The organism is Chryseobacterium sp. OSA05B (assembly GCF_019970065.1).
Lineage (GTDB): Bacteria > Bacteroidota > Bacteroidia > Flavobacteriales > Weeksellaceae > Chryseobacterium.
The window spans coordinates 57,672-268,046 of sequence record NZ_JAHXYH010000006.1; the positions used below are offsets into that span (position 1 = coordinate 57,672).

Here is a 210,375-nt window from a genome sequence, read left to right on the forward strand (position 1 = left end):
GAATTCCCCATTTGCTGTTTTTAGAAGCTCTTGCAAAACCGTTCTGAAAAGGTTTAATCACGTCATATTCTTCACGAATGATTACTTTTCCGGCTGTATTGAATGCTCCGATTTTATTGTTAATTTTAAAAAAAGCTAAACCTTCATTAAAATCATATAACTTTTCTGAAGAAGGCATCGTCAGTTTTTCACCTTTTTTATTGATGTACATCCATGCTCCTTCTTTTTCAACGATGCAGATTCCATCATGAAATTCCCTTATATTGGTAAAAGAAGGTTCAATAACCATTTTACCGTCTTTTCCGATGAATCCCCAAAGTTGTTTTATCTTCACAGCAGCCAAGCCATCTGAGAAGTTTTTTGCCGCATCGAAAGTCGGATAAATAACATACTTCCCGGATCTATCGATATATCCTACTGTTGATTTTTCCTTCACCAAAGCTAATTCCTGGGCAAAAAGTATTTGTCCTATAGCTAACAGAGAAAAAATCAGTGCCTTTTTCATTTTTTACTTTATATTTTTAAGATACTGCTTGACATTTTCCAGATACGGATACATTACCATATCATCTGAAAATGCAGGAATAATTTTTCTTATTTCGTCATACAGTTCTTTGGTAGAAGACGAAACTTTATCCTGGAATCCAAGGTACTCAACAGCCTGAATAATGGTAATAGCTTCAATGGCCAATACTTCAAATGCATTCTCTATCACCTTTCTGCAGATCACCGCTGCATTGGTTCCCATGCTTACAATATCTTGATTATCATTATTATTAGGAATACTGTGCACATACATGGAATTGGATAACATCTGGCTTTCCGCCGTAGTAGATGTTGCTGTAAACTGCACCCCCTGCATCCCGAAATTGAACCCTAATTTACCTAAATTTACAAAAGGAGGCAAAATTTCGTTGATCTTTGCATTTAAAAGGTAGTTCAACTGCCTTTCTGCCAACATCGTCAGCTTGGTAACTACGATTTTCAATTTGTCCATTTCCAATGAAATATAATCTCCGTGGAAGTTTCCACCGTGATAAACATGCTTGTCTGCTACATTGATAATCGGGTTATCATTTGCTGAATTGATCTCGTTTTCAAGAACATTCTCAGTGTATTCCAAAGTATCTAAAACAGGGCCTAAGATCTGTGGAACACATCTTAATGAATAGTATTCCTGCACTTTTTCCTTAAATACTTTTTCCTGTTCTTCGAAATGGGTATAAAGATGGTCTTCTCTTTTTCTGATGAGCTTACTGTCTGCCAGATGAGCACGCATTCTTTCTGCCACTTTCTGCTGGCCGTAATGTTTTTTCGTCCCGTTCAAAGCTTCCGAAAGGTGGTCATCATAGGCCTGCACGATCTCATTGATCGCACATGAAAGCCTGATTGAAATATCGGTCAGCTGATTCGCTTTATAAGCATTAACAATTCCTATCCCGGACATCACGGAAGTTCCGTTCATCAAAGCAAGTCCTTCACGAATTTCAACTTTGATAGGCTCTAATCCTTCCGCTTCAAAAACATCTTTTGTAGCTTTTCTTTCGCCATTATAGTAAACTTCCCCTTCTCCTATCAGCACCAAAGCAAGGTGGGCAAGCTGTACCAAATCTCCGCTTGCTCCCACTCCTCCGTGTTCAAAGATCAAAGGTGTAATATCTCTGTTGATCAATTCCTTAAGTAAATGAACGACAGACTGGTGAACGCCGGAATTTCCAAGTGAAAGGGTATTAAGCCTTGCCAGCATACAGGCTTTTACTTCCTGAGCAGGCAACGGATTTCCGATTCCTGAAGAATGACTTCTGATCAGGTTATACTGAAGCTGATGGGTATCTTCATCACTGATTTTGAACTGAGCCATAGGCCCAAAACCGGTATTCACACCATATATTACTTTATTTCTCGAAAATTCCTTTAAAAACTGAAAACTCGTCTCCACTCTATCTAAAAGTGGTGTGTCCAGTTCGATTTTTTCATTTTCAATGATAATTTTTTGAAAATCCTTCAGTTCTAAAAAGTTATTTATTTTCATCAATTAAAAGTAATAGTTGATAATTTTGTAAAATATTAATTAATTGTCACTAATTTTGCGGCAAAGATAGAAGTTATTATTAAAATAAAAAATCAAGATGAGCAAAGAATTTGTTGATGTTCTTGTAATCGGGGCTGGGCCTTCCGGATGCGTATCTTCTTCATATTTAAAGAAGAACAATGTCAACGTAAAAGTTGTTGAAAAGACAAAATTCCCAAGACTTGTAGTTGGTGAAAGCCTAATTCCCAGGGTAATGGATCATTTTGACGAGGCCGGACTTTTTCCTGCTTTGGATAAAATGGGCTTTGAAAAAAAGCTTGGAGCCCGTTTCCTAAGAGGCGACGAGGTTTGCATTTTTGATTTCAGCGATAAGTTCGGAGAAGGCTGGGACTCGACCTGGCAGGTTCCAAGAGCTGATTTTGATAATACTCTTGCTCAGGAAGTGATCAACAAAGGCATCGATCTTGAATTTGAGACCGAAGTTATTGATATTCAATTTAACGGTACAGATTCTATCACTACCGTAAAAACCAAAGATGGCGAAACCAAAGAAATCCATTCTAAGTTCGTGATCGATTCAAGCGGATACGGAAGAGTGCTTCCAAGGCTTCTTGATCTTGAAAAACCTTCCAAGCTTTCTCCGCATTCTGCTATTTTTGCCCACGTAGAAGACATTAACAGAGAGGAAGGTGAAGAAGGAACTTTGATCTCTTTTGATATTATAGAAACTGAAGTATGGCTTTGGGTGATTCCTTTCTCCAACGGAAATACGAGTGTCGGAATTGTAGGTCCTACGGAATACATCGACAAACTTTCTGAAAACGGCGATACTGCAGAGGCTTTAAGAAAGGCTATTTCTCTGTCTGATTATTATGTAAAACGTTTCGGAAATGTAGATTTCCTTTTTGAACCAAGACATCTGAAAGATTATTCGTGTTCGGTAAAACAATTATTCGGAGACGGATATGCACTTACCGGAAATGCATCTGAGTTCCTTGATCCTGTGTTCTCATCAGGAATGGCCTTTGCCACGGAATCGGGAATGCTTGCTGCAAAACTGGCTTTGCGTCAGCTGAACGGTGAGAAGATCGACTGGCAGACGGAATACACAGATTATATTCTTTACGGTGTGGATGTTTTCACCACCTATGTAAAAGAATGGTATACGGGAAATCTTCAAGAGCTTTTCTTCCACAGACCGGAAAACGAAGACGTCAAGAGAAAAATATGTGCAGTACTCGCAGGATATGTCTGGAATAAAGACAATCCGTTTGTAAAGAAGCACGATACGGTTATTAAAAATCTTGCGAATCTGATTAAGCTTGAAAAACAGCAACAACAGGAACAATCATAAACAAAACCGGTCTGAATTTCAGACCGGTTTTGTTTTATTTTAAATCTCTTTCCATTCTCTGGGCGAGTGTTTTACCAGTTTTTGCAAACCCTTCTCCCACTCTGGTTTCGTTATTAAAATTACTTCCCCACTGGTCTCCCGGCGCATCTACACTTTCAATGTCGAACAAGACCTTCTTAGAATCTGTTTCCACAAAAGTAAGTTGCGTAGTCACTTTTGCAGGCTGCTTCATAATTCCAGCATCCCAACCCGGATACACCCACTTTACTTTCACCATTAAAGTATAAGGACTCTGAGCATTTTCCTTAAGCTTTGTATTGATGTTCTCTTTTGACAAGACCTTATTAAATATTGTAATGAATTTCGGGTTCCACAATTCTTCTTTAACACGCTCCCACTGCTTTTTCCAGATTTCTCCGCTTCCTTCAGTTTTTTTGTTCAGCTCTTCAATTCTTCTTGGAATATATTCTGCTTCGGTATAATTTTCTTTCAGCAGTTTCATCTCTGAGTAATCAAAAACAACGTTCACTGTTTCAGTTCCCTTCAAGAATTTTGCATCTCCACTTTGGATCTTAAATTTTTGTGCCATTGCAACGGTAGAAATGGCAACCAGCAATAAGAATAATAATTTTTTCATGGTTTTATATTTTTTTAATTTAAATGGGTTTCATTTTTTGTGCTGAAGTTCTGATTTTCTATCTCAAATCTATAAAAGTGATCGGTTTTCTGCTGTTCGGGTTAAAAACAGTTTTGGACAAAATATCAAAGTCTATGATTTCAATTTTAGGACTTACTCTCAGTTTTGCACGGAAATGGTCGCGGACTTCATTTACAAAGGTTTCTTGATCCTGGTCTGTACTGAGTTTAATGATAATTTCATCCAGCCCGATTTCATTAGACTGAATAACGATCTGATAGCATAAAATCGTACTGAAGTCGTTCAAAATATCAGTCATCGCCGGTGGATACAGCGTTGTGCCTTTGTATTTGATCATTTGCTGTTTTCTTCCGACAACAGGGCCCAGTCTCATCGTATTTCTTCCGCAATCGCAAGGTTCATAATGAGCTTTTACAATATCTCCCGTTTTGAAACGAAGCAAAGGAATAGCTTCAACCCCTAAAGTAGTGATCGTAAGCTCGCCGTTCTCTCCTTCTGCGACAGGATTTTCGTTATCATCAAGAATTTCTGTGATAATCAGTTCCGGATGATGATGGCCTCCGGTTTGGAACTCACATTCTGTAAAGGCTGTGCTCATTTCTGTAGAAGCGTACGTGGAAAATAATTTAATATCCCACTTCTCTTTAATCTTCTGCGAAAGAATATTATCCGTAAAGTCCTGATTTTTGATACTTTCCCCGATACAAACGGCTCCGTAAACACTTGAATTTTTGTAATCTATTCCATGTTTTTCAGCATAATCGATCATCTTTAATAGAAAAGACGGAACGGTGATCAGGTATTTGGGTTTGTATCTGAAAATAGAATCCCACTGCAGCTCCGGAATACCGGGTCCCATTCTAACTACACTGGCACCCATTTTTCTCAATCCGAGAAAGTAAGCCAGACCAGCCATAAATCTTTTGTCAATGGTGGTGATCATCTGCACAACATCTCCTTTCTGAATTCCTGCACAGACAAAGGAAATCGCTTCATTGTAAGCCAGTCTTTCAAGATCGCTGTCGGACAATCCGAAAGTAACCGGATCACCCAAAGTTCCGGAAGTAGTGCTGTAGTCTACAATTTTATCCGGTGGAATACAGAAAAAGTCGTGATTATGCTGTTGAAGATCATCTTTTGTGGTGGTGGGAATTTTCCGCAGATCTTCCAACGTCTGAATATCCGAAATATTGATCCTGTTTTCCTGAAACAGTTTTTGATAAAAAGGTGATTTTTTTTTAAGATAAACCAGAAGCTCCTGAAGCTTATGCTCCTGAAACTTTTTGATGTCCTGAAGATTTGATTTCTCGATGGCCGGATAAAATTCCAATGATTTTAATTTTAAGGAACAAATTTATTTAATTAAAATTAAAAGATTGAATGATTAAAAAATTAAAAACCTGAAGTCCCAATAATTTTATCGCTGAAAGCTAAAAGTCTGTGTATTGGTATTTCCGGCTGTATTGGTAGTGGTTACTTTTAAAGTATGTACACCTGAACCTTTGGGACATTTTTCATCAAAAACATAAACAAAATCATCTTTAACACGGGCGAATCGAAGCCATTTCCCATCCATTTCCGCACGGAATGATACGATATCTCCGATTTTCGTTCTTCCGCTCAACCGCAAAGTACTGCTGTTTATAAGAGCTCCATCTTTCCAACCCGAAGAAACAGACGGCAGACTTTGATCCAATAACAATGTTGCTGTCCCTAGTCTGTTAAACTGTGCTTCCATTCTGTCACCATCCCACTTTCCTTTGATCACCTTTGTATCGCTTCCATAATCAAAGAGAACAATTACTTTTCCTTTTTCTTCACCGGTTAATTTTCTGTTGGGTTTTATTTTTAAGGTATAATCGTCATGCACCGGGATATAAGGGGACTGCAGAATAAGTGTATTTGAAACTCCATCTGCATTGGTCGCCGGCTTTTCAGACATTTGAAAATTCACGGCATCATACACTCCATTTTTACTGAAATTGATCTCAGCATTTTCAGTGGTCATCGTTTTTCCCTGATTGGGCAGTACGGTTTTTCCCGTTTGCGAAATTGCTTCTGAATTTTTATTCAACTGCACTTTTGTTTTCAACCGGCTTGTATTTCCGTTGACATCTTTTAAAATAATTTCAATCTGGTGAATATCTTCATCCTGAAGCGTGATCAGTCCATTTAAATCCGGCTGGCTGTAATTTTTCAAATTCATGCCCGGTAAAGACGATAAATGCTGAATGCTCATTTTATCCTTTGCAAACTTGGTATAATCGATACAGCCATTAATATAGCGTGTATCATCGTAACTCACCTGATCCATGGAAAAACTGTAGATCAAACGGTCGTCCATTAATAATTCTGCATGATAAATTCCAAGATTAAACCCTTGATTGGCTTTATCCACAGCTCTTATAGCAAAGCTTATCGTTGGTGAACTTACCCGCACTACATCCGTTGTATATGTACTGCCAGCTTTTTTTACAGCAATCCCGTTGGCACCTGGTTCATAGGTACTGAAACGTCGGTCATACCAATAAAGCCCGCTGATAATAGGCGCAATACCATCCGGAATATTGAATCCGAAAAGCAAAGGATTGATGCATTCTTCCGTTTTTGTATCTCTGATTTCAAAATGTAAATGCGGTCCGGCTGAGCCTCCGGTATTCCCACTCAAAGCAATAAGCTGTCCTTTGGTTACGGGAAACTGTCCGGGGGAAAAAGTGATATCCTGTTCCCATTTTTCGTCTTTATATTGTCTTTCTTTTACAAATTCATCCAGCTTATCATAATATTTATTCAGATGCGCATATAGTGTGGTGTACCCGTTTGGATGCGTCACATACACCGCATTTCCAAAGCCATATCTTTCTACTTTTATCCTGCTCACATAACCATCTGCCGCCGCAACAACGGATAGGTTTTCCTGACTGTTGGTCCGTAAATCCAATCCCATGTGAAAATGATTGGAACGGACGGCACCGAAGTTGGCTGCGAGCTGCATTGGAATATTCAGAGGATTCCGGAAATAATTTTGCGGATAGTTTTTCTGAGCAGATGTAAAGATGCTATTAAGGAAATAAACGATTATGATTAATTTACAGAAAGTTTTCATACAGCATCTGGGTTTGGGGTTCTATTTAAATTTACAAAATTTTAATTATTCTAAGTGAGATTTTTTTATTTTAACCACGAATGACACAAATTTACACGGATGATTGCGTTAAAAACTATAGGACTTTATCCATCCTGGGCTATATTTTGGCTAAAGCCGGACAGGAGAGTATTTATTTTTTAAGCAAGATAAAGCCATCTATTATTGCAGAAAATGAAAGAAAAAAAATATAAAATAAATAGTAAAAATTGACGTATTCACCATTCCCCATTCCCATTTTATCACTTCCCTTATTTATATTTCTGAAATTGAACTTTTTAATAGATATAAGCTAAATAAAACATATCTTATAAACCGACAAAATTTAGTAAATTTGCAGACTTAATTAATCAACGATATTGAGATATTTACAATGAGCCAATTTAAAGAATACAAAAACCTCAACCTTATTGACATAGCCGAGAATGTATCGGAGTTTTGGAAACAGAATAAAACGTTCAGTAAAAGTGTTGAGATTCGCGAGGGTAATGCCGAGTTTGTTTTTTATGAAGGTCCGCCTTCAGCAAACGGTATGCCCGGAATTCACCACGTTATGGCCAGAGCATTAAAGGATATTTTTTGTCGTTACCAGACTCAGAACGGAAAACAGGTTTTCCGTAAAGCGGGCTGGGATACACATGGACTTCCTGTAGAACTGGGCGTAGAAAAAGAATTAGGAATTACTAAAGAGGATATTGGCAAAAAAATCTCTATTGAAGACTACAATAAAGCTTGTCGTGAAGCAGTAATGCGATATACAGACGTATGGAACAACCTTACGGAAAAAATCGGATATTGGGTAGATCTAGAAGATCCGTATATCACGTATAAGTCAAAATATATGGAGACGGTTTGGTGGTTGCTGAAGCAGTTGTATAATAAAGAATTATTGTACAAAGGCTACACGATCCAGCCTTATTCTCCGAAAGCAGGAACAGGACTTTCTTCTGCGGAATTAAATATGCCGGGAACTTATCACGATGTTTCTGACACTACCGTTGTAGCTCAGTTCAAAGTAAAAAAAGAATCTTCTGAATTATTTAGTAATGTGGAAGAAGATGTAAGCATTCTGGCATGGACGACAACTCCATGGACCTTGCCATCTAATACAGCACTGGCTGTAGGAAGAGATATTGAATATGTTTTAGTTAAAACATTCAATCAATATACATTTGAGCCAATAGCTATTGTTTTATCCAGAGTTCTTTTACCTAAAGTATTCGGTAAGAAATATGCTGAAGGAACCGATGAAGATTTCGCTGGTTATACTGCGGAAAGCAAGGTGATTCCTTTCAAAATTGTAAAAGAATTTACAGGAGAAAAGCTTGCCGGAACTCATTATGAGCAGTTAATCCCTTGGTTTACGCCTAATGATTCCCCTGAAAAAGCTTTCAGAGTGATTTTGGGAGATTTTGTAACGACTGAGGACGGTACCGGTATCGTTCACATCGCGCCTACTTTTGGTGCGGATGATGCAAGAGTAGCAAAGGAAGCCGGAATTCCGCCCATGTTGATCAAAGACGAAAATGATAATCTGGTTCCGCTGGTAGATTTACAGGGAAGATTTATCAGGGGAGAAAATGTGCCTGAATTATTCTCAGGAAAATATATCAAGAACGAATATTATGATGATGGAACTGCGCCTGAGAAATCGTGGGATGTAGAACTTGCCATCGTTCTGAAGACTGAAAATAAAGCCTTCAAAGTAGAGAAATACGTTCACAGCTATCCGCACTGCTGGAGAACTGACAAGCCCGTATTATACTATCCGCTGGATTCGTGGTTTGTGAAAATGACCGCTGTGAAAGACAGATTGGTGGATTTAAACAAAGAAATTAACTGGAAACCTAAATCAACGGGAGAAGGACGTTTTGCGAACTGGATTGAAAACGTAAACGACTGGAATTTATCCCGTTCAAGATATTGGGGAGTTCCGTTACCGATCTGGAGAACTGAAGATCTTAAAGAAGAAAAGATCATCGGATCTGTAGAGGAGTTATATAATGAGATCGAAAAGTCTGTTGCTGCAGGATTGATGAAAGAAAATCCGTTCCAGGGCTTTATCATAGGAAATATGTCTGAGCAGAACTATGAACTGGTGGATCTTCACAAGAATGTAGTAGACAAAATCATTTTAGTTTCAGATTCAGGAAAAGCCATGAAGCGTGAAAGCGACTTAATCGACGTTTGGTTCGATTCAGGTTCGATGCCTTACGCTCAGTTGCATTATCCTTTTGAGAATAAAGAATTAATTGACAATAATAAAGCGTTCCCGGCAGATTTTATCGCGGAAGGCGTTGACCAGACGCGTGGTTGGTTCTATACTCTTCACGCGATCGGAACAGCGGTTTTTGATTCAGTTGCTTATAAAAATGTAATGAGCAACGGGCTTGTTTTGGATAAAAACGGACTGAAAATGTCAAAATCCAAAGGAAATGCAGTAGATCCGTTCGAAACACTTTCTGTATATGGGCCAGATGCTACGAGATGGTATATGATCTCGAATGCGAATCCTTGGGAAAACCTGAAATTCGACATCGAAGGAATTGATGAAGTAAGAAGAAAGTTCTTCGGAACCCTTTATAATACCTATTCATTCTTTGCCCTGTATGCGAATGTGGATGGCTTCAATTACACAGAAAAAGAAGTGGAAAACCGTCCTGAAATCGATAGATGGATCCTTTCCGAACTTAATCTTCTAATTAAAGAAGTAAAAGCATTCTACGAAGATTACGAACCGACAAGAGTAGCCAGAGCCATCAGCACATTTGTGAATGATAATCTGAGCAACTGGTACGTAAGACTGTGTAGAAGACGTTTCTGGAAAGGAGATTATTCTGACGATAAGATCTCGGCTTACCAGACTTTATATACCTGTCTTGAAACGGTGGCGAAACTATCCGCGCCTATTGCTCCGTTCTTTATGGATCAATTGTATCAGGATTTAAATAAGGTAACAGGAAAAGAAAACTGTGAATCTGTGCATTTAACAGACTTCCCTGTAGCGGACGAAAGTCTGATCGATCAGGATCTGGTAGAAAAAACACACTTAGCTCAGAACATCACAAGTATGGTTTTCTCCCTGAGAAAGAAAGAAAATGTGAAAGTTCGCCAGCCATTACAAAAAGTATTGGTTCCGGTTCTGGATGCGAAAACCGAAGAGCAAATCTTAGCGGTTGCAGACCTGATCAAGCAGGAAGTGAACGTGAAAGAATTACAGTTGATCAACGCTGAGGAAGCATCTCATTTAATTGTAAAACAAATCAAGCCGAATTTCAAAGCTTTAGGCCCTAAATTAGGGAAAGACATGAAAACGGTAGGCGGAGAAATTGCGAATTTCAGCGCAGAGCAGATTGCCAGTCTTGAAAAAGACGGAAAAATAGATATTCAGGGGTATGAGATCACCCTTGATGATGTGGAAATATCTACAAAAGATATCCCGGGATGGACGGTAACTTCCGACGGGAAAACAACTGTGGCATTAGATTTGACATTAACAGAAGAATTAAAATCTGAAGGTATCGCAAGGGAGTTCATCAACAGAATTCAGAACCTGCGAAAAGAGAAGGACTTTGAACTAACGGACAGGATCAAAATCTCCATTGAAGAAAATTCACCTTTCATTGAAGATGTTAAGAAAAATGAGGAATATATTTCATCTGAGGTCTTGTCAAATAAAATAGAAATTGTATCTTCACTTTCAAATTTTAACGAAATCGAAATAGATGAGGTTAGTTTTAAGATAAATGTCGAAAAAAATTAACATATAGTTATTGTATTTCAAATTCCATTTCATAATTTTATTAAAAAAGAGAAAAGAATATGTCAGACGAAAGAGTTAGATACAGCGATGCTGATTTACAGGAATTTAAGGCTATCATTAAAGAAAAAATAGAAAAAGCAGAAAGAGATCTTCAGCTGATCAGAGAAAGTTTCATCAACGACCAGAATAATGGTACGGATGATACTTCGCCTACCTTCAAAGCTTTTGAAGAAGGAGCAGAGACACTGAGCAAGGAGCAGAACTCTATATTGGCAGGGCGCCAGGAAAAATTCGTACGTGATCTTAAGAATGCTTTGATCCGTATCGAAAATAAAACCTACGGCGTATGCAGAGTGACAGGAAAGCTGATTCCTAAGGAAAGACTTTTAGCCGTTCCTCATGCTACGCTGAGCATTGAAGCGAAAAATATGCAGAAATAAACCATTAAGGTTTGTAAAAATAATATTGGGTTTATATCGTATTCGCGGATACTTTATAAACCTAATTTTTAATGTATACCCATGAACGGAGTATTAATTTTAGGCATCATCGTGGCCGTAGTTTTGCTGTTTGTAAACAGGGCCTGGATCAAAAACAGATTCTTCCCCGATCAGCATAAGAACTATACCATCGATGATCAGTTTAATTCTGATAAACGCGAAAGGGAAAAAGAAATCGACAGACTTTTGAGTAAGATGGGCAAAAACGGGATAAGTGACCTGTCCGCAAAAGACCGGAAAAGACTCGATGAACTGTCCAAAATGTAACATTTAAAAAAGAAAAGAAAATGGAATCTATCATAGTACATCCTAAAAACCCTATGGAACTGAGTGCACTGAAAAGTGTTTTAAAAGATATGAACATCAGATATGAGCGTGCTCAGACCAAAAATACGTTCCATACAGAAAAGGTGGCGAAGAAAATTTTCGATAAGAAAAACACGGAAAAACCTTCTAAACCAAAAGGACAGTAATGAAAAAGATCTTAGCTATAACATTTTTAGTATTGTTAATTGATCAGGCTTCAAAAATTTACATCAAAACCCATTTCAATCTGGATGACAGCATCACTGTTCTTCCCGGCTTTAAACTGACTTTTGTAGAGAATCCCGGAATGGCTTACGGACTTCATTTCGGAGGAATCATTGGGAAATATTTCCTGGTAATCCTGAGACTTTTCTTAATCGGAGGAATGGTTTATATGTTTAAGAAATGGCTGAAACAAGGGGCTTCCAATTATCTTCTGATTCCAATGGCTATTATTTTCGCTGGTGCTATCGGAAATATCATTGATGGTATGTTCTACGGACTGATCTTCGACAGCGGAACCGTTTACGACCAAAGCATCGACCGATGGATCGGATACGGCGGCGTTTCTAAGTTTGTTCCGATCGGACAGGGCTATTCTTCCTTTATGAAAGGCTGTGTGGTAGATATGCTTCACTTCCCTTTGGTAGACTGGTATGTTCCTGAAAATATCCCTTTGATCGGAGGTAAACACCTTGAATTCTTCAAATATATCTTCAATGTAGCTGATTCTGCCATTACGGTAGGCGCGGCTTTATTATTAATATTCAGAAAAAAAGCTTTCCCGAACGGACTTGAGTTTTAAAAAACAGTATTCCGGATGAAAAAAGTAATTAAAAATATTCTCAAAATATTCCTGCTGCTGTTTGCGGCGGGAATTATTTTTATAGTCTGGGCCAATTACAGCATCAGAAAAGAAAGCAGTGCTTTTGTTTCTTACCGCATTGCTGATGTTCCTGAAACGAAAACCGCTTTGCTGCTGGGAACTGGAAAAACATTAAGCAACGGAATGCCGAATGCCTATTTCTACAATAGAATTCAAGCGGCCATTGATCTTTACAGAAGCGGAAAAATCAAATACATCATTGTAAGCGGGGATAACAGCACTAAAGATTATAATGAACCCGAAGACATGCAGTTGACTTTGATGAAGTATGGTATTCCGAAAGAAAGAATCGTGATGGATCACGCCGGATTCCGGACGTTGGATTCTGTGGTCAGAGCCAAAGAGATTTTCGGGCAAAATAAGCTGGTGATCATTTCACAGAAGTTTCATAATGAGAGAGCTGTATTTCTCGCCAGGGAAAACGGAATGGAAGCTTTCGGGTTCAATGCGGCAGATGTGAACAAATATGCAGGCTTAAAAACCAACCTGAGAGAATACGTTGCGAAAGCAAAAGTGTACTGGGACCTTCTTTTCGGGGTGCAGCCGAAATTCGGAGGAGAAAAGATTGAAATAAAATAATTTTTTGAAGAGGGACTAAAACTCTCTCCTATTTAATTTCCTATTCCCAACAAACCTCGTAAATTTGTCATTCATTAATTTTTATAAACCCAAAACAAATGTCAAGAATTCTTACCGGCATTCAAGCCACCGGAACTCCCCATCTTGGAAATCTCCTTGGGGCGATCATTCCTGCTATTGAACTTTCCAAACAGGAAGGAAATGAATCATTTTTATTCATTGCGAATCTTCACTCCCTTACCCAGATTAAAGATGCGCAGGTTTTAAAACAAAATACCTACGAGATCGCTGCGGCTTGGCTTGCTTGTGGGCTGGATACAGAAAAAACATATTTTTACAGACAGAGTGATATCCCTGAAACCTGTGAACTTTCTTGGCATTTATCATGTTTTTTTCCTTACCAGAGATTAACCCTTGCCCATTCGTTTAAGGATAAGGCAGACAGACTTCAGGACGTTAACGCCGGGCTGTTTACCTACCCTATTCTGATGGCTGCAGATATTTTACTGTATGATGCAGAAATAGTTCCTGTAGGAAAAGATCAGCTTCAGCACCTGGAAATCGCCCGTGATGTAGCCTCAAGGTTTAACAATCAGATGGGAGAAGTTTTTGTACTGCCTCAGTCTGAGCTTCAGGAAGACACGAAATATGTTCCCGGAACAGATGGCCGTAAAATGTCAAAATCCATGGGAAATATCATCAACATTTTTCTTCCTGAAAAGGAGCTGAAGAAACAGGTGATGAGTATAGAAACCGACTCTAAAGGTCTGGAAGAACCAAAAGACCCTGAAACAGATAAGGTTTTTGCGATTTATGAACTGATCGCCACTCCTGAGCAGACGGAGGAATTAAGAGCGAAATATCTGGCCGGAAACTTCGGTTACGGGCACGCCAAATTAGAACTGTTAAATCTGATCTTAACCCGTTTTGCAAAAGAAAGAGAAATGTTCACGTATTATATGAACAATCTGGACGAGCTGGAAGCAAAATTGCAGGAAGGGGCAGCAAAAACAAGAGTGGTTGCTACCAACACCATTAAAAAAGTGAGAGCAAGCTTAGGAATTTAAAGCCTGCTATTTAAATATAAAAAAGCCTTTCCCATCGAAAGGCTTTTGTTTTTTTGTAATTTTATTGTAATAAAAATATAGGGTTACTTATTCTTCTTGTTTTGATTTCATGCAAAAAAGAACCTCGATATATCAATATTAAGGATGAATTGATCTATAAAAATGAAAATGGTTTGTTCTTAAAGCAGACGATCACTCTCAAAAGCAGAAATCCTGAAGACTCAGGAAAAGTTACCCGCTTTTTCAACTATGTTTTATACAAAGACCAGGTTCTTGAACTAAAAGATTTCATTGATTTGAAAAACTTTCATGAAGTTCAGAACAATAATCGGGACAGGTTTATTATAAGTGCCTACGAAGATTCCAGATATCGGTATTTGTTTAAAAATCATCCCGCTTCATCTCCCAATATTTTGATTCAGGAAAAATAAATGACAGTTAGCTTTTCGAAAGAATAAAACAGTGCATTCCATCCTGGAACTCATAGACAATATCCCATCCGGGATATTGTTTTGTTATAGTCCTGATGATAGACAGCCCCAGACCGGTAGAACTGTGGTCTGAACCCTGCTTATAAAATCGGTTGAAGATTTGTGTTTTGTCCAAAGGAACACCGCTACCGCTATTCTGAAAGACCAGTCTGTTGTCTTCTATGATGATATTGACATCTCCATCGTGGCTGTTATACTTCACTGCATTTTTAAGCAGATTGGAAAGCAGAATCTCTGCCAGATCAGGGTTAAAGTCTGCTCCAAAGAATCCTTTCTCCATAATGCTGACTTTAATTTTTTTAAACTCAATAAAGTCTTCGTAGCTTTTCACCAGCTCCGCAATCATTTCATTAAAATCAACTTTTGACGTTTTATTGAACTGGCTGTTTTCTATTTTTGAAAGCATCAGGAGGGATTTATTCAGTCCCGCCATTCTTCTCAGATCTCCTTTTACTTCGGTAAGGAAATTCATATTCTTTTTGTCCAGATCATCATTCTGAATCACGAGATCAATTTTATTAATCACAATAGCCAAAGGTGTCTGAAGTTCATGTGATGCATTTTCAATGAACTGTTTCTGCTGGTGGAAGACCAATTCATTACGCTCAATCATTTCCTCTATTTCCACATTCAGTTCTTCAAATTCTTTGATGGAATAATTTTGGGCCTCATTGGAAGCAGAAACCCCGAACTGATATTTTTTAAGCCGGTCAAGAATGGTATAGAAAGGCCGCATCGCTTTATTCAGCAGATAGCCATTGACGGCCAAAATACTTATCACAAGAAGAATGTACAACACGATCAAAGCCGTAGTCAGGTCATACACCAATTCATCCTGCTCCACCGTAGAGGTTCGTATTTCAAGCCTCTGGCGTTTTCCGAACTGATCTATAAAATCGGTCTCAAGTACGCGGTAAGGCTGGTCTTTGTCGTCGTACTCCATATAAAACATCTTGTTATAAAGCCGGTTCTTGTCTTTATACTCAGATTCTGAAATCGGTTTGATTTTAAATTCATTAAATCCAAAATCCTTACTGTCCAACAGCTTGGGATCGTGATACACCGCTTTAATAATCTGTATTTTTCTGTCTTTCAGTCCGTCATCTACATTATCATACACTTCATCCAGAATATATGCGTAAAAGAGCGCTGCCCATACTGCAATGATGAGCAGCAGGATCACGATCATGTATTTGATAGTGTAGTATTTTAACGAAACTTTCATCAGACAAATTTATAACCTATTCCGTAAACGGCCTGGAAATCGGCTTCTGCATTAAACGTTTTCAGTTTTTTGCGGAGATTTTTGATTTGTGAATAGATAAAATCCAGACTGTCTGCCTGATCTATATAATCTCCCCAGATGGCTTCAGCTAAAGTAGTTTTCTGCAGCGTTTTTTCCGGATGAATCACAAAATAGTACAGCAGATCATATTCCTTACGGTTGAGGATCAGTTCTTCATTACCTACTTTTACCGTTCTGTTTTCAGGATCGATGCTGATATTTTTATACGTGATGGTATTTTCGCCATCCTGATTCTTTCTTCTGATCACCGAACGGATCCTCGCCATTAACTCAGCAAGATGAAAAGGTTTCGCCAGATAATCATCCGCTCCGATCTCCAGTCCTGCGACCTTATCATCTACAGAATCTTTCGCCGATAGAATAATCACAGGATCTTTTTTGTGCAGATTCTTGATTTCTCTCAGCAGATCCATACCATTTCCGTCCGGGAGCATGATGTCCAGAAGAATGCAGTCATATTCATACGAAATAATCTTTTCCAGCCCGGCACTGTAGGAAAGGGCAAATTCCACAATAAAATGTTCTGCTTCCAGAAAAGTCTGTACAGTGTCTTTCAGTTCCGGCTCATCTTCTACGATTAATATCTTCATGCTGCAGTATTGGCTTATCAAATATATGAAAAATGGGAAGGAAGACGGTTGAACTTATTCCCGGATAACCACTTCCATCCTCCAGCTTCCATTTTCCAACCTTCTTCCGGACTCAGGTTATTTAATTTGAATTAATCGTCTATTTTTTTGAAATTTCCGTTTCTGTCAAATTCAAGATCCAGTCCGTTTGAAAGCTCGGCTTTATAAGACCATCTTTCTTTTTCTATCTTAACGATATAGGTGTTTGGGAAGTTTTTAGCTGCATAATTTCTGATCGATGCCGGAATAAATCCATAAGGCAGCTTCTGATGTTTTCCGTCTACTTCCTTCCAGTTTCCTTTACTGTCAAATTCTACTTTTGTACCGTTAGCAAGATATACCTGATATTCGTCAACGCCATAGATTTCCCTGTCTTCAATAGCAGATCCTACTGTAATCCCTTTAAAATGGGTAGCAAGGAAAGTCTTGGCAGTTTTTGGAAGTTGGTTCGCGTTAATCGCTTTGTCCTGTGCAAAAATAAATCCGCCTGCCATTAAGAATAGTATAACAAGCGCTCCTGTGATTTTTCTAAAATTTTTCATAATGTTAAATTTTTTCTGTATTTATGATGGAGCAAAGTTCAGAATCAATTTAGGAAAGAATTAGGAAAAACGGAAAGTGGAGAATAAATAGTGAAAAATATCTGAACCATTAAGATACGATAAGTGCTTAAGAAAATTAGGAAGGCTGCTGCCAAAAAAATCATTTGACTTTTCTTCATCAAACTTAAAACCTTCCATCATCTTAATGGTTCAAAAATTCAGTTTATTACAGCTCCTGAAAAACTGTATTTTTATAAGTATTCTTTGATCTGCAACAGATGCGTAATGGCTTTAAGCCCTTCTTCCTGCTTATTTTCTTTGTATACATCAAAGAAGATCACATCAAGCCCGTAGTTTTGAGAACCTACCACATCTGCGATCCAGTCGTCGCCGATCAGGATGCTTTCCTCCTTGTTCGCTTCTGCCAGTCCGAGAGAATATTCAAAGATCTTTGGATTGGGTTTTCTCACCCCTACAGAATCAGCGCTGGTGATGGTTTTAAAGTATTTATCGATTCCGGAAAGAACACATTTCCTTTCCGTCACTTCCTTGAATCCGTTGGAAATTATATGCAGCGTATAGTGTTTGGATTTCAGATATTCCAAAATGTACTCTGCACCTTCTACCAGCTCGTTGTGGTTAAGGATTTTATCCAGAAAATGTTCCTCGAAATATTGGGAAAGCTCCTCATCATCCACTCCAAAATGTTTGAAAGTATCATAGAAACGGTGCTTTCTCAGATATTCTTTATCGATAAGGCCGTCTCTGATTTTCTCCCAAAGGCTTTCATTGATGTCATGATAGACGGTATGGAAGCTTTCAAAGTCGATATGATAATGTAAAGTGATTTCCTGCTTTTCAAAAAGGTCTTTGATCGTAAGATATGCGTTCTTACGGTGATCCCAGAGCGTATTGTCCAGGTCAAAAAAAATGTGCTGAATTTTCATACAGCACAAAATTACTCAATTTAATTTTTGGAAATTGGGAAATTCTTGTTTTTGGTTGGTACCACTTCAATACTTTTTGAGTAATTCAGTAGAAAATCAATGGTTTGTTTCTTAGGTTTCAAAGTTTTCACTTTTAAGGAATCATTTTTTTTCATAGGCGAAAGCATGTTTTCCTTTAAACGTGAATTTTCTGAAATTATTATCCTAACGTGTCAATACAATATTATTTTCGTCCATGATTTTTCTCAGGTTGATGAGTGCATATCGTACTCTGCCCAATGTGGTATTGATACTCATATTGGTATGGTCCGCAATTTCTTTGAAGCTCAGCCCGTCAAAAAACCTTAATTTAATGACTTCCTGCTGGTTCTGTGGCAGAAACTGAAGCATCCTTAAAAGGTCTTCCTGAATCTGCAGGGTTACCAGCTGATCTTCAATGTTTTCCGATGGTTCTCTGATCAGATCAAAAATAGAATACTCGTCTGTTTCAAAAGTGGTTTCCGAAACTTTAACGTTTTTCGCTTTCAGTCTGAAATGATCGATGATAAGGTTGTGTGCGATTCTTTTTGCCCAAAGAATAAATTTACCTTCTTCGTTATACCGTCCTTCTTTCAGCATCAGGATGATTTTCATGAATGTATCCTGAAAAACATCATTGGCCAGGTCTTCATCATTAATTTTGTAAAAAATGAATGTAAACAGTTCTCTCTGATGACGATGAATAAGGGCTGATAGGGCTTCTTCGTCTCCTTTCTGGTAAAGGGAAATTAGTAGGCTGTCCGTTTTTGATTTCATAACTCTTCTCAATAATAAAAAATTTGCAGACCAGCAATTCTCCAGATATTCTATCTGGCCCTAGCTGTAAATACAAAACAGTTTTTTGGAGTAAAGTAAAATCAATAGGCGGTACAATTATTATATGGTGTAAATATAATAATTTTTTAATAACTGTTAAGCAATTATTAAATTTTTACGATAAAAATGTAAAAAAACTTATTTAAACATATCATGAATAAAGACGGTAGGGATATTTAATGTTAAATTAACATTTAACCCTTTCATCTCTTTTCCGTTCAAACGCGCCTCTCCGATCGGGAAAGCGTATCCTCCGGCAAGGTCCAGAATCCCGAAAAGTGTAACCCCTATTTTCGGAGCAATATATTTATTGGTTCCCTCCGCACCTACCAGAAGATAGTAGGAATGATAAAAGTCTACATTTTTCTCAAAATTAAGCATGACATCAGCCTGTAATTTTGGCATGATCGCAAATTTGGAACCGGCTGACCCCATCAGAGCAGATCCGCCAAGCCTATATATTACATCATCATTCTTCAGGAAAAGCAACTTGCCCCCCACTTCTCCAAAGCTCTGGTTCTGGTAGGTATACCCCACGGTAACCATTTTATGCATGGTGTACTGTGCCTTTGCCATTATGCTCAGGAAAAATACAAATAGTATAGCAGCTGCAGCTCTAAAATTCATCATCTCTAAATTATTTAAGGTGTAAAATTAAAAAAAACTGCCTTACCCAAAGATAAAGCAGCCTTATTTATTATTTCTGAAGAAGAATTAAATACCGAAAGCGGCTTTAATTTCATCTACTTTGTCAAGTTTTTCCCAGGTAAAGAACTCAAGTCCTGTAAGGGTAATTTCATTTTTCTGACCTTTATTAAATGTTTTGTCAGCGGTATAATGCTCTTTCCCCATGTGTCCGTAAGAAGCCGTTTCCAGATAGATAGGGTTTCTTAATTTCAAGTTCTGCTCGATAGCATAAGGTCTTAAATCGAAGATGGTAGACACTTTCTTAGCAATTTCACCGTCGTTAATATCTACTTTCGCAGTTCCGTAGGTGTTGATATATAGTCCACAAGGTTCAGCGACACCGATTGCGTAAGAAACCTGCACCAAAACTTCATCAGCTACTCCTGCAGCCACTAAATTTTTAGCAATGTGTCTTGTCGCATAAGCAGCACTTCGGTCTACTTTTGAAGGATCTTTTCCGGAGAAAGCGCCCCCACCGTGAGCTCCTTTTCCACCGTAGGTATCTACGATGATTTTTCTTCCAGTAAGACCTGTATCTCCGTGAGGACCACCGATCACAAATTTCCCTGTAGGGTTGATGTGATATTTGATCTGATCATTGAACAACGCCTTGATCTCTTCAGTCTGCTGAGCCACTACTCTTGGAACCAGGATACTTTTGATATCTTCACGGATCTTGTTCAGCATTTCTTCTTCAGTACCGAAGTCATCGTGCTGTGTAGAAACCACGATAGAATCAATTCTTACCGGTTTGTGGTCATCAGAATATTCGATAGTCACCTGGCTTTTTGCATCAGGACGTAGGTAAGCGATTTCGCTTCCGTCTCTTCTTAATACAGAAAGTTCTTTAAGGATCGTGTGGGCAAGGTCTAAAGCAAGAGGCATATAGTTAGCCGTCTCGTTGGTTGCGTAACCGAACATCATCCCCTGGTCACCGGCTCCCTGTGCGTTTGCCTTAGCTTCGAAAGATTCGTCGTTTACTGCTCTGTCTACCCCTTGGTTGATATCCGGAGACTGCTCATGGATTGCAGAGATTACCCCACAAGAATCACCGTTGAACATGTATTCTCCTTTTGTATAGCCTATTCCGTTGATAACGTCTCTTGCAATAGTCTGAACATCAAGATAGGCGTCAGACTTCACTTCCCCGGCAAGTACTACCTGACCTGTCGTTACAAGGGTTTCACAAGCTACCTTAGAGTTTTTATCGTATGCTAAAAAATGATCGATTAATGCATCGGAAATTTGGTCGGCAATTTTATCCGGATGTCCTTCTGAAACGGATTCAGATGTAAATAGATAAGACATATTATTCTTTGTTTTTTAGATTAAAATAAGTGAAGAAAAATAAGAATAAATTGCCCAAAAAAGAATACTGTTTTAGCATATTTTTAGAGAGGTTGCAATCAGGTCAAATTTTTCCTCGTTTATAAACGTCTGCAAATTTAAGTACTATTTTTTTAATACTCAAGATTTTTGCTTATTAATTATAATTTTCTTAAAATTAATGATTTATATCACTTTGCGGACTTCTTAGTTCATTGCGGCTTAATGCTCACAAACTCTTTCGGGTTGATGTGATAATTAAGCTTCTGCTCTAAAGAGCTCTTGATAGAATGAGACAATTCATCTATGATCTTCTGCTTGAATGTCGGCTTATAATAGATGATCTTGATCTCTCTGTAAGGGAAAGGTTTTTTGAATCTGAACACATTCTCTTTCTGCTCATCAGAAAGCTGACTCAATGCCAGTTCCGGCAGAATGCTGATTCCGCCTACCTTGTCTACCATATGCACCAATGTTTGAATATTGGACGCCAGGAAATCAAGATTTTTAGGCTTCAGTGTATTTTCTTTCAAATGACAGATATTCTCAAACTGGTTTCTCAGACAGTTTCCTTCTTCAAGAAGCCAAACTTTTTCAACATTCAGTTCTTCAGGGATGATATAAGAATTCTTTTTATTCGCTTCCGTATTGGAGCTGTAAATCATCAGTTCCTCATTGAAAAGGAAATCCTGATAGAATTCATCAGCCGTGTCGTAGGGTGTGGAAATAATTCCCGCATCCAGCTCACCGGCTTTTAAGGCCTTGATAATATTATCTGTGGTCATTTCCTTCACATTCATCTGGATTTTTGGGTTTTCTTCCAAAAACTTAAAGATTTCTGTCGGTAAAATGAAAGAGGAAACGGTAGGAATGATTCCCAAATTGATCGTTCCGCCTAAAATATTATTCAGAAGATTAGCTTTATTTTTAAGCTCATTGACAGATTCTATAATTACCTTTGCCTGATCAATGATCTGAAGCCCTACATCTGTAGTACGGATCGGGTGTGTAGTTCTGTCGAACACCTTCACATCCAGTTCATCCTCAAATTTTTGTATCATCGCACTTAACGTGGGCTGCGTAATAAAGCATGCCTGAGCTGCTTTACCAAAATGTTTGTACTTATCTACAGCGATAAGATACTCCAGTTGCTGAATGTTCATCTGATTAATATTATCTATTACAAAGATAAAATGTTTTTGCTATTAGTAATCAAAAATTCAAGTAAATTTGATATTTCATACGTCTGCATAAGACAGTTTACAAGATGAATCAATCATACAAATCATAACTCTATGGATTCTAAAAAATTAACGCTAAGCAACGGCGCTCCTTATTTTGAACACCAGGACTCACAAACCGTAGGTCCAAGAGGGCCTGTCCTGCTGCAGGATTTTATCCTTCAGGAAAATCTCGCGCACTTTGTTAGGGAAAGAATCCCTGAAAGAATTGTACATGCCAAAGGAAGCGGTGCCTATGGAACATTTACGGTTACTCATGACATCAGCCAGTATACCAAAGCCAAACTATTTTCAAAAATAGGAAATTCATGCAGAATGTTTGCCCGTTTCTCTACCGTGGGTGGAGAAAAAGGAAGTGCAGACACCGCAAGAGACCCGAGAGGTTTTGCTTTAAAATTTTATACGGAAGATGGAAACTGGGATCTGGTAGGAAACAATACACCGGTATTCTTTATTAAGGATGCTAAAAAATTTCCGGATTTTATCCACACCCAGAAAAGAGTACCGAAGACCAATTTAAAAAGTGCCACGATGATGTGGGATTTCTGGAGCCATAATCCCGAATCTCTTCATCAGGTTCTTATTTTAATGTCCGACAGAGGAACGCCTCACGGCTACAGACATATGCACGGATTCGGATCTCATACTTTCGCGATGATCAACGATAAGAATGAAAGAGTATGGGTGAAATTCCATTTTAAAACCAAACAGGGAATTAAAAACTTTACGGATGCCGAAGCGGTAAAAATGGCCGGAGAAAACCCGGACTTTGCCCAGGAAGATCTTTGCAACGCCATCGAAAACGGAGACTTCCCGAAATGGACCTTGTTTATCCAGGTGATGACGGAAGAGCAGGCAAAAGATTTCAGATGGAATCCTTTTGATGTAACGAAGGTTTGGTTCCATGATGATTTCCCAATGATCGAAGTAGGCGAAATGGAACTGAATGAAGTGCCTGTTAATTATTTTGCACACGTTGAACAGTCTACCTTTTCACCAAGCAGTTTGATTAACGGAATCAGTTTTTCTCCGGATAAAATGCTTCAGGGAAGATTATTCTCTTATCCTGATGCTCACAGGTATCGAGTTGGAGTCAATGCTCATCAGCTGGAAGTGAACCGATGCCCTTTTGCCGTAAATAACTACCAAAGAGATGGTTTCATGGCAGACTCTAGTGAATACCAGGACAAACCGAATTATTTCCCGAACAGCTTTGATGATGTGAAGCCGGATCCTTCCTATAAGAATTACGAATATGAACTGGACAGTGCCCATGTTGCCAACTATAACAGGAACGAAAATGACGACGATCACTATACCCAACCCGGATTATTGTATACAAAATCTATGACTGCTGAGGATAGAGAACACCTAATCAGCAACATCGTAGGAAGTATGAAAGGAATCAACGGACCTAAAAAAGGAGAGATCATCAACCGCCAGTTATGTCACTTTTTCAGGACTAATATTGAACTTGGCATGAAAGTGGCATCTCAGCTTAATGTCAATATAGATGCAAATATGATGAATCATTCGAAATAGTATTTTGAAAGATAAATCAATTAAAAGGAAAAAAAACCAATATTTTTTCCTTTTTTTTGTAAAAAATTTATAATTTGCAGAAAATAATATTTTAAAGTGGAAAAATGAGTTACGAAAATATATTATTAGAAAAAGAAGACAGGATTGCTGTCATTACGATCAACAGACCTCAGAGCTTAAATGCTTTAAATGCGAAAACTATTCAGGAAATTGGCTCGGCCATAGATGAACTGAACGCTGACACCACCTGTAGAGCAATTGTTCTAACGGGAAGCGGAGAAAAATCATTTGTAGCCGGAGCAGATATAAAAGAATTCAGTGATTTTGGACAGGAAAAAGCCGAAGAACTGGCCAGAAACGGGCAAAACAGCCTGTTCAATAAAATTGAAAACACATCTAAACCCGTAATTGCGGCCGTAAACGGTTTTGCATTAGGAGGCGGTTTAGAGCTTGCCATGGCGTGCCACATCAGATATGCATCAGAGAATGCAAGACTGGGGCTTCCGGAAGTAACCCTGGGATTGATTCCGGGTTATGGAGGAACACAGAGACTTCCTAAACTTGTAGGAAAAGGTATCGCCAACGAAATGATCTTCTCTGCCAAAATGATTCCTGCGCAAAGAGCAAAGGAAATCGGATTGGTGAATGAAGTATACCCTATTGAAGAATTATTAACCAAAACAAAAGAATTAGCAAGTATTATAGCCAGCAACTCACCAATGGCTATATCTAAGGCCATCCAAGCCGTTAACTTGTCTGATACGGATAAAGGTTTTGAATCTGAAATCAAGTATTTCGGGGAACTTTTTGACCTGGCAGACAAGAAAGAAGGAGTTACCGCTTTCCTAGAGAAAAGAAAGCCTAACTTCTAAGATTTTTAATCCAAATTATTTCGAAAAAAACTAATGCTGCGGTATGAATAAGTTTGATAAAGCTTATCTAAAAATGGCCCAGGAGTGGGCAAAACTATCCTACTGTAAGAGAAAACAGGTAGGAGCACTTATCGTAAAAGATAGGATGATTATTTCAGATGGTTACAACGGAACACCTTCGGGGTTTGAAAACTGCTGTGAAGATGGAGAGGGGAAAACACACTGGTATGTACTTCATGCGGAAGCCAATGCGATATTAAAGCTGGCCGCTTCCACTCAGTCTGCAAAAGGTGCCACGTTATATTTAACGCTGTCGCCCTGCAAAGAATGCAGCAAACTGATTCTGCAGGCAGGAATTACAAGACTTGTGTATATCAATGAGTATTCAGACGACGACGGGATATCGTTCCTGAGAAACCATAATATTGAAATAGAACAAATATCGGACTGTGAACTAAAAAAATAAGCACAAATGACTTGGGATGAAAAGATCAAAGATTTTGAAATATTTCTTCGCTTCGAAAGAAATTTTTCAGAAAACACTCTCGATGCCTATATTCGAGACATCAAAAAATTAAAAGATTATGCCATAGTGGATCTGGAAAACGTCGGTCCGGATACTATAGGCTATGAAAACTTACAGGAATATATCTTCAATCTTTCCAAACAGAAGTTCAGCGAAAGATCTCAGGCAAGATGGATTTCTTCTATAAAAGCTTTCTTCAAGTTTCTTCTTGAGGACGAGTTCAGAGAAGACAATCCTGCATCACTGCTTGAAGGCCCGAAACTGGGATTATATCTTCCTGACACCTTGAGCCTGCCGGATATCAACAAGATTATCGCAGCCATCGAGGCCAATTCTGATCTCGGAAAGAGAAATCATTGTATCATTGAAGTTCTATACGGATGCGGATTACGTGTCTCCGAACTTATTGACCTTAAAATTTCGAACATCAATTTCAAAGAACAGTATATCAAAGTAAACGGAAAGGGCAATAAAACGCGTTTCGTTCCTTTGGCAGATTATACTGCAGAACTTTTGGAAACCTACATCAACGAGGTACGTTCTACCAATAAGATCAATAAAAAGTATGAGGATACGCTGTTTCTTAACAGCCGTGGAACCTCTATGTCCAGGGTGATCGTATTTCTGATCATCAAGGAACTAACAGACAAAGCGGGCGTAAGCAAAAAAATATCTCCGCATACGTTCAGACATTCTTTTGCTACACACCTTTTACAGAATGGTGCAGACCTTCGTTATATTCAGGAAATGCTGGGACATTCCAGTATTACCACTACGGAGATTTATACCCATCTGAAGACAGAAGAACTTCGGGATGTGATCCTAAATTATCACCCGAGAAATATTAATATTGCTCAGTGATACGAAGTTCCATCTGGATTTGAAAAAATAATAATAGACAGATGAAATTATTGAAATATTGCCCAAGCTGTGGCAAAGAAACGCTTCACTGGGACGGTGAAAAGAAATGGAGCTGTCCTGAATGCGGGTTTAATCTCTACAATAACGTAGCCGGCGCAGTAGCCGTTGTTATCCGATGTGGTGATGAAATCTATCTGACCAGAAGAAACCGAGACCCTAAAAAAGGAAAACTGGATCTGGCCGGAGGTTTTGTAGATCCGAAGGAAAGTGCTGAGGAAACCTGCAAAAGAGAGCTTTTTGAAGAACTTCAGCTTGATGTGGATATTTCAAATTTAAAGTATCTGACCAGCCTTCCGAATGTCTATCAGTATAAGGAAATTGATTACAATACCATCGATCTCTTTTACGAGTATACTGTTCAGGAAAAGTTTGAGGTCAGTCTTGAACTTTCTGAAATATCAGAAGCGGTCTGGATTCCTTTGAGTACATTGGATCTTGATGACATTGCTTTTGATTCTCAGAAGAAGTTTTTTGAGGAATATGTGAATAAAAACCTATAATATTTCCCACAGATCTCACAAAAAGCATAGCAATTTTCAATAATACTGTGCTACCGTGATATCTGTGGGATTTTTTTTAGTAAGATTTAGATTTCAGCATCTCTTCGAAGTACTGAACCATCAGTGTTCTTTCCGCTTCGGAAAGATTGGCTTCTTGGTGATACACAATATAACCCGGCATAGGCATCGTTCTATTTTGAACCGTCTGAATAGCTTTGCTCAGCATATTCTCCTTTAATTCCTTGTTATAAGTACCCCAAATGGAAAAATTCAGGTGTTCCCTGCCTTCATTCACGTGGCTTTTTACAGACCATGAGATAGGTGCGAGGTAAGCATATTTGGGATATACCGTTTCATTGGAATGACAGTCGTAGCAGGCTCCTTTTATCAAATCCCGGATCTTCTCCGGAGTTTTCTTTGCCTCCACAAAATTAGCTGCTTTATCAACAGGTTTATTCACCCTGTCAATAGGGATAAACTGGATCAGCGCAAAAGCGACCAATGTCCAGAACAATACTTTTTTTACCGTTTTCATATTTCTATTTTACCGGTGTAAGTACTGCGTTTCCGGATTCTGACTTCAGTTCTTTTTTTACTTCCTTCTGTACGGTTTCTTTCGGGGTTTCTTCCGTCGGAGCTTCTGCAGGTTTAGGAACCACAGTTCCTTTAGGGTTATCCAGTGTTCTGGTGTCTTTCAGATCCCAGTCTTCCTTGGTTTCCCAAAGTGGCCTTACAATGGCTTTTTTGTAGAAGACATAGGAGTCTTCTGCCGGGGTTTCCGTTTCGAAATCGGCGACATCCCAGAATTTATTTCCGTTGTTATCTACCAGTATCCTAACGATGTATTCATTAGGTTTCAGGATATCAAATTTTACGTTGTTTCCTTTGGTATATCTTGAATAAACGACTTTATCCGAAGCATCTAAAAGCTGAATCCAATAGCTGGCTTCCGGCGCATTCTGAATGGTAAACGCCAGACTTCCGAACTGATCTACTTTTTCTGCTTCAAAATCAAAACGTTTTGACTGTACATTTTTAGCATAATAAGATGAAACGGTCTCTTTCGGAACGGTAAGCTGATATTTTTTACCCGGTACAAAATCTGAATGAATCATGATCTGATACGGATCTGTTTCTGAAATTTTTGCTGTAAACTCCTGAGTGGTTAAACTGTCACTCTTCAAGATCCACTTTTCAGGGCTGATCTTATCTATGATATAATTGGATCTTATCTTAAAATCAGAATTCGGAGCTAAGGCTGGACCACCGTTATCATTCTCAAGATCCATCGCATTTTTCTTATTGTATTTGTAGAAAACGGATACGGTATCCTGTTTTGTACCGGTATCATAGCTGAATTTAAGGTTCTCAGTAACAGTCTGCCCTACATCACTTTTCACCGGATCAAACCAAATCCTTACGGTATCTGATTTCGGACGGTGAGTGAATTTTATATCCTGAAGTTTATCGTTTACAGAGGCTACTTTCACACTTTCCGGATTTCCTTCAAATGTCATAACAACTCCGCCCGGATTTTCTTTCATCTCCACATATTTCAAAGGCTTTTTGGACGGATATACTTTTAATTTTAATCCAGAAATAGACTTTTCAACATCTACATGATCTTTTTGGAACCCAATTTTCTCTTTCCCCGGATCATATACGGAATTGCTGTTCTCATCTTCAAAGGCGATGATCTTGTATTTTCCTTTTGTCAGATAATTTAGCTCGAAATACCCATCTTCATCCACCTTTGAGATGTAATACGGTTTCTGTTTATAATTAATGGTATCTTTTACCTGGTAAAGGCCTACAACCAGCTTATTTTCGCCCTGTTTCTTTTTAATCGCTGTGGCATCAATGATGTCTCCGCTGATGTACAGATCATCCAGTTTCTCTCCCGTAGAGAAAGCAAAATTAAAATAACGGAGAATATTGGCTTCGTTGTTATCTGCAATTGAATTTCCGAAGTTGAAATTATAGGTTGTATTCGCCTGAAGGGTGTCTTCCCATTGGATCATCACGTATTTATTGGCGATATTGGAAGGAAGAATCCGCTTGATATTTTTGATGGGCGGAGAAATGATCAGGTTTTTATTAATATCCTTTAGGGTAATATATTCGTCAAAATCCAGTCTGAGCTCATGAATGTCTCTTTTCACATTCACTCTTGTGGTGTCAATATTTGAACTTAAAAACTTTGGAGCCAGGGTATCTTTCGGGCCACCAACGGGAGCCCCCACTCTTGCACACGAGTGTACAAGAAAAGAGATAACGAATAATAGAAGAAGTCTTTTCATATATGTTTAAGCAAAATTAAACATTATTCTCCAAAAACTTCATGTCCGGCATTCAAAGTATCTTTATTGTCGTTCATTACACTGTGAAGTTTGTCTTTCTGAGCAGGAAAATCCTCAAATAATCCAGACAGTGAAAGGGCAGTATAGACTTTATTTGAATATCTGTTTCCAATGGCTACGATCGTCACCTTGGATTTCAGAAGATGTGCAAATACAGAGTTTGTCCCGTGCCACCAACCATTGTGATAGGTAAGCTTTTCCCCATTGTCAAAAATTTTCATCCTAAAACCGAGCCCATAATTATTCATTCCTGACTTTTCGTTGCTGTACGGCGTGAAAACCATCTGCATCAGATCAGATTTTAAGAAATCTTTTGAATACATCGCTTTTGAGAAATTGTAAAGGTCTCTTGGCGTGGTGTAGACATTTTTATCCCCATAAATAAGATCAAGTCTGTCCAGAGGATATAATCTGTTTCCACCGTAATAAAAAGACTGTGCCGCCGTAGGAATATCTTTCTCCTGGAAAATATATGTGTGCTCCATTTTCAGAGGCTGAAATATCATTTCTTTCATCGCCTGTGGAAAAGGAGTTTTTGTGATCTTTTCGATCAAAAGAGCCAGCATCGCAAAATTAGTGTTACAGTACATAAACCCTGTATCTGTATCTCTTGCAAGATCAGGCTTATACTTGATGATCATATTCAGCACATCCTGATTGGTAATGAAAGGTTTTGAAAGTTCTGCCGGAGCCGGCTGTATTTTGGTGATAAAATATTCGTATTTCGGAAGACCACTTCTTTGATCCAGTAAGGTTTGCACTGTAACGTTCGGATAAGGAAATCCCGGGAAATATTGAGTAAGATGATCTGTCAGTTTGATTTTTCCGGCTTCTACCAGCTTCAGCATCGCCATTGCCGTCAGGGTTTTTGAAACGGAAGCCACATGGAGTGGCGTATTTTTATCGATCGGCATCTGGTTTCCTTCTCTTCCGAAACCTCTGTAGTTTTCGTACAGAATTTCGTCTCCTTTTGCTACCAGAATTCCTCCACTCAGGTCTCCTCCTTCCCAGATTTTTTTGTAATACTGATCAATATACCCCGTGAGTATTCCTTTGTCACCAAGCTGGCTGTCAGCTTTGGTAAAAACACTATTCAGATCTACGTTTCCATAGTTCGGAAGATTCGTTGTATTTTCTGCTGAAGCCGTTTTGGAATCAGCATCTTTTTTACAGGAAATAAGGGATAAAAAAACAGTTACAATAAGTACTAAATTACGCGTCGTCATGAGTATCAAAAAATGAGCAGCAATTTAATAAAACTCAAAATAAATTCTCAGTCCGGAGCGTACATTATGAATTATTTAACATAAAAAGAAATTATAAAAGGGTAAAAAGAGAAAGAGCTGAGCAGGCAAATGGTTAGTTGTCCTTCTCAGCTCTCTTATCTTTAAAGTATTCTTGTAATCCTTGTCAAGATTTAAAACCTTGAGAAGGATCATTTCAAAACTTCTGTTGGTTTAGCAATATGATGCTACTATTTTATCTACAATTACCTGCGCCAGCTTTTCTTTGCTTTGATGCGTCCAGCCTGCAATGTGTGGCGTTACAATTGTTTTTTCTGATTCCAGAAGGTATTTGAGATCTTCATTTTCTGTTTCAAGTTTTTCGAAGGATGCTTTTTCATATTCGAGCACATCTAAACAGGCACCTTTTACTTTTCCTGACTTCAAAGCATTAACTAAATATTTAGTTTCTACGTTTTTCCCTCTTGCGGTATTGACAAAATAGAAGTCTTTTTTCATTTCTGAAATAAACTTTTCATCAACAAGATAGTGAGTATCAAAAGTAAGCGGAATATGCAGGCTTATAATATCTGCAGACTGCTGTAGCTCTTCCAGACTGACCTGAGAAGCATACTCATCCGCAAGTCCGGGAAGAATGTCATGAAAAACAACTTTACATCCGAATCCTGAGAATCTTTTTGCAGTAGCTTTTCCCATATTTCCGTACCCAATAAGTCCTACCGTTTTTCCAAGCAGCTCGTCACCTCTGTTCTCTTCACGTTTCCAGATTCCGTTTTTCACTTCATTGGAAGCGATGAAAAGGCGGTTCATAAGGATCAGCAACATGCCTACAACATGCTCTGCTACAGAATCTCTGTTGCCTTCCGGTGAGTTGATCAACTGTATTCCCAATTGTTCTGCTACAGGAATATCAATATTTTCCATTCCCGCTCCTACTCTGGCGATGAATTTCAGGTTCTTCCCTTTTTCAAGAAAGTTTTTATCCAAAGGAATTCTGCTCCTGATGATGATTCCGTCATAATTTTCAATTTTATGGCAAACCTCATCATAGGAAGATGCGAAATCCTCTTCCAGCACAAAGTTTTTAGCCAGAAGCTGCTCTGTGATGAGAGGATGGTTTTTATCTAAAAGGAGAATTTTCATTTTTAAACACGAATAATTATAATAAAACGTGACTCTATTTTAACGCAAAGCGCACAAAGATTTGTAAATACCTTTTATTTTTAAGATCGCAGGGGCGCTAATGCTCAGCAAACAAATGTCAAGTAAAAAAATTATTTCTTATCCTTCTTTGAATCCTTTGTTTCTTCCGGCTCCTGGAACAGTTTTTTAAGCTCTACAGAGTCAAGAGGTTTCATTCTTCCGGAAAGGATAAGGGAAAGCTCTTTTCTTCTGATTGCCGCAGCATGTCTCAGCTTTTCTTCTTCTGTTTCCGGGATCATATCCGGGATTGGAATAGGACGGTTGAATTCATCCACTGCAACGAAAGTATAGATTCCTTCATTGGTGTGAATTTTCTTCTGATTGATCGGGTCATCCAACCATACGTCTACATATACCTCCATTGAAGTTGAGAAAGCTCTGGAGACTTTAGATTCCAGAACAACTACTCCCCCTTCAGGGATAGGATGATTGAAAGAAACGTGATTTACTGATGCCGTTACTACTCTTCTTTCACAGTGTCTGGCTGCAGAAATGGAAGCACAACGGTCCATTTTTGCCAGAAGTTCACCTCCGAAAAGGTTTCTTAAAGAGTTGGTTTCGTTCGGAAGAACAATATTGGTCATGATGGTCAGGGATTCTGACGCTTTTTTTACTTTTGCCATTGAGTCTTAGTGTTGTTTTGAACGGCCGGAGCTGGTTGTACAACCTTCCCGGCAGGTTTTGATAATGAATCTTTTTTCAGGGAATCCGAAACTGCTGTTTTGGGAGCAACGATAGCTTTTACCGTATCTTTTACAATTCTGTGGGTAGAAGTCTGTACAGAAACTTTATCAAAAGATTTTTTTCCGAAAAGAAGCTCCTGCTGGGTAAATGCCAGATACAGAATTCCCAGAACAGGAATCACAAGAAGGAAAATCCAGAGAATCGATTTCTTGAATTGATAATCTTTCTCCCTGTTGACTGCAGTGCTGATTTTTTCACCGTTATTGATATCCGAAATCCTGATTTCTTCGAGACCGTAAAAATCCGGATGCCCGGATTCTATTCTTTTCCCTTTGAAATGGGTATGATTTTCTTCAATATTGATGAATCCAAGGTTTTGAATGTCCAGAACCAGATCTGCCTGAAGTTTTTTCTTCCAAAAATCCGTCTGGATCTTCAGGTCGCTTTTGGATGCTTCCAGAGACATCTGTTTCTGTGCCGCAATGAAAGCAGCCAGTTCATCAGACTGTATCTCATAATCCACCGCGAAAACGATCTCGCTGGCGGGCGGAAGGATGCTTCCGTTCTCAGAATTAATAATTGCCTTGGAGTTTTTAAGCGAAAACACACCGAAGCCCGGAACCGTCACAGTTCCAAATTGTTTCAGATATTCTAAAATGTAAGCTGAAATATTCATTTGGCAGCAAATTTATAATTTTTTCGTGACTTTTTGAAGAGATTTATCGGATATAAAAAAAGACTGCCGAAACAGTCTTTTGATAAATATGTATAAAATTGAAAGTATTAAAACCTGTTTGGTAACTTATTTTGCAGATTATTGAATTTTCCAGCTGATCCCGAACATAAAATTAGTTCCTGCCTGTGAAAAATAGTATGGATCGCCACTGTAAACGGCACCATTGTTTACATATTTTTTGTTGAAAAGGTTGTTCACCAATAATTTCAAAGCGATATCATTATTTGCGATGGTAAAGTGATACTGGGCATTAAAATCGGTTAAAAAATAATCTTTCAGCTGCAGATTTTGATCACCGGTATTGTCAAGATACTGTTTTCCAACGTACTGGTTCATTAAAGCAAACTGGAAATTCTTGTTAGGATTGAATTTCAGACCCAGATTGGCAATAACATTCGGGGAGAATGATATTTCGGTATCGCCCAGATTCTGAAGAACTCCTTTATTTTTAATATTAAAATCAAGATTCTTGTTTTGGCTTAGGCTGACATTTCCCGTCAGTTCCCATTGCCTGGAAAGTTTAGCCAAGGCTCCGATCTCAATTCCTCTTCTGTAGCTTTTCCCTGAGTTTGTTCTGATAAATGCGCCTACATTATTCAGTTGTCCGTTCAGTACCAGCTGGTTCAGGTAGTACATATAATACAGATTGGCTGTTACGGATAAAATTCCAAACTGTTTTTCGATACCCGCTTCGAAATCGTGTAATTTTTCTGCTTTCACGTTGTTGTCACTCATCAGGTCATCTCTGTTCGGCTCACGTTGGGCATGGGCGTACGAGAGGAAGACTTTTCCGTTTCCAATCTTATAATTCACACCGGCTTTCGGATTAAAGAATAGCCAGTTCTTATCAAGGTTGCCTCCTTCTCCATCTCCTGCTGTCAGGATCTTTGTATCGTAATCAATATTTCTGAGCTGAAGATCTCCAAAGAATTCAAAATGATCTCCCGTTCTCCATAAAGCTTTCGCAAAACCTGCGAATTCAGTTTTCACAGAACGGTTTCTGTAGTATTCATACTCATTGATCTGAGGAAAATAAACTCCGGTCACATTTCCAAAGTGTCTTCCGTAATACTGGTTAGCCACTACGCCGAAATTAAGATCTACATTCTCCAGCTTTCCATACAATGTGGAAACGGCACCGTAAAAATCATTATCCAGCCATTTTTTTCTGATAAAATCGGTTATTTCAACCGGAGCGCCATTCACTACAGGCACCGGGAGGTTATAATTGGAAAAATGCGTGGCTTCTGCATCCGTTTCATCCACTCTTTTATAGTTTTCGTAGTATCCTCTTCCTTTCGTATAATGAAGCGTGGTTTCTAAACTCCAGTTATCATTGAATTTCTGCTCCCATAAAAGCTGATAGTGATTCTGTCTGTAATTGTCCGTCTCATTATCATAAAACTTCTCTTCTCCGGTAACCAGATCTGTATATTGTCCTGAATAATTGAACTTTGGATTCGTTTCCCAGGTCGGTCGGTCAATCCCGTTCCAGGCCTGATAGGTCTTTTCTTTACCTCCGAAAGCCATCAGACGAAGCCTTGTTTTTCCTTCTTCAAATAATGCCGTGAAGTTGTAAGAGTCCAGATTCGAAGAAGCCCTGTCAATATATCCATCGGAATGAATTTTTGTATATCTACCCATTACCGAAAGTCTGTTTTTCCAGAATTTTCCGGAACCTGCTTCTGCTGAATATTTATAGGTATTGAATGAGCCATAACTGTCATCCGTTTTGAAATACATTTTTTCGTCCGGTTCTTTGGAGATCACATTAATGCTCGCTCCAAACGCAGAAACCCCATTATTGGAAGTTCCCACCCCTCTCTGAATCACAATCTGAGAAGCGGAACTCGTAAGATCCGGAACATTGACAAAGAAAGTTCCCTGACTTTCAGAATCGTTGTATGGAACTCCGTTCATCATCACATTGATTCCTCTTCCTGCTACCCCACGGATCCTGAATCCAGTATAACCCACCCCGTTTCCGGCGTCAGAAGTAGAGATAATGGAAGTTTGATTTTTCAGGAGGATCGGGAGATCCTGGCCCAGGTTTCTGCTGTCTACATCTTTCTGTACGTTGATGATTTCCTTAGCAACGGGCAGTCTTTTTGTAAAACTGACCGCTTCAATTTCCCTGATCTTCAGAGAATCCTTATTTTGAGCCTGGATAAAGGCTGCAGAGCCTATGGTAAGCCCTAAAAAAAATAATCCCTTCATTCTATAAATCTTTAAAATTTAATGAATAAAAGGGGCGGATTAAATAATGTAGCAATTTACTAATTTAATAGTCTAGCAATGAGATTGGTATATTGTTATACGGTTCCATTGGTACATTTTCAAATTTCCCTAAACAGCATTATCCGTTCCAGGTTCATTGGGTATAATCTCAGCCTGTTAAAGCACCCCTTTATTTCAGCCGCGAAATTACGAAAAAATTACGGGTTTTTGGATACGGGATTCGAGGTTTTGAGATTCGGGGTTAGAGATTTGAGTTATAGAGGTTGGTCCAATTATATAGATCTGTTCAATTTGTTTGATCTGCATGAAATTTTAAAGACTAAAGATTCATTCTCTACACATTTCAAACAGCCAAAAGCCATCCGCCAAAAGCTTATCCCTTATAGCCTACTGCCTACAGCACTAATACGTCTTATTCCTCACATCAATATAATAATAGTTCGTCCCGTCTTTTGTCACTTCAAACATTCTCCCCAGTTTCCAGCTGAAGTTTCTTTTGATATTAGAATATTCGAAGGGAATAATCACTTTATTATTAACATCGATTACTCCGAATCTGTCATTGTGGGAAGCCACTATCATCGGGTTTGAGGTGTCGTCACCTTCCATGATAAATAAATACTGATACTGAGGATAGATCTGGTACTGTCTGTAATCTGCAGCGTTCACGAATTTGGCTTTTTCAATGATTCCGTAAAATCCATTCAGGACATAGGCCTGATAAAGCTGCTGTTTATAGTCTCCAAACTTACATTTCCCAAGATCAGCATCTTTGAACTGATACACTCTTTTTCCTGTCTTGTCTACGCGGTAAGAGATCATATCTTTTTCAACCGTAGCATAGTCACCGGTTCCGAACTTCCTTGCTTTCATGTTAGGAGAATTCAGCAAATTACAATCTTCATAAAAAAAGACCGCGATATGATATTCAGGCTTGATGATGAATTTTCCGTTCTGATTCACGTATCCGAATTTTCCATTCTCCTTTTTCGGGATCAGCATAGGAAGATCCTGATGGATAACGACAAGATCCGGGTTGGGCTTAGTCCCTGCAGACGCTTTCTTTACTCCAGTTTTCGTGACGCTTTTAACCGGCAGTTTCTTCACAGATTTTGACTGGGAAAAAACGAAAATCGAAATAAATACGCACAAAAATTTAAGGATATTTTTCATATTCACCATTTGCGTGCAAAACTACGGCCAAAAATAGAAACTATCAAAATCATATTTATAAAGAATCTAAATAATTTCATCCTTATAAAATATTAAAAATACGTAAATTTGGGAGCACTTTTTAAGTGTTTGATAATCTAAAAACGTTTTGGAGATATAATTTTTGATAGTCATGCTGTCAAAAAAGTGTATAAATCTTACCCAAAGAGAGTTTTTTCAACAAGACAAACCGCAGGTAAACTACTTACACTTCTATAAAGATCATATACTTCACTTCAAAACGGAACATTATCTCACATTTTAAAAAGTGGTAGATGATGTTGTTTATTACCATAGCCGTTTTGCTGCGGCAACTTTAAATGTTTTATTGTAATTTATAACCCTGTTAAGAAAGAATAACAGTACGGACTCTACTTTTAAAATTTAAAAGACTTCTATTATTATGAATATGTATCAGGATTACATCCAAGAGATTGAGGAAAGAAAAAACCAGGGGCTTCATCCAAAGCCAATTGACGGTGCCGGATTATTAAGCGAAATTATTGCACAAATTAAAGACTCAGGTAACGAATACCGATCGGATTCTCTGCAATTTTTCATCTACAACACCTTACCGGGAACGACCAGTGCAGCAGGGGTGAAAGCTCAATTTTTAAAAGAGATCATTCTCGGTGAATCCGTAGTAGAAGAAATAACTCCGGCTTTTGCTTTTGAGTTATTATCTCATATGAAAGGAGGCCCTTCCATTGAAGTATTATTGGATCTGGCTTTGGGGAATGATACCTCTATCGCCAAAGAAGCGGCCAACGTTCTTAAAACACAGGTTTTCCTTTATGAAGCGGACACAAACCGTCTGAAGGAAGCATTCAATAGCGGTAACGAAATCGCAAAAGAATTAATTGACAGCTACGCAAAAGCTGAGTTCTTCACGAAACTTCCGGAAGTTGCTGAAGAAATTAAAGTAGTGACATTCATCGCTGGTGAAGGTGATATCTCAACAGATTTACTTTCTCCAGGAAATCAGGCTCACTCAAGATCAGACCGTGAACTTCACGGAAAATGTATGATCACGCCTCAGGCACAGGAAGAAATCAAAGCTTTACAGGCACAACATCCTGACAAAAGCGTGATGCTTATTGCTGAAAAAGGTACGATGGGTGTAGGTTCATCCAGAATGTCAGGGGTAAACAACGTTGCTTTATGGACTGGAAAACAGGCTAGCCCTTATATTCCTTTCGTAAATATTGCTCCAATCGTTGGAGGAACAAACGGTATTTCTCCGATCTTCCTTACTACAGTGGATGTTACCGGTGGTATTGGTCTTGACCTTAAAAACTGGGTAAAAAAACTGGATGAGAACGGACAGCCAATCCGTAACGAAGCAGGAGAGCCAATTCTTGAAGAAGCATATTCTGTGGCTACAGGAACTGTTCTTACCATCAATACAAAAACAAAAAAACTTTATAATGGCGACCAGGAGCTGATTGACATTGCTAAGGCATTCACGCCTCAGAAAATGGAGTTCATCAAAGCCGGTGGATCATACGCTATCGTATTCGGTAAAAAGCTACAAACATTTGCTGCAAAACTTTTAGGAATAGATACTCCTCTTGTTTTTGCTCCATCTAAAGAAATTTCTCACGAGGGACAAGGTCTTACAGCAGTAGAAAAAATCTTCAACAGAAATGCTGTGGGTTCTACGCCAGGAAAAGTATTGCACGCAGGTTCTGACGTTCGTGTAGAAGTTAACATCGTTGGATCTCAGGATACGACAGGCCTTATGACTGCTCAGGAGCTGGAATCAATGGCAGCTACAGTGATCTCTCCGATTGTTGACGGTGCTTACCAGTCCGGATGTCACACCGCTTCAGTATGGGATAAAAAAGCTCAGGCTAATATTCCAAAACTAATGAAATTCATGAACGAATTCGGTTTGATCACTGCCCGTGACCCGAAAGGTGAATACCACGCCATGACTGACGTAATTCACAAAGTTCTTAACGATATTACCATAGACGAGTGGGCGATCATCATTGGTGGTGATTCTCACACAAGAATGTCTAAAGGAGTTGCTTTCGGAGCAGACTCAGGAACTGTAGCACTGGCATTGGCTACGGGTGAAGCATCTATGCCAATCCCTGAATCTGTGAAGGTAACATTCAAAGGAGACATGAAAGAACACATGGATTTCCGTGATGTGGTTCATGCAACACAAGCTCAGATGCTTAAGCAGTTTGGAGGAGAAAACGTATTCCAGGGTAGAATCATTGAGGTTCACATCGGAACACTTCCTGCTGACCAGGCATTTACCTTTACAGACTGGACTGCAGAGATGAAGGCAAAAGCTTCAATCAACATTTCTGAAGACGAAACCCTGATTGAATCACTTGAAATCGCAAAAGGAAGAATTCAGATCATGATCGACAAGGGCATGGATAATCATAACCAGGTTCTTCAGGGATTGATCGATAAAGCAAATAAGAGAATTGAAGAGATCAGATCAGGTGAAAAACCTGCTTTAACTCCGGATTCAAATGCTAAATATTACGCTGAAGTTGTTGTGGACCTTGATATCATCGTGGAACCCATGATTGCTGACCCGGATGTAAACAATGATGATGTTTCCAAGAGATATACTCACGATACCATCAGAACCCTTTCTTACTACGGAGGAGAGAAAAAAGTAGATCTTGGTTTTGTAGGATCTTGTATGGTTCACAAAGGAGATTTGAAGATTGTTTCTCAAATGCTTAGAAATATCGAAAAGCAGCAAGGAAAAGTAGAATTCAATGCGCCTCTTGTAGTAGCAGCTCCAACGTATAACATCATCGATGAATTAAAAGCAGAAGGAGATTGGGAATTTTTAGAAAAATATTCAGGTTTTGAATTTGATGATAATGCTCCTAAAGGCGAAGCACGTGTTGAGTACAAAAACATGATGTATCTTGAGCGTCCTGGATGTAACCTTTGTATGGGTAACCAGGAAAAAGCTGCTAAAGGAGATACTGTATTGGCCACTTCTACCCGCCTTTTCCAGGGAAGAGTCGTTGAGGATTCCGAACGTAAAAAAGGAGAATCTCTACTGGCTTCAACTCCGGTTGTTGTCCTTTCAGCGATCATCGGAAGAATTCCTAATATAGATGAATACAAAGCAGCTGTTGAAGGTATTGACCTGACTAAATTTGCTCCACCTATCAAAGAGTTGGTTCAGGTTGGTCATTAATAGAATTTAACGAAGTCTCAGGACTTTTTAAAAATAATATCATTGAAAGATTTTAGTCCTGAGGGATTTAAAATCTTTCAATTTTTGTTTAGAACCTTTCCATTTAAGACCGATTAACAATTATTTTATATAAAATTGGGACTTAAAATTCCATTTTTTCTTAACTTGATAGAAATAAAACATCCGCATTATTGATTAGAAGTATCCTTTTTACAGACCGAAGGAACAGAATTTGATGAATAGTAGTAACAAAAGAACATTTTCCGTTTTTGAGCTTTAAAATGAATGACGGAAAAGTCTATTAAAAAAGAAGAAAAATTAAATTAAGATATGACTTTTGATATTGATATGATCAAAAAAGTGTACGAGCGTTATCCCGAGAGAATTGCTGCGGCAAGACAAATCGTGGGAAAACCTCTTACCCTTTCAGAAAAAATCCTTTACACCCATCTTTGGGAAGGAAATGCCACATCAGCGCATGAAAGAGGAAACTCTTATGTAGATTTCGCACCGGACAGAGTAGCCATGCAGGATGCCACCGCACAGATGGCACTTTTACAGTTTATGCAGGCTGGAAAGGCTAAAGTAGCGGTTCCTTCAACAGCTCATGCCGATCACCTGATCCAGGCAAGAGTAGGTGCAGAAGCAGATTTACAGGAAGGTATCAACAAAAACTCGGAGGTTTTCAACTTTCTGAGCTCTGTTTGTGATAAATACGGAATTGGTTTCTGGAAGCCCGGAGCCGGTATCATTCACCAGGTGGTACTGGAAAATTATGCATTCCCGGGAGGAATGATGATCGGTACTGACTCGCACACGGTAAATGCAGGAGGTTTAGGAATGGTAGCCATCGGTGTAGGGGGTGCAGATGCAGTAGACGTAATGGCCGGAATGGCATGGGAACTAAAAATGCCAAAACTTATCGGGGTGAAATTAACCGGTAAAATGAGCGGATGGACGTCAGCTAAAGACGTTATCCTGAAAGTGGCAGGAATCCTAACCGTAAAAGGTGGAACAGGATGCATCGTAGAATATTTCGGAGAAGGAGCAGAATCTCTTTCAGCAACAGGTAAAGGAACCATCTGTAACATGGGTGCTGAGATCGGAGCCACTACTTCTACTTTTGGATACGATGATTCCATGAGAAGATATCTGGCAGCAACAGGCAGACAGGATGTAGTAGACGCCGCTGATAAAATAGCAGAACACTTAACAGGTGATGCTGAAGTATATGACAACCCTGAGCAATATTTTGATCAGGTAATTGAAATCAACCTTTCTGAACTTACACCACACTTAAACGGACCTTTCACTCCAGACTTAGCCACACCAGTCGCTGAATTCAGAGCTAAAGCTGAAGCGAACGGATGGCCAATAGAAGTAGAATGGGCACTGATCGGTTCTTGTACCAACTCTTCCTATGAAGATTTATCAAGAGCTGCCTCTATCGTAGAAGATGCAGTAGCAAAAGGAGTTAAACCTAAAGCAATCTTAGGAATCAACCCAGGTTCTGAGCAGGTGAAATTCACTGCAGAAAGAGACGGTTTCTTGGATTCTTTCAGAAAATTCGAGAATACAAGAATCTTTACGAATGCTTGTGGGCCTTGTATCGGACAGTGGGACAGAGAAGGCGCTGATAAAGGTGAGAAAAACTCTATCATCCACTCTTTCAACAGAAACTTCGCAAAAAGAGCTGACGGTAACCCCAATACACATGCTTTCGTAGCTTCTCCGGAAATGGTAGCTGCGGTAGCCATTTCAGGAAGATTAGACTTTAACCCGATTACAGATACATTAACCGCTGAAAACGGTGAGCAGGTAAAACTGAATGAGCCTAAAGGTTCTGAATTGCCACCAAGAGGATTCGCTGTAGATGATAACGGATATCAGGCACCCTCTGAAGATGGTTCTTCAGTTGTGGTGAACGTAAGTCCTACTTCTGACAGACTTCAGTTATTGGAAGAATTCCCGGCATGGGATGGTAAAAATATCGAAGGAGCTAAGGTATTGATCAAAGCTTTCGGTAAATGTACAACCGACCACATTTCTATGGCAGGACCATGGCTTAAATACAGAGGTCACCTTGACAATATTTCAAATAACATGCTGATTGGAGCTGTCAACGCCTATAACATGGAAACCAACCGTGTTAAAAATGAATTAACGGGTGAATATGGTGAAGTTCCTGCTGTACAGAGAGCCTACAAAGCTGCCGGTATTCCTACCATCGTTGTGGGAGACCAGAACTACGGGGAAGGTTCTTCAAGAGAGCACGCAGCTATGGAACCAAGACACCTTGGAGTAAAAGCGGTATTGGTAAAATCATTCGCGAGAATCCACGAAACCAACCTTAAAAAACAAGGAATGTTAGGGATCACTTTCGCTAATGAAGCTGATTACAACAAAATCCAGGAAGATGACACGGTTAACTTCTTAGATCTTGAACAGTTTGCTCCGGGAAAACAGCTGACTTTAGAATTCGTTCATACAGACGGAACTAAAGACATCATTATGGCGAACCATACGTATAATGATCAACAGATTGATTGGTTTAAGGCAGGTTCTGCACTTAACCTGATTAAAAGACAGGAAAATTAATTGTTAGATTTAATTAATCATAGAAAAGCGGCTTCCTTGGAAGCCGCTTTTCATTTGATCTTACTCAGAAGATGGCTCCGGTAGCTTTCTCCGATCGGAATTTCCTGTTCTGAGATTAGAACCATTTTCTTAATTCCAATATTTTTAGTCTTATCCAGATTCACGATGAATGATTTATGGATCCGGACAAATCTATCAGAAAGCTGGGTTTCCAGAGATTTAAGCGTATCCAGAACAATATATTCCTCATTGAAGGTTTTAATGTTCACATAATCTTTGATGCTTTCAATGTAGAGAATATCACTAAAGTTAATGCGGTGCTGTTGACCGGAAGATTTCACAAAAAAATAGGATTCGTCATTATTTTCAGAAAAGGAAAAACGTTCCTGTGCCTTCAATGCACTTTTATGGAAACGGTCAAAAGAAACCGGTTTTAGAAGATAATCAATAATATTGTGCTCATATCCTTCTAACGCGTACTCGGAATAGGCTGTCGTCAAAATATATTTTTTCTTGTCGCCTACAATTTTCATGAAATTAATCCCTGAAAGTTCAGGCATCTGAATATCCAGAAAGATAAGATCCGCTTCATTGTTTTGTATATATTCCAACGCCATAATAGGATTCTCCGCAGAAAAAACCAGTTCTAAAAAAGGAATCTTCCGGACATAATTTTCCAGCAGTGATATCGCCAGCGGTTCGTCGTCTACAATAATGCATTTAATCGTTTTCATAAGGGAAAATAATTCTTAAATCTACAATAAATTCGGATTCCAGGTCTTTTATATAGAGCTCATGCTTCTTCGGGTACAGAATTTCTAATCTTTTTTTCACATTATCGATCCCGATTCCGGACGCGGTATCTTTGACTTTCTGGTTTTTATAATTGTGAAGGTAAAAATGAAGCACCTTATTGTCATCCGATACTTTCAATACGAATCCTTTCTCCCGGAAATCCCCATGTTTAAAAGCATTTTCAACAAACGGGACCAACAGCATGGGTGAAATATTGATTTTAGGATGATTGATGTTTTTTTCAATGACCAAAAGTTCAGGATTTTTGATTCTGAGTTTTTCCAAACCAATTAAGCTTTCAATATAACCTATTTCCTTATCCAGACTGATGACATCTTTTTCAAGATCTTTGGTGCTGTACCTCAGCAGTTCACTCAGTTTTTCAATAGCCGGAAGTGCTTTATCCGAATTCTGATACACCAGAGAATAGATATTATTTAAAGAATTAAAAATAAAATGAGGATTGATCTGGGTTTTCAACGCCTGAAGCTGCGCGTGTTTTCTTTCTTCAACAAGCCTGTTCCGCTCTTCTTCAACTTTAAAATAATACTTAAAAAACCACAGATTTGTACTCACGAAAACCGTTAAACTAGAATAATAGATGTTGTCATAAAAATAGTACAGGAAAGTAGTTCCTTCTGCATAATTTCTAAAACCTGTCAGCGCAGGAAGCAACAGTTCTTCCATTGAATACCTGAAAAGAACAAAAACAAATACACCCACAAAAAAACCGACGATCATCATATAGAATCTATTCGGATTGAAAAAACGTGGCGCGATGAAAAAATAATTAACGTAAAAACCAAGGAAATTGGCCAGAAAGATGGTGATATCTAAAACATCAAGACCAGATTTACTGTACACCGCCCTGGAAAGGAGGCCGTTAAAAATAATCAGCAGCCAATAAAAAACGTGCAGGAGGAGAACTTGTTTTTGCTTCATGCCCAAATTTAAGCTTCATCCGTTTTAAATTCCTACACATTTCCGATGAAACCCGTTTTTTTTCCGATGAAAATATTTTGAGCGGATTAATCTGTGCTGAAATCTAAACGCCATTTCATACAAAGGAGTTTGAAAATACCTTTGGACCAAGATTTTAAACTATGAAACTGAAATATATCCTTATCAGCACCCTTATATCAGCAGCGCTATCTGCACAGGTTCAAAAAGACAGTATCCGGCATGTGGAGCAGATCAATCTTTTGGTTAAGAAAAAACTTCTTGACAGAAAAGCAGATCGCCTTATCTTTAATGTAGAAGCATCGATAGCTTCCCAGGGAATGGACGCAACGGAAACCCTCGCCAATGTTCCTATGCTGAAAGTAGATGAAAACATGGGTTCTATCTCAATTACCGGGAAAAGCAGTGTGAATGTAATGATCAACGGGCGAATGCTGAACCTTTCGGGAAATGCTCTTTTGAATTACCTCAAATCCATCCGGTCAGAAAATATTTCAAAAATAGAAGTGATCACCACACCTCCTTCAAAATACGAAGCTCAGGGAAACAGCGGACTCATCAATATTATCCTGAAAAAGAATCCAAATTTAGGCTTCAGCGGAAATATCAATTCAAACCTCATCCAGAGAAGTTATTCAGGTTTCAGCTCCAATGGCTCGCTTAATTATCAGACCGAAAAATTCAGCAGCAGCCTGAAACTGACGTATTATGATTCCGCCAAACGTACCGACGAAAATTACAACATTATCGGAGCTTCTCAAAACTATAGCAACTCGATCCGGAAAGATATGTGGAAAGAACTGACACCAACCCTTAATCTCTCCTATAAAATCAGTAAAAATGCTGAAATCGGATTGGAATACATCTACGCTCATCAAAAATCCGGAATGAACATCGTTAATACCACAAAAAATATTGATGCTAGTCTTAATGAGGAGAACCTTTTAACCAATACTTTTCACCGTGAAAAACTGCCTACTCATACCTTAAGCGCCTATTATGACCTGAAGCTGGATTCATTGGGGAAGAAACTGAGCATTGCAGGGAATTTTTATAAAAACAATTCTGATACGGAAGTCAATTTTTCTACGCTTACACTTTCAGATCATTCTGTTCAGGATGTAAAAACCACTTCCTTGATCTCGCCACAGATCTTTTCTGCTCAGGCGGATCTGGAACTTCCTTTTTCTTTCGGAACCATTGAAACCGGAGTGAAGTTTAATCAGTTTAAAAACAGTACGGACATTCAGTATTTTAACCTGAACAGCGGACAATACGTTCCTGATCTTTCAAGAGCTAATCTGTTCACGTATCAGGAAGAGAATTATGCCGGATATTTCAGTTATGCCAAAACATTCGGTGAGCATTGGGAAGCCAAAGCGGGCCTTCGCTACGAACATACGAATGCAGAAAGCTTCACCCCCTCTTCCAATTCAGAAAACAAATACAATTATGGACAATGGTTTCCTTCCGCGTATGTTTCCTATAAAGAAGATAAAAATGTATTCAGTTTTTCCTATTCCAGAAGGATCAACCGCCCGAGTATGGGGAATCTTAACCCGTTTCGCTGGTACTCAAATCCCTATTCTTATTCTTCAGGAAATCCTTTACTGACACCGGCTTACATCAATAATTGGGAATTGGGATATACCTTCAACAATAAGTTTTCAACCAGTGTTTATTATCTGAGAATGAAAAATGCATTCGGTCAAATCTCTACCATTGATGACATTTCACAGATTTCAACTTATCTGAACTATTACAACAATAATTTCTGGGGTCTTAATGCCTCTTATACGGATACTTTTTTCAAATTCTGGGAAACCAGCATCTCGATGAATGCATCGCTTCAGAATTCATCCGTATTCAATGTTGATGCGGAAACTCAGAAAGGAAGTTCATTCAGCTACTCCATCAACAATACGTTTACTTTAAACAAAAGCAAGACGCTTATATTCTTTCTGAATTACAGCCACAGCCTCGCTTACAAAAATGTGAACTCTTATTTCCAGGCTTTCCCGGAACTGACTTCAGGATTAAAGGTTTCGCTTATGGAAAAGAAGCTTCAGATCAATGCCACAGTGACCAATATTTTTGCACAGAGATATCGTGGAGAATTGTATTTCTATGATAACACTCAGTATATGAATAATTATTGGGACAGCAGAAGCTTCAGATTAAGTGTTAATTATACTTTTGGAAGCAGCAAGAAGAAAATCAGTAAGAAGAATATCAAATTTGAGGAAAAAGAAAGAGCACAGTAATTGTTTTTATTATTCACTCAAACAAAAAAAACAGAGAATGTTTCTCTGTTTTTTGCTTTTATCTTTATCTGTTTTTAAAATTTAAATTCTACCCTCGCGAAAACGAATCGTCCTCCTATCCCATATTGCGAAACCTGTCTGGAATACACAAACTGATTATCAGCCGTTAATGAGCTGATGTTCGGACTTTTGGAAGGCAATACATTGAATATATTATTACTTCCTACTGTGGCTGAAATATTTTTGTTGAAATCATAGCCTATGGAAAGATCTGTCACAAAACGGTCATTTAAAACGAAGTGCTCTGTGCTTTCGGTAACGCCATCAAAATTGGCATCCAGGACATCAGCATCCGTCACTTTTCCAAAGTAGGAATTTCTGAGAGCAACCGTAAGCGCGGAGAATTTCAGGGTATTGGCAAGTGTAGCTTTGATGCGGGGTACAGCTTCTTCAAAATAGACTCTGTTGGGCTCAGAAAAATAATTATTGATCTGGCTTACCAGTTTTGGTGAAGCGTGAATATCTCCCACTCTTCTGGTCTGATTTAAATTAAGTCCTAAATTATTCTCCAAAGCTATTCCCTCCGAAATTCTTGTATTTTGCGAAACCGTGATATCCAGTCCTTTGGTCTGGGAATCTACTGCATTGGCAAAGAAATTCGCAGCACTGGCTCTCGCAAGATCAAAAGCTCCCTGAAGAACCGCTTGGTCTGATCCCGGGGTAAAACTTCCGGACGGACGGAAAAACAGATCCGTAAGTACCACTCTATCCTTAATCTTGATCAGATAGGCATCCGCTGTAAATACTAGACTTAAAGCCGGAATCTTCCAGGTAATTCCCGTACTGTAAGACTGTGAAGTTTCCTGTTTCAGTTTCGGAATGCCTAAGGCCTGAGCTGCTTCGGAATTGTTTCTGAAAGTACCCACCTGCGTAGTCTGTCCCTGCTGGATCAGTGTAGAGGTAGAACTGTAGTAGATCTGTGCTAAAGAAGGCGCTCTGAATCCTGTGGAAACCGCTCCTCTCCAATTGAAATTATTAGCCAGTTTAACATTGGTCGCAAGTTTATAATTAAAGGTAGAACCGAAATCTGAATAATTTTCAAAACGTACAGCACCTTCCAACAGCCACCAATCTGTTGGTTCAATCTCAACATCGGCATAGGCTGCTAAACTGTTTCGGCTTCCTGAAACGGCATTGTCCGGGCTGAAACCTGGAAATACTTGGGAACCTGCGGGTCTTGTAGCTCCAAAGAAGTCGGTTACCTTTTCATTGTCAGGGGTAGCAGCAGTCACTACACGCCCGAAAATATCATAGGAAGCGTAAGAGTTTTCATTTCCTGCATTCACTTTATAATTTTCATAACGGTATTCTCCTCCGAAAGCCACATTTAAACCATGAAGTACATCATATTTTTTAGAAAAATCCAGATTCAGGGTATTCTGTAAAAATTCAGATCCTCCTGCTTTAAAGGTTCTAGGGGAATTGTCGCCCAAAGAGGCATTAAAAGTATTGACCACCCCAAAATTAAAAGCATTCTTTCCGAAAGTATTACTCAGATCTACATTCCACCCGTTCCATTTTCCCTTGATTCCTCCGGCTAATGAATAATCATTTACATTGGCTTCAATCTGCGGCAAATATCCATTGGGAGTAACCGCATTGATATTTCTTTCCGTATTCGGTAAACGGTAAAATCCTCCGGCATTTCCCAAGCGGTAGCTGTAGCCTCCAAAGGAATACACTTTCCAGTATTCATTCACCGGAATTTCAGAGTTGAAGAAAAGCTGTCCCGATTGTAATTTAGACTGTCCCGCTCTCAGACTGAAGTCTTTTCTTTCCAGACCTCTGTAGTTAAGCTCCTGATCTGTAAAATCTTTCCCTAGCAAGCCTTGCAACGCCGCAATACTGTTGGCTCCCGCTATCTGATTTTTAAAATCCTGCGAAAAATAATCTACCTGCGAAGCATACTGCTTGACCGTATTGATGATCTGCTGGCTATTGGCTGTATTGGTAACATTCTTATACAATCCGTCGATATTGACTCCGCTTTGCAATGCCCTGTAATTAATCGCATTATAGGCATTAAAAATATCTCCCTGACGCACACCAGCCCTTGAATACGGATCGCGATACTGTACTGATCCAGTAACATTGATAAATCCTTTCTCCCCGATTTTTGCTCCATAGTTCAGATCCGCAGAAATGGTCTGCCCGTCTATTCCTCCCGAAAAATTATTGGCAACTGATGATGCATATCCTCCCAGAAAAACCTGTCCTGAAAGTCCAAGTCTTCTCTTAAGGCCTAAATTCACGACGCCTGCGATGGCATCGGAACCGTATTGTGCAGAAGCTCCGTCCCTTAAAACTTCAATTCTTTCCAGTGCAAATGCAGGAATTGCATTTAGATCCGTTCCCACCGAGCCTCTTCCCGGAGTCAAGGTAACATTGATGAGAGAAGACTGATATCTTCTTTTTCCATTAAGTAAGACCAAAACCTGATCCGGACCAAGTCCTCTGAGAAGAGCAGGATCTACAAAATCGGTTCCATCATTCACCGTATGTGAAGTGGAAGAAAATGACGGCACCACATAGTTGAGGGCCTGACTGATATTGTTAACAGGACTTTGTCTTAAGATTTTTGAGATATTGATGATATCTACCGGCACCGGAGTGTCTGTAAGAGATCTTCCGGATCCTCTTGATCCCAGGATCACTACATCGTCGATCTTTTTGGATGATGTAGAATCTGACTGTCCAAAGTAAAATGCTGAAATGAATGCTGCTGAAGCTATGATTGTTTTTTTTTCGAAATTGCGCATGTGTTTTCTGTTTTTTTATTATTGATTGTTTATTTGATTTCAGGCCATAGTTTTCCTGCAACCTGTATTTCAGGTCGCTGCAAAAAGCCGGAATATTTAAATTATTTTTTAAAGAGGTCTAGAAACAACAACACATACGCATATGGAAATGGCATGAAAAGAGGTCAGAATAACGAAGTGGCACTTCATGATCTGAGAAACGAAAATTTAAATTGGTCTTGTGGTTTCCCTTGTCTTTAAACATTGATTTTATTTTTAAAACAAAAATGTCAAGATGGGGAGAAAATAGAGAAAAACATTTTTTCCGGGCATACCGGCTTATCTATTTCAGCACCTTGCTTGTTTTTGCAGGTTGCTATCCCATCTATGAGATTCTTGATAATTACGTGGCAAAGATATAAATATTCCGGAATAAAAAAAATAATTGCCTAAAAATTTAACTTTTCGCAAATTTTGCCGTAACAAATGAATCTTTTTTACGTCTAACTGGAGAGTAGTAAAAAAACATTATGAAAAAAACTATATTAACTTTATCTCTGCTGGGATCTTTTTTTGCCTATTCACAGGAGAAGCCCAACAGCGGTACAGAGAAGGAGAAGCAAATTGAAGGTGTAGTAATTACAAAAACTAAAAAAGCCGTTGAACAGAAAGCAGACCGTACTATTTTTGATTTTTCTGAACAGCCACAGCTTAATAACGGTAACGTTCTGGAGGGCATCAAAAAACTTCCGGGGCTTGTTTCTACTGATATCGCGGGAATGATGTATCAGGGCAAAATTCTGGATGTATATTTGAACGGAAGACCTTTAAATATTACTTCGAATGAATTAAATTCTTTCCTGGAAGGGATGCCGGCCAACTCGGTAGACAGAATTGAAGTGATCACGCAACCTGGTGCTGAATATCCTGCTACTTCAGGAGGTGCCATCATGAATATCATTACGAATAAGAATGCCAATAAATATTTAACGGCAACGTATTCCGGAAACTACTCGTTTACGAATTACGATAAATTCAGAAACAGAACCACCCACTCTCTGAATCTTAATGCAAGAAACAAACTGTTCGGATGGCAGCTGAATGTAGGCCAGAATTACCGTGAAAGCATGCTGAACGGTGATCAGGATGTACTCCTGCACAACAATACAGACAGAATCGGACGCGGTTATTTCGCTAAGTCAGGGCTCACTTTCGATCTTGGACAGGACAGACTATTGGTGAACTACGATATTTATCACAATAATAACGACAATTATACTGCGAGTAGAGGACTTGCCGACATCCCTGTCAGTCTTAATCCTATCACCTACCGTGAAGCTGATTATGAAGCATCAGATGTTGCTCATACCAACAACCTAAGACAGGAAGCTGTTGTGACGTATCAGAAACGTTTTAGTGACAAGTCTCAAAAGATGGATTTTCAGTTTGGATATACCAAATCTACGTCTAAATTCGCTCAGGATAACTTTTTCCAGAGAGGATTTTATACAGATCTTTGGCAACCTTTCCTTAATATTGGCGGAGAAAATGTTCTTGATAACAAATCGGATATGAGAGTCGCCAATTTCAAGATAGACTACTCGCAGCCGATCAAGCTTATGGACGGTGGGAAAGTAAGTTTAGGAGGTTTATATGAAAGACAGGATTATGACACGGAAAACAAAGGCCTTACCAATCTGGAATACCAGAGGCAGACGGCTTCCACTTATCTTGAATTTCAGGCAAAACTGAAGAAGTTTGATTTTACTTTAGGTGCCAGAGCGGAAAATTATGATATTTCCGGGATTACAAGAATTATAAAGGACGATGCTGTTCTTGAAAGAGATCTTACCCCCTTCAACAGGTTTAAGCTTTTCCCTAATGCAAGTGTACAGTACAGCCTGATGAACCAGGTTTATGTGGCTGCCAACTATAACAAAAAAATCAGCCTTCCGAGTATTTCTGCCCTGAATCCGAATAACGTAACGTTCGGCAGTCCGAATACACAAGTTACCGGTAATCCGGATCTTCAGCCTACGATCTTTGATAACTATGAATTAAAAGTATCGGCTTTTGACTATGCTTTTATCGGGTACAGTGTAAGTTCTGCTAAAGATCAGGTAGCTCAGATCGTGATGAAAGACGGCAAGAACCTTTTCAACAAGCAGGTGAATATTTCGAATATGAGAATTCACAACTTCAACCTGGGTCTTCCGATTCCGTTTATGATTTTCAGCAAACCGATGAGCGAGATTATGAAGTTTAATTTTAATCCTGATAAAATTAATTTCATGTACTTGTACGCAGGCTACCAGAAGCATGAGATTGATAATTTAAACAACAAAGGGTTCTGGATCTTCAATATCATGACCCAGTTGCTTTTACCGAAAGATATCAAAATGACGGCTAACTACAGCTATCTGACTCCAAAAGCGGGATATTTCTACTTTACAGCAGATAAACCATTTAACAATAATCTGGATATCACGCTGACAAAGAAGTTTATGAACAACCGTCTTACGGTTTCTGTCTTCGCGAATGATATTTTCAACGGACAGGTGATGCAGGTATATTCCAATCCACCTGAAGGACAGGCTGTGATGATCAGAAGTAAGTATGACACGAGAAATTTCGGAATTTCAATCAACTATAAAATTCCTACGAAAAATAAACTGGCGAAGGAGGATCCAAATATCCTGAACCAGACTAAAAAAGAGGATTCGGGCGTAATGCAGAGTCCACAGTAACTTATCCACATAAAATAAGGCAGTAATTTTTTTTACTGCCTTATTTTTTTCCCGCAAAGTAAGACAAAACTTTTTTACTTAATAATGATTTTACGATAAACAAAGCCGCTAACGCTTACATCCGTAAAACAGTTTTGGAATTTAAAAATCTATAGTCTGGAATCTCCAGTTCAGAGTGTCAATAAGGGTTAGCTGATCCGTATGTACAGGAAGTTCTGTGATGATCTTTAAAACCATCATAGTCATCATGCTTCCTATGATTCCCGGCAGTGCTCCCAAAACTCCAAGACTGTCACAATCCGGTATATCTTCATCAAAAGGTGCTTCAGGGAAGAGATCTCTGAGATTTTTACTGCCTTTATAGTTGAATACAGCAGTTTGCCCTGAAAACCCCAAGATACTTCCGTACACCAGCGGTTTTCCCAGTTTTACACAAGTATCATTGATTAAATATCTGGATGTAAAATTATCGGATCCGTCAACAATAATATCGTACTGTGAAAGGATCTTTTCCGCATTTGAGGTTTCTATTTTCTTATCAATTCCTGTAAATTTTATCTGATGATTCAGGTTATTAACAAAGGCTTCCGCACTTTTGACTTTTGAAACTCCAACGGTACTTTCATTGTGAATGATCTGGCGGTTCAGGTTGTGAAGTTCCACCTCATCAAAATCTGCCACGCCTAAAGTTCCGACTCCGGCTGCTGCTAGGTATTGAATAACGGGACTTCCCAAGCCTCCTGCTCCAATGACAAGGACTTTGGACGACCTGATTTTCTTCTGTCCCTCCAGCCCGATTTCTTCTATAAATATCTGCCGGCTGTATCTTGCAAAAATATCTTCACTTTTCATTCTAAATTACATACTTTGAACCGTTAAGTTTTTTTAAGAGTTTAAGAAGTATTAAGATAATCTCTGCTTTAAGGTTTAATAATCTATTTGATTCTTAATTGATCTTAATGACTTCATATTCTTATTGGTTTAATTTTTAAAATCCACTGTACGCAGGATCCCAGTCTTTCATTACCGGGTCGTACCCTGCTTTCCTGATGCTGGTTTTCACTTCTTCCATACTTCTTTCGTCGCTGGTTTCAAATTGTTCCAAAGATTCTACATCTACGGCATAGCCTCCCGGATTTGTTTTAGAAGCGGCGCTCATCGCTGTTGCCCCAAGTGAGATGATATTATTTCTGAATTTTTCATTTTCCCTTGTGGATATGGAGATTTCCAGGTCTTCATTCCATATTCTGTATGCACAGATCAGTTGCAGCAGGTCTTTGTCTTCCATGATAAAATTAGGTTCAATGATTCCTTCTGCGGGTCTGAGTCTTGGAAAGGAAACTGAAAAACGGCTCTTCCAGTATTTCTTCTGCAGATAATCAATGTGAAGAGCATTAAAGAAACTGTCTACACGCCAGTCTTCGAGCCCAAGCAGAACACCAAGTCCGATCTTATGGATTCCGGCTCTTCCAATCCTGTCCGGAGTATCTAGCCGGAAATGGAAATTTGATTTTTTCCCTTTAGGATGGTATTCTTTATACACTTCCTGATGATAGGTTTCCTGATACACCAACACTGAATAAACGCCTTCCTGATGCAACTGCAGATATTCATTTTCCGATAAAGGCTGTACTTCGATCGAGATATTGGCAAAATGAGGTCTCAGCAAACGAACTGCATTCAAAAAGTAGGAAATTCCCACTGTTTTATTGGCTTCTCCACTGACCAACAGAACGTGATTGACACCCATAGATTTCAAAACAGAGGCTTCTATCATCACTTCCGTATCAGAAAGTGTTTTTCTTCGCACATCATTATCGAGACTGAAACCGCAATAGGTACAGATATTCTGGCATTCATTGCTGAGGTACATGGGTGCATACAGCTGAATGGTTTTCCCAAAGCGTTTCTGGGTAAGCTGTTGGGTCATTTTGGCCATCCTTTCCAGCTCCTGTGCAGCAACAGGAGAAAGCAGGTTGAGAAAATCATCCAATGTTTTGTTTTTCTTCTGAAGGCTGTTCAGTACATCTGAGTGGGTCACTTTTCCGAGTCTTGCTTTTACCTCATTCCACTGATAGCGTTCAAAAACATCTTTAAAGCTGTTCATTAATCTGCTGTATTATTCAAATAAAAAAGAGGTCAAAGGACTTGACGCTTCGGCGTGATCTGCAATAGCTCCCAACCCTGATTCAAAAGCTCTTCTTCCGGCAATGACGCCTTCTTTAAAGGCTAAAGCCATATTGACAGGATTTCTTGCCACGGCAATTGCAGTATTTACAAGAACTGCATCCGCTCCCATTTCCATCGCTTTTGCCGCATCCGAAGGTGCCCCGATTCCGGCATCCACCACAACAGGAACATTGCTCTGGCTGATGATAATCTCAAGGAAATCTAATGTTCGTAAACCTTTATTGGTCCCAATTGGAGCGCCCAAAGGCATTACCACAGCGGTTCCGGCATCTTCCAGACGTTTACACAGAACAGGATCCGCATGGATGTAAGGCATCACAATAAATCCAAGTTTGGCCAATTCTTCTGTCGCATATAGGGTCTCAATAGGGTCCGGAAGAAGGTATTTCGGATCGGGATGGATTTCAAGTTTCACCCAATTCGTTTCCAGAGCTTCTCTTGCAAGCTGGGCTGCCAGTACGGCTTCTTTTGCGGTTCTGGCTCCCGAAGTGTTGGGAAGAAGGTGGACATTAGTTTCTTTTAAGGAGTCCAGCAATCCGTCTTCAGCTGCACCGGAATCTATTCTTTTCAAGGCCATGGTGACCATATCTGTTCCTGACGCGATCACGGAAGTTGCCATTTCGCTTAGGTTTCCGAACTTTCCGGTTCCGAGGAACAGTCTTGACTCGAATATTCTGTCTGCTATTATTAATTTCTGATTATTCATATCATTGCTTTTTTAAATTCACTAATGGCAGCCGGACGGTTGGTAATCCGTCCCGAAACCGCCACTCCATAGATTCCGATCTGCTGCAGCAGCTCTATATCTTCAGGCACAACTCCTCCAATCGCAAAGATCTTCGGAATGGTGATTGATTTTTCTTTTAAACTGTTAATCATATGCTGATAGCCTTCGAACCCCAGCACCGGACTGAGTTTTTCTTTTGTAGAAGTAAATCTCAAGGGTCCGAGACCGATATAATCACACTGCTCTTCTATTCTTTGAATCACATCTGATAAAGTATTCGCCGTACCGCCAATGATTTTATGAGCTCCTAAGACAGTTCTTGCTTCTTCAATTGATACATCATTTAAACCTAAATGAACCCCGTCCGCATCAATTTCTTTTGCCATCTGAACATGGTCATTGATGATACAGACCGCCTGATATTCTGAGCAGAGTTGTTTTGATACGGAGCAGAGTTCGGTTAATTCTTTATCTGAAGCATTTTTCCAGCGAACCTGAACCCATTCTATCCCATTGTCCAGTGCCGTTCGGATATTGAACTCCTGTTCCTGCCTTGTCTGTCCCTGTGATATGTATTGTAGTTTTTCCATGATTAATTAAACTGATGATCTATGATTTTCTTTCTGCACTTTTTGAATGAATCTACAGGGTCATCACTTTCCCATATTCCTCCTAAAAGCGCTGCTCCGTCTGCTCCGTTTTCAAAGACCTTACTGATATTGGTTTCATTAACTCCTCCCAAAGCAAACAGTTTGACATTATAATTAGTTCTGTGTTTCAGGTCTTCCATAACACTAGACTCTTCACCATAGCCTTTTTTGGAAATACTTGGAAAGACTGGGCTAACAAACGCATATTCCCATTCTTTTTCCAGACCATTAAAAGTCTTCATATCATGCACAGAGGTTGAAATAATAGTTGGGTCTGTGTAAGATTTAAAACCTCCGGTCAGACGGTCTGCTTCCCTGAAATGAAACCTGTAGATAGGATATTCTTTTCCCATATCATAAAATCCATGCAGTACCAATTGAGCATAAAATGTCTCATCAATATTATCCAAGAAGCTATTCATTTCTTCCCGGATGAACATAGGTTTCCTGATATGCAGCAGATCCAATCCTTCCTGAAACAGCTGATTAATTATTTCCGTCTCGTTTTGAACAGAAACTTCAGGTGTGATCACAAGGATCATATATAAATTTCTTTTCCTTTTTCAATAAATTCCTGGGACTTATCCAGCATTCCTTTTTCTGCGGAATCCCTTATCTCCTGTGTAATTTTCATAGAACAGAATTTCGGACCACACATGGAACAGAAATGGGCAATTTTAGCGCCTTCTGCCGGTAATGTTTCGTCATGATAAGCTCTCGCCGTATCCGGATCCAATGAAAGATTGAACTGATCTTCCCATCTGAACTCAAAGCGCGCTTTGCTTAATGCATTGTCTCTGTACTGAGCACCGGGATGGCCTTTTGCAAGATCAGCAGCATGAGCAGCAAGTTTGTAAGTAATCACTCCTACTTTTACATCTTCCTTGTTGGGAAGACCCAAATGTTCTTTCGGGGTTACGTAGCACAACATCGCACAACCGAACCACCCGATCATTGCCGCTCCGATTCCTGAAGTGATGTGATCATATCCCGGGGCAATATCTGTTGTTAAAGGCCCCAAAGTATAAAATGGAGCTTCCTGACAAACTTCCAGTTGCTTCTCCATATTTTCTTTGATCATATGCATCGGCACGTGACCTGGCCCCTCAATCATCACCTGTACGTTATGTTTCCATGCTATTTTAGTGAGTTCACCTAAAGTTTCAAGTTCTGCAAACTGTGCCGCATCATTGGCATCTGCGATAGATCCCGGACGCAGACCGTCTCCCAGTGAGAAAGCCACATCGTATTTCTTCATGATTTCGCAGATCTCTTCGAAATGAGTGTACAAAAAGTTTTCTTTATGATGGTAAAGACACCATTTCGCCATAATGGAACCGCCTCTTGAAACAATTCCCGTTACTCTTTTCGCAGTAAGATGAATGTATCTCAGCAATACTCCAGCATGAATGGTAAAGTAAGAAACTCCCTGTTCCGCCTGCTCGATCAAAGTATCTTTAAAAACTTCCCATGTGAGATCTTCCGGGACTCCTTTTACTTTTTCAAGCGCCTGATAAATGGGAACTGTACCGATAGGAACCGGACTGTTTCTGATGATCCATTCTCTGGTTTCGTGGATATTTTTTCCTGTGGAAAGATCCATAATCGTGTCTGCTCCCCAACGGCAAGCCCAAACTGCCTTTTCCACTTCTTCATCTATGCTGGATGAAACGGCACTGTTTCCTATATTGGCATTAATCTTAACCAGGAAATTACGTCCGATGATCATTGGCTCACTTTCCGGATGGTTGATATTATTCGGGATAATCGCTCTTCCGGCTGCAATTTCGTCTCTTACAAATTCGGGCGTAATTTTGCTTTTTGGTGTATTGGCCCCAAAACTGTCTCCAGGATGCTGAAATGCCATTTCTTTGGAAACCGTATCCATCTGTTCGATCCGCTGGCTTTCCCTGATCGCTACATATTCCATTTCAGGAGTGATGATTCCCTGTCTTGCGTAATAAAGCTGCGTAAGCTCCATTCCTTCTTTGGCTACTTTTGGCTTGTGATCATAAGCAAAACGCAGTTCATCCAAACGCTGATCTGCCAGACGTGCTTTTCCGTATTCTGAGGTGATACCGTTCAGGATATCTACATCCTTCCTGTCCAGAATCCATTGCTCACGGATTCTTGGAAGTCCTTTCATAATATCGATGGATGCATTTTCATCCGTATAAGGACCCGAGGTATCATAAATGGTAACCGGGGGATTTTCTTCCAGGGTACCGTTCGTAAGCCTGGTAGGACTGAGGTGAATTTCACGCATTGCCACGCTGATAGGATGTATTTTTCCTTCAACATAAATTTTCTTGGCGTTCGGAAATGGCGAACATGTGATTGAATGAGCCATAAATTTTTGTTTTATTAAATGAGAATTATCCGCCCTGAGTGGCAGTAATGATTAACACTGAATCTTTATCTTTAAGGAGGGTTTCCGCCCAGGCGGACAGTGGAATAATACGGTTATTGACAGCTACGGCGATCCCTTTTTTCTTTCCGGGAATTTCCATAGCCATAAGCGCTTCCAGAGTATCGGGAAGTACTTCAAATGTTTTCGTTGTGTGGTTGATTGTAAGTTCCATTCCTAATTATTTTATATATACTTTAGGAATGGCTCTTATTGTACAGTAGAATGTACAGCAAAAGTCATTTACTTTTCCCTACGCTGGTATCATCCAGATCAGGTTCAAAGGGTAAAGTCTCAGTCTGTATATCTACAGACACCCCTAAAGTTGTGACGAAGGTAAGTATTTTTTCAGAACAGACAAAATATGTCCAAACAAAAACCCGAAGTCTTTAAAACTCCGGGTACATTTATTTTTTTAAAAGATCTTAGTTCTTAATTGCTTTTATACGGGTAGAACTTCCATCCTTCATAGTCAGATGGAGAATGTAAAGACCTGCTTCCAAATGCCCAAGATAGATTTGCTGAGACGGGTGATCAATTGTTTTCATCATTCTTCCTCCACTGTCAAAAACCTGAATGGATTTTACTTTTTCAATGTCACTAATCGTGATGATATCTTTAAACGGATTTGGATATACTTTCATCTTATCTTTGGCATTCACTTCTGACGTACTCAGACAATTGGAATCTAAAGTTGCCGTTACTTGCTGGCGGGAAGATTCACAATTGGTTGACACTTTCCAGTTGTAAAAGAAATAATAATAATTCGTACTCAAATTTGTTCCGGTGATATTTACAACACCGGGCAGTGAATAAGGGTAAGCTATATTACTTACGTCTCTGAACATATTTGTTATTCCAGTCCATGCACCTACTCCTAAACGATAGCCTGCACCTCCTGTAATGGGAAAATTCAAGGTAACTGTTTGTGGAAGTGATGTTGCTGTTGTATCATAACCTGTAACATTCACAGTAGCAGATCTTATCAGAGTTCCGGTAGAAGTACGCAATTCAATGGTCACTGTACCTGTTGTGCCCGCAGTTGATGAATATGGATATAAGTCCAGAGTTTGCAATGTAAAATCTGATAGCGCAGTAAATTCAAGATATGAGGTAATTCCTGCTCCGGTACCGCTTGCATTGGGCTCTATAGTTGTCTTACCCACCATCGCCGTTGTTACATTTGCTGCAGAAGCATAATAATGGGTTGTTGAGCTTAATGGCGGAGTGGTAAACGAGTTACCTGTTCCCACTAAGTTACCGTTTGTTCCTGCATCATACCATTTTACTGTCGCACCTGTATCAGCTGTAGCATGTAAGATTGCAGTTGAACCAGAGCAAGCAGTAGCGCCTGTAGAAGAAAGGATATTAGGAGGCTGACATTTGGTAACGAGTATTATTGGCTGAAGAGACCACGCACTTGTATTTCCGGATCCACAATTTGACCGGACCCAGACGTAATATACTGTAGAAGGTGTCAAAGATCCTATTGATGCAGAAGTTCCTGAAACATTCTGAGTGACAGGAGGTGTAGAAGAGGTAGGAGACGTGCTGGACGTGCTGTAATAGATATCGTACCCAGCAGGTACTGATGGGGAAGACGTCCAGGATATAGCGGCACTGTTAGTTGTGGTTGCCCCTGCAGTAAGACCTGATACAGCATAACAGGTTGGAGGTGTCCATGTATAAGTTAATCCTGCAGCTGGCATGCCGGGAATTGCGTTAGTGGTACTAAAGGCTTGTGTACTACTATTTGCTGTACCTGGTACAGAATTTATGAACTCCAGGGTTGTTTCATTAAGCCTGGTATTGAAATCATTGGCAGTAGTTCCCCTCAGGCCTATCTGAGCTGTTCCCGAAATAGATGTGGAGCCTACTAAATAAGCTCCATTACTGTAAACCATCTGGATAACATTAGAAGTTTCCTGCAAACGGATCTGGAAGGAAAAGGTATAAGCCGTACTTGTGGATACACTGCTGTTAGGCCGGAAGTTTCTCCATTGAATAATTGCTTCACGATTGGGCGCCGTCCCTATTGTTTCCCAGCTGATGTCCCCGGTCGTTGAGCCTATATTAAAAACACTGCTCAAATCCCTTCCGAAAACAGAGATTGCCCCATCATAAGCTGTAGTATTTGATAGAGGTATTGTAGCAGTTGTGCCAGGAGCTGTAGCACCAAAAGTTACAAATCCGTTTGATGATACATTCAATGAATTGTACGAAACACCGTTAAATACAAAATTGAATGGTAAGGTTAAAGGATAAACATTACTGTTAAGGTTTGTTGCGGAAGTATTTCCGGTAGCTGCTCCCAAAACGCTCCCGGATATAGATGCGTAATTCCCAGCAGCCTGTGTAAAACTATAAGAGCTTACTTGAGCTTCTGCAATAGCTGTGGCTGCAATCAGAGCAAAGCAGTTCAATAACTGTATAAGCTTTTTTTTCTTTTGGTTACTGAAAAGAAAGTGGTAAAAATGTTTCATAGAAATAGGATTATATTATTGGATCAATTTAGCAATAAATTAAAATAAATTACCAAAACAGCAATTAAACAATCATATTAATATGAAATAAAAATAAATTTATCTTTTTTTATGAAAATAATTAAAAAATATATTTAAACATAACTTTACATAGAATCTTAAATAAAGAAAACCATTTCAGTTTGAAATGGTTTTATGTTTTTAGTGGTCTCAATAACAAGGTTTTTCAAAATACATTGAAATATAAACCGGAATCACATCTCGCTTTGTACTGATTCATCACGAGCTTATTCTTCACAGGCACGCCATATTGCATCGTTCTGTGGAACAGGAGCTATAATTTCAATACTTTCCTTGGTGACGGGATGAATAAATTCCAGCTTTCTCGCATGAAGATTGATTCCACCATCCGGATTAGAGCGGGGCGCCCCGTATTTCAGATCTCCTTTGATGGGAATTCCGGTTTTAGAGAGCTGAGCACGGATTTGGTGATGTCTTCCCGTTTCCAGATCGATTTCAAGAAGCATATAGTTATCTAATGTTTTTATAACATGATACGTCAGAATCGCTTCTTTTGCCCCTTCGGTTACTTTTGGAAAAACAATAGCCTTGTTGTTTTTTTCATTTTTCTTTAAGTAATGAACCAATCTCTGACTCTGAGGAATCATTTCTTTTCCTACGACAGCCCAATAGGTTTTCTTTACTTCCCTGTTTTTCACCATCTGGGTAAGACGGGAAAGCGCTTTGGAAGTTTTAGCATAGATAACCAGACCCGAAGTCGGGCGGTCTATACGATGAACCAAACCGAGAAAAACATTTCCCGGCTTGGCATCTCTTTTCTTTATAAAATTTTTGATGGACTCCAGCAAAGATTCATCGCCGGTTTTATCGCCCTGAACAAGCTGTCCTACTTTTTTGTTAACCACCAGAAGATGGTTGTCCTCATATGCAATCTGCTCCTCCATAATCCACTATTGACGTCTGCTGGATATCGAAAGGATCACTCCACCCAGAAGGCCGATGGTTTTAAGTACCGAAAGCTTTGAATCTGCCGGCAGAAAAGCTCCCAATACGCAAGCTCCAGCCGCTGCATACATCCCGTACATAAAATTTTTATTGGTCAAGGTAGGAGCCTGAATAAAGAAACTTGCTCCTATCAATATATAGAACACTTTCCCTGAAAGCAGAGCGTTAACTTCCGGTGAAAATAAATTGAACCAGCCTATGGCCATACAGATCAGTGCTGCAATTGATAAAATCCCCTGGATAGATCGTTGTTGTTGGTCTTTCATCTATTAATAGCTTTCATTTTCATTAGGAAACTCTACACTTTTCACATCTTTTACATACTGAGCTACGGCTCCGGTAATTTCCGTATACAGATCAAGGTATCTTCTCAGGAACTTCGGACTGAAGCCTTTGTTCATTCCAACCATATCATGATAAACAAGAACCTGTCCGTCGCAATCAGAACCGGCTCCGATTCCTATCGTAGGGATTGAAATGGCTTCAGTTACTTTTTTAGCCAAATCAGCAGGAATTTTCTCTAAAACAATGGCGAAACATCCTAATTCTTCTAAAAGTTGTGCATCAGCGATTAATTTCTCTGCTTCCGCTTCATCTTTTGCTCTTACCTTATAGGTTCCGAATTTATAAATCGACTGTGGGGTCAATCCTAAATGCCCCATCACAGGAATTCCGGCGTTGATGATTTTTTTGATAGATTTTGAGATCTCTTTTCCTCCTTCGATTTTTACGGCATGAGCTCCTCCTTCTTTCATCATTCTTACTGCAGACTCCAATGCTTTCTCAGGATTACTCTGATAGGTTCCGAATGGAAGATCCGCTACCACAAGAGCTCTGTCAGTTCCTCTTACTACACTTTGAGCGTGATAGATCATCTGGTCCAATGTGATAGGAAGTGTGGTTTCAAATCCTGCCATTACATTGGCTGCAGAGTCTCCGATCAAAACTGCATCAACTCCTCCTGCGTCTACCATCTTAGCGGTGGTAAAATCGTAGGCCGTAAGCATTGTTATTTTTTCCTTGTCGAATTTCATTTTTCGCAAGGTTTCAGTTGTAACTTTTTTAATTTCAGAGTGAACAGACATAATTTATCTATTTTTTAAAAGTTAAAAAGTCGGCTTTCGCCGACTTAAGTTGTTGTATGATGGTTATAAAACTACGTGACCTAGTTTCATCAGTTTGTCGTGGTTGAGAATTTTGATATTTCTACCGTCTACTTCTATGAGACTGTCCTGTTTGAATTCAGAGATCAAACGGATGGCACTTTCTGTAGCAGTACCAATAATGTTGGCAATTTCTTCTCTTGTAAGCGAGATTTTGATAAATCCTTCAGGATCAACACCCAATTTCTGTTCCAGAAGGATCAGAATTTCAGCCAGTCTTTCTCTTACAGTCTTCTGAGCAAGGAAAGTGATGGTGTTGGACGATTCTCCTAATTCGTAAGAGATTTTCTGAAGCATTGCAAAAGAAAGCTGTGGATCTACTTCCAGAAGATACATAAAGATATCTGCAGGAAGGAAAATGCATTCAATGTCTGTCATAGCCTCTGCTTTTGCCTGGAAATTTTCCCCGCAAAGCAATGAACGATAGCCGATGATGTCCCCCTCTTTGATAAATCTCAGGATCTGGTCTTTTCCAAATGCTCCCGATTTTGACAGCTTAGCTGCCCCTTTTTCTAAAACGAACACTCCTTTCGGTGTTTCTCCGTCCTCGAAAATGGTATCGTGCTTCTGAAAACTCAATCTTTTCTTGCCGTTAATATATTTTTCAAAATCAGTGCTAGAAAGTCTTTCCTTAAATGATTTATCATTAAAAACTCTGGCGAACCTCTCTTCAATTGCAATCTGTTGTTCCTGCGACATTTTATATGACATTTATCACAAAAATAGAACTTTTTAACGCGATAAACAAAAAAAATTGTTATAATTTTGTCGTTCAATATATTATGTGGTGAGCGAGAACTGTTTTCATTGTGGTCAAGGGATAGAAAAAGAGAGAATTTTGTTTGATGAAAAGACTTTCTGTTGCAACGGATGCAAGTCTGTCTACGAAATTCTGAATATCAATAATTTAACTAATTTCTACGAACTAAATAAAAGAGCCGGAATCCGTCCCAGCGACGAGAGCTCTTCACAGTTCGAATATCTTGATACACAGGAGATCTTCGAAAAGGTCACCGATTTCTCGGAGGGAAAGACCAGTCTCGTTACTTTTAAAATCCCTGTAATACACTGTTCTTCATGTATCTGGCTTCTTGAAAGCCTCCACACGCTGAATGAGCACATCAACTATTCTCAGGTGAATTTCACCAGAAAGACCCTGCAGATTTCATTCAATCATAACGATCTCAAATTAAGCGAACTAGCTAATTTTTTAACCAATCTTGGTTACAAGCCCGTCATCAGCCTTGAAACGGCCGATAAAAATGTAGATCATCTCGATAAATCTCTCCTTATAAAATTCGCGATCGCAGGTTTTGCCTTCGGAAACGGAATGTTCCTCGCTTTTCCGGAATATGTGGGAGGTGAAGATTTCTGGATGGAGCACTATAAAGGACTCTTCAGAACGCTGATGTTCCTTCTGGCCTGTCCGGTGGTATTTTATTCCGCTTCGGACTACTACAAATCGGCCTGGTACGGATTAAAAAATAAGATCGTGAATATTGACGTTCCGATTGTGCTAGGGATTTTTGTTCTTTTCGGACGAAGTATTTATGAAGTAGTCACCGATTACGGTCCTGGATACTTCGACACCCTATGCGGATTGCTGTTCTTCATGTTGATGGGGAAAATTTTCCAGAAAAGAACGTACAGCGCATTATCTTACGACAGAGATTATAAATCATTCTACCCTATCGCCGTTACCAAAGTAGATTTCGAAGGTAAGCAGGACAACATTCTTCTTTCTGAAATCAAAGTGGGAGACAGAATTCTGGTAAGAAACCAGGAAATTATTCCGGTGGATGCTATTCTGATCAACGGGGAAGGGAATATAGACAACAGTTTCATTACGGGAGAAAGCGAAAGCATCAGCAAGCAGCCGGGTGACAAAATCTTTGCCGGTGGAAAACAGATCGGATCTTCACTGGAATTAGAAGTCATCAAAGATGTTGACCAGAGTTATCTGACACAGCTTTGGAATAAGGAAGCATTCAAGAAACACGAAACAGGCCTTGACACACTGACCAACAACGTCAGCAAATATTTCACATTCATTATTTTAGGTATCGCAGTTGTTTCCGGAACATATTGGGCATTTATTGATCTGAATATTATGTTCCAGGTGATTTCAGCGATTCTAATCATTGCATGTCCATGTGCCCTGGCATTGTCTGCCCCTTTTACATTCGGGCACATTATGAGGATTTTAGGACGTAATAAGTTTTACGTAAAAGATACGCTGACAATTGAAAAGATTGCCAAACTGGATACGATTGTTTTTGATAAAACAGGAACTATTACCCACAGAAAAAAATCAAATATCAGATATGAAGGTATTGAAATCAATGATTTTGATCAACTGAATATCAAAACGTTATTAAAAAATTCCAATCACCCGCTTTCCAAATCGCTATACGAATTCATTGAGGTGAATGACGATTATTATCCTGTTGAAAAATTCCAGGAAATTTCAGGAAAAGGATATGAAGCCAGCGTAAGGGGAAGCCTTTATAAAATTGGTTCTGCCCGCTACAACAATCAGGAACCTAAGAATCTGGAAACGGCAGTTTACATCAGTAAAAACGGTGAATTTGTAGGTAAATTCATTTTCAAAAACGAATACCGACCGAAATTAAAAGAGCTGTTTACGAAATTAAGCACTTACAAAATATTCATCCTGAGCGGTGATAATTCTTCTGAGGAAAATCAACTTAAAGAACTGATCCCGAACTTTAAAGGAATGGCTTTCAACCAAAGCCCTGAAGACAAACTGAACTACATCAAAAACCTTCAGGATCAGCATATGAAAGTAGCCATGCTGGGAGACGGACTGAATGATGCCGGAGCCCTAAAACAGAGCAACGTAGGAATTGCTATTGCGGATGACACGAACAGCTTCACACCTTCGTCTGACGTCATCATGAATGGGGATAAAGTAGTGACTCTGGATAAGTACCTGAGTGTCTGCAAAGGCTCGATCACTATTGTAAAAATGACATTCATAATCAGTTTTCTGTACAATATTGTCGGTTTAAGTTACGCAGTTACAGGTCATATGCATCCGCTCTTCGCAGCAATCATCATGCCAATCAGTTCCATCACGGTGGTCACATTCACTACTCTTTCTACCTGGATTTTGGGCAGAAAACATTTCAAAAAGCAGGCGTAGAAGCCCTTATTTAGACTGATTTTAAATTAGCTGAAATCGGCATTTCGTGATGAATGTCATTATTTTTCACTAAATTTGAACCCCGAAAATAGGTTAATTTTGTTGTCCAATGGATATTCTATATTTAATGATCCTCTGCAGTGTTTCTTTGGCTGCGATTTTCTTGGTCGTATTTATAGTGTATGCCCGAAAAGGACAGTTTGAAGATGACGAATCTCCTGCTGTCAGAATCCTTTTTGATAGTGGAGAAATCAAGGAAAAGGAGGAGGGCAACAAAGATAAAGACGAGAAAAAATAGGAGAGAATAATAAAATTGAAGAAAAAAGTGAATAGTTGATATGGAAACACAAAAGTTTAGTTATGACAACAGTATTGTCCGTGCGTTCCTTTATGCGACCTTAGTTTTCGGTCTTATAGGATTTACGTTCGGGCTTACGGCGGCATTAATGCTTTTCTACCCTGAATTGCCGGAATTTGTATTCGGTACTGATGATACAACCATCAAGAGTCTTGCGTCGGGCAATATTCAAGGGTTAATAAAAACTCATGGTGCATTTGGTTTTGGTAGAATCAGAATGCTTCATACCAATACCGTGATCTTTGCATTTGTATGTAATATCGTTTATACCGGTATTTATTACTCGTTACAGAGATTATTAAAAACAAGAATGTACAGTGATACATTATCCTGGTTACATTTCTGGACTTGGCAGTTTATGATCGTTGCTACGTTCGTTACCTTCTTTATGGGGATCAATACCTCAAAAGAATATGCTGAACACGAGTGGCCGATCGACATATTGATTGCGTTCTCATGGATTATCTTCGGGATCAACATGTTCCTGACGATTGCAAAAAGAAGAGTAAGACACCTTTATGTAGCTATCTGGTTCTATATCGGTACTTGGATTGCGGTAGCAATGCTTCACATCTTCAACAACCTTGAGGTTCCATTATCTTTCACAGGCTGGAAATCTTATTCAGCATATGCAGGGGTAAAAGATGCTATTGTACAGTGGTGGTACGGTCACAATGCGGTTGCATTCGTACTGACGACTCCGGTTCTTGGTCTAATGTATTACTTCCTTCCGAAGGCAGCAGACAGACCGGTTTTCTCTTATAAACTGTCTATTATTCACTTCTGGTCATTAATTTTCGTATATATCTGGGCTGGTCCTCACCACCTTCAGTATACAGCTCTTCCTGCATGGGCGCAGGCTGTGGGAACTGGTTTCTCTATCATGCTTATCGCACCGTCTTGGGGAGGAATGCTAAACGGACTTCTTACGCTAAGAGGAGCATGGGATAAAGTAAGGGAAAACCCTATCCTTAAGTTCTTCGTAGTGGCTGTAACATGCTACGGTATGGCAACATTTGAAGGGCCGCTTTTAGCGACTAAAAACATCAACAAAATTGGTCACTTTACAGACTGGGTTATCGGCCACGTACACTTAGGAGCTCTTGGATGGAATGGTTTCATGGCATTCGGGGTTATCTATTATTTGGTACCGATTATGTGGAGAACAAAAATGTGGTCTGTAAAATTAGCTAACTGGCATTTCTGGTTAGGGACATTAGGAATTATTTTCTATGCAGTACCAATGTATATTTCAGGATTTACACAAGGGTTAATGTGGAAGCAGTTCAACCCGGACGGAACTCTATTATGGAAAAACTGGTTGGATACGGTAACTGCGATCATTCCATATTTCAAAATGAGATTCGTAGGAGGTTTATTCTATATTTCAGGAATGATCTTAATGATTGTGAACGTAGTTGCTACGGTAAGAAAAGGTTCATTCCAGAAAGAAGTTCCTGCTGAAGCACCTGCACTGGCCAATATCGGAAACAAACGTAAAGAAGGTGAAGGTACTCACTTATGGCTTGAAAGAATGCCTGTACTATTAGGTATCCTATCTTTCATTACAATTTCCATTGGTAGTTCAATTGAAATCATCCCTACACTATCTTTAAAGAAAAGTGTCCCTACGATTTCAGCTGTAAAACCATATTCACCGCTTGAATTAGAAGGTAGAGATCTTTATATCCGTGAAGGATGTAATGCTTGTCACTCTCAGATGATCAGACCGTTCAGGGATGAGATTACGAGATTCAACGGAAAGAACGGACAATATTCCAAAGCGGGAGAATTCGTTTATGACAGACCATTCTTATGGGGTTCTAAGAGAACAGGACCGGATTTACATAGAGAAGGAGGGAAAAACCCAAGTTCTTGGCATTACAAACACATGTACAACCCAAGATCTACATCTGCCGGTTCTATCATGCCTCGTTATCCTTGGTTAATTGCTACCAACTTAGACCGATCTAAAATGGTAGACAAAATGAAGCTGATGAAGAATGCATTTGACGTTCCTTATACGAAAGCTCAAATTGATTCAGCCAACGCATGGGCAGACAACCAGGCAACGAAGATTGTAAAAGATATCTTCTCTGAAGCGAATGACCTTAAATTGGCCTATGCTAAGAGACCTCAGGGAGAACTGGAGAAAAAAGAGATTGTAGCTCTTATCTCTTACCTTCAGAGATTAGGAACGGATATCAAGACTACAGAAATTAAAACAGCAAGTACTAACTAAACATTAAAAGGTTCACATGATTCCTCAGAACTTTAAAGATATATTATCCAATACAGAAAACGCTGGTCTATACCAGACGCTGGCTCTGATTTTCTTTATGCTATTCTTCGTAGCTCTGGTAATCTATGTTTTTAGCAGGCCTAAAAAATATTACAGAGAAGAAGAACAAGCACCGCTTGGGGATGATGAGGATGACGATTTTAATTTAAAAAATTAAACTATTTATTATGAAACAAAGAACACCTGTTGTTGTAAACATCTTAATAATAACCGGACTTCTAATAGTTTTTTATTATTTGTTTGTACAGAGCTACTCGTTCCTAGCTTCACCTTATTTCTGGGGAACTGTGGTGATTAGTGCTATTTTGGCATACATCCACAGCTCTATCGGAGATTTGATTGAAAACAATAAATTCAAAAAATTATCTCCGGAAGAAAAGGCAGCTTATTTAGCAGAAAAGAAAGTGCCTTTCCTGAGAAGAATGTATGATGCTGCATTCAAGAAACAATCTGATACGGAAGAAAAGGATATCCTTATTGACCACGGTTTCGACGGAATTATGGAATTGGATAATCAGCTTCCGAAATGGTGGGTAGGATTATTCTATTTTGGGACTGCTTTTTGTATTGTATATATCGCAGCTTATTCTTTCACAGATTTCGCACACCCATTGAGCGAATATGAGCAAGAATATAAAGAGCAGATGGCCAGTATTGCAGAATACGAAAAGTCTCAGCCTCCTGTAACGATAGAAACGGCAAAATATTCTGCTGATAATATTGCAGACGGAAAAGAACTCTTCAAAACCAACTGTGCATCTTGTCACAAAGAAGACGGTAGTGGAGGTATCGGTCCAAACCTTACGGATAACTATTGGATCAACCAGCCTGAGAAGACTTTATTTAAAACGGTTTTCCACATGGACTGGAATGGTTCGCCTACTAACCCTGCGATGAGAGCCTTCGGTAAAAACGGAGAGGTTTCCGGAGCAGAGATTGAGAAGATTGCAGCCTATGTATATCACATCAATCAGGAACAACCACCAGTGACGCAGGCTCAGGGAGGAGCAGCTCCTCAGGGAACTGAAGCGCATTGGGAAAAAGAATAATTTAAAAAATTAGAAAACATATGAAAAAAACATAATTTGTTATTAATAAAAATAGTAACGAATTATGTTTTTTCTTTTTTAAACCTATTACGAAATGTCAGATATAGAAGAAATAGAAGTACGCGGCGGACAGGGACAGGTTCTGGACCCTGAGACTTACAGAGATTCTATCGGGACAATGGAGCAATCCGGTAAGAGAAGATGGGTATTCCCCCGAAAACCAAAAGGGAAATACACCAACTACAGAAACCTTGTAAGCTATGCTTTATTAATCATTTATTTTACGGTGCCATTCCTTAAGATCAATGGCAACCCTTTCTTTTTATTCAACGTTATAGACAGAGAGTTTTTCATTCTTGGACAACCTTTCTATCCACAGGACTTTTTTATCCTGACTTTAGGTGCTATCGCGTCTTTAATTTTTATTATCATTTTTACGATTGCGTTCGGAAGAATTTTCTGCGGGTGGATATGCCCTCAGACAATTTTTATGGAATCTATCTTCCGTAAAATTGAATATCTTATTGAAGGTGACCGAAACAGGCAAATGAAGCTGGACAGACAGGAGTGGAACACTGAAAAGATCTGGAAAAGAAGTTTGAAATGGACGGTTTATGTCATTATTTCACTGATCATCACCCACTTTATGCTGATGTATATTGTAGGCTATGAGGAAATTTTAAGAATCATCTCAGAAGGACCTTTTGCCCATCCTACCAATTTTATCGTTATGGTCCTGTTCACCTCTGCATTCTACTTTGTATTTGCATGGTTCAGAGAGCAGGTTTGTACATTGGTTTGTCCATACGGAAGATTACAGGGTGTTTTGATCGATAAAGATACCATCAACGTTTTCTACGATTTTAAAAGAGGGGAAAACAGATCAAAATGGAGAAAAGGAGAAGACCGTAAGGCCGCAGGAAAAGGAGACTGTATCGACTGCCACCAGTGTGTGGTGGTTTGTCCTACAGGAATTGACATCAGAGACGGACAGCAGCTGGAATGCGTGAACTGTACGGCATGTATTGATGCCTGCGACGAGGTCATGGAAAAAGTAGGCCTTCCGAAAGGTCTGGTAAGATATGCTTCTGAGAACGAAATTGAGAATCAGACTCAGTTTAAGTTTACAGGAAGAATGAAAGGTTTTGCGGTGGTTCTTGTGCTGTTGGTAGGATTCTTAGGATTCCTTCTTTACAGCAGAGGTGAGATGGAGGCTAAATTCATTAAACCGGCAGGAAGTACCTTCTTTGTAAGAGACGGTAAAATCACCAACACGTATAACTATACTTTCCTGAACAAGACCAACGACAAGAAAATCGTTACAATAAAAGTTCTGGAACCGGCTCACGGCGAGATCACGTATAGTGCATCCAGCAAGATCCAGGTAGAAAGAGACAAAATATCGAAAGGAACCATTAATATCAGCTTCCCTGAAGATGATATGAAACTTTCAAAACAAAATATAACCATCGGAGTATATGATATGAAAGGCAAGCTTGTCGATTCTTATCAGACCTACTTCGAGGGACCATTCAAACTGCAATTCTAATGTAGGACGCCTTCATGATCTAAAAAGATTGTGAAGGATTCTTACAATCATTATCAATAAAAAATCCGGAAGAAATGAAAAACTTTAGTTGGGGACATGGTGTTGTAATCGCATTATTTGCATTCATTGTTTTTATATTGTCCATGATGTTTCTTTTCCCGAACGGGCAGAAGAATTCTGAAATGGTAACCGATAATTATTACGAAGAGGAGCTTAAGTATCAGGATGTCATTGATGCTAAAAAAAGAGCTGATGATTTACAGGAAAAACCTGTCTATAGTCAGGAAAAAAACGGAATCAAAATTGTTTTTCCAAAAGACTATAACAATAGCAATACTACGGTTAAATTTGTTTTAAACAGAACCGACGACCAGAATTTAGATATCAAAAAACCTGTTCAGCTTGATGCCGCACAGTCTTTCATGATCCCTGCACAGGTACTGAAAGTAGGAAACTACACGCTCAGACTCATGTGGACGAAAGACAAAACAGACTACAGAATGGATTATGATGTGATATGGAAATAGGACTTATTTTATCGGCAATCGCATTAGGCTTTGCTTCCGGTTTTCACTGTATCGGAATGTGCGGACCTATTGCCTTATCGATGGGATTGACAAAAAAACAGGCCACCAATTTCTATCTTCAGAACCTAACCTATCAGTTCGGAAGAATCTTCACCTATTCATTATTGGGAGCGATTCTCGGAATAATAGGCGAAGGTTTTGAAATGGCAGGATTTCAGCAGTATCTTACGATCGTAGCAGGAATTCTTCTGATCATCATGGCTTTGTTTTCGTTTGGCGGAAAAGATTTTGCCTCTAAAATTCCTTTTCTTTCTAAATTTCTGTATTCCGTCAAACTGAATTTAGGAAAATTACTACAGAAAGCAGATTACCGCTCAAGATTCACCACAGGCGTTCTGAATGGCTTCTTGCCGTGCGGAATGGTTTACATGGCTCTTACTGCCAGTCTTGCAAGCGGAGGAATATGGCAGGGAGCCTCATATATGGCTTTATTCGGGCTGGGAACACTTCCGTTCATGTTTGCAGTAGTTTTGGCCGGAAACCTCATGAATCAAGCTTTCAGAGTAAAAGTTTTAAAAGCGGTTCCGGTAATTATGATCATTTTAGGGGGATTATTTATCCTCAGAGGTCTGGAACTGGGAATTCCTTACATTTCTCCAAGAGCTGAAGCGATGACGATTTCCAAAGATCATAATGGTGCCAACTGTCATATTGAAGGACATGACCACAGTTCGACGAACTGTCATTAATACAACTAACTAATTCCATGAAAAAAATACTATTTTTATTCACGGCGGCCCTTTTTGTGTTGCAGTCGTGTATCATCAATTCTGAAATCGTATACCACAAAGATGCTGCATCCACTTCGGTTACAGATATCGACATGAAGCAGTTTATCTCCGAAATGAAAGCTATGACTCCTGATTCTCTAAAACAGCAGACTGAATTCGGAGATATGGATAAGCTGCCTACCGTATGGACCAGTTTTCTGGATATTCAGAAAAAGGATGGAAAAAAGCAGACTTCGGATCCGGACTCTATCAGGATCATGAAAAAGATCTTTATGAAAATGAATAAAGAAAACAATGAACCGGCCGGTATGTCTCTAAAAATGGATCACTTCACACAAACTGATTATCAGTTTTTAAGCAGTTATAACAAAAAGGAAAAGCTTCCGCTGGATCAGAATATTTTCAATAACTGGGACGGAAAAACGCTGACCATCAATACAGAAAATTTCAATCTTAAAAATATCGAGCAGACCCTCAGAAGCAAAACCTCAAAAGAGGAAGCCGAAAAAGTAGAAGGAATGATCTCTATGTTCTTCAAAAGCATCGGAACCACCCTGAAATTTGAAAACAAAATAAAATCCATCACCGGAAAACATGACTGGGTAAAGCAGATCGATCATTATACCGTAAAAATAGACTATGATCTCAAGGCGATGTATGATAAGGAAGCAAAACTTAAAAATGCTGATAAGACTATTGTGATTGTGACAGAATAGAAACCGAACTTTAAACAGTATATAAAAATCCCCTCTCAGTTTTGAAAGGGGATTATTTATGATATAGAAATATATTCTAGTTGATCAGATCGAATCTCGCATATTCTGCGATTTTCTTAGGAATTCTGATTCCTTCTTCGGTCTGATTGTTTTCAAGCAACGCCGCCATAATTCTTGGAAGAGCCATAGCAGAACCATTTAAGGTGTGTACCAACTGAGATTTTCCATCTGTTTTGAAACGGCATTTCAGACGATTAGACTGGAAGGTTTCAAAATTGGATACAGAGCTTACTTCCAGCCACATTTCCTGAGCCGCACTCCATACTTCAAAGTCATAAGTCATGGCAGCTGCAAAACCAGTATCACCACCGCAAAGTCTCAGTACTCTGAACGGAAGTTCAAGGTCTGTAAGGATTTCTTTGATATGCTCTACCATTTCTTCCAAAGCGGCATAAGAGTTTTCAGGCTTTTCAAGTCTTACAATCTCCACTTTTTCAAACTGATGAAGACGGTTCAGTCCTCTTACGTGCGCCCCGTAACTTCCTGCTTCTCTTCTGTAGCACTGAGAGAACGCTGTATTTTTGATCGGAAGTTCTTTTTCTTCCAACAATACATCGCGGTACAAATTGGTTACCGGAACTTCTGCCGTAGGAATCAGATAAAGATCATCAAGACCAATATGATACATTTGCCCTTCTTTGTCAGGAAGCTGTCCTGTTCCGTATCCTGAAGCTTCATTCACAACGTGAGGAGGATTCACCTCCATGTATCCTTTGTCAATGTTTTTATCCAGGAAATACTGAACCAAAGCTCTCTGAAGTCTTGCTCCTTTACCCAAATAAACAGGGAAACCGGCACCGGCAATTTTCACGCCCAGTTCAAAATCAATCAGGTTATATTTTTTCGCAAGTTCCCAGTGAGGAATAGCACCTTCTCCAAGACCTTCCACATCGTGAGACTGGTAAATATTCTCGTTGTCTTCCGCAGAAACTCCGCTTTTTACCAGTTGGTAAGGAACATTTGGAATCTGATATAAAATATCCAGTAATTTTTTTTCCGTTACATCTAATTGGGACTGCAGTTCTTTACTCGATTCTTTATACTGAAGTGTTTTAGATTTTGCAGATTCCGCTTCTTCTTTTTTACCTTCTTTCATCAAAAGCCCGATCTCTTTCGAGATTTTGTTCATTTCGGAAAGTTGGGAATCTAATTCAAACTGAATTCTTTTTCTTTCGTCGTCGGCAGCAACAGCGTCGTCTACCAACCCAAGATTCTTGAATTGTCTTTTCTTAAGACCTTCTAAAACGCGTTCTTTATCGTCGCGTAAAAAATTGACTTGTAACATTTTATTTAGATGTTAAATATTAGATGGTTAACTTACATATTAAGCTAACCGTTTTACAAATTTAAATTATTTTCTGATAGTAAAGGTATTTATCGCATTGGGAGCGTCTGCAGCTTTTGAAAATACCACCTCCCCATTGTACAGCACCTCTGAAATCTGAAATACGGATGGCGTCCACCGGTAACGGATTTCCATAGCATCCGTGACACTCACCGTCTGATTATTTACAATTTTACTCAGTGTAAAAGTCAGATTCGATTTATAGGTTCTGTTATCAGGGCTGACAGAATCCTTTATAATCCTTTTCGCTCCTTTAATGTATTCAAAATAATATAGGGAATCCGTTGTCATTCTAAGCGGAACAGCCACGGCTGCCACAGCGGTAGCTCCGTTATCGTCATTCACAGAATAACTGGTATAGGAACCTGCCTTTTTAGGGTTCATCAGATCCTGCCCTGCCGCATTTTTTATGGAGAAATTCATAATCTGATCGATTCTCTGTAAAGAATCATCATCATTTCCGCATGAAACCATTAAAAAAAGGACAGCTATAAGTTTAAGTATGAAAATATGATTTAGCTTAGATTTCATCTTCCGTTAATTTTCAATAATTTTTTTTATGCAAATGTATAATTATATATTTGTTCTCGTAATATTTTACCATGTTTTTAAACAAACTCAAAAGATTAAACGGCAGCCACATCACCACCATCTTTAAGGGGAACTTTATTTCCAAGTTTGTTTTAGTGATCGGCGGGCTTTTGCTGGCCAAATATTACGGCTCATCTGAATATGGTATTTTCAGTATCTACCTCAGTATCATGAGTATATTTACGGTAGTACTCAGCCTTGCTCAGGAACATCTGATTATGCTTGAAGGAGATGATGGGGAAGTGAATAATAATTTCAGTACGGCGGGAATTATTTCAGCAGCAGTAATGATTCTGGCTTTTTTGCTGATCATTATTCCCTTTGACATTCCTAAAAACATCGTATTTCTTGGGATCTTTTCCGGTTTTCTGTATTTATTCACCAATAATGCCAAGTTTCTGCTGGCCAAAAAAAAACTGTTTAAACTGGTTTCAGTACTTACCATCGTAGATTCCGTGGTGAGCTTTTTGTTTCAGGTGGTATTTGTCTTTATCAAGATAGAAAATGGTCTTGTAATCGGGAGCCTGATCGGGTATATTGCTGCTTTTCTTGCCGCTCTTTATTGCTGCAGAAAATATTTTGTAAAACCGGATCTGAAAAAATATATAGACAATGCGAAAAAAAGGCCGGAACTTTTTAAATACGCCTATCCTTCCACACTGATCAATGCTTTGGGTAATAATATTATGCCCATCCTGATTTCGCTTTATTTTGCGGATTCGCTGCTGGGAGAATATTCTTTAGCGGTGAAAATCATGTCTGTCCCGCTTCTTCTGATCTCGTCTTCCATCGCAACGGTGTATTATCCCAGGGCTGCTGAACTTAACAACAGAGGCCGAAGCAGAAGTGAACTGTTTGCGTATACCAAAAAGATGAGCTTAATGAATTTTTACATTATTTTCGGGTTATACATCTTAGTCAACGTAGCCGGAATTCCTGTATTGGAACTATTTTTTAATAAAAACTGGGAGCATCTCGGACTGTTTATCTTCCTGATGTCATTCGGATACCTTACCCGAAGCCTTATCAATCCTATTGCTGATATTCTTACTATCTTAAAGAGAAATAATGTAGCGCTGATCTTTAATATTTATTTATTCCTCGCCAATATGGCAGCAATCTTCATTGGAAAAGAAAAAGGAATCTCTTATCTGGTGGGTATTTTTTCCCTGTTTTTATTTATAGGCTATGGATTTTTGTATTTTTACATCATGTTTATCCTGAAGAAAAATGAATCCGTTTAAAAAATTTATTGAATACCAGATTTTCCATAGAATTAATAATTTTTTCTATCCGGAATACTACCGTCAAAAATATGAGTACATGCTCCCTCATGTTCTTTTTTTCCATTATCTGGTTCCTCAAAAAATCCTGAGAATAAACGGAAACGTTCCTTGGCCGGTACATTTTACTTCAGAAGTAAGGAATCATACGAAGATTAAAAAGGGAATAATGTGTGACCCGGGTGATAACCCCAATATTTATATTCAGGCAAACAACGGCATCATTATCGGGCACAATGTAGGTTTCGGAGCGGGAACGTCTTTAATTTCTGCGAACCATAACCATAATGACCACAGCATCCATGATGAATGCGGGCCAATTGTTATCGGAAATAATGTTTTTGTGGGAACCAATTCTGTAATCCTTCCCGGGGTACAAATCGGGGACAATGTAGTCATCGGGGCGGGTTCCATCGTTGCGAAAGATATTCCGTCCAACTCCATCGCGGTGGGAAATCCATGTAAGGTGATCAAACAAAAAGAACCTTATATTGAAGACTTCACAAAGACTGTTTTTAACAGAAAACTTCCTGAAGGCGTCAATCTAAAGTTCTAGTAGATTGTATTTTATATAGGTTTAAGCGATCCCGGCTGCCCAGCTTTTCTCGAATGGCAGAAGAAAGTGACTTAGAAAATCCAGATAGGTATTTTTAGAAAAATCAAATACCTGAATATCTTTTGGCAATTCGCCGCTTCTCAGCTGAGATTTAAAGTCCTGAAGTTTCAGGGTCTTTATTTCATTATTCTGTACAAAGCTCGCTTTCATTCTATCGAAAAGGCCTAGCTGATACTGTTCATCGATCTCACGCATGATCTTCCCTAAGGCGTCAATGCTGCATCCTGAAGCCATTTCTTTCTCCTCGTCTACACATACCACGATAAACTGATTTTTTTCGATTTTAAAGGATGAATCAAGCGGTTTTCCGTGTGCTGCCCAAGTCGCAAGGAAATCGAACAGTTTTTCGGTGATGGCTTTTGCTTCCTTTGTTTCAAAAGGTCTTGATGCGGGGTATATAATGACTCTGTAGTCGCTGGTTTCTACTATACTGGATTCTTCAATTTTCATATCCTGTCAATTTTAAAGTATAAAATTAAGAAATATTCCTGAGTTTATAATCAACAAAAACCCAAGCTTATGCTTGAGTTTTTATATATCTTTAGTACTGTTATTATAAATCTTCTGCCTCAGCAAGAAGTTCTACAATATCTTTTACAGCTACTTCTTCGTTTTTATTAAAGTGCTTTACACCGTCTGTCATCATTGTGTTACAGAACGGACATCCTGTAGCTATTACTTTAGGCTGAAAAGATAAAGCTTCTTCCGTTCTTTCAATATTGATGTCTTTGTTTCCTTTTTCAGGTTCTTTAAACATCTGTGCACCTCCTGCTCCACAACATAAACCGTTAGTTTTGCAACGTTTCATTTCTACAAGCTCAGCGTCCAGTTTTTCAAGAAGAATTCTTGGAGCTTCATACTCATTATTGGCTCTTCCGAGGTAGCATGGATCGTGGAAAGTGATCTTTTTTCCTTTAAAAGCTCCTCCTTCGATCTTCAGTCTTCCTTCTTCCATTAAGGTTTTCAGAAACTGAGTATGGTGCACCACTTCATAATGTCCTCCCAGGCTTGGGTATTCATTTTTAAGGGTGTTGAAACAGTGAGGACATGCCGTAACGATCTTTTTCACTTCGTAAGCATTCAGGACCTCGATATTGGTAAGGGCCATCATCTGGAAAACGAATTCGTTTCCTGCTCTTTTTGCAGGATCTCCGGTACAGCTTTCTTCCTGTCCCAGAACAGCAAATTCAACGTCTATTTTGTTTAATATCTTGCAAAATGCTTTCGTTATCTTTTTGGCACGGTCGTCAAAACTTCCTGCACATCCCACCCAAAATAAAACTTCCGGGGATTTTCCTTCGGCAGCATATTCTGCCATTGTTTTTATATTGAAATCCATTTTTTCAAATTTACCAATATGTCAATGTACCAGTTTACCAATGATTGCTACATTGCTACATTATTTTACATTGTTACATTAATTAATCATTTGCCCAGTTCAAACGGTCTGCCTGGTTATACTGCCAAGGAGCAGCATTGTTTTCTACGTTCGTCATCATCAGATTCAGTTCCTGAGGTGCAGCAGACTGCTCCATCACAAGGAATCTTCTCATTTCGAAAATTATAGAAAGCGGATCCAGCAACACCGGACATGCTTCCGTACATGCATTACACGTGGTACACGCCCAAAGTTCTTCTTTGGTAATATAATCATTCAGAAGCTTCTTACCGTCGTCTTCGAATTTTCCGTTTTTGTCAATGTTTCTGCCTACTTCTTCCAGCCTGTCTCTTGTTTTCATCAGGATCAGTCTCGGAGAAAGTTTTTTCCCGGTGATATTGGCAGGACATACCGAAGTACATCTCCCACATTCCGTACAGGAATAGGCATTAAGCAACTGTACCTGATTAAGGTCAAATACATCTTCTGCTCCAAATTTAGACGGAACTTCTGCAGCATCTCCCTCAGCCGGTGCGGCGTAAGGATCAGCGTTAGGATCCATCATTAATTTAATTTCCTTGGTTACAGAATCAAGATTATTGAATTTTCCTTTTTTATCAAGATTCGCAAACCAAGTACTTGGAAACGCCAAAATGATATGAAGGTGTTTTGAGTAATAAAGATAATTCATGAAGAAAAGAATCCCCACAAAGTGGAACCACCAAGCTCCTTTTTCAACAAACATCAGAAACCCGTTATCAAAACTGAAAATCTCTAAAAACGGAACTAATGTCATTTCGCTGATCGGAAAGCTGCCATGCTCCGCAAGAACACCTCTCATCTGCAGAACATAATCTGCAGAATTCATACTAAAGAACGCCATCATAAGGGCAAATTCAATGATAAGGATCCAGTTGGCATCATTTTTCGGCCATCCGAAAAGTTCTTTCATGGTGAGTCTTTTAACGCCATAAAAATTTCTTCTGATGAAAAACACAACTACTCCGATTACTACAAGCAACGCCAGAATTTCTAAAGTCGCTGTAAAAAAGTTGTAGAAACCATGTCCGAAAATGGAAGCTAAAAATCTGTGGGTTCCAAAGATTCCGTCAACGATAATTTCGATCAATTCAATATTGATAATCACAAAACCTACGTAAACAAAAAGGTGAAGAATACCGGCTACAGGACGTTTTACCATTTTGCTCTGGCCCATCGCGACTCTGGCCATGGTTTCCCAGCGCTCAGATTTCCTGTCGCTTCTGTTGATTTCTCTTCCCAGCTTAATATTTCTGTAAATCTTTTGCAGGCTTTTTGCAAACAGCCCAAATCCAGCAATTAATAAGATCAGAAAAATAATGTTATCGATGTACTGCATAAGGTGATTAGTCTTTATTATTCTTACCGAAAACTGAGAAATTAATATATCTCTTAGGATTGGCTTTCATGTCTTCAATTAATGAATTCAGGTTGGTAGAAGCAGAATTAAGATTATTGTAAAGCTGCTCATCCTTCATGAGTTTACCTAAGCTTCCCTGTCCATTATCAACTCCTGAAATTACCTGATTAAGTTTTCCAACGGTTGCGTCTAAATTCGCTATTGTTGAATTCAACTTTTTGGTATCAATGCTTTCTGCAAGATTCCCGTATTTATCCAATGTTACTTTACCACTTTGCATGGTAATCGCTGCATCATCAAGGACTTTCTGAAGTTTAGGATCATTATGTCCTACAAGGGTATTTACACTTCCTGCGGTAGCTTGTAAAGCACCTACCGTCTTATTAAGGTTGGAAAGTAACGCTTTGATCTCTGCTCTGTTCTGTGCATCTACCAATAGGTTGGCATTAGCCATTAGAGAGTCTACACGATGTAAAACAGTCTGCAGCTGATCTTTCACCGGACCAACCTGAGAAGAAAGACTTCCCAGCGTTCCCAGTTTGAAAGCTCCCTGAAGTGTATCTCCGTCTTTGGCCGTCTGACCGCCGTACATAAGATTTACTCTCATCTCTTTTCCGGACATAAGACCCGGTTCAAAGATTTCAAGGGTTGAATTTTTCGAAAACTCGAACTTGTCATCTACCGTAATTTTTACGATAAAACTGATTTTTCCGTCTTTTGCTGTCCTCGGGATAATCTTATCGACTTGCCCTACTTTCAGACCATTGATGGAAACCGCAGACGACTGTGCCAGTCCTTCTACGTTATCGTATTTTGCGTAAAATATATTATCGGTGGTAAAAAGGCTTCTGCCTTTCATGAATTGAAACAACACTACAAAACCTACAATAGCCAAAAGTGCGATCACACCAGCTTTTATTTCTTTACTGAACTTCACTTGCTAATTTTTTTCTAATGAGCAAATATAACACATTTTAAATTAATCTTTTTCTTTATTATTCTGCGTTAAATACAAAAAAGCGACAGAAAATTCTGCCGCTTTATATCTGTAAAAATAAATTTCTTACTGTTGTTGGTTTCCGATCTTATTCCAGATCTCGATTCTGTAATCTTCGATATCTGCATTATCCTGAAGACTCTTCATCCAAGCCTGTCCGAACATACCAGCATTTCTCTGGGTAATAGATTCTGTAAACTGCTTAAGGTCACCCGGCTGCTTGTTTATAGTTTCAGATTTTTTGATCAGAACATAAACTCCTGTTCCACCTTCGATAGGGTTAGAAAGTTTTCCTTTCGCCACACCGAAAGCTGCACCGGTAACTTTAGGCTCCATAGAACCTGCTACTGAAGGGTTAAGCATATTAACCTGAGCAGCCTGTTTTGTAGAAGCAAATAATTTAGCGATCTGATCAAGGTTGGAAGCTTTAGCTGCTGCAATTTTATCAGAGATCTGTTTTGCTGCTAATTTATTTTTAACAATCACTTCGATCTGATCTCTTACTGATTCAGGATCTGCAAGACCTGCCTCCTGTTTTCCGTTAAGATATACTACAATCTTATCTCCCGTACCTTCTACAGTAAATAATTCCGAATCTCCTTTGGATCTTTTCTTATCAAAAGCCCAGGCTAAGATCTCTCCGTCTTTATCGGTACCAAGACCCTGAAGCTGTCCGTCAAATCTTTTGGCTGCTTTAGGATTGGAGAACTGATAGTTTCCTTTTTTAGCAATATTCACGAAATCGTTGAAAGATTTCCCCTGAACCTGCTGAATGAATCTTCTTGCTTTTTTATCAGACTCTGCTTCTGTAGCGTCTGATGGCTTCACTTCTTTCACAAGGTTAGCCACTTTATAGCTCATAGACCCTGGTTTTTTATCTTCAATATTGATGATATGGTATCCGAACTGTGTTTCTACAACACCTGTAGCACCTTTAGGGTTATTCGCTAAGTAAGTAAGGAATTCCGGTACGAAAGGCGTTTCCGGAGTCGTCCATCCTAAGCTACCTGCCTGAGCTGCTGAACTTGGGTCGTTAGAAAGTTTTAAAAACTCTGTAAATTTAGCTGGAGTAGCTTTAACGATAGCTCCGATAGAGTCTGCCAATTTCTTAGCCTGCTCTTTGGATCTCGTTACCCCTTCTCCTGCAGGGCTTCCTTTGAAAGCGATCAGGATATGTCTTGACAATGTAGAATCAGAAGTCTTTTTATCCAAAAGTTTTGAAACTACATAGAAGTTCTGCTCCTTGTATGGTCCGAACGTCTGTCCGATAGCAGCCGTTGCAATCTGTCCCTGAATGTTCTGAGGCAATTGGTTAGGTTTTGCATACTGGTTGTTGAAAGGCATATCAGAATTAGCCATTACAAACATAGAGTCATTCTTCGTGTTCTGGAAGTTTTCTGCTCCACCGCTTGCGTCTGTACCGCCTGAGAATAGTTTATTGATTTCCTTCTGAGCTGCTGCATCATCTGCAGGGCTAGGTGTAGAAGGAAAATATACGATTCCAACATTTCTGCTAGGTTCTGCTTTAAACATTACAGGGTGTTGCTTGATGTAGTTTTCAAGGTCTGCCGTAGTAACGTTGATCTTCGTTTTCTGAAGATATGCTGCATAGTCGATCTTTACAAAATCGATGTCAGCTAACTGGTCTCTCTGCTTCATCAGCTCTTCAGCTTCTTTCTTGCCAGTAGTGATACCTGCTGAAATATTAGTAAACACCTGTCTTGCCATCAGTCTGTATTCAACTGTTTTTCTGGTTTTCAACCATTGGTTGTAGCCTTCCGGATTGGTGCCTTTTAATGTTTCAATTTCTTTTTTAAGCTCTTGAGTTTTAAAATTACCTTTCTCATCAAAGAACTGCTGTTGCTGGGCAAACATCTGATCATACTGGATCTGATTCCAGAAATAGTCGTCAGTCATCTCAAAGCCCAATTTCTCAAACTGCTGCTTGATAAGTTTAGATTGTACAAGTAACTGCCAAGCCTGCTCTTCCAGTCCCGTTTTTGGACGACCCTGTTGTTCAGCCTGCTGCTGCAGTACGAAAAGCTGATCATTGAACTCTTCGCGGGTGACTTTCTCACCGTTTACTTTTCCTAAAACATCAGGATTTTTTCCAAAAACCTTGTCGATACTGTCTGGGTTTACGAGAAACGCTAAAAGCGCCAATGCGATCACTCCCATCAAAAGCCAAGGCTTACTCCTAATCTGTCCTAAAATTGCCATTTTATATATTATAGTTTTTTATCAGTTTGCGAAAATACACATTTTTAAGAAATTAGAGAAGCAGAAGTCCTTTATTTTAATTTTTAAAATGAAAGATTATTGAAAAAAGGAAATTTTGACCATATTTTTTAGCAAAAAACAAATGGCATAGGTATTGTGCAATTTAGAGAACCATAATACGCTGCACGTTTTCAGCGCATATTGTAAAATATCATTTTAACGATTTAAAACGAAGATGACAATTTGTCATTTCATTAACTATGACAGAATTTGAAGATATCAGTTTAGAGGAAATGATCAGCGATGGGTTTGACATTGTAGCCGAAGAGATCAATCTTTCAGACTTTTCGGAGACTGATAAGAATTCCGAACAGAAAATATTCCCTATACTTCCCGTAAGAAATATGGTCATGTTTCCAAACGTAGTAATTCCCATTACTGCCGGAAGAAAAACATCGATACAGCTGCTTGAAGAAGCACAGAAAAATGGTGATTTCATTGGGATCGTGAGCCAGAAAAACTCAGATCTGGAGCAGCCTGCCGAGAAAGATATGTATCAGACCGGTACGCTTGCCAAGATCATTAAGATCATCAAATTGCCGGAAGGTAACATTACAGCGATTACTAAAGGTTTCCACAGATTTAAGATCAAAAAGATCGTGGAAAGCCAGCCTTATTTCAAAGCAGAAATCACCAAATTAAAAGATTCCAAGCCTAAAAACAGGGAAGAATACGATGCTCTTCTTGAGAACATCAAAGATCTTGCATTAAAAATCATTGAACTGGATCCGAATATTCCGAATGCAGCCAATTTTGCGATTAAGAATATCAATAATAATGATGATCTGCTTAATTTCATATGCACCAACTCCAGCTTCCCTTCCATCGAAAAGCAAAGACTTCTTGAGGAAAAAAGCCTGATGGAAAGAGCCAACAAGTGCTACGAAATGATGCATGAGGATTTCAGAAAACTGGAATTGAGAAATCAGATCCATCAGAAAACTTCAAAGGATCTTGATAAACAGCAGAGAGAATATTTTCTGAACCAGCAGATCAGAACCATCCAGGATGAATTGGGAGGCGGTCCGGAAAGCGATGTGGAAGACCTGATCATGAAAGCAAGAAAAAAGAAGTGGAACCAGGAAGTGGAAGATCATTTCCAGAAGGAGATCAACAGACTGCAGCGTCAGAACCCGAATTCTCCGGATTACAACGTTCAGAGAAATTATCTTGATTTCTTCACAGATCTTCCGTGGGAAACCTACACAAAAGACGTTTTCGATATTGCAAAAGCTGAAAAAACTTTAGATAAAGCCCACTTCGGACTTGAAGATATTAAGAAAAGGATCCTGGAGCACATGGCTGTTTTGAAGCTTAAAAACAACATGAAATCCCCTATCCTTTTGCTTGTAGGGCCTCCGGGAGTAGGAAAAACATCTTTAGGAAAATCCGTTGCTGATGCTTTGGGAAGAAAGTATGTAAGATTATCTTTAGGTGGACTTCATGACGAAAGCGAAATCCGTGGACACAGAAAAACCTACATCGGAGCTATGGCGGGAAGAATTCTGCAATCCATCAAGAAATCAGGCACTTCCAACCCGGTAATCGTTCTTGATGAAATTGATAAAATTGCTCAGGGACTTCACGGGGATCCAAGTTCTGCGCTTTTAGAAGTTCTTGATCCTGAACAGAATAATGCGTTCTATGATAATTTCTTAGAAATGGGCTATGACCTTTCCAAAGTGATGTTCATTGCCACGGCCAATTCACTTTCAACAATACAGACTCCTCTTCTCGACAGAACGGAAATTATTCAGATCGCCGGATATACGATGGAAGAGAAAACGGAAATCGCGAAAAGACATTTAATTAAGAAACAACAGGAAGAAAACGGTTTGGATGCGAAATCATTTAAGCTTGGAAATCCTGAACTTAAACATATCATTGAAGCACACACTTCAGAAAGCGGTGTAAGAACATTAGAGAAAAGAATTGCATCCATTGCAAGATGGGTGGCACTTCAGACCGCTCTGATAAAGGAATACGATCCAAAAATCACTATTGAAAAAATAGATGAAATCCTGGGTGTACCAAGACCTAAAAGTCTGTCTGAAATTACAGGGGTTCCTGGTGTTGTGACCGGTTTGGCCTGGACAAATGTGGGCGGAGATATTTTATACATCGAAAGCATTTTAAGCAACGGAAAAGGAAGTCTTACCATGACCGGAAATCTAGGAACAGTGATGAAAGAATCCGCAACCATTGCACTGGAATATATCAAAGCCAGACATGATGACCTGGGAATCGCACAGGAAGATCTGGATAAGAAGAACATCCACGTTCACGTTCCGGAAGGCGCAACTCCTAAGGACGGACCGTCTGCAGGTATTGCTATGCTTACATCCATGGTTTCTTCATTTAAGAACAAGAAAGTGAAACCTCACCTTGCGATGACGGGAGAAATAACGTTAAGAGGAAAAGTACTTCCTGTAGGCGGAATCAAAGAAAAACTTCTGGCTGCCACAAGAGCAGGCATCAAAGAGGTGATTCTATGTGAAGCCAACAGAAAAGATGTAGAGGAGATCAAAAAAGATTATCTTAAAGACCTGACTGTTCATTATGTAAACAGAATGGAAGATGTGATCGATTTTGCAATCGAAAAATAATTCAGAACATATCAACTCTCAATAAGGAAACGCGTCTCAGATTATATCTGGGGTGCGTTTTTTGTTTGACCACAAAGGGTGCAAACGTCTTTTAAAAATTAAGTGATCTTTAGCTCAATACATTGCGCATAGGAAGAGCGCTTAAGTTTTATAAAAATCTAAGATTTTCTTCAGTAAAACAAACAGACCTGTACAATCTGAGAAATCTGCGCGAGATTTTCAAAATCTACATTGCCCATTAATAATAAAAATCGTTGAAATTATTTTAAAGAAAATACATACCACACGGCGCTGTTCCGGCATCTTCCCTTTGAAAAAGAATTATGTTAATTAAACCAAAACACCCAATTAATTAGTTGTGTTTTCTTATTTTTATCCGACAGATTTGAAAAATTATGAATTTCCTTAGACTCCCGTTTCTTGTTAAATTGACAATGGTCACCATTTCCATCATTGGTCTCGGTTACCTGTTAGCGCTTGGACAGAGCATTTTAGCTCCTTTCTTCCTGGCTTTTTTAATGGCCATGCTGTTTCTTCCGGCCGCGACTTTCATGGAAAGAAGATTAAGATTTCCAAGATCCATCTCCACGATGACTTCGGTTTTCGTGATGCTCGCTATTTTAGCCGGGATTATTTATTTTTTCGGATCACAGCTTTCCGATTTCAGTAAAGACCTGCCGCATCTCAGAGATCAGATGACCACAGTTTTTAATAATCTGCAGCACTGGATTTCAAAAACATTCAACGTAAAAATCGATGAACAGCTTGATTATATTAATCAGGGTTTGAATAAACTGCTATCCTCTTCGGGAGTGATTCTTGGTTTCACTTTCGGGATATTTTCAAGTGGATTTGGCTTTATTGTATTCTTCACGCTGTTTTTTATCTTTATCTTAAACTACAGAAGAATTCTTAATAATTTCATTGTAACGGTTTTTAACGAAAAGCATAAAGCCAGCGTACAGGAAGTAGTCACCGAAATCCGGGTAATGACGAAAAAATATATTTTCGGGCTATGCCTGCAGGTTTTGATTGTTTCTATTCTTTCTTCTATTGTTCTAACCATTTTAGGCGTAAAATATGCGATCCTACTTGCTGTTTTGACAGGGTTACTCAACGTTATTCCTTATCTGGGAATCTGTATTTCCCTTTTAATTTCATGTTTCATCGCCTTTGCCACCGGAACACCATCTACCTGTGTGTATGTAGCCATTGGATATATTGCCATTCACATTATTGACGGAAATATCGTTCTTCCATTTGTAGTGGGTTCAAAAGTAAAGATCAATGCCCTGTTCTCTTTTATAGGCATTATTTTAGGCGAACATCTTTGGGGAATTGCAGGTATGTTTCTTTGTATTCCGGCCATTGCCATCATTAAAATTATCTTTGAAAGAGTAGATGGATTAAAACCATGGGGTAAACTGCTCGGGGAGGAAGAAAAACCTAACAAAAAGAAGAAGAGTTACAAGATTTCTAAGAATATTACGCTGAAGGAAATGGATTAATCATGAATAATAAGCAATGGGTAATGAGTAACATATAAGGACAAATAGTAGTTATTACTTATTGCTCATTACCCATTACTTATAAAAAAAGAGGGCTGCCTTAAAAAAGACAGCCATTATTTTTAAACTATAGCAGCGCAGAACGGGCTCATTCCGCTTGGGCAGATCTGGTCGCAAGGAATGTAAGACTGATTGTCCGGACAGTATCCTAAATCCGTTCCCGGATTGGTACCGCCGCCACCTCCTCCTAAGCAAGGGTCTCCCGGTGGAATTTTACAAGGACAACCTACCGGTCCGATATCACAGATTGGCTCTCTTCCACCTCCATTAATTTTCTTTAAATTCTCCCGATCTAATTTTTGAAGTTTTTTCAACATAATACGATTGTTTAGTTTAATTTGAATGACAAAGATATTAAATGAAAATCAGAAATACTCCCACTACAGAGAAAAACAAACAACATTAACAAATTTTAATAGCAATACATAAACGAATATCATTTTTGTTATACATTTGATATAAAATCAACAATCATGAAAATCGTAAAATTTATCCTTTCGTTCATCTTTGCATTGATGTTTATTCATGCAGGACTGAACAAGTTCTTTCACTATTCACCAATGCCTAAGATGTCCGATGAGCAGATAAAGATCTTTGCTGCATTCGGGGAAATCGGCTGGCTGCTACCCTTAGTGGGAATCGTAGAAATTGTTGGCGGAGTCCTATTTATCTTCCAGAAGACCAAAGCTTTGGGCGCTATTATCCTCCTTCCTGTTATGGTGGGAATTGTTATTCATAATATATACAGAGACCCGAACCAGATGGGGATCATCACAGCTGTAGTCATGTTCCTGATCAATATTTGGGCAATTATTGATGACCGGGAGAAATATAAGGCTTTGATTAGTTGAAAAGGTAGCAGGTGGCAGGTAACAAAGCACGCATTAACCTGCAACCTTTTATCTGCTACCTGACCTTTTATCTATACAAACGCACTGAATCCGGTAATAGATCTTCCCACAATCAGTGAATTGATCTCTTTTGTTCCTTCATAAGAATAGATGGCTTCAGCATCGGCCACGAATCTGGCCACATCATATTCTAGGAGAATACCATTTCCTCCCATTACTTCTCTTGCTCTGGAAACAATATCTCTGGTTCTCAGAGTACAGAAAACTTTGGCTAGTGAGGCATGCTCGTCTTTTAAAATTCCTTCATCCTGCATTTCGGACAATCTGAAAACCATGGTCTGCATGGCCGTAAGATTGGAAAGCATTTCCACCAGATGCCCCTGGATCATTTGAAATGAGGCAATAGGTTTCCCGAACTGCTCTCTGGTTCTGGTATATTGTAATGCGCTTTCATAGGCTCCTCTCGCGCAACCTGTGGCCATCCATGCCACTCCGGCTCTGGTCATACGCAGTACTTTTCCTGTATCTTTAAATGAATTGGCATTTTGAAGACGGTTTTCTTCGGTTACCAGACAATCCTTCAAGGTGATTAATCCATTTTGCACAATTCTCAGTGCCATTTTACCTTTTATTTTCTCAACGGAATAGCCCGGATTGTCTTTTTCTACAATAAATCCTTTCACTTCGCCACTATCGAGGTCTCTTGCCCAGATAATGATCAGGTCTGCAAATGTTGCATTTCCGATCCATTTTTTCTGGCCGTTAAGAATCCAGCCTTCCTCAGTTTTTTTACAGGTTACTGTCAGGCCGCCCGCTGCTCCAGATCCTACTTCAGGTTCTGTGAGGCCAAAAGCTCCTATTTTTTCAAATTTCTGCATCTGAGGAAGCCATTTCTGTTTCTGTTCTTCCGATCCGCAAATATAAATAGAGCCCATCGCCAGCCCTGACTGAACGCCGAAGAAAGTCGCAATAGAAGCATCTATTCTCGCCATTTCCATCGCAATAACGCCTTCCATCAGAAAAGGCATGCCCGGACAGCCGTATCCATCGTAGGTTACACCGCAGATATTCAGTTTCTGGAATTTGGGAATGAGTTCAAAAGGGAATTCATCTCTGAGCCAGTAATGATTCACTAAAGGTTTCACTTCTTTTTCCATGAATGCTCTTACTTTAAGCTGGATCTCGCGTTGTTCCGGCGTCAGTGTATGGTAGATATCATAAAAATCACCATCAATAGGCGGAAGTTCCCGCTTTTTCTTATTGGGATCAAGCATTTTCATCATTCCGTTCAACTGTTTGTCATCCAGTTTTGAGAAGTTCTGCATCAGCTTCGGCAGATCAACTTTTTGAGAAATAGCACTCAGCTGGTCAAAATCTATTGATCTGAATAATTCTATCGCGTTTCTGATTTTGGAAAAAGTATTTGACATAGTAATGTTTTGTGGGATTGATTTGTAAAAGTTAAGCAAAAACTGCTCCGAAAACAAGTCATTCTATGAGGTATTATTTTACAAAACACTCATTTACAACAAATTAAAATACAAATATTTCTTTACAAACTTTTTGCGATTGATTTTCAAATATTACAAAGGATCCTGCCTGAACTTTGACCTAAGAAAACCCACAAAAATCAACGCTATGAAAACGACTTACATTAAATTATCTCTGGCAGCAGTTCTTTTATTAGGAATTTATTCATGTAAAAAAGGAGAAGCTGTCTCCACTGAAAGCTATGCTGCAGACTCTGCAGTTGCCATAGTTACAGACAGTGTTTCTTCGGTAGCTACTATGAAGGTAAAGGACAAACAGTTCATTAAAACAGCTGATGTGAATATGGAAGTCAAAGATGTCTATGAAGCCACCGTTTCCATTGAAAAGACAGTTCAGGATCTCGGAGGATTTGTGACCCGCAGCAATCTTCAGAGCAATGTGATTTCACAGGAAACCTACAATACTTCCGATAATGACGCGATGCTCATCAAAAAGTACCAGACAGAAAATACGATGCAGGTGCGCGTTCCGACGGAAAAACTGGGTGAATTGCTTGTGAAAATTAATGATAAAAAACTTTTCCTGAATTCCAGAACGATCAATGCTGAAGATGTAACCTCCAACATCAAATATGCAGAAATGGAAGGCAAAAGAATTAAAAAGACAGGCGAAAATATCGATCAGCTGAAAACAAATAAAGACAAAGTGCAGCTGGATAACGACAATATGGCGGAAGGAAATCTGCAGCAGCTCGCCAATATGGATACCACCGACAATATCAAATACAGCACGATAGATATTTACATTAAAGAGCCTAAACTTCGTATTGCTGAAATTGCCGTAACCAATACCCGCAATATTGACAATCAATATAAATTCAATTTTTTATATGACGCTAAAAATGCCTTTGTAGAAGGGTTTTACCTGATTCAAAAGATAGCTGTGGGACTTATTACCATCTGGCCTCTACTTTTAATTTTAGGGACAGTTGTATACTTTTTAAGAAAAAGGAAACTTACAAAACCGGAACGCACAAAAATTCAGGAATAACAAAAGCAATCCTAACCAGCTGGTTATCATCATAATTTTAGATTTTACAGACCTCCTTCACCGGAGGTTTTTTATTTTTTTCAAAAAAAATTGTAACGATCATTATCCTGCCATTACCTACTGTTTAAAAGAATGAATAATAAAAAACTTTAACCATATGAAAAATTTAATACAACTTGGGTTCGCAGCAGTATTATCGGCAACCATTATGACGGTAAAAGCTCAAAATACCAACCCGGAAAACAGTACACTCTGGGAAGTTTCCGGAAACGGCCTTACCCAACCTTCTTATATTGCAGGAACCTGTCATATTATGTGCAGTCAGGATTTTGAGATTAAGCCAAAGGTGATGAAAGCTCTTGAAAAATCTGATCAGTTTGTCATGGAGATCAATTATACAGATCCTGCTGAAATGACAGCCATGCAGAAAATGTATCAGACGGATAAAAAACTGTCGGATCAGCTTAATCCTGCAGAAGCAAAGGAACTGGATAAAATCCTCGCTGACTACGGAACAGATTTAAAGAAGATGGACAATTCCAGCTCACAGGCATTGTATGCGCTGATTTCGATGAAAGCCATTCCGTGTCCACAAACTGAAGTAAAACTGTATGAAATAGAACTTCTCAAAAATGCGCTGAAAAGTAAAAAGAAAGTCTTCGGGCTGGAAAAAGTAGAGGATCAGATGACCTCCATTAATAAAGCTTATGATCTGAAAGCAGTCATTCAACAGTTAAAAATGGGAAAGGAATATGAAATCCTTCTCAAGGAAATGGTCGCTGCTTTTAAAAAAGAAGATGTACAGTCTCTTTATACCCTCTTTAAAGATGATAAAATGATGACCGCAGAGCAGGAAAAAGCGATGCTTACGGACAGAAATAAAAACTGGGCAGAAAAAATGCCTGAGATGATGAAAAAAGAAAGTTCTTTCTTTGCAGTAGGAGGCGCTCATCTTATGGGTGACAACGGAGTGATCCATCTCCTGAAAGCGAAAGGATACACCGTGAAACCGGTATCAAGCTTATAATGTATAACCAAACCATGAAATCATCGTGAGCAGTCAAACTGAAACCGCTTTTTTAAAGCTCGTCAACCAGCACAAAGGCATTCTGTACAAGGCCTCCCGTATCTATGCGGATTCTTTGGAAGACCGGGAAGACCTGCAGCAGGAAATCCTTATTCAGCTGTGGAAATCGTACCAGAACTTCAAGGGTAACAGTGAATTTTCTACATGGATGTACCGTGTAGCCATCAACACCGCCATCACTTATTTAAAAAAGGAAAAGCAGCGCACCAATAATCAAACCGACGTGCCGGATCATTTTGAAGTTCAACACGAAGACTACAACCCTTCAAAGGACAAGCAGTTAGAAGTTTTTTACGCTGCAGTTCAGGAACTTAAGGTACTTGAAAAAGCCGTCATCTTTTATTTCATGGAAGGGATGTCCCACAAAGAAATCGGAGACAACCTGGGGCTGAGCGAAGGCAATGCCCGCGTAAAACTTAACAGAACCAAAGAAAAAATACAGCAAATCATAAAAAAATCAGGCTATGAATTTTGATCAATTAAAAGAACAGTGGAATAACGAAGACAGCGACAGCGTCAACATTCCCAACACCATAGAACAGCTAAAGAAAAGCAAACACCCTATCGAAAAGATCCAGAAAAGTATGAAAGCGGAATTTCCGATGCAGGTGATTGCCGTCATTCTTATCGCCTTCTTTCCGCAGCAGCTCCATTTTCCGGAATCCCAATATATTATTTACTATACGTCATATGCGATGCTGGTGGTGATCTCCTCTTACTATCTGTTCGGATTCTATAAATTTTATAAGCAGACCGAACTGTACGACGGAAACACCAAAAACAGCCTCTGGAAAATATACCACGAACTGAAACTGAACATGGAAAGATACCAGTCTTTCGGATTCCTTCTTCTTCCTCACTTTATGATCACATTAGGATTGGAGTTCTATAATATACTGGAGAAAAAAGGAGAATCTTTAGGTAATATGTCAAGTACTTATCAACAGGCTTTAATCATCAGCGTTCTTATCGGAACGTTAGCCATCGTCACCAGCATTGTGCTATGGACAAAATACATTTACGGAAGAAATGCCAAGCGTCTTGAAAACATTCTGAACGAAATGGATGAATAATCTTCTGATCCATCTTTTACAAAACAATAACCATGAAACCTCAGACCTGATCTGGGGTTTGTTTTTTAAAAAAATGTTATTTATCCCGCTCAAATTTATCTGAGGTTTTATTTTTCCTTAAATTTGCACATCAGAAATTAAATGATATGGATTTTAAACATTCTGATCCACACCATCATTTTCTGAATCCACAAAATTCTTAAAGTATGCTATCAAAAATAAATCCTATACAAACCACAAGCTGGAAAGCTCTTGACGAACATTTTGCAGGAAATGACTTTGATTTGAGAAGTCTTTTCCAGTACAATCCTGATCGTTTTAATGAATTTTCTCTACAAAAGGACAACTTCCTTTTTGATTATTCTAAAAACCTGATTGATTCAAGAACGAAGGAACTTTTACTTCATCTGGCAGAAGAGTGTCAGTTGAAAGATGCTATTTCCAAAATGTTTTCAGGAGACAAGATCAATGAAACGGAAGGAAGAGCAGTTCTGCATACCGCTTTGAGGGATTTTTCAGATAAAGAGATCATCGTAGACGGTGAAAATATAAAGCCTCAGATCAGAAGAGTTCTTGACCACATGAAAGTATTCTCTGAAAAAATTATTTCGGGAGAACACAAAGGCTTCAGCGGAAAAGAAATCACTGATGTAGTGAATATCGGGATCGGAGGTTCAGATCTTGGACCAGTGATGGTTTGTTCAGCTTTAAAGCATTTTAAAACAAGACTAAACGTTCACTTCGTTTCAAATGTTGACGGGAATCACATTGCCGAAACCGTTAAAAAACTGAATCCTGAAACGACATTATTCATCATTGCTTCCAAGACCTTTACGACTCAGGAAACAATGACAAATGCCAATTCTGCGAAAGACTGGTTCCTGAAAGCAGGAAAAGAGGAAGATGTTGCCAAACATTTCGTGGCTTTATCTACTAATGTTGAGGCCGTTAAAAAGTTCGGAATTGCAGAAGAAAATATATTTGAATTCTGGGACTGGGTAGGCGGAAGATATTCTCTTTGGAGCGCTATCGGTCTTAGTATTGTTCTGGCAGTTGGATATGACAACTTTGAAGAGCTTCTGAAAGGAGCTTCTGATACGGACCAGCATTTTCAGACGGCAGATTTCTCAGAAAACATCCCGGTTTTAATGGGACTAATAGGAATCTGGTACCGTAATTTCTATGCTGCCACCACATATGCAATCCTTCCTTATTCTCAATATCTGGACAGATTTGCAGCTTATCTTCAGCAGGGAGATATGGAAAGTAACGGAAAATGCGTAGACAGAAACGGTGAATTTGTAGAATATGAAACAGGACCCATTATCTGGGGCGAGCCAGGAACAAACGGACAACATGCCTTTTACCAGCTGATCCATCAGGGAACAGAACTTATTCCAGCAGATTTTATCGCTTATGCGAAAAGCAGCAATGCCGTTTCTGATCACCAACCGAAGCTTTTAGCTAACTTTTTTGCTCAGACTGAAGCACTTGCTTTTGGAAAATCTGAAGAGGAAGTAGAACAGGAATTGAGAAATGAAGGAAAAAGCGATGAAGAAATTGACAAACTGTTAAATTACAAAGTCTTCCACGGAAATACGCCTACCAACTCTATATTATTCAAGGAATTAACTCCTTTTTCACTGGGACAGCTGATTGCTATGTACGAGCATAAAATCTTTGTTCAGGGTGTGATATGGAATATTTTCAGCTTCGACCAGTTTGGAGTGGAATTAGGAAAAGTTTTAGCCAACAAAATCCTTCCCGAGCTTGAAAACAATGAGGCGGTAAGTTCTCATGACAGCTCTACCAACGGATTGATTAATTATTATAAAGGAAACAAATAGCAGATGTCTGCATTACGGTCATATTATTATAAACTTCCTCCGGGCCTCAGGCTTTTGGGAAGAAAGATCTATTATTTCCCGATAGACATCTATGACGGACTTACCGGAAAAAGATCTAAAAACGAGCCTAAGAAAGGGGACATTTATGTAGGAGGCAGTGACTTTATTCCTCACGGGATCCGTCAGGTGAATGCACTGAAAAAGTATATTGGCTTGCGAAATACTGACCGGGTTCTTGATATAGGATGTGGGATCGGTAGAACGGCTGTAGCCCTTACCGGAACCATTGACGAAGGAACCTACGACGGTTTTGATGCTGTAGAAAAAGGAATTAACTGGTGCAATAAAAATATCGGTCAAAAACATCCGAATTTTAAATTCAAGTTTACCCCGATTTATAACGATCTGTACAATACTTTCAGCCAAAAAGCGGAAAATTTTACATTTCCTTATGATGATGCTCAGTTTGACAAAGCATTTCTTTTCTCAGTGTTCACTCACATGCAGATTCCTGAGATCAAAAGATACCTGAGCGAGATCAGCCGGGTTCTGAACAGCGGCGGACAGTGTCTTGCTACATTCTTTCTGTATGATGAGTCTAAAACGGAATTTGGAACGATGCCATTTCCGCACCAGTACGAAGGGTACAGGCTTATGGATGATAAAGTAACTGCAGCCAATATCGCGGTAAGCATTCCATTGCTGAACCGGATGGCAGCAGAAGCCGGATTAAAAGTAACAACCGTAAAAGGTGGATTCTGGAGAACCGATGTAGAAAAGGAAGGTGCCGATGAATTCCAGGATATTGTTGTATTCAATAAAATCTAAATAAAAGTAAAAAAAGTAAAAATGGCAGAAATTCTTGACGGACTTAAAGTATCCAAAGAAATAAAAGCGGAGATCAAGGTTGAAGTGGAAAAGATCCTTGAAAGCAAGAAAAGAGCACCGCACCTGGTAGCGATTCTTGTAGGAAACAACGGAGCGAGCAAGGCGTATGTAAACAGTAAAGTAAAAGACTGTGAGGAAGTTGGATTCCGTTCTACGCTTGTAAAATTCCCAAGTACGGTTTCTGAATCTGAACTATTGGAAAAAATCGATGAGCTGAATAAATCTAAGTCTGTGGACGGTTTTATCGTACAGCTTCCTTTACCGGACCAGATCGATCAGGAAAAAATCATTATGGCTATTGATCCAAGAAAAGATGTGGATGGTTTCCACCCTGAAAATTTTGGAAAAATGGCTTTGGAAATGGACACTTTCCTTCCTGCCACTCCTTTCGGGATTCTGACATTATTGGAAAGATATAATATTGAAACCAAAGGAAAAGACTGTGTGATCATCGGAAGAAGTAAGATCGTAGGAAGACCTATGAGCATCCTGATGGGAAGAAAAGATTTCCCGGGTAACTCTACCGTAACTCTGACCCACTCTTATACAAAAGACATCGAAGAATATACAAAAAAGGCTGATATCGTTATTACAGCTTTAGGTGATCCTCATTTCTTAAAAGGAGATATGATCAAAGATGGCGCTGTAATCGTGGATGTGGGTATCACTAGAGTAGATGATGATTCTCCAAAAGGATATTACCTTGCCGGTGACGTAGATTTTGACAGCTGTGCAGCCAAAGCAGGCTGGATCACGCCGGTACCGGGAGGTGTAGGCCCAATGACCAGAGCCATGCTGATGAAGAACACCATCATCGCATACAAAACTTCGGTCTATAACGACTAATTTTAAAATGAATAAAGAAGAAGATATTTTATTAAAAGAAGGTAAAATGCTCCCTGTGATGGAGCATTTTTACACTATTCAGGGAGAAGGTGCACATACCGGAAAAGCAGCTTACTTTATCAGACTGGGAGGTTGCGATGTTGGCTGCCACTGGTGTGACGTGAAAGAAAGTTGGGATCCTACACTGCATCCCTTGATGAATGCTGAAGAAATTGCAGAAACTGCCGCGAAACACTGTAGAATTGTTGTGTTGACCGGTGGCGAACCATTAATGTGGAATTTAGATATTTTGACTTCTAAATTAAAAGAATTAGGCTGCACTATACATATTGAAACTTCAGGAGCATATCCTTTGAGCGGACAAATCGACTGGATTACCCTTTCACCAAAGAAAACCGGGCTTCCGAAAGAAGAAATTTATGCTAAAGCTCACGAACTTAAAATGATTATTTTTAATAATAATGATTTTAAATTTGCTGACGAACAAGCGGCAAAAGTTTCTGAAAGCTGCAGGTTATATCTTCAGAGCGAATGGAGCAAACGTAATGAAATGTATCCAAAGATCACAGATTTCATTCTGGCTCATCCGGAATGGCAGGCTTCAGTTCAGACTCATAAATATTTGAATATCCCATAAAGATCACTTAGATTCTACAGAGCAAATTTGAATAAGATTATTTTTTATCCTTATGACTTGTTTTCTTCATGAAGTATCAAAGTAGTAGGACGAAAATTGATAATATTCATCGAATATGAGATATACCATAAAAAATATGTACCTTAGCTCTTCGTATCCGTTTAAACACCGATAGATGCAGAGAATTCGATACTCTAGATACCTGAAATCGATTATTATTTTGCTTGACCTTATGGTTATTGCATCTATCTTTATATTCTTTTTTATAAGCAGGAATGAAAACTTAAGATACCATAGAGAAACATGGTATGAAAATATTTTTTCTTTGATTCTACTGTTTTTGTTCTGGATGCTTCTGAGTGGCAGGACAAAAATTTATAACATTCAGAGGAATCTTACGTATACTTTGTTTTTGGAACGTCTTCTGATTCATTTCCTGTTTTTTATACTGGGAGTTCTCCTCATCGGAAGGGTCAGCAAAAATGTGTTTTTCAATTCGGATATTTACTGGCTCTCATTTTACCTGTTTTTCTTTATTTTCCTTGCAAAATCGGTCATCTATTTTACCATCAAATATTTCCGTTCACTGGGGATCAATTACAGAAACGTAATGTTCCTGGGAGAAACGGGTTCTACCGAGATCTTAAGGAATATATTTAAAGACAGAAAGGATTACGGGTACCGAATATTCGAATACGAAAGTATCACCATCGAGTCCAATGAACTTGTCAGTTTCTGGAAAAAGAACGGAATCCATACCCTATTTTTATCCACCGAAAATCTGTTCAATGAAGATATAGAAAGAGAAATCTTCAAGCTGGCGGAAGACAATAAAGTTCATGTTTCCCTAATTCCGAGTATTACGCAAAGTGATTTCTTCCTTTATGATCTTGGGTATATCCAGACACAGCCGGTTCTCAGCCAGGCAAAATATCCTCTAGACTTTTATTCCAATTACCTCGTAAAAAGGACTTTCGATATTGCATTTTCAATATCAATATTACTATTTATCTGCTCGTGGTTATTTCCCATTATTGCCCTTCTCATCAAAGCAACGTCCAAAGGCCCTGTTTTTTTTATACAGAAGCGATACGGTTTCCATGAGGAAGTGTTTTCATGCCTGAAATTCAGGACGATGATCGTGAATGATGAATCGGCGACGAAAACTACGGAAGAAAATGATTCAAGAATTACAACAATCGGGAAATTTCTCAGAAAAACCAGTCTTGATGAGCTCCCACAGTTTATCAACGTTCTGAAAGGAGAAATGTCTATTGTAGGTCCCCGTCCACATATGCTGGCCGTAGACAATTATTATAAACCAAAGATCGGAAGATACAGCTTAAGAAGTATGGTTTCTCCCGGTATCACAGGTCTTGCCCAGGTAAGCGGACTTCGTGGAGATTACGGAGATGTGGAAGTGGAAATGAAAAAGAGAATCCTTGCCGATACTTTTTATGTAAGGAACTGGAGCTTTGTTCTGGATCTGGTCATTGTTTTAAAGACCGTTTTACTGGTGATCGGAGGAGATAAAAACGCAAAATAAATCAAACAAAAGATTAAGATTACAATTGAGGAATCATATTTGCTTCTAAGGTTAAATATACTTTAGGCCTTCAACCGGGCCTTACTTAATTAAATAAAAAAGTCTAATTTAGCAGCATGTTAAAAAAGTTTTTTACAGCAGTAGGAGAATACATTATCCTTCTAGGTAAATCCTTGCAGAAACCTCAGAAAATGAGGGTTTTTTGGAAGCTGTTCATGAGAGAAATTAATGATCTCGGCGTCAATTCTTTTGGGCTTGTGATCTTCACTTCTATATTTGTGGGAGCTGTAGTCGCTATCCAGATGTTCAACAACTTTGATTCGTCCTCTTTTCCTATCCCGCCATCATTCGTGGGATATGCTACGAAAGCCGTTTTGGTTCTGGAATTTTCCCCAACCATTATCAGTCTTATCCTGGCCGGTAAAGTAGGATCATATATTGCATCCAGTATAGGAACCATGAGGGTTTCTGAACAGATCGATGCCCTGGACATCATGGGGGTGAACTCGCCAAACTTCCTGATATTACCTAAAATTTGTGCCTGTGTTATTTTCAATCCTCTCCTTATTGCCATCAGTATCGTTTTCGGTATCGGCGGCGGACATCTGGCAGGTATGCTGACCGGAAACTGGACTGAAAACGACTATATCGTAGGGATTCAGATGTATATGCCCAATTTATTCGTGTATTATGCATTTGTAAAAACTACTGTATTTGCCTTTATTATTGCTACAGTTCCTTCCTATTTCGGATATAACGTAAAAGGAGGATCGCTGGAAGTAGGTAGAGCCAGTACACAGGCCGTAGTATGGACAATGGTATTTATTATCATTTCCGAATTAATTTTAACCCAATTAATATTAAGCTGATGATTGAGGTAAAAGATCTTAAGAAGAGTTTTGGTGATGTTGAAGTACTTAAGGGAATTTCAACTTCCTTCGACAAAGGAAAGGTGAACCTGATCATCGGGCAGAGCGGCTCGGGGAAAACTGTATTCCTGAAAAGCCTGCTGAATGTATACCAGCCTTCATCGGGAGAGATCCTTTTTGACGGGAATGATATCAATACGATGACCAGAGATCAGAAACAGCACCTGCGTTCAGAAATCGGAACCGTATTCCAGGGCAGTGCGCTTTTTGACTCGTTAACGGTGGAAGAAAATATCATGTTTCCGCTGGATATGTTTACCAACCTTACTTTCCGTGAAAAAAAGAAAAGGGTTTTTGAAGTCATAGGAAGGGTACATCTTGATAAAGCCGGCAGAAAATTTCCATCCGAGATCTCGGGAGGAATGCAGAAACGTGTGGCCATCGCAAGAGCTATTGTCAATAACCCTAAGTATCTGTTCTGTGATGAACCGAACTCCGGACTTGACCCTTACACTTCCAATATTATCGATGACCTTCTCCTGGAAATCACCAAAGAATATAATACTACAACCATCATCAATACACACGACATGAACTCTGTGATGACGATCGGGGAGAAAATTGTATACCTGAGATTGGGAATCAAAGAATGGGAAGGGAACAAAGACGTTCTGATCACGGCAGGCAATAAAAATCTTATTGACTTCGTTTATTCTTCAGAACTGTTTAAAGAACTGAGAGAATATTTACTTGAAAATAATAAAACGATTGAAAATACAATCACTAAAATAGACGATAATGAAAAAGGTACTTAGTATAGCGTTAATCGGGTTTTCAATGTTCGCTTCTGCACAGATTTCACTGGCAGCAAAAGCTAACTTAATATTCCCGACGGGCTCTCCTTCATGGAAAAACATTAAAGGAACAGTGAATGACGCCATTGAGGGAACAGGAAAGAACAATGCAGGTTTCAACGCGGGTCTTTCATTAAAAGTTAAACTTCCGGGTTCATTCTATGTAATGCCGGAATTATTCTACACCCATTTCAAAAATGAATTCACTACGGAGAATACTACTTTTGATGTGAAAAGCAACCGTTTAGATATGCCTGTTCTTTTAGGACATAATGTTTTGGGAGATATGCTTGGAGTTTTCGTAGGACCAGTGGCCAGCTATAATTTAAGTAAGGACAATACCTACAACGATTTTAAGGAAAATGTTAAAAACAATTTCACGGTAGGATATCAGTTCGGAGCACAGCTTGAAATCAAGAAACTGCTTATCAATGCCAGATATGAAGGGTCATTCAGCAAAGACGAAAGAAATTTCATCAATAAGGTTTCCGGATCGGAGATCAGATATGACAACAGACCTAACCTGTTCTTAGTAGGTATAGGCTATAAGTTTAAATAATTCGAAAATAACATCTATAAAAAAACCTCAAATATTTAAATTTGAGGGTTTTGATTTTGTCGCTGAAGTTCTGCTTCACGTTGGGCAATTTCTGCCGCCTGCTTTTCCAGTTCTTCTTTGTCTTTTTGTAATTGTTTGAATTCTTTTCTTTTTTCTTCAGCTTTCAGCGCACTTCCTTTGCTTACATATCCTACCATTCCGCCGATAATAAGACCTATTCCTACGCCTGCCATCACACCCATCATGTGAGAGATGGTAATTCCACCTACCGTAAAATCAGTAGTCAGATAAAAAAGCAGTGCCGAAACGGCCAGCAGGATAAGTCCGGTAATTGATAAACTTTTCATAAATATTGTGTTTAGTGGTTGGTATTAAAAAAAAGCCTTACCCAATTTAGTGAAAATTAAATAAGGCTCTACAAGATTAAATTATATTTTTCCTCCAGCAGCCTTATAATATTCCAGGGCTTTCGGAAGATCTCTATTGATGTCTGATATCCTGCTTTCAGGATTCGGGTGGGTAGACAGGAATTCCGGTTGTCTGGCTCCTGAAGATGCTCCTTCCATTCTGTTCCAGAAAGGAACGGCTTCTCTTGGATCATATCCTGCCATAGACATCAAATACAGTCCCATCTGGTCTGCCTCTGATTCCTGGTTTCTTCCGTATTTCAACAGCGCTACCTGAGACCCGATCGGATATACTTTCTGGAAAATCCCAGCCCACTGTGAGTTGGAAATCGTTCCACCCAAGATTGAACCTCCGTATTGTGCTACCATAGCTTGTGAAATTCTCTCATTTCCGTGTCCTGCCAAGGCATGTGAAACTTCGTGCCCCATTACAACTGCAAGACCGTTGTCATTTTTCGTAACCGGAAGGATTCCTGTGTAAACTGCCACTTTTCCGCCAGGCATACACCATGCATTCAGTTCATTGCTCTGGATAAGATTAAATTCCCAGCTGTAATTCGCAAGGTCTGCTGATCTGCCGATGCTCTGATAGTATCTCTCCGCTGCACTTTTTATTCTGTTTCCTACACTTACTATTTTTTTAGCGTCGGCAGTTCCTGAAATAATCTTGGATTTAGACAATGTCGTTTTATATTCCTGAGCAGACATCGTCAGGATCTCAGAGTTATTTGCAATCTGTAATGAAGATCTTCCCGTGATCGGGTTGGTCGTACAAGCTGCAATTGACAGGGCAACTGCTCCTATTCCTAATAGATGTGTAAATTTCATAGTTCGTGTATTAATAATTCAACATTTACAATTTTTATTCCAAAACGGTTGAGAAGGAATATATTTGCATACATTTTGCTATTTAAATTTAACAATTAATATGGTTATGAAAAAGTATATTTCACTTATATTTATTTTTGGATTTCTTTTTTTCTTTCAGAGCTGTTCATCACAGGGCTCATTAGATTCCAAAACAGTAGATGCACTGGTAAATTCTCAGGAGCTTACTTTCTATGCACAGCGCGCCAATCCTACCAACTATGACGTGATCAACGTTATGAATTCAATGCCGAATTCTACATCCACAAGGATGTTGGAACTTAATGGAGATTACACCATTACCCTTACCAAAAACAATCTGGAGGTAGTGCTTCCTTATTTCGGAAGATTATTCAATCCTACTTTCGGAAATACAGATAAAAACAGTTACAGATTCACATCAAAGGATTTCAAGATTGAAAAATCCCAGAATAAAAAAGGAAAGTGGACTTTAAAGATTAAACCTAACGATGTAAGTAATGTTGATGAAATTAATCTGGAAGTCTTTAAAAACGGAAAAGCATTCGTTTCCGTAAGAAGTAGTGACAGACAACCGATCACTTATGATGGTTATGTTTCAAAAAACGAGGAAAAAGCTAAAGAAAAGGAAAAACCTTAGTCTTTAGACAGAAACTTTTCAACAAATATTTTTGCTTCAGTACTGGGATTGGAAACCATTTCTGAAGCATTTTTTTTGTGCTGTACATAGGCCTCTTCCACAGAGCTGCTTCTTTTCATCATAGCCAGAATATATTCCTGAACCCAGTATTCAAATCGTTTTTCTGCCTGCTGGGTACGGACTTCATTAAAACGTCCGGCTTTCATTTTCAGATCAATGAATTCATAGATCTTGCTATAAACCTCATCAAGGCCTTCATTGTAAAGTGCAGAGCCCAATAAAACAGGAATTTTCCATCCTTTTTCTTTGGGAGGAATAAAATCCAGCGCCCGTTTCAGTTCGAGTCTCGTATTTTTTGCTTTCTGCAGATTGTCCTGGTCTACTTTATTGATAAAAATAACATCTACCATTTCCATAATGCCCCGTTTGATACCCTGTAACTCATCTCCTCCTCCAATAATCTTAAGGAATAAAAACACGTCGGTAATATCTGACACCAGCACTTCAGACTGCCCTACTCCAACTGTTTCGATCAGAATATAATCATATCCCGCGGCTTCGCAGATCATCATGGTTTCAAAGGTGGTATTGGCCACCCCACCGAGAAATCCTGAACTTGGGGAAGGGCGAATAAAAGCATTCTCCTCCTTGGCCAATTCTTCCATTCTGGTCTTATCCCCTAAAATACTTCCTTTATTGATTGAAGAACTGGGATCTATGGCCAGAACTGCCACTTTCTTCCCATTAGCAATCACTAATCGTCCAAAATTTTCAATGAAAGTAGATTTCCCTGCCCCCGGCACTCCTGTGATTCCTACTCTGACGGAATTTCCTGTAAAAGGCATAATCTGCTTCAGAAGTTCTTCAGCCTGGGTCCTGTGCTCGGCTTTTTTACTTTCAACTAATGTAATAGCTTTTCCGATCAGACGTTTACTTCCTGACTGTATTCCTTCGATTAGTTCTTCTGTAGAAAATTTCATTGATTCAAAAATATAAAAATAACCTTCAAACTCCCATACAAACAGGCATTAATTTTATTTCTTCTAAATTAAAACTAGAGCTTGCATCATCAACAGGAGGGGGAAATTCCTACATTTGTTATTCATCAAAATTAAGAAACATGAAAAAAATATCCGCTGCTGCATTTTGTATCAGCCTATTTATGGCTTCCTGTACACCCAAAGCCTCTACGGCCGGACCTATAGGACCAGCCGTTTCCACTGCAGAACAAATAGCACAAGGAAAAACAATCTTTGAAAATGCCTGCGGAAGATGCCACAAACTCCCCGATCCTACAGCACACACCTCTGTACAATGGGTAGGAATCATGAATTCAATGGCGCCGAAAGCGAAACTGACTGACGAGCAACATCAGTGGGTTTACGATTATATTGTTTCTGTGAAAAAATAATCACCAAATCAAAATACGGGTATGAAAAAAATAATCTTAAGTATGGTAGCAGGTACCCTGTTTATGGTATCATGCGGACCCAAAAGTACGGCTGTGACCGGACCGAAGTATACCGCGTCTGAGCAGCTGGTTCAAGGGAAAACTATTTTTGAAAATTCATGCGCCAAATGCCACAAACTTCCTGATCCGGCCAAGCATGATGATCAGGGATGGATCAAAACGTTAAGCAGAATGGCTCCGAAGGCTAAATTAAATGATGAACAGCACCAGATGGTTTATGATTATCTGATTTCTGTGAATAAAAAATAGCGTTAGAGGGGTTTGAGAATAGGAGCGTTTGAGAGTATTGATCTGCAAAAACTTATCATTCATAACTCATAACTCTCTCAAACCGATTCCCAGACCTGGTTTTCCGGACAAGATTATTTTTCCGTTTTCTATAGCATTTCCGGAGGCATAGTCATTGGAGATCAGATTAGCGCCGTCCAGATCGGCAAAATCGGCAAGACCTGCCAGCATACAGCCTGCAGATATACCAACGGTTGATTCTGTCATACATCCGATCATGACCTTATACCCCAGTTCTTTTGCTTTTCTGATCATTTCCAATGCCGGGGTGAGGCCGCCGCACTTCATCAGTTTTATATTGACACTTTTGTAATAAGGCAACAGCTCTTCAAGAGAATCGAGATGCTGACAATCTTCATCAGCCATCCAGTTTGCAGCACTTCTTTTATTAAGTATTTTATAGTTTCCGACCGGCCTTGGCTGTTCCAGATAAGAAAACTGACCTACCATTTCATTTTCCTGAAGCCAAAGACAATCCTGATCTGTAAAACTGGCATTGGAATCGAGGGCAACATGCCGGTTTAACCTCAACAGTTTTTCAATATTTTCTTTATGTAGTCCTTTACATTTTACTTTAAATCTGTTCCAGTGGCTTATTTCTATTTTTCTAATCTGATCATTGATATCCGCTACTGAAATCGTAATTGAACTTTCCACTAAATGCTGGGAAGAAATTGCATTTAATTCGGGAAAGCTCTTATTTTCAAGTTTTCCAAACAAATCCCAATAGGCACAATCTAAAGCAGATAATAAAAACGGATGCAGATTCATTGTCGACAGAAAATTAAAAAATTCTGATGGATGAATGATGGACTGGTTTTCCAGCAACGTCTTTACTTCCTTTAATCTGACAATAAACTTCTTAAGATCAATCTGGTAATAATCTATGGCCACACATTCGCCATAGCCTTTACAGTTTAGATAAGATAATTCCACCAAGAGGGCTTCTCTTTTGTCATAATTTCCGTAGGCAATGGAGAAGGTTTCCTTTAACTGAAGGGTTTTAAGTTCAAAATACAGTTCCATATCTTAAAGCTACAAAAAAAGAGACCACAAGTGATCTCTTTCAATTTATTTATAGCTCAATACATTTATCTTACGATCAGTTTTTCGGTTTGAGCTTTTTCTCCCTGCGTTATACGTACCATGTACACTCCTTTTTGAAGCCCCTTTGTAGAAATTCCTTTTTTAGATTGAGAATCCCTTGCATCAGAAAACACTAATTTTCCGGACATATCAAACATTTTGATCTGAACGTCTTGTGAAGATGTATCTAAATTGCCAACAAAAAATTCATCATACGTTGGATTTGGAAAAACAGTGAACTTATTATCCTCTTTTTTAAGATCCTGAGTGGCTAAAGCAGTGTTACATTCCTGAGGAACAGCAAAACTTTCAACCTGATCATTTGCCGTTGCTTTTACGCCTGCGGATGCATCTACTCCTAATCCTCTTTTGGCAAACGCTTTCCAGATCATACATTTGTCGAGACCTGCATTTCCAACAGCATCGGCCTGAAGGATAGCATCCCTTCCATCGATAAAGGTCGGGCTGCAAGCCTGTAACTTAAGTCCGTCTACCACCAGTTGAAGCGCTTTCGCATTTCCCGAAGTCGTACTTGCAAGTACATCACTGTTATATCCGTATTTTTCTATGTATTTCCACGTAAGATCCCAAAGCATGGTGGCCCATATAAATCCTATAGCGTGTGAACCTGAAACTGTATTTGTATTTCCATAGGTATAATTGTTTAGGGCAAAATCCGGAGAGTATTTCGCAGGTCTGATTCCCAATCCTGTGGTAGGTTCTCCTTTTGCATAAGTTCCCATTCCTCTTGCCAAAGCAGATGTATCACCTGGTCTTGTGGTCAGCATTAAAGCAAAATAATCAGACCAACCTTCTCCCATCTGTTCTGCGCTGTTTGTGGCGGAAAGACAGCTATACCCCTGGCCTGTCAGTCTGTTTGAAATACCGTGTCCGTATTCATGAGCAACGATTCCATTATCCAGACTTGAATGTTTAAAGCCATTAAAATCATTTCCTAAGGTGGCATTGATTGTATTTCCGTTGCCAAGCTCTGTCACCATATACAATCCTTCTGTTTTTCCAATATTAATAGAAGGAATGGTTACCTGTCCTCCTGAAGCTCCTCCTCCCATAGCAATAGGGGTATCGGTAGATGGTCTGTAGACAATAGCTCCCACTGCACCTGCTTTTTGTGCATTCAAAACTTTAAGCCCGTATTCACAGCTTGTGCTTGTAATAACTGCTATTTTACCGGTAAGACTTCCTAACGCAGGTTGAGTACACGCATCTGCAGGTACTGAAACTGCAAGATCCCCAGTCACAGTTTGTCCATCAAACAAAAGACGTCCAAAAGATGCGCTTCCGGTCATCACTTTAGGTCTGCTGACCGCTGTTGCCGGAGTGTTATACTGATATCTTGAAATAGGATCTGCTGCCGTCTGTGTTCTGTCATAGATATACATCTGCATCCTTGGAGCAGCCAGAAAAACCTGTCCGTTAATTGTCGCTTCATATCCTGAGCTGAAATTGGCATTATTCAGACCGCTTCCGTCATAAGCTTCTGCGTTTACGGCATCACCACCCATTCCTAGGTTCGTGAAATTTTTAGTCTGGTAATTTCTTGCAGATTCCGTAAAGCCGAATTTATAGAAAATATCATGCATCTTATTATTCATATAGAATAGATTCGTGATGGCTGCATCTCTGTGTGTGAAGGGGCTTATATACCTTCCTTCATCAAAAGGAAAGTTAAAGTCCAGTGTACTTCCTCCATCCGGTGAATATCCCGGGCTATTGGTGTTGTTCTGGTCGGAATAGGCATATACATTATTTCCTCTTGTATTGGTGTAGCTGTTAACCCCGTCAGAATGCCATCCTTCAGGAGAAAATGTGATATCCCACGGATTATTAAGAAGGGAACGCTGTCCAAATGTAGGTGCTTCTACAGGAAGTGGAAAAACATTATAAGAAGCATTGGTAGGCGCAAACAGACTGTTGTCTGAAAGTTTATTCGATGCCCCTGCAAAAACTACTGTAGCCGGTTCTGATCCTGAAGCCTGTACATCATATGATTCTGATTCATGGTCTGAGTGGCTTTCATGGGTGAAATTACAGTCTAACGTTAAATTGTCTTTAGTAAGAACTTCTCCCGTATCTGCATCAGCAATTATATGCCATACATCTGCTGAGTTTTTATCTGAAACAAATAGCTCTTTTGCCAGCACATACACTCCGTTTTTTTCAAAATATACGTTTGGAAAGTAGTCTACTTTTGATATTTCTTTAATTTCCAGTTTTTGTTGAAGGAGATCATCTGAGAAACTTTCTTTAGCTTTTTTCTGACCAGAAACATTGATATTTCTTTTAAAATCATTTTTTTCAGCGATAATTTTATCTTCTTTGATCATTACTTTACCCAAAGCATTATAGACTCTAAGCCCTGCGTAGGTCTGCTGAACATTAACCACATTTACGCCTAAGCTTTTGGAAGCATCTTCATTGAGAACAATAACCCCGGTTTTATGATCATCCCCATTTTTTTGGGTTAGCTGCCCATTGTTCTTGTAGTAGTTCTGAATAAGTGTGTTTGAATTTTGTGCATTAATTTTGCCAAAAGCAAAGAATACGGCCACTGACACCGGCCATAAAAATAATTTTCTATCCATAAGGTTGTTTTTTTCGCAATAAAGTTATGATTTTTTAACAAAAAAAGATATTTAATCTAAAATTATTAACCAAATAAGATTTATTTTTTATTTTTATTCGTTTTTGTTATTTTATTTTTAACAAATTTAATTCTAGCCTTTAAAAAATCAACCATATTCTTATTATAGCTGTATTTTTTTGCTTCTTTCAAAGGTTCCAAGGCTTTTTTATATTCACCTCTGATCTCCAACAATAACGATTTTTGGATCAGTATCCGTGATTTATCTATTCCTTTGATTTTTAAGGCATAATTGATGAGTTTTTCGGCTTCATCCAGATCTTCATTATCCAGAAGACATTTAATATAATGTAAAGGCGTGTTGAGATTCGCCACATTGCATTGCATGGCTTCTTCAAAATACATTTTCGCTCTTTCATAATCGGTGAGCATTTCGCTGTATATTCTTCCCATCAGGCACAGGCTGTCTGCATCTTCGGGATCGTAGAACAAAGCATAATTCAATGCTTCCAGGCAATCCGGAAGGCTGTATGGATAATTGTCCAGAGCTTCAAAATAATATTTACTTTTAGTTAAGGTCATGTCTGTCGTTTTTTAATTCTTTTTTCAGGATATTTCTCTGTTTTTTAAATGATTTATCCTGATGATTCTTTTTAAAATTTGTTCCTGAAAATGTTCGGACCGGGTTTCCTCTCTGCACCTGCAGATGATTGTTCCAGGTATCCTGCATTCTTTTTTCAAGCTGTTTGATGTAAAGTCCGGTCACTTTTTCTTTCAACCGCATAATGGCCAGCTTTTTATTCTCCAGTTGCGACCGCGAATCCTGTGCAAATACACTTTCTCCGGTGGGTACATGAACTGCCCTGACAGCGGTATTCACTTTATTCACATTCTGGCCGCCGCTTCCCTGACTTCTTGTCGTCTGAAACTGAATATCTCTTTCATTGAAATTGATCTTCTCAAGCCCTTCCAGCTCGAAAACACCAATAAACCAGTTGCTTCTTTTATGGAGTTTCCTGAACGTACTTTTACCAGTCCAGCATATGCTTCCCAACCATGTTTTTAAAAATGCATCTAATTCTTTTGCTTTTAAAAGTAAGGTTACGGACTTCAAGGTCAGGTTTTCATCACCATTCTCTCGGTGAATAATTTCGTAATCTACTGTATTGTTTTTCACTTCCTCAAGGAAGACCTTCAGTACTTTAGCGGTTACCCACTGGCATTCTAAAGGTCCTCTTCCTGAGGTTATTTGTATGAGTTTTTCCATTTTAATCTACTTTAGGAATTTCATTTAATTTTGGATGACCAACAGGGTCAATTCCTTTTTCCACCAAATCTTTGGTTGCCATTACAGCCCAGCATTTATCACTGGAATGGATATTTCTGTAAAAAGTCAGTAAAACATCCGGCTTAACAACAGTAAAACCATCTATCTCAATCGTATCCAGATCATTTTTTTCAAAGAAATCTATGGTGATTCTATGAGATTTCCCATTTTCCAGTTCTACCGTTTTCTCATATCTCCTGAATTTTTCTTCACTCTGAATATGATCATACCGGGTCCATACTTTCTGAAAACCTTCCTGTTGAAGGATCATGACTGTTTCTGCTGTATTTTCTTTTTTTACAAAAACATCAATATCCTTATGGTCGTGGGCATGTTTGTATTCCCTATGCCCTTTTTCTGACATAAAATGCCATGCCCAGCCGCCGGATATGATGACTTTATCCTTTAATTTATTTAAAATTTCAAGTCCGTGGCGGATTCTAAATTCCGGCCAGACTTCTCCATATCTTTTTATATTATGAGGTGCTCCCATTTTTTCGTTTTTTTTTAGTTACCAGTTTCCGGTTGCCAGTTGAAATTCACAACTAATAACCAGAAACCCGCAACTGAAATTTATTTATCCATTCTCACAATTCTAGGCTGAAATGTTCCGAGGATGTCTACCAGTTCACTCTGAGCATTCATCACTTCATGAATGTCTTTGTAAGCCATCGGTGCCTCTTCTGTGTTACCGCCCATTAAAGTGACCTTCTTCAGCTTCAGTTCTTTTTTGATGTCATTCTGAGTGAAAAGGTTTCTGCATTCGCCTCTCGAATGGGCTCTTCCTGCTCCATGTGATGCTGAATTCAAAGAATCAGGATTTCCTTTTCCACGAACGATAAAACCTTTTGCAGTCATGGATCCTGGAATCATTCCCAATTCATTTTCATTGGCCGGTGTAGCGCCTTTTCTGTGGACAATCACTTCTTTTCCGTTATGGATTTCCTTCCATGCGAAATTGTGGTGATTTTCTATCCTGGCCTTTACTCTTCCTCCGACAGCTTTTACCAACCTTCTGTGAATGTCATCGTGACAGGCAGAAGCATAGTCACCGGCAAGATTCATCGCCGTCCAGTATTCCAGTCCGAGATGGGTATTCAGATCCAGCCAGGCAAACTGTTGCGCTTCTTTTGGCAGCGGACACTGATCTGCAGCTACCCTTGAGTAGTATTGTGCGATCTCAGCTCCCAAGCCTCTGGAACCACTGTGAGAAAGTATTCCCAGGTATTTTCCTTTCGGCAATCCAATCTGATCATCTTCTTCCGTGATTTCCACTTCTCCGAATTCCACGAAATGATTTCCACCTCCGGATGAGCCCATCTGCTTGATGGCTTTTCCTTTTAATCTTCTCAAAACCGGAATCATGTCGAAGGTATCTCTCTCAAAGATTTCATGATCTATATGAGATTTGTGAGTTTCGTACATCCCGAATTTGGTATGTTCCGCAAGCGCTTTTTCATATTTGTCTCTTGCTCCGTCAAGATATGAAACCGGTATATCCAAAATACTGAGGCTCATCCTGCAGCCGATATCCATTCCTACTCCGTAGGGGATTACTGCATTTTCTACAGCCAGGACACCCCCAATCGGCAGTCCGTAACCGCTGTGTGCATCGGGCATTAAAGCGCCCTGCGTTGAGATTGGCAGTTTTAAAGCTGTATACAGCTGGTTTTTGGCTTCTTCCGAAATATTGGTTCCAAAGATCTGGAATGAAGCGCGCTGGGTGTTAAGCATTCTTTTTTCTGTTTTTCTGGATGAAAGCAGCGATTCTGCAATCTGTCCGAAAGTCAGGTCTTTTTCAAAGTTCTCCGGATGGAGGAGGATGTCTTTTAAAATAGATTTTACATGATGAATATTCGTCGTTGCAAAATTTCTTTTCATCACCTCCAAAGCCACATTGACGCTTTGATTATTTGGATATCCCAGTTTTAATATATCTTTTCCTTTTAGTTTTAAATTTCCCATTGTTTTTGTTTTAAATAATTTTGGACTTATAAGTCCTCAAAATAGTCTGCAATCTCCGTTGCAGACAGGATGCAGTTTGCATATTTCCTGCTTTTGATAAGATCATTTTCATATTCCCTTTTCCATGGATTTGATTTACCGTTAATTGTTTTTTGAATAATACCGGCCACTTTATACTGCTTTAAATATGATCCCAGCTCATCGAACTCTTTTTCCAGTTCTGAATCCAATGGTTTGTAATGGGTGATCATATTGGGTCTTATCCGTAAGGTGAATCTCCAAGGTTCAATGAATTCGTAGTAGGTTTCATTCCTTTTTCTGAATGGATTGTATTCTTCTTTTCTAAGAAAATACTGCCTTTCTCTTGGGGTCAGCCCAAATTTGGGGTCTGTCCATGCATAGAAGGAAATGCGGCTGAGCTTCTGTTCTTTCTCCACATAGATCCTTCGTCCGAACTTTTTTCTCTTTTTGAGAAACAGTCGGCTTTCGGAATACATATAGGTGTTGATCTTCTTCAGAATTCCTTCAAAGAAGTCTGCGTCTTTGGATCTTTTCACCTCATCATTCAGTACGAAGAACCTCAAAAATCCTCTCTGGTAGGGGTTTTCCAGCGGAATCCAAGGGATATTTCTTCTGATATCCCACAGCTTTTCACTACGATTATACTTTTTTCTTATCTGTTTTTCTACATCTTTTATACCTGTTCTTTTTCTGCTTCTAGCGCTTCTAAGGCGGTGAAACAGAACGTTATTATTTTCCATTAATGATAAGACACAAGATGCCAGATACAAGGTCCAAGACTTTGGATTTGTTTTACATCCTTTCTTATTCAACTAAAACTTAAGTTGATTGGTTTTACGATAATGAACAGCATGAAATAGGAATCATCAGGATCTTTTCATTTTGTTCTTAAATGACACTAAAAAATTTCGGGAAACTGGAGTTTAGATATTGCGCAATAAAAAACCCGAAATCTTACGACTTCGGGTTTTGATATTTCGTTGTACTATTATTCTAAGAGTATACCAAACCACGAAGCCTTACCACCATAAGTGGTACTCCAGCTGAAGAATTTTGATTCGTTTTGAACATTGCTTCGTTGTTTTTTTATTGGTTAAACTTTATTTTCAGGTGCAAATATAATATTTTTTCTTAATATTAAAATATTTTTTTTACTTCATATGGATCAGACTCAGAAAAATACCGTCTATTACTTTGGTCATTCTAGGAAGATCCAGTGTTTCCACAGTATCTGTTGTCTCATGATAATTTTTGTTTCTGAAAAACGATGTATCGGTGATCATCAGCGCAGAATAACCGAATTTCCAATAGTTAAGATGATCTGAGAAATCTGTTCCTTTTATAAATTTCGGAGCGGTAAAAGTTTCTGTTTTGATCTGGTTGGCTTCTTTAAACTGCGTCCTGAAATTATTTACAAAATCCCCGGCTCCGAACTTTTTGACCAATGTTATAAAATCTCCTTTATTCCCATAAACCCAAGACAAAATCCCTAATGGATAGCTTTGTGAGTCCTTTCCATCCTTGAAATACCCGATCATTTCCACACTTGCCATTCCATATACATCGATGTTAGAATCTTTTAAATACTGAGCATGGATGTGGCTTCCCATATTTTCCGTCCTGAAATAGGGAGGTTCTTCTAATGTATAGGCTACAAGGTCTATTCTGTAATTCAGTTTTTGGTCCTTAAGCATTCTGGCAAGTTCCAGAAGGGCTGTCACTCCGGTAGCATTGTCATCTGCTCCCTGCTGATCTCCGCAAACGTCATAATGGGCACCGATAATGATTCTTTTTTGATGTTCCGTACCGAAAGAAGTGATAACATTTTTATAGGTTTTACCTTCAATAGTATATTCCTGAAAGGTCGTACTGTCACCATATTTACTGAAATCCTGTTTAATATAATCTGCAACAGCATTCAGCTGATCAACATTTTTGTGATTTCTGAATTCAGGGATTTGTGTAAGAGCTTTGAGATGGCTTTTAACCAGATTGATATCCGCCGGTACCGGAGATTTCTGAACCGGCCTGTTTCCGGAGTCTGTCGCGAAACAAAATACAGCGATAAAAATTAAGCCTGCAACAATAATGATCTTACTGGCTGCAGGCTTTGTTATATTTTTAAAATTCATCTCACGGTATACTTTATGGTTGAAGAACTGAAATTAATACTTTTCAACCAATCTGCACAGCGAGTGAAGTTTTATTTTAGTTTTCTAAAAATTTCTGTAGGATTTCTACCGCACATTTCGGAAGGTTGGTTCCCGGGCCGAAAATGAAATCGGCACCATTGGCATACAGGAATTCATAATCCTGTTGCGGAATAACGCCTCCTACTACGATGGTTACGTCATCAGCACCCAGTTTTTTAAGTTCTTCTACAACCTGAGGAACAAGGGTCTTATGGCCTGCTGCGAGAGAGGAAACTCCAAGAATGTGGATGTCGTTTTCCACAGCCTGTTTCGCTACTTCTTCAGGGGTCTGGAACAATGGCGCCACATCGACGTCAAATCCCATATCTGCAAATGCGGTAGCTACCACTTTGGCACCTCTGTCGTGTCCGTCCTGACCCATTTTAGCGACCATAATTCTTGGACGGCGTCCTTCTGCTTCTTCAAATTTCTGAGTCAGATGAAGGGCTTTTTCAAAATATTCGTTTTTCCCGGCGTTCATAGCATATACTCCAGAGATTGTTCTGATATTGGCTTTATATCTTCCGAAAGTTTCTTCCATAGCATCACTCATTTCACCAAGAGTCACTCTTCTTCTTGCTGCTTCGATGCATAAAGCTAAAAGGTTTCCGTTTCCTGTTTTAGCACTTTCACGGATTTCGTCCAGGATTTCCGTAACGGCTTCAGGATTTCTTTCTGCTTTTATTTTTTCAAGTCTTTCGATCTGTTTTCTTCGAACTTCCGTATTATCGATATCCAGGATCTCAATTCCGTCCTGCTTTAAGGTTGTTCTGAATGAATTTACCCCAATGATGAATTCTTCACCGCTGTCTATTTTAGCCTGTTTTTTAGCTGCAGCTTCTTCAATCCTCATTTTAGGAATTCCGGCTTCAATGGCTTTGGTCATTCCCCCTTCCTGCTCTACCTCATCGATGTATTTCATCGCCTCCTCAATCATCTGCTGGGTAAGGCTTTCCACAAGGTTACTTCCCCCCATAGGATCTACTACATCACAGATCCCGCTTTCCTGCTGAAGGATAATCTGGGTATTTCTTGCAATTTTCGCTGAATAGTCGGTAGGAAGTGCAATAGCTTCATCCAGTGCATTCGTATGTAGCGACTGGGTTCCGCCTAAAGCAGAAGAAAGGGCCTCAATAGCCGTTCTGGTAATATTATTAAATGGTTCCTGCTCTGTAAGTGACCATCCTGAAGTTTGAGAGTGGGTTCTTAATGCTAAAGATTTTGCATTCTGTGGACTGAACTGTTTTAAAAGAGTGGCCCAAATGTATCTTGCAGCACGCATTTTTGCAATTTCCATGAAGTGATTCATCCCGATCGCCCAGAAAAATGAAAGTCTTGGAGCAAAATCATCGACATTCATTCCGGCTTTGATTCCTGTTCTTACATATTCAAGGCCGTCTGCCAGCGTGTAAGCCATTTCCAGTACCGGAGTGGCACCCGCTTCCTGCATGTGGTATCCTGAGATGGAAATAGAGTTGAATTTCGGAATATTCTGCGCAGTATATTCAAAGATATCTGCAATAATCTTCATGGAAGGAGCCGGCGGATAGATATAGGTATTTCTTACCATGAACTCTTTCAAAATATCATTCTGAATGGTTCCAGAGAGAAGTTCCTGTTTTACACCCTGCTCTTCAGCAGCTACAATATAGAAAGACAAAATAGGAAGTACCGCACCGTTCATGGTCATGGATACCGAGATCTGATCTAGCGGAATCTCGTTGAACAAGATCTTCATATCTTCCACAGAATCGATGGCTACGCCGGCTTTTCCGACATCTCCTACCACTCTTGAGTGATCGGAATCATATCCTCTGTGTGTGGCAAGGTCAAATGCAACCGATAGTCCTTTCTGCCCTGCTGCCAGATTTCTTCTGTAAAATGCATTGGATTCTTCAGCGGTGGAAAAACCTGCGTACTGTCTCACAGTCCATGGCTTCTGCACATACATTGTGGAATACGGGCCTCTGAGAAAAGGAGCAATTCCTGGAGAAGTCTGTGTTAAAGATTCATTTTTAACATCTTTTGGGGTGTAAGATGATTTTAACTCTAATCCGTCTTTTTCAAAATTATAGATCTCTCTTTCCAGAGGGTCTACGCTAAAATCCGGTTTTTTCACAGAAATTGTCTTTCGCATTCCAATAATTTTTGTCAGCGTAAAGTTAATTTTTTTGAACGAAACATGAAACTTATGTTAACATTCAGTTTTCCTGAATTTTAAGCATAAAAAAAGACCGGACAAAATGCCCGGTCTCCTTTATAGATATACTTACTTATTATTTTTTGATAAGTTTAGTATTGTATGTGTTTTTGTCATCTTTAAGAGTGATCACATACATTCCTTTGATCAGTGATGCAACATTAATTCTGTTGTTACCATCTGTCTGACCTTGCTGAACTAATCTTCCGTCTGCACTGAAGATGCTGTAGTCAGCTTTCCCTTTCAGGTTCTTCACTTCCACGAAAGTATCTGCAGGGTTTGGATAGATAGAAATTTCAGATGTTTTTGGTCCGTTTACATCATCTACTGCCAATCCGCCAGTGATTTTTACAGAGAAATCTTTAAATGAACCCTGAGAAATAACTCCTCCTCCTGTTACACCAACAGATGGGCTTCCACATGGCCCTGTAGCCGTATTAAAGAAAGTGTTTGCCACTCTCATTCTTAAAAGTTTATCTCCTGAATAGGCAGCAGCTGGAACAGTAAACACGATTGTTCCTTGATATTGTCCATTAGCAGGTGGAACTGTACTTTTAGAACCTATTTTCTCGGAAGCTTCAAAAACTCCATTTCTGTTATAATCTATCCATACTTCCATCTTATCATTATAACCAGCCTGGTTACCTACATTGAAATAAGACATAGTGTACTGTGTTCCTTTAGTTAAATTAATCACCTTGGTCGCATCTTCACTAAAATCCTGATAAGTGCTGAAAATAGTCTTATATGTTAATTGTGAATAGGCTAAATTAGATAGGTTTAATTGAGCCAAACCACTATTAAAGCCAAAGCTGGCAAAGCTATTTCCACCAGTAGTCATTAAACAATAATCTGTACCTGTTCTAAGACCTTTTGTTTTGAAAGTATAGTTTGTAGAGAATGCTCCCGGTACGCTGTTTACAACAGCTGCTACCTGAGCTTCATAATTAGACTCATCTTCAAGACCGCTTAATAAAACAGAGCTTGTAGGGCTTGTAGCATTCAACCAGTTCGTCTGTCCTACTTTTCTGTAGTTAATAGAGTATGTAGCACCTGGTACACTGTTCCAAGACAGTCTAGCCGTAGTTTTTAAAATTTCAGTTCCTAATGCAAAAACACCTGTTGGGGCTGCTGTAGTAGAAGTAGGGGCTGCGCCTACAGTCACTTGTGGAGATACTGCATAGAATATGTTTCCAATTGCAGAAATCTTAAGTTTAACAGCTCCGGATAAGCTAGCTGGCATTTGTGCAGTATAGCTTCCTGTATTTGGAGTAGAAGCTACCAATTCTGTCCACGTAGCTCCGTTGACAAGATCTGTAGTATACTCAATTTTTACATTGGCTGCATTATATGGTGCTGTATTGGTATTGGCAACATCCCATGTAATTGTATTAGAAGCATTGTTATACAAAGTTGTAGAAGCTGTAACACCTGAAAACTTAAACGGTCCGTCATTTCCAACAGTTACCGTTGTTTCAGCAGAGGCAAGCATAGGTCTTGTTGCGTTCTCATCCCTTACAGTTACTGCGTAATGTAAAGTTCTAGGAACATAAGAAACAGTTTCCCAACTTGGGTTTGTAGCGCTTCCAAAGACTGTTTTATTCGTTAAAACTCCGCTCATTACCAAAGGTAAACTTGGGAAATATCTTCTTCCGCTTGCTGTTCCGAAATAAGATCTTGTTAAAGCACCCTGCGCGCTATATCCCCATCCACTATCTCCAGAAATGGAATTGTAAGAGTCAACACTGTCATACTGCTCCCAAGTATACTTAATAGGATCAGCATCTGTAGCAGTCGCATCAAGGTAATATGCAGTCCCTTTAGGAATACTGTAAGCTGTAAGAGGTGAAATAACAGGAGCCGTATTTGTTGTAATTTCCATTGATGTTCCACATGCTGGCTTACTATCCAAGCTGTTTAATATCTGATTAACAGACGAATAATGGAAATAGGCATCCGTAACATCCTGCACATTATCTCCTGTGATTCCTGCATATCCCATTATGGTTGTACCACCTCCTGGTTCTACATTTACGCCAGATCCTTCTGAAACATGAGAAAATGTATGATTACCACCCAACTGGTGTCCCATTTCGTGCGCTGCGTAATCGATATCAAATGCATCTCCCATAGGATTTGCGCTTTGAGTGAATGCAGATCCTTTTGCCAGAGTGGTAGCCGTCGCCGGGTTTACACAGGTAGAACCTATAGAACCCGCATTACCATTTCCACCTGCAGCGTTAAAGACATGTCCCATATCATAATTGGCGTTACCAACGATACTGGTCAATGTTTGTTGTAGCTGTAAGTTTAATGATGGATCAGTATTTACTACAGGAGGCGTGTAAAAATCTGTTGCCGGGTCTGTGTAAATAATATTTGGAAGATCCTGAATGATCAGTTTAATTCCGAAATCCTTTTCAAAAATTCCATTAACACGGTTCATGGTAGCGTTCATTTGTGCTACTGTATTTGCCGTTCCTCCAGCTGGATCAAATTTTTTGGTATACTCACCAGTAACCGCTAAAGCCAATCTATAAGTTCTATATTTTGTACTTGCAGGTCTGTTGGTAATTCCTACATTAGAAAGATTCTTTTTCCCGTTAGCTTCTAACGCTTTAATATCTTTTAAATTCTTTTCTTCTGATGTACACTCAAAGCCATGCTCGCTTTCAGTTCGTTTAGTTTTATAAAAAACACCGTAAGTCCCTCTATCATTAGTTATGGGTTCAATAAACTGAAATATCCCATCCTTAATAATCATCGATTGGATCTCTCTTGGAGAAGTACTGAACCTCAAATATTTGGAAGGATCATCTACACCAACTCCTACATAAGATCCCAGCTGATATCGGTCTGCCATAGATTTCTCCATAACAGGATCGCTGTATACCGCAAACTTTTCAATTTTCCCTTCTGCTGTAGGAAGAGAAACAATAACAGCCTGTGCTCCTTTTCCTGTTTCTACTGCATCTTTCAAAAGCTCTCTTAGGGATGAAACATCCACTTTGTAAGAGTACTTAACTTCAACTTCTTTTCTGATTTCAGAAGTTTTTTGCGAGGCAGGTACCCACCTCTGTGCATTAAGACTGGCCAAACTGCCTGCCAATGCACAAACTAGTAAAATTCTTTTTTTCATAACTGAACTACATGAATAGAATTAATAAATTTTAAATATCCAGAACAAAAATAACAATTTATAACATAGTACAATTAAAAAAAATGGCTAATTTTAATAAAATTAGCCATTTTGGTTCTTTTTTTGTTATTTATAACTATTTATTAATTCCCATTTCATATAAAGCAAAAGAAATAAGGTCCGCATTTTCACTAATGACCTGTTCTGTTGCTCTTCCCGCACCATGACCTGCGTTTTTCTCAATTCTTAATAATATTGGATTTTTACATCCCTGCTTTTCCTGAAGTTCAGCTCCGAATTTGAATGAATGCGCCGGAACTACCCTGTCATCATGGTCACTTGTAATGATCATTGTAGAAGGATAACATGTTCCTTTTTTCACATTATGAACCGGAGAATAGGATTTAAGATATTCAAACATTTCTTTGCTGTCTTCTGGCGTTCCATAGTCATATGACCATCCAGCTCCGGCTGTGAATTTGTTGTATCTCAGCATATCCAGCACGCCAACACCCGGGAAAGCGACTTTAGCCAGATCAGGACGCATCGTCATGGTAGCTCCTACCAGAAGTCCTCCGTTTGATCTTCCGGACAGCGCCATGTATTCTTTTGAAGTATAGCCTTTCTTCTGTAAATATTCTCCTGCAGCAATGAAATCTTCGAAAACATTTTTCTTCTGGGTCTTTGTTCCTGCATCATGCCATTTTTTACCATATTCACCACCACCTCTGATGTTCGGTACAGCATAGATTCCTCCGTTTTCCATCCAGATGGCGTTTACTACAGAGAATGAAGGCTGAAGACTGATATTGAAACCGCCGTAAGAATACAGAATCGTTGGATTTTTACCGTTAAGCTTGGTGCCTTTTTTATAATTGATCATCATCGGAACTTTCGTACCGTCTTTTGAAGTATAGAATACCTGCTCAGAAACGTAATCATCAGGATTGAATTTCACTTTCGGCTTCTGATAAACTTCCCATTTTCCAGAATCTGCATTAAATTTATAGGTAGTCCCCGGTGTGATATAGTTGCTGAAAGAGAAATAAAGCTCTTTTTCCTCCTTTTTACCCCCAAAACCACTTACATTTCCTTTTCCGGGAAGTGTAATTTCTCTTACCAGCTTTCCTGTTTTATCAAACTGCTTCACCTGATCGATCGCGTCCACCATATACGTTGCAAAAAAGTATCCACCTCCTGAAGAGATTCCCAAAACATTCTCTGTCTGCGGAATAACATCTTTCCAGGTTTCCGGGGAAGGATTGGCAATACTTGTTTTTACCAGACGCATATTCGGAGCATCTTTATCCGTAAATATAAACAGGTCATCTCCTTGTGTGTCCACAATATTTACATTAATATCAAACCCTTTGTTGATTTGTACAAAATCACCACCTTTCTTCAGGTCTTTGATGTACAGTTCATTTCCATTCGTTGCATTGGCAGCAGAAATGATAAGGTATCTCTGATCTTCAGAAACATCAGCCCCAAGATATCTTCTGGGTGTTTTATCACCTCCAAAAATCAGTTGATCAGCAGACTGCTTGGTTCCTAATTTATGGAAATACACTTTATGCTTATCGGTCATTCCTGAAAGTACGGTTCCTTCTTTTGGCTTATCATAGCTTGAATAGTAAAACCCTTCATCACCCTGCCATGAAATTCCACTGAATTTTACGTCTACCAGCGTTTCGTCGATTTGCTTTTTAGTGATTGCATCAATGATGATGATCTTATTCCAGTCACTTCCGCCTTCAGAAATGGAATAGGCAGCCAGGTTTCCTTTTTTGTTGAATGACAGATTGGAAAGTGAAGTGGTTCCTTTTTCTGAAAATTTATTCGGATCTAAAAAGATTTCCGTTGCTTTGGTCTTATTGTTTGTTCTGTATAGGACAGACTGTGCCTGAAGGCCGTCATTTTTATAATAATAGGTGTAATCTCCCTCTTTGAAAGGTGCTGAAATTTTTTCGTAATTCCAGATATCTTTCAGCTGATCCTTGATCTTATTTCTGAAAGGAATCTTAGCAAGATAATTCTGGCTGTAGGCTACTTCATCGTCTACCCATTTCTTTGTAGCTTCAGAATCGTTTTCAAGATCTCTGAAAGGGTCAGCAACAGCTGTACCGAAATAGGTATCTGTCTGACTTCCTTTTATGGCATTAGGATAATTCATTTTTTGAGCATAAAAAGTTGCTGAAAACAGGACTCCAGCAGTTAATAAAAGAGGTTTAAAATTCATAATCAAGGGTTTTCTCAAAAATACGTAAAGTATGTGAAATAAAAAAAGCCCTGATACCAGAGCTTTTAATCACAAAAAATATTTTCTACAGATCCTTATTTGGACCCGAAACTTTCAAAGTAAAAATCCGTCAATCCTGAAACTATTTCATCAGGACTGCCATTCCAATAGTAAGTTTTTCCACCTTCATTTAACTGATACAGACTAAACTTTTGTTCGGTAACGACTGTTTTATCTGCATTTTTAAAATCCTGCACGCTCTGAAGCAGGTATTTTTTAAGCTCTTCCGGCTTTACATTTTTAATATCACCAGACGGAATATCAGAAAATTTTGCAGGAACCCTGAAACTTACGGAATAACTGACCTCAGCAATTTTTTGATCTTCTACATGTTCATTCTGGACTATTTTTACGTCTTTAACGGTAAGTTTTCCTCTTTTGAAATTCTCCATCATTGCACTAAAGTATCCTTCTGCTTCTTTTCTGCATGCATCAGCAGTTTCTTTGGAAAAAACAGATAAAAAATGATCTGTGCTTTCTTTCATCATTTCCAGGGATACTGTATTAAAGTCAACCTGATAAGCCGTTTCACCTTCTACGGTCGGTCTTAAGTAATCATTCAGCTTGTTCAGAACAGCCGTATCATTATTAACGAAAGTACCGAAGTACATTTCAAAGACTTCCGAAGGTTTTTTCACCTCGGTTTGAGCCATCAGATTCTGACTTAAAACAGCCAGCATCAGCACTATGATGATCTTAAAATTTTTCATATTGATATTTTTTCTAATGATTTAAGCTTTTAAAGTAGGAATTATTCAGCTTCCAGACTAATTCCTGCGGGCCGCCGTTCCAGTAGTAAGTATTTCCTTCTTTTTTAACCTGATAAAGTTTAAAAATCTGATGTACCGTCGATTTCTTTTCTGATTTTGCAAAAGCTTTTGTTTTGTTTTTCAAATAGCTCTTCAAATCTTCTGCATTCATTTTCCTCGCTTCCTCAAGCTTGAGTGTAGAAACGTTTGCGGGAACAGGAAAACTTAGATCCACGCTAAGTTCTGTCACCCAACTGTTAGCTGCATATTCATTTTTGACTTCTTTTGTACTTTTTACAACGTATCCGGTGTTCTTTACATTGTTTAAAAGGGCACTGAAATATTCCCCCGCCTCGGCCTGGCATGCAGCCGCCGTTTCCTTTGGAAGGTTGGCAAGGAAGTTCCCAGTAAGAACCTGAATCTCATCATTAAAAGATTTGTTCAGGTCTATTGTATACGTATTTTCCGTCCCAAGGAATGGGGCAAGATAGTCATTAAGCTGTTGCAGGGCACGTTCGTCCTGTTTTACAAAAGTATTAAAATAGATCCCGAATACCTGCTCCGGTTTCAGAGCGTCAGTCTGTGCAGAAAGATTCTGAATACAGAACAGCAGCATCACCAATACAATTCTCATCGTTCCTTTCATAGTGTAGTTTTTAAAATATCTGAATTTAAAGCAAAAAAAAGCCCTTGAAATTCAAGAGCTGATTGATATATCTGTTTTTAATAATTCTCTTCTTCTCCTTTCATCTTCTCTGCATTTTCCGCCATGATTACGGCATCTATCATTTCAGAGATATCTCCGTTCATATAGGCATCCAGATTATACATGGATTTGTTGATTCTGTGATCCGTCACCCTTCCCTGAGGATAGTTATAGGTTTTGATCTTTGCAGAACGGTCACCGGTAGAAACCATAGATTTACGTTGGGCTGCAATATCACCCTGAACTTTCTGCAATTCGATGTCATATAGTTTGGTTCTCAACATTTCCATTGCCAATTCACGGTTAGCCAGCTGGGAACGTGCCTGCTGACAAACAACCACCATCCCTGAAGGTTTGTGCGTCAGCTGAACTTTCGTTTCAACCTTGTTTACGTTCTGACCTCCGGCTCCACCTGAACGGGATGTCTGCATTTCAATATCGGCAGGATTCAGTTCAAAATCCACCTCTTCAGCTTCCGGTAATACGGCAATGGTGATAGCGGACGTATGAACTCTACCCTGAGATTCTGTTTCAGGAACACGCTGTACACGGTGAACTCCGGACTCGAATTTCATAATTCCGTAAACGCCTTCTCCTTCCACCTTCATGATCAGTTCTTTATAACCTTTTGCTGCTTCATTAGAATCAGTCACTTCATGTCTCCAGCCTTTTGTTTTGAAATACATGCTGTACATTCTGTAAACATCTTCCACAAAAATAGCCGCTTCATCACCTCCTGTTCCGGCACGAAGTTCTACAATAATGTTTTTGTCGTCGGCAGGATCTTTAGGAATCAATAAAACCTTAAGCTCTTCTTCCAATCCCGGAAGTTTAGCCTGAGCTTCTACTTTTTCCTCCTTTGCCATATCTACTAAATCTCTGTCTGAGCCGTCAGCAATGATTTCTTCAGATTCTGCAATATTATCTAAAGCACTTTTATACTGATCGTACACTCTTACAATCTTTCCCAAATCACTGTACTCTTTGTTCAGAGAAGAATATTTTTTTTGATCTGAAATGATATCAGGCTGTATAATAAGGTCTGCAACCTCATTATATCTTTGTTTAATAGCTTCTAATTTTGGAATTAATGATTTAGACATTCTGCAATTTTTGAGAGTGCAAAGATAAGAATTATTAATTCAAATCTCAATGCCATTTTTATAAAGCATAAGTATTTGGTATATATTCTTTTGTCCTGAAACAAAAACAGCGAAAATTCCATACTTTCCTATAATCTAACCTGAGTTCGGGTTAACAAAATTAAGATGATAAAGACTGAAGTCGGAAAAAGGAGGCTGGAAATTGTTATTAGACATTAATCATAAAAGGTTGTCATAAAATTTGATTTCAAATAACTTTAAACGCTGTGGTCGCAAAAAATTTTTAATTCAATCTGAAAAAAATTGTTCGCAAAGGCATACCACTCAGCAAAAACAGCAAGCAGCCTTTGCTTAACAAAGTGCCCTTGCGAACGAAAAATAACATTATCAATAGAGCTTGCGGATCTTGCGTTAAATATATGAACAGGCTATTTACCCACCATGCCATTCTGAACTCAGATTTATCTAAATGGAAAAAGATATTTTAATAAAAATGCCAACTCCTATTTATTCAGATGGCTTTTTAAAAAACTTTTTATCCACAACATATAAGATCAGTCCGAATGCTACAATTCCCAGTCCTATGATACTCTCTTTAGGATTATGGATGAGGGTAAAGTAGAGAATATAGATGCTGAAAAGCAGAAAAACGGCAGGAAATATATAGAACACATTGGATTTAAATATTTTCCGCTGGTCTTTTTTAAGAAAGAAAACCGTGGAAATAGAGAGACTGGCAAATAGCTGCAGAATGAATGCGGTATAAACAAAGATCTCTTTAAAGCTTCCCGTCAGGATAATCACTGAAGCTATCAATGCATGGGCAAAAATGGCTCTTACCGGAATTCCTTTTTTATTATTGACGGCCAAAGATCTCCACAAATGATTTTCCTTTGCAAAAGCCTGCGTCAACCTTGATCCCACCCATAAATAACCACTGATCGTCGCAATCAGCTGCAGTGCAATAAAAATGTTGACGATTTTTCCGAAACTTGTTCCCAGCATATTCCCCGCTGCTTCACCCATCACATCTTCTTTTCCGGCCATCTGACTTACGGGGGCGTGTTTCAGCATGATAAAATTGACCAGCAGATAACTCACCGTTACGAAAACTGTACCCACAATCAAAGCTCTGGGAAGGTTCTTCTGCACTTCTTTTATTTCTCCCGCGATGTATGATGCGGAATTCCAACCGGTATAAGAATAAGTGACAAAAACCAGCGACGTTGCAAAAGCGGGAAGCATTATTTCATCCTGCCAGCTGTTTCCAAATTCCAGACTGTTCCCTGCCGAAGATCCCGGAAGTACAACGCCCAGGATAACCAGAACAATGATAAAAGCAATTTTGATAAAGGTGAAAAAATTATGAAACCTGCTGGAAGTCTTCAGGCTGAATGATAACGTCGCAGCCACCAGAAATATAAACACTATCGCAAAACCGTTTCCAAAGGAATAGTTAAACGCTGAGAGGTATTTTGACATCGCAAGGGCAGCCAGCGCTACCGGTGCAGAAAATCCTATAATCAGAGAGATCCAGCTTACGAGATACCCGAAAACCGGATGGTATGTTTCTTTGAGATAGATATAATCTCCTCCGTTTCCTTTGAAATAGGATCCAAGCTCCGCGTAGCAAAATGCCCCGAACAAAGCGAGAATCCCGCCAATGATCCACAACAGGAAAATGCTGTAGGTATTGGTAATATCAGACAGCTGAAAACCTAAAGTCGTAAATATCCCGGTCCCAATCATATTGGACACAACGATAGCAGCAGCGGTTTTCCAGCCGATCTGGTGTGTAGCAGTACTCATTGATCTGTTAAAAATTAAAATTAAGTCTTCCGAAGAAATAATTCCCCAGCGTTCCCATTTGAACCGGTGCATATTTAAACACGCCATAATAAGAATTCGCATAGATCTGAAGATCCGGGAAAACATCAAATACGTTATTGGCACCCACGGTCAGGTTGATGGTTTTCGTTATATCATATCCTACACTCACATCCGTAACCACCTTTGGAGAGAAGCTTTGTACTTTTCCGAACGGATAACCGTCTCTTATGACCTGGCCAAAATACGTATTTCTTACCATGAAATTGAATTTTCCTATAGCATAATTCAATCCCAGCGAAGCTTTTGTTTTGGGAGAAAGGGTTTCTATGATGTTGATCTGATCCGGTCCGAAAAACTGATCCTGTGTAGGTACAAGCTTTTCAGGAAAATGGAAATCTTTAATCTTCGTCTCCGTATAATTTCCCGCCAGGTTGATATTCAGATTTCCGCCACCGAGTTTCCAGTCGTAGGTAATTACGACATCAACTCCTTTTGTCTCGGTATCAATGGCATTGGCGAAAAACCTCCCGCTTTCTACGTTATACTGAGCCATTCTCGGATCTTCGATATTGCTCGTGATGACAATTCTGTCTTTTACTTTGATCCAATATCCGTCAACGGTTATAAACAATCTGTTGGCAGGTTTCAACGTAAATCCTGCACTGGCATTTACAGAAGTTTCCTGTTTTAATTGATCAAATCCGAGTGCTTTTGCCGCATCACTGTCATTCCTGAAAATTCCTTTGGTCACAATTCCCAATCCTGAGGTAGAAATATCTGCATAGGAATTATTAAAATACTGCTGCTGAAGTGACGGAGCCCTGAAACCTGTTCCCACAGCTGCCCGTACTGCATAATTTTTTACAAACTCATACCTGACAGCTAGTTTTCCATTCAACGTATTTCCAAAATCTGAGTAATTTTCAAATCTTCCCGCCAGATCTATATTCAATTTTTTAGCGATATCATAAGAAATATCGGCATAAACCGCCGCCGAATGTCTGGATTTTTTCAAAGCATTATCTGGTGAAAAACCGATAAACGACTGTGATCCTCCATTTCCTTCCACTGTGGAGCCCGGAACTGCTGGGTTTCCATTGATGTCATAACGGGTGTAAGAGGCCTCATCTCCCGGCTTTATCTCGTACTGTTCAAAACGGAATTCTCCACCAAATGCGACATTAAACTGATTCAGTTTTTTTGACACATCAAGATTAACGGTATTCTGAAGGAAGCTGTGCGCTCCGGCATAAAATCTGGTGGGAGATTTTGCACCTAATGAAGCGTTGTTCGTATTATTAACGTTGTAATTGAATGTATTGCTTCCGAATGTGTTGCTTAAATCGATAAACCAGCTATTCACATTGTATTTCGCCCCAACAGCATATGAAAAATCATAAACCTGCGAGCCCAGAGAAGCCTGGAATCCGTTTGGGTAAATAGAAGGCACCACATTGGATGTTTCACCTGGAAGTCTTCTGAAGCCAAAACCTTTCCCTTCTTTTAAACTGAAACCTCCAAAAGAATAGAGTTTCAGACTTTCACTTAACGGATATTCGGAGTTAAAAAACAATTGTGCCTGCCGGATCTGTGCATCTCCGATCTGGAAATTAAAATCATCACGGGTTAGTCCTCTTTCCCTTAATTTCTGATCATCAAGTGCCCTTGCTCCTTCCGGATCATCTGCGAATTCATAGGCAAAATTTTCCCCAAAGATGTCAAGATCATGATTTTGGGTCCTGGTCGTTTTACCTCTGTGGCTTAACTGCAATGAAAGATTGACATAGCTGTCTTTTTTACCCAGAGAAGACCCGTAATTGATTCCTGCCTGATAGGTCTCCCCATCATTTCTCCCACTGATTCCGTAGGATGCGGAAGCTGATGCCCCGATGTCTTTTTTAAGAATAATATTCACTACTCCTGCGATAGCATCAGAACCGTACTGAGCGGATGCTCCATCTCTTAAAACTTCAATCCTGTCGATAGCAATCACGGGAATCGTGCTTAAATCCGTTCCTACAGATCCGTTTCCTACGGTATTCTGATAATTGACCAATGAAGTACTGTGTCTTCTTTTGCCGTTGATCAGGACTAAAACCTGATCAGGTCCCATTCCTCTTAAAGTTACCGGATCGATATGTTCTGTCCCGTCTGAAGCGGACTGTCTCACGGAATTAAATGATGGGATCACATAGTTCAGAAGATCCTGAACCGTAGTTTGCGGAGCGGATCTCTGCAGCTTTTCTATATTGATAATGTCTACAGGAACCGGGGTTTCCAGTTTTGTTCTTTTGGTATTCCGGTTTCCTACGATCACCACATCTTCGATCTGAGTTCCTTTTTCCTGCTCCTGTGCATTCACTAAAACAGCTCCCAGGAGTATCACAGACAGACTTAATTTTTTCATCTTTCGTTCTTGTAAATTAATAATAAAATGCTTCCGCAGATTTGATCTGCAGTTAATAAAAAAGACTTCAAGAAATGGAATTGCTGTCAGAATAGTGACTTTTGCTCATCTTCCCCGCAACGGGCTGGAATTAGCACCTTTACACTTTTTAGAGACGTGCAGGTTGCTAAGGTTTCATAGGGCCAAATCCCTCCACCTTTCTTGATAAATCTACTGCAAAAGTAGACTAATATTTTTAATTGACCAAAAGAGGAATCGCTGAAATAATGATCCGAAAAATAATTTAAATTAACCGCCGATTTCTCAGATGCACACAGAGGTTTGTGTCTAATCGGATTGTTTATTCAGCATAATCAACAGGTGAATATTAAGTTTATTTCAATCATGTGGACATCTGGAAAGTTCGTGGTCAAAAAAAATAAAAAGGGATAACTTTCATTACCCCTTTTATCTGTATTATTGAATGACCATCTTCTGAATGGCTGTGCCTGTTTCAGAGCGGAGATGAACGAGATAGGTTCCCGGTGGGTAATCTGCTTTGAGTTCATAAGTTCCGTTTTCATTGTTTAATTTAAATGAATCCATTCTTTTACCACTCAAGTCAAAAATGACGATCTCTCCGTTCTTAGCTTTATGATAAATTAATTTTGCAGAGCCGTTTTTCACAGGATTATCTGCGATCTGAAGAGATAGTTTGTTGGCAGCATTCACATCCATTGTTGATAACGCTCCTGCGTAATTTCCAAAAATTCTGAATTCTCCAGGCTGCAGCATAATCGGAGTTGTTGTAGAGGCAAAATTTGAGATTGAATTGTCCATCAGATTCTGCCATTGACCCGCATATGGGAAATAGGGAACCACGTTCTGCGCCGAAGTGGAATAATTGGCCAGAACCACAATATTCTTCACTCCGTTTATGGCATTATCGTACACATAAATCCTTGTGATCAGACCTTGCGGATCATTGGTCAGGTTATTTGATTCTATTGTATAGGTTTTTGATTTGAAAACCGGGTAATTCTTTCTGATATTGATTATTTTAGCCCAGGTGTCATAAACCGCTTTTCTGTTTGCATTGGTATCATAGCCTAATGTGAAAGCAACCGGCTTCTCATCTGTACGACATCCGCTGTTGATGCTCCCGTCTGCACAACGGTTAATACTGAACTCATACCCAAGCTCTCCAAACTGCCAGATCATTTTCGGGCCGGGAATCGTAAAGAAAGTAGCACCGAATGTCTTCATCCTTTCAAGAGCTGTGTTCAGACTGGTTACATTATAGGCTCCGTTTACAGCTCCATAGGCAAGGTTCTTGAACATTAACCTTTCTTCGTCATGACTTTCTCCGTATCCTACCGCATTTTTATTGGTGAAACCGTGAAGCGCATGGTTCATTCTGTCGTAATTGCTGTTCTCCGCGTATCCCATTGTGTTTTGATTGTACGGATCTGTCTGCTTATTCCACAGCATGACGCCTTTTCCTTCAGCAACCCGGTAATTCGCCCACTGCTGCTCTTCCGCATCTGTTCCCAAATGTTCGAAGATCATATAAGAGTTAGGATCTATTTCCCATTGTCTGTCGGCATAATGTTTCATAATATCTACTCTGTCCTGCTGGTAAGCATTGGTACAGGTTTCATCATTTTCAGAACAATTTTGGGTAAAACCCTTCGTTAAATCCCACCGGAAACCATCGATATGATACTCGGTCAGCCATTGCTGAAGACTTCTTTCAACGTAATATTGAGTTGAAGGACTTGTATGATTAAAATCGTTGAATACATTATAAGAATGTTTAGGAACCTGGTTAAAATAAGGATTGTTGGCCACAATTTCGCCGTAACCGTCTCCGTCTGGATCTATATTCCAAAGTCTGGCTAGTGGAGAACGTCCTGTTGCATGATTAAAGGCAACATCCAAAATAACAGCAATCCCATTCTGGTGGCACAGATCTACAAATTCTTTGAATTTTTCAGGCGTTCCGTACGCTTTATCCAGTGCGTAATGAAAAGATGTATTATAACCCCAGGATAAGTTTCCTTCAAATTCCATAATGGGGAGCAGTTCAATGGCATTGATATTTAAGTTTTTTAAATAGGAAATCTTATTGATCAGTGACTGCCAGTTTTTTTCCTGTGTAAAATCTCTCAGCAATAATTCATATACCACGAGATCTTCCTTAGCCGGTCTCTGAAAATTGGTCACCTGCCAGTTGTAAGGAATCTGTCCCGTTTTAAAGGTTGAAACCTCAAAGTCCTGTCCCACAGGAAACGGAGGTAAATTCGGATAGGTAGAACTGGAAATCCACTGATCATCATAGGAAGATAGAATCTGTGGTGAATAAGGATCCGCCACTTTTTTAAGATCATTGGTTCTGTATTGGAATGTGTATAGCTGTTGTGGGGTTAGTCCGTTTAATTCAATCCAGTAAAGATCAGGATTGGCAATGTCTCTTTTCATTAAATAAGCATCATCTACCGCCCAGTTATTAAAACTCCCGATAATGTGTACAAAGTTTTTATGAGGCGCATACAGGGCAAGTCCTACTTTTGTCTGATCTGAAGCGTGGTAGTTGATTCCCTGTCTGATCCAGCTGGGAATGGCTTCCGAAATGACCGTTCTGGGAACCTGCAGCAGGAAAGAAGCATTCTTTGAGTTTGAATTCGCATCGGTCGCAATGAGTTCCATGCTGGCATCCTGAGTTACGGCATAGCTGTAAGTATAGGATTGTGAAGGAGTGGATGCCGTATTCACAACCGTTCCGTTTGCCTTCAGCTGAAATGTCGTATTTACATTTGTTGTTGCTGTAATATTAACAGAGGTTCCTGCCGGAATTGTAGTCAGGCTATTCGCTACAGGATTAGTCAGGGTTAAATTTAAAACACCTACATTGACAAAAATGTCCGGTGAGGTCTGGTGGGAACCTGTTTTATCTTTTAGCAGAAACCCAAACCTTCCGATTCCCGTTCTTCCGAAAAAAGCAGTCGGAGTCATGGTTAAAGAATAAGTATCTGTTGCTGGATTATAACTGAGTTTATTCAAATCACTGGAACTGTTCCAGCTTCCGTTGGTAGGACAATCCTGACTGTTCTGATAATTAGTGTCAAATGACCACGACCACATGTAGATGGCATTATTTGAAACATTCCAGGCTGATTCATCAATCTGATCTCCCGGAACCGTCAGGGTAATAACATCCGTTTCATTGAATGGATTAGGCGTAATCGTATAATTGATCTGCCCGAAAACCAATGCTGCAACAAACAGATAAACAAGGGAATAAAACTTCTTCATTTCTTTATTTTAATCGAATATAGTATTAATTTTCTTTTTATCACTTCATTTCACAGTGAAAAAATAAGCCATCAAAAAAGACCCATGAAAAATTTCATGAGCCTTCACGATAAAAGTAATTGTAATGAACTTTTTTTAAAATAAATCAATTTATGCCTTTACAACAAAGGGCTTTCCTAAAAAAGCCCCTGCTGATCAATCAAACGTATCGGGACTTAGTTTTTAATAATTTTCTTAGAAAAAACCTGTCCATTCTTTAACTTTAATTCTACCATATAAATTCCATTCGGAAGTCCGTTCATATTAATCTGGTTATTGGTATACTGGATATTCTTCAGTTTCTGCCCTACCATATTGATTACATTGACGCTTTCGATCAATGCATCTGCTTTGATATTAAGAACACCGTTCGTAGGGTTTGGATAAAATCCTACTGCTGGTGTATTTTTGATGATATCTGATGTTCCTAAAGCAGAACCTGTCTTGATGCATCTTACCGCAGATCCCTGCCCTCTCATCGCTCCAGAAGAAGGATTGGCAATAGTAGCCCCTATGTATAGGTATTTCCCTCCTGAGTTGGATGTGTCAGAGCTCCAGAAATATCCTCTCTGTCCCGCAAAGGTAAGCGCTCCGTTGGAAGAACTTCTGTATCCTGATGCAGGCAGCTTCAAGTGACTGTTAAATGCGGTTCCCGGGTTAGCAATATTTTCTGAATTTACAATAGCGGTCCATTCAGCCTGAGAAGGCATTTTCCAGCCTGGTCCTACAGCCATACAAGGATCTGCTCCTACATTGACGGATACATTCGCAGCATTGGAAGCAGTCCATTTATCGGTAGCCGCAAAAGTCCCCCACCATGAAGGTGATCCGATGATAAAGGCGTTTGACCCGACCAATCCGTCCGGTGAATTCGGTGTTGTAGGTGCTGCCGTAGCCGAATTTCTCAGCTGGTGGCCATCATCCCATCTTCCCCATTGGAAAAGATCACCGTACGATGTTTCATCACCCAGTGAAGAGGATACCTGAGAACTTCCAAGATTCTGCTGCAGCCAGATATTTCCATCGCTCCCTCTTACGGTTGAATACGTTACTGTCTGTCCCTGATAAGTAAACGTCACACAGCCTGTATCTCCCGCATTGCTTCCCGGATCAGTATTGGTACATCCCGGAGGTGTTCCGTTCAGTGGAATTCTTTTCACTTTGGTAACGTCTTCAGAATAAGCAAGTACCAAATAATTATTAGCCTTATCAATCGCAAGGTCATTATATTTAGCTTCTCCTGCAGAAATAAAATCTCCACCATAGGTTACCCAATTCTGTGTAGCAGCATCGAATTTATAAACCGTATTTCTTAGCAAATCATTGTCCTCAAAACGGCTGGCTACTACAAAAGGTTGTCCGGATGCAGTCACTGCAATAGCTACATGCTGTACCCTTCCATCAGAAAAATCAGCCTGACCAAGCTGTATCCATGCATTTCCATTAAATTTCTTCACGTTAAGTTTCTGTCCGTTCGCGGAGCTGGCAACATAAGCTGCATACAGATTGTTATTACCATCTATAGCAATATCAGAGGTGTATTGCTCTGAAGAAGAAGCCGCATCTACGATAGTTCCTCCCACCAGTGTCCATGTATCTGTAGCTACTGCTGATGTACTGTTCTCATATACTCTTACACCCGATGCAATGTTGCATGTATAAATTTTCTGATTGGACCCGATCACCATTTCTGCAAATGATGCTCCATTTGAAAAGCCTGTATTTCCTACCTGCTCCCAGTTTCCGTTGGCATAACGCTGGACAGTTCCTGAGTTTTGTCCCCCGAATGTAAAGAGTACATTGGAAGGAGAAACCGCAGAAGCATGATAGTTGGCAGCAGATTCTGTAGCTTTTGGAAGCTGTGTCCATGAAGTTCCGTTAAACTGACGGACTTCAATTCCGGATCCCGGATATCCTACCTGATTGGTGTAAAAAATATTTCCCAAACCGTCAAGAGATAATGAATTGAAGGTTGCACTCCCATCTGTAATTCCCGCAACACCACCTACATAAGACCATGCAGTCCCGTTGAATTTCTGCACAGAGCCTTTAGCTACTGAAGTATCATAATAAGAAAGATAATAGTTTCCAGCCTGATCTACTGCCAGATTATTATAACTGCTCCCTCCTGCTGAAACTCCCTGCGCACCTCCTACATCCTCCCATTGCTGGGCATATAGATAACTTCCTACGATGGTTAGCAATGCTAAACCTGCTCCTATTTTACGGATCGCAAAATGTAAATTTTGAAACATATCTAATATTATTTTTAATTATTCTAAATTTAATTTAATTTTGCGCAAAATTACCTTTCATTCTTAACCCTGAGTTATCATTTCCAAACTTTTTGTTATCCGATGTAAGGCTTTTGATTCAAATTGTACCCTATCCGTAAAATCATTTCCTATGAAGAATCTCTCCAGGAGTGGACTGTTATTCAGTTCCGACAACATCAAGATCGTCATGCAGGAAGACCCACAGCCTGAAAAGTTTTCAAGATTGCATATGATTGAAAGCAGGGCAAGTTTCAGCCTGCTATTTTTGCTGAGTTCTAATATTAAACTGGAAGCCAATGACTGTGAGACTAAATTTCTGTTCAGGAAAAATCAATATATTCTACATTACTCTTCCCAGGAAAGTACCGCAGAGCTTTGGACAGAGAGCCAGGAAGCTTTAAAGTATTTACAGATTCAGATTAATTACCAGTATATTTTTAACCTCATCGATCCGGAATCGAGCAAGGAAAATGCAGATATCCTGGAAAACATGATCCGGAACAATTATATTTTCCTTCATCAAAGAACGCCACCTTATATGACCGTAGAAATGCATATGATTCTGAACGAACTGATCAGCTATTCAAAAAAAGGAATGGTGCAGCGGTTATTTGTGGAAGCCAAGATCATTAAACTTCTGATTCTGATTTTTGAACAGTTTAATGAAAAAAACACCGTACAGGCGGAACCGGGGACTTCTTTTGTGATCAAAAAATTCATTGATGAAAATTATCACAAAAACATCCGTGCGGAAGATATCGGAAAGCTTACCGGAATCAACCAGAATAAGATCAGGAAAGAATTTAAGGCGCAATACCAGATGACGGTTTCCGATTATATTTCAGAACTGAGAATGCTGAAAGCAAAGAAAATGATCATCGACAAAGGCATTATGATCAAAGAAATTGCCATTGAATGCGGGTATGAATATGTACAAAACTTCACCCGGGCATTTAAAAAGAAATTCGGGGTTTCTCCTGAAAAACTGAGAAACGGGTAATAAAAAAACCGCCTAAAAAATTAAGCGGTTTATATATGTTGTTTTGCTTTGATATTACTTTTTCAGAATTAAGGTGAAAAAGCAATGACAGTCAATTAATGATGATGTCCGTGATCGTGTAGGAACGGTCCGTTTCCTTTAGGGTTGCTGAAGACTACTTCTACGCCCTCCTGCTCATTAAGTTCTTTTCTTCTGATATCTTCCGGATCAAAAGGTTTTACTTTTCCGAAATATTCTTTCAGACCTTCAGTTAACCACATTGGGATTACCAAACCGAAGAACATGAAGATACACCAGAATCCTACTAAGAACATAATTATAAAGAATACAGTCCATAGGAACTGGTAGAACGGCCAAAATGCTGATAAAATCGTTATCATTCTCTTAAAGATTTTAGGCAAAAATAGGACTTTTTTGCGTTGTACACAAAACATACAAGCCCTATTTTCTAATTTATTTTGATTTTAAACTAATTAGTGGGCAAGATCTGCGAAGAAGTCATTGCCTTTATCGTCCGTAATGATGAACGCCGGGAAGTCTTTTACTTCGATCTTTCTTACGGCTTCCATCCCCAATTCAGGGAAGTCTACGATATCTACAGATACGATATTGTCTTTGGCAAGAATCGCTGCCGGTCCACCGATAGACCCCAGATAAAAGCCTCCGTATTTACCGCAAGCTGTTGTCACATCTTTACTTCTGTTTCCTTTCGCCAGCATAATCATACTTCCTCCATGGCTCTGGAATTCGTCTACATAGACATCCATTCTTCCCGCCGTTGTAGGTCCGAAACTTCCTGAAGCCATTCCTTCCGGAGTTTTTGCAGGTCCTGCGTAATAAATCGGGTGGTTTTTGAAGTATTCAGGCATCGGTTGTCCGCTATCGATGATTTCTTTGATTTTTGCATGGGCAATATCTCTGGCAACGATCAGCGTTCCGTTTAGTTTTAATCTTGTTTTGATAGGATATTTGGACAGCTCAGCCAATATCTCAGGCATTGGCTTGTTTAGATTGATTTCAACGGCTTCCTCCAGGTGTGGCGGCGTATCCGGTAAGAATCTCTTCGGATTTTCTTCCAGCTGCTCAAGGAAAATACCATCTTTTGTGATTTTTCCTTTGATATTTCTGTCTGCAGAACATGAAACTCCCATTCCTACAGGACAAGAAGCAGCATGACGCGGAAGTCTGATCACTCTTACGTCGTGGGTAAGGTATTTCCCTCCAAACTGTGCTCCGATAGCACTTTCCTGACAGATTTTCTGAACTTTAGCTTCCCATTCAAGGTCTCTGAAAGCCTGTCCGCCTTCATTTCCTTCTGTCGGAAGGTTGTCATAATATTTTGCAGAGGCTTTTTTCACGGCAGCCAGATTCGCTTCAGCAGAAGTTCCTCCGATTACAAGAGCCAGGTGATAAGGCGGGCATGCAGCGGTTCCAAGGTCTGAGATTCTTTCTTTTACAAATGCTTCAAGAGACTTTTCATTCAATAATGATTTTGTCTTTTGGTATAAGAATGTTTTATTGGCAGATCCTCCTCCTTTCGTTAAAAACAAAAACTCATAGTAATCTCCTTTTTTGGCATAAATATCAATCTGTGCCGGAAGGTTGGAACCTGAATTTTTTTCTTCAAACATCGTCAAAGGCACTACCTGAGAATATCTTAGGTTTCTTTTCTGATAAGTATTGTAAATTCCTTTGCTCAGATATTCTCCGTCATCCACTCCGGTATACACACTTTCTCCTTTTTTACCCATGACAATGGCAGTTCCTGTATCCTGACATGAAGGAAGAGCTCCTTCCACCGCCACAGCAGCATTCTGCAAAAGATTGTAAGCAACGAATCTGTCATTATCTGTAGCTTCAGGATCATCGATGATTCTTCTTAGACTTTCAAGATGAGAAGAACGAAGCATGAAAGAAACATCAGCCATAGCTTCTTCAGCCAAAAGCTCCAGTCCTTTCGGATCAATGGTTAAGATTTCTCTTTCTCCTAATTTTTCAACCGTTACATAGTCTGATGTCAATTTTTTATACACCGTATCATCTTTCTGGATCGGATACGGATCCTGATATCTAAAATCCATTCAATTTTTGTTTGTGCAAAAATACGTCATCCTTAAAAAAACATGAGTAAAATCACTCATCCATATTGATATTTATAATGGTTATAAATTGCGGGATTCTGCGTTTATGATTAACTTTATAAAAATTTCAATCACAATGAATTACAGAATCGAAAAGGATACTATGGGAGAGGTCCAGGTGCCTGCTGACAAGTTTTGGGGAGCACAGACTGAGCGTTCAAGAAACAATTTTAAGATCGGACCTGAGGGTTCTATGCCTCACGAAATCATTGAAGCTTTTGCGTTTTTAAAGAAGGCTGCTGCTTATACCAATACGGATCTTGGTGTTCTTCCTGCCGAAAAAAGAGATATGATCGCTAAAGTATGTGACGAAATCCTGGAAGGAAAACTTAACGACCAGTTTCCTCTGGTGATCTGGCAAACGGGCTCAGGGACGCAATCCAATATGAACATCAATGAAGTGGTTTCCAACAGAGCTCACGTCAATAATGGCGGAACTTTAGGCGATCAATCTGAAATTCACCCGAATGATGACGTGAACAAATCCCAGTCTTCCAATGACACTTACCCAACGGCGATGCATATTGCTGCGTATAAAAAAGTGGTTGAAGTAACAATTCCCGCTGTCGAAAAACTAAAAAATACAATTGCTGCAAAGGCAGAAGCATTTAAAGATATTGTAAAAATCGGGAGAACTCACCTTATGGATGCCACTCCCCTTACGCTTGGACAGGAATTTTCAGGTTATAAAGCTCAGCTTGAATATGGACTGAAAGCGTTGAAAAACACCCTGCCACACCTTTCTGAACTTGCTTTGGGCGGAACTGCTGTAGGTACAGGACTAAACACACCCAATGGTTATGATGTAAAAGTAGCTGAATATATCGCAAAGTTTACGAACCATCCATTTGTTACGGCAGAGAATAAATTTGAAGCTCTGGCCGCTCACGATGCCATTGTGGAATCTCACGGTGCTTTAAAACAGCTGGCTGTTTCTTTATTTAAAATAGCTCAGGATATCAGATTGCTGGCTTCAGGGCCACGTTCGGGAATCGGGGAAATTCATATTCCTGAGAACGAACCGGGATCTTCTATTATGCCAGGGAAAGTAAATCCTACACAGAATGAAGCAATGACTATGGTTTGTGCTCAGGTTCTCGGTAATGATACGACGATCTCTTTTGCAGGAACTCAGGGGAATTACGAGCTTAATGTGTTCAAACCTGTTATGGCGTACAACTTCCTTCAGTCTGCTCAGTTAATTGCGGATGCATGTATTTCATTCAATGATCACTGTGCAGAAGGTATTGAACCGAATCATGAGAGAATTAAAGAATTGGTAGACAAATCATTGATGCTTGTTACCGCTTTAAACACCCACATCGGCTATGAAAATGCTGCAAAAATTGCAAAAACAGCCCACAAGAACGGTACGACTCTAAAAGAAGAAGCCGTGAATCTTGGCTTTTTAACGGCTGAGCAGTTTGACGAATGGGTGAAGCCGGAAGATATGGTGGGAAGCCTTAAATAGAATTTTAGCACCTATAGATTAAATGATAGAAACCTCAGAAATTCTGGGGTTTTTATCTTAAGTAAAACATTGTATTACAATTTTTTATCAAAATACATTTTGCAATTCTATTTTTTCATATATTAGTGATATAACTATCATTTTAAACTATCCTTATGAAGAATCTAAAAAAATTAAACCGAGACCATTTAAGAGAAGTAATGGGAGGACACACATGCCCGAATAATCTTGTTCATGTAGAATTCAACGGCTATCATGCGTGCTGCCTGAATATGCCTCCTGAAGGAAATCCGTGCAAAGGAAAGTTCTGCTTTATTCCCGAGGGAATGTGTTCCAGTGAACCCATGTAAGATGAAATACTAACTCAACTATTCTCCCATGAAAAATCTGAAAAAATTCAACAGAGCCAGCCTGAAAGAAGTATTTGGAGGAGCGGTTATTCCGCGATGTCCTGCCAACTGGTATTTAATTCAATATAACGGATATTATGCGTGCTGTCCTGTTCCCACAGACAATCCCTGCTCACAGTCAGGATGCATGATACATGTCGATATGTGTGCTACTCCGATCGAGGAAGATCCTATTTAAAATAATTGATGGAAAGGCCGGAAACAAGTTCCGGCCTTTTTATTTATCCTGAAAATTCATCCAACATATTTCGGGTAGGAACAAAGAAAAGTGTTCCCGTAACGGCTGTACTAAAATCTAAAATTCTATCATAATTGCCAGGCGGATCTCCAATGAACATATTCGTCAGCATTTTCTTCGTTGTACTGAATGTACTCGAATACGCAATAAAATAGGTGCCAAATTCATTGGAAGAAGGACTTCCGAAAGGCATATTATCTCGTACAATCTTAAGCTCTTCACCATTATCCCCTTCAATATTGGCCAAAGCGATATGGGAATTGGATGGTTTTACAGAATCCGACATTTCTATATCATTTTCCTTCGACCTTCCGATCACTTTTTCCTGTTCTTCTGTTGAAAGCCCTTTCCAGGCATCCAAATTGTGGAGGTATTTCTGAACGAATAAATAACTGCCGCCTTTATACTGAAGATCTTCATCACCGATTTTTGCAAAATAATCCCGGTCTTCTCCATGCGGATTTTCAGTCCCGTCTACAAAACCCAGGATGGAACGGGCATCCCAATATTTGAATCCGTGGATTTCGAGAATACTTTCGGCAACGGAGCTCAAAAGTTTTGAGATCTCAATTGCCATATCGAAAATAAGGCTTTTATTATCTGCTCTCAGGTGAAAATGAAGGTCTCCCGGTGTGGAAACCGCTGTATGTTTTATTCCTTTAATTTCTTCAAAATCGGTCAGCTCTTTTGGTAATGGCGTCGGTAGCTCTAATTTTTTCCAGCCTTCAGCACCGATTCCCATGACACAGCTTGCCCGGCTGTCCGGAAATCTGTCGAAAACCGAATTGTTAAGATTGAGAACCAAAGCGCAAAGCTGCCGGAAAACGTCTTTCAGCTGTGGGCTGTCATTCAGTTTCCATACCATGAAAATAGTGTTGCTGTTGGGATAGTCTGTGACGTTTTGTGATTCTGTGCTCATATTTTTATATCAATTAAACTTCTGCCGGCGCAGAAACCTGATCTGCAAAATATTGTTCCAGATCTTTCAATGTTTCAGGATTGGTCTTGATGTCTTTCACAAGTTGTCCCTTGTTTACGACAACAATTCTATTGCAGACTTCTGTTGTATGGGAAAGGTCATGGCTTGAGATCAGAAAAGTCACACCGTCCTGTTTTGAAAGTTCTTTAATTAAGTTTTTAAGTTTAATCTGGGTAGAAGGATCCAGATTCGCGAAAGGTTCATCCAGAATAATGATTTCGGGATTTCCAATCACTGCACCTACAATTCCGACCTTCTTCTGGTTCCCTTTTGACAGATCACGGACGTATTTTCCTGAATTAAGGATCTCACCGTTGAAAAAATCATGGAAGGGTTTTAGAAACTCATAGATGGAAGCTTTGTTCTGCCCTCTCAGTTCTCCGATGAAATAGAAATACTCCTCGGGGGTCAGATAACCGATCAGGAAGGTATCATCCACAAAAGCAGACACTTTGTTTTTCCAGGCTTCAGATTCATTGACTTTAATATCCTCAATGCTTACAAACCCCGTCGTAGGCTGGATCAGATCAAGCATAAGACTAAAAAGCGTGGTTTTTCCGGCTCCATTATTTCCTACCAGCCCAAAAGTTTCACCGTTAGGAATTTCAAGATGCTCAATATTAAGAACTGTAGCAGTTCCGTAGGTCTTGGATAAGTTATTGATAGTAATCATAATTTAGTCTTTGTTTTTAAATGCATCCAGCGTACTGTATTTTTCGCGTTTGTATTGTTTGACGATGATATCGAATATTTTTTCTCTGAGTAAAAATCCTACAAGTCCCAAAATAGCAATACTTACTACACCTGCCGTGATTCCAAAGAAATATTTTGACAGGGCAAAAACACCCATCGGAAGTAACATTTTAGGGATCAGAAGGAGCATGGATTTGAGATTAAAGCTGTTTTTCTGGCCTATTCTTTTCTCTTTTGAATTAAGATCGATCTGGGTTTTATTGAATGCCCCGGACCAAAGTGTAAGCTGGGAATTCACCCCGATATTATAAATTCCTGCCGCAAAAAATGTGATATAGAGCTCCCACCCGAAATAGGCATAAAATAACGCAATGATAATTGAAGCTGCTGTCATGATGTTGATCAGCCACCATTTTGCTTTGAGATATTCTTTGTACGGAACATTCAGGGTCATCATTAACGGATAATAAGAACTGTCGAAAGAAGGAACCCTCTGCCCGAAAAGAAACTGAAAACCTCCGGTTACAAACAGTCCCATAAACATCATCATGGCCGGGGTTTTGTAAATCGCAGAAGAGAACATCAGCAATCCGTAGAAAAGGAAGAAAAAACTTCCGATCAGAATTCCTTTGGTGACTTTATTCCGTCTCAGCATTTTAATATCGTTGTTGATAAATGTTCCGATGACACCGTATTTATTTAAGAAGGCAATATTCTCGGTTTTTCCAAACTGTTTCTTAGCTTCCAGTCCCTGATCCAGATAGAATTCTTTACGAACATAGCTGAAACAGATTCGCCATAAGCCAAAGAACAAAACAATCGGGATTATAATCCAGTAAGGGGTCTGATAAAAATTATAAATAAAGTTCTCCGAATAAGAAAGCACCGGTACAATATTGTAATAGCCAAGCGCGCCCACTCCGGCAAATAGACAGCCTATGATAATGGCAATCGTTTCTTTATCATTGAACAGGATATTGATAAAATTATTCAGATAAAATAAGAAAGAAATCCCGATGAACCAGGTTAAAATACCCACAATACTGTATCCATTGAACATCGCAATGATTGAGAATGTGATGAAGAACAGGGAATTCAGCCAGCTCAATGCGGAAAGAAAAGTTTTCACGAGCATATAATTGACCAAAGTATTCTTAGGAATATTCTGAGTCAGGAACGGCTTGATATTCTGGGTTGACATTTCCTGCCAGATATACTTGAAAATCAAGTCTGCAGCCCATGCTATCACTAAAAATTTTGAAACCACTTTTAAAGGATCCTGATGCATCTCGTCCCTTACGTAGAAGAACACAGCAAAAGCACCTCCTGCCAGACAAGCCATAAAATAAAGGATTCCTATAAAACGGAGGATTTTCATGGCCAGATTCACGCCTACAGAGGTACCACGGAAAAAGCTCTTGATTTCCAGTCTGAGGAACTTTAGAAACATATTTTTAGTTTTTTTTATATTAGTAAATATAAAGTAAAATATGTTACAGTTTTTTTAGCCAATTAATTCTTTTGCCTGTGCCAGAGCAGCCTCAGTAATTTTGCTTCCGGAAAGAAGCTGGGCAATTTCGTTCAGTTTTTCTTCGTCGTTCAGAGGAATGATGGTAGATTGGGTTTTCCCGGAAATATCTCGCTTTACGACTTTGTAATTATTGTTTCCTTTGGCCGCAACCTGTGCAAGGTGGGAAATAACGATGAGCTGCATATCCGCAGACATTTCTCTCATCAGGTTTCCGATTTCCTCGGCAACTTTTCCTGAAACTCCGGTATCAATTTCATCCAGAATCAAGGTTGGAAGTTCATCACTTTCAGCAATGATCTTTTTCACGGCAAGCATTACTCTGGATCTTTCACCCCCGGAAATAGCAGTCTGAATAGGCTTTAAAGGAAAACCTGAGTTGGCCTGGAAGAGCATCTGTATATTTTCTTTTCCGAAAGCGTTAAACTCTGTGGTATCATGAAGTTCAATATCCACCTTGGCTTTTTCAAGACCTAATTTTTTCAGAAGTCCTTCTGCTTTTTTGATAAAGACAGGAACAGATTTTTTTCTGTTTTTTGAGAGTTTTTCAGCAAGAGTCTGAAGTGTTTTCTCTTTTTTAGAAATATTTTCTTCGATCTCTGCAATATGATCTTCAAGTTCTGAAGCGCCTTTCTGCTCACCTGCCAATTGATCTCTGAGTGCTTTCAATTCGTCCAGATCTGAAACACTATGCTTGAGAAACAAGGCATTGATCTTATTATTAAGCTCAACAAGAACCGCCAGGCTAGCCGGATTGATTTCTATTCTTTCCGATTCGTTTTCAAGTTCGGAAATGATATCTTTCAGTTCTACAAAAGAGGTTTCCAGCCTTTCATCAAGTTCTGAAAAACCGTTGGATACTTCTGCAATTCTGGAAAGTTTATGTTTGGCTTCGTTAAAAAAAGACAGGATTCCCACTTCTTCCTGATGAAATCTTGACAGGATCTGTACCAGATTTTCAGAGATCATCTCTGCATTTTCCTGAATAGACAACTGATTCTGAAGGTCTTCATAATCCACATCATCCAGCTTCAGTTCTTCCAGTTCGTTCAGAAGAAAATCTTTGTAATCGCTTTCTTTTCTGTTCTCTGAAAGCTGGGTCTGAATTTTTTTAAGCTGAATTTTTAAACTCTGATAATCTGAAAATTCATTCTGGTAGTCTTCAATGCCCTTCTTGTTTTCAGAAAGTCCGTCGATAATTTTAAACTGATATTCTGACGTAAAAAGATTGGAAGTTTCAAACTGGGAATGAATATCGATCAGTTTTGAAGAAAGTTCTTTAAGCACATCCAGGGTCACCGGCACATCATTGATGAATGCTCTGGATTTTCCCGAAGGAAGAATTTCCCTTCTGATGATGGTATGATGCTCGTAATCCAAATCGTTTTCGATAAAGAATTTTTTGAACTGGTTATTGAGATCAAATTCGGTTTCTACAATGCTTTTCTCTTCCGATTTGGAAATGGATTTTACTTCTGCCCTTTCGCCAAGGATCAGTCTTAAAGCCCCTAAGATAATAGATTTACCAGCTCCGGTCTCCCCGGTAATTACCTGCAGACCGTTATTCAGTGATACTTCAAGGGTATCAATCAGGGCAAAATTTTTAATGTAAATTCTCGAAAGCATGGATAATAGCTGATTACTTTAAGTAATGCAAATATAGAATTTAGTATTCGGTATTCAATGGCTAAAGCCAGCGGATTTTATTTCCACTTGCTCCATTTATTCTCTGAATATTTCGGAGTAAAGATCATCATCAGCTGTTTAAGGTCATTCATCACAAGCCCGCCATTGTTTCCGGAATTGAAAACATTGAAAATTTCGTCACTTTTATTATCTAGGAATAAATTGAAGTAATAGGACTGCTGAAATGAATTTTCATACATTTTCAGCTGCATAATCGCATCAAAGATTACTTTTTTGGCGGCAGTCTGGTCCTGATTGAACAGATTATCCAAACCGGCTCTGTGATATGTATACATTGTAGATCTCAATTGGCTCCAGTTCGGATTGATAATCTCATTGATGAGTATGGTACGGCTTCTGGGCTCATTGATGACATTCCATCCTTCATAGTTCCTGTTCTGCGAATTTTGGGCGATCTGCTGCGCTTTTGAGAACCATTGCGTTCCTCCCATAGACTGAAAACTGTCTGCATCATAGCCTAAGATCACATAAACATAAAAACTGATCACATCGATCAGGTTTTTCCCGGAAAACTGTCTTTCATTAAACACAAGGTTTTCATTTTCCACATATTCAAATGCAAATCTCTGGTCCTGAAGATTGACTAGGGGAGATTCATAACTCGTATTGTACACCGGACGTACAGCCTGGATCACAATACTCCCTTTGAATCGGTTTCCGTCTCTTTCTGCAATTACAACGGCAAAATTACATTTTATCTTTTCGAAATTCTGTAGTTTTTTTCCGGTCCAGCTGGTATTGTTGATAAAGTCTCTAAGACTTTTCTCCAGCGCTTTATAGGCCTGCTGATTACTTCCTCCAAGCTGTTGGGAGTTGATCTGTACTGTTGCAAGCAGTTCCTGGGAAAAACTCAGATTATATATAAAAAGCAGCAAGAATAGGCTTATGATTTTTTTCATTATCTATTAAAAATTGAGAACGGAAATTTATTAAAATTATTTTAAAATCTGAGACTCAACAAAATCCAGAATATCTTTAGCTACTTCATCTTTGGATTTCAGGTCAAATTCCTTTTTTCCTGTCTTGGTAAATATCTTGATTTTATTGGTATCGTTTTTAAATCCGGCTCCTTCGTCACGAAGCGAGTTCAAGACGATCATATCCAGATTTTTCTTTTCAAGTTTTCCTTTGGCATTTTCTTCTTCATTCTGAGTTTCCAGGGCAAAACCTACCAGAAACTGATGGGTTTTCTTTTCACCCATGGTTTTAAGAATGTCCGGATTTTTCACCAGTTCAATGGTTAAACTATCATCATTTTTTTTAATTTTCTCTTTCGCAACCTCTTTTGGAGCGTAATCTGCCACTGCAGCGCTGGCAATACCAATATCCACGCGGTCATAAAATTCAAAAACTTTATTCAGCATTTCTTTGGCGGAGGTTACTTTATGAAGTTCAATATTCTTATCGTCAGTAGCCTGAGAACTTGGTCCGGAAATCAGAATCACTTTAGCCCCTCTCTTTGAAGCTTCTTCAGCAAGTGAAAAGCCCATTTTCCCGGAGGAATGATTCCCGATAAACCTTACAGGATCAATGGCTTCATAGGTAGGTCCGGCTGTGATCAGTACTGTTTTTCCTTCAAGACTTTTGCTATGGTTTCCGGAAGTAAAGAATTTTTCAACGGTTTTAAAAATCGTCTCCGGTTCAGCCATTCTTCCCTGCCCGATCAGTCCGCTGGCTAGCTCACCACTTTCTGCCGGAATGATAAAATGTCCGTAATCTTCTGCCATTTCAAGATTCTGTTTGGTAGAAGGATGTGCGTACATATCAAGATCCATCGCAGGAGCGATAAATACAGGGCATTTCGCAGACATATAGGTGGCAATAACCAGGTTATCACACATTCCGTGAATCATCTTGGCTAATGTATTGGCCGTGCAAGGAGCAACGATGATGACATCTGCCCAAAGGCCCATTTCCACATGACTGTTCCAGGTACCGTTATCACTGTAAAAATCTGAATATACAGGTTTTTTTGAAAGCGTTGAAAGACTTAATTTCGTTACAAATTGTTCTGCATCGGGCGTCATAATCACCTGAACTTCGGCTCCTTTTTTCACAAAATCCCGGATCAGGAAATGAATTTTATAGGCCGCAATTCCTCCAGAAACAGCGATAAGTATCTTTTTACCGGAAACACTCATTTAGTTTTAATTTTTGAAATACTAAATTACTTATTTTTTCGCACAAAGACGGGTACAAACAGACAAAGGTCATAAAAGAATTGAATTCCTTTATGACCTTCATATGATTAAAAACAAAAATAATTATTTTCTGTCTTCTGTCTTTCTGAAATAGATATCTTCATTCAGCCATTCTTCGATAGCAATAGAAGTAGGCTTAGGAAGTTTTTCGTAATGTTTAGAGATTTCAATCTGTTCTCTGTTTTCGAAAACTTCTTCCAATGTAGAATTGTGCACAGCAAATTCGTCTAACTTATTGTGAAGCTCCGTACGGATCTCCGCGTTGATCTGCTCTGCTCTCTTTCCCATGATAACAATAGCTTCATAGATTGAACCTACTTTATCTTCAATCTTGTCTTTATCGTAAGTAATAGTATTTACTTCTGCTTTTGTATCTTTTACACTCATTTTGAGAAAATTATTTTATTTTAAGATGGCAAATTTACGAATTATCTTTGGATTTTGAAAGTGGCTGCCGGAGGAGGGGTACTAAGTGCCGCACTATCCCTCTGGATCTGCATTGCCTTCTTTTCATTGCTGATCTGATCTTTGATCTGCTGCTCCGTTTTATTTTTTTCTGCCATCTTTTCAGCCTCCTTTTTCTGTTTTGCCGTTAATGTTGCAATTCTTGCTTCGGTCTGTTTTTTTACAACCGCAAAGGTCTCCTTTTCTTTTTCCAGTTTTCCTCTCAGATCTGCTGCTGTTTTGGAGTATTCTGTATTCGGAAGTTCTTTTTCTACCAGTCTGGTATAAGCCAGAGCACTTTCTATACGTTCTCCTTTAAGTTCATATACTGATTTTGAAGCCAGTTCATAACGCGATTTCATGATGAAATCATAGATTTTCGGACGAAGTTTTGTACTTGGAAAATCTTCCAATACATTTTCTAAAGCCACGTTAGCTGCTTTATACTCACCCATTTTGAAATACTGTCTTGCATTTTCGTATGCTTTGAACTCTAATTTATAAGACAGTTCATCAATTAACTGGCTGATATTTTTAGATCGCTCAGAATTAGGATAATTCGTCAGGAAGTCCTGAAGCTCATTGATCGCTGTTTCTGTCGTAGACTGGTCTAAATTGTAGTCCATAGAACCTTCATAGTAGCATAATGCAGACATGTATGCAGCTTCTTCGGCTCTGGGGTCTTTAGGGAAGTTTACAGCAAAGTTTTTAAACTGGTGTCCTGCCAGTTTATAGCTTTTATCATAGTAATTGGCATAAGCAGTATTAAAACCTACGTTAGGAAAATCATCCGTTCCAGCTACCAGGTTAGTCAGCCTGTCATATAGAGCCAATGCATTTTTCCACTTCTTTTTGGCGAAATTTTCATTCGCTGCTTTTAAGATTACGTTCTTGTCAGCACTCTTCATTGCCCTTTCCTGCTGGCTTACGCATGAAGAAACAACTGCTACAGCAAAAAGACCTAAAATATATTTTTTCATATAAAAAATTCAACAGTTTTCGGATTCTACAGCCGATTTACTAATTTGCAAAAATATAACTTTTTTGTCAATAGATTTTTTTTTATGAATATTTAACGTAAATTTAGTCTGCAGCGTATCCCAAAATGGCAAAAACACTGAGTAAAAGATTCATTCTTACTTTTTTCTCTGCTTCTTTCGTATAAGCTTCCTCATTTTTACTTGGAACATACAGCTCATAGAAATTTTTATTCCGGATGACAAACAAAGTAGAACCTATGATCATCGTTAGGATGTCTTCAGGTTTGGGAGTGAAAGTAAATACGCCTGAAGCTACACCCTTTTTAATCACATCATCCAGTTTCTTTACAAACAGCTGATAGAAGTCCAGCAGCTCGTCTTTTAAATTTTCGGTATGTCTGAGTTCCTGAGTGACAAATCCGTGGAAATAATTGTATTTGAATAATTGGGAGACAATATACTTGATGATCTCTCTCAGCTGCATTTCCGGTTTGCCGTCCTTGATGGTATCTGCAAATTCTGAAAAATTCTCTCTGGTCTTCAGTACCCGGTACTGATAGAGGTAAGACATCATCTTTTCTTTGGAACCAAAGTAATAGGAAATCATGGCCACATTGATATTGGCCTTGGAACAGATATCTCTTACAGAAGTCCCCTCATACCCTTTCTTGGCAATAAGTTCCTCTGCAATATCCAGAATATGGATCTGTTTTTCCGTAAATTTTTTTCTCATGAAGTGCACTTTGAGTAAAGTTAAGAAATTTTTAACACATTTATAAACGTTCGTTTAATAATTTTAAATTAATTTTCTGAATAATCGTACTTTTGTTAATGGATTTTTTTGATTTTCATCATCATAAGAAAAACACCCTCTATGGGATCTACAACATAGACCTCGGAACGGTTCCCCCGGAATCCCCCTACTCTATAGGTATACATCCCAAAGATATTGCCGTGGATTCAATAGAGGAACAGTTCAGCTGGCTGGAATCCAATATTTCTGAAAACTGTCTGGCCATCGGAGAATGCGGGCTCGACTCTATAGTTCAGATCCCTCAAAAGATCCAGGAACAGATTTTTTTGAGACAGATTCTTATTTCCAATGAGATCAAAAAACCCCTGATCATTCACTGTGTAAGAAAGTTTTATGAGGTAATTTCTTTTAAAAAGAAAGCCACACAAGCCGTTATTATTCATGGTTTCAACAAAAAGGAACGCATTGCTGAAGACCTGCTGAAAAATAATTTTTATTTGAGTTTTGGAAAAGCTGTTTTGTATCATTTATCTTTGCAGGAAATTGTAAAGATAACACCCTTACATAAAATCTTTTTAGAAACTGATAATGAATGCTTTAATATTGAAGAATTGTATTCAAAAGTTTCGGAATTAAAGGGGATTTCGTTGGAAAAACTGAACGAACAGATATTAGAAAATTTAGACACGATAAAGAATGGATAAGTACTGGCTGGAGAGAACAGAGCTCCTGATGAAAGAAGAAGGACTGGAAAAGCTTAATAGAGCTAATGTCCTGGTTATAGGTTTAGGAGGTGTAGGTTCTTTCGCTGCGGAATTTTTGGCCAGAGCCGGTGTAGGACATATGACGATTGTAGACGGTGATACGGTAGACATTACAAATATCAACAGACAGCTTCCGGCATTACGTTCGACAGTCGGAAAACATAAGGTGGAAGTGGTGGCAGAAAGACTGCTGGACATCAATCCGGATCTTAAATTAATCAAAATCAATGAATTCCTGAATCCGGAAAGAATGGATGAAGTCCTTGATTCTGACAAGTTCAATTATATTTTAGACTGTATCGACAGTGTGACCCCAAAACTGTTTTTAATTAAAGCCGCCAAAAGAAGAAAAATAAAACTGGTAAGCTCCATGGGAGCCGGCGGAAAAACAGATCCAAGTAAGGTGATGGTAAGAGACATCAGCAAAACGCAAAACTGTTTCCTTGCCAGACAAATCAGAAAAAGACTTAAAAAGGAAAATATCAATAAAGGCTTCAGATGTGTTTTCTCCAATGAACTTCAACAGGAGGAAAGCCTGAAACTGACGGACGGAGCCAACTATAAAAGGTCTTTCTACGGCACTATCAGCTATATTCCTGCGATCTTCGGATTGTATGCGGCAGCTGAAGTGATTAATTATTTAGTGAAACAAGATTAATGAACTATACGTACTCCAGAGAAGAAAAACTCAAGAAAAACACTGAGATTGCTTTACTTTTTGACAAAGGTAAATGGAGGACCTGTGGAAATCTAAGGATCATCATTCTGAAAGATAAACCTAACCTGCAGGTAGACAGCCATAAATTTGGAGTTTCTGTTTCTAAACGATATTTTAAGAAAGCGGTGCACAGAAACCGCGTAAAAAGGCTTTTAAGGGAATGCTATCGCCTGAATAAGGATTTATTTAAAGAAGCTTTCGGAGAAAAAACGCTGGCGATGATGTTTTGGGTTTCACCTGAAATGCCTGCTAAGTTTCAGGATGTGGAGGAGCAGTTTATTAAACTATGCCAGATGCAGAAGAGGTCTTGAAAATGTAACAATGGAGCAGTGTAACAGTTTACCAATGAAATAATGCGTAAAATGTGAGGCTCTTTACTTAATTGCTTTTTATTTTTCCACTGATTACACAGAATACAAAGGTGAGAGCGGAAAAAATGAGGGTGGTCTTTTACTCAATGCTTTTTTATTTTTTTCCACGGATTCACAGATTTTCACAGATAAGGAGTGGCGAAAAGTGTCTGTGAGGAAATGTTTATTGTCATAGAAGCACAAAATTTCATCCATGAATTTTGGGATTCTTGCATTAAAAAAGAATGAGCCAGGCTTAAATTTTTATAAAAGCTTGCATAGTTTTTGTAATTTTAGGGAAAACAATAAATCTGAAAATTAAAATGTTAGATCATATTCCCTATCTCTCTTATGTGCTCAGTGCCTTTATCGGTATCGGGCTGGCGGCGGCAACCGGCTTCAGAGTTTTTCTGCCGATGTTTGCAGTAAGCCTTGCCTCTTATTTTCACTGGATCCCGATGAATGAGCATTTTGAATGGCTTTCGGGACTTCCTGCACTTATTACAACCGGTATTGCCACTGTTGCTGAAATTTTAACGTATTACATTCCTTTTGTAGATCATTTGCTGGATACCATTTCGGTCCCTCTGGCTACTGTAGCGGGTTCTGTTTTATTTGCCAGTCAGTTTGCGGATCTGGGAACTTTTCCACAGTGGGGCCTTGCCCTGATTGCCGGGGGAGGAACTGCAGCCACAATAAGTTCGGGGTTTGCAGGGATACGGGCGGCTTCTACCGCCACAACGGGTGGTTTGGGGAATTCGGTGGTAGGAACTACTGAAACGGCCGGAGCGGGTATTATGTCTGTACTGGCGATGGCTGCACCGGTAATTGCGGCAATATTTGCAGTTATTTTGATTATTCTTGTGGTTATTTTCGGCCGGAAAGCGTGGCGTAAGTTGCGTGGCATCAAAAAAAAACCTGATCATATATAAAAAAAATTAAAGGCTGAACACCTCTTTGATCAGCCTTTTTTATATCTTTTGCAGCAGGGCTAGCCTTTGCTTCTGAAATCTTTTATCTCCTTTATTTTGGATTGGAAATGTTCTTTTTTCTCAGGATTTTTCTTGATCAGAATTTCAAATGCCTTGATGGCTTTGGTATAAAGCTTCTGCTCAAAATACAGATTAGCCAACGTTTCCGTCATCAGGTGAGAAATATCGTCGTTCTTTTCTCTGACAACATAGGTGCTTTCGTCTCTTAACTGACTGATTTTAGGATTGTTTTCAATAAAGGCTTCAATAACCTTTTCCTGGATAGGAATTACTTCTTCTTCTACCTCTTCTTTCTGTACAACAATCTCTTCTTCTGCCGGTCTGTCTATTTTAAGCCAGCTCTGCCATGTATTGATAAAACCGGGAACATTGCTGTCAGAAGGTGTCTGTGCAATATTTTGGGCTTTAATTTTCTGAACAGGTTCTGCTTGTATGTTTTCTTTTTCTCTTTTTTCTACGGATAAACTTGAAATATCTGAACCGAAGAAAGAAACATTCATCACTGGAGCTTCTTCTCCTTTAGATGTTTTTACTTCAGTTACTTCTTCAGAGACTTTACCATCTGTATGCTGTTCTTCTGCCGTTTCAGGTGTTTCTTCTGCAATAGGTGCAAGATTCTCCTCCGAAATGGTTTCAGCTTCTTTTTGATGCTCTTCGTTCGTTTCTGCAGGAACTTCTTCCGGCTTCTCTTCTAAAGCAGGGATTTCTTCCTGTTTTTGAGCTTCAGTTTTATAAGCAGGAACTGTTTGTTCTTTGGAAATCATAGAATCCGGTACATTAGATTCCAGGCTCATCGGTTTCCATGTGGAGACTTCCTGAGCTACGATCTTCTGTCCTTCCGGTTTTTCTTCTTCTACTACTGTCGGCTCTTCGTTTTGTATTGGTTGCTCTGTTATCTCTTCCTCTTTTTCAAGACTAGATTCTTCAGCGGTTTTTGGTTCTTCTTTTTCAGTAGACCAGAAGTGGAAATTCTGGGTCTCTGCAAAACTGATCTCGTGGTCGGCCGTTTCAGGTTCCTCATGGTCAACTTTTGGAGCTGGCTGCGCCTCTTTCATTTTCTTTTCCACCTCTTCGATCAGGCGTCTCATTTCCTCCTCATGCTTATTGACATTCGGTTTAGAGACTTCCGGAGCTACGGCTTCATCATCGCTGTTTGCCTGAATTTTAACCTCCGGCAGGAATTCATCCATCCCATGGAAACTGATTTCCGCATGGGGTTCATCAGTATTTTCAGCTTCAGCAATGACTTCAGAACCCTGTTCTTTTTCAATCGCTACCAGCTCTTCAACAGTTTCTTTCTGCTCTTCTTCATTTGCAACTTCAGTTTCCGGTACTATTGCTTCTACTTCATGGAAACTTACATCTTCTTCTTTATCGATTTCCTGCTCTTCAGTCGGTTCATCAATCTGCTCTTCATCAATAATCAATTCAGGCATGAATTCTAGTCCGGCTTCTGAATCTTCTGACTGCTCATCCTTTTTTGCTTCCGGCTGCTGTACAGCCTCTTCTTTAAGATCTTCTGTAACAGCTTCCGTCTTTTGGGTTACAATTACGCCTGATTCCATGGTGGATTCAAGGTCTATGATTTCGGAATGGGTTTCATCAAGGAAGTTTTCTTCTCCTTCAAAAAGAATCCTATTTCTCTCGCCATTCACATGGATATGTTTGATCTCCTGAACAGGCGGTATCATAGATGCCGCTGCCTCGTACTGATCCTGTTTTTTATCGGAAGACTCTTCTCTTTTTATAGGGAAGGCCTTGTCTTTATAGGAATATTTAACCGCTTTTTCAGGGGTTTTGGAAGGCTGTTTTTCTTCTGCCGCTTCAGGCTTCGGTTCGCGCTGAATCTTCCCGTTGATCAGCTGATAAAGAAGTTTTTTATCGGTGGTATAGGCCGCCGTTGTAGAAAGTTCTTTCTGATAGTTTTCTTTATCATAAAGGTGTACCCCAAACAAATGAAGTGCCCTGATGTTTTGAACATAAGGAAAAGCATGGATTTCTTCTTTCAAAAGACCGAGATCTTCTGACTGAATGTTTTTGGGGTTCTTTAATAATTCTAAAACTCTGGGATTCATCTTACCAATTGGCTACAATATCGTTAAATATCTTGTTAATAATTCTGTCTGTCACAAGCTTCACCTGGGAAGTTTCTATCTGACTCTGCGTCAGGTCACTGTTGAAAACGGCTTCATCCGTATAGGTTCTGTCGAAACTGGAATCAGGATGTATTTTGTTTTCGTAATGTACTTTCACACTGATGGTCAGCTTGCTCTGTGCCTGCTGTACTACACCGCCCGAAGGGTTTGTTGATGTATTGGAGCTGATCGTAGTAGGTGAGAAACCGTAGTCGGAAATTTCACCTTCTATCAAAATATCAGGATTTGATTTTGTTCCTTTTAAAGTTGTTCTCTGCAGAAATCTGTTCTGGATATCTGTAGAAAACTGCTGGGAAAGAGTGGGGTTTACAAGTGCTGCATTATTTGGAAATTCATTGATCTGAACGGTCTTTTCATCCGTCAGTGAAGATCCGGTAAATGAGTAACACTGGTGAAACAGTGAAAGAATGATCAACCCGAATATTATTTTTAATTTACTCATATCATTTTTTGATTTAAAGACTCCAAAACATCTTTATAAGCAGCATACTTAATGCAGATTCCCAAAGGTATAGAAAACAGGATTCCTATTCCGCATGCAATGATCCCAAGCTGGGATATAAAGCCGACTACAATGGAAAACAAAAGGATCATAAAAAAGTTTTTCTTAGCAATTTTCCAGGAAAATCTGTATGCTTCTCTTACACTTGTGATTCTGTACAGCGAGATCAAAGGCTGTACAAAATACATGGATATAGACAGAATTATGAAAAATATCATAATCAGCATCATCCACAATCCCATTCCACCTGCCAGTAAGGCTGCACCGGTATCTGATACCTGTCCGCCTTCATTGTCGGCAGCAATCAAAAACGGGACTAGTATAAATTGTATCGGAATCATTGCCACGATACATATGGCGAAAATAAGCAGAAACAATTTCAGATACACTACGAAATCCGTAAAGTCGAAAATATCTCCTGCCGAAACCTGCTGACCTTCATCTACTTTTTTGCAGATCTTATAGAAGTTCCCCAGTCCAAGAATACCACAAAAAGGGATAAAGCTGATGACAAATAAGAGCAATGTGGCCACGATAAATCCACCAATATCTTTTTTGAACAGATCAGTTCCCTGGGATACATATTTCCCGATATTAAAATCATATTCTTTTACATTCAGTCCTTCTAAATTCTTCATTCCTGTTGATTAGTCTTCTAAGTTATATTGTTTTATTTTTCTGTATAATGTTCTCTGTGAAATGCCAAGCTCGTCCGCAGCTCTGTTCCTGCGCCCTTTATGCTTCTCTAATGCTTTGATAATTAAATCTTTTTCATTATTCTGAAGTGATAAAGATTCCGGTCTGTTTTCTTCTATTTCTATATCTTCAATATCTTCATAGCTGTCATCAGCATTTGACATAATGGTTGGTGAAGACTGTACCACCGGTGATTTGTCTTCAAAATACAGCAGCGAGTTCTGTGCTACCGGCTGAGACTGTTCTGCAGAATAAATCCTGTTGATCAGATTTTTTTCCTGGTTACTCAGATCAGCGGTGCCTCTGTTCTTGATCAGTTCTGAAGTTAGCGATTTTAAATCATTAATATCACTTCTCATATCGAAGAGAATTTTATACATGATTTCTCTTTCGCTTCCGAAATCACTCTGCTTCTGAGAGTTCTGATTATTAACCACCATGGGAAGGTGGGTTTCCATAGGAATATATTCAGCGAGTTTTTCCACTGTTATTTCGCGGTTTCTTTCCACCACGGTCATCTGTTCTACCAGATTCCTTAGCTGACGGATATTTCCCGGGAACGTATAGTTTTCAATATAATGAACGGCACTGGGCTCAAGCTCAAGTTCCGGCATTCTGTATTTTTCTGCAAAATCTATAGAAAACTTTCTGAACAGTAAGTGGATATCTCCTTTTCTTTCTCTCAAAGGAGGCATATCGATCTGAACCGTATTTAAACGGTAGAATAAATCTTCACGGAATCTTCCATCGTGAATGGCTTTCATCATGTTGACGTTCGTAGCCGCCACAATTCTCACATTGGTTTTCTGAACCTGCGAAGAACCCACTTTCATAAATTCGCCGCTTTCCAGGACTCTCAAAAGACGAACCTGCGTCTGAAGGGGAAGCTCTCCCACCTCATCAAGGAAAATGGTTCCACCGTCTGCCACTTCGAAATATCCTTTTCTGGTCGCTGTAGCTCCGGTAAATGCACCTTTTTCGTGCCCAAATAGCTCAGAATCTATCGTTCCTTCCGGAATAGCTCCACAGTTCACGACGATATAGGGTTGATGTTTTCTTTTGGATTCTGAATGGATGATTTTCGGGATAAATTCTTTCCCTACTCCACTTTCTCCAATCACCAGAACGGAAATATCTGTAGGGGCCACCTGAATTGATTTTTCCAGGGCCCTGTTCAGTGCAGGAAAGTTTCCGATGATTCCAAAGCGGTTCTTTATGTTTTGTAAGTCGTTGCTCATAAGTAAATTTTTGATTATTGATTTAATAATAATCTACAGGGCCTCAATCTGTTTCCTGTAGACTTTGTTAAAGTGATGAGTGTAGACATCTTTCATGGTCTTGCCTTCATCATAAGTCCTTAATGCTAAGGTTTTTAAATCCAAATAATCTTTGTTTCTGATCTTAGAAACTTTACTTTTAAAATATATATTCTCCGCAAAGTCGTATTCTTTGCTCTGTTTTTCGAAATTTTCTGAAGCTTTGTCGTATCTGCCCAGCTCGAAATAGGTCACTCCCAGCTGATAATGGTCATACATGCCTTTGAAATAGCCTTTGGACAATAAAGCCTTTTCAATGATCGCTGCAGCTTTTTCTTTCTGCCCCAAAGCACTGTAAGACATGGCTTTCACCACCTCCAGATGATAATCTCCATTTAAAGATCTTCCTAAGTCCTCAGGATAGTATTTTTTTAATTCCTCTAAATCCTGAACAGCTCCCTTGTAATCGCGTAGAAACTGGAATTTACAACAGCCTCTGTAACCGAGATGCATTTTAGGATCTACGGCAACCGCTTTGTCTATGAGGACTTTCCAGGTTACAAAATCTCCGTTCTTAAGATATGGAACGGCTTTTTCCATATACGAATTGGAGAAATCGGGGCACAATCCGATGGCTTTATCAAAAGCTTCCTGAGATTCCCTGGTGCCCTGTCTGTCCGAAGCCCAGTTGTATAACTCACAAGCTTTTTTGCAGTTCTCACCCTCTACTGCGTTACAGTTGACCTGCGCAATAGTATTGGTGTAAACGATAAGCATCAAAAAGCTAAGGTAATACCTCTGAAACTTTTCCATTTTCAATTTTATAGGTTAAATACTGATAATAGCCTACTTTAAAACCTTTTATCTCTTTCGGGCTCCACCCGTCCAGAGATTTTGTAAACCTCAGCAAACGGTCTCCCAGTTCTTTATCTAAAACTATTTCCTTAAGTTCTGCATTCATTTGCTGAACTCTGAACAGTCCTGTTTTTCCTTCACAATTTACTAAAAATCTTACGGTAATATAACCGTTCGTTTTAGTTTCGGAAGATATTTTTTCTTTTTCAAGTTTTTCTGTAATGGCAATTTTCTCTCCTTTATAGTCAAACCCTTTTGATCCCTGATAATACTGAAGACCAACGAGCTTTTCCGTAGTGCATTTTTTAAATGCAGGGTCATCCAGTTTTTCGTCAAATTCAAGATCTCCAACCGTTACGGGATATTTACTCATGCTTTTTTCAGTCTGACATGATATCAGCACAAAAGAAAATAACGCAGAGAAACAAGCCGCCTTTATCAACATCTCGGATTATTCTGCTGTTCTCCCTAAAAGTGTGCCCTGTGTATTGTCATAGACAAAAACGTTCACAATGTCACCAATTTTCTGTCCTTCCAGCACATCAAATACGCAAACCGCGTTCTGGGAATTTCTTCCTTTCCACTGGTTTTCATTTTTTCTGGACGTTCCTTCGATCAGAATCTGGTGTGTTCTTCCTACGTAAGTCTCCATTCTTTTTCTGGATAATTCGCGCTGAAGTTCAATCACCTCGTTCAGACGTCTCTGCTTCACTTCAAATGGAATATTATCTTCCATCTTTTTATGCGCAGGCGTTCCCGGTCTTTCTGAATAGGCGAACATATAACCGTAGTCATATTCCACTTCTTTCATCAGGCTTAAGGTATCCTGGTGATCTTCTTCCGTTTCATTACAGAAACCGATGATCATATCCTGAGAAAAAGAAATATCCGGAACAATTTCCTTTGCTTTTCTTATCAAATCTAAATATTCCTCACGGGTATGCTGTCTGTTCATCGCAAGAAGCATATTGTTGCTTCCGCTCTGTACAGGAAGGTGAACGTATTTACAGATATTGTCATGTTTTGCAATCATTCTGAATACATCCAGACTCATATCCTGTGGGTTGGAAGTAGAGAATCTCACTCTCATTTCCGGAACCGCTTTAGCCACTAAATCAAGCAACTGTGCAAAATCAACTGCCGTGGCCTTCTGCATTTCAGAAGCTTTGGCGAAGTCTTTCTTTGGGCCTCCTCCATACCATAAGTAAGAGTCTACATTCTGCCCCAAAAGGGTAATTTCTTTATACCCGTTATCTAAAAGATTTTTACATTCTTCAATGATAGAGTGCGGATCACGGCTTCTTTCTCTTCCTCTGGTAAACGGAACCACACAGAACGTGCACATATTATCACATCCTCTGGTGATGGTTACAAATGCCGTAACTCCGTTTCCGCCTAGACGGACCGGATTGATATCTGCATACGTTTCTTCTTTGGAAAGAATTACATTGATGGCATCTCTACCGTCTTCCGTTTCCTTAAGCAGGTTCGGAAGATCTCTGTAGGCATCAGGACCTACGACAAGATCTACTAACTGTTCTTCTTCTAAGAATTTGGTTTTCAATCGTTCTGCCATGCATCCTAAAACGCCAACTGTCATGCTCGGTTTTTCTTTCTTCAGTCTTTTGAACTGAGCAAGGCGCATTCTTACGGTCTGCTCCGCTTTTTCACGGATAGAACAGGTATTTAAAAGGATAAGGTCTGCTTCTTCTACTTTCAGCGTGGTATTGTACCCCTGCTCATTAAGAATAGATGCAACAATCTCAGAATCAGAAAAATTCATCTGGCAGCCGTAGCTTTCCAGAAAGAGCTTTTTAGAATTCTCAGGACGTTCAGCGATAGCAAAAGCTTCTCCCTGTTTTGTTTCGTCTATATATTTTTCCTGCACAATGATCAATTTAAGTTCAATGTTTAAGATGTAAAGTTCGGTCTTGATTCATGAATTTTTACTCCTAAACAGATTAGTCTGCAAAGATACAAAATATTGTGACAGAATGGCAGGACTATCTTTGTATAAAATTTACAGAAAATTCCATAGGATATACAATTTTCTGTTTGATCGGAATATTCGAATAAAGAGCTGGTTTCCAAACCTTTTTAAGCCTGGAAAGAGTTCTCATAAAGTTGATATTAAAATTTTGATTACCTATTTCAGGATAGATTCTGGGGTTGGTAATTTCCCCTTTATCATTTACATAAAATTCTAAACTAAGGGCTCCATTGATTTGATAATCTGCAAAAAGGGTCATAAAGTTATCATGGAAATCCGAATTCAGTTTTTTGTTTCCTCCGGGATACTGGGCATAGATTACAAAATCACTGGCATTATACCCCGGTTTATAATTACTCATCAGATCTTTAGGATAGAAGATAAATTCTGTAATAGCACCCATTTTAACTCCTTTTACATCAGCAGCTTTCCATTGCTTGAGATTTTTGAGAACTTCCATTGAAAGATCAAAGGCACATTTGTTTTTTCCAATATTTGCCGTATCATTATCCTTTACCTTCTTAACGGTTCCATCTTTTGTAATAATAATTCTGGGTTGATAAATTTCTTTTTCACCACATTCTTTGAATTTATTATGGGTCAGATAATCATGGGCCTGTTTATAAAACTCAACCGCTCCACCTTCATAAAAGTATTGATTTTTGGGATACTCCTCTAAGACATTCATTTGTGCATAAAATATCTGAGAAGAAATGGTAAGTAGGAAAAAAAATAAAAATTTCATGGTGCTCATCTATGTATTTTTAATAACCTTTGAATTTGAATATTATTTCGGAGGATGAAAAGTCATCGGAAGCCTATAAAATGACTCTACAGGCTCTTCATTTCTTTTTGCCGGCGTCCATTTTTTCTTTCTGATTCTTTTTATTCCGTCCAGAATTCTTTGGTCGAATTCTGTGTTTCCTGAAGACTCTTCCAGCTTTACATTCTCCATTTTCCCGTCTTTGCTTACGACAAAAGTCACAACCAGGTTAAAGGGTTCATTCCAGACGAAATCACTGAGGTCAATCTGCTTGGCTACTTCTGCTCTGAAGCTGTTGAGTCCTCCGGGCATAGATTTATTTGAAGTATTCTGTGCAGTTTCCTGCGCTGAAAGCTTTAGTGAAAAAACTGTCAACAATAAAAACAGTATTCTAATCATGATCATATCCATTGGTACTGAAATTAACCCTTACCGTAATGTCAGAATCTACAGGTGTGTTTTCTTTCATGGCCGGCTTCCATTTTCCTTTGATCTTTTTCATCGCGTATTTCACATCATCTATAAACATTTCACTGTTTTTGATCCTGGGAAGAACATTCAAACGGTTCATCTTCCCGTCCGGCGCAATATTGATTACAAAAATGACTTTCCCATTGATCGCATAGCTCTGGGTATCTACGTACGCATGAAGCATATCCATAAACTGTTTACGGAAAGCTTCATCACCGCCCGGAAATTTTGCTTTCTGAGTATATGATGGTGTTACTTCAACCTGTGATATCTGTTGAGAGAAACCTTTAATTCCACTGAACAGTAAAGGCAGTAAGAAAAGGTATTTTTTCATGTAATTAGTTTAGAGATCTGTGGCTATTGAGGAGAAACTCATTTTAAGTTTGATTTGTGAAGAAACAGGTTGTCCGTTGCATGAAGCAGGAACCCAGCTTTTTTTGATACGTCTCACCACATATTTCATATCATCAAAAAAGTAAGCACTGTTGGACACTTTAGGACTTCCTTCAATATTAGTTACTTTTCCGGTCTGATCTACGGTAAGGGTGAATGTAAAATCTCCGTTCAGTACATAAAAATCTGAATTCAGATAATCATACATGAATTTTCGCAGTGTTTCTTTGTAGACTACAACACCGCCCTCAAATGCAGCAGGTTTAAAATCATTACAGTTTTTCACGGCAACCTGTAAAAGAGGTTCTTTGATATCTATCTTCAATAAGTTTTTATTGATCTCCGTGATCGGATTATCATCTCTGTCTTCAACGTCCTGCTGAGCCCATGTAAAATTGGCAATAAGGAGGGCTATAAATAATGTAAAAGCTTTCATAGAACCGTATTCATTAGTTATTAATATTACTGTAACAAAGTTAATTATTTAAATGCTTTACTAAAAAGAAAAACTTCAGGCTTTCACCCGAAGTTGTATTAATTATTTAAATTTCTTTTAAGCATTTAAAACGTGTGCCTGTGCCTTGCTTCCCGTTTCTTTTAACATAAATGAAATCAAAACAGCGAGTACAATTCCTGTGATCCAGAACAATATGGAATACTGAAAATGCATTTCTCCAGATGAAGCTTCCAGACTTTTCCCAAACCACCTACTGAAGAGCGGGCTCACCAACGTAGTTACTCCGAAGGTGATAAAATTAATAGCACCGGTGGCACTTCCTTTCACATAATCCGGATTGGCTTCCTTAATGATAGAATACGGAATCATCGCAGCTCCGGAACCAAGCCCGAAAATAAACATACTGATCTTCGCCGGATACAGTTCAGGAAAATAGATCAACTGCAGAAAGCTTAAAATCATCAGAATTGCTCCTCCAATCAGAACAGGTTTTCTTCTTCCTATTTTATCTGTAATAAATCCTAAAAGCGGACATCCGAATACCCAGCCAAAAGCAACCATTGCACTTGTGATGGCGGCATCATGAAATATAAATCCTTTATCTTTTTCAAAGAAAGCAACACCCCAGGTCATAGCAAATATCGTCGTGGGCGCAAACAGAAGTCCGGAAATAATACCGCACAGCCAGGATTGGGGATTTTTAAAAACGATTTTATATGGTTCTAAATATCCCACCTTTTTAACCGCTTCCCCAGACTGTGACTCAGACTGTTTTTCGCCGGGAATCACCAGAAACAGACAGAATGCTGTAATTACGGTAATAATCCCTGACCAAAGCCAGAAAGTATCGATATTAATCCCTTCTTCTACCCATGGTCCTACTACAAACTGGCCGGCAGTTCCGCCTAGCATTCCGATGCATTGTGTAAATCCAACAGCGGTTGCCAGAGATTTTGAAGAAAACCCTTTGCTTGCCAGATAGACACATCCAGGAAATGCAAAAGCACATCCCGCTCCCTGAAGCAGTCTTCCCGCTACACCACCGGAATAGGCAGATGCGAGAAAAAGAAGACATCCGATTCCCAGAATTAAAGCTCCGGCAAAAAGAGATCTTTTCCCTCCGAATTTATCCAGAGCTATTCCCGCAATCAGGCTACAGGTGGAATAGGTATAGTAATAGGTTCCGATCAGGCTGACCAACTTCAGTTCTGTTGTACTGAAATTACTGACCAATTCCGGGATCATCACTGCCGGTGCTGAACGAACCACGTAATCCAGAAAATAAAACACCAGCCCGAATAGCCAGGCGATGATATAGAATCTTTTTAAGGACGCACTCATTACAGCAGACCTTTAATATGTTTGTAATTGGTTTTCACCGTATCCAGAACTTCTTCCATTTTGCCACCCAACATCAGCTGAGCCATAGATTTTGTCATGCCCAATACCTGATCGAAATCTATTTTCGGAGGAAGAGCCAGTGCATTTGGATTTGTAAAGATATTGAGAAGGTAAGGTCCGTTATAGGCCAAGCATTCTTTTATAGCGTCTTCCACTTCTTCAGGTTTGTGAACGTTTTTTCCGGGATAGCCCATCGCCTGTGCTACCATGGCAAAATCCGGATTGATCATATCCGTTTCATTGTCCGGCATTCCGCCTACTTCCATTTCCAGTTTTACCATTCCAAGGGTCCGGTTATTAAAAACAATTAACTTGACAGGAAGTTTATATTGGAAGATCGTGGCCATATCTCCGAGAAGCATAGACAGTCCGCCATCTCCGCAGAGGGCAATTACTTCTCTGCCCGGATGCGCCAAAGACGCTCCTATAGCCATCGGCATAGCATTGGCCATGGATCCGTGATTGAAAGATCCCAGCATTTTTCTTTCGCCGGTTCCTGTAATAAATCTGGCACCCCATACACAGCACATGCCTGTATCTACCGTAAAAATGGCATCTTTTTTGGCCAGCTGATCTAAAGTATGTGTTACGTATTCAGGTTGAATAGCGTCTTCCTTTCCGGAATCTTTCACATAGGTAAGCTGACTCTCTTTTACTTTTTCATAAAATGCCAGCTGCTCATTCAGAAAGTGGACATCTGTTTTTTCTTCAAGTAAAGGCAGTAAAGCTTTAATGGTTTCCTTTACATCTCCCGCCAGTCCCAGCTCCAGTTTCGCTCTTCTTCCCAGCCTTTCAGGGCTTTCATCGATCTGAACAATTTTATTTTTAACTGGCATGAACTTTTGATAGGGGAAATCAGTTCCCAACATGATCAGAAGATCAGCCTCGTGCATGGCATGATAAGCGGATGGAAATCCAAGAAGACCCGTAAGTCCCACTTCATTTGGATTATTGGGCTGAATGGCCATCTTCCCTCGGAAAGAATACCCTACCGGAGCTTTTAAAAATTTTGAAAGTTCTACTACCTCAGCATTAGCTTCTCCCGCTCCGATTCCACAATAAAGGGTTACTTTTTTACTTTCATTAATTAAAGTTGCCAGACGTTTCAATTCATCATCAGAAGGTCTGATCACCGGATTTGTTTTAAATATCTGGGTGGAAGTAGATCCTTCTTCGGCATCAAGTTCTGACACATCTCCGGGAAGTCCGATCACGGCAACTCCCTTTTTTGAAATAGCGTGCTGGATCGCTGTCTGCAATGTTCTCTGCACCTGTTCAGGCCTGGTGATCATCTGATTGTAGTGGCTGCAGTCATCAAACAGTTTTATGGTATTGGTTTCCTGGAAATAATCCATCCCCATTTCATCACTCGGAATAGTGGACGCGATGACCAGCATCGGAACATGGGATTTGTGTGCCTCGTAGACTCCATTGATTAAATGAACATGTCCCGGACCACAGCTTCCTGCACACACCGCAAAACCATCAAGTTCAGCTTCTGCCGCTGCTGCATAGGCACCTACTTCTTCATGTCTTACATGGATCCATTCGATGCTGCTTTTTTTAACGGCAATATTAAGATGATTAAGACTGTCGCCGGTTACTGCATAAATTCTTTTCACATTGGCATTTTCGAGCATTTCAACAATCTGCTCTGCTATGTTTTTAGCCATAATTACTATTTTTTGGTGGTTATTTTAGTTATAGAATACTGAGAAAATATAGATATAACGCAAGCCTTTTTACTATAAAAAATCCTTACCTCTCTCAAATTTAGCTAATAAATTATAATTCCTATCCCTATAAACTATTAAAATTTCATCATATTGAACTAAGCTTAACCTGAATTCAGGTTAAATTGGAGAATGAAAGTTATGGTTTTGGGATATGTGTGAGCTGGCTTTCAGTTGCTGGTTGCTTATCTTGATCACTAAACCTCTAGCTTCTAACTTCTAATAACAAAAACTCCGCATCAATGTGCGGAGCCTTTGTTATTTATGTGGATATTAAATTACTTCTATCTGATTTCTTAGCAGATCTTCAAACTCGTCTCTTTTACGAATAAGGAGCGCTTTTCCGTCTAAGAATAATACTTCAGCCGGTTTTAATCTTGAATTAAAGTTGGAACTCATTTCAAAGCCGTAAGCTCCTGCATTATGAAAAGCCAGAATATCACCTTCTCTTACTTCATTCAGCTTTCTGTCCCATGCAAAAGTATCGGTTTCACAGATGTTTCCTACAACCGTATAGATTCTTTCCGCTCCTTTTGGATTGGAAAGGTTTTCGATCTTGTGATAAGAGTCATAGAACATCGGACGGATCAGGTGGTTAAATCCTGAATTTACTCCTACGAATACAGTAGCTGTCGTTTGCTTGATGACATTAGCTTTTACTAAAAGATATCCGCTTTTTCCTACTAAGAATTTTCCTGGTTCAAACCATAATTCGAATTTTCTTCCTGTAGATTTTGTAAAATCGGATATTACTTTTTCCACCTTCTTACCTAATGTTCTCACGTCCGTTTCTTCTTCACTGTCCTGATACGGAATTTTGAAGCCGCTTCCCATATCAAGATATTTAAGATTAGGAAAATGCTCAGACAGTTCCAGCATGATATCCAGTGCCTGAAGGAAAACGTCCGGATCCTTGATCTCGCTTCCTGTGTGCATGTGAAGACCTTCCACATTAAGGTTGGTACTTTTCATGACTCTTTCGATATGACGAACCTGGTGGATAGAAATCCCGAACTTGCTGTCGATATGTCCCGTTGAAATTTTATAGTTTCCGCCTGCGAAAATATGCGGATTGATTCTTACAAGGATCGGATACGTATTTCCGTATTTATTCCCGAACTGCTCAAGAATAGAAATATTATCTATGTTAATATGAACTCCGAAAGCCATTGCTTCTTCTATTTCAGCCAGGTCAACACAATTGGGAGTAAAGAGGATTTTCTCTTTCGGAAACCCTACTTTTAGTCCTAATCTGACTTCATTAATAGATACGCAATCCAAAGAAGCACCCAAGTTCTTGACGTACTTTAAAATGTTGATGTTTGTCAACGCCTTTGCCGCATAGAAAAACTTTGTGTGTTTTAAAAAAGAAGATGTAAGTTTCTCGTATTGAACTTTGATGGATTCAGCATCATAAACATACACCGGGGAGCCAAAATCATTGGCAATCTTTAATAATTCTTTTGAATTCATAATTTCATTTTAACATAAAAAAAGGCAGATTCTTAGATAAAGAGCCTGCCACATTGATTATTTTTATGCAAGACAAGTCTTTTAAATATTCCAAACCTTAGAGAACTTTACAGTTCCCTTCTTTCCAGTTTTTATTTGTTTAAAATGTTGCATTGCTTCTATTTATTTTTTACAAAAATACTATTTATTTTTTATTTCAGGAAAATTGATTTTAAGGCATCTCCTTTTTGATAGAACTCTTACATTCTAAAACTCATTGCTATTTAGGCAATGGCAATGTCTCAAAATCTCCGCGAAGAAGCGCTAATTGAAGATCATTATGCAAATCTGTAGAAGGCAATGGAAGATCAATTTTCAGTTTCGCAATCTTGCTCATCGTTTGAATCTGCGTAAACAGGTCGTAAAAACCATAAGACATGATTTTTCCGTTTTCAATAATCAGGAACATTTTTTCACCTAATTTTCTTCCCTGTCCCAGCCAAAGTTCATTTCTCTTTCTGAAATCGATCTTTTTCATGAAAGCATTAACATCGTTAAATTCTTCATGAAGATTGATAAACTGAACGGCTTTTGTTCCCTGCGTAAATGATCTGAATTTCAGGATTGGCTTTTCTGTTTTGTTGAGCTTATTCTTTTCAACAATGTATTTATTGTTTCTGAAATAAAGCCCGAACTGAAATGTTTCTCTTTTTTTGATGTTCTTGGAATTCAGGATCAGTTTGGCGATAATATCTGTTCCCGTAAGCTCATAATTGATCTGTTCCACCTCTTTCTGAAGCTCTTCCCACTTCTTGGACTTGGAATTAAAGATCTTCTTTGAAAATTTATTGATATCCTGAACATAATCTGATAAAATGATTTTCCCTGCTTCGTTCTGGAAGTAGACAAAACCTTTTTCATTCGGAAGATCTTGGGTCAGGACTTTAATCTTATTAATGTAGGTCTTGGCATTGGTTTCGTCATGTTGCTTCTGGATAATCTCATTCTCTGTATCTTTTGAGATCAGAAGCTTGAACAGTTCCAACGTTGCCCTTGCATCCCCTTCTGCTCTGTGGTGGTTCGTTAATGGAATCCCCAACGATTTAACCAGTTTTCCCAATGAGTAGCTTACCTCATCCGGAATCATTTTCTTCGCCAAAGGAATCGTATCTAAAGTATTGGTCTGAAAATCATAACCCAGCCTTTTGAAAGACTGGCGCAGCATCCTGTAATCAAAATCAATATTATGCCCTACAAGCGTTGTATTCTGAGTGATCTCAATGACTCTTTTGGCTATTTCGTGAAATTTAGGCGCGGTTTTAACCATTTTGGGCGTAATACTTGTCAGTTTCTGCACAAAAGGGGTGATGTCACTTTCAGGATTTACGAGAGATATAAACTGGTCAGTGATTTTCTGACCATCGTACCTGTAGATGGCTATATCTATAATGCATTCATTTCTATAACCTGCACCATTACTTTCTATATCTATAATCGAATACATTGAGTTGTAGTTATACTGCTATTTTTTATGATTAATATTAATAATTTCCTTCATCATCAGCCTGGAGCATAAAGTTATAAAGCTTAGTACATAACCCATGCCATCTGTCTATACTAGCTATAATTGTATCTGCTGTCCATCTTTGATATTCAATACAAATACCATAGAAATTACATACAGACCGATCCCTGAAATTATTCCTCCAAATAACTGACAGAGCCATTTTTTATCCGCCGGCAAAGGCAGTCCTGCTAAAATAACAAAAAATATGTCAAAAAAAAGTAAACCGGGCATTGATCCCCTTCATAACCGGATTCAAAACAGCCAGTACGATCCATTAAAAAACTGATACTCTTTTCTTAGCAGGATTATATTTATATCGAATTAATTTTAAGATACTATCTCTTTCTTCCACCCAGTCCGAACATTCCCAGGATGGCTTTTGCTCCTTCACGCATCAACGTGCTGGTGAATGTTCTTCCGGCTTTGCTTTGAAGCACCTGCTCAAACATTCCCGGCTCTTCTTTTAGTGGTCTGGATTTTTGGGTTGGTGCAGGATTCTGTGCGGCCTGCTCCATTCTGTTCGTTAATATTTCGTAAGCTGATTCTTTATCAACAGGCACTTCATATTTGGCAACTAAAGCTGAATTCCCTGTTAATTCCGAAATTTCTGCATCACTTAAAACATCCATTCTGGATTCCGGAGAGATCAGATACGTATGAACAAGTGGTGTAGGAATTCCTTTTTCATCCAAAGCGGTGACAAAAGCTTCTCCGATTCCCAGATTCTGAATCAGGCTGGATGCGTTATAAAATTCCGTGGTAGGGTAATTTTCTACAGCTTTCGTGATTTCTTTTTTATCTTTTGCCGTAAACCCTCTCAAAGCATGCTGAATCTTTAATCCCAGCTGAGACAAAACATTTTCAGGAACATCGCCCGGAATCTGAGTGATAAAGTAAATACCCACTCCTTTGGAACGGATCAGCTTGACCATTGTCTCAATCTGTGAAAGCAATGCTTTTGAAGCTTCATCAAAAATCAGGTGGGCTTCATCGATGAAAAGAACTAATTTAGGCTTTCCGCTGTCTCCTTCTTCAGGGAAAGTCATATAAATTTCAGCAAAAAGCGAAAGCATAAATGTGGAGAACAGCTGTGGCTTACTTTGGATCTCAGCTACTCTTAAAATATTTACGACTCCTTTTCCATCTCTGATTTCAAGAAGATCATGAACATCAAAACTTAATTCACCGAAGAAATCAGATGCTCCCTGCTGCTCCAGTGCAACAATAGACCTTAGAATAGTTCCCAAAGAAGCCGAAGCGATGGATCCGTAGTTGGCTGCCAGTTCAGCTTTTCCCTGTGCATTATCTGTTACGTATTGCAGAACTTTCTTTAAATCATTTAAATCAATTAATGGAAGACCTTTATCATCACAATATTTGAAAACAATAGACATGATACTCTGCTGGGTATCATTCAGCTCAAGAATTTTGCTTAATAAAACCGGTCCGAATTCTGTCACGGTCGCCCTCAGCTTCACTCCTTTCCCACCGGAAATACTCATCAATTCTACCGGAAAAGCTTGTGGATTGTAAGGAAGCTGGGTTTTAGCATATCTTTCTTCAATGATGGGATTCATCTGCCCGGTTTCTGCAATTCCTGAAAAGTCACCTTTAATATCCAACACCAAAGAAGGAACTCCTGCGTGAGAAAGCTGTTCTGCAAAAACCTGAAGTGTTTTGGTTTTCCCAGTTCCTGTAGCACCCGCAATAAGTCCGTGTCGGTTGATAGTCTTCAAAGGAATCGTTACATTTACTTCCGGAACTACTTCCCCGTCCAGCATTCCTTTTCCTAATATAATGTGTTCTCCTTTTGGAGTATATCTTGCATTTAGTTCTTCAATAAATTGTGTTTTATCTGCCATCTGATCTTTTTTAACTTATAAATATAAAAGTTTTTGTAAAATATTTGGGTATTAAAGTCATATTACATAATAATCTTAGTTAATACGACGGAAAAAAATAGGTCAAACCCATCCTTTGCAAATTTTAAACCATGAAGTGAAATACACTGGACACAATGTCTTTAAACAAAGGCACTACATAATTATTTTCACTTCCTGAGCATGATAAAAAACAGTCTCCAAAATTAAGGTTCTTTCTTCCCTGTTTTTCGTTTGAAAACAAAGGGCTTTAAGGCTTACAGCCGCATAATATTGAAATAAACTATCGTCCGGATTTAACATTTCGTTTACAATTCATCTAATACTTTGTATCTTTATCTAAAATTTAAAAAAGATCCCAATGAAAATTGAACAAATATATACGGGCTGTCTGGCTCAGGGTGCCTATTATATTGTATCAGAAAATGAAGCTGTGATTATTGATCCGCTGAGAGAGGTAAAACCTTATCTGGATCGCCTTGACAAAGACAATGTAACTTTAAAATATATTTTCGAGACCCATTTCCACGCGGATTTTGTTTCAGGACATTTGGATCTGAGTAAAAAGACAGGAGCTCCTATTGTTTACGGACCTACTGCCCAGCCTGCATTTGAGGCTATCATCGCTGAAGACAACCAGATCTTTGAGATCGGAAACATAAAAATAAAAGTACTTCACACTCCCGGACATACGATGGAGAGTACCACTTATCTCTTAATCGACGAAAATGGAACTGAAACCGCTATTTTCACCGGCGATACTCTGTTTTTAGGGGATGTTGGAAGACCTGACCTTGCGCAGAAAGCAACCAATCTTACTCAGGAAGATCTTGCAGGAATTCTGTATGACAGTCTTCACAGCAAAATCCTTCCACTGGATGACAGCATTACGGTGTATCCTGCACACGGCGCCGGTTCAGCATGCGGAAAAAATATGCAGAAAGAAACCGTGGACATTCTGGGAAATCAGAAAAAAACCAATTACGCCCTTAATCAGCCGGACAAAGAATCATTTATCAGAGAAGTTCTTGACGGTCTTACCGCTCCACCGAAGTATTTCGGAATGAATGTGGCGATGAACAAAGGCGGATACGAAAGCCTTGATGTGGTGATGAATAAAGGATTAAGCCCTATTGCTGCCGAAGATTTTGAAGCTTTTGCAGAAGAAACAGGTGCATTGATTTTAGATACCAGAAGCCCTGCAGAATTCCATAAAGGATTTATTCCAAATTCTGTCAACATAGGCTTGAAAGGAGATTTCGCACCATGGGTTGGAAATATGATCGTAGATGTGAAGCACCCTATTCTGCTTGTAGCCGACGAAGGAACTGAAGAAGAAGTAATTACCCGATTAAGCAGAGTCGGATTCGACAATGTGGTAGGATATTTAGACGGAAGCTTTGCATCATGGAAATCTACCGGAAAAGAAACTGACGAAATTAAAAGAATATCTCCCGCTGAATTCGCAGAACAGTTTACAGAAAATGCCAAAGTGATTGATGTGAGAAAGCTGAGCGAGTATTCTGCTGAACATGTTGACAATGCATACAACAAACCGTTGGACACCATCAGTGACTGGGTAAAGACCATTGATGATTCTGAACATTTCTTCCTGCACTGTGCCGGAGGATACAGAAGCATGATCGCCGCAAGCATCCTTAACGCTCATGGAATCAGAAACTTTACAGAAATAGAAGGAGGTTTCAGCGGCATCAAAAAAACAGAAAAATTCCCGACTACAGATTTTGTTTGTCAGTCAAAAACATTATAGCATGCTGAAAGGAAAGATTTTCGGATATATTCTGATTTCTAGTTTAGCGTTAACAGCCTGTAAAACAAAATCTACAGCTGATCATCCAAAAGCAGACATCAAACAAATAGTCAAGAGTTCTGATATCACGCTGGTAGATGTAAGAATTCCGGAACAGTATGAGGCAGGGACCGCAAAAGGCGCTATCAACATTCCTTTAGCTGAAATAGAGAACAATATCGATTCGCTGAAAGGCAAAAAGGTGGTTGTTTTCTGCAATAAGGGAATTCAGGCTGATCAGGCTATGGACATCTTAAAGAAAAACGGCGTAGAAGCCTACGACGGTACAACCTGGAAAAATGTAAAAGCTATTCAGGAAGAGAACACCTCCGGAAAATAAAATATAATGAGCCATCAGGATTTATCTCAATGAAGTTCTGATGGTGTACAAAAAACCAAAACTATGTCACAAAAATTTCAGGAAATCATCAATTCGGAAAGACCGGTACTTATTGACTTTTTTGCCACGTGGTGTCAGCCATGCAAAGTACAGTCATCCGTTTTAAATACGGTAAAAGAAAATATTGGCGAAGGCGCGAGAATCATCAAAGTGGATGTAGACCAATATCCGGCTTTGGCTGCTCAATACGGAGTAAGAGGTGTTCCTACCCTTGCGGTCTTCAAAAATGGTGAACTCTTATGGAAAGAAAGCGGTGTGCATGACGTGAATTCACTTACAGAACTGCTTAAACAATATGCTTAATGAGACTGAGACTAAGGTTTAGCATGAATATTAACCTAAACCTTAGCCTCAATCTACTCTTATAATTCAATTGAAAACTGATCTCTGTCGTTCAGAAACTGAAAATGTTGCCTGAAATTTTTTAATTCATCCATATTCAGTTCTGCAGAGATGATATTTCCGTTCTTTTGAGAAATCTCAGTTCCATCAGCAAAAAAGCAGTGCGAGCTTTCCTGGTAAAAAAGATTATTTCCGTCTGTCCCAATTCGATTTAAACCAAAGACAAAAGACAGATTTTCTATTGCTCTAGCTTTCAAAAGATGTTCCCAGGCTCCCACTCTTTTCTCCGGCCAGTTGGCAATATATAAGACGGCATCATAATCATCATTATTCCTTGCAAAAACAGGAAAACGAAGGTCATAGCAAACCTGCAACAGGATCCTGAATCCTTTATAATTCACAATGACCCTTTTGTGTCCCGGACTATACACTTTATCTTCTCCTGAAAATGAAAACAGATGTCTTTTATCGTAGAAAAAACTTTCAGAATCCGGCTGTACAAAGTACATTCTGTTGTAAAAATGTCCCCCTTGTTCTACGGGAGCACTTCCACAGAAGACTGCATTTTTTTCTTTAGCCATTTTCTTCAGAAACTCCAGAGATTCTTCATTCCTGTCCGAAACTTCAGCCGCATCCATGCAGAAGCCGGTAGAGAACATTTCAGGAAGCAGGAAAATATCAGCCTCCACATCTTTAAACTGTTCTTCGATCAATTGAAAATTTTTGTCTTTATTTTTCCAGACAATATCTAAATTAAGTCCTGCTATTCTCATAAACTTTGTTAAATAACTTCAATAAAAATACGATTTTCCAATGATTTCGGTTCTATTTTTGATGAGGATATTTTTCATTATTATCATTTAATAAAAGTAAAGTTTATGAAGAAATTGTTTTTTGTGTTGATGATCGCTTTTTTCGGAACGGCAGCCAATGCTCAGGCTTATACAGGAAAAGGTGACCAGAAAATTCAGCTGGGATTGAGTGCATGGGGCTATGGAACGGGAGTTACGGGAACTTATGACTATGGGTTGAACAAACTTATTTCGGTAGGTGCCGGTCTTAATGCGTATTTTGGTGACTATAAAGATAATGACAAAGACAACCGTGTTTTTGTATTCGGAAGACTGAATTTCCACCTTCAGGAAGCTCTTGATCTGCCCTCCAAATGGGATATCTATCCTGGTGTAGACGTAGGAGTGCTGGGTAAGGATTTTGGAATCGGGGCGCACATCGGAGCCCGTTACTTTTTCACGGAGAAAGTGGGTGTTTTTGCAGAAGTAGGCAACAACGGCAGTATCGGTGTTTCTTTCAATCTGTAAAATCCGCTAAATATATGACAAAGCTTCTCATTTAGAGAGGCTTTTTTATTTGGCATAGTTTTGATAATTGTTACCTTTGCAAATTAAAATCTAAAATTTATTAATGGAATTAGCAATCAAGATTTTCCAGTTCATACTAAGTATTTCTATTTTAGTGGTTCTTCATGAGCTTGGACACTTTTTACCGGCAAAATGGTTTAAGACCAGAGCTGAGAAATTCTTCCTGTTTTTCGATCCATGGATTTCGATCTTTTCAATGAAAAAGATCAACGGAAAATGGCAGTATAAATTTCTTTCCAAAAACCTTCCGGATACAGAAACTATCGTGGTAGACGGAAAAGAGAAAGAAGTTCCTATCGATATATCAAAACTTCCTGACAACGACTGGAGAAAACATCCGGAGCAAACGAAATACGGAATCGGATGGCTTCCTTTCGGTGGCTACGTGAAAATCGCCGGAATGATTGACGAAAGCATGGACACCGAGCAGATGAAGAAACCTGCAGAATCGTGGGAATTCAGATCAAAACCGGCTTGGCAGAGACTGATCATTATGCTTGGCGGCGTTACCGTTAACTTTTTCCTGGCATGGATTATTTTCGGATGTCTTTCGTATTTCAATGGAGAAACTTCTTTTGATACCACGAGAGTGGAAGCACCGATGCATTATACCAATATTGCAAAAGCAATGGGCTTTGAGGACGGTGATAAGATCTTAAAAGTAGACGGAAAAGTTCAGAACAATCTGGATAAACTGTCTTTAGATATTTTACTAAGTGATCAGGTAACGGTTTTAAGAAAAGGTCAGGATGTTACTTTTAACACGAATGACGACGGAAAAGCACTGGCTTTCAAAGATGAAAATCCAAGAGCATTCCTTACGCCAAGATATGCACCGGTAATTGATACCATTGTAAATCCTAAAACGGCTGAAGCAGGTTTAAAAATAGGAGATCAGGTGGCTTCGGTAAACGGTCAGAAAATCAGTTATTATGACGAGCTGCAAGGGGTTGTTGTAAAAAATGCAGGAAAGACTATTAATATGGAGGTCATCAGAGCCGGCGCAGTACAGCCTTTAAGCCTTGAGGTTTCTAAGGAAGGTACTTTGGGAATTGCTTCTTACAAGCAGCTTCAGAAATATGCCAATACGCAGCATTTCACTTTCATGCAGTCTATCGGAAGAGGATTTACGAGAAGTATCGAAAGTTTGACGTATCAGGTGAAGCAGTTTAAACTGGTATTCAACAAAAAAGTTCAGGGATATAAGAAAGTGGGAGGTCCGCTAGCGATCATAAAGAATATGCCGGTAGAGAAGTCGAAAGACGGATCGGTATCGGTGAACTGGAGCATGTTCTGGAGTTTTACAGCAATGTTCTCTGTATGGTTGGCGTTCCTAAACCTTATTCCTATCCCGGGTCTTGACGGTGGTCACGTATTATTTACCCTATGGGAAGTGATTACGGGGAAACCAGTACCGCAAAAAGTACTTGAAAATGCACAGATGATCGGGGTTATCTTCCTGTTAGGATTGATGTTACTGATCTTCGGAAGCGACATTTTCAAAGCAGTGACCGGAAGTTTATAATTTTTTTGAAATTTTTTCTAAAAAATATTTGTAAGGTATAAATATTCGTCCTATATTTGCACCACTTAAAACAAAGGACATTCCTCCTTAGCTCAGTTGGTTAGAGCATCTGACTGTTAATCAGAGGGTCGCTGGTTCGAGCCCAGCAGGAGGAGCCATTAAGGACAAACACTTACATTCATTTGTAGGTGTTTTTTTTGCTTTAAACTTTTCGGGTTTGAGAAATCAATTATATCTTAGCATTAAATAATACTATAATAGGATATAAATCTCAAATTGTTTCATGAAAAAACTTTATATTTCATTATTAACAGCCTTTTCCATCATTCAGATTTCAGCACAGGAAAAGTCTTATTTTTTATCCAGTCCTTCATTGAGTCCCGACGGAAAAACAGCCTACTTCGCTTATGACGGAGATATCTGGAAAGTAGACTCTAATGGAGGAAACGCATCCAGAATCACAGCTTTAGACGGAGAAGAAATCAATCCCCGCATTTCTCCCGACGGAAAATGGCTGGCATTCAGTTCCAATCAGTATGGTAATTACGATGTTTATATAATGCCCGTTGAAGGCGGAACCATCAAACAGCTTACCTTTCATACCGGAAAAGATGAAATAGAAAACTGGGGATGGGACAGCAAAACGCTTTATTTTACCTCAAACAGGAATAATAATTTTGGAAGCTTCAAAACGACTATTGAAGGAAAAACGCCACAAAAGCTTTTCAACAATTACTTCAATAACACCAGCGGGATCGCTGAAACCCCTGCGGGAGAATATCTTTTCACCAGCTCTTCGGAAGCAGCCAATCAGATACACCGTAAGCGTTATAAAGGAGAAAACAATCCTGATATTCTTGGATACAATCCACAAACCAATTCTTTCAGATCATACACGAATTACGAGGGAAAAGATTTCAACCCAAGTGTAGATAAAAACGGCCGTATTTATTTTATCTCCGATGAGAATAACAATGAATATAACCTTTATCAAATTGAAAATGGTAAAAAGGTACCGCTGACCCAGTTTGACACCTCCATCAAAAAACCTTTTGTTTCAGCAAACGGATCTAAAGTCATATTTGAAAAGGACTACCAGCTCTATATCTACGATGTAGCAACAAAAAGCACTAATGTTCTGAACACAAGCCTCAACACCAATAAAACACTGGAAAAAGAGCAGAATTTCAGTGTAGAAAACAACATTTCCTATTATGATGTTTCACCGGATGGCAAAAAGATGGCTTTTGTAAGTCGTGGTGTTCTCTTCGTTTCTGATATCGAAGGAAAATTCACCCAACAAATATCTAATGGAAAGGAGCGTGTAATGGAAGCAAAATGGCTGAAAGACAATCGTACCTTACTTTTCAATCAGACGGACAAAGGTTATCAAAACTGGTTTAGCATTACTGCAGACGGAAAAGGCCAACCTAAGCAATTAACTCATGATGTACGGAATAACCGTAATATAACCCTTAACAGCGATCTTTCAAAAGCAGTTTACTTAAGCGGTCGCGATGAAGTAAGAATAATGGATCTGAAAAGTTTCAATTCTACTACTATTGTAAAAGATGAAATCTGGGCTTTCCAAAATTCAAAGCCTTCTTTTTCGCCCAATAACGAATATGTATTATTCTCCGCAAAAAGGAATTTCGAACTGGATATTCTCATTTATAACATCAAAAAAAGCCAGACCATCAACCTTACCAATACCGGTGTTTCGGAGGAAGATCCTTTCTGGTCTCCCAATGGTAAATACATTTATTTCAGCAGCGACAGAACCAACCCTTCTTACCCTTTAGGGATGCAAAAATCCAACATTTACCGCATGGCGCTGGACTGGTTTGATGAACCTTATAAATCGGAAAAATTCGACAAGCTTTTTATTGAAGAGAAAAAAGACAAAGAATCCACTAAAACAAAAAAGGACACCAAAGAGAAGAAAGAAGAAAGCAAAGACAAAAAGAAAGAGAAAGAACCTGTTATAAAGGAACTGAAAGTTAATCCTGAAAACACGCTGGAAAGAATCGAGTTGGTTACCGACAGATATGGATACCAGGACGATCCTACAGTTTTTATTGAGGACAAGAAAGAAATTCTATTGTTTAATTCCAATCAGGATAATGGAAAAAAGCAGTTATTCAAAAAAGTTTTCACAGATTTTGAGCCTGCAAAGTCTGAGAAGGTCTTCGATAAAGAAGCCTCTAACATCACCCGGATTGAAAAAAATATTTTTGCATTAATAGAAGGCAATATTTACAAGATGACCCTGGAGGCATTAAAACCGGAAAAAATTAATATTCAGTATACTTTTGATAAGGATCTGGCTTCCGAATTCACTCAAATGTACGATGAAGCCTGGACGGGCGTTGAAGAAAACTTCTATGATGAAAATTTTCACGGCATTAACTGGAAAGCAAAAAAAGAACAGTACGCCAAATATCTTCCGTATGTAAATAACAGAAACGATCTTCGAATTTTATTAAATGATCTTTTGGGTGAACTTAATTCTTCACACACCGGGTTTTCCTCAACCGGAAAAGAGGAAACCAAATATCTGAACTATTTTACCAATGAAACCGGAATTGTATTTAAAGCAGACCAGCCTTATACCGTAGAAAGCATTGTACGAAAATCTCCGGCATTCCGCACAGGGGTTGATGTTAAGCCCGGAGATCAGCTAATAGCCGTTAACGGGAAAAATATTGACCCTAACGAAAACCGTGAAGCCTATTTCACAAGTCCGAAAAAACAGGATGAGCTGATTCTTACTTTCAGCCGTAATGGAAAAAATATAACTACGAAAGTACATCCGATTGCCAATACAGATTTAAAAGGACTGCTTTACGACGACTGGATATTCAACAACCGTCAACGTGTGAATAAGCTCAGCGACAACCGCATTGCGTATTCTTACATGAAAAACATGTCTACTGATGAATTGGATCATTTCCTTCTGGATATGGTGGAGCAGGAAAACAGGAAAGATGCCGTGATCCTCGATCTACGATACAACACCGGCGGAAATGTCCATGATAAAGTATTGAATTTCCTTGCTCAAAAGCCTTATCTGCAATGGAAATACCGTGAAGGAAAAATGACTGCGCAACCTAACTTTGCTCCCGCCGGAAAACCTATCGTCCTGCTGATTAATGAAGGATCACTAAGTGATGCTGAAATGACTGCTGCCGGTTTCAAAGCACTGAAACTGGGGAAAATCATCGGTCAGGATACCTATCGCTGGATTATCTTTACTTCAGGGAAAAGCCTTGTGGATGGCTCTTATTACAGACTTCCTTCCTGGGGAACCTATACCCTGGATGGACAGAATCTTGAAAAAACGGGTGTAAAACCGGATATTTACATTAAAAACACCTTCCTCGACCGACAAGAGGACAACGATCCTCAGCTGGAACGGGCGGTTCAGGAAATACTAAAAGACTTAAAGAAGTAAAATTCTACAGTATAAATATTCAAACAGGAATGCCTCATGAGGCATTCCTGTTTTTTTTGCATATATTTTGCTTGACAGATTCCATCATTTGCAATCAAACAAACATTATGCCCTACCTATCCAGGATTTATTTAAAAGACGAGCGCCCTAAGGACTACCCTTTCAATCTGCCTTTTCTGAGCAACGGCTTAGATCTGAAACTTAAAAGCAATGTCACCTTCTTCGTGGGCGAAAACGGAATCGGGAAATCCACCTTACTGGAAGCCATAGCGGAAAAATGTGATTTCAATGCCGCAGGAGGAAGCCGGAATCACCGATATGATTTTCATAAGACCGAATCCGGACTGTCAGACTACCTTACTCTCTCGTGGAAAACCAAAACTGCTCAGGGATTTTTCATGAGAGCTGAGAGCTTTTTCAACTTTGCCACCTATATCGATGAAGTTGCCAAAGAAGACAGAAGGGTTCTTGATGCCTACGGAGGCAAGTCTCTGCATCAGCAGTCCCACGGCGAGGCTTTCCTTTCATTATTCCACAATCACTTCCAGAATGGCCTTTATATCCTTGATGAGCCCGAGTCTGCACTTTCCCCTCAAAGACAGCTTTCATTACTTTCCATCATTCATAAACTGGAAAAAGCAGGAAAAGCGCAGTTTATTATTTCCAGCCATTCACCCATTCTAATGTGTTATCCCGGTGCAGAAATTTATTTACTGGACGATAAAATTCAACAGACAAATTATAAAGAAACCGAGCATTACCAGTTAACAAAGAATTTTTTAGAATCTCCGGAGCACTATTTCCGTCATTTATTTGAAGATTATTAGAGTTAAATAAAAAAGGGGTTGAAATATTTCTATCTGAAATTCAACATTTTTGGTTAAAATCGGCTGTTATTTAGGGATAAAATTTGCCTGATATTAATATTCCTTTTATATTTGCAGCACCTTAAACAGAGGAAAATTCCTCCTTAGCTCAGTTGGTTAGAGCATCTGACTGTTAATCAGAGGGTCGCTGGTTCGAGCCCAGCAGGAGGAGCAAAAAGACTTACAGAAATGTAGGTCTTTTTTTATGTCCTTAATTCAGATAATAAATCAATATCTATCTGAAATACACAAACAGGCAGCCGCAAGTTCTAAATACACCCTCACTCCGATACTTTTCCACAAAACAATAAAGAAAATTAGTTCGATCTTTTTTCCGGTAACTGAATATATCCACAATCCACTACTCCTATTTGTGGAAAAACGTTTTAAACACAAATAATCAACTAGGAATAAGTCAATTAACATTGTTAATAACCTGTGGAAAAACTATTGGCAAGATATGAATACATCATGGAGAATACCTGAGAAGTACGTGGATAAAATGTGAATAATGTGCCAGAAACCTGTGAAAAGCCTATTAATAAATGATTTTAAAGCGTGAAGAAATTGTGGAAAAGCTGTGAATAATGAAAATCTGTTTCAACAATTAATCCTCATTTTTACATCGTTCTCTTTATCCCTTGAGCAGTGTTTATTTTGCTATGAAATGCATTCTTGTAAGCAATTAATGATCACAATCTTTTACTGTTATTTTCATTACATTTGTAGTTTTGTGATTTTTCATAGAAAACGTTAAAAAATATGATCTTTTTTAAATAAACAGCACGCTTTTTGTTTGTGCTAATTGCCTGAAGTACCAAATGATGTTAAATAACAACTCTAAATATTACAACCTTTTTTTTCTGCTTTTTATATCCACTCTTACGTATGCCCAAAACACAGCAAACGGAAGGATTACAGATGCAAAAACCAATAAAGAAATCACTGGTGTAGATATTTTTATCAATGACCATACTGAACCTGCCCTGAAGACCTCCGTGGGAAGCTTCACAGTTCAGTCTGACAGTATTATTACTAAACTAAAATTTTCGAAAAAGAATTATTCTACGGAAACAGTGACTGTTACTCCGGAAAATGCTCAAAATGTCTTCGTGAAACTTTCACAGGAGAAGGTAAGCACCATCGATGAAATTGTGATCCACAACGAAAAACCTAAATATAAAAATAAGAAGGAAAACCCTGCCTACGCGATCATGCAGGAAGTGTGGAAAAGAAAAAGAAATAACGGTTTAGAAAAATTCGATACCTATACTTACAAAGAGTACGAAAAGATTCAGTTTGACGCTAACAATCTGGACAGCGCTTTCATGAGTAAGAAAATCTTCAATAAACTGGATTTTATCTTTGAGTATGCAGATTCTACAGCCAGTGGAAAAATAGGGCTTCCTATCTTCCTGAATGAATCGATCTATGAAAATTTCGGAGAAAACAAACCCGGAAAAAAGACAAAAAGATTACTGGTCGCTCAGAAGACTTCAGGATTCCAGGATAACCAGGTAATCACCATTACTGCTAAAAACCTTTACAGGGATATTAATATTTACGATAACACCTTAAATTATTTTGATATCGGATTTCCAAGTCCTGTAGGCTCAAACGGTTTCAGCACTTACGATTATAATTTAACAGATACGATTTCCATTCGTGGTGAAAATGCCTACAAGATCAGATATCAGCCCAAAAGAAAAGAGGTTCTGGCGTTCCAGGGCTATCTTTATATAGACACGGACAGCTATGCGGTTTTGGGGGCGACTTTAAAATCTACACAGAAAATCAACGTTAACTTTATCAACAGTATTTCCACAGAGCTGGAATATGATAATCCGGATGAAAATACATTTCTGCCGAAAAAGTTTATCACAGAGATCGAACTTACCCCTTTCGCCAAAAAGAGAACTTCTAAAAGTATTATCGCAAAACGTTCGGTAGATTATTCACAATATGAATTCAACAAGCCTATTGACGACAAAACCTTTACACGAAAAGCAGAAGAGTACGACGCAAAATTTGTGGATAAAGACGATGCATACTGGGTAAAAGCAAGACCGGATTCATTATCCAAAGCCGAGCAGGGCGTTTATGAAATGCTTGACAGACTTCAACAAACTCCAAAATTCAACCGTATCGTAAAAATTTACGAAACGCTGGCATCTGGGTACTACAATGCTTTTAAAGGCATTGATATCGGTCCTATTTTTTCAATTTATGGGAAAAATGAAGTGGAAGGCGACAGAATAAGATTGGGAGCGAGAACTTATTTCGGGCAAAATGACCCATGGAGAGTTCAGTTTTATACAGCTTATGGCTTTAAGGATCAAAAGGTGAAATATGGAGCTGAAGCACGCTATATGTTCAACAGAGTCAACCGGTTTATGATCGGAGCAGGGACTAAACGGGATATTGAACAGCTCGGAGTACAGCTTACCACCGATGACGGAATTATGGCGCGTACTTTTGCCTCTTCTACCCTTTTTGCAAGAGGAGAAAATGCGTCTTTAAGCTCCATTAACAAGACTAATATTTTCGCTTCCATTGAGCCATGGAAAAACTTCCAGGTAAGAGTGGACGGAACTTTACAGAGTATTAAATCTGCCAATCCCGAGAAATTCAGCCTGATGTACTTCCGCGATGGTGATTTACGCAAAACCCTTAATGATTCTCACGTTACCCTTAGCTTAATCGCCAGACCAGGCGCCAAATTCTCCCAGACCGGCGTAGACCGCTATGAGCACGGAACATTGGCACCAACGATCATCCTGAAATATACAAGAGGAATTGAAGGCCTTTTCAACGGTGACTTCAATTATAACAGACTTCAGTTCATGTTCTACAAACCTGTTTTGATGGGAAGCTGGGGTAAAACCCTTGTGAGCTTTGAGGCTGGAAAAACGTTCGATACCGTTCCTTTAGCTCTGCAAAACGTGGTTCCCGGAAACCAGTCTTACAGTTTAGCACAGAACACTTTTGCGCAGCTTAACTATTATGAATTTGTAGCGGACACCTATACAACCCTTCACCTTGAACATCATTTCAATGGAAAGATTTTATCATATATCCCATTGATCAAGAAACTGAAGCTTAGAGAAATCGCATTTATCAGAAGCGCGTACGGAACTTTAAGCGATGCTTCCAAAGCCATCAACGTAGATGGATTTAAATATTCGGCACCAAGTGAGCAGGTCTATTTTGAATACGGATTCGGGATTGAAAACATCGGAATCGGAAACCTGAGAATTTTCAGGGTAGATTTTAACTGGAGAGGAAATTACCTTGACAGACCGGACATCTCAACATTTGGAGTAAAAGCCGGATTCCAGGTAGGATTTTAATCATAAGATAGGAACGGGCTGCATCTTCAAAGACGCAGCCCGTTTTTATTAAAGTTCATGAGCAATGAATATAGTGATGTTATATTGGACATTCGCAACCGTCATCAACATAAAGCAGACAACGCATTTTCTGTAAAGGCGTCATTCCGCACCAGATATCACATGAGGTAATTGGGTTTGGCGGGCACAATCCTCCTCCGTTAATTTGCTTAAGATGTTTCTTGGTTAGTTTCTTTAAATTTTTCATAACTATTTAGTTTTATTTATTTTTTTAACATTAAATCATCATCAGATACAATACTCACAAGACTCATCAAAATCCCGCAAACAATGTATTTTTTGCCAAGGTGTTAATCTACACCATGTATCACATGACTTGCTTGGAGTAGGAGGGCACTGTCCTGCACCTCCGTTAATACTTTTTAAATTCTTCTTGGTCAATTTTTTCAAATTTTTCATAGGTATTGTATTTATTTGTGCGCCTACTCTCAATACTTTTCGGCTTTCGCTAGTCAATTTCATCTGATTATTAAGCAAATATAAAAATATTTCACCATAGTTGGAATATTAACGAAAATATTTATTCCAGAAAAAAACCTCCAAAAAAACCTCAGCTTATGCTGAGGCCATTTTCAATAACTTTATTTATGTTAACATCCGCATGGATCCGGATCCATAACCATGTTAGGACATCTAAGTCTCTGCTGTGGAGTCCATGAACACCATTCTCCGCAGGTTGTTGCAGGTGGCGGGCAAGCCAAAGCTCCTCCTTCTATTGTTCTCAATTGCTTTTTAGATAATTTTCTTAAATTTTTCATACTAGTTTTGTTTTAAATTGGTTTTGATTTCTTTGAACAAAGATTAGCAGTCACAAGGCATATCAAGTACAGCATTTAAGCAATGTGCTTTTTGCCACACACTCCATGAGCACCATTCCGAGCACCAGTTAGCTAAAGGAGGACATCTTTCTGCACCTCCATTGATGTCCTTCAGATTTTTCTTCGTTAGTTTCTTCAGATTTTTCATAATAATTTGTTTTAATTTGTTGGCCTACTCTATACGCTTTTCGGCATCCGCAAATGATTTGTTATTTGATAGTTAACAAATATATAAATATTTCACAATAATTGGAATATTAACGAAAATATTTTTGCAATCGATGCATATAGACATAAAAAAACCTCAGCAAATGCCGAGGTTTAGTTTTTTATAAAACGCTTAAATGATTATGCGTTTGCTTCTACAGATACGAAAGATCTGTTGTTTGCTTTCTTTCTGAAAACTACTTTACCGTCTACTAGTGCAAACAAAGTGTGGTCTTTACCCATACCCACGTTTTCACCCGGGTGGTGCTGAGTACCTCTTTGTCTGATAATAATATTTCCGGCAATAGCTTCTTGTCCACCGAAAATCTTCACACCTAATCTCTTAGAGTGAGACTCTCTACCGTTCTTGGAACTACCGACTCCTTTCTTGTGTGCCATTTTATTACTGGATTATTTGTTAAGTGCTTTAAATGTATCAATATTCTTAACGATAGCAGCATCTACTTCTTCGTGAGTAAGAATAGTTTTTTCTAATTCAACTTTAACTGCTTTACCTAAAGTAATTAAAGTTTCTCTGTTTTCTTTAGACTGAGACAAGTTGTTTTTCTTCAAGTGATAGTTCAGCTCGTGATCTTCACTAAAGTTAACAGTTGCGTTGTCTGAAAGAACTTCAGCTTTCACAGTTTCTTTTTTAGCAGCTTTCTTAGAACCTCCTTCAAAACCAGTGATACCAGTGATTTTAATTTGAGTTAAAGATTGTCTGTGACCGTTTTTAACTTGGTAACCTTTTCTTCTTTTCTTTTTGAAAACGATTACTTTATCAGCTTTTACGTGGTCTAGGATCTCTGCATCTACAGTGATTCCGCTTACAGCTGGGGCGCCAACAGTGATTGAACCGTTTACAGTAAGAAGAATTTTATCAAAAGAAACTTTGTCTCCTTTTTCTCCTTTTAAACGGTTTACAAACAACTTCTGGTCTTGCTCAACTTTATATTGAAGCCCTGCTATTTCTACAATTGCAAACATTGTTTATAAATTTTTAGTTATTTCGAGGTGCAAATATATGAATAAATTTCTAAATAGCTTGCAATCAGATCTGTATTTTTCAAGAAAAACAATTTATGGTCTTTGAACGCGTTCCCAGTTGTAAAATATTCATTCACAAACAGATTTTAACAAAGAACGTTTTCTTCTTACAACCATTACTCAATGGCATAATCCTACGTATTTCTTAGTTATTTCAAAGCACAAACAAAAAATTTATGTATAAATTTCTACACACATTTACAATTAGGTTTATTTTTTTCATAAAACTCAAATAAAAAGATAAATTCACTATGGTTTGAATAATTTTTGTCATTAAAGTGCTGATAATTATCAGATAATTTTATACCTTCGTTATCACCAAAAAATATTTTATATGAAAAGAAACTTCAAATTCTGCCTGTTGGCAGGAGCCATTGCCGCTTTCTCACTATCAGCGTGCCGCGATGACAAAATGGAGGAATCTGTTCTTCCTGAATCTCAATCTGCAAGCGCCAAGCTTGAACAACCCGGAGACCTTGAAAAGAGTTGTTCATATGTAGACCAGTACTGGAGCTCATCTGCAGTTTTGAAAACCACCCTCTCTACTTCTACAGACACCAACTTTATGAATGCTCAAATGACTAAGATTGCAAGTCTTTGGGGAAGAAGTAATCCAACACTTCGTTTTGTAGATGATCCATCCAATTTCAATTCCACTTACAATGCAATCTCGTATTCGACAGGGAAAATTTATTATGGATATGCCATTTATGCTGATGCTAAAAACAAAGGCGGAGATATTGTCAATGCCATGATCCTGGCTCACGAATATGGTCACCAACTCCAGTATATCTTTAATCTTCCTACCGTAAATGAATCTACTGCAAGACCAAACGAACTGGAAGCAGACGGTTTCGCGGGCTATTACCTACGAAGACCAAACGGTTATAATAAAACGAATTTCGCTGAAATTGCCGCTGCTTATGAATTCGCACAAAGCATCGGAGATTACCAGACTAACAGTGCCAACCACCACGGAACTCCTCCACAAAGAAGATCTGCCGTGCGTTTAGGTTTCCTTTTAGGACAGTATGACCTGAATGCAGCTAATTTCGATTATAACTTCTTCTATTATTATCAGGGAGTATTAAACGGAACATATAAAATGGGCAAGAACTCTATAAATCCGGAGATCGATGCTTATATGAGCCAGTACATGGATGAACTTAGAAAAATCCAGAATGGAGAAATCTCTGCAGAAGAATTTAAGCAACTTAAATAAACATTCATTTTTAGCATATTTAACAAAGGAGGCAGGCAGCGATGTCCTGCCTCTTTTATTTTTATCAATAAATCTCCCAAAGTTTATTTACTTTTGAAACATATCCTACGACAATGAACAGAGATCTCTACATTGATTTTGCCAAGGGAATGGCAACCCTTTCCATCATATTCATCCATACCGCTTTCTGGTCCGGCCAGTTTTACATTCCTGCGGACGTCAGGGTATTTTCTCTGGTATTTGATGTAGCGCTTTTTTACGCTTTAAGTGGAATTACGTCCGGATCAAACGTAGAAAAGACATTTTACAGGCTCTTAAAACTTCAGATCACCTATATGATCTTTGTGACCTTCCTGTTCTTTATGGATTATTTTTTCAAGGTTTTCGGGCTCACCTTCTTTTCCATGGAATGGCTCCAGAGTTTTTATTCAACATTCGGATCAAAATACGCCACAACGGGTGTTTCCGATATTCCACAATGGCAGAATCTGGGAAACTGGTACCTTCACCAATATACCAATGCGGATACCTTCCCCGTGGTCATGGGAAGTTTCTGGTATCTGAAAGTTTATTTTATTCTGGCTGTTTTCGGAGTTCTGATCTTAAGATTTTTTCCAAAACACGTCAACTGGTTCATCGGACTTTGCGTTGCCTTGACTTTAGTATTCAATATTTTTCCAGAAATTTACCCGAACGGCCAAGTGGGATACGTCGCTTTTTACCTCACAATCTTTTTAATTGCCAACAGAATGCGGGGCAAACAAATCCCGGTTAAACTAATCCCCGTCCTGTATGCAATCGTTGCAGCAGCTTTGATCTGGATGTTCTGGTACTATGGAAGTGAGATATTTTATAAAATCAACAAAAATAAGTTCCCTCCTAAAATTCCTTATATCATATGGTCATTATTCTCTCTTACCACGTTATTTGTGCTTTATAACAGATTAAAAATTACAAAAGAGAACTTCGTCACCCATATAGGGAAGAATGCCATCTTCTTTTACTTTGCTCAGGGAATAAGCTCATCGCTGGTGTACTTTATCGTTGTTGCTCTAAAAGAAAATATGTCCTGGTGGATGCTGATGGTTCTCATTTATATCATCAATGTTATTCTTGCTTTCATGATCGCTGCTGGATTAAAAAAAGTAGACGATCTGGGTTGGAAAATTTTAGCCTTTTTAAGAAAAAAAACCGCTTCTTAACAGATTAACAGCCAATTTGAAATAAAATAATCTTTATTATCGCAATTTATTTTAATTTTACAAAAAATTCAAAACATGTTTAAGTTGAAACTTCCTACCGATCCAAGGTGGGCAAATATTGCAGAAGGAAACATAGGAGAAATTTTAACGGATCATGCGTGGTGCGAGCAGAAAGCCACAACCAATGCCATCAGCTTGATCAATATGCTCCCAGAACACCCGGAAATCGTCACGGAACTTATTGCCATTGCGCAGGAAGAACTTGACCATTTCAGTCAGGTGCACGAAATCATCAAAAAAAGGGGATTAGTTTTCGGAAAGGCCAGAAAAGATGATTATGTAAATGAACTGGCTAAATTTGTTGTTCAGGGAAGCAGAGAAGATCTGATTGTTGATAAACTGCTTTTCGCGGCCATGATTGAAGCAAGAAGCTGCGAAAGATTCAAAGTACTGACGGAAAATATCAAAGACGAAGAGCTTAAAGTTTTTTATAAAGAACTCATGATCTCGGAAGCTAATCACTATACCACTTTTATTGGTTTCGCAAGACAACTTGGCGATATTGAAAAAGTAAACAAGCGCTGGGAAGAATGGCTGGAATATGAAGCCAGCATTATCAAATCTTACGGAAACAAAGAAACCATCCACGGATAACATAAAAAGTAAAAAATCCACGTTGAAAAAACCGACCTTCGAAAATATTGCCAATTTTTTCCTGAAAAACTTTTTTCAGGGACTGGTCATTATTGGTCCCATCGGGCTTACAATCTTTGTGATCTGGTATATTGTCAGCGCTATCGACAATATTATCCCTTCTGTGGCCAAAGAGATTCCCGGTTTGGTTTTCGTTTCAACAATTTTGATGACCGCTATTCTGGGTTATCTGGGAAATAAATTTGTCGTGGGAAGATTCTTTTTCGACACCATGGACAGCCTTCTGGAGAAAACTCCGGGGGTAAAACACATTTATACCCCTACAAAAGACGTCATGTCTTCATTTGTAGGAGATAAAAAGAAATTCAACGATCCTGTCTGGGTAAAGACCAATGAAAATCCGGAGATCTGGAGAATCGGTTTTCTGACCCAGAAAGAGATGTCAGACGTTGAAAAGCACAATTACGTTGCAGTATATCTGCCTCATTCCTACGCTATTTCAGGATGGGTCATTGTTACTGAAGAAAAAAACATCAAACCTGTAGTGGGGATGAATGCAGCTTCTGCCATGAAGTTTGCAGTGAGTGGCGGTGTAGCCGGGTTCCATTCTGACGATAATATATTTAAGGCTCCGGAGTAATCCACCTTATTCATTCTTTCTATAATAGCCGACCTGGTTATTGTATACCTTTATTCCATTCAAATATTATGTTAACCAAAAAAATATTATTTTGGACATCTTTACCTATATACTTTTATTCTTCAATTTATTAAACTCAAATAAATACAACAATATGAACCAGAATCCTCTTCTAAATTGCGATTACGAAAAAGGAGTATGTGAAATCCGAGAAACACCCAATTCAGAAACCTCAACAGAACAATTACAGGGCACCAAAGACAAGATTACTATTATTTATTATACGGATCCTATCTGCTCTTCCTGCTGGGGAATTGAGCCCCAGTTGAGAAAACTGAAATTAGAATATGGAAACGCTGTAGAATTAGATTACAGAATGGGTGGACTTTTACCATCCTGGGATATTTATAATTCCGGAGGGATCAGTAAGCCAAGTGATGTTGCCGGCCACTGGGAAGAAGTAAGTCCTTATTACAAAATGCCTATTGAAGGAGGAGTCTGGATCACAGACCCGTTAAACTCATCTTATCCGCCGTCAATCGCTTTTAAAGCGGCACAAATGCAGGATAAAAAGAAAGCTGTGGTCTATATGAGAATTCTCCGTGAAATGGTTTTTCTTGATAAATTAAACATCACAAAGCTTGAGCATCTTGAAAAAGCAGCAGAACTTGCCGGATTAAATGTCACTCAGTGGAAAGAAGATTATGAATCCAAAGCTCAGATCGAATTCAAAAAAGACCTGGATCTTGGACGTCAGCTTGGTGTAAGAGGGTTTCCTACTTTGATTTTCACCAAAGATGATGAGATTTTGGATATTCTTTACGGGGTCAAGCCTTATGCAGATTTTGAACACAGAATAAAAAAAATAAGCGCGGACGTTACAAAAGAAGAATATTCTCCTGAGCCTGAGCAGCTATTCGCTATCTACCCTACTCTAACCACTCAGGAATTTGCCGTTCTTTCCAATATTTCTTTCGAAAAATCATTTGAAAAACTTCAGAAACTCACAGAAGAAAACAAAGTGTCCCGCAAAAAATATAAAAACGGAGATCTTTGGATTTTTAATAAAAACTAATAACACTATTTAAACTAATAAGGATGTACAAAGTTGCAATCATTGGAGCAGGAGTATCGGGGTTAAGCATGGCCAATTATCTGGAAAAGAATAATATTGATTACCATATCTACGAAAGAAGAACCCAAAACGACCTGAAAGGACACGGATTTATCCTTCCCAAAGAGGGTATCGAATTTCTCTCCAACATCATTGATATCAATGATCTCTACACAAAGGGCCGCTTTTTGAAAAAGTACCTTCATTATCATCAAAATGGTGAGATTCTTTCTGAAAAAGACCTTGAAGATGTTTTTGTGGTTTCAAGAAGCACTTTGATCGAGATTTTAGCTCAGGGTATTCCTGCCGATAAGATTTCATATGACACTACGGTCACCCTTAATGGTTTTTCTGAAAACAAAGCGTCCATCACCATCAATGACAGCAGATCTCTAGAAGCTGATATTGTTATCGCTTCAGACGGTTCAAGAAGCAGAATCAGAAGAAAAACTTTTGAGAATGAAAAAATGAAAGCCGTCCTGGAAAACGAAGTTGTGAACATTATAGAAAATGTAGAGATTGCCAGTAAACTCGAAAACAATTTCCTGAAGTTTCATCATGAAAATGGCGGTCTGACTTTCGGAGTCTTAAAACTTTCTTCTACAAAAGTTCTGTGGTACTGTCAGTTTGATATTACCAGATTCTTCATCAATGAAGACTACACTCCGGATTGCATCAAACAGTTTATCCTGGATAATTTCGGAGACTGGAATCCTTTGGTTTCATCGATCATCAATGATTCGTCCTATGAAAATGCACATATCTGGAGAGTGTATGAATTGGAAAAGCTCAATCCTTTTTATCACGAAAATGTTGTATTTATAGGCGATGCAGCACATCCGCTGATTCCTTTTACAAGCCAGGGAGTTACCTCTGCGCTTAAAGATTCTTTTATGCTTACCAATCTCTTAATGGAAGGAAATAGTCTTCCGGAGACGTTTAAAAAGTATAATGATGACAGAAGAGCTGAAATTGACATTCACATCAATAATGGAAGAGCATTATTGAACCAATTCCTGCTGCCCTTAAGCGAGCAACAAAAAAATACATTACCCATTTCATACAAATAACATGTTTACAAATAAAGATATTAATTTCGACGCTCTGAAAAGAAAAGCCTACAACGGAAGATGGGCAACCCTTGAGGACGGTATCATTCCTTTAACTGCAGCAGACCCGGATTTCAGAATGTCATCCGAGATCGAACAGGGAATTATTGAGTATATAAAAGACGGTTACCTCAGCTATGGACCATTTTCAGGAATTCCTGAATTCAAAAAAAGTGTCGCTGAACATTTCAACACAGAAAAAAAAGGAAGCTTCACACCGGACAATATTTTAGCAGTGAACAGTGCCGCTCAGGGTATGTTTCTGATTGCAAAATATGTATTGGGGCCAGGTGATGAAGCCATTATTTTCGACCCAGTTGATTTCCTGTTCAAAAAAACAGTTGAAGCAGCAGGCGGCAATATTAAATTATGCTCTGTTGATTCTAAAACAGGAGAAATTGATTTTGAAATGCTGACTTCGTTAATCTCACCCAAAACAAAACTGATCAGCATCTGTAATCCTCACAACCCGGTAGGAAGAGTCTATTCAAAAGAAGTTTTAAAAAAAATTTCTAAAATAGCCGAAGCTCATGATCTATGGGTAATGAGCGATGAAATCTGGAGTGATATTGTTTTTGATAAAAAAGAATTCAATACCTATTCTTCAGTTTCAGAAGCAGCCAAGAAAAAGAGCTTTACCGTTTTTGGATTTTCGAAATCGTTCGGAATTGCAGGATTAAGAATTGGAGCTGTCTTATGTAATGACCAGGAGCTTTTGGAGGATTTTACAGAAAAATCTCAGTTTAATTCAACCATCGAAGGGGTTTCTACCTTATCACAAATCGCAGCAAGCGTGGCTATTGAAAAGGCCAAACCATGGTTCAATGACTTCCTGACTCACCTTCAGCACAACAGAGATCTTGCTTATAATATCTTAAGTAAATCAGAAATCCTGACCCCGAACTTACCTGAAGCGACTTTTGTGATTTTCCCAAAAATTGAAAATGGTTTTTCAAGTGACAGCTTCACCCAGCATGTTTTAAAAGAAGGAAAAGTCGCGATTGTTCCCGGTTCTGAGCGATGGTTCGGAAAAGGTGCGGAAGGCCATGTAAGGATTTGTTTCTCTACTTCACAGGAAATATTGGAGGAAGGTCTGAATCGAATTATTAGAAGCTTTTAAGATTAAAAAAATTCGCATTTTTTTTATAATCAATTAATATTTTTCTAAAATTAACGAAAAACAACATTCATTTAAATAATTCATACACAATAGTTCATTTTCATATTGATTTGAGGATAAAATTCAATATTTTTGAAACAATCACCAAATCCAATATGGAATATGAAAATAATATACACAAGTGTTCTTTTTTTAGGGACCGTATCGATGTTTTATTCGCAAAACACCAATGATACCATTTCCAAAGAATCCAGAATAGAAGAAATATCCGTTACCGGAAGCCGGAATAAAAAAAGAACCGTTACCAATACCCCTGTTCCTGTCGACGTTATTGATATCAAGCAAGTAAGCCAGTCGACGGGACAGATAGAGGTAAACCAACTTCTCCAGTTCAGTGCACCTTCATTTAATTCCAACAAACAGTCGGGTTCAGATGGAGCTGATGCAGTAGATCCAGCAACGCTTCGTGGGCTCGGACCGGATCAGACGCTTCTGTTACTCAATGGAAAAAGATACCATCAGTCATCACTGATCAACCTTTTCGGTACAAAAGGCAGAGGAAATACAGGATCAGATATGAACACGATCCCCATTGGAGCAATAAAAAGAATTGAAGTTCTCCGCGATGGCGCTTCTGCTCAGTACGGTTCCGATGCAATAGCCGGGGTCATCAATGTTATCCTCAATGACCGTAATCAAGGCTTTGAAGGAAATGCTTTTTACGGAATGAATCTGTTTAAAAGCCCGGGAGACAAAGATATAGTGTCAGAGCGTAAAATAGACGGAACTACCTTCAATTTCAACGGAAATCTGGGAACAAAAATCGGGAACAATGGAGGTTTTGGAAATTTCACCGTAGAATTTGTTAATAAAGACCGTACCATACGAAATGCTAATCCTGAAAAATACTCTTCTCCCAGAGAGAAGTTCGGAGATGCCAAATCGCAAAATATTTATTTCTTCGGAAATATAGAACTTCCTTTATTCGAAGGTCTGAAATTCTATTCCCGCCAGGGCTTTTCTCATCGTAAAACCAATGCCTATGCATGGACAAGATCAGCAGATGCGGACGGAAACGTACCGGAAGTCTATCCAAACGGATTTAACCCAATGCAAAACACCAGCATTACGGATTTCACGTTTGACAACGGTCTGAAATTTAAAGTCGCTGATTGGGATGTAGACTTCTACAACGCATTCGGGAGCAATAGATTTACGTATGAAATCGACAATACCATCAATGCTACTTTAGGAATACAATCACCGACCAGTTTTAATGCTGGTGGGCATTCTCTTCTGCAGAATACAACAGGATTTAATGCATCTAAATCATTTAAAGTACTGGAAGGATTAAACGTAGCTTTCGGATCTGAATTCAGGTATGAAAAGTTTGAAATCATTAAAGGAGAAGAAGCCTCCTATGCGATGTATGACATCAATGGAAATATTGTAACATCCAATACACCTCAAGGTTTGCTCGTTACCAATCCGATTTCAGGAGATGTACGCCCCGGTGGCTCACAGGGTTTCCCAGGTTATTCTCAAGCTGTAGATAAAAACAGGAATAATTTTGCCGCTTATGTAGACACTGAACTTGACATTACCAAAAACTGGATGATCAGTGTTGCCGGAAGATTTGAAAATTACAATGATTTCGGAAGCACTTTGAATGGTAAATTTGCTACACGATATGCATTTACCCCTCAGTTCGCCTTCAGAGGGTCAGTTTCTACAGGGTTCAGGGCTCCTTCTCTGGCACAGAAATACTACAGCCTTCAGTTCACCAACTTCCAGGGAGGAAATCTGGTTACTATTCAACTGGCTTCTAATGACAGTGATCTGGCAAAAACAGTCGGAATCCCACAGTTAAAACAAGAGACTTCATTAAACGGAAGTGCAGGATTTACGTTTAATACAGGAAAATTCACAGCAACCATAGATGGATATTACATTAAGGTAAAAGACAGAATTGTACTGACCGGCAATTTCTCACAGGATGACGATGCCATCGGTGGAATTTTGGCGGATAACCATATTGACCAGGCGCAGTTTTTTACCAATGCAATAGACACCAGAACAAAAGGGGTCGATGTGATCTTAAACTACACCGAAAATATAGGTTCGGGAAAACTGACAGCCACTTTAGCCGGAAATTACAACGAAATGGAAATTACCAAAGTTAACACTTCAGAAAAACTGAAAGGAAAAGAAGAAGTTTATCTGAGCCCTAGAGAAAGAGCGTTCATCTTAGCTTCTGCTCCCAAAACAAAGATCAATCTGAATTTAAATTACAAAATCGATAAGTTCAATGCCAATCTTCAGTTGGTAAGGTTTGACAAAGTAAAACTAATAGGTTACAACGGTGCAGATGATTACCAATTGTATGGTGCAAAAGTGACCACTGATATTTCTTTCGGTTATGAATTTTCTAAGAATTTCAATTTAACGATCGGAAGCAAAAATTTATTTAACCGTTACCCGACGCTGCAGACAGCTCATGTAGACGGGAATACAGAATCCGGAGGGATATTTGATCCAGTACAGATGGGCTTTGCAGGAAGGCAGGCCTTCGCAAGACTAAATTTTAAGTTTTAAAGAAACATATAAAAAAATCTCCAGAAAATATTTCTGGAGATTTTTTTTATTTTTTAGAAATCCTATATAGTTTTCCGCTATCGGTTACAGCATAAAGATGGCCATCCATCCCATCCAGAACATCTCTGAAGCGTTCTTTCTGATCCGCTAGAAGACGTTCTTCCCCAACAACTTTATTATCCTTCATCACGATTCTGTTGATATGTTCTCCACTCAGACATCCAATGATAAGATTTCCTTTCCATTCTTCCATATTTCCGGTGTAGAAAGTGACTCCGCTTGGAGAGATCACAGGATCCCAATAATAAACGGGTTGTTCAGTTCCTTCTTTCTGGGTAATTCCGTTTCCTACTTTTGCTCCAGAGTATTCAATTCCATAGGTTACGTCTCCCCATCCATAATTTTTCCCGGGTTGTATCAGGTTGATTTCATCTCCGCCTCTTGGACCCATTTCAACATCCCAGAGTGTTCCGTTTGCGTCTATGGCCATTCCCTGTGGGCTTCTTATCCCGTATGCATAGATTTCAGGTTTATATCCCTGTTTCCCAATGAATGGATTTCCGGGAGCTGGTTTTCCATCTTTGGTTATTTTTAATATTTTTCCTAAATAATTATCTGTTTTCTGAGCATAAACACGGGTTTCCTTATCCGATCTTTCACCGGTGCTTACAAATAAGTATCCGTCTTTGTCGAAAACCAGCCTGCTTCCATAATGTTTATCACCATCATAAGAAGGTTCAGCACGGAAAATAACTTTTACTTCGGAAATATTTTTCAGGTCTGCGGATAATTTTCCTTTGGCAACAGAAGTCAGATTCCCATCCCCAAAAGGTTCTGAGAAGCTGAAATAAATGATGCTGTTGGATTTAAAATCCGGATCAAGGGCTACATCCAGCATTCCACCCTGTCCTTTTGCATCTACTTTTGGAAATCCTTCAATTTTAGAAACCTGTTTCCCGTCTGTGGAAACTACGTTCATATGGCCGTTTTTATCGGTTATCAGGAACTTTCCGTCCGGGAGATTGATTATTCCCCAGGGTCTTCCGAGATCCTTATTCAAAACTTCCACTTTATAAGCAGCCGTAGTTTTGACCGCTTTAATCCTGGTTTGTCCTTTAAACGCCGGTTTATAATTTGTATTGGGCTTTTCTGTTTCTACACTGCCGTCGTTTCCTATCTGCTGCGCATTTGCACTGTTCTTATTACACGAAGATAAAAGTAAAAAAACACTGAGCGCTGATACATAAAGATGATTGAATTTCATAGGGTTGTGATTAGATGGTAAAAAGATAGATAGAAAAATAATGCCATAAAAATTTGCAGGTATAAATTTTTATTCTACATTTGTAGAACAAATTACAACATTGTAGAATGAAAGAAATAAAATTAACCGATTCCGAGAAAAGTCTTATGGAAATCCTTTGGGAAAAGAAACGCATTTTCATGAAAGATATCCTTGATTCTTATCCGGAACCCAAACCGGCCGCAACCACCATTGCTACTCTGCTTAAAAGAATGCAGAACAAAGACCTGGTAGGATACAAACTGTATGGAAATTCCCGTGAATATTATCCAAAAGTAGAAAAAGGGGAATATTTCAACGAGGAAATGACCTCTATGATTGACCGTTTTTTCAACAGTTCAGTGACTCAGTTCGCTTCATTTTTTACTTCCAATGCAAAATTCAGTCAGAAGCAACTGAAAGAACTCCGCGATATCATTGATGAACAGATAAAAGAATAAAAATGCTTACCATTATTCTAAAACTCATTCTATGCTCTTCCTTATTTATCGCTGTGTACTATTTGTTTTTGGAAAGAGAGAAAATGTATCGGTTCAACCGGTTTTACTTATTATCTTCCACGATTCTTTCTTATGTGATCCCGTTTATTTCTATCACGGTACAGCTGCCCAAACAAGAGAATAAGCCTCAGGTTATCTTTGAGGATACAGCACAGCAAATCATTTTCACTCAACCTGTTCAGGAAAGCTTTGACTGGACGAATGTAGTGTGGATGATCTATGGAGCAGTTACGCTTTTCTTTCTGATAAGAAGCATTCGCTCCCTCAGAGCCGTCAGAAAAATAAACGGCGAAAGACGCATTTATCAGAATTATGCCATAATCGTCACAGAAGAAAATAGGGCTCCCTTCAGCTTTTGGAATACTATCTATTTAGGAGAAGATTATATAAAAAACAATGTCATCGACTCCAGAATTTTCCTCCATGAGAAAAGCCATCTGGATCAGAAACACAGCATTGACGTTATCCTACTGAACATCTTACAGGTTTTTACCTGGTTCAATCCGGTTTTATTTCTTTATAAAAAAGCCATTATCACAAACCATGAATTTCTCGCAGATGAAGCAGTTCTGAAGAGCAAATACAGCATCAGGGATTATCAAAATTTGATCCTTGAGGAGATTACAGCCCGCCAGAACATGTCTTTTACGCACTCATTTAATTTTAACAACACCAAAAAACGATTTATTATGATGACAGCAAAAAAATCCAGATTCACTCTGTTGAAAAAGACGGTTGGCCTTACAGCATTGGTTACAGCGGCAGCGTTATTCGCAGAAAGAACCTATACCATTGATCCTGTTCTCTCGACAGACATCCAAAAGGTCAAACATACCGGAAAGGGAAATTTATCAACAGTGGATCCGTATAAGGAATTCCTTGATATCCTAAGCCCATATTCTGATCTTTTAAACAGTGGAAAATATGCAGAATTCTCTAAAAAGGTTTCTGATCATGACAAGAAAAGACTGGAAGAGCTTTATCCAAATCTGACCGATGCGCAAAAAAGTGAGCAGAAAATTACATTCTTCCGTACCCCCGACTTAAAACAAAGGATTCCGACCGAAAACGAATTGAAATCATTCATCAATAAAAGCAATTATGCCGTCTGGATCGATTCAAAAAAGATAGATAACAATAGTCTTAACAATTACAAAGCATCTGACTTTGCCCATGTTTTCATCAGCGGAGTCGGTAAGAATGCAAGAACAGCAAAAAATCCGCAGCCGTATCAGGTGAGTCTAATGACCCATGATTATTTCGAAAAAAAGAAGGAAGAAAAGTCTCATACGGTAATGGGAATTAAAAAGGAAAGTATCAAAGAAATTACAGATGCCATTCCTCTTAAAGAAACAGCACAGGCAGATAACAATGAAGGTAAAAACACAAATATCAACACCAATCAAAATACTACCGAAGCAGAATATCCGGGCGGAAAAACCGCTTTAAGAAAAAAAATGGTTATGGCAGTAGACACCCGTCTGTTCAGTTCTACAAACGGGACGCTCAGTTCAATGGTTTACATCCACATCGATGAGAACGGAAAAGGAACAAAGGTAACAGGATCAGGTAATAATGAAGTATTTACTAATGAAATTATAAAAACCGCCGAGCTCATCAACAATGAAACGGTATGGAAGCCCGCCACTAAAGACGGAAAGGCAGTAGCCTCCATCTATAAACTTCCGGCAACCATGACTTTTGAGTAAAATCAATTCATAAGAGCGCTATGATTCAGCGCTCTTTTTATTTTGTATACATTCCAGACAGGTGAAAATTTTACTATCAAAATAGTCATCTTCAAATACTTTATGAAGGCTAAAAATTTCTTTCGTATTTTTGTTGTATACATCATTTCCTATGAACTTCAATCTTCAATCAGAATATAAACCAACGGGCGACCAGCCACAGGCGATCGAAAAACTTACCAAAGGAATAGAAATTGGTGAGAAGTATCAGACCCTGCTGGGTGTAACCGGATCCGGGAAAACCTTTACCGTTGCCAATCTTGTGCAAAATGTACAAAGGCCAACGATTGTCATGGCTCACAACAAGACATTGGCGGCGCAGCTTTTCATGGAATTTAAAGAATTCTTCCCTGATAATGCGGTAGAATATTTTGTAAGTTATTACGACTATTACCAACCGGAAGCCTATATTGCAACAACCGGAACCTATATCGAAAAAGATCTGAGCATCAATGAAGAGGTTGAGAAACTGCGTCTTTCTGCCATTGCAAGTTTACTGTCCGGAAGACGAGATGTTTTAATCGTTGCGTCCGTCTCCTGTATTTATGGTGTGGGAAACCCTGCTGAGTTTCACAAGTCATTAATATCAATTTCTACCGGAGAGAAGGTGACAAGAACCGCTTTTCTTCACTCTTTGGTTAATGCTTTGTATTCAAGGACCTTAAGTGACTTTCAAAGAGGCACATTCCGGGTAAAGGGAGACGTGATCGATGTATTTCCTGCCTACGCGGATAATGCTGTCAGAATTCAGTTTTATGGCGATGAGATTGAAAAAATTCAGAGTTTTGATCCGGTTTCGGGAAATGTTACAGCCAATTTTGACCAAATTCAGATTTATCCTGCTAACCTTTTTGTTACTTCAAAAGAAACATTGAACGGAGCGATTAAAAACATTCAGGATGATATGGTAAAGCAGGTGGATTTCTTTAGCGAAATAGGAAAACCGCTGGAAGCTAAAAGATTACAGGAAAGAACTGAGCTCGATCTGGAAATGATAAAAGAGCTTGGATATTGCTCCGGCATTGAAAATTATTCACGTTACTTAGATGGCAGACTTCCCGGGTCTAGACCTTTCTGTTTACTGGATTATTTTCCGAAGGATTATTTAATGATTATTGACGAAAGCCATGTTACAGTTCCCCAGGTACATGCCATGTATGGCGGTGATAGAAGCCGGAAAGAAGCTTTGGTAGAATATGGGTTCAGACTTCCTGCTGCGATGGACAACCGACCATTGAAATTTGAAGAATATGAATCTATTCAAAATCAGGTTATTTATGTTTCTGCAACGCCAGCTGATTATGAACTGGAGAAAACCGGCGGAGAGTATATAGAACAGATTATTCGTCCTACAGGTCTTTTGGATCCTGTCATTGAAGTCAGACCAAGCTTAAACCAGATCGATGATTTAATGGAAGAGATACGGAAAAGGGCGGATTTAGACGAAAGGGTTCTGGTAACGACTCTTACGAAAAAAATGGCTGAGGAGCTGACCAAATACTTTATGAAGTTCGGGATAAGGACGAGATATATTCACTCGGATGTAGAAACCCTGGAGCGTATCCAGATTATGCATGATCTGCGTGTGGGTCTTTTCGACGTATTAATTGGGGTCAATTTATTGAGAGAAGGTTTGGATCTACCTGAAGTCTCTTTGGTAGCCATATTAGATGCGGATAAAGAAGGAATGCTGAGAAGCAGAAGATCAATGATTCAGACGGTTGGGCGTGCTGCGAGAAATCTTAACGGAAAAGCGATTCTGTATGCTGATAAAATGACAAAATCTATGGAGGCGACGATAGACGAAACCAATTACCGTCGTGAAAAGCAGATCCAGTACAATAAAGACAATAATAAGGTTCCAACTGCTTTAAATAAAAAGATCTCTGAGAATCTTGTGGGAAGAAGCAAGGATTTCCCCGATCCGAAATATACTCAGAAGGAGATCCTTCAGAAAGCAGCAGAAACAAAAGCCAACTATGGAGATGCGGACATTGAAAAAATGATTGGTCTGAAACAGAAAGAAATGGAGGCCGCGGCTAAAAACCTTGACTTTATAAAAGCAGCCAAGCTCAGAGATGAGATTGCGGCTTTGAGAGAATAATATAAGCGGGTTAGGGGAAGTTATGTGATATGGTTTGAGAGCACTGCTATTTATTGAATTCATATAAAATGTACGGACTCTTAGCTCCTGTTTCTCATGACTTAAATTCACCATTCACCTGCGAAACAAAATTCACGATTGGCTATGGTGCTTAATCTGATACAGTAATCTTAGAGGAAATTAATAACATTGAACTTTGATTTTCTCTTAGGACTAATAATTTCCGACTTGTTACATCATTTATATAATTTTAGGGGCGGCATCTTCGATGCCGCCCCTAAAATTATATTCTTCAATCATAAAAAAACTCAGTTTTTATCTAAAAGCTCTGATCGAACTCAAAAGTTTATCAGACATTCAGTTTAATTTCATCAGCAGGGGAAAAACTTCACTCCCGGTTTTACCGGAAGCATTCTTCTTTTTAAACCATTTAAAAATCGCTAACACGAGGATCAACAAGCCCTGTTTTATGATATTTTTAAAAGGTATTATAAAACAGAGCCCTTGTTTTTTTAATTCTGAACACAATAAATCAACACATTTTGATATAATAAATATTTATGAATATTGTTTTTTTTTTGCATTTTTTTATAATAAATTTTAAATATAAAAGCGTTCTAATAATTTTTTTGAAGGTAAAATTCATGAATTAACAATTTTGAATTTGAAAAATTTGACAGAATTTATAAGTTTGTTTCCACAAAATGTTTTCTAGATGGAAATGAACAACAAAATTTTGCTTAGAAAACTAGTAATGATTAATTGAAAAATATTTGTCAATTAGAGTACTCCAGATATGGATCTTTATAACCCATTTTGAACCTGAAAATTACTGCATGATTTCTTACCTAAAAACACACAATTGCCAATATTTATTTAACTTAAAAATACGCAACAATGAAAATTAATTTATTTGGTTTGTTACTACTTCCTGCTGTTTGTTTTGGACAGGTAGGTATTAACAACACAGCTCCTCAGGGAACTCTTGACATTACCGCAAAAAATGCAACCGGAACATCCACTAACGCAGACGGGGTTTTGATTCCCCGGGTAGACCGGCAAAGAATTCAAAGCATGACGGGAGTACAGACTTCAACCATGGTGTATGTAAACAGCGTGGCAACCGGAACACAGGCCGGGACAGCCATCAATGTGGATACGGTTGGGTATTACTATTACAACGGTACCGCATGGGTAAAACTTATTTCCGGAAGCAGCAATAATATTTACAGTACAGATGGAACCCTTGCTGCCAACAGAACGGTTACTCAGGCTGATAAGACATTAGCTTTTACAGGAACGGCTGTGAATGCCTTCTCTATAGATGGAAAAACTTTTTCTATTGATGCTGCCAATGACAGGTTGGGAGTAGGTACTTCAGCACCACAAGGAATTGTGAATTTTGTTACTGAGAATAAGGGTCTGGGAGCAGCTAATGATTTTTATTTTGACGGTTATGGAACTTCTGTTAGTCCTGCCTTATTTCTTGGGTCAGCCGGAGGCACAGAAGCTGCGCCTATCAATTTAACAGCAGGAGTCAACATAGGTTCTATAAATTTTAAACCAAGAGTAAATGGAGGCTGGTTGTATGAGACGTCAAGGATGTATTCTTTGTATCAGGGCAATGGAACTGATAACCTGACAGATTTGCGTTTTGATACATCAGCAGCATTAAGAATGATTATTGATCAAACCGGAAATGTGGGAGTGGGTACAGCTACCCCTCAGAAAACATTTCACGTGAACGGTACAGCTCAGATTACCAACGAGCTAAATGTTGGAGGAACAGCAACTACACCAGGAAGCGCAGGAACTTCAGGACAGGTTCTTACCTCAGGCGGTGCCGGAGCTTCCCCTAAATGGGTAAATGCCAGTAGTCTTGCTGCTGCAGACAATAATATTTACAGTACAGATGGAACCCTTTCTGCCAACAGAACGGTTATTCAGGCTGATAAGACATTAGCGTTTACTGGAACGGCAGTGAATGCCTTCTCTGTAGATGGTGCTACATTTTCTGTAGATGCAGCCAATGATAGATTGGGTATTGGAACTGCTACACCAACTGAAAAACTTGATGTAAATGGTAATGTGAGGATTCGAGGAGCTGCGGATGGAAGCAATGTAACGGACTTTCCCAAAGCTGTAGTGATGAAAACAGACGGGACACTAGGTACTGCAGCAGTTTCTAATGTATCGTTGCAGAGCTACCAGCTAAGAATACCCCCACTTTCTAATACTGCTGATTTTACCAATCATTCAAATACCGGATTTGATTCAGATAATTGGTGGGTCATCTCAAAAGCATCAACCATAGCAACCGCGAATACAACTCCAAGAATGACGATAGTCTATGAATTCCAGGGTACCGCATTTACAGATCCAGCCAAAATTTTTCCTCAAATGACAGCAGGTAACGCTTCTGGATTTACAGATGTATTTGTTCCTTCTTTTGTCTCACTACAAAATGTGGGAGGAAAAACCAGACTTACCGTTACAATTGTAAGAGTTGATAATATTAATACCTCATGGGGAGCTACATTTTTATTAAACGTATTGTTTGCTATTAAAGGTTAAAGTATCTGATGAACACGTATTATAAAAAGCAATTAGCGTTTGACATGGTCAAACGCTAATTGCTTTCATTTATTTTACTGAAGCTCTGATCGGAATCAGGAGTTCCATCAAGCCATTCAGTTTAATTTCATAAACAGTGGCGAGCTGCATGCCCAGTTTCCCTGGAGGCATTCCTTTCCTGTTAAACCATTCAAGATAGCTTACAGGAAGGTCAGCAAGCACTGTTCCCTGGTATTTTCCGAAAGGCATCTTGACGATGCAGATCTCTTTTAATATTTCTGGATTGACTCCTTCCACTTTATACAATTAAATTAACTTTATTTCCCTGATCATTGTCCTTATCCGGCAGTTCAAGTTCAGGAGGTGTATCTTCATCTGAAAATTCATTTCTGTAAATCTGAATCAGCAGTAAGGTAAAAGAGATAAGAATCGGTCCGAAAATAAGTCCCATAAAACCAAATAAATTCATCCCCATAATAATCCCGAATACGGTATTCAGCGGATGGATATTTTCCAGTTTTTTCAGGAGCGTAAAACGAAGCAGATTATCCGTAAGACCTACCACGATCAAACAGTAAGCTGCAAGACCAAGTCCCTGACCGGTATTTCCCTCTGCAATCATAAAGATACAGACCGGGACATACACAATAGCCGCCCCTACAACCGGAACCATGGAAGCAGCCGCCGTTAAAGCAAAAAGAAGAACCGCACTGGGTGCTCCAAAGATGAAATACCCTATAAGTGCCACAACCCCCTGCCCCAATGCTACCACTGGAATCCCAATGGCATTGGCCATAATCAGTTTTCTCAGCTTTTCGCCGATCAAAGAAATATTCGCTCTCTTCAGCGGAGCAGACGAACTCAGAATTCTTTCAAACAGTCTCGGACTTGCCAGCATAAAATAAAGGATAAAATACATGGACATCACCACCGTAAGTGTGTTGAAGGTCCCGCTGAGCGCTGATGTGGAAATTCTTCCGGCAGAGCTCTTTACTTTATCCATATTTTCTTTGCTGAGAAAATCGAAATTCGTTTTTGAGTAAACATACGAGTGGATTTTATCCAGAAATACATTGAATTTAGCCATGTAAGCCTGGGCATTCCCTAATTTTTCGATCAGCAGATCTCCAATGAAATAAATAGGAAGGATAAGGATAATAAGACTCGCCAGCATCAGTACAAGCGCTGAAAGCCAGGGTTTCCACTTTTTCTGCTCCTGCAGGTAAAAATTATACTTTCTGCAGACCACGTAAATCGTGATTGCCCCAAGTACCGACGGTATGAATAGCGAAAGGTTAAAGCAGATCAACCCGGTCAGCACCAGAATTATGGCCAGCAGAGCGACCTGTTTTATCGCAACGCTACTTATCTGTTTATCCTTATTTATCATTTATTTTGTATTTATTTTTTAAATTCGATCTGTCTTGGCTTACCTAAGAAAGCACAATATGTAGAATACATCACGATCATCATGAACGGAGCCGTCACAATAATACCGATACCACACAGAATAATTCCTGCAACAGAAATTAATGCTCCAACTACAGTCGCTCCAAGAAACGTTCCATAATTTTCTTTTGCAATGTTGAAAGACTTTCCTAACGCCTCAGTTGCTGATGCATTTTCAAACAATAGAATTGGATAACCCAATAAAAGCAGAGGGTAAACAAAAATAATAGGGAAGAAGCACAATGACATAGCAACCGTAGAGATGATCCCTGAAATAATACTATAAATAAGGATATTCACAAAGTTCTGCTTGTACCCGATGAAAAGATCAGCAAAATCGATCTGGCTTTTGGTATTGTACTTATTAACAATGTAGATCAAACCTACATACAAAGGAGCAAGAAAGATTCCTAAAAGACCCGATAATGAAAGATACAATGAAAATCCCGGAACATTCCAGTAGCTGAAGCTTGAATAATCCCCGCCGGCATCTTTCATTTCCTCCATCATGGAAGCAGAATTGAACCCGCTGATAAACTGGATCGCAAAACCTGCTATCATGTAAATTACCATCGCTACGATTCCATAAAGGAAAACTCCTTTAAACATTTCAAAGGAATGCGAAATGATGGATCCGGTATCTCTGTTTGGAACGGAACCCTGTTGGTCAAATTCGTTAAATTCTGACATAGTTTAATATTTAATGATTTTTACCAAAATTAACTTTTTTTGGCAGAAAAACATATTAAACCTTTTTAAAATTTAACTTTTTTCAGAGAAAACTGTTTTGTACAGAGAGTAAATCATCGCGTTCCAAAAAGGAAATGTGAACAGTCCACCCACAAAAAATAAGGTGAAACCAATATATTTAAAGAAAACAGCCACTATAGTGCATACCAATATTTCCAGGAAATATCTTCTCAGGGCCTGAAAACTTAAAGATATTGCTTCAAAAATTCTCTTATTGGTAAAAAACATGAGTGGCGCCACAAAAGTGGTAATCAAGATCCATATAATGACTAATATAATGGTCTGAAATGTATAGATATAAACAAACAGCCAAAAGGTATAATATCCTATATATTTGAAAAAATTCAACCCATTGTAGCCTACAAGCAGATCTCCTAATTCCAGTTTTTCTTTCAGATCAATTTTTCTGTAAATATTATAGAAGCCTATGTTCAGTGGGTATAGAAAGATCATTGTGCCAATAAGGGTCCATGAAAAATACATCGCTCCCGGATTGGATTGCAATTTTAAAATCTGTTCCGACGCATTCATTCCCATGTTTATATTTTTAGCCGTTTCTATATATTGGGTTAAAATACCATACCTTCCATCTAAGAAAAAAAGTACTGAAAAGAAAATTCCAAAATAAAAGATTGAAAATACTAACTGAAAGAAAAGTGTCTTGTTCCAATAGAAAAAAGCCTGCTTCAATATAAAATCTATTCCCGGTTTCTGTGGATATCTGCTCTGCATCAAAAAAATTTTACACAAAAGTAATCATCATTAATTATTTTTGCAGGATGTTTTCAATGAATCATCAAAAATTTCTGGAAATGGACGAACTTTCCCTTCAGAAGGTGCCGTTCTTTTTCATGATCGATTTCCTTGCGGAAAATGTAGAGGTCTACAAAGAATATGAAATTGACAAATCAGGTTTGTTAATTGATTTTCAAGGCTTTTCCAACTCAAAACAACAGCACGTTCTCAATAAAAAAATTGAATGGACGCCTTTTCCTGAATCATTGGAAAGTTTTAAATACGGATTTGACAAGGTTCAAAAAAATATTCGTCTTGGAAATTCATATCTTACCAATTATACCAGAAAAACGGAAGTTCAGACGAATTTAAGCCTTGATGAAATTTTTTATCATTCAATTGCGAAGTACAAAGTGTATTCTAAAGATTTTTTTGTATTTTTTTCTCCTGAAACTTTTGTAAAGATTATAGACGGCAAAATTTTAACCTACCCAATGAAAGGCACTATTGATGCATCTTTGGAAAATGCGGCCGAAGTTTTGAAAAACGATAAAAAAGAGAAAGCGGAACACTATACGGTGGTAGATCTTCTGAGGAACGATCTCAGTATGGTGGCAAACGATGTGAAAGTGGATCAGTTCCAGCATGTAGATCTCATCAGGACGCAGCAGAAAGATCTGTATGCGATGAGTTCTGAAATTTCAGGAACGGTAAAACCTGAGTTTGCAGGAAAAATAGGGAGCATGATGAAAAAACTGCTTCCTGCCGGATCAATTCTTGGAGCGCCAAAGCCTAAAACGCTGGAAATAATCTTAGAAGCAGAAGGATACGACAGAGGATATTATACCGGAGTATGTGGCTGGTTTGATGGTGAAAACCTGGACAGTTGCGTCATGATACGCTTTATTGAAAAAGAGGGAGATCACCTTTATTTCAAAAGTGGTGGCGGTATAACACACATGAGCAGGTTAGAAGACGAATATCAGGAAATGAAAAATAAAATCTATGTCCCAATTCATTGAAAGCATAAAGGTAGAAGATAAGGAGATTTTCCTATTAGAACTACATCAAAAACGTGTCAACCAGACATTTGCCCATTTCGGAAAGGAAGGGTCTATTGATCTGGGTAAGATCTTCAAAAACCTTGAGCATGACGAAGACGGTCTGTTTAAGCTGAGACTTTCCTATGATCTTGATAAAAGAATCCGAACTCAGATGATTCCCTACGCCATCCCTGAAATACAGAGCTTCCAGCTGGTGGAAAACAACAGCTTTGACTATTCTTTCAAATTTGAGGACCGTAAGGAACTGGAGAAGATGAAAATGAAATCCAAAGCAGAGGAAATCATTATTGTCAAAAACAATCATATCACCGATACGTCTTTTTCGAACATTCTTTTCCTTAAAAGCAAGGATTGGTTCACACCAAATACCTACCTTTTGAATGGTGTTCAAAGGCAGAACCTTTTGAAAAACAAGAAGATAAAAGAAACAGAAGTCACGCTTCAGAACATTAAGCAGTTTTCTCATTTCCAACTGATTAATGCCCTGAATGACTTTGATGATATGTTTATTTATCCGATCGACAGAATTAACAATCTGCCAGGGAATGAAGAATATCTTGATTTTTAACTTCCTTTCATAAATTCAAAGTAGGCCTTCTGAACATCTGCGCTGTTTTTCCCGTAGGTATTTACTTCCAGGATTTTCGGCTGCAGATCTGGTTTGAAGAAATTCTCCAGCACTCTGTCCAATGTTGGCTCATCTTCTACTTTGATATAGGAGAATCCAAAATGTTTGGCTAAATGCTCAGCATGTTTCCGGTGTTTGGTCGCGATGAATTCATCCAATGTATTAGGGTTTGCATTTCCAGGCCCCGGAATAATCTTAAAGATATTTCCTTCACCATTATTGAAAATGATAATTCTCACGAATGGCGGAATATATTGATTCCAAAGTCCGTTGATGTCATAGAAAAATCCTAGATCTCCCGTAATAAGCAACGTTGGATTCGCGTTTTTAATGGCAAAGCCCATCGCTGTAGAGGTAGAACCATCTATCCCGCTTGTTCCTCTGTTACAGTAGATTTTCCTTTTCCCGAAATCAAACAGCTGTGCATATCTGATCGCTGAAGAATTGCTGAAATGGATATTATAATTTTCAGGAATGGTTTGAGAAGCTTTATTAAAGAAATAAAAATCTGAAAATTCAGCTTTATTCAGGAACAATTCGTGCTTAGCATCTTTTTTATCCCTTAAAACATCCCAAAGATTAAAATAAGGTCTCGGTTCAAGATTGATAAATTTCAATAGTTTAGAAAAGAAAACCTCCGGTTTCACCTCGATCTTCTCCGTCAGAGAGAAATACGTATCAGGTTGCCATACGTCATCCAGATGCCAGTGCTGTTTTGGACGTGCATTTCTCAGGAACTGTTTTACTTTCTTGGAAACGACGTTCTGCCCTACTGTGATCAAAAGATCCGGAGCATAGGTCTTGTAATCTTCTTCAGTAAAATTAAAGATATAACGGTCAATATGTCTGAAAAATTTTTCATGATACAAATTGGAATTGGCTTCACTCAATACCACCACAGAATGATTCTTCACCAATTGGGTCAATTGATTTTCCAGCTCCGGGCTGTAATCTCTGGTTCCCACCAAAAGCATGATCCTTTGAGAAGTATGCCAGTCTGCAATTAAGTTAGACGGAATCTCGTATTCCTTATGTCTGATTGTTTTTTCAACAGTTGGGAAAGAAGGAAGTTCAGAAACTAACTCGTACAATGGTTCTTCTAAAGGAATATTGATATGCACCGGGCCCCGCTTTTCAAAACAGAGTTCGATGGCTTTTTTAATAATGTCAAAATTAATGTCTTCCGCATTCTCTTTGCTGTCTTCTATAAGCTGGAAGTCACCGTAAGAATGCTGATGAAAAATATCCTTTTGCCTGATGGTTTGTCCGTCAAAAATATCAACGAAATCTGTAGGTCGGTCAGCGGTCAGGATCAAAAGCGGAACATTCTGGTAAAAAGCTTCTGTTACCGCCGGATAATAATTGGCCACGGCAGAACCGCTGGTACAAGTTATCGCTACAGGTTTCTTCTCGCTTATAGCCATTCCTATTCCTACAAAAGCAGCGCTTCTTTCATCTACAATGCTGTAACAGTTGAAGGCATCAATTTCCGAAAAATGAATCGCAAGGGGTGCATTTCTGGATCCCGGGGAAATGATGACATCTGAAATTCCGTACTGCTGAAGAAGATGGGCAAGTATCTGAATACTTCTCTTAGAAGAATATTTTTTCATACAGCAAATTTAACGGATAAATACCTATTTTAAAATCATTTCAATCAAAAAAAATGTAATTTTGTAATTCGTAAATTTCTAAAAATGGATAAAATACCTAGTGTAGACCTGCGTGATTTCCTTTCGGACAACCCGGAACGCAAACAGAAATTTGTAAATGAAATCGGAAAAGCTTATGAAGAAATTGGTTTTGTAGCCTTAAAAGGCCATTTTCTTGATGACAAACTAGTAGATGAACTCTATGGAGAGGTTAAAAACTTTTTTGACCAACCAGTAGAAACGAAGCAGAAGTATGAAATTCCAGGAATCGGTGGCCAGAGAGGTTACGTAGGATTCGGTAAAGAAACCGCCAAAGGTTTCAAAAAAGGTGATTTAAAAGAATTTTGGCATTTCGGGCAGTATGTGTCTGATGATTCAAAGTACAAATCAGAGTATCCGGACAACGTCATCGTTGATGAACTTCCGAAATTCAACGAAGTAGGAAAAGAAGCCTACCAGATGCTTGAAAAAACAGGACAGTATGTGCTAAGAGCTTTAGCGATCTATCTTGGTCTGGATGAGTTTTATTTTGATGATAAAATCGCGGAAGGAAATTCTATTCTGAGACCTATTCACTATCCCCCAATTACTCAGGAGCCTGATGATGCCGTAAGAGCTGCTGCTCATGGAGATATCAATCTGATTACTCTTTTAATGGGATCTCAGGGGAAAGGGTTACAGGTTCAGAACCACAACGGAGATTGGATCGATGCTATTGCAGAACCGGATGAATTAATGATCAATGTGGGAGATATGTTGTCAAGACATACCAACAACAAATTAAAATCTACTATTCACAGAGTGGTTAATCCACCTAGAGAATCATGGGGAACCTCAAGGTACTCAATCCCGTTCTTTATGCATCCAGTAAGCGGAATGTCGTTAAATGCTCTTGAAAACTGTATTGACGAAAACAATCCTAAGTTATATGAAGATACAACGGCAGGAGAATTTTTACATGAAAGACTTATTGAATTAGGACTTATCAAAAAGTAATATAAAAAAGTCAATAATTGATCTGTATTCCGGTTATCCGCTTAATGTTGTAACCTTCAGATTAATTATTGACTTTTATTTATATCGAAAGCCGGTTAGAAACCAAACCCGCAGGGCATCACCTCACAGGTAAGACTGCAGCTGTTAAACCGGTAGCATGCCATTCCCGCATTATTCAGTTCTGCACAGGGATCTTCGAATGTATCTCTTATTTCAAAACATTTTTTTGATCCTCCTCTGATTTCTTTCAGATCTTTTCTCTCAATTTTCTTTAGATTTTTCATAGTTATAGTTGTATTAATTACTGAAGACGTCGGAAGCCTTTAAGCAAGGCTGGAAAGCTATTATTCTGACAGTTCTTTTAAGTTTTGATGATAACCTTTAAACAAGTTATAAAACTGGTTAAAATTATTCTTTGCAGCCTCAATAACTTCCTCATTCATTTCAATCTTCCTTAGTTTATAAAATTATCCTGTTATACAATAAAATTCCGGACATGGAGTGGTTTGCGTAAATGTTCCCCATGGGCAAATGCATGTATAGCTATCACCGCCCGTGCCTGGGCCTCCACCACCATTTCCCGGATCTACATACGGTACACATCTTCCACCTGAGCAGATATGTCCTGCTGAGCATCCTCCAGTTCCCGGCCCTTCGCCTTCAAAACAGAAAGATGGAGTTAAATCTCCGGCTGAAATTTTCTTTTGATCCACACGGGAAAGTCTTTTTAAATTTTTCATAGTTCTTTGTTTTTGATGTTTCCTACTCTATAAGCTTTTCGGATACCGCTTTGATTGATCTAAAATTAAATATTTTTCGTTAAAAATCAAAGACTTAAACAATTTTATTCACTCGATAATGAAATTTAAGACATTCTGTTTTTGTAAGTCCATGTATCTCACAAGATTTTACGACTAAAAGCTAACTCATTTTATTTTAGTTAATAATTTTTTAATTATCTTTACTTTACTATCAAATTTTTAATTAAAACAATATGAAAAATCTAAAAAAACTAGACAAAGGCCAGTTAAAAAGTATCTCCGGAGCAGGAGCCATTAAACTTCCTGAACCTGAATTCTGTATGTACTACTGCAACGGTACTGTAGTTTGTGCAACTTGCAGTGATGATTTCAAATGTCCGGACAACACTATGTAAGATTGAAAATCAGAAAGAATAAGAAAACCGCTCTTTTCAGAGCGGTTTTTTGTTTTTTGAATTTATTACCCCATTTAATGAATAAGACCTCTGGTATGCATTGAAAAATGATCTATTATAGGATAAATATATAAGAAGGAATTATAAAGAATTCTAGAGCATAAGTTTTGGCTGAAGCCTTTTACATTGGGTATATATTGTAAGCGGGCTTTAGCTCGCTCCTATTGAATAAATATAGGAAGCATATATAGATCGTTTTACGGTTTTGGGACAAAAGCTCACGCAGCCTGATATGAGAATAACATTTATCATGAATGATCATTGATAAAAGATGATTGATCGCTGATGTATTGACTGGAAGGTCTTGATCCACATTACTCATTACTGATCAATCATGATTTATAATTGATGATTGATGATTGATAAGCCATCATTGATCTTTTATCA

185 protein-coding genes, 2 tRNA genes and 3 riboswitches (1 of these 190 cut by a window edge) are annotated in these 210,375 nt (G+C 38.9%); of the genes, 81 read left to right on the forward strand and 106 right to left on the reverse strand.

Features of this window, described 5'->3' with window-relative positions; genetic code table 11:
• Window positions 1–505 carry the 5' end (the start) of a WG repeat-containing protein gene (locus tag LC419_RS20085; RefSeq protein ID WP_223609020.1) on the reverse strand. Its footprint begins 602 nt before the window's first position, so 505 of the gene's 1,107 nt are visible here — the first part of the coding sequence; it begins with the start codon at window positions 503–505; its stop codon lies beyond the left edge, outside the window.
• Between the two features lie 3 nt (window positions 506–508).
• The gene (gene hutH / locus LC419_RS20090; protein WP_223609021.1) at window positions 509–2,032 is read right to left on the reverse strand and encodes a histidine ammonia-lyase; all 1,524 of its coding nucleotides are present in this window, start codon (window positions 2,030–2,032) and stop codon (window positions 509–511) included.
• Window positions 2,033–2,129: 97 nt separating this feature from the next.
• Here hutH and LC419_RS20095 point away from each other — a divergent pair, with 97 nt between their 5' ends.
• Window positions 2,130–3,386, forward strand: a complete 1,257-nt coding sequence (locus LC419_RS20095; protein WP_223609022.1) for an NAD(P)/FAD-dependent oxidoreductase — start codon at window positions 2,130–2,132, stop codon at window positions 3,384–3,386.
• 34 nt (window positions 3,387–3,420) lie between these two features.
• Here the strand turns inward: LC419_RS20095 and LC419_RS20100 are convergent, their stop codons facing one another.
• The 3 genes from LC419_RS20100 to LC419_RS24165 all read right to left on the reverse strand — a co-directional run bounded on the left by LC419_RS20100 (window position 3,421) and on the right by LC419_RS24165 (window position 7,150).
• Complete coding sequence (locus LC419_RS20100) at window positions 3,421–4,023, reverse strand: hypothetical protein (RefSeq protein ID WP_223609023.1); 603 nt, start codon at window positions 4,021–4,023, stop codon at window positions 3,421–3,423.
• Between the two features lie 58 nt (window positions 4,024–4,081).
• Complete coding sequence (locus tag LC419_RS20105) at window positions 4,082–5,374, reverse strand: phenylacetate--CoA ligase family protein (RefSeq protein WP_223609024.1); 1,293 nt, start codon at window positions 5,372–5,374, stop codon at window positions 4,082–4,084.
• A gap of 87 nt (window positions 5,375–5,461) precedes the next feature.
• Window positions 5,462–7,150 (reverse strand): M23 family metallopeptidase, encoded by a 1,689-nt coding sequence (locus LC419_RS24165; protein ID WP_306666589.1) that lies wholly within the window; start codon window positions 7,148–7,150, stop codon window positions 5,462–5,464.
• A gap of 412 nt (window positions 7,151–7,562) precedes the next feature.
• On the opposite strand from LC419_RS24165, the gene ileS reads away from it, so the two are divergent.
• From ileS to LC419_RS20150, 8 genes are all read left to right on the forward strand, one after another.
• Entirely contained in the window at window positions 7,563–10,952 is a 3,390-nt protein-coding gene (gene ileS / locus LC419_RS20115) for an isoleucine--tRNA ligase (protein WP_223609025.1), read from the forward strand.
• Window positions 10,953–11,011: 59 nt separating this feature from the next.
• Window positions 11,012–11,392 (forward strand): TraR/DksA C4-type zinc finger protein, encoded by a 381-nt coding sequence (locus LC419_RS20120; RefSeq protein ID WP_034726982.1) that lies wholly within the window; start codon window positions 11,012–11,014, stop codon window positions 11,390–11,392.
• Window positions 11,393–11,473: 81 nt separating this feature from the next.
• Complete coding sequence (locus LC419_RS20125; protein WP_223609026.1) at window positions 11,474–11,719, forward strand: DUF6576 domain-containing protein; 246 nt, start codon at window positions 11,474–11,476, stop codon at window positions 11,717–11,719.
• Window positions 11,720–11,739: 20 nt separating this feature from the next.
• Window positions 11,740–11,925, forward strand: a complete 186-nt coding sequence (locus LC419_RS20130; RefSeq protein ID WP_223609027.1) for a DUF2683 family protein — start codon at window positions 11,740–11,742, stop codon at window positions 11,923–11,925.
• Window positions 11,925–12,563 (forward strand): lipoprotein signal peptidase, encoded by a 639-nt coding sequence (locus tag LC419_RS20135; RefSeq protein ID WP_073170443.1) that lies wholly within the window; start codon window positions 11,925–11,927, stop codon window positions 12,561–12,563. Before LC419_RS20130 ends, LC419_RS20135 begins: the two co-directional genes overlap by 1 nt.
• Before the next feature lie 15 nt (window positions 12,564–12,578).
• Window positions 12,579–13,223 (forward strand): vancomycin high temperature exclusion protein, encoded by a 645-nt coding sequence (locus LC419_RS20140; protein ID WP_223609028.1) that lies wholly within the window; start codon window positions 12,579–12,581, stop codon window positions 13,221–13,223.
• 98 nt (window positions 13,224–13,321) lie between these two features.
• On the forward strand, window positions 13,322–14,290 hold the full coding sequence (gene trpS / locus LC419_RS20145; protein WP_223609029.1) for a tryptophan--tRNA ligase: 969 nt from the start codon (window positions 13,322–13,324) through the stop codon (window positions 14,288–14,290).
• 149 nt (window positions 14,291–14,439) lie between these two features.
• Window positions 14,440–14,721, forward strand: coding sequence for a hypothetical protein (locus LC419_RS20150; RefSeq protein ID WP_223609030.1), 282 nt, complete (start codon window positions 14,440–14,442; stop codon window positions 14,719–14,721).
• Window positions 14,722–14,728: 7 nt separating this feature from the next.
• On the opposite strand, the gene LC419_RS20155 is transcribed toward LC419_RS20150, so the two are convergent.
• From LC419_RS20155 to LC419_RS20190, 8 genes are all read right to left on the reverse strand, one after another.
• Complete coding sequence (locus tag LC419_RS20155) at window positions 14,729–16,006, reverse strand: HAMP domain-containing sensor histidine kinase (RefSeq protein WP_223609031.1); 1,278 nt, start codon at window positions 16,004–16,006, stop codon at window positions 14,729–14,731.
• Window positions 16,006–16,677 (reverse strand): response regulator transcription factor, encoded by a 672-nt coding sequence (locus LC419_RS20160; RefSeq protein WP_223609032.1) that lies wholly within the window; start codon window positions 16,675–16,677, stop codon window positions 16,006–16,008. The genes LC419_RS20155 and LC419_RS20160 overlap by 1 nt, the downstream gene beginning before the upstream one ends.
• Before the next feature lie 131 nt (window positions 16,678–16,808).
• On the reverse strand, window positions 16,809–17,258 hold the full coding sequence (locus LC419_RS20165; RefSeq protein WP_223609033.1) for a PepSY-like domain-containing protein: 450 nt from the start codon (window positions 17,256–17,258) through the stop codon (window positions 16,809–16,811).
• A 251-nt stretch (window positions 17,259–17,509) separates the two neighbouring features.
• A complete protein-coding gene (locus LC419_RS20170) occupies window positions 17,510–18,205 on the reverse strand; it encodes a YjjG family noncanonical pyrimidine nucleotidase (RefSeq protein WP_223609034.1) in 696 nt (231 codons plus the stop codon).
• 204 nt (window positions 18,206–18,409) lie between these two features.
• Entirely contained in the window at window positions 18,410–19,000 is a 591-nt protein-coding gene (locus LC419_RS20175) for an RNA polymerase sigma factor (protein ID WP_034726967.1), read from the reverse strand.
• 198 nt (window positions 19,001–19,198) lie between these two features.
• Entirely contained in the window at window positions 19,199–19,690 is a 492-nt protein-coding gene (locus tag LC419_RS20180) for a hypothetical protein (protein WP_223609035.1), read from the reverse strand.
• An 84-nt stretch (window positions 19,691–19,774) separates the two neighbouring features.
• On the reverse strand, window positions 19,775–21,055 hold the full coding sequence (metK, locus tag LC419_RS20185; RefSeq protein ID WP_223609036.1) for a methionine adenosyltransferase: 1,281 nt from the start codon (window positions 21,053–21,055) through the stop codon (window positions 19,775–19,777).
• A 230-nt stretch (window positions 21,056–21,285) separates the two neighbouring features.
• Entirely contained in the window at window positions 21,286–22,236 is a 951-nt protein-coding gene (locus LC419_RS20190; protein WP_223609037.1) for a LysR substrate-binding domain-containing protein, read from the reverse strand.
• Between the two features lie 132 nt (window positions 22,237–22,368).
• Between LC419_RS20190 and LC419_RS20195 the strand changes: the two genes are divergently transcribed.
• The 5 genes from LC419_RS20195 to LC419_RS20215 all read left to right on the forward strand — a co-directional run bounded on the left by LC419_RS20195 (window position 22,369) and on the right by LC419_RS20215 (window position 26,675).
• Window positions 22,369–23,856 (forward strand): catalase, encoded by a 1,488-nt coding sequence (locus LC419_RS20195; RefSeq protein ID WP_223609038.1) that lies wholly within the window; start codon window positions 22,369–22,371, stop codon window positions 23,854–23,856.
• Window positions 23,857–23,960: 104 nt separating this feature from the next.
• Window positions 23,961–24,728, forward strand: coding sequence for an enoyl-CoA hydratase/isomerase family protein (locus LC419_RS20200; protein ID WP_223609039.1), 768 nt, complete (start codon window positions 23,961–23,963; stop codon window positions 24,726–24,728).
• Between the two features lie 43 nt (window positions 24,729–24,771).
• Window positions 24,772–25,194, forward strand: a complete 423-nt coding sequence (locus tag LC419_RS20205; protein WP_034692520.1) for a dCMP deaminase family protein — start codon at window positions 24,772–24,774, stop codon at window positions 25,192–25,194.
• A 6-nt stretch (window positions 25,195–25,200) separates the two neighbouring features.
• Complete coding sequence (xerD, locus tag LC419_RS20210; protein ID WP_223609040.1) at window positions 25,201–26,115, forward strand: site-specific tyrosine recombinase XerD; 915 nt, start codon at window positions 25,201–25,203, stop codon at window positions 26,113–26,115.
• A gap of 41 nt (window positions 26,116–26,156) precedes the next feature.
• Window positions 26,157–26,675: an NUDIX domain-containing protein gene (locus LC419_RS20215; RefSeq protein ID WP_223609041.1), complete on the forward strand. Its 519-nt coding sequence runs from the start codon at window positions 26,157–26,159 to the stop codon at window positions 26,673–26,675.
• Window positions 26,676–26,751: 76 nt separating this feature from the next.
• On the opposite strand, the gene LC419_RS20220 is transcribed toward LC419_RS20215, so the two are convergent.
• From LC419_RS20220 to LC419_RS20255, 8 genes are all read right to left on the reverse strand, one after another.
• On the reverse strand, window positions 26,752–27,210 hold the full coding sequence (locus LC419_RS20220) for a heme-binding domain-containing protein (RefSeq protein ID WP_223609042.1): 459 nt from the start codon (window positions 27,208–27,210) through the stop codon (window positions 26,752–26,754).
• A gap of 4 nt (window positions 27,211–27,214) precedes the next feature.
• Window positions 27,215–28,975, reverse strand: coding sequence for an Ig-like domain-containing protein (locus LC419_RS20225; protein WP_223609043.1), 1,761 nt, complete (start codon window positions 28,973–28,975; stop codon window positions 27,215–27,217).
• A 23-nt stretch (window positions 28,976–28,998) separates the two neighbouring features.
• Window positions 28,999–30,261, reverse strand: coding sequence for a serine hydrolase (locus LC419_RS20230; RefSeq protein WP_223609044.1), 1,263 nt, complete (start codon window positions 30,259–30,261; stop codon window positions 28,999–29,001).
• Between the two features lie 231 nt (window positions 30,262–30,492).
• Window positions 30,493–31,422 carry a 2-hydroxyacid dehydrogenase gene (locus tag LC419_RS20235; RefSeq protein WP_223609045.1) on the reverse strand — a complete coding sequence of 310 codons (930 nt, stop codon included), beginning with the start codon at window positions 31,420–31,422 and terminating at the stop codon, window positions 30,493–30,495.
• Window positions 31,423–31,553: 131 nt separating this feature from the next.
• Complete coding sequence (locus tag LC419_RS20240) at window positions 31,554–32,105, reverse strand: acyl-CoA thioesterase (protein WP_034726956.1); 552 nt, start codon at window positions 32,103–32,105, stop codon at window positions 31,554–31,556.
• A complete protein-coding gene (locus tag LC419_RS20245) occupies window positions 32,093–32,842 on the reverse strand; it encodes a hypothetical protein (protein WP_223609046.1) in 750 nt (249 codons plus the stop codon). Before LC419_RS20245 ends, LC419_RS20240 begins: the two co-directional genes overlap by 13 nt.
• Window positions 32,843–32,980: 138 nt before the next feature.
• On the reverse strand, window positions 32,981–35,119 hold the full coding sequence (locus LC419_RS20250; protein WP_223609047.1) for a TonB-dependent receptor: 2,139 nt from the start codon (window positions 35,117–35,119) through the stop codon (window positions 32,981–32,983).
• 423 nt (window positions 35,120–35,542) lie between these two features.
• Window positions 35,543–36,313: a WG repeat-containing protein gene (locus LC419_RS20255; RefSeq protein WP_223609048.1), complete on the reverse strand. Its 771-nt coding sequence runs from the start codon at window positions 36,311–36,313 to the stop codon at window positions 35,543–35,545.
• 442 nt (window positions 36,314–36,755) lie between these two features.
• On the opposite strand from LC419_RS20255, the gene LC419_RS20260 reads away from it, so the two are divergent.
• Window positions 36,756–39,536: a bifunctional aconitate hydratase 2/2-methylisocitrate dehydratase gene (locus tag LC419_RS20260; protein WP_223609049.1), complete on the forward strand. Its 2,781-nt coding sequence runs from the start codon at window positions 36,756–36,758 to the stop codon at window positions 39,534–39,536.
• Between the two features lie 330 nt (window positions 39,537–39,866).
• Window positions 39,867–42,134: an aconitate hydratase gene (locus tag LC419_RS20265; RefSeq protein WP_223609050.1), complete on the forward strand. Its 2,268-nt coding sequence runs from the start codon at window positions 39,867–39,869 to the stop codon at window positions 42,132–42,134.
• Window positions 42,135–42,184: 50 nt separating this feature from the next.
• Here LC419_RS20265 and LC419_RS20270 read toward each other — a convergent pair whose 3' ends face one another.
• Complete coding sequence (locus LC419_RS20270; protein ID WP_223609051.1) at window positions 42,185–42,868, reverse strand: LytTR family DNA-binding domain-containing protein; 684 nt, start codon at window positions 42,866–42,868, stop codon at window positions 42,185–42,187.
• Window positions 42,855–43,871, reverse strand: coding sequence for a sensor histidine kinase (locus tag LC419_RS20275; protein WP_223609052.1), 1,017 nt, complete (start codon window positions 43,869–43,871; stop codon window positions 42,855–42,857). Before LC419_RS20275 ends, LC419_RS20270 begins: the two co-directional genes overlap by 14 nt.
• A gap of 161 nt (window positions 43,872–44,032) precedes the next feature.
• Here LC419_RS20275 and LC419_RS20280 point away from each other — a divergent pair, with 161 nt between their 5' ends.
• Window positions 44,033–46,153, forward strand: a complete 2,121-nt coding sequence (locus LC419_RS20280; RefSeq protein WP_223609053.1) for an outer membrane beta-barrel family protein — start codon at window positions 44,033–44,035, stop codon at window positions 46,151–46,153.
• Between the two features lie 74 nt (window positions 46,154–46,227).
• Here LC419_RS20280 and LC419_RS20285 read toward each other — a convergent pair whose 3' ends face one another.
• Window positions 46,228–48,972, reverse strand: a complete 2,745-nt coding sequence (locus LC419_RS20285; RefSeq protein WP_223609054.1) for a TonB-dependent siderophore receptor — start codon at window positions 48,970–48,972, stop codon at window positions 46,228–46,230.
• A 288-nt stretch (window positions 48,973–49,260) separates the two neighbouring features.
• A riboswitch (SAM-I-IV-variant riboswitch) is annotated at window positions 49,261–49,359 on the reverse strand.
• 122 nt (window positions 49,360–49,481) lie between these two features.
• On the opposite strand from LC419_RS20285, the gene LC419_RS20290 reads away from it, so the two are divergent.
• Window positions 49,482–51,698 (forward strand): outer membrane beta-barrel family protein, encoded by a 2,217-nt coding sequence (locus tag LC419_RS20290; protein ID WP_223609055.1) that lies wholly within the window; start codon window positions 49,482–49,484, stop codon window positions 51,696–51,698.
• Between the two features lie 141 nt (window positions 51,699–51,839).
• Here LC419_RS20290 and LC419_RS20295 read toward each other — a convergent pair whose 3' ends face one another.
• From LC419_RS20295 to LC419_RS20350, 12 genes are all read right to left on the reverse strand, one after another.
• Entirely contained in the window at window positions 51,840–52,550 is a 711-nt protein-coding gene (locus tag LC419_RS20295; protein ID WP_223609056.1) for a HesA/MoeB/ThiF family protein, read from the reverse strand.
• Window positions 52,551–52,686: 136 nt separating this feature from the next.
• Window positions 52,687–53,805: a 2-iminoacetate synthase ThiH gene (thiH, locus tag LC419_RS20300; protein ID WP_223609057.1), complete on the reverse strand. Its 1,119-nt coding sequence runs from the start codon at window positions 53,803–53,805 to the stop codon at window positions 52,687–52,689.
• A 12-nt stretch (window positions 53,806–53,817) separates the two neighbouring features.
• The gene (locus LC419_RS20305; protein ID WP_223609058.1) at window positions 53,818–54,594 is read right to left on the reverse strand and encodes a thiazole synthase; all 777 of its coding nucleotides are present in this window, start codon (window positions 54,592–54,594) and stop codon (window positions 53,818–53,820) included.
• Window positions 54,591–55,205: a thiamine phosphate synthase gene (locus LC419_RS20310; protein WP_223609059.1), complete on the reverse strand. Its 615-nt coding sequence runs from the start codon at window positions 55,203–55,205 to the stop codon at window positions 54,591–54,593. The genes LC419_RS20305 and LC419_RS20310 overlap by 4 nt, the downstream gene beginning before the upstream one ends.
• A gap of 2 nt (window positions 55,206–55,207) precedes the next feature.
• Window positions 55,208–55,807, reverse strand: coding sequence for a thiamine phosphate synthase (locus LC419_RS20315; protein ID WP_223609060.1), 600 nt, complete (start codon window positions 55,805–55,807; stop codon window positions 55,208–55,210).
• Window positions 55,804–57,615 (reverse strand): phosphomethylpyrimidine synthase ThiC, encoded by a 1,812-nt coding sequence (gene thiC / locus LC419_RS20320; RefSeq protein WP_223609061.1) that lies wholly within the window; start codon window positions 57,613–57,615, stop codon window positions 55,804–55,806. The genes LC419_RS20315 and thiC overlap by 4 nt, the downstream gene beginning before the upstream one ends.
• Before the next feature lie 25 nt (window positions 57,616–57,640).
• Complete coding sequence (gene thiS / locus LC419_RS20325; RefSeq protein WP_034726939.1) at window positions 57,641–57,847, reverse strand: sulfur carrier protein ThiS; 207 nt, start codon at window positions 57,845–57,847, stop codon at window positions 57,641–57,643.
• Between the two features lie 58 nt (window positions 57,848–57,905).
• A riboswitch (TPP riboswitch) is annotated at window positions 57,906–58,003 on the reverse strand.
• Between the two features lie 94 nt (window positions 58,004–58,097).
• Window positions 58,098–60,155 (reverse strand): T9SS type A sorting domain-containing protein, encoded by a 2,058-nt coding sequence (locus LC419_RS20330; RefSeq protein ID WP_223609062.1) that lies wholly within the window; start codon window positions 60,153–60,155, stop codon window positions 58,098–58,100.
• A gap of 287 nt (window positions 60,156–60,442) precedes the next feature.
• Window positions 60,443–61,123 (reverse strand): RNA pseudouridine synthase, encoded by a 681-nt coding sequence (locus tag LC419_RS20335; RefSeq protein WP_223609179.1) that lies wholly within the window; start codon window positions 61,121–61,123, stop codon window positions 60,443–60,445.
• 3 nt (window positions 61,124–61,126) lie between these two features.
• Window positions 61,127–61,447, reverse strand: coding sequence for a hypothetical protein (locus LC419_RS20340; RefSeq protein WP_223609063.1), 321 nt, complete (start codon window positions 61,445–61,447; stop codon window positions 61,127–61,129).
• A 3-nt stretch (window positions 61,448–61,450) separates the two neighbouring features.
• A complete protein-coding gene (gene panB, locus LC419_RS20345; RefSeq protein ID WP_047452718.1) occupies window positions 61,451–62,266 on the reverse strand; it encodes a 3-methyl-2-oxobutanoate hydroxymethyltransferase in 816 nt (271 codons plus the stop codon).
• A gap of 63 nt (window positions 62,267–62,329) precedes the next feature.
• Window positions 62,330–63,043, reverse strand: a complete 714-nt coding sequence (locus LC419_RS20350; RefSeq protein ID WP_090026477.1) for a Crp/Fnr family transcriptional regulator — start codon at window positions 63,041–63,043, stop codon at window positions 62,330–62,332.
• 88 nt (window positions 63,044–63,131) lie between these two features.
• Between LC419_RS20350 and LC419_RS20355 the strand changes: the two genes are divergently transcribed.
• The 9 genes from LC419_RS20355 (at window position 63,132) to LC419_RS20395 (ending at window position 72,802) form a co-directional block, all read left to right on the forward strand.
• On the forward strand, window positions 63,132–65,510 hold the full coding sequence (locus LC419_RS20355; RefSeq protein WP_223609064.1) for a heavy metal translocating P-type ATPase metal-binding domain-containing protein: 2,379 nt from the start codon (window positions 63,132–63,134) through the stop codon (window positions 65,508–65,510).
• A 109-nt stretch (window positions 65,511–65,619) separates the two neighbouring features.
• Window positions 65,620–65,808: a cbb3-type cytochrome oxidase assembly protein CcoS gene (gene ccoS, locus LC419_RS20360; protein ID WP_223609065.1), complete on the forward strand. Its 189-nt coding sequence runs from the start codon at window positions 65,620–65,622 to the stop codon at window positions 65,806–65,808.
• Window positions 65,809–65,848: 40 nt separating this feature from the next.
• Window positions 65,849–68,110, forward strand: coding sequence for a cytochrome-c oxidase, cbb3-type subunit I (ccoN, locus tag LC419_RS20365; RefSeq protein WP_223609066.1), 2,262 nt, complete (start codon window positions 65,849–65,851; stop codon window positions 68,108–68,110).
• 16 nt (window positions 68,111–68,126) lie between these two features.
• On the forward strand, window positions 68,127–68,327 hold the full coding sequence (locus LC419_RS20370; RefSeq protein ID WP_034726931.1) for a cbb3-type cytochrome c oxidase subunit 3: 201 nt from the start codon (window positions 68,127–68,129) through the stop codon (window positions 68,325–68,327).
• Between the two features lie 10 nt (window positions 68,328–68,337).
• Window positions 68,338–69,219 carry a cbb3-type cytochrome c oxidase N-terminal domain-containing protein gene (locus tag LC419_RS20375; protein WP_223609067.1) on the forward strand — a complete coding sequence of 294 codons (882 nt, stop codon included), beginning with the start codon at window positions 68,338–68,340 and terminating at the stop codon, window positions 69,217–69,219.
• 94 nt (window positions 69,220–69,313) lie between these two features.
• The gene (ccoG, locus tag LC419_RS20380) at window positions 69,314–70,768 is read left to right on the forward strand and encodes a cytochrome c oxidase accessory protein CcoG (RefSeq protein ID WP_223609068.1); all 1,455 of its coding nucleotides are present in this window, start codon (window positions 69,314–69,316) and stop codon (window positions 70,766–70,768) included.
• A gap of 74 nt (window positions 70,769–70,842) precedes the next feature.
• On the forward strand, window positions 70,843–71,295 hold the full coding sequence (locus LC419_RS20385; protein ID WP_223609069.1) for a FixH family protein: 453 nt from the start codon (window positions 70,843–70,845) through the stop codon (window positions 71,293–71,295).
• Window positions 71,286–72,044: a sulfite exporter TauE/SafE family protein gene (locus tag LC419_RS20390; protein ID WP_223609070.1), complete on the forward strand. Its 759-nt coding sequence runs from the start codon at window positions 71,286–71,288 to the stop codon at window positions 72,042–72,044. The genes LC419_RS20385 and LC419_RS20390 overlap by 10 nt, the downstream gene beginning before the upstream one ends.
• A gap of 17 nt (window positions 72,045–72,061) precedes the next feature.
• A complete protein-coding gene (locus LC419_RS20395; protein ID WP_223609071.1) occupies window positions 72,062–72,802 on the forward strand; it encodes a hypothetical protein in 741 nt (246 codons plus the stop codon).
• A gap of 76 nt (window positions 72,803–72,878) precedes the next feature.
• On the opposite strand, the gene serS is transcribed toward LC419_RS20395, so the two are convergent.
• Together serS and LC419_RS20405 are read right to left on the reverse strand one after the other, a co-directional pair.
• Window positions 72,879–74,147 carry a serine--tRNA ligase gene (serS, locus tag LC419_RS20400; RefSeq protein ID WP_034726923.1) on the reverse strand — a complete coding sequence of 423 codons (1,269 nt, stop codon included), beginning with the start codon at window positions 74,145–74,147 and terminating at the stop codon, window positions 72,879–72,881.
• Between the two features lie 66 nt (window positions 74,148–74,213).
• The gene (locus LC419_RS20405) at window positions 74,214–74,738 is read right to left on the reverse strand and encodes a hypothetical protein (RefSeq protein WP_223609072.1); all 525 of its coding nucleotides are present in this window, start codon (window positions 74,736–74,738) and stop codon (window positions 74,214–74,216) included.
• A gap of 71 nt (window positions 74,739–74,809) precedes the next feature.
• On the opposite strand from LC419_RS20405, the gene LC419_RS20410 reads away from it, so the two are divergent.
• Window positions 74,810–76,042, forward strand: coding sequence for an oligosaccharide flippase family protein (locus LC419_RS20410; protein ID WP_223609073.1), 1,233 nt, complete (start codon window positions 74,810–74,812; stop codon window positions 76,040–76,042).
• Window positions 76,029–76,637 (forward strand): DapH/DapD/GlmU-related protein, encoded by a 609-nt coding sequence (locus LC419_RS20415; protein ID WP_223609074.1) that lies wholly within the window; start codon window positions 76,029–76,031, stop codon window positions 76,635–76,637. Before LC419_RS20410 ends, LC419_RS20415 begins: the two co-directional genes overlap by 14 nt.
• A 21-nt stretch (window positions 76,638–76,658) precedes the next feature.
• Here the strand turns inward: LC419_RS20415 and LC419_RS20420 are convergent, their stop codons facing one another.
• The 5 genes from LC419_RS20420 to LC419_RS20440 form a co-directional block, all read right to left on the reverse strand.
• Complete coding sequence (locus LC419_RS20420; protein WP_223609075.1) at window positions 76,659–77,147, reverse strand: hypothetical protein; 489 nt, start codon at window positions 77,145–77,147, stop codon at window positions 76,659–76,661.
• A 103-nt stretch (window positions 77,148–77,250) separates the two neighbouring features.
• Window positions 77,251–78,036, reverse strand: a complete 786-nt coding sequence (locus LC419_RS20425; protein WP_223609076.1) for a (Fe-S)-binding protein — start codon at window positions 78,034–78,036, stop codon at window positions 77,251–77,253.
• 82 nt (window positions 78,037–78,118) lie between these two features.
• Entirely contained in the window at window positions 78,119–79,453 is a 1,335-nt protein-coding gene (locus tag LC419_RS20430) for a (Fe-S)-binding protein (protein ID WP_223609077.1), read from the reverse strand.
• A gap of 7 nt (window positions 79,454–79,460) precedes the next feature.
• The gene (locus LC419_RS20435) at window positions 79,461–80,411 is read right to left on the reverse strand and encodes an MlaD family protein (RefSeq protein ID WP_223609078.1); all 951 of its coding nucleotides are present in this window, start codon (window positions 80,409–80,411) and stop codon (window positions 79,461–79,463) included.
• 126 nt (window positions 80,412–80,537) lie between these two features.
• On the reverse strand, window positions 80,538–82,691 hold the full coding sequence (locus tag LC419_RS20440) for a SurA N-terminal domain-containing protein (protein ID WP_223609079.1): 2,154 nt from the start codon (window positions 82,689–82,691) through the stop codon (window positions 80,538–80,540).
• Window positions 82,692–82,951: 260 nt separating this feature from the next.
• Between LC419_RS20440 and lon the strand changes: the two genes are divergently transcribed.
• Window positions 82,952–85,357: an endopeptidase La gene (lon, locus tag LC419_RS20445; protein ID WP_223609080.1), complete on the forward strand. Its 2,406-nt coding sequence runs from the start codon at window positions 82,952–82,954 to the stop codon at window positions 85,355–85,357.
• Window positions 85,358–85,752: 395 nt separating this feature from the next.
• Window positions 85,753–86,865: an AI-2E family transporter gene (locus LC419_RS20450; protein ID WP_223609081.1), complete on the forward strand. Its 1,113-nt coding sequence runs from the start codon at window positions 85,753–85,755 to the stop codon at window positions 86,863–86,865.
• A 122-nt stretch (window positions 86,866–86,987) separates the two neighbouring features.
• Here LC419_RS20450 and LC419_RS20455 read toward each other — a convergent pair whose 3' ends face one another.
• Window positions 86,988–87,242, reverse strand: coding sequence for a hypothetical protein (locus LC419_RS20455; protein ID WP_223609082.1), 255 nt, complete (start codon window positions 87,240–87,242; stop codon window positions 86,988–86,990).
• Between the two features lie 156 nt (window positions 87,243–87,398).
• Between LC419_RS20455 and LC419_RS20460 the strand changes: the two genes are divergently transcribed.
• A complete protein-coding gene (locus tag LC419_RS20460) occupies window positions 87,399–87,776 on the forward strand; it encodes a DoxX family protein (RefSeq protein WP_223609083.1) in 378 nt (125 codons plus the stop codon).
• A gap of 71 nt (window positions 87,777–87,847) precedes the next feature.
• On the opposite strand, the gene LC419_RS20465 is transcribed toward LC419_RS20460, so the two are convergent.
• Complete coding sequence (locus LC419_RS20465) at window positions 87,848–89,206, reverse strand: acyl-CoA dehydrogenase family protein (protein ID WP_223609084.1); 1,359 nt, start codon at window positions 89,204–89,206, stop codon at window positions 87,848–87,850.
• A gap of 208 nt (window positions 89,207–89,414) precedes the next feature.
• On the opposite strand from LC419_RS20465, the gene LC419_RS20470 reads away from it, so the two are divergent.
• The 12 genes from LC419_RS20470 (at window position 89,415) to LC419_RS20525 (ending at window position 100,523) form a co-directional block, all read left to right on the forward strand.
• On the forward strand, window positions 89,415–90,317 hold the full coding sequence (locus LC419_RS20470) for a DUF4349 domain-containing protein (protein ID WP_223609085.1): 903 nt from the start codon (window positions 89,415–89,417) through the stop codon (window positions 90,315–90,317).
• A 157-nt stretch (window positions 90,318–90,474) separates the two neighbouring features.
• A complete protein-coding gene (locus LC419_RS20475) occupies window positions 90,475–91,344 on the forward strand; it encodes a TraB/GumN family protein (protein ID WP_223609086.1) in 870 nt (289 codons plus the stop codon).
• A 25-nt stretch (window positions 91,345–91,369) separates the two neighbouring features.
• Entirely contained in the window at window positions 91,370–91,879 is a 510-nt protein-coding gene (locus tag LC419_RS20480) for an RNA polymerase sigma factor (RefSeq protein ID WP_223609087.1), read from the forward strand.
• Window positions 91,869–92,477, forward strand: a complete 609-nt coding sequence (locus LC419_RS20485; RefSeq protein ID WP_223609088.1) for a hypothetical protein — start codon at window positions 91,869–91,871, stop codon at window positions 92,475–92,477. Before LC419_RS20480 ends, LC419_RS20485 begins: the two co-directional genes overlap by 11 nt.
• Window positions 92,478–92,683: 206 nt before the next feature.
• The gene (gene pgi, locus LC419_RS20490; protein ID WP_223609089.1) at window positions 92,684–94,324 is read left to right on the forward strand and encodes a glucose-6-phosphate isomerase; all 1,641 of its coding nucleotides are present in this window, start codon (window positions 92,684–92,686) and stop codon (window positions 94,322–94,324) included.
• A 3-nt stretch (window positions 94,325–94,327) separates the two neighbouring features.
• Window positions 94,328–95,152 carry a class I SAM-dependent methyltransferase gene (locus tag LC419_RS20495; RefSeq protein ID WP_223609090.1) on the forward strand — a complete coding sequence of 275 codons (825 nt, stop codon included), beginning with the start codon at window positions 94,328–94,330 and terminating at the stop codon, window positions 95,150–95,152.
• 21 nt (window positions 95,153–95,173) lie between these two features.
• Entirely contained in the window at window positions 95,174–96,058 is an 885-nt protein-coding gene (locus tag LC419_RS20500) for a bifunctional 5,10-methylenetetrahydrofolate dehydrogenase/5,10-methenyltetrahydrofolate cyclohydrolase (RefSeq protein ID WP_223609091.1), read from the forward strand.
• 7 nt (window positions 96,059–96,065) lie between these two features.
• Window positions 96,066–96,695: a 7-carboxy-7-deazaguanine synthase QueE gene (locus LC419_RS20505; protein WP_223609092.1), complete on the forward strand. Its 630-nt coding sequence runs from the start codon at window positions 96,066–96,068 to the stop codon at window positions 96,693–96,695.
• Window positions 96,696–96,870: 175 nt separating this feature from the next.
• The gene (locus tag LC419_RS20510) at window positions 96,871–98,241 is read left to right on the forward strand and encodes an exopolysaccharide biosynthesis polyprenyl glycosylphosphotransferase (RefSeq protein ID WP_223609093.1); all 1,371 of its coding nucleotides are present in this window, start codon (window positions 96,871–96,873) and stop codon (window positions 98,239–98,241) included.
• Between the two features lie 116 nt (window positions 98,242–98,357).
• The gene (locus LC419_RS20515) at window positions 98,358–99,110 is read left to right on the forward strand and encodes an ABC transporter permease (RefSeq protein WP_034726905.1); all 753 of its coding nucleotides are present in this window, start codon (window positions 98,358–98,360) and stop codon (window positions 99,108–99,110) included.
• Window positions 99,110–99,925 carry an ABC transporter ATP-binding protein gene (locus tag LC419_RS20520; protein ID WP_223609094.1) on the forward strand — a complete coding sequence of 272 codons (816 nt, stop codon included), beginning with the start codon at window positions 99,110–99,112 and terminating at the stop codon, window positions 99,923–99,925. Before LC419_RS20515 ends, LC419_RS20520 begins: the two co-directional genes overlap by 1 nt.
• Window positions 99,909–100,523: an outer membrane beta-barrel protein gene (locus LC419_RS20525; RefSeq protein ID WP_223609095.1), complete on the forward strand. Its 615-nt coding sequence runs from the start codon at window positions 99,909–99,911 to the stop codon at window positions 100,521–100,523. Before LC419_RS20520 ends, LC419_RS20525 begins: the two co-directional genes overlap by 17 nt.
• 35 nt (window positions 100,524–100,558) lie before the next feature.
• On the opposite strand, the gene LC419_RS20530 is transcribed toward LC419_RS20525, so the two are convergent.
• Together LC419_RS20530 and LC419_RS20535 are read right to left on the reverse strand one after the other, a co-directional pair.
• Window positions 100,559–100,870 (reverse strand): hypothetical protein, encoded by a 312-nt coding sequence (locus tag LC419_RS20530; protein WP_034726902.1) that lies wholly within the window; start codon window positions 100,868–100,870, stop codon window positions 100,559–100,561.
• Between the two features lie 81 nt (window positions 100,871–100,951).
• Window positions 100,952–101,758, reverse strand: a complete 807-nt coding sequence (locus LC419_RS20535; RefSeq protein ID WP_223609096.1) for a M48 family metallopeptidase — start codon at window positions 101,756–101,758, stop codon at window positions 100,952–100,954.
• A 106-nt stretch (window positions 101,759–101,864) separates the two neighbouring features.
• Between LC419_RS20535 and LC419_RS20540 the strand changes: the two genes are divergently transcribed.
• Window positions 101,865–102,416, forward strand: a complete 552-nt coding sequence (locus LC419_RS20540; protein ID WP_223609097.1) for a DUF4251 domain-containing protein — start codon at window positions 101,865–101,867, stop codon at window positions 102,414–102,416.
• Here LC419_RS20540 and meaB read toward each other — a convergent pair.
• Window positions 102,413–103,396, reverse strand: a complete 984-nt coding sequence (meaB, locus tag LC419_RS20545; protein ID WP_223609098.1) for a methylmalonyl Co-A mutase-associated GTPase MeaB — start codon at window positions 103,394–103,396, stop codon at window positions 102,413–102,415. The genes LC419_RS20540 and meaB overlap by 4 nt on opposite strands.
• A 140-nt stretch (window positions 103,397–103,536) precedes the next feature.
• Here meaB and LC419_RS20550 point away from each other — a divergent pair, with 140 nt between their 5' ends.
• Together LC419_RS20550 and LC419_RS20555 are read left to right on the forward strand one after the other, a co-directional pair.
• The gene (locus tag LC419_RS20550) at window positions 103,537–103,827 is read left to right on the forward strand and encodes a cytochrome C (RefSeq protein ID WP_223609099.1); all 291 of its coding nucleotides are present in this window, start codon (window positions 103,537–103,539) and stop codon (window positions 103,825–103,827) included.
• A 21-nt stretch (window positions 103,828–103,848) separates the two neighbouring features.
• Entirely contained in the window at window positions 103,849–104,136 is a 288-nt protein-coding gene (locus tag LC419_RS20555; RefSeq protein WP_223609100.1) for a cytochrome C, read from the forward strand.
• A 66-nt stretch (window positions 104,137–104,202) separates the two neighbouring features.
• On the opposite strand, the gene LC419_RS20560 is transcribed toward LC419_RS20555, so the two are convergent.
• The 18 genes from LC419_RS20560 to LC419_RS20645 all read right to left on the reverse strand — a co-directional run bounded on the left by LC419_RS20560 (window position 104,203) and on the right by LC419_RS20645 (window position 133,392).
• Window positions 104,203–105,201, reverse strand: coding sequence for an enolase C-terminal domain-like protein (locus LC419_RS20560; protein WP_223609101.1), 999 nt, complete (start codon window positions 105,199–105,201; stop codon window positions 104,203–104,205).
• Between the two features lie 65 nt (window positions 105,202–105,266).
• Window positions 105,267–107,867: a T9SS-dependent M36 family metallopeptidase gene (locus LC419_RS20565; protein ID WP_223609102.1), complete on the reverse strand. Its 2,601-nt coding sequence runs from the start codon at window positions 107,865–107,867 to the stop codon at window positions 105,267–105,269.
• An 80-nt stretch (window positions 107,868–107,947) separates the two neighbouring features.
• Window positions 107,948–108,448, reverse strand: a complete 501-nt coding sequence (locus LC419_RS20570) for a tetratricopeptide repeat protein (protein WP_223609103.1) — start codon at window positions 108,446–108,448, stop codon at window positions 107,948–107,950.
• On the reverse strand, window positions 108,435–109,133 hold the full coding sequence (prfH, locus tag LC419_RS20575; RefSeq protein ID WP_223609104.1) for a peptide chain release factor H: 699 nt from the start codon (window positions 109,131–109,133) through the stop codon (window positions 108,435–108,437). The genes LC419_RS20570 and prfH overlap by 14 nt, the downstream gene beginning before the upstream one ends.
• Window position 109,134: 1 nt before the next feature.
• Window positions 109,135–109,686, reverse strand: coding sequence for a nucleotidyltransferase family protein (locus tag LC419_RS20580; RefSeq protein WP_223609105.1), 552 nt, complete (start codon window positions 109,684–109,686; stop codon window positions 109,135–109,137).
• Window positions 109,687–109,766: 80 nt separating this feature from the next.
• Window positions 109,767–111,158, reverse strand: coding sequence for an RtcB family protein (locus LC419_RS20585; protein ID WP_223609106.1), 1,392 nt, complete (start codon window positions 111,156–111,158; stop codon window positions 109,767–109,769).
• A 26-nt stretch (window positions 111,159–111,184) separates the two neighbouring features.
• On the reverse strand, window positions 111,185–111,919 hold the full coding sequence (locus tag LC419_RS20590) for a hypothetical protein (protein WP_223609107.1): 735 nt from the start codon (window positions 111,917–111,919) through the stop codon (window positions 111,185–111,187).
• 411 nt (window positions 111,920–112,330) lie between these two features.
• Complete coding sequence (locus LC419_RS20595; RefSeq protein WP_223609108.1) at window positions 112,331–113,311, reverse strand: M28 family peptidase; 981 nt, start codon at window positions 113,309–113,311, stop codon at window positions 112,331–112,333.
• A gap of 76 nt (window positions 113,312–113,387) precedes the next feature.
• Window positions 113,388–115,508 carry a methylmalonyl-CoA mutase gene (gene scpA, locus LC419_RS20600; RefSeq protein WP_223609109.1) on the reverse strand — a complete coding sequence of 707 codons (2,121 nt, stop codon included), beginning with the start codon at window positions 115,506–115,508 and terminating at the stop codon, window positions 113,388–113,390.
• A 139-nt stretch (window positions 115,509–115,647) separates the two neighbouring features.
• The gene (locus LC419_RS20605) at window positions 115,648–118,710 is read right to left on the reverse strand and encodes a reprolysin-like metallopeptidase (protein WP_223609110.1); all 3,063 of its coding nucleotides are present in this window, start codon (window positions 118,708–118,710) and stop codon (window positions 115,648–115,650) included.
• A gap of 136 nt (window positions 118,711–118,846) precedes the next feature.
• Window positions 118,847–120,883 (reverse strand): prolyl oligopeptidase family protein, encoded by a 2,037-nt coding sequence (locus LC419_RS20610; RefSeq protein WP_223609180.1) that lies wholly within the window; start codon window positions 120,881–120,883, stop codon window positions 118,847–118,849.
• Window positions 120,884–121,044: 161 nt separating this feature from the next.
• Complete coding sequence (locus LC419_RS20615) at window positions 121,045–121,719, reverse strand: hypothetical protein (RefSeq protein WP_223609111.1); 675 nt, start codon at window positions 121,717–121,719, stop codon at window positions 121,045–121,047.
• A 13-nt stretch (window positions 121,720–121,732) separates the two neighbouring features.
• Window positions 121,733–122,404 (reverse strand): hypothetical protein, encoded by a 672-nt coding sequence (locus LC419_RS20620; protein WP_223609112.1) that lies wholly within the window; start codon window positions 122,402–122,404, stop codon window positions 121,733–121,735.
• 77 nt (window positions 122,405–122,481) lie between these two features.
• Entirely contained in the window at window positions 122,482–123,567 is a 1,086-nt protein-coding gene (gene prfA, locus LC419_RS20625; RefSeq protein WP_223609113.1) for a peptide chain release factor 1, read from the reverse strand.
• 507 nt (window positions 123,568–124,074) lie between these two features.
• Window positions 124,075–125,448, reverse strand: coding sequence for an APC family permease (locus LC419_RS20630; RefSeq protein ID WP_223609114.1), 1,374 nt, complete (start codon window positions 125,446–125,448; stop codon window positions 124,075–124,077).
• Entirely contained in the window at window positions 125,384–127,804 is a 2,421-nt protein-coding gene (locus tag LC419_RS20635) for a TonB-dependent siderophore receptor (RefSeq protein WP_223609115.1), read from the reverse strand. Before LC419_RS20635 ends, LC419_RS20630 begins: the two co-directional genes overlap by 65 nt.
• Before the next feature lie 102 nt (window positions 127,805–127,906).
• Window positions 127,907–128,015, reverse strand: a riboswitch (SAM riboswitch).
• A gap of 245 nt (window positions 128,016–128,260) precedes the next feature.
• A complete protein-coding gene (locus LC419_RS20640; RefSeq protein ID WP_223609116.1) occupies window positions 128,261–131,098 on the reverse strand; it encodes an alpha-amylase family glycosyl hydrolase in 2,838 nt (945 codons plus the stop codon).
• Window positions 131,099–131,313: 215 nt separating this feature from the next.
• Entirely contained in the window at window positions 131,314–133,392 is a 2,079-nt protein-coding gene (locus LC419_RS20645; protein WP_223609117.1) for a T9SS type A sorting domain-containing protein, read from the reverse strand.
• A gap of 151 nt (window positions 133,393–133,543) precedes the next feature.
• Between LC419_RS20645 and LC419_RS20650 the strand changes: the two genes are divergently transcribed.
• Complete coding sequence (locus LC419_RS20650) at window positions 133,544–134,413, forward strand: helix-turn-helix transcriptional regulator (RefSeq protein WP_223609118.1); 870 nt, start codon at window positions 133,544–133,546, stop codon at window positions 134,411–134,413.
• Window positions 134,414–134,508: 95 nt separating this feature from the next.
• On the opposite strand, the gene LC419_RS20655 is transcribed toward LC419_RS20650, so the two are convergent.
• A complete protein-coding gene (locus LC419_RS20655) occupies window positions 134,509–134,793 on the reverse strand; it encodes a hypothetical protein (protein WP_175548930.1) in 285 nt (94 codons plus the stop codon).
• Window positions 134,794–134,886: 93 nt separating this feature from the next.
• Complete coding sequence (locus LC419_RS20660) at window positions 134,887–136,494, reverse strand: fumarate hydratase (protein WP_223609119.1); 1,608 nt, start codon at window positions 136,492–136,494, stop codon at window positions 134,887–134,889.
• Window positions 136,495–136,630: 136 nt separating this feature from the next.
• On the opposite strand from LC419_RS20660, the gene fumC reads away from it, so the two are divergent.
• The 3 genes from fumC (at window position 136,631) to LC419_RS20675 (ending at window position 138,613) form a co-directional block, all read left to right on the forward strand.
• Entirely contained in the window at window positions 136,631–138,025 is a 1,395-nt protein-coding gene (gene fumC / locus LC419_RS20665; RefSeq protein ID WP_223609120.1) for a class II fumarate hydratase, read from the forward strand.
• A 155-nt stretch (window positions 138,026–138,180) separates the two neighbouring features.
• Window positions 138,181–138,375: a hypothetical protein gene (locus LC419_RS20670; protein ID WP_223609121.1), complete on the forward strand. Its 195-nt coding sequence runs from the start codon at window positions 138,181–138,183 to the stop codon at window positions 138,373–138,375.
• A gap of 28 nt (window positions 138,376–138,403) precedes the next feature.
• Window positions 138,404–138,613 carry a hypothetical protein gene (locus LC419_RS20675; protein WP_223609122.1) on the forward strand — a complete coding sequence of 70 codons (210 nt, stop codon included), beginning with the start codon at window positions 138,404–138,406 and terminating at the stop codon, window positions 138,611–138,613.
• A 43-nt stretch (window positions 138,614–138,656) separates the two neighbouring features.
• On the opposite strand, the gene LC419_RS20680 is transcribed toward LC419_RS20675, so the two are convergent.
• From LC419_RS20680 to LC419_RS20720, 9 genes are all read right to left on the reverse strand, one after another.
• Entirely contained in the window at window positions 138,657–139,592 is a 936-nt protein-coding gene (locus LC419_RS20680; protein WP_223609123.1) for a Dyp-type peroxidase, read from the reverse strand.
• A 13-nt stretch (window positions 139,593–139,605) separates the two neighbouring features.
• The gene (locus LC419_RS20685) at window positions 139,606–140,325 is read right to left on the reverse strand and encodes an ABC transporter ATP-binding protein (RefSeq protein WP_223609124.1); all 720 of its coding nucleotides are present in this window, start codon (window positions 140,323–140,325) and stop codon (window positions 139,606–139,608) included.
• Window positions 140,326–140,328: 3 nt separating this feature from the next.
• The gene (locus LC419_RS20690) at window positions 140,329–141,795 is read right to left on the reverse strand and encodes a DUF5687 family protein (RefSeq protein ID WP_223609125.1); all 1,467 of its coding nucleotides are present in this window, start codon (window positions 141,793–141,795) and stop codon (window positions 140,329–140,331) included.
• A 54-nt stretch (window positions 141,796–141,849) separates the two neighbouring features.
• Entirely contained in the window at window positions 141,850–143,499 is a 1,650-nt protein-coding gene (locus tag LC419_RS20695; protein ID WP_223609126.1) for a DNA repair protein RecN, read from the reverse strand.
• Between the two features lie 77 nt (window positions 143,500–143,576).
• Window positions 143,577–144,479: a DUF4835 family protein gene (locus LC419_RS20700; RefSeq protein WP_223609127.1), complete on the reverse strand. Its 903-nt coding sequence runs from the start codon at window positions 144,477–144,479 to the stop codon at window positions 143,577–143,579.
• Window positions 144,480–144,515: 36 nt separating this feature from the next.
• On the reverse strand, window positions 144,516–145,721 hold the full coding sequence (gene coaBC / locus LC419_RS20705; RefSeq protein ID WP_223609128.1) for a bifunctional phosphopantothenoylcysteine decarboxylase/phosphopantothenate--cysteine ligase CoaBC: 1,206 nt from the start codon (window positions 145,719–145,721) through the stop codon (window positions 144,516–144,518).
• 123 nt (window positions 145,722–145,844) lie between these two features.
• On the reverse strand, window positions 145,845–146,168 hold the full coding sequence (locus LC419_RS20710; protein WP_027372958.1) for a DNA-directed RNA polymerase subunit omega: 324 nt from the start codon (window positions 146,166–146,168) through the stop codon (window positions 145,845–145,847).
• A gap of 41 nt (window positions 146,169–146,209) precedes the next feature.
• A complete protein-coding gene (locus LC419_RS20715; RefSeq protein WP_223609129.1) occupies window positions 146,210–147,205 on the reverse strand; it encodes an outer membrane protein assembly factor BamD in 996 nt (331 codons plus the stop codon).
• Between the two features lie 103 nt (window positions 147,206–147,308).
• Window positions 147,309–147,938: a TetR/AcrR family transcriptional regulator gene (locus tag LC419_RS20720; RefSeq protein WP_034726870.1), complete on the reverse strand. Its 630-nt coding sequence runs from the start codon at window positions 147,936–147,938 to the stop codon at window positions 147,309–147,311.
• 98 nt (window positions 147,939–148,036) lie between these two features.
• On the opposite strand from LC419_RS20720, the gene LC419_RS20725 reads away from it, so the two are divergent.
• From LC419_RS20725 to LC419_RS20740, 4 genes are all read left to right on the forward strand, one after another.
• Complete coding sequence (locus LC419_RS20725; protein WP_223609130.1) at window positions 148,037–148,663, forward strand: TatD family hydrolase; 627 nt, start codon at window positions 148,037–148,039, stop codon at window positions 148,661–148,663.
• Window positions 148,656–149,381: a ThiF family adenylyltransferase gene (locus LC419_RS20730; protein WP_223609131.1), complete on the forward strand. Its 726-nt coding sequence runs from the start codon at window positions 148,656–148,658 to the stop codon at window positions 149,379–149,381. Before LC419_RS20725 ends, LC419_RS20730 begins: the two co-directional genes overlap by 8 nt.
• On the forward strand, window positions 149,381–149,752 hold the full coding sequence (rnpA, locus tag LC419_RS20735) for a ribonuclease P protein component (protein ID WP_047452777.1): 372 nt from the start codon (window positions 149,381–149,383) through the stop codon (window positions 149,750–149,752). The genes LC419_RS20730 and rnpA overlap by 1 nt, the downstream gene beginning before the upstream one ends.
• Window positions 149,753–150,114: 362 nt before the next feature.
• Entirely contained in the window at window positions 150,115–150,723 is a 609-nt protein-coding gene (locus tag LC419_RS20740; RefSeq protein ID WP_223609132.1) for a DUF4126 domain-containing protein, read from the forward strand.
• A gap of 59 nt (window positions 150,724–150,782) precedes the next feature.
• On the opposite strand, the gene LC419_RS20745 is transcribed toward LC419_RS20740, so the two are convergent.
• The 16 genes from LC419_RS20745 to LC419_RS20820 form a co-directional block, all read right to left on the reverse strand.
• Entirely contained in the window at window positions 150,783–152,858 is a 2,076-nt protein-coding gene (locus LC419_RS20745; protein ID WP_223609133.1) for a hypothetical protein, read from the reverse strand.
• Window position 152,859: 1 nt separating this feature from the next.
• Window positions 152,860–153,381, reverse strand: coding sequence for an LPS assembly lipoprotein LptE (gene lptE / locus LC419_RS20750; RefSeq protein ID WP_223609134.1), 522 nt, complete (start codon window positions 153,379–153,381; stop codon window positions 152,860–152,862).
• On the reverse strand, window positions 153,378–154,079 hold the full coding sequence (locus tag LC419_RS20755; RefSeq protein ID WP_223609135.1) for a DUF4013 domain-containing protein: 702 nt from the start codon (window positions 154,077–154,079) through the stop codon (window positions 153,378–153,380). The genes lptE and LC419_RS20755 overlap by 4 nt, the downstream gene beginning before the upstream one ends.
• Window positions 154,080–154,088: 9 nt before the next feature.
• Window positions 154,089–155,375: a sigma-54-dependent Fis family transcriptional regulator gene (locus LC419_RS20760; RefSeq protein ID WP_223609136.1), complete on the reverse strand. Its 1,287-nt coding sequence runs from the start codon at window positions 155,373–155,375 to the stop codon at window positions 154,089–154,091.
• Between the two features lie 33 nt (window positions 155,376–155,408).
• Window positions 155,409–156,206 carry a tetratricopeptide repeat protein gene (locus LC419_RS20765; RefSeq protein ID WP_223609137.1) on the reverse strand — a complete coding sequence of 266 codons (798 nt, stop codon included), beginning with the start codon at window positions 156,204–156,206 and terminating at the stop codon, window positions 155,409–155,411.
• Complete coding sequence (locus LC419_RS20770) at window positions 156,178–156,621, reverse strand: hypothetical protein (protein WP_223609138.1); 444 nt, start codon at window positions 156,619–156,621, stop codon at window positions 156,178–156,180. Before LC419_RS20770 ends, LC419_RS20765 begins: the two co-directional genes overlap by 29 nt.
• Before the next feature lie 78 nt (window positions 156,622–156,699).
• Window positions 156,700–158,136 carry a tRNA (N6-isopentenyl adenosine(37)-C2)-methylthiotransferase MiaB gene (gene miaB / locus LC419_RS20775; RefSeq protein ID WP_223609139.1) on the reverse strand — a complete coding sequence of 479 codons (1,437 nt, stop codon included), beginning with the start codon at window positions 158,134–158,136 and terminating at the stop codon, window positions 156,700–156,702.
• A 115-nt stretch (window positions 158,137–158,251) separates the two neighbouring features.
• Window positions 158,252–158,983, reverse strand: a complete 732-nt coding sequence (locus LC419_RS20780) for a hypothetical protein (RefSeq protein WP_223609140.1) — start codon at window positions 158,981–158,983, stop codon at window positions 158,252–158,254.
• A 42-nt stretch (window positions 158,984–159,025) separates the two neighbouring features.
• Window positions 159,026–159,400 carry an energy transducer TonB gene (locus LC419_RS20785; protein ID WP_223609141.1) on the reverse strand — a complete coding sequence of 125 codons (375 nt, stop codon included), beginning with the start codon at window positions 159,398–159,400 and terminating at the stop codon, window positions 159,026–159,028.
• Window positions 159,393–159,806 carry an energy transducer TonB gene (locus LC419_RS20790; RefSeq protein ID WP_223609142.1) on the reverse strand — a complete coding sequence of 138 codons (414 nt, stop codon included), beginning with the start codon at window positions 159,804–159,806 and terminating at the stop codon, window positions 159,393–159,395. Before LC419_RS20790 ends, LC419_RS20785 begins: the two co-directional genes overlap by 8 nt.
• Window positions 159,807–159,815: 9 nt before the next feature.
• Window positions 159,816–160,301, reverse strand: coding sequence for a hypothetical protein (locus tag LC419_RS20795; RefSeq protein ID WP_223609143.1), 486 nt, complete (start codon window positions 160,299–160,301; stop codon window positions 159,816–159,818).
• A gap of 117 nt (window positions 160,302–160,418) precedes the next feature.
• Window positions 160,419–161,663, reverse strand: coding sequence for an MFS transporter (locus LC419_RS20800; protein ID WP_223609144.1), 1,245 nt, complete (start codon window positions 161,661–161,663; stop codon window positions 160,419–160,421).
• On the reverse strand, window positions 161,663–163,396 hold the full coding sequence (locus tag LC419_RS20805) for a thiamine pyrophosphate-dependent enzyme (RefSeq protein ID WP_223609145.1): 1,734 nt from the start codon (window positions 163,394–163,396) through the stop codon (window positions 161,663–161,665). The genes LC419_RS20800 and LC419_RS20805 overlap by 1 nt, the downstream gene beginning before the upstream one ends.
• A 333-nt stretch (window positions 163,397–163,729) precedes the next feature.
• Window positions 163,730–164,929, reverse strand: coding sequence for a diaminopimelate decarboxylase (gene lysA / locus LC419_RS20810; protein WP_223609146.1), 1,200 nt, complete (start codon window positions 164,927–164,929; stop codon window positions 163,730–163,732).
• Window positions 164,930–165,188: 259 nt separating this feature from the next.
• On the reverse strand, window positions 165,189–166,412 hold the full coding sequence (locus LC419_RS20815) for a PolC-type DNA polymerase III (RefSeq protein ID WP_223609147.1): 1,224 nt from the start codon (window positions 166,410–166,412) through the stop codon (window positions 165,189–165,191).
• A 398-nt stretch (window positions 166,413–166,810) separates the two neighbouring features.
• Entirely contained in the window at window positions 166,811–168,337 is a 1,527-nt protein-coding gene (locus tag LC419_RS20820) for a helicase HerA-like domain-containing protein (RefSeq protein WP_223609148.1), read from the reverse strand.
• A gap of 379 nt (window positions 168,338–168,716) precedes the next feature.
• Here LC419_RS20820 and LC419_RS20825 point away from each other — a divergent pair, with 379 nt between their 5' ends.
• The 3 genes from LC419_RS20825 to LC419_RS20835 all read left to right on the forward strand — a co-directional run bounded on the left by LC419_RS20825 (window position 168,717) and on the right by LC419_RS20835 (window position 170,868).
• Window positions 168,717–170,126, forward strand: a complete 1,410-nt coding sequence (locus tag LC419_RS20825; protein ID WP_223609149.1) for a rhodanese-like domain-containing protein — start codon at window positions 168,717–168,719, stop codon at window positions 170,124–170,126.
• A gap of 1 nt (window position 170,127) precedes the next feature.
• Window positions 170,128–170,505 (forward strand): rhodanese-like domain-containing protein, encoded by a 378-nt coding sequence (locus tag LC419_RS20830; protein WP_223609150.1) that lies wholly within the window; start codon window positions 170,128–170,130, stop codon window positions 170,503–170,505.
• Between the two features lie 63 nt (window positions 170,506–170,568).
• Window positions 170,569–170,868, forward strand: coding sequence for a co-chaperone YbbN (locus tag LC419_RS20835; RefSeq protein ID WP_034726850.1), 300 nt, complete (start codon window positions 170,569–170,571; stop codon window positions 170,866–170,868).
• Window positions 170,869–170,927: 59 nt separating this feature from the next.
• On the opposite strand, the gene LC419_RS20840 is transcribed toward LC419_RS20835, so the two are convergent.
• Window positions 170,928–171,680 carry a nitrilase-related carbon-nitrogen hydrolase gene (locus tag LC419_RS20840; RefSeq protein WP_223609151.1) on the reverse strand — a complete coding sequence of 251 codons (753 nt, stop codon included), beginning with the start codon at window positions 171,678–171,680 and terminating at the stop codon, window positions 170,928–170,930.
• A gap of 105 nt (window positions 171,681–171,785) precedes the next feature.
• On the opposite strand from LC419_RS20840, the gene LC419_RS20845 reads away from it, so the two are divergent.
• The 7 genes from LC419_RS20845 to LC419_RS20875 all read left to right on the forward strand — a co-directional run bounded on the left by LC419_RS20845 (window position 171,786) and on the right by LC419_RS20875 (window position 181,481).
• Window positions 171,786–172,226, forward strand: a complete 441-nt coding sequence (locus LC419_RS20845; RefSeq protein WP_072925753.1) for a DUF6646 family protein — start codon at window positions 171,786–171,788, stop codon at window positions 172,224–172,226.
• A gap of 103 nt (window positions 172,227–172,329) precedes the next feature.
• Window positions 172,330–173,811: an RIP metalloprotease RseP gene (gene rseP / locus LC419_RS20850; RefSeq protein ID WP_223609152.1), complete on the forward strand. Its 1,482-nt coding sequence runs from the start codon at window positions 172,330–172,332 to the stop codon at window positions 173,809–173,811.
• 81 nt (window positions 173,812–173,892) lie between these two features.
• Window positions 173,893–173,969, forward strand: a tRNA-Asn gene (locus LC419_RS20855).
• Between the two features lie 125 nt (window positions 173,970–174,094).
• On the forward strand, window positions 174,095–177,265 hold the full coding sequence (locus tag LC419_RS20860; protein WP_223609153.1) for a S41 family peptidase: 3,171 nt from the start codon (window positions 174,095–174,097) through the stop codon (window positions 177,263–177,265).
• A 107-nt stretch (window positions 177,266–177,372) separates the two neighbouring features.
• Window positions 177,373–178,092 carry an AAA family ATPase gene (locus LC419_RS20865; protein WP_223609154.1) on the forward strand — a complete coding sequence of 240 codons (720 nt, stop codon included), beginning with the start codon at window positions 177,373–177,375 and terminating at the stop codon, window positions 178,090–178,092.
• A gap of 137 nt (window positions 178,093–178,229) precedes the next feature.
• Window positions 178,230–178,303 (forward strand) — tRNA-Asn (locus tag LC419_RS20870).
• Window positions 178,304–178,952: 649 nt separating this feature from the next.
• A complete protein-coding gene (locus LC419_RS20875) occupies window positions 178,953–181,481 on the forward strand; it encodes a DUF5686 family protein (RefSeq protein ID WP_223609155.1) in 2,529 nt (842 codons plus the stop codon).
• 650 nt (window positions 181,482–182,131) lie between these two features.
• On the opposite strand, the gene LC419_RS20880 is transcribed toward LC419_RS20875, so the two are convergent.
• The 4 genes from LC419_RS20880 to rplU all read right to left on the reverse strand — a co-directional run bounded on the left by LC419_RS20880 (window position 182,132) and on the right by rplU (window position 183,553).
• Window positions 182,132–182,299, reverse strand: coding sequence for a hypothetical protein (locus LC419_RS20880; protein ID WP_165571884.1), 168 nt, complete (start codon window positions 182,297–182,299; stop codon window positions 182,132–182,134).
• 43 nt (window positions 182,300–182,342) lie between these two features.
• Window positions 182,343–182,507, reverse strand: a complete 165-nt coding sequence (locus tag LC419_RS20885; protein WP_223609156.1) for a hypothetical protein — start codon at window positions 182,505–182,507, stop codon at window positions 182,343–182,345.
• 200 nt (window positions 182,508–182,707) lie between these two features.
• Complete coding sequence (gene rpmA, locus LC419_RS20890; protein WP_034726841.1) at window positions 182,708–182,965, reverse strand: 50S ribosomal protein L27; 258 nt, start codon at window positions 182,963–182,965, stop codon at window positions 182,708–182,710.
• A gap of 12 nt (window positions 182,966–182,977) precedes the next feature.
• Entirely contained in the window at window positions 182,978–183,553 is a 576-nt protein-coding gene (gene rplU / locus LC419_RS20895; RefSeq protein WP_072925762.1) for a 50S ribosomal protein L21, read from the reverse strand.
• 394 nt (window positions 183,554–183,947) lie between these two features.
• Between rplU and LC419_RS20900 the strand changes: the two genes are divergently transcribed.
• The 8 genes from LC419_RS20900 to LC419_RS20935 all read left to right on the forward strand — a co-directional run bounded on the left by LC419_RS20900 (window position 183,948) and on the right by LC419_RS20935 (window position 193,269).
• Window positions 183,948–184,835, forward strand: coding sequence for a metalloprotease (locus LC419_RS20900; protein ID WP_223609157.1), 888 nt, complete (start codon window positions 183,948–183,950; stop codon window positions 184,833–184,835).
• Window positions 184,836–184,948: 113 nt separating this feature from the next.
• Window positions 184,949–186,037 carry an acyltransferase family protein gene (locus LC419_RS20905; protein ID WP_223609158.1) on the forward strand — a complete coding sequence of 363 codons (1,089 nt, stop codon included), beginning with the start codon at window positions 184,949–184,951 and terminating at the stop codon, window positions 186,035–186,037.
• A 75-nt stretch (window positions 186,038–186,112) separates the two neighbouring features.
• Window positions 186,113–186,691: a tRNA-(ms[2]io[6]A)-hydroxylase gene (locus LC419_RS20910; protein WP_223609159.1), complete on the forward strand. Its 579-nt coding sequence runs from the start codon at window positions 186,113–186,115 to the stop codon at window positions 186,689–186,691.
• 22 nt (window positions 186,692–186,713) lie between these two features.
• Complete coding sequence (locus tag LC419_RS20915) at window positions 186,714–187,331, forward strand: DUF502 domain-containing protein (protein ID WP_223609160.1); 618 nt, start codon at window positions 186,714–186,716, stop codon at window positions 187,329–187,331.
• 154 nt (window positions 187,332–187,485) lie between these two features.
• On the forward strand, window positions 187,486–188,406 hold the full coding sequence (locus LC419_RS20920) for a DsbA family protein (protein ID WP_223609161.1): 921 nt from the start codon (window positions 187,486–187,488) through the stop codon (window positions 188,404–188,406).
• A 23-nt stretch (window positions 188,407–188,429) separates the two neighbouring features.
• Window positions 188,430–189,515 carry an NAD(P)/FAD-dependent oxidoreductase gene (locus tag LC419_RS20925; protein ID WP_223609162.1) on the forward strand — a complete coding sequence of 362 codons (1,086 nt, stop codon included), beginning with the start codon at window positions 188,430–188,432 and terminating at the stop codon, window positions 189,513–189,515.
• Between the two features lies 1 nt (window position 189,516).
• Window positions 189,517–190,674 carry a pyridoxal phosphate-dependent aminotransferase gene (locus tag LC419_RS20930; protein ID WP_223609163.1) on the forward strand — a complete coding sequence of 386 codons (1,158 nt, stop codon included), beginning with the start codon at window positions 189,517–189,519 and terminating at the stop codon, window positions 190,672–190,674.
• Between the two features lie 162 nt (window positions 190,675–190,836).
• Window positions 190,837–193,269: a TonB-dependent siderophore receptor gene (locus LC419_RS20935; protein ID WP_223609164.1), complete on the forward strand. Its 2,433-nt coding sequence runs from the start codon at window positions 190,837–190,839 to the stop codon at window positions 193,267–193,269.
• A gap of 46 nt (window positions 193,270–193,315) precedes the next feature.
• Here LC419_RS20935 and LC419_RS20940 read toward each other — a convergent pair whose 3' ends face one another.
• Window positions 193,316–194,533 carry a PQQ-dependent sugar dehydrogenase gene (locus LC419_RS20940; protein ID WP_223609165.1) on the reverse strand — a complete coding sequence of 406 codons (1,218 nt, stop codon included), beginning with the start codon at window positions 194,531–194,533 and terminating at the stop codon, window positions 193,316–193,318.
• Window positions 194,534–194,640: 107 nt separating this feature from the next.
• Between LC419_RS20940 and LC419_RS20945 the strand changes: the two genes are divergently transcribed.
• The 4 genes from LC419_RS20945 (at window position 194,641) to LC419_RS20960 (ending at window position 201,498) form a co-directional block, all read left to right on the forward strand.
• Window positions 194,641–195,012 (forward strand): BlaI/MecI/CopY family transcriptional regulator, encoded by a 372-nt coding sequence (locus LC419_RS20945; protein ID WP_223609166.1) that lies wholly within the window; start codon window positions 194,641–194,643, stop codon window positions 195,010–195,012.
• A 2-nt stretch (window positions 195,013–195,014) separates the two neighbouring features.
• Window positions 195,015–196,781: a M56 family metallopeptidase gene (locus LC419_RS20950; RefSeq protein WP_223609167.1), complete on the forward strand. Its 1,767-nt coding sequence runs from the start codon at window positions 195,015–195,017 to the stop codon at window positions 196,779–196,781.
• Between the two features lie 151 nt (window positions 196,782–196,932).
• Window positions 196,933–198,924 (forward strand): excinuclease ABC subunit UvrB, encoded by a 1,992-nt coding sequence (gene uvrB, locus LC419_RS20955; protein WP_223609168.1) that lies wholly within the window; start codon window positions 196,933–196,935, stop codon window positions 198,922–198,924.
• Between the two features lie 897 nt (window positions 198,925–199,821).
• Window positions 199,822–201,498 (forward strand): hypothetical protein, encoded by a 1,677-nt coding sequence (locus LC419_RS20960; RefSeq protein ID WP_223609169.1) that lies wholly within the window; start codon window positions 199,822–199,824, stop codon window positions 201,496–201,498.
• Window positions 201,499–201,567: 69 nt separating this feature from the next.
• Here the strand turns inward: LC419_RS20960 and LC419_RS20965 are convergent, their stop codons facing one another.
• The 4 genes from LC419_RS20965 to LC419_RS20980 form a co-directional block, all read right to left on the reverse strand.
• A complete protein-coding gene (locus LC419_RS20965; RefSeq protein ID WP_223609181.1) occupies window positions 201,568–201,795 on the reverse strand; it encodes a DUF3820 family protein in 228 nt (75 codons plus the stop codon).
• 1 nt (window position 201,796) lies between these two features.
• Complete coding sequence (locus LC419_RS20970) at window positions 201,797–202,888, reverse strand: AI-2E family transporter (protein ID WP_223609170.1); 1,092 nt, start codon at window positions 202,886–202,888, stop codon at window positions 201,797–201,799.
• An 11-nt stretch (window positions 202,889–202,899) separates the two neighbouring features.
• The gene (locus tag LC419_RS20975) at window positions 202,900–203,637 is read right to left on the reverse strand and encodes a beta-carotene 15,15'-monooxygenase (protein WP_223609171.1); all 738 of its coding nucleotides are present in this window, start codon (window positions 203,635–203,637) and stop codon (window positions 202,900–202,902) included.
• Window positions 203,638–203,709: 72 nt separating this feature from the next.
• The gene (locus tag LC419_RS20980; RefSeq protein ID WP_223609172.1) at window positions 203,710–204,429 is read right to left on the reverse strand and encodes a hypothetical protein; all 720 of its coding nucleotides are present in this window, start codon (window positions 204,427–204,429) and stop codon (window positions 203,710–203,712) included.
• A 47-nt stretch (window positions 204,430–204,476) separates the two neighbouring features.
• Here LC419_RS20980 and LC419_RS20985 point away from each other — a divergent pair, with 47 nt between their 5' ends.
• Both LC419_RS20985 and LC419_RS20990 read left to right on the forward strand, forming a co-directional pair.
• A complete protein-coding gene (locus LC419_RS20985) occupies window positions 204,477–205,454 on the forward strand; it encodes an aminodeoxychorismate synthase component I (RefSeq protein WP_223609173.1) in 978 nt (325 codons plus the stop codon).
• Window positions 205,438–206,064: an aminotransferase class IV gene (locus LC419_RS20990; protein WP_223609174.1), complete on the forward strand. Its 627-nt coding sequence runs from the start codon at window positions 205,438–205,440 to the stop codon at window positions 206,062–206,064. The genes LC419_RS20985 and LC419_RS20990 overlap by 17 nt, the downstream gene beginning before the upstream one ends.
• On the opposite strand, the gene menD is transcribed toward LC419_RS20990, so the two are convergent.
• A complete protein-coding gene (gene menD, locus LC419_RS20995) occupies window positions 206,061–207,737 on the reverse strand; it encodes a 2-succinyl-5-enolpyruvyl-6-hydroxy-3-cyclohexene-1-carboxylic-acid synthase (protein WP_223609175.1) in 1,677 nt (558 codons plus the stop codon). The two genes, LC419_RS20990 and menD, sit on opposite strands and share 4 nt — an antisense overlap.
• A gap of 84 nt (window positions 207,738–207,821) precedes the next feature.
• Here menD and LC419_RS21000 point away from each other — a divergent pair, with 84 nt between their 5' ends.
• Complete coding sequence (locus LC419_RS21000) at window positions 207,822–208,772, forward strand: isopenicillin N synthase family oxygenase (protein ID WP_223609176.1); 951 nt, start codon at window positions 207,822–207,824, stop codon at window positions 208,770–208,772.
• 95 nt (window positions 208,773–208,867) lie between these two features.
• Here LC419_RS21000 and LC419_RS21005 read toward each other — a convergent pair whose 3' ends face one another.
• Together LC419_RS21005 and LC419_RS21010 are read right to left on the reverse strand one after the other, a co-directional pair.
• Complete coding sequence (locus tag LC419_RS21005) at window positions 208,868–209,056, reverse strand: hypothetical protein (RefSeq protein ID WP_223609177.1); 189 nt, start codon at window positions 209,054–209,056, stop codon at window positions 208,868–208,870.
• Window positions 209,057–209,239: 183 nt separating this feature from the next.
• Window positions 209,240–209,512, reverse strand: a complete 273-nt coding sequence (locus LC419_RS21010) for a hypothetical protein (protein ID WP_223609178.1) — start codon at window positions 209,510–209,512, stop codon at window positions 209,240–209,242.
• A 254-nt stretch (window positions 209,513–209,766) separates the two neighbouring features.
• Here LC419_RS21010 and LC419_RS21015 point away from each other — a divergent pair, with 254 nt between their 5' ends.
• Entirely contained in the window at window positions 209,767–209,928 is a 162-nt protein-coding gene (locus tag LC419_RS21015) for a hypothetical protein (protein WP_165571882.1), read from the forward strand.
• The last annotated feature ends 447 nt before the right edge of the window (window positions 209,929–210,375 follow it).

What these genes read in the sequence shown, in the direction of transcription:
- LC419_RS20610 (WP_223609180.1), bottom strand. Translation starts at nt 120,883, where the DNA reads ATGAATTATCCTAATGCCATAAAAGGAAGTCAGACAGATACCTATTTC.
- panB (WP_047452718.1), bottom strand. Translation starts at nt 62,266, where the DNA reads ATGTCTGTTCACTCTGAAATTAAAAAAGTTACAACTGAAACCTTGCGA.
- LC419_RS20580 (WP_223609105.1), bottom strand. Translation starts at nt 109,686, where the DNA reads ATGGGAGCACCTCATAATATAAAAAGATATGGAGAAGTCTGGCCGGAA.
- coaBC (WP_223609128.1), bottom strand. Translation starts at nt 145,721, where the DNA reads ATGAGTGTTTCCGGTAAAAAGATACTTATCGCTGTTTCTGGAGGAATT.
- LC419_RS20740 (WP_223609132.1), top strand. Translation starts at nt 150,115, where the DNA reads ATGTTAGATCATATTCCCTATCTCTCTTATGTGCTCAGTGCCTTTATC.
- LC419_RS20465 (WP_223609084.1), bottom strand. Translation starts at nt 89,206, where the DNA reads ATGTCAAATACTTTTTCCAAAATCAGAAACGCGATAGAATTATTCAGA.
- LC419_RS20305 (WP_223609058.1), bottom strand. Translation starts at nt 54,594, where the DNA reads ATGAATAATCAGAAATTAATAATAGCAGACAGAATATTCGAGTCAAGA.
- LC419_RS20635 (WP_223609115.1), bottom strand. Translation starts at nt 127,804, where the DNA reads ATGAAAAAATTAAGTCTGTCTGTGATACTCCTGGGAGCTGTTTTAGTG.
- LC419_RS20680 (WP_223609123.1), bottom strand. Translation starts at nt 139,592, where the DNA reads ATGAGCACAGAATCACAAAACGTCACAGACTATCCCAACAGCAACACT.
- LC419_RS20685 (WP_223609124.1), bottom strand. Translation starts at nt 140,325, where the DNA reads ATGATTACTATCAATAACTTATCCAAGACCTACGGAACTGCTACAGTT.
- LC419_RS20175 (WP_034726967.1), bottom strand. Translation starts at nt 19,000, where the DNA reads ATGAAATCAAAAACGGACAGCCTACTAATTTCCCTTTACCAGAAAGGA.
- LC419_RS20560 (WP_223609101.1), bottom strand. Translation starts at nt 105,201, where the DNA reads ATGGAACTGTATTTTGAACTTAAAACCCTTCAGTTAAAGGAAACCTTC.
- LC419_RS20245 (WP_223609046.1), bottom strand. Translation starts at nt 32,842, where the DNA reads ATGAATATTTCAGCTTACATTTTAGAATATCTGAAACAATTTGGAACT.
- LC419_RS20275 (WP_223609052.1), bottom strand. Translation starts at nt 43,871, where the DNA reads ATGAAGCAAAAACAAGTTCTCCTCCTGCACGTTTTTTATTGGCTGCTG.
- LC419_RS21000 (WP_223609176.1), top strand. Translation starts at nt 207,822, where the DNA reads ATGGATAAAATACCTAGTGTAGACCTGCGTGATTTCCTTTCGGACAAC.
- LC419_RS20990 (WP_223609174.1), top strand. Translation starts at nt 205,438, where the DNA reads ATGTCCCAATTCATTGAAAGCATAAAGGTAGAAGATAAGGAGATTTTC.
- LC419_RS20720 (WP_034726870.1), bottom strand. Translation starts at nt 147,938, where the DNA reads ATGAGAAAAAAATTTACGGAAAAACAGATCCATATTCTGGATATTGCA.
- LC419_RS20790 (WP_223609142.1), bottom strand. Translation starts at nt 159,806, where the DNA reads ATGAAAAAATACCTTTTCTTACTGCCTTTACTGTTCAGTGGAATTAAA.
- LC419_RS20440 (WP_223609079.1), bottom strand. Translation starts at nt 82,691, where the DNA reads ATGGCAATTTTAGGACAGATTAGGAGTAAGCCTTGGCTTTTGATGGGA.
- LC419_RS20880 (WP_165571884.1), bottom strand. Translation starts at nt 182,299, where the DNA reads ATGAAAAATTTAAGAAAATTATCTAAAAAGCAATTGAGAACAATAGAA.
- trpS (WP_223609029.1), top strand. Translation starts at nt 13,322, where the DNA reads ATGTCAAGAATTCTTACCGGCATTCAAGCCACCGGAACTCCCCATCTT.
- LC419_RS21015 (WP_165571882.1), top strand. Translation starts at nt 209,767, where the DNA reads ATGAAAAATCTAAAAAAACTAGACAAAGGCCAGTTAAAAAGTATCTCC.
- LC419_RS20230 (WP_223609044.1), bottom strand. Translation starts at nt 30,261, where the DNA reads ATGACGACGCGTAATTTAGTACTTATTGTAACTGTTTTTTTATCCCTT.
- hutH (WP_223609021.1), bottom strand. Translation starts at nt 2,032, where the DNA reads ATGAAAATAAATAACTTTTTAGAACTGAAGGATTTTCAAAAAATTATC.
- LC419_RS20660 (WP_223609119.1), bottom strand. Translation starts at nt 136,494, where the DNA reads ATGGATTTTAGATATCAGGATCCGTATCCGATCCAGAAAGATGATACG.
- LC419_RS20520 (WP_223609094.1), top strand. Translation starts at nt 99,110, where the DNA reads ATGATTGAGGTAAAAGATCTTAAGAAGAGTTTTGGTGATGTTGAAGTA.
- LC419_RS20385 (WP_223609069.1), top strand. Translation starts at nt 70,843, where the DNA reads ATGAAAAACTTTAGTTGGGGACATGGTGTTGTAATCGCATTATTTGCA.
- rpmA (WP_034726841.1), bottom strand. Translation starts at nt 182,965, where the DNA reads ATGGCACACAAGAAAGGAGTCGGTAGTTCCAAGAACGGTAGAGAGTCT.
- LC419_RS20535 (WP_223609096.1), bottom strand. Translation starts at nt 101,758, where the DNA reads ATGAAATTTACACATCTATTAGGAATAGGAGCAGTTGCCCTGTCAATT.
- LC419_RS20120 (WP_034726982.1), top strand. Translation starts at nt 11,012, where the DNA reads ATGTCAGACGAAAGAGTTAGATACAGCGATGCTGATTTACAGGAATTT.
- LC419_RS20170 (WP_223609034.1), bottom strand. Translation starts at nt 18,205, where the DNA reads ATGAAAATTCAGCACATTTTTTTTGACCTGGACAATACGCTCTGGGAT.
- LC419_RS21010 (WP_223609178.1), bottom strand. Translation starts at nt 209,512, where the DNA reads ATGAAAAATTTAAAAAGACTTTCCCGTGTGGATCAAAAGAAAATTTCA.
- LC419_RS20195 (WP_223609038.1), top strand. Translation starts at nt 22,369, where the DNA reads ATGGATTCTAAAAAATTAACGCTAAGCAACGGCGCTCCTTATTTTGAA.
- prfA (WP_223609113.1), bottom strand. Translation starts at nt 123,567, where the DNA reads ATGTCTAAATCATTAATTCCAAAATTAGAAGCTATTAAACAAAGATAT.
- LC419_RS20495 (WP_223609090.1), top strand. Translation starts at nt 94,328, where the DNA reads ATGTCTGCATTACGGTCATATTATTATAAACTTCCTCCGGGCCTCAGG.
- LC419_RS20945 (WP_223609166.1), top strand. Translation starts at nt 194,641, where the DNA reads ATGAAAGAAATAAAATTAACCGATTCCGAGAAAAGTCTTATGGAAATC.
- LC419_RS20975 (WP_223609171.1), bottom strand. Translation starts at nt 203,637, where the DNA reads ATGTCAGAATTTAACGAATTTGACCAACAGGGTTCCGTTCCAAACAGA.
- LC419_RS20225 (WP_223609043.1), bottom strand. Translation starts at nt 28,975, where the DNA reads ATGAAAAGACTTCTTCTATTATTCGTTATCTCTTTTCTTGTACACTCG.
- LC419_RS20725 (WP_223609130.1), top strand. Translation starts at nt 148,037, where the DNA reads ATGGATTTTTTTGATTTTCATCATCATAAGAAAAACACCCTCTATGGG.
- ccoS (WP_223609065.1), top strand. Translation starts at nt 65,620, where the DNA reads ATGGATATTCTATATTTAATGATCCTCTGCAGTGTTTCTTTGGCTGCG.
- LC419_RS20460 (WP_223609083.1), top strand. Translation starts at nt 87,399, where the DNA reads ATGAAAATCGTAAAATTTATCCTTTCGTTCATCTTTGCATTGATGTTT.
- LC419_RS20820 (WP_223609148.1), bottom strand. Translation starts at nt 168,337, where the DNA reads ATGGCAGATAAAACACAATTTATTGAAGAACTAAATGCAAGATATACT.
- prfH (WP_223609104.1), bottom strand. Translation starts at nt 109,133, where the DNA reads ATGGAAAAACTCATACAAATAACCTCAGGAAGAGGACCTTTAGAATGC.
- LC419_RS20935 (WP_223609164.1), top strand. Translation starts at nt 190,837, where the DNA reads ATGAAAATAATATACACAAGTGTTCTTTTTTTAGGGACCGTATCGATG.
- LC419_RS20595 (WP_223609108.1), bottom strand. Translation starts at nt 113,311, where the DNA reads ATGAATTTTAAAAATATAACAAAGCCTGCAGCCAGTAAGATCATTATT.
- LC419_RS20485 (WP_223609088.1), top strand. Translation starts at nt 91,869, where the DNA reads ATGAATTTTGATCAATTAAAAGAACAGTGGAATAACGAAGACAGCGAC.
- LC419_RS20640 (WP_223609116.1), bottom strand. Translation starts at nt 131,098, where the DNA reads ATGAAGAAGTTTTATTCCCTTGTTTATCTGTTTGTTGCAGCATTGGTT.
- LC419_RS20125 (WP_223609026.1), top strand. Translation starts at nt 11,474, where the DNA reads ATGAACGGAGTATTAATTTTAGGCATCATCGTGGCCGTAGTTTTGCTG.
- rplU (WP_072925762.1), bottom strand. Translation starts at nt 183,553, where the DNA reads ATGTTTGCAATTGTAGAAATAGCAGGGCTTCAATATAAAGTTGAGCAA.
- LC419_RS20375 (WP_223609067.1), top strand. Translation starts at nt 68,338, where the DNA reads ATGAAACAAAGAACACCTGTTGTTGTAAACATCTTAATAATAACCGGA.
- LC419_RS20140 (WP_223609028.1), top strand. Translation starts at nt 12,579, where the DNA reads ATGAAAAAAGTAATTAAAAATATTCTCAAAATATTCCTGCTGCTGTTT.
- rseP (WP_223609152.1), top strand. Translation starts at nt 172,330, where the DNA reads ATGGAATTAGCAATCAAGATTTTCCAGTTCATACTAAGTATTTCTATT.
- LC419_RS20350 (WP_090026477.1), bottom strand. Translation starts at nt 63,043, where the DNA reads ATGTCGCAGGAACAACAGATTGCAATTGAAGAGAGGTTCGCCAGAGTT.
- LC419_RS20585 (WP_223609106.1), bottom strand. Translation starts at nt 111,158, where the DNA reads ATGGGAAATTTAAAACTAAAAGGAAAAGATATATTAAAACTGGGATAT.
- LC419_RS20930 (WP_223609163.1), top strand. Translation starts at nt 189,517, where the DNA reads ATGTTTACAAATAAAGATATTAATTTCGACGCTCTGAAAAGAAAAGCC.
- LC419_RS20565 (WP_223609102.1), bottom strand. Translation starts at nt 107,867, where the DNA reads ATGGATAGAAAATTATTTTTATGGCCGGTGTCAGTGGCCGTATTCTTT.
- LC419_RS20155 (WP_223609031.1), bottom strand. Translation starts at nt 16,006, where the DNA reads ATGAAAGTTTCGTTAAAATACTACACTATCAAATACATGATCGTGATC.
- LC419_RS20295 (WP_223609056.1), bottom strand. Translation starts at nt 52,550, where the DNA reads ATGAAAAGTGAAGATATTTTTGCAAGATACAGCCGGCAGATATTTATA.
- LC419_RS20200 (WP_223609039.1), top strand. Translation starts at nt 23,961, where the DNA reads ATGAGTTACGAAAATATATTATTAGAAAAAGAAGACAGGATTGCTGTC.
- LC419_RS20715 (WP_223609129.1), bottom strand. Translation starts at nt 147,205, where the DNA reads ATGAAAAAATATATTTTAGGTCTTTTTGCTGTAGCAGTTGTTTCTTCA.
- LC419_RS20190 (WP_223609037.1), bottom strand. Translation starts at nt 22,236, where the DNA reads ATGAACATTCAGCAACTGGAGTATCTTATCGCTGTAGATAAGTACAAA.
- scpA (WP_223609109.1), bottom strand. Translation starts at nt 115,508, where the DNA reads ATGCGAAAGACAATTTCTGTGAAAAAACCGGATTTTAGCGTAGACCCT.
- LC419_RS20130 (WP_223609027.1), top strand. Translation starts at nt 11,740, where the DNA reads ATGGAATCTATCATAGTACATCCTAAAAACCCTATGGAACTGAGTGCA.
- LC419_RS20780 (WP_223609140.1), bottom strand. Translation starts at nt 158,983, where the DNA reads ATGAAATTTTTATTTTTTTTCCTACTTACCATTTCTTCTCAGATATTT.
- LC419_RS20455 (WP_223609082.1), bottom strand. Translation starts at nt 87,242, where the DNA reads ATGTTGAAAAAACTTCAAAAATTAGATCGGGAGAATTTAAAGAAAATT.
- LC419_RS20745 (WP_223609133.1), bottom strand. Translation starts at nt 152,858, where the DNA reads ATGAATCCCAGAGTTTTAGAATTATTAAAGAACCCCAAAAACATTCAG.
- LC419_RS20250 (WP_223609047.1), bottom strand. Translation starts at nt 35,119, where the DNA reads ATGAAGGGATTATTTTTTTTAGGGCTTACCATAGGCTCTGCAGCCTTT.
- LC419_RS20670 (WP_223609121.1), top strand. Translation starts at nt 138,181, where the DNA reads ATGAAGAATCTAAAAAAATTAAACCGAGACCATTTAAGAGAAGTAATG.
- LC419_RS20475 (WP_223609086.1), top strand. Translation starts at nt 90,475, where the DNA reads ATGAAAAATTTAATACAACTTGGGTTCGCAGCAGTATTATCGGCAACC.
- LC419_RS20835 (WP_034726850.1), top strand. Translation starts at nt 170,569, where the DNA reads ATGTCACAAAAATTTCAGGAAATCATCAATTCGGAAAGACCGGTACTT.
- LC419_RS20980 (WP_223609172.1), bottom strand. Translation starts at nt 204,429, where the DNA reads ATGCAGAGCAGATATCCACAGAAACCGGGAATAGATTTTATATTGAAG.
- LC419_RS20205 (WP_034692520.1), top strand. Translation starts at nt 24,772, where the DNA reads ATGAATAAGTTTGATAAAGCTTATCTAAAAATGGCCCAGGAGTGGGCA.
- LC419_RS20920 (WP_223609161.1), top strand. Translation starts at nt 187,486, where the DNA reads ATGAACCAGAATCCTCTTCTAAATTGCGATTACGAAAAAGGAGTATGT.
- LC419_RS20910 (WP_223609159.1), top strand. Translation starts at nt 186,113, where the DNA reads ATGTTTAAGTTGAAACTTCCTACCGATCCAAGGTGGGCAAATATTGCA.
- LC419_RS20765 (WP_223609137.1), bottom strand. Translation starts at nt 156,206, where the DNA reads ATGGAAAAGTTTCAGAGGTATTACCTTAGCTTTTTGATGCTTATCGTT.
- LC419_RS20830 (WP_223609150.1), top strand. Translation starts at nt 170,128, where the DNA reads ATGCTGAAAGGAAAGATTTTCGGATATATTCTGATTTCTAGTTTAGCG.
- fumC (WP_223609120.1), top strand. Translation starts at nt 136,631, where the DNA reads ATGAATTACAGAATCGAAAAGGATACTATGGGAGAGGTCCAGGTGCCT.
- LC419_RS20615 (WP_223609111.1), bottom strand. Translation starts at nt 121,719, where the DNA reads ATGAAAAATTTTAAGATCATCATAGTGCTGATGCTGGCTGTTTTAAGT.
- LC419_RS20960 (WP_223609169.1), top strand. Translation starts at nt 199,822, where the DNA reads ATGAAAATTAATTTATTTGGTTTGTTACTACTTCCTGCTGTTTGTTTT.
- LC419_RS20770 (WP_223609138.1), bottom strand. Translation starts at nt 156,621, where the DNA reads ATGAGTAAATATCCCGTAACGGTTGGAGATCTTGAATTTGACGAAAAA.
- rnpA (WP_047452777.1), top strand. Translation starts at nt 149,381, where the DNA reads ATGAACTATACGTACTCCAGAGAAGAAAAACTCAAGAAAAACACTGAG.
- LC419_RS20395 (WP_223609071.1), top strand. Translation starts at nt 72,062, where the DNA reads ATGAAAAAAATACTATTTTTATTCACGGCGGCCCTTTTTGTGTTGCAG.
- LC419_RS20925 (WP_223609162.1), top strand. Translation starts at nt 188,430, where the DNA reads ATGTACAAAGTTGCAATCATTGGAGCAGGAGTATCGGGGTTAAGCATG.
- LC419_RS20370 (WP_034726931.1), top strand. Translation starts at nt 68,127, where the DNA reads ATGATTCCTCAGAACTTTAAAGATATATTATCCAATACAGAAAACGCT.
- LC419_RS20165 (WP_223609033.1), bottom strand. Translation starts at nt 17,258, where the DNA reads ATGAAAAATTTTAGAAAAATCACAGGAGCGCTTGTTATACTATTCTTA.
- LC419_RS20905 (WP_223609158.1), top strand. Translation starts at nt 184,949, where the DNA reads ATGAACAGAGATCTCTACATTGATTTTGCCAAGGGAATGGCAACCCTT.
- uvrB (WP_223609168.1), top strand. Translation starts at nt 196,933, where the DNA reads ATGAACTTCAATCTTCAATCAGAATATAAACCAACGGGCGACCAGCCA.
- LC419_RS20755 (WP_223609135.1), bottom strand. Translation starts at nt 154,079, where the DNA reads ATGAAGAATTTAGAAGGACTGAATGTAAAAGAATATGATTTTAATATC.
- LC419_RS20875 (WP_223609155.1), top strand. Translation starts at nt 178,953, where the DNA reads ATGATGTTAAATAACAACTCTAAATATTACAACCTTTTTTTTCTGCTT.
- LC419_RS24165 (WP_306666589.1), bottom strand. Translation starts at nt 7,150, where the DNA reads ATGAAAACTTTCTGTAAATTAATCATAATCGTTTATTTCCTTAATAGC.
- LC419_RS20280 (WP_223609053.1), top strand. Translation starts at nt 44,033, where the DNA reads ATGAAACTGAAATATATCCTTATCAGCACCCTTATATCAGCAGCGCTA.
- LC419_RS20510 (WP_223609093.1), top strand. Translation starts at nt 96,871, where the DNA reads ATGCAGAGAATTCGATACTCTAGATACCTGAAATCGATTATTATTTTG.
- LC419_RS20470 (WP_223609085.1), top strand. Translation starts at nt 89,415, where the DNA reads ATGAAAACGACTTACATTAAATTATCTCTGGCAGCAGTTCTTTTATTA.
- LC419_RS20845 (WP_072925753.1), top strand. Translation starts at nt 171,786, where the DNA reads ATGAAGAAATTGTTTTTTGTGTTGATGATCGCTTTTTTCGGAACGGCA.
- LC419_RS20865 (WP_223609154.1), top strand. Translation starts at nt 177,373, where the DNA reads ATGCCCTACCTATCCAGGATTTATTTAAAAGACGAGCGCCCTAAGGAC.
- LC419_RS20655 (WP_175548930.1), bottom strand. Translation starts at nt 134,793, where the DNA reads ATGATAACGATTTTATCAGCATTTTGGCCGTTCTACCAGTTCCTATGG.
- LC419_RS20690 (WP_223609125.1), bottom strand. Translation starts at nt 141,795, where the DNA reads ATGTTTCTAAAGTTCCTCAGACTGGAAATCAAGAGCTTTTTCCGTGGT.
- LC419_RS20900 (WP_223609157.1), top strand. Translation starts at nt 183,948, where the DNA reads ATGAAAAGAAACTTCAAATTCTGCCTGTTGGCAGGAGCCATTGCCGCT.
- LC419_RS20405 (WP_223609072.1), bottom strand. Translation starts at nt 74,738, where the DNA reads ATGAAATCTAAGCTAAATCATATTTTCATACTTAAACTTATAGCTGTC.
- metK (WP_223609036.1), bottom strand. Translation starts at nt 21,055, where the DNA reads ATGTCTTATCTATTTACATCTGAATCCGTTTCAGAAGGACATCCGGAT.
- serS (WP_034726923.1), bottom strand. Translation starts at nt 74,147, where the DNA reads ATGTTACAAGTCAATTTTTTACGCGACGATAAAGAACGCGTTTTAGAA.
- LC419_RS20620 (WP_223609112.1), bottom strand. Translation starts at nt 122,404, where the DNA reads ATGAAAGGAACGATGAGAATTGTATTGGTGATGCTGCTGTTCTGTATT.
- LC419_RS20760 (WP_223609136.1), bottom strand. Translation starts at nt 155,375, where the DNA reads ATGAGCAACGACTTACAAAACATAAAGAACCGCTTTGGAATCATCGGA.
- LC419_RS20430 (WP_223609077.1), bottom strand. Translation starts at nt 79,453, where the DNA reads ATGCAGTACATCGATAACATTATTTTTCTGATCTTATTAATTGCTGGA.
- menD (WP_223609175.1), bottom strand. Translation starts at nt 207,737, where the DNA reads ATGAAAAAATATTCTTCTAAGAGAAGTATTCAGATACTTGCCCATCTT.
- pgi (WP_223609089.1), top strand. Translation starts at nt 92,684, where the DNA reads ATGCTATCAAAAATAAATCCTATACAAACCACAAGCTGGAAAGCTCTT.
- LC419_RS20135 (WP_073170443.1), top strand. Translation starts at nt 11,925, where the DNA reads ATGAAAAAGATCTTAGCTATAACATTTTTAGTATTGTTAATTGATCAG.
- LC419_RS20180 (WP_223609035.1), bottom strand. Translation starts at nt 19,690, where the DNA reads ATGATGAATTTTAGAGCTGCAGCTGCTATACTATTTGTATTTTTCCTG.
- LC419_RS20730 (WP_223609131.1), top strand. Translation starts at nt 148,656, where the DNA reads ATGGATAAGTACTGGCTGGAGAGAACAGAGCTCCTGATGAAAGAAGAA.
- LC419_RS20800 (WP_223609144.1), bottom strand. Translation starts at nt 161,663, where the DNA reads ATGAGTGCGTCCTTAAAAAGATTCTATATCATCGCCTGGCTATTCGGG.
- LC419_RS20450 (WP_223609081.1), top strand. Translation starts at nt 85,753, where the DNA reads ATGAATTTCCTTAGACTCCCGTTTCTTGTTAAATTGACAATGGTCACC.
- LC419_RS20590 (WP_223609107.1), bottom strand. Translation starts at nt 111,919, where the DNA reads ATGGAAAATAATAACGTTCTGTTTCACCGCCTTAGAAGCGCTAGAAGC.
- LC419_RS20265 (WP_223609050.1), top strand. Translation starts at nt 39,867, where the DNA reads ATGACTTTTGATATTGATATGATCAAAAAAGTGTACGAGCGTTATCCC.
- LC419_RS20270 (WP_223609051.1), bottom strand. Translation starts at nt 42,868, where the DNA reads ATGAAAACGATTAAATGCATTATTGTAGACGACGAACCGCTGGCGATA.
- xerD (WP_223609040.1), top strand. Translation starts at nt 25,201, where the DNA reads ATGACTTGGGATGAAAAGATCAAAGATTTTGAAATATTTCTTCGCTTC.
- LC419_RS20255 (WP_223609048.1), bottom strand. Translation starts at nt 36,313, where the DNA reads ATGAAAAATATCCTTAAATTTTTGTGCGTATTTATTTCGATTTTCGTT.
- LC419_RS20390 (WP_223609070.1), top strand. Translation starts at nt 71,286, where the DNA reads ATGGAAATAGGACTTATTTTATCGGCAATCGCATTAGGCTTTGCTTCC.
- thiC (WP_223609061.1), bottom strand. Translation starts at nt 57,615, where the DNA reads ATGGCTCATTCAATCACATGTTCGCCATTTCCGAACGCCAAGAAAATT.
- LC419_RS20515 (WP_034726905.1), top strand. Translation starts at nt 98,358, where the DNA reads ATGTTAAAAAAGTTTTTTACAGCAGTAGGAGAATACATTATCCTTCTA.
- LC419_RS20220 (WP_223609042.1), bottom strand. Translation starts at nt 27,210, where the DNA reads ATGAAAACGGTAAAAAAAGTATTGTTCTGGACATTGGTCGCTTTTGCG.
- lysA (WP_223609146.1), bottom strand. Translation starts at nt 164,929, where the DNA reads ATGAATTCAAAAGAATTATTAAAGATTGCCAATGATTTTGGCTCCCCG.
- thiS (WP_034726939.1), bottom strand. Translation starts at nt 57,847, where the DNA reads ATGGAACTTACAATCAACCACACAACGAAAACATTTGAAGTACTTCCC.
- LC419_RS20695 (WP_223609126.1), bottom strand. Translation starts at nt 143,499, where the DNA reads ATGCTTTCGAGAATTTACATTAAAAATTTTGCCCTGATTGATACCCTT.
- ccoG (WP_223609068.1), top strand. Translation starts at nt 69,314, where the DNA reads ATGTCAGATATAGAAGAAATAGAAGTACGCGGCGGACAGGGACAGGTT.
- LC419_RS20710 (WP_027372958.1), bottom strand. Translation starts at nt 146,168, where the DNA reads ATGAGTGTAAAAGATACAAAAGCAGAAGTAAATACTATTACTTACGAT.
- LC419_RS20410 (WP_223609073.1), top strand. Translation starts at nt 74,810, where the DNA reads ATGTTTTTAAACAAACTCAAAAGATTAAACGGCAGCCACATCACCACC.
- LC419_RS20630 (WP_223609114.1), bottom strand. Translation starts at nt 125,448, where the DNA reads ATGCACCGGTTCAAATGGGAACGCTGGGGAATTATTTCTTCGGAAGAC.
- LC419_RS20235 (WP_223609045.1), bottom strand. Translation starts at nt 31,422, where the DNA reads ATGAAAATTCTCCTTTTAGATAAAAACCATCCTCTCATCACAGAGCAG.
- LC419_RS20970 (WP_223609170.1), bottom strand. Translation starts at nt 202,888, where the DNA reads ATGATAAATAAGGATAAACAGATAAGTAGCGTTGCGATAAAACAGGTC.
- LC419_RS20825 (WP_223609149.1), top strand. Translation starts at nt 168,717, where the DNA reads ATGAAAATTGAACAAATATATACGGGCTGTCTGGCTCAGGGTGCCTAT.
- LC419_RS20645 (WP_223609117.1), bottom strand. Translation starts at nt 133,392, where the DNA reads ATGTTTCAAAATTTACATTTTGCGATCCGTAAAATAGGAGCAGGTTTA.
- LC419_RS20550 (WP_223609099.1), top strand. Translation starts at nt 103,537, where the DNA reads ATGAAAAAAATATCCGCTGCTGCATTTTGTATCAGCCTATTTATGGCT.
- LC419_RS20940 (WP_223609165.1), bottom strand. Translation starts at nt 194,533, where the DNA reads ATGAAATTCAATCATCTTTATGTATCAGCGCTCAGTGTTTTTTTACTT.
- LC419_RS20860 (WP_223609153.1), top strand. Translation starts at nt 174,095, where the DNA reads ATGAAAAAACTTTATATTTCATTATTAACAGCCTTTTCCATCATTCAG.
- LC419_RS20340 (WP_223609063.1), bottom strand. Translation starts at nt 61,447, where the DNA reads ATGAAAGACCAACAACAACGATCTATCCAGGGGATTTTATCAATTGCA.
- LC419_RS20285 (WP_223609054.1), bottom strand. Translation starts at nt 48,972, where the DNA reads ATGCGCAATTTCGAAAAAAAAACAATCATAGCTTCAGCAGCATTCATT.
- LC419_RS20950 (WP_223609167.1), top strand. Translation starts at nt 195,015, where the DNA reads ATGCTTACCATTATTCTAAAACTCATTCTATGCTCTTCCTTATTTATC.
- LC419_RS20500 (WP_223609091.1), top strand. Translation starts at nt 95,174, where the DNA reads ATGGCAGAAATTCTTGACGGACTTAAAGTATCCAAAGAAATAAAAGCG.
- thiH (WP_223609057.1), bottom strand. Translation starts at nt 53,805, where the DNA reads ATGAACAGCTTTAAAGATGTTTTTGAACGCTATCAGTGGAATGAGGTA.
- meaB (WP_223609098.1), bottom strand. Translation starts at nt 103,396, where the DNA reads ATGAAATTTTCTACAGAAGAACTAATCGAAGGAATACAGTCAGGAAGT.
- LC419_RS20815 (WP_223609147.1), bottom strand. Translation starts at nt 166,412, where the DNA reads ATGTATTCGATTATAGATATAGAAAGTAATGGTGCAGGTTATAGAAAT.
- LC419_RS20605 (WP_223609110.1), bottom strand. Translation starts at nt 118,710, where the DNA reads ATGAAAAAAAGAATTTTACTAGTTTGTGCATTGGCAGGCAGTTTGGCC.
- LC419_RS20095 (WP_223609022.1), top strand. Translation starts at nt 2,130, where the DNA reads ATGAGCAAAGAATTTGTTGATGTTCTTGTAATCGGGGCTGGGCCTTCC.
- LC419_RS20260 (WP_223609049.1), top strand. Translation starts at nt 36,756, where the DNA reads ATGAATATGTATCAGGATTACATCCAAGAGATTGAGGAAAGAAAAAAC.
- lptE (WP_223609134.1), bottom strand. Translation starts at nt 153,381, where the DNA reads ATGAGTAAATTAAAAATAATATTCGGGTTGATCATTCTTTCACTGTTT.
- LC419_RS20700 (WP_223609127.1), bottom strand. Translation starts at nt 144,479, where the DNA reads ATGAAAAAAATCATAAGCCTATTCTTGCTGCTTTTTATATATAATCTG.
- LC419_RS20160 (WP_223609032.1), bottom strand. Translation starts at nt 16,677, where the DNA reads ATGAAGATATTAATCGTAGAAGATGAGCCGGAACTGAAAGACACTGTA.
- LC419_RS20420 (WP_223609075.1), bottom strand. Translation starts at nt 77,147, where the DNA reads ATGAAAATTGAAGAATCCAGTATAGTAGAAACCAGCGACTACAGAGTC.
- LC419_RS20805 (WP_223609145.1), bottom strand. Translation starts at nt 163,396, where the DNA reads ATGGCTAAAAACATAGCAGAGCAGATTGTTGAAATGCTCGAAAATGCC.
- LC419_RS20310 (WP_223609059.1), bottom strand. Translation starts at nt 55,205, where the DNA reads ATGGAAAAACTACAATACATATCACAGGGACAGACAAGGCAGGAACAG.
- lon (WP_223609080.1), top strand. Translation starts at nt 82,952, where the DNA reads ATGACAGAATTTGAAGATATCAGTTTAGAGGAAATGATCAGCGATGGG.
- LC419_RS20415 (WP_223609074.1), top strand. Translation starts at nt 76,029, where the DNA reads ATGAATCCGTTTAAAAAATTTATTGAATACCAGATTTTCCATAGAATT.
- LC419_RS20290 (WP_223609055.1), top strand. Translation starts at nt 49,482, where the DNA reads ATGAAAAAAACTATATTAACTTTATCTCTGCTGGGATCTTTTTTTGCC.
- LC419_RS20675 (WP_223609122.1), top strand. Translation starts at nt 138,404, where the DNA reads ATGAAAAATCTGAAAAAATTCAACAGAGCCAGCCTGAAAGAAGTATTT.
- LC419_RS20840 (WP_223609151.1), bottom strand. Translation starts at nt 171,680, where the DNA reads ATGAGAATAGCAGGACTTAATTTAGATATTGTCTGGAAAAATAAAGAC.
- LC419_RS20530 (WP_034726902.1), bottom strand. Translation starts at nt 100,870, where the DNA reads ATGAAAAGTTTATCAATTACCGGACTTATCCTGCTGGCCGTTTCGGCA.
- ccoN (WP_223609066.1), top strand. Translation starts at nt 65,849, where the DNA reads ATGGAAACACAAAAGTTTAGTTATGACAACAGTATTGTCCGTGCGTTC.
- LC419_RS20540 (WP_223609097.1), top strand. Translation starts at nt 101,865, where the DNA reads ATGAAAAAGTATATTTCACTTATATTTATTTTTGGATTTCTTTTTTTC.
- LC419_RS20985 (WP_223609173.1), top strand. Translation starts at nt 204,477, where the DNA reads ATGTTTTCAATGAATCATCAAAAATTTCTGGAAATGGACGAACTTTCC.
- LC419_RS20215 (WP_223609041.1), top strand. Translation starts at nt 26,157, where the DNA reads ATGAAATTATTGAAATATTGCCCAAGCTGTGGCAAAGAAACGCTTCAC.
- LC419_RS20425 (WP_223609076.1), bottom strand. Translation starts at nt 78,036, where the DNA reads ATGGATTTCAATATAAAAACAATGGCAGAATATGCTGCCGAAGGAAAA.
- LC419_RS20240 (WP_034726956.1), bottom strand. Translation starts at nt 32,105, where the DNA reads ATGGCAAAAGTAAAAAAAGCGTCAGAATCCCTGACCATCATGACCAAT.
- LC419_RS20315 (WP_223609060.1), bottom strand. Translation starts at nt 55,807, where the DNA reads ATGATCCTTGTGATCACACCTGAAGTTTCTGTTCAAAACGAGACGGAA.
- LC419_RS20570 (WP_223609103.1), bottom strand. Translation starts at nt 108,448, where the DNA reads ATGACCTTAACTAAAAGTAAATATTATTTTGAAGCTCTGGACAATTAT.
- LC419_RS20650 (WP_223609118.1), top strand. Translation starts at nt 133,544, where the DNA reads ATGAAGAATCTCTCCAGGAGTGGACTGTTATTCAGTTCCGACAACATC.
- LC419_RS20100 (WP_223609023.1), bottom strand. Translation starts at nt 4,023, where the DNA reads ATGAAAAAATTATTATTCTTATTGCTGGTTGCCATTTCTACCGTTGCA.
- LC419_RS20330 (WP_223609062.1), bottom strand. Translation starts at nt 60,155, where the DNA reads ATGAAACATTTTTACCACTTTCTTTTCAGTAACCAAAAGAAAAAAAAG.
- LC419_RS20555 (WP_223609100.1), top strand. Translation starts at nt 103,849, where the DNA reads ATGAAAAAAATAATCTTAAGTATGGTAGCAGGTACCCTGTTTATGGTA.
- LC419_RS20785 (WP_223609141.1), bottom strand. Translation starts at nt 159,400, where the DNA reads ATGATTAGAATACTGTTTTTATTGTTGACAGTTTTTTCACTAAAGCTT.
- LC419_RS20525 (WP_223609095.1), top strand. Translation starts at nt 99,909, where the DNA reads ATGAAAAAGGTACTTAGTATAGCGTTAATCGGGTTTTCAATGTTCGCT.
- ileS (WP_223609025.1), top strand. Translation starts at nt 7,563, where the DNA reads ATGAGCCAATTTAAAGAATACAAAAACCTCAACCTTATTGACATAGCC.
- LC419_RS20795 (WP_223609143.1), bottom strand. Translation starts at nt 160,301, where the DNA reads ATGAAAGCTTTTACATTATTTATAGCCCTCCTTATTGCCAATTTTACA.
- LC419_RS20505 (WP_223609092.1), top strand. Translation starts at nt 96,066, where the DNA reads ATGAATAAAGAAGAAGATATTTTATTAAAAGAAGGTAAAATGCTCCCT.
- LC419_RS21005 (WP_223609177.1), bottom strand. Translation starts at nt 209,056, where the DNA reads ATGAAAAATCTAAAGAAAATTGAGAGAAAAGATCTGAAAGAAATCAGA.
- LC419_RS20885 (WP_223609156.1), bottom strand. Translation starts at nt 182,507, where the DNA reads ATGAAAAATCTGAAGAAACTAACGAAGAAAAATCTGAAGGACATCAAT.